Source organism: Bifidobacterium sp. LH_491 (assembly GCF_056356495.1).
Map to the genome: position 1 here is coordinate 865,072 of NZ_JBKEUI010000001.1, position 230,686 is coordinate 1,095,757.

Consider the following 230,686-nt stretch of genomic DNA (forward strand, 5'->3'; position numbering starts at 1 on the left):
TGGGACGGTCAGGGATGTTCGATTTCCCAAGCCAGTCTGTCGATTATGGTCGATTTGGTTGACGGTCAGGGATTGGATAAGACCATGGCATTGTCACAGGATTTCCATGCGCTGATGCAATCGCGTGGTGCCGGCGTGGACGATGAGCGGGCACAAAGCTTAGGCGATGCCATCGTATTCCAAGGCGTCTCCAAATATCCCATGCGCATCAAGTGTGCACTGCTGGGATGGGAAGGCTTGAAGGATGCCGTAGCGCAAGCGTTGGCGGCTTCGGATCGCAGGCAGGACAAGGAGTAAATCCATGGACGAAACACTATTTGGTGACGAGACATTGGCGCAGGATTCCCACGCCTACGGGCACGGCGATGATGCGACTGCGACGACGAGCGGTGGATGCTGCGGCGGGTCCGGCCACGCCTGTGCCTGCGCTGGGGAGTCGGATAGCAACATTCCACTCAAAGCGGTCGATGAGATTGGTCGCGCCACCGCAGCCGATGTGCGTGAGGCCCTGCATCAAGTCATTGATCCCGAATTGGGTATCGACGTGATTGATTTGGGTTTGGTATACGGTATCGAAATTGATGCATTGGGCCGCGCCATCATCACCATGACGCTGACCACACCGGCATGTCCGTTGACCGACCTGATTGAAGATGAGTGCGCCAGCACGTTGGCTGGGTTAGTAGAGGAGTTCCGCATCGATTGGACGTGGCAGCCGCGCTGGACCGTGGAAAAGATTACGCCAGAGGGACGCGAACAGCTTGCCGCATTGGGATTTAACCTTGACAACATGCCGCAGTACTAGACGGTGATGCTCACTGCGCGGGACAATGCGTGCCGCCGTTTCACGAGCGTATGGTGTTGCCGTAGCAATGCGGTATGTACCATGCCAATAAACGATGGGGGCGCCGATACATATCGACGCCCCCATCGGTTCATTTGTGGTATGAGTGATCGGTATAACGAGCAGTCGTCACAAGCATTGTGCGTCAGTCGTCGACCACGGTGTTCTTTGGAACTACAGTGATGCCTTCGGGTGTAACGGTGAAACCACGAGCCATATCATGTTCCGTGTCGATGCCTACCGTGGAGTTTTCCGTGAGCACGACGTTCTTATCGAGAATTGCCTTGTACACGCGGGCGCGACGGTTGATGACCACGCCGTCGAACAGAATGGAGTCGACGATTTGCGACCACGAATGTACCCGCACGTTCGGTGAGAGAATCGAATGATGCACCTCGCCTCCGGAGACGATGACACCAGGGGAGATAATGGAATCGGTGGCGTGGCCCATGCGGTCGCGTCCGGAATGGACAAACTTCGCTGGAGGAAGGTTGCCAGACTGGGTATAGATCGGCCAATCGGGATTGTATAGGTTGAAATCAGGAACATAGGCGATCAGGTCCATGTGCGCATCGTAGAACTGTTTAAGCGTACCCACGTCGCGCCAATATGCGCGGTCGGTGTCGTTGGCGCCAGGAATGACGTTCGCGTTGAAATCGTATACGCCGGCTTCATGACGCGCGGCAAAATAGGGGGCGATGTCGCCGCCCATATCATGCTTGGTGTCGGAGGCCTTCTCATCCAGGGCCAACGCTTCAAACAATGCATCGGTGTTGGCTACGTAGTTACCCATGGAGGCGAGGATGGAACTCGGGTCGTCCGGAAGTCCCGTGGTGGTTTGCGGCTTTTCCTGGAAGCTTCGGATCATATTGGGATGATCCGGGTCGACGTCGATGACGCCGAATTGGTTGGACTGGTCGATAGGTTGGCGGATACCGGCCACGGTGAATTCCGCGCCGGACTCGATATGCTGCTGCACCATCTGTTCGAAATCCATACGATACACGTGATCGGCGCCGACGATAACCACAATGTCAGGCTGCACGTCTTCGATGATGTTGACGGTTTGATAAATGGCATCGGCGGAACCGAGATACCAATGCTTGCCGAGTCGCTGTTGCGCGGGCACAGGGGAAACGTAGGAGCCTAGTAGCGGCGAAAAACGCCAGACCTGCGAAATGTGACGATCCAGGGAGTGAGACTTGTACTGAGTGAGTACCACGACCTGACGGTACCCAGAGTTGACCAGATTGCTGATAGGAAAATCAACCAACCGGAATACGCCGCCGAAAGGAACGGCTGGCTTGGCGCGATCGCGGGTCAATGGCATGAGTCGCGTTCCTTCGCCGCCGGCCAAGACGATGGATAGGATCTTGGGATTCTTCGCCATAACGAACTCCTCTCGTGTCAAGCGCCGTTCGGCACCGTATGGGTGGTGGCAGCGCCGTTGCAACCGTAGTAATTCCTATAATTGCATAAAATCACCGTCGTGCAAGTCTATTGTTCCGTGTCTTGGCGAAGCGACAGGACTACGCGCGTGTTGCATAGAAGGCCACGGCACTGGATGCGGCGACATTGAGACTGTCGACACCATGGGTCATGGGAATTCTCACCGTAAGATCGGCCTGTGCGATGGTATGGGGTGAGAGCCCATCGCCTTCGGTGCCGAAAATCAATGCCAGTTTATCGATGCGACTGGGATCGTTGGCGCCGGCATGCAGACGGCGGGTCAGTTCGTTCAAGCTGATGGAATCGTCCTCCAACGCCATGGCCACAGTGGTGAAGCCAAGACCATGCAGTTGTTCGAGACCTTTCCACGGCCAGCCTTGAACATCGTCCATCCCGATACGGGTCCAAGGGACTTGGAACACCGTGCCCATCGATACGCGGGCGGCGCGACGGTACAAAGGGTCGCCGCACGACGGCGTGACCAGCACTGCATCCACGCCAAGCGCCGCAGCCGAACGCATCAATGCGCCGACGTTGGTATGGTCGACGATGTTTTCCATCACCGCCACGCGGGTGGCGTCACGGCACACCTGCGCCACCGTTGGCAGTGGCCAACGTTTCATGGCCGCCAGTGCGCCGCGATGCAGGCGGTAGCCGGTCAGTTGCTTGAGCAAATCGGACGAAGCTACGTAGACGGGAATATCGGGGCCCCAGTGCTCGTCGATGAACACGAAGGTGTCTGCCATGCCTTCGATCCAGCCCGCTTCCACCAGTAGCGAAATGGGTTCGCGACCGGCGGCTAGCGCACGGTCGATCACTTTGGGTGATTCGGCGATGAACAAACCCCGTTGTGGTTCCAGACGGTTGCGCAGCTGCAGCTCGGTGAGGTTGGTGTAGGCGTGCACCCGTTCGTCGAGCGTGTCCACGGTGATGTAGTGCATGGCGTTCCTTCGTGGCCTGGTGATTGCTTCCAGCGGTCAGGCTAGCACGGGCGGGTTATTTTGGTGGGGTCGGATATGAGCGCGTGAGCGCCGGACACGGCAACGATGGCTTCGCTATTATCTATTATCTGCTGTGAGCATATCTCATGTTACTGTTGAGTAATCGGTATAATGGATGCTCCATTCGGCAAAGAAGCCGGTCAGGAGGCGATGCGCCCATGGATACGTCAATGAAAAGTATTCTGGTTGTTGACACTGATATTCCGACTGCGGTGATGTTGTGCAGGGCATTGTCGCACAGTGCGCTCGGCGGCATGATGTTTGTGCCGTTGGATTCTTTGGATGCGGTGGGAACACTGATGCGTACTGGCGCGGGGCATGTGGATGCGGTGATGGTGGATACGTCTCAACATTGGAAGCAGTCGATCGCGCGCTGTCGCCTATTGCGCATGCAACAACCGACGGTACCTATTGCCGCATTCAGTGTATTTCCGATGCAAGCTTACGCCGCACGGTTGGCGCATGCCGGAGTGCAAGGGTTGGTGCACAGCGCCGATATCGCGGTGTTGGCTGACGCGGCCCGCAATATCGCCGATGGGGGAGTGTGGCCGTTGTGGAGCATGCCGGATTTGGCGTTGGATACCTGCTGGCAGGCGTATGTGCGGTTAAGTTTGCAATCGAGGGCGAATATCGACGACCGTATGAGAAGAGCCATGACGGCGTTGGCCGCCAATGACACCGTTCGCGGCACGGCGCGGTGTTTGTCGGTGGAGTATTCGACTATGTGCGTATACGTTCGCCGGGTGTACCGCCAGCTGGCGGAAGATGGCGATGCGCCGAAGGTGTGCGCATGGCTGGAACGGGTGATGGACGCCGAGGAAATCGCCCGCTAGGATAGATGTCGCGGTGTTGCGGCCCGTGCAGCGGACATTCGCATATGGAGTGTTGGGCGCGCCGTTGGCTGCAATGGCGGATGAGTTGACCCGGCTTGTTGCATAGAATGGTGATACAACCAGGAATCAGGGCAGTCGGGAGGTTGCATGCGTGTGCGCACAAGATGGTTGGGTATTGCGAGTTGGTCTGCATCCGACCGGATCTCAGGCATGGCGATGCTGACGTGTGCGTTGTGTGGACTCGTGCTGGCGAATACGCCGGCCACCGCAGACGGATTTGCGCGGGTAATCGACACGCAGCTCGGTATTCCCGGCACCAATATCAATCTTCCGGTAGCCCATTGGATTGAGGACGGGCTGTTGACGTGGTTTTTCCTTACCGTAGGACTTGATCTTAAACAGGAGATGACCACCGGCTCGCTATCCAGCCCCAGAGCGGCGGCGGTGCCGATGATTTGCGCGGTGGGGGGTATGCTTATGCCTCCCGTGCTGTTCGTCGCCACCGTATGGGCGAGCTTCGGTGTCGGCATGTCACAATATGCATTGCCGCAACTGTTACAGGGATGGGCGATACCTACGGCGACGGATATTGCATTTTCATTGGCGGTACTGGCATTGTTCGCCAAAGCGCTGCCCGGATCGATACGGGCGTTTTTGATGACGCTTGCCACTGTCGATGACTTGCTGGCCATTGTGCTGATAGCCGTGTGTTTTTCCGCGCTGCATGCGTGGTATTGGTTCGTCGGTATTGCGGTATGCGCGTGTGCGTGGGCGTGGCTGGTGCGTCGCCGCAGGGTACCGTGGTTGGTGGTGGCGTTGGTGGGTATGCTGGCATGGCTGATGATGTTTGAGGCTGGTGTGCACCCCACGTTGGCTGGCGTGTTGGTTGGTTTGATCACACCGTCGCGCGAACGTTTCGGCGAGGCCACGCCGCGTGCCCAGCGATATCGTGATAAACTGCAGCCGCTGTCCAATATGGTGGCGTTGCCGGTGTTTGCCATTGTCGCCACTGGCGTGCGTCTGGAAGGGTTTTCGTGGGCTTCGCTGATATCTCCGCAGGTGGTGGGCATCGTGGTGGCGCTGGTGGTTGGCAAGCCGTTGGGCATTATGATGACCGCGTGGGTGAGCACGCATTGGGCGGGGTTACACATGCCTCAAGGGCTTCGGGTACGTGATATCATGCCGATGTCGTGTGCCTGTGGCATTGGATTTACGGTATCGCTGCTCATTGCATCGATGGCTTACGATGACGCGATATTGTCGGCACAGAGTCGGTGTGCCGTGTTGCTGGCTTCTCTGGTTGCCGCGGGTTTGTCGGGTGTATTGTTGCATCGACAGTCGTTGCGGTATGAGCGGCAGGAGTGCCACGACCTGCAATCTACCCAGAGCGAATCCTTGCGCGATATCGGACAGGATGAAGTTACGATGATCATGGAGGACGGCATGCAGGCCGTCACGCAATCCTTGGCGAAAGAAGGGCAGGATGACCGCACACAGCGAGACGGGTCGCAACCCGCATCAGGAGACGGTTCGGACCGAACATAGTCTGGGCGCGGCTAGCGCATATGAACGCGACGAGGGACAGCGCGGACGACTCTTATGGGCGGACACGTATCATCGTGGCGCGGAAATCATGCGCGGCCCCATGATTCCGCAGGATAGCAGCACCGCCAGTTTGTTACGTGCCGACGAGCAAACCGAATGGCTGCACAGCGATCCGTGGCGTGTGCTGCGTATCCAATCGGAATTTGTCGAAGGATTCGGTGCGTTGGCTGAGCTTGGTCCTGCGGTGAGCATATTCGGTTCGGCGCGTACGTCGCGCAGTCACGCTGATTATCGGGCCGCTCGACGTATGGGACGGCTATTGGCACAGCGACGGGTGGCAGTGATTACCGGAGGAGGGCCGGGCGTTATGGAAGCCGCCAATCGTGGTGCGGCTCTGGCAGGCGGCAAATCGGTGGGGCTGGGCATTGAATTGCCGCACGAACAAGGCTTGAACCAGTGGGTAAATCTTGGTGTGCGGTTTCGTTATTTTTTCGTGCGTAAAACCATGTTCGTCAAGTATTCATCCGGTTTTATCATTTGTCCAGGCGGATTTGGCACATTGGATGAATTGACGGAGCTATTAACGCTGATGCAAACGCATAAAGTCGACGCGATGCCGGTGGTGTTGTATGACCGGCAGTATTGGCAAGGCCTGTTGGACTGGATCGGCAGCACCATGGAGACGCGGCGCACGGTATCGGCATCGGATACGAGTCTCTTCACTGTGACCGATGATCCGGACGAAGCCGTGGACACCGTGCTTAACGGCATGCGCCGGCTTTAGTGTTTGCGGGCGATCAGCATGCCCATGCCAAGGGGGCTGAACAGTACGTCGAAGCGTTCGTCGCGTTCCACCTTCTCCAACAATGCGGCCATGTCCTCGTCCAAGTCATCGTGACCGGAGGTGAGCAGGTCGGTGAATACCAACAGGCCGTTGGGAGCCAGTAGGCGCGGTGCTTCCTCCAACGTTTCAGCATAATGGGCATGGTCGGCGCAGACGATCAGCGCATCGTAAGAGGCGGCGTTCAATCGGGGTAGGAAAGTGCGGGCCGAAGCGTGTACGGTGCGTACGGTGGTGTGGGTGTCGTCGCCCATCAGCACGACAGCGGCGCGGGCGGCGGCGATGTTGCGGGCAGAATCATCGACGATGGTGAGCTGTCCGGTATGGGATAGCCCCTCGCATAGATACACCGGTTCGAGGGGGGAATGCAAGCCCACCGCGATCACCGAACGTGCTGCCGCCAGACGCACTAGCATGGAGAGTGTTGCGGCTTCGCTGGAGGCGCCGTGCGGGCAGTCCTTCGTTCCGGCATCGGCGGCGATGGTGCGCTTGGTGTCGTCATAACGTTCGATGGCGTGTCGCTCCGCGCAGTGCAGTACGGCTGCTGCGTCATTGGCAGAAATATGTTCCATAAGGTGTACCTTACCCGTAGTCGTGGTTGGCAATGTTGTCAGACGATATTATTTGTCGCCTTGTCGGATCGATGTGATGAGCTGCCAGATTTCCTCGCCCACGTCAATGCCACGTGGGCATTCGCGCGAGCAGGCGCGTACCGACTGGCAGGCCGCGATACCGTCTGCGGTGTCGATGGCGTTGCGGCGTTCGTCGGTGGCAGTGTCACGTGAATCATTGATGAACCGAGAGGCATTGATCAGCGCTGCCGGGCCGATGAACGCGTCTCCACCCGCATACACCGGGCAGCTGCCTTCGCATACGCCGCAGGCAATGCAGTTGCTCAGTAGCTCGTATCGGGCAAGTTGGTCGGGATGCTGCAAATATTCGAAGACGTCGACCTTACCTTCGCTGGTGGTCGCCAGACGTCCGTCGGCACGCAGATATGGTGTCAGACGGCGAATCTGGTCGAGCATGGGATCGATGTTCACCACCAAGTCACGAATCACGGCGAAACCAGGTAGAGGGGCAAGCGTTACCGTACCCCACGAGTGGTCGTTGCCGTTCGCATGGTCGGTATTGGGATCGGGTGTGCCGGTTTTGCGGAAACCCTCCTCGTCACTGGTCCCGTCATCTGGTTTGGCCCAGTTGCCGATGGTGGCGCTGCACAACAATGTAGGCGTGCCGTTAATGCAGGCGGCATCCGATCCGCACATGCCATGGCCGCACGAGTAACGAAATGCCAGCGTCGGGTCGATGTCGCGTTTGATGGCGAGCAGACAATCCAACACGGTGGTGGAGGAACTGGCCGCAATGGCGTATTCTTGCGTCCACTGTTTACCGCGGGAGCGTCGAGATGCGCCAAAAGCGGCGGTTTTGGCAAAGGGGCTGGCCGCACGTTCGCGGCTGCGCTCACGGGCGGGGCGCGGTGCAAACCGCTCCACCCGAATGATCACCGTACGCATGGTCTGATTGTTGTCGCTCATTGTTCCCGTCCTGCTTTCACGCCGTCCACCAGTGTGCCACATGCCCTGCCCGCGTCAGTAGGCACGCTGTTGGGGCGGCATGTCGGTGATGTGCACCGGCTGCCAGGTCACCGTGCCATGCGCGTCAGTCATGGTGTGGGCGAGGAATCGGTTGTCGTCGCGGCCGGGGTGATCGAGACGATGGAACGCGCCGCGTGATTCCTCGCGACTGAGTGCGGACCGCAGCATGACGGTTGCCACACACAGCAGGTTGCGTACTTCCCAAATGGCGGTGAGCTCCTGATTGCCGATGGCGATTTCGCTGTGCGCCCGCAGACGTTCGGCGCGGGGGCGCAAGTCGGTGTCAATATCATGCAGCGCCTGACGCAAGGAGGACTCGTCACATTGCACGGCGGCCGCGCGTTCCATAACCGCGCCTAGGTCGGCCATCAGACGATAGGGGTTGTCATCGGTATTGGTGTCATGTTCGCCAGTGTCCAACAGTGCGGCTACATCATCACGACGTGCCTGCGCCGCCTGCTGTACCAGTGCGGCTCGGCGTTCATCGTCCACCTCGCCGTCATATGGATCGGTGGCGCTGATGAGCTGTGCCATACTCGCTCCGGCGCGCGTGCCGAACAGGCACGCATCGAGCAAGGAATTGCCACCCAAGCGATTCGCGCCATGCACGGATACGCACGCGCATTCACCTGCGGCGAACAGGCCAAGCATCGGTTTGCGTTGGCCGTCCTGCCATTGGTATATGCGTCCGTCGGTGTCGATGGGAATGCCGCCCATGGTGTAATGCGCCGTAGGCTTGATGGCAATCAGATCGGTGTGCGGGTCAAGATTGGCATACCGCTCTATGGTTTCGACAACCTGCGGCAGCGTACGATGCAGGTGATCGGTGTCGATATCGCGCAAGTCAAGCCAGACGCAGTCGCGCGGACCTTGTGGGTCACGTGGGTCGGCTACTCCTCGTCCGGCTTCCACTTCGCTGATAATGGCACGACTGACCACGTCTCGCGCTGCCAGGTCCCCGTGTTCGGGTGCGTATCGAGTCATGAAGGCCTCACCCTTGGCATTACGCAGGACGCCGCCTTCAGCGCGAGCCGCTTCCGACAGCAGGATGCCGGTGTGCGCCAGGCCCGTGGGGTGGAATTGCATGAATTCAAGGTCTTCCATCTGCATGCCGCAGCGCAATGCCAGAGCCATACCGTCACCGGTTAAATCCCATGAGTTGGAGGTGGTATGAAACAGTCTGCCTGCGCCTCCAGTGGCGAACAGCACTGATCGGGCGCGTACGGCGTGTACTGTGCCAGTGGTGGTGTCGAAGGCGATGACACCACATACGGCGTGGTGTTCCTCGTCGACGATGACGTCGGTGACATACCATTCTTCGGCTACGTCAACGCCGGCGGCCACACACTGCTGCCACAAGGTGTGCAGAATTTGGTGTCCGATGCGGTCAGCGGCGTATGCGGCGCGCTTCACGGGTGCCTTGCCGTATTCGGCGGTGTGGCCGCCAAACCGCCGTTGTGCGATATGACCGTCTGCAGTGCGGGAGAATGCGGCACCCATGCGTTCGAGATTGATGACGGTTCGGGGCGCTTCCTGCGCGAGGATTGCTACGGCATCTTGATCGGCCAACCAATCGCCGCCTTTGATGGTGTCATAGTAGTGCCATTGCCAATGGTCCGGTTCCATATTGGCTAGGCTGGCTGCGATGCCGCCTTCGGCGGATCCAGTGTGTGAGCGCAATGGTTGCAGCTTGGAGATGACTAATAGTGAAGGTCGGTGCCCTCCGTCACTGGCGGTGCGGTAGGCATCGCTGTGGGTGATGCTGAGCGCTGCGGACAGTCCGGCCGCTCCTGATCCGATGATGATGGCGTCGATGGTATCTTCCACATGCTTTGGGCTCATATGAACGATTGTCGCATAGGGGCGGACGATAATGGGAGTATGAGTGAGTCGTTTGCCAGTAGGGTGTATGCGGTGGTGTGCCGCATTCCGCCGGGATATGTGGCCACATATGGGCAGGTTGCCGCGTTAGCGGGCAATCCGCGTGCCGCCCGTATGGTGGGCTATGCGCTTCATGCGAATCCTGCGCCGGGGGTTATCGCATGCCATCGGGTCGTGTTTCGTGATGGATCCCTGGCTCCGGGATTTGCGTTTGGCGGGCCTGAACGTCAGCGGGCGTTGCTTGAGTCTGAATCGGTAGTGTTCGTCAAGCCGGCGGATGGTCGGCCTAATGCGGGCGCTCCGGGCGCGCGCGTGGATTTGAACCGGTGCCAGTGGCGGCAATAATGCTGCCGTGGTCATATTCGATGAGCGCGTTGCATTCCAGCATGCCCAAAGCACCCACGACGGTGCTGACGTCTATGCCGGCATCGTTATGGGTTTCGGCGTTGAGTCGCGTGTGCAGGGCGTCGAGGGTCAGTCCGGTTCGGCGTGATTGATGCAGCATGGTGAGTATGCGCTGTGCTAGTGGGGAGAGCTGCGGATGGATGGCGCCATCGTCCGTGGTCGGAGCATCGTCGAACTGGGGGTTGTCGAATGTGCCTTGCTGCATCGGCGGGTGTGCTGGGTGTGATATCACTTGGTTGGAGGCTTGGGCGTCATCGGCTGATTCGGATGAGTATGGCGGACGCGGGGGATTCACGAGGGTGAGGTGCGTGGCAGGAGCCGATGGCAAGGCAGCGTGTTGCAGCGTCGCCGATGCATCGGTGTGCGCAGGCTTACGCGCATGCTCATGAGGATGGTCGACCATATCGACGGCTTCTTGCACGGAGCACAGCATGGTGGCTTTGCCGTCACGGATGAGATGATTGCATCCGGTATGGTGCGAGGCAAGAATGCTGCCGGGAATCGCATACACGGCACGCCCCAGTTCGTTGCCCCAGTTCGCGCTGTTCAACGCTCCGGAACGGTGGCGCGCCTGTGTGACGATAATGCTGTGCGACAATGCGGCAATAATGCGGTTGCGCAATAGAAAACGCCGTGCTTGGGGAATGGTGCCGGGGCACAGTTCACTAATCAATGTGCCGCCATGTTCCATCATGGCGGCAAACAGACGCTCGTTGCTGCGCGGGCCGATATGGTTCAGGCCTCCGGCAAACACCGCGACCGTCGCGCCGGTGTGCGCGTCACGTTCTCGCGCGGCGACGGCACCCCAATGCGCCGCGGCGTCAACCCCCATGGCGCCACCGGAAATCACCAAATGGCCCTGTTCGCTAACTTGTTCGGCAATGGCATGGGTGAGCGCACGCATATCATCGCTTACTGCACGAGAGCCGACCAGCGACACCGGGCGCGCACAACTTACGAGGGCGTGGCGCTCGCCTTGACCCCACAGGCATAGTGGGGGCGCCCAGTCGCGCCGGGTCGCCAAATCGTGCAATTGCTGCGGCCAGCAGTCGTCGTGAGGGCCGATGATCCATTGTCGACCTGACACCGTTAGCCATTGCCGCAGTGTCGACTCATCATCGGCGGGCACAGCGTCAAGCCGTTGGATCCAGCGAGCCAGCGTCCGATGAAACGCGCGCATGCCACGGGCATCCAATTGGGCGCCCCAAGCATGCACGCCACGCGCAAACACGTCATCCCCGGCTGTGCAGGGTGCCGATCGGCGTATCTGGTCGGCGCAGGCATACAGTACGTCCACCGCGTGGCATGCGTCGTCGCATCCCCGCACCAACGCCACCATCAACGCATCGGCACCATCCAGACAATGGGTCAGCACCGCACGGGCCAGTGTATCATCACGCAAACGCATCATCACGCAGCCCTCGTTCGCAACGTAATGGCCTGCATAATATCCTCCTCGCCTGGTGCTGGACGGGCTTGCAAATCAGCCAACGTCCACGCCAAACGCAACGTACGATCCGCGCCGCGCAGCGTCAGACGCGTATCGCGCACCGCGGCGTCGATAGGGCGCATCACGGCAGAAGGCGTATGCTCGCGCAGCCACGTACCCGAGGCCTGCGCGTTGCACCGCCATCCCAAACCGGCGAAACGATGCGCGGCGCGCTCGCGGGCCTGTATGACCCGTTCGCGTATCACCGAGCTTGGCAAGGATGGCGATGATACGCTGATGCGCTGCGATACCGGCGGTACCTGAATTTGCAAATCAATACGATCCAACACCGGGCCAGACAGTCGGGCAAAATAGCGCACTCGTTCTCGCTCGCGACATGTGCATCGTTCGCCCGTGCCATAACCATACCCACACGGGCAAGGATTGGCGGCCATAATCAACTGGAACCGAGCAGGATATGTGGTCACTCCATGCGCGCGAGACAAGGTCACCATCCCCGTTTCCAGCGGTTCGCGAAGATTTTGCAACGTCCGAGGAGCGCATTCGGGAGCCTCGTCGAGAAACAACACGCCATGATGCGCACGGGTAATGGCGCCAGGTCTGGCAACGCCGTTGCCGCCGCCGATCAGTGCCGCAGTGGACGTGCTGTGGTGCGGCGCTTCAAAAGGAGGGACGTCGCTAATGCCATGACGCTGCAGCGTGCCACAAATAGAACGAATGGAAGCAACCTCAAGCTGGGCATCCTCATCCAAGGGTGCCATAATGCCGGGCAGGCGAGAGGCCAACATACTTTTGCCCGAACCGGGCGGGCCCGTCAACAACATGTGATGGCCGCCCGCGGCAGCTACCTGCAACGCCCACTTGGCATGTTCTTGGCCGATGACTTCGTTCATATCGCCAACCGCAGCATGTTCATCGGGTTGGGTGGGTTCCCAGAGCGATTCAGGTTCTTCGTCGATTGGTTCATATCGCACGCTTGCGCCCAACGCCAGCATGAACTCGCCAATATGGCGCACCGTGCGCGTTTCGATATCTGGCACCAACGCGGCTTCCTGCGCGTTGCCACTGGGAATGATGGCTTCACGAATCCCGCGCTCGCGGGCATGCAGCAACATGGGCAAAATCCCATGAATGGGTTGTACGCGGCCATCAAGATTGAGTTCTCCAAGCACCAATGTGCGGGACAGCCGGTCGCTGTCAATCGCTCCGGCGGCACCCAGAATGCTTGCCGCAATCGCCAAGTCATGCGACGCTCCATACTTGGGCAACGAAGCCGGAGACATGTTCACAGTGATGCGCGTTTGCGGCCACGCGAACCCCACACAATGACATGCGGATTTGACGCGCTCGCGGGCCTCGCTCAACGCCGTATCCGGCAACCCAATGATGGCGCAATACGGCAAACCGGGAGCGATGAAGGTCTGCACGTGAATAACACGGGCTTTCAAACCGACCAAGCCAATGGACAACGCGCTTCCGATAGCCATTAGAACGCACTCCTGATATGAGAGCATCGCACTTTGTCGCCGGCCAGACGCACCGCCAACACGTCAAAACGCACGCCATGATGCTCGACGCGTTGGCCTTCGTCGCTCAACCATTGCAGCGCCGTATGCCGCACGGCCTCACGTTTGTGACCATCTACGGCCTCCTGCGGTGTGCCGAATCGTGTGGTACGCCGGGTTTTGACCTCGACGAAGACCATAATGCCTCGAGGGTCGAGAGCAATGATGTCGATTTCGCCAAAGCGACTGCGCCAGTTCATCGTCACGATTCTCCACCCATGAGCTTGCAGCCATGTGGCCGCGTATCGTTCGCCCAAAGGGCCGATATGACGTTGATTGCTGGCATTCAGCAGCGAGTAGGCTGCCGCCCGCAATGCAGCTGCATGCAGGTCAGCGTCAGAAGCGGTTTGCGTGCGAGAAAGTGCCACATCGTCAGCCATCTGGTCGAAGGCGGCCGTACGCGGGCGAGGTGTGAGCGTAGTCGTAGTCATGGCCGCTAGTTCATCACGCCGTGAACTCGGCCGGCAACCGGCCAAGGACGTGGTGGTCGAAGGCTGGGGGCTTCGGCGTGTTGTGGATAACCGCGCGACCGCTGCGCAAGAGACAGTTATGGAGTCAGGAACTCATTGCCGCGCGCTCGCCAACGCGTATTGCTGCTCGCGGTTATACAGGCACTCGCAGGTATGCGATGCGTGATCCGCTAAAACATGCAAAACGGGCGGCGGCTTGCCCGGTCACCGCCCGTGAAATGATGTCGTCGTTTGGTCAGTCGTGCAGCAATCCGGTCAATTCGCCAAGCTGCAATTCGAAGCTCACGCCACGTTCTTCGAAGCGCGGCTGGTTACGGGTGCTTTCCATGGCGTTGCGCACGAATTCACCGGCAATGTGCGCCGCCTGCGGCAGCGTGCGACCCGCCATCACCGCGCCGCACAGCGCGGAGGCAAAAGCATCGCCGGTGCCGTGAATCATATATGGCAACTTGTCGTGTGCCATCTCCTGGCGCAGCCGGGCGCCTTCCTGCGCATTGGCCACGTAGTTGCGCAGCATGCCGTCGCCTCGGTCGATGCCTTTGAGCACCACGTTCTTCGCACCCAGCGCCAAAAGCGCATCCAGCCAATCGGTGACCTGTTCATCGTCGAGACACTGGCCCGGGTAATCGCGGTCGGTCAGGATCGACGCTTCGGTCAGGTTCGGCATCAAAACGTCCGCGCCGTCGGCGAGCGCTCCCATGGCTTCGCACAGTTCGGGCGTATAGGTGGGGTACATGACGCCGCCGTCGCCCATGACGGGGTCGACCAGGCGCAGTGCGTTGGGGTATTCACGGTAGAGGCGTTGGATGATGGCCACTTGGTCTGCTGAGCCAAGGAACCCGGAGTAGATACCGTCCAGTTCGACGTGTTCCTCACGCCAGGCGTCTAGGTAGCCGGAGAGGATTTCGGTGGTGTCATGCATGGTGAACACGGGATATTTGGTATGCGCCGAGAACAAGGCGGTGGGTACGGGGCATACGTCGCATCCTGCTGCCGACAGGATGGGGATGGCGGCCGTCAGGGAGCATTTGCCGTAGCCGCACATGTCGTGTACCGCGGCGATGCGGGGAATGTATGAGGGGTTGCGGTCGAACAATGGTGTTTGGCTCATGATGCTGTGCCTTCCTTTGCGGCGTATGGATACCGTACCGACGGTACTACGCTCATCGCTCTTGCGCTACCTGACGTCGCCATGTGGGCGTGGATGCCGTGTTCGCGGCAGTGGCGGCGCTGGCGTCATTCCTGAGGATGATGACGCCTCGATGTTCCGCCTGGCGTACGATGGTGGCAAGGCATCGGTTGTACGTACGGTGGTATCAATCGCCGCACTATGACGGCGACAGCCTGATGAGGGGAGATAATGATGGGTATCGCCATAACAGCAGTGGACGTGGTCAAGGATTACGGTAGCGGCTCAGGAGTCGTGCATGCGTTGCGCAAGGTGAACGTGTCGTTCGAGCAGGGTTGCTTCACGGCAATCATGGGGCCGTCCGGCTCGGGCAAGTCCACGTTGATGCATACGTTGGCCGGTCTTGATACGGTCACTTCGGGCAGCATTCTGTTCGAAGGCCGCGATATTACCAAGCTCAACGACCGGCAGTTGACGTTGATGCGGCGTCGTGACATTGGGTTTATTTTCCAAAGTTTCAATCTGCTGCCGATGTTCAGTGCTGAGCAGAACATCCTGATGCCGTTGACGTTGGCGGGAGACAAGGTGGACCGCGCGTGGTTCAACCAGCTGGTGGATGTGTTGGGTTTGCGTGAGCGTTTAGGGCATCGTCCGCATGAACTGTCGGGCGGTCAGCAGCAGCGGGTGGCCATTGCGCGGGCGTTGGTGGGCAGGCCGAAGCTGGTGTTCGCCGACGAGCCGACCGGCAATCTTGATTCGGCGTCCAGTGCCGAGGTACTGCATTTTCTGCGTCGTTCCGTCAAGGAGATGGGACAGACGATGGTGATGGTGACCCATGATGCGATGGCGGCCGCGTATGCGGACCGTGCGATTGTCGTTGCCGATGGCTGTATTGTCGCCGACGAGCAGCATCCCACGGCCGAACATATGAACGAATTGTTGATTCGTGAGCGTGACCGTGCGGCACGCGTTGTCGAGGTTCCCGCCGAGGTGCCGTCCATGGCGCGATAGTGTGCCGTTGCCTGATTCGTATCCATTGCGCCGCCGCATATTGGGCGGCTTTCGACCAAGGATAATGCTATGTGGTCCATTACCGTCAAACTGATGAAACATAACCTACGCATGCTGGTTCCCGCCGGCATCGCCATTGTGATCGGCTCGGCGTTCATCGCCTGCACCTTCCTGTTCGGCAACGCCATGAACGTATCGTTGAGCAAACAGGTGACCGCCGCATACGGCGACGCGAATTATGTGGTCATGCCGTCGCCGTCCAATGACAACAACGACACCGTGGCTGCGTTGCAGCTCAGCAAATTGCGTGCCGTCGACGGCGTGCGCGGCGCAAGGCCGGATATTGATGCCGGCGTGCTGGTGCGCGTCGCAGACCGGCAGGCTTCCACGGTGAGTGTCGTAGGCGCAGCCGACAAGGCCACGTTGCCGGTGCATGTGGTCGATGGGAGTGTGCCTGATACTGGCTCTGACGGCATTGCCCTGCCTCGTGTGGTGGCAGACCAGCTGCACGTCGTCCCCGGCGATGCGGTAAGCCTGACTTCCGTCGTAACCGACGCCAGCGGAATTGACGCGCAGGTTACCGGCATCACTGATGATCCGAACGGAGCATACTCGTATTACAACGGCGCCGCCGTGGCGTCGGAAGCGTTGATGGCCGAACTCTATGGTGTGCGAGCCCTCGACGACGTTCCCAATCCGAATAGAGTGTACCTGGACATCGATCCGGCGAAGGCTGACAGCGCGACCACCGCAGTGGAACGTATTCTGGGAGAAAATTACTTCGTGCAGTCACGTGAACAGGCAGCCAAGGAGGGCGTTGAACGCTTGAACTCAGGCGGCACCAATGCGGTCACTACGTTCCTGCTGTGTTTCGGCATCCTCGCTATGCTGGTTGCCGCGCTGGTTATTGCCAATACCTTCCAAGTATTGGTCGCGCAACGCAGGCGAATCTTGGCATTGCTGCGCACCATCGGCGCGCAATCGGGACAACTGTATCGCTGTGTGGTGATGGAAGCACTGCTGCTGGGCGTATGCTCCTCGCTGCTTGGCGTGCTGGCAGGGATCGGGATTATGGAGATCATCGCCGCCAGCGACGTGTTCGCATCCATGGGAGGCATTGCGGTGCAGGTATCGGGAGCCGTGGTGGCGGTGCCGGTGCTGTTCGGCACGGCCGTCACCATGTTGGCCAGCCTATCGTCGGCTCGTTCGGCCACCAAAGTCGCCCCCTTGGAAGCCTTGCGGCCGATGGAATCGCCGGTTGTGCGTGCCGCCGGCATCGCGCGTGCCGTCGTCGGTCTCATATTGCTGGCGGGCGGTCTGGCGTGCGCCGTGGGAGCCGCCTGGACTATGCACGAATTATTGGCATCGGACAGCGGGGATACCAACGCCTATTCCTTCGCGCTGCTGACGGCTATCGCAGGCTGCGGCCTGATTTTCCTTGCGGCCACGGTAACCGCCGTGTTTTGGTTGACGGCCCTGATGCATGTGGTGGGGAAGATCGTGTCATGGGCAGGCCCCTCCGCGACGTTGGCGCATGCAAACCTCGGCAAGAATCCCCGTCGAGTCGCGGCCACCGGCACGGCGTTGCTCATTGGCGTGACCCTCGTCTCCTGCATCGCCACCGGAGCGTTGAGCGTCAAGCAAACCGTGGCCGACGAGCTGGCCAATCACTACAGCGTGGATGTGACCGTCCGCGCCCAGTCGTTTGCGCAAGGCAGCGAACATGCCGTCGGCAAGGTGCATGGCGTCGAACGCGCGCTGTTCGCTCCCACCGCCTCCGGGTATGTCGACGTATCGGATGGCGATGGCAGCACGTCGGTCTCCGCCCTGCTGATCGGTGTGCCCGATATGAGCGAGCTGCGAGGTGTCATCAACACGTCCCTGCCTGACGTGAGCTTGCACGACAAGCGGGCGCTCATGCAGCGATACGTCGGCCCGCAAGGCATTGAGGTGAAGAATGGCGCCATAACCATGCATATCGACAATACGGTGGGCTCCAACAGTGCGATGCTGGTCAACGAAGCGGGCGACGGACAGCAACAAGACGCACCGGCGCTCAGCCTGGACGTGATGGCGTCCAACTATCGCAGTGTCTCCGAATATGACGCGACCATATTCGTCAGCGACCGACTGTTCGCCGACGGCACGGTGCAGGCTAGTGGGCAGATCGGTTTGCTCAACGTCGACGACAGCCTGAACGATACGAGCCTGTCGCAAGTGGTGCAGGACGTGCAGCAGGCCGTGAGCGGCGACGATGCTACGGTTGCCGGACCGTTGGCCCAACGCATGCAGTGGGAGCGGGTCGTCGATTCCATGATGATGCTGCTGGTCGGCCTGCTCGCCGTCGCGGTGGTCATCGCGCTCATCGGCGTGGCCAACACGCTCAGCCTGTCGGTTATCGAACGCACCCGTGAATGCGCTACCTTGCGCGCCATCGGCATGACCCGAGGCCAGGTGCGCCGTTCGCTGGCCGTCGAAGCGTTGCTGATCGCCGTCGTCAGCGGCATCGCAGGCATCGCGTTGGGCACCGCATTCGGCTGGCTCGGCACCTACATGGTCATCAGCACGTATGGCACCGCCCAATTCGCATTTGACTGGCGCAGCGACCTGATCATCATCGGCGTATCGGCGGCGGCCGCGTTGCTGGCCAGCGTCATCGCCGCGCATCGTGCCGTGGCCACCGCGCCAGTGGAGGCGTTGGCGGAGGCCTAACGTTCGGCACGTTGCGTGCCGGAGCTTGGCGCGTGTCCACGAAAGCCTGGTGCCGCTTGGTATGTCAAGCGGCACCAGGCTTCTTCATATACGGTGCCGGGCGGCAGCAGTATGGTGCATGTGCCGCCGCCTGGCAATCACACCACGTGGTTTTCGTAGGCGAACACCACGGCCTGCACGCGGTCGCGCGCGTTGATCTTTGCCAGAATATGCGCCACATGGGTTTTGACGGTGGGCATGCTGATGAACAGTTTGTCGGCGATTTCCTGATTGGACAGTCCGTGAGCGATTTCGATCAACACTTCGCGCTCGCGTTCCGTCAGATCGTCGAGTTCGGGATCGGTATAGGTTGACGTGTGCGTGTCGTCGGCGTGCGGCATGGTGTAACCGTCGTTGATCATGTGTTCGATCAGTCGTTTCGTCGCCGAGGGAGCGATGATGGCGTTGCCTTGGTGCACGGTGCGTATGGAGTTGAGCAGGGTTTCGGGTTCGCTGTCTTTGAGGAGGAATCCCGAAGCGCCGGCATTGATGGCGGCCATGACGTATTCGTCAAGATCGAAGGTGGTCAGGATGATGACGCGCGATGTGGCGTCGTCGCCGGCTCCTGGCATGGCCGCACGGCAGATGCGGGTTGTCGCCTCGATGCCGTCCATGCCAGGCATGCGCACATCCATCAGCACCACATCGGGGTGCAATTGCTCGGCGAATGCCACGGCCTGCGCGCCGTCGGCGGCCTGCGCGACCACTTGCATGTCGGGCTGCGAGCCGATGACCATGGCGAAGCCGGCGCGTACGAGTTCCTGGTCGTCGGCGATAACGATGCGAATGCGAGGTGTTGATTCCATATGACTTACTGTATTCCATACTGGGCTTGACTGATGGATGGGCTGGTGCTGGTGTCGTTGTGGGCGTTTACGCCACTGATGGCTTTTGCCGTGATGGTTCGTGGCGTGAGCTTGCGGCTTGCCGATGCAGTTGTTCGTCGAGAGGTTTGGCGGGGGAGAGCTGCATGCCGTCGTTGTCATAGCCGCCGTCGCTGTGTCCGGTTTCGCGCAGTATGCGCAGTAATTCGCGCATACGGGCCAGGGCGTCGCGTCCTTGGCTGCCGATGGCGGCGAATGCATGGTCGATGTCCTGTGGGTCGGCGGGGCGGTGGAGTGTTTCGTAGCGTTGCAGCATGGCCAGTCCTTCATCGGCTTGTTCGATGACCTGCGTGAGCGTGTCCCGTACCTCTTGGCGGATGGAGGCGGCGATGCGGTTGCGTTCTTCGTTGGCGGCAAGAATGCGCTGCTGCTCCTGTTCGGCGGTGATGGCCTGCTCGCGCGCTTGCAGCACCAGTGCATTGGCTCCGGAATTGCGCGCCCATAATGCGGAGGCGATGGTGGCCAGGCTGAGCAAGATGACAATGATTGTCCACATCAGCGAGTCGTACCATATGAGCGGACGAATCGGTCGAATGACAAGCAGCGTGCCCAAGAGTATGGTGTGCCCTTGTGCGGTGCTCCATACTTTCAATCCCACCAGCACCGCATCGGCCAGCGCCGCGGCCGTGGCCCAGCGCACGGCGGACGGTCTGCCGTACAGCGTCACGCAATACAGGGACAGTAGCGCCAACAGATTGATGGCGGGTATATCGGGATAGCACAGCAGCTCCAGCGCGCATAGTACCGCCACATAAGCTGCGCTGCTTTCGGGGAACCGGCGGCGTAAGGCCATGGGAACAACCATCAGCAGACAGATTGCCGTATTGGCCCGCCATGGCGTCGAGGAGCCGAGCAATAGCGAGGCTTGCCATATGCCGACGGTCGCGATCATGAGGGTCAGCAACCCGGCTTCCAGGCAGTCGACCAGCACGTAATGACGCTCCGCCCATTGCGACAAACGCTCCACCCGCGTTCCATGAGACAAGGTGGCCTGGTTGATGTCGCGCGAACGCACATGTGTGATAAGGTCCAGGCACATTCGGCGAAGCGAACCCCGGTGCAACCAGCGTGGTACGGTGAGCGCGATATCGACGCCGGAGACGCGCTGCGTCGCATGGTGGCTGTCGGCTTGACCGTCAGCCGTGATGGCCGGAGCGTCCAACGGCAGTGTGATGCATACCGTAAAACCGCCGTGCTTGCCGGGGCCGGCCGCAAAGCATCCGCCGGCAGCTGTGGCACGTTCGTGCATGCCCGTTAATCCATATCCGGGAAGATGCCCGTCCTGGCAGGCACCCGCGCCGCGCCCATCATCGACGATGCTTACGGTGACGGCATGCTCGTTCCATTGCTCCGTAATCGATACGGTGACATGCGGACCTGCATATTTGCGCACGTTGGATAAGGCTTCCTGCACGACGCGATACAAGGTCTCGCTGTTCGCTGCGGTAAGACGAGGGGATATGGTTCCGGAACGCCGGCGGATCAGGGTTATGTCGGGACAGGCCGCTCGCGCCTGGTCAAGCAGGATATCGATATCCTGGTAGCTTGGATGGGCTGACCCGCCGATAGCGCCCAGCAGTCGCTGCATGTCGCGCAGGGCATGCTGCGATTCTCGGCGAATGGTGTCCATAGTGCGTTTGGCCACTGCGGCGTCGTGCAATCCGGCATAGCGGCCTCCGTCGGACTGCACGATGATGATGGACAGGGTGTGCGCCACCACGTCATGCATGTCCCGGGCGATACGGGCGCGTTCGGCATCCGCCGCCACCTGCCGCACATCGCGCTCGCGTCGCAGCAACGCCTCGTTGCGTTCGCGCATCATGCGAATCGTCGCCATGCGAGCTCGCTGCCACAGTCCCAACACCACCGTCGGTACCAGAAACAGGGTGGCGATCGAGGCGCCCGTCACGACATATTCCACTATGGTCGAGCCGCATTCGCCCGGGGTCATGGCCATGCAAGGCGTCCAATACCAGGAACGTTCGAGCAGTGGCCCTATGGTCAGTGACGCACTGATCATCAACACGCCGATATACGAAATCGAAAAGGCCAGTAGTGTCCATGCGCGCGCCTTTCGCGGATCGCCATGCACGATAACCATGTACAACACCAGCAGCGCCGTGGCGTCCGTGAACAGCATCGACGGGCCGAGCAGCAGTTGCGCCAGGCCTACGGCCACCATGGCCGCGGCGCTCGCCTCAGGCCACCGCCGGCATACGAAGGCAGGGGCCAGCGTCGCCAACGTCCATATCAACGGAGGCGAATCATAGTAGAACAAGAATCCCGGCGCATGCACCATGGAAGTCTGTGCGGCCACAACCGGCAAGGCGATCCACGCCGCCAGCGCCACATTCACCAGCAGCACATGACGTCGGCACCATGCGTTGAACCGTCCTAACCACACACCCATACGCACAAGGCTACCTGTGCGCGCGACTCATCGCCATCATGCGCAGGAATGAGACCGCACAACGCCCTATGATGGACAGCAGACAACCACCTTGCACTGCGATCGCGAAAGGACACCCCATGACGTTGCTCGCACGGTACCATGTTCCCGGACTCGCCGTCGAAGACCACGCCATCGACGCGCCGCTCGACTGGCATGGCAACACGCCCGGCCAAGGCTGGCACGGCGACAGCATCCGCCTGTTCTACCGCATCATATGCGCGCCAGAACGCATACATGATGACCTGCCGTTGCTGGTATTCCTTCAAGGCGGACCAGGAGGCGCGGGGCCGCGCCCCTTAAGCGCACAAACCGAAGGTTGGATCAGCGAGGCCAGCAAGCATTTCCGCATCGTCCTGCCCGATCAGCGCGGCACAGGACGATCCAGCCGCATCGACTCCAACACCATGCGAGCAATCGAATCGGCCCGCGAACAAGCCGACCATCTCAAACGATTCCTCGCGGACTCCATCATCCGCGACATGGAACACCTGCGGCTGCGCGCGTTCCAGGGCCGACGCTGGGCCAGCCTAGGGCAAAGCTACGGCGGATTCCTCACCCTCACCTACCTGTCATTGTTCCCCGAAGCGCTTACCGCCAGCTTCACCACCGGCGGTATCCCGCACATACCCGCCGACGCCAGGGAAGTCTACGAACACACCTTCCCACGCATGGCTGCCAAAACCGAGCAATACTACGCGCGATATCCGCAGGACCGCGAACGCGTCGCCGCGCTCGCCGACCACCTGCAAGCCAACGAGCAGACCCTGCCCAACGGCGACCGGCTCACCATCGAACGACTGCAAACCCTCGGTTCGGACTTCGGCATGAAACCCAGCTTCGAACGTCTACACTGGCTCATGGACGAAGCATTCACCACGCCGGACGGCGAACCGGACGCATACGCCCCGTTAAGCGACGAATTCCTTGCCCACGTCATGGCCGCCACCTCATCGAGGCCCCTTTACTGGCCGCTGCAGGAATTCATCTACGCCAACGGCGAACTCGAACAACCCATCCGCTGGGCCGCCGCACAAGTGCGCGAACAGGATCCGCGATTCGACCCCGCACACCGTCCGCTCATGTTCACCGGCGAGGCGATCTTCCCATGGATGTTCACCCAACAACGCGACCTACGGCCCTACGCCGCAGCCATGGACCTCCTCATGGAAGACACCCACTTCGGCACCATCTATGACGCCGACCAGCTCGCCCGCAACAGCGTACCCCTGCAAGCCGCCGTCTACTATGACGACATGTACGTCGACAGCGGACTGCAACTGGACACCCTATCGCGCATCGGCAACGCCCACGCATGGGTTACCAACCAATACGAACACGACGGCGTCCACGGTACCGGCGTATTCAGCCACCTATACGCCGAAGCCCTCAACCGAGGCGACCTCGCCGCACTGTACTGACCAAGCGCATCCCGTCTGCGTGCGGCGCGACTGCCATCGCACGCAGACGACGGGACACCGTCCCCGCCGACCCGCCAACCCCACCTGACACCAAGGAGCACAACATGGCAACCCCCACCATCGGATTCATCGGCTACGGCAACATGGCACAAGCCATGGCCACCGGCATGATCAACGCGGGCAGCATCGACGCCGCACACGTGATCGCCTGTGCCGCACACTACGACAAACTCACCCGCACCGCCGCCGTCCTTGGCATCCAACCCAAACAAGACGCGCGCGAAGTCGCGCAACAAGCCGACATCATCGTCATCGCCATCAAACCGCACCTCATCGAAAGCGTGCTCGCACCCCTCTCGGACGAACTGAACCGCCCCGGAGTCATCATCATCTCCCTCGCCGCAGGATGGAACCTCGAGCGCTACCGACAACTCCTCGGCGAGCGCGCCCACATCCAATGCATCATCCCCAACACCGCCATGCAAGTGGGCAAAGGCATCGTCATCGCCGAAACGGCGCACACGCTCAGCGACGACGAACAACGCCAGCTGCGACAACTGCTCGAACCCACCGCACTTATCGAATACGTCGACACCGTGCACATGGACATCGCCATGTGCGTCGCCGGATGCGCCCCCGCATTCACCGCCATGTATATCGAGGCGCTCTCCGACGCGGGCGTGAAGTACGGCCTGTCGCGCGAGGCCGCCACCCGGTTGGCGTCCGCCATGGTGGAAGGCGTGGGTGCCTTGCAATTGGCCACCGGCATGCATCCGGGCGCCATGAAAGACGCCGTATGCTCGCCGGGCGGCACCACGATCCGCGGTGTCGCCGCACTGGAACAGCATGGCCTGCGCGGTGCGGTGATCGCCGCCGTGGAAGCCATCGAGGCATAACCCGGCCACGCTGTCCATCGACGCTTGGATGTAGGCTAGCAACCATGTCTCTTACTATCGGAATTGTCGGCTTGCCCAATGTTGGCAAGTCCACCATGTTCAACGCATTGACCCGCAACAATGTGCTCGCGGAAAACTATCCGTTCGCCACCATCGAACCGAACACGGGCGTGGTGCCGCTGCCGGATTCGCGACTGCCCATCCTGGCGCAGCTGGTGCACACCGAGAAGATCGTGCCCGCCACGGTGACGTTCGTGGACATCGCCGGCATCGTCAAAGGCGCGTCGGAAGGCGAAGGCCTGGGCAACAAGTTCCTCGCCAACATCCGCGAAGCCGACGCCATCTGCGAAGTGGTGCGCGCGTTCGACGACGATGACATCGTGCACGTCAACGGCGTGGTCAATCCCGCCGACGACATCGAAACCATCAACACGGAGCTGATCCTCGCCGATTTGCAAACCATCGAAAACGCGCTGCCGAAACTGGAGAAGGACCTGCGCGGCAAGAAGGAAGAACCGGCTTACGTGGAGGCCGTCAAGCAGGCGAAGACCATTCTGGAAGCCGGTCAGACCATCGACCACGCTTCGCGCGAAGGTGGATTCGACAAGGATGCGATCGCCGAACTGCATCTGATGACCGCCAAGCCGTTCATCTACGTATTCAACGTCGACGACGCCGAACTGGCGAACGAAGAGTTCAAAGCCAAGCTCGCGGCTTCGGTCGCGCCCGCACAGGCCATCTTCCTCAACGCGCAGTTCGAATCAGAACTGACGGAACTTGACGACGCCGACGCGCGCGAAATGTTGGCAGACGCCGGGCTGAGCGAATCCGGACTTGACCAGTTGGCCCGCGTGGGATTTTCGATTCTTGGTCTGCAAACCTTCCTGACCGCCGGCGAGAAGGAAGTGCGTGCCTGGCAGATTCATCAAGGCTGGACCGCGCCGCAAGCCGCCGGCGTCATCCACACCGACTTTGAAAAAGGCTTCATCAAAGCCGAAGTGGTATCCTACGATGATTTCGTCGCTGCCGAGGGTAGCATGGCCAAAATCAAGGAGGAGGGCAAACTCCGCTTGGAAGGCAAGGACTACGTCATGCAGGACGGCGACATCGTCGAATTCAAGTTCAACGTGTCCAAATAGATCGCGCCGCTTTTGTGGTTTCGTGACTAATGGCCGTCACCATGTGAACCATCCGGAACATCCGGATGGTTGATCCGTGTTGGAGCGTCCTGCCGAAAGCCATACATTCCGTCAAGTAGAGGTGGTGAGCCATAACCCCGGAGCCCTTGGTCGTCCGGCGCGTCAGGGCAGGCGCAGGTTTACGAACGTTTGTCCTGATGGCGGAAAATGCCGATGATAACACTCACGATGCCGCAGAGCAGACCGCCGATGGGCCATGCGATATTGGAGATCGGCGCGTGGAACACGCTGTTGCCGATAATGCTGATGATGGTGGCGGTGATCATGATGGTGGCGCACGAGGCGCCGATGGAGCGGTCGAGCAACTCGTTGTGCGGGTCGCGCACTCCTTCGTCCCGCTCGGCCTTGGCATTGTACCGCCTTATGTTCATGAGGGATTTACGCATGGTGGTGTAGACAATGAGGCCTACGCCCGCGGCACATAATGCCAGGAAGAGGCTGGTGGGCCAGCCGTCGTCCACGCCGGACACGTCGTCCTTCCAGCTGATCACCGCGACGCCGATAGCCATGAGCGCTGTGGCGAATACGAGTCCAAATGCGAATTGCCGTGCGGCACGCGAGCGATTGGCATCCGTGTAGAAGTCTTCGACGAAGGGGTGACGGCGTCGAAATTGTGCGTGGCTCATAGACGAGGGAATGAGTAGCGCCATGCCGGCAATGCCGCCGCAGGCAATACTGATGAACATGAGGGTGTCGTTGGCGGCGTTGGCTCCCAATATGGATTGCGTGCCGTCGAACAGTTCACCGACCGCGACGCCGAGGATAAGTGCGGCAACGCCCATGGCTGCGGATAGTGAGAAACGACGAGCATGCTCGTCGTAACCGATCATATCTTGCGTCGGTTGGCTGGCAGCGTCGCCGCTACTTTCATTGATGCTATTGCCGCTATCGGCACTATCGGCGCTCGCACCATGGTTGCCGTCATCGCCCGACTCGTCGATGGTGAGGCCGGCGGCGTTGTCAGCTTGCGCGAAGCCATCCGTATGGCCGGCCTGTGGCGCGCGGTCGTACCTCGTTCCGGAAGTGGTGAGGTCGCCCATAACCAGTTCGTCCATCGTGCAGTCGAATAGTTCGCAGATGGTCAGCAGCTTGTCCATTTCCGGATAGGCTTTGTTGGATTCCCATTTGCTGATGGACTGGCGCGAGACGCCGAGCAGCATGGCAAGCCGTTCCTGTGTGAAACGGTGTTGTAGACGCAGGTATTGCAGGTTGGTGTGGAATGGCATGAGGTATTCCTTTCCATCGGAACATCGTGGACGTCTCCACTATGCCGTGATGCCGTTCGGTTCGCTATCAACTTGCAGGCGCACGAGCGTCTGAAGCCGCGCAACCAGCGGTTGCAAGACTGCCATTGCAGGGTTTTGCGAAGCTGATGCTCCTTGAGCAACCATGCTACATGGCGGCGTGATATCTCTCGGCGCAACCACCGTTCGGCGTGTCGCGCCGAGCCGATGGCCATGACGCCACGTCGGTATCCTGCGACGCACCCTACTATGCTATAGTGATGTTAGTACAAATGTTCGAATACTGCGATGGGGGCTGTTCGCGCTCGTCGGATAGTCGCTGCCGGCGGTAGTTCGGCGGGAGGGAATCATGGCGGATGCGCGTGAATGCGGGGAGCGGGAAAACCGCGCCTACATCGCCATTGATTTGAAATCCTTTTACGCGTCCGCAGAGTGCGTGGCTCGAGGCCGTGACCCGCTGACCACCAATTTGGTGGTGGCCGACGTATCGCGCACGTCAAAAACCATTTGCCTGGCAGTATCCCCGTCATTGAAACAACTCGGCATTGGAGGGCGCGCCCGATTGTTTGAGGTGCAACAGGCGATAGCGCGCGAGAACGAGCGACGCCGATGCGCCTTGCCGACACGCACGCTGGCAGGATCGAGCGACGACGCCACCATATTGACGCAACACCCACAAATGGCGGTAAGCTACATCGCCGCCAAACCACGAATGTCGTATTACGAGGAATTAAGCGGCGCCGTGTACGGCGTGTATTTACGCTACGCTTCCGAAAGGGACATTCATGTGTACTCCATCGACGAAGTATTCATTGACGTGACACATTACCTACGCGCGCATGGGATGGGCGCTCGCGAGTTGGCCGGAGTCATGGTGCGCGATGTGCTGGCCGCGACCGGCATTACCGCCACAGCGGGTATCGGCACCAATATGTACTTGGCGAAGGTGGCCATGGATATTGTGGCCAAGCATATTCCCGCCGATGAGCATGGCGTGCGGGTTGCCGAGCTTGACGAACGTTCGTACCGGCAATTGTTGTGGGGGCACCGCCCGTTGACTGATTTTTGGCGTATTGGCAGGGGTACGGCCCGACGGCTTGAGGAACATGGCATGCTCACCATGGGCGATGTGGCGCGGTGTTCCTTGGGCTCTCCGAACGAGTATTACAACGAAGAGCTGCTGTATCGCTTGTTTGGTGTGAACGCCGAGCTACTGATCGATCATGCGTGGGGAGCGGAGTCTTGCACGATTGCCGATATCAAATCGTATCGGCCTGCGGAGAACAGTATTGGCAGCGGGCAGGTGTTACAGCAGCCCTATACCGCGTCACAGGCTCGTATTGTGGTGCGTGAGATGGCGGATGCGCTGGCGTTGTCGTTGGTGGAGCAGGGGTTGGTCGCCGATCGGATCGCGTTGTCGGTGGCCTATGACCGTGGCTCGCCGACGTTTTCCGGTAGTTCCGGCAGTGCGGTTATGGACCGGTACGGCCGTTCGGTGCCCAAGCCGTCGCAGGGAGCGCGTGATCTCGGCGAATACACGTCGTCGATGCGGCGTATTGCTCAGGCCGCGGTGCGATTGTATGACGATATCGTGGATACGAAGATGTTGGTACGCCATGTGAATATCACGGCATGTCGGGTGGTTCGTCGTGAGGATGCCGCCGATCGGCAACGTTATGTGCAACCGGATCTATTTGCGGCTGACGATTCCGTGCATGAGCGGGGTGGTGGGATCCGTTCGGGCTCGTCGGAATTGGGGATGCGGGAGCTGAATGCCGACGCTGTAGCCGATGATGCAACATCGGCGGGAGAGCGTGAATATGAGGTGCAACGCACGCTGTTGGCCGTCAAGCATAAATTCGGCAACAACGCCGTGCTTACGGGCACCAATCTCGAACCTTGCGCCACTGGAAGGCAGCGCAATGAGCAGATCGGAGGGCATGCCGCATGAGTTTGCAGGATACCCACCGTTATGATGACATCATTGACTTGCCTCGGCCTGTTTCGCGCCGCCATGCTCCCATGTCGCGGGCTCAGCGCGCCGCGCAGTTCATGCCGTTTGCGGCACTTGCGGGATACGGTGGGGTTATCGCACGGGTCAATCATGAGCATGAGTTGCGCGTCGCTGCTGGGGAAGGTGCTTTCTGCATCGATTCGTTCGGCGCCGAGGGGATCGTGTGACGGGATATGCTCGGTGGGTAGGGCCGGGGACCCGCGTTGCTGGCGGGATTGCCGTGTGATGCGCTGGTTGGCGTCACGAATACGCAGTGCACCTGGTTGGGCATATCGTTGTGGGATGTTGCGTTCTTTCCGTGTCGTAGAGATATGCCGTGTTAGGCTAGGGGAGGATTCCCTCATTGGCGGAATGGAGTGCGCAAAGGAGCGACGTATGGCTATGGAAAACGATCGGGATAATGGCTTCGCCGGCGAGCGGCGGCGACCGAATGTATTGGTTGTCCTCACCGACGATCAGGGGCCTTGGGCGTTGAGCCGCACCATGCCCGAATTGGTGACGCCCACGTTGGATGAGTTTATGGACTCCGCCACAACCTTCAATAATTATTATTGCGCCTCGCCGGTATGTTCGCCTGCGCGAGCCTCGTTGCTTACCGGGCGTATGCCGTCGGCTCACGGAGTGCATGATTGGCTTAATGGCGAAAGTCACCCGGAGGGCCGCGAAGATATTTTCCTCGGTGGCTTGACCACATTGCCCGAAGTATTGAATCGTGCTGGCTATACATGTGCGATGAGTGGCAAATGGCATGTGGGGACATCGCGTTATCCAGCGCCTGGTTTTGATTTCTGGTATGCCCACCGTATTGGTGGAGGTCCGTATTTCCATGCCCCTATTTGGGATGAGCGTGGCCGCAAGGCGGAGGAGCCGCGGTACTTCACGTATGCGGTAACGGACGAGGCGTGTCGCTTCCTTGACGAGTTTGCAGACGGTACGGTGGGTTCTGGTCAGGAGGATGCGCCGTTTTATTTGCAGGTGAATTTCACGGCACCGCATTTGCCGTGGCTGAACAATCATCCCCAGGATTTGTATGACTTGTATGAGGGGTGTGATTTTGAGTCGGTGCCGCGATTGGAACGTCATCCGTGGTCGCGACCGCGCACGGAGTTTGAGGATACGTATCGCAACCCCACTCCATATTTACAGGGCTATGCTGCTGCGATTTCCGGCGTGGACCGTTCGATGAAACGATTGGTGGACAAGCTGCAAGAGCATGGTTGGCAGGACAATACGGTCGTCGTGTACATGTCGGATAACGGCTATAGCTGTGGCCATCATGGCATTTGGGGGAAGGGCAATGGCACATATCCGTTGAATTTCTGGGAAAATTCAGTTCGTGTGCCGTTCATCATCCATATGCCCGGACAGCAGGAGTCCCATGACATCGACAGTCATGTGTCTGCGACGAGTTTCTTGCCGACGATTTGCGACATTGTCGGGGTGCAGATGCCGGAAGATCCGCTGCGGGCTGGAGCCTCAGTCAAGGACCTCATCATTGCGGGCATCGATGTGCCGGCGTATGAGTCGGTGATGGTGTTTGACGAATATGGCGGCGGTCGTATGGTGCGTAGCGGCGAATATAAGTTGGTGGAACGCTATGACGGTCCGGGCGAGCTGTATAACCTGGCGAATGATCCATATGAGGAGGAGAACCTGTTCGGCACGCGTGCCTACGCGGCGGTGCAGCGCAATCTTCACGAGTGTTTGTGGGAATGGTTCGCGCATCATGAGACGGCTGCCGATCGGGCGTGGGAGCGTGACGTGCAAGGGTGGGGCCAGATTCATCCGGTGCGCCGTGGGTATGACGATCCGCATACGTACAATCAGGAGCTTAAGTTGCGGTGACGCATTGCCCCGACCGTGAGGTGCGGCAATACCTCAGATCGGGGGATTGTCGCGAATAGGAGAACGTGAATATGGTTGTTCGGATGCCGTTTACCGTTGTGGCTAAACCTACGGGAGCAGCCTGCAACCTGGACTGTACGTATTGTTTTTTCCTTTCCAAGGAATTGTTGTACGACGTCAAACGGCAGACTATGACTTTGCAGGTGGCGCATCGGTATATTGATGCCCACCTGCGCGATCATCCCGACGGCGAGGTGCCGTTGGTATGGCAGGGCGGCGAACCGACATTGCGAGGTGTCGAGTTTTTCCGCGATGTCTTTGCGTATGCGGCTTCTCAAGCGCGGACGGGCCAGCGAGTACATCATTGTTTGCAGACCAATGCCACGTTGATTGACGATGAGTGGGCTCGGCTTCTCGCGGAATACGACGTGCTGGTGGGTGTCAGTTGTGATGGACCTCAGCGATTGCATGATGTCTATCGACTCAACAAGGGCGGACGCGGTACGTTCGATGCGGTGGAACGCGGATGGGAATGCTTGCAGCGCCATGGCGTGCAGACGAATGTGCTGTGCACGGTGCACGCCGCCAATGAATCGTCTGCACTTGAGGTGTATCGCTTCTTTACCAGGCAGTGGGATGCTCGTTACATTCAGTTCATTCCGATTGTGGAGCGGGTGGATGCCGAGCGTGCCGCCCAAGTGCGTGATGGTTGGCGGGTCACTGGTTCGAAGCGGGTGTTGTACACGCAGTCCGGGCGTGGCGTTACCGAGAGGTCGGTATCCCCGCGTGGATGGGGTTCATTCCTGTCGTCGGTGTTTGACGAGTGGGTGACCCATGATGTGGGTCGTGTGTCGGTGCAGCATTTCGACATGATGGTGAACAAGTTGTTTGGCGTGGAGACGGTGTGTTCGCATGCCGCGCGTTGCGGCAATGCTTTGGCGATTGAGTTCAATGGTGATATTTACTCTTGCGACCATTATGTCGAGCCTGGATATCGGTTGGGCAATGTGGCTTCGATGGGATTTGCCCAGGCTTTGAATGATGAGCGTCAGCGCCGTTTCGGCGAGGATAAAACATACTTGACCGCACAATGTTTGCGTTGTCCTGTGCGTGTATTTTGTCAAGGCGGCTGTCCGAAGGATCGTTTTGTAGATGTGGGTGAGTCCGTGCGGGAGGATGGACGTCCGGGGCCGTTACTGAATTATTTATGCACCGGTTATCGTGATTTTTTCACGCATGCCATGCCGGATGTTTTGGCGCTGGGTGCGTTGCTGAAGTCTGGCGTCGACCCGAGTGCGATATTGGATCAACGGATAAGGAATCGTTTGCGTTCTGCCTATGTGTGACAATGCCGCTTGATGAATCGCAGTCTAGATGGGACGTGACATTTCCACGATATAAAACGGATAGTTTTTGCAATATTGTCGTACTTATGGCATACTGGAGCGGCGTTATCTATACGTACTATTTCTTCGTCAATGTGGATGCAGAAAAGAGGAATGTTATATGAAACAATTTTCTACACGTCGTACCATTCGCACCTTGGCTGTGCTGTGTACGGCAGGTGTGATGGTGCCTTTGGCGGCGTGTGGCGTGTCAAACGCTGCGTCAGTAAATATTTCGTTCTATTCGTATTTTCAAAAAAGTCAGATTGGCACTGTTATACAGTCTTTTGAGCGGATGTATCCGAACATCAAGATCGACGTGCAGTACGGCCAGGATTCCACCCAGTACATGCAGACGCTGCAGACCCGCCTGTCGGGCGGCGCCCCTCCGACAATCTTCAACATGACCATGGATAACCGCACCAATATCATGGAGGCTGGCTATCCGCTGGATTTGACTGGTGAAAAGTTCCTCGATGGCATCGACCCGACGAACTTCACCCTGTTCCAGCAGGACGGCAAGACCTACGCCATGCCGGTGTCGGCTTGGGTGGGCGTGATGTTCTACAACAAGGACATCCTCAAGGAGGCCGGCTACACGGAGTTCCCCAAGACGTGGGACGACTTCATCGCCATGGGCAAGAAGATCAACGACATGGGCAAGACCGCCTTCCTCGAGGACTTCAACACAGGTCCATCCGGCACGTTCGAGGCGCTGCTGGCCAGCAAGTACGCGGCCGACGGCAACGCCACGCAGGACGAGGTGATCTGGAACGGCAAGTCCACGTTCGCCAAGGAGTGGACGCCGGCGCTGCAGGAGTGGGACAAGGCCGTCAAGGCGGGCGTCATCCCGCAGAAGAGCGTCGGCCTGTCGGCCGACCAGGTCAAGCAGGAGTTCATCACGGGCAGCCTGGCCGTGATGCGTTCCGGCCCGTGGGATTTGGCTGACGTGCGTGCCGCTGGCATTAATCTCGGCGTGGCCGCGATGCCGGCGTACGGCGACGGCGAGCAGTGGATCAACGGCGGCCCGGACCAGGGCTTCGCGATCGCCGCCAAGGCGAGCAAGGAGCAGCAGGACGCCGCCAAGAAGTTCCTGGCCTACCTCAACAGCAAGGACGGTCTGAAGGCTTTCGTCACTGCTGCTCAGACTATGTCGTTGTCTGATAAATACCGTACCGATCCCCCTGCGGAATTGGCGCAGGTCATCAAGGATTATGTCAATACCAATAAGTTCTACTGGGTGAACTTCTCCAAGTCAGCATCGGGCCTGATGTCGGAGATGACTGCCCAACAGCAGCAGCTGGTCCAGGGCAAGATCACGCCATTGCAATTTGCGCAGCACATGGATGAGGCCATGGCCAAGGCGCAGTAGGTGTTACGGCTATAGACGGTAACGATGCAATGATGGTGCGTCGAATTGGCGGGTTCACGTATCCGACGCACCATCATCGACAACGATGCGCGATATAGCGCAAAGCATTGTCTTGCAAATGCCCAGAGTATGAAAAAGGCTTCCTCAATCGGAAGCCTTGTCTGTGGAGCTAAGGGGATTCGAACCCCTGACCCTCTCCATGCCATGGAGATGCGCTACCAGCTGCGCCATAGCCCCGTCTGTTCTGTTGTGAACGTAGAACATCTTACACATGGTTTTTCGTAAGCGGTGATTCGGCGTGTCCCGTGTTGTGGTGCTTCGGGAAGTATGACTGATAGCCTTGTAGAGAATCGCGAAAGCGACCTGATTAGTGGAAGCAATGTCGTAGCAACACTGAAGGAAATTGTGGGTAGCACATATGTTTGTGTCGTCAATAGGACATTCTTGGTGATTTTGCTCACAAAAATGTGTTCACTGAATGTGTATCTGCGCATAGTGCAGTACCCTTGAACTACATCGCCTTTTAGGAAAGGATGCGACTATGGCAACACTCACTGCGGAGATGAAGACATTCATTGAGAATAATCTCGCTTGGATTACCACTGTGAACAAGGATGGCGAGCTCGACCTCGGTCCGAAGATGTCCATGTTCGTGCTGGACGATCATCATTTGGCGTATCACGAGCGTACCGCCGGGCAGCATTATCGCAATTTGCAAGATGGCAGTCCGCTGGTTATCGCCGTCGCCAACTTGGCGGAGAAGAAGGGCTATCGTTTCCGGGGCACGGTTACCTTGCACACGGATGACGATATCTATAATGAGCAGGTCAAGGTGGCTGAGGCCAATGGCACCAAGATTCCGGCCGCCATTCCGGTCATGGAAGTAACGGAGATTCAGGATCTGAGTTCTGGCGCTACTGCCGGCAAGACCATCGAGAAGGACTGATTCCGGTCATCGACTTGACGACGGCACCGCGTTGTAGGCGTGGTGCCGTCGTCGTATGTTGGGCAAGCGTTTCCGATCCGGCATGTCTGGTACCCGTCGGCGGTACAGTGGTGGGCGCGCTGGAATACGCATCGTGGCGTGTGGGTATAGGGAAGGAAGGCAGCGGTTCAATGACTTCAAAGAGGGTCGTGCAAGAGCAGGGTACGTTTGACCAAGAGGGGAAAGAGCGAGTGGGGGCTGTGGCCATCAATGCGTTAACTCCTGCGGAAACCGAAGAGGCGGTGAAGAAGGCCGGCGAGCGCAAGATTAAAGTGGATGCCACGCGCACGATTGTGTCGGCGATGTTCGCCGGGATGTTCATCGGTTTTGGCGCGTTGTTTTTCCTTATCGTAACGTCGGATGCCACGGTGGCTTGGGGCGTTCAGCGGTTCATGGGTGGCCTGGCCTTCTGTATGGGGCTGGTGTTGGTGTTGTGTTGTGGAGCTGAATTGTTCACCGGCAACTCATTGATGGTCAGTGATGTGGCGTCTCGGCGTATTAGGTGGGTCTCGATGGTCAAGCAGTGGGTGTTGGTATGGATTGGCAATGCCTTGGGTGCGGCGCTGTTGGTGGTGTTGTTGTGTGTGGCGGGCACCATGGGATTGCATGATGGTGCGGTGGGTGCGGTGGCGGTGTCCACTGCGGTGTCGAAGGCGACGTTGCCGTGGGGTGTGGCGTTTGTGCGCGGCATGCTGTGCAATATTTTGGTGTGTCTGGCGGTACGCATCGGTTTTGCGGCGCGTTCGGTGGCGGACAAGGTCTTGGGCATTCTATTGCCCATTGCGGGCTTTGTGGCCATGGGCTTCGAGCACTGTGTGGCGAATATGTTCTTCCTGCCGCTTGGATGGGCTTCGTCGCTGATGGGGTACGGCGATGGTGCGACGGTTTCATGGTTGGGCATCGCTTTGAATTTGTCTGCGGCGACCTTGGGCAATATTGTGGGCGGCTCGTTGTTTGTGGCATTGGCCTACTGGTTCCTGCACGAGCCGGCTTCCCAGGGCGGCCGTTTGTCGTGTGCGTTGCCGAAGCGCAACCGCTAGCAGTATCGTTCGCTGGAGGCGTTGTCCGCGCCCTGCCCAACTATGGTTGCGGCTACGATGGAATTATCGCCGTATCGATGGGAAGAGGTTGCGAACCATGATTCATGAAGTGATGTTGTTGCGCCACGGCCGCACTACCTACAACTTGCAGCGCCGGCTGCAAGGACAAATCGATATTCCATTGGATATTGTGGGGCAATGGCAGGCCGATCAGAGCGCTATGGAACTCGACCAGCGTCTGTATTGGGCGAAAGTTGCCAATATCGCCAGCCACCATGAACTTCTGGCGCAGCCCGGTCCGGATGCCGCGCGGCGCAGTGATGCCGGCGAATATGATCGTTCTCCCGCGGCGCAACGTCGTTTGGTGGTGCTGTCGTCCGATTTGTTCCGCGCCCAGCAGACGGCGCATGCGGTAGCCGATCCCTTGGGTGTGCCGGTGACGGTGGACGTGCGCCTGCGTGAGCGGAGCTTTGGTCGATGGGAGGGGATGACCCGCGAGGAGATTCAGCAGATGGATCCGCAAGCCTATGCGTCGTGGAAGTCTCATATGGGCGGCGAGTCGACGTATGGCGTGGAGAGCAAGACGCATGCGGGACGGCGTGGCTTGTCGGCTATCAACGACATGGTGCGACAGTATCGCGACGATCCGATCCCGACGACTTTGTTGCTGGTGGGGCATGGCTCGTGGATTACCAGCACGATCGGCGTCATGCTCGGCATCGACGTGGATACCACGGACGCGTTGGGTGCCGGTGTACGCAACGCGCATTGGTCGACGCTCGTACCGTCGTATCGAGACGATGGTACGGTGCATTGGAAGCTGACGGAATATAATCTGGGTCCAGCCATTTCACGCACGGTCGACTGGGAGAATGGGCCAGAGTGGTTACGCCCTGAGGATATGCCGTTGTGGAAACCTTGGGTAGATGGCGAGGCAAAACCGGCGAAGTAGCGTGTCATTCGGTGTGACGGTCGGATGAGCACATGATGCTAGACCACCGCGTGGGCTATGGTGGTGGGTGATTGTGGGCTTATCGTAGCGTCGTATTGACGGCGGGTGCATGGAAGGCAGGTGACAGGCATATGCTGCGGATGTTCAGTACCATCAACGGACAGGTTGAGAGTATCGACAAACCGGAGAACGGCTCGTGGTTATGCCTCAGCGACCCCACCGACGTTGAACTGGCCACCGTGTCTCAGGAGACTGGTGTTGATTTGGCCGATTTGCGCGCTCCATTGGATGATGAGGAACGTTCCCGCGTGGATGTCGAGGATGATTACACGATGATCATTGTTGATATTCCTACGGTGGAGGAACGTGGTGGGCGCGACTGGTATGAGACGATTCCGTTGTCGATCATTGTCACGCGTAATATGATCATCACCGTCTGCATGCAGGATACGCCGGTGCTGCATCCTTTCATGGAGGGTACGATTCGTGGCTTCAACACGTTTATGAAGTCGCGCTTCATTTTGCAGATTCTGTACCGCAACGCCACCATGTACTTGCGCTACCTGCGCATCATCGACCGTGAGAGCGACAAGTTGGAATTGAAGTTGCGGCACTCGATGCAGAATCGCGAGATTCTGATGCTGCTTGAATTGAGCAAAACCTTGGTGTATTTCACCACAAGCCTCAAGTCGAATGAAATCGTGATGGAGAAACTCACGACGCTCTCTCGCATTCAGCAATATCCGGAAGACGAGGACCTGTTGGACGATGTCATCATCGAAAATAAACAGGCTATCGAGATGGCGAACATCTACAGTGGCGTTTTGGCGAATATGACCGATGCCTTTGCCTCCATTGTGTCTAATAATTTAAGCAACGTGATGCGTATCTTCACCATCATTTCCATTACCTTGTCGATTCCGACGTTGATCTTCTCCATGTATGGCATGAACTTCCAGGAGGGTATGTTGGGTATGCCTCTGTCGAACAGCCATTGGGGATTCCTGATCGTTGTGGTGATCTCGTTGGCGATTTCCGGTGTGGCCACATGGTTCCTGACTCGTTCACGGTTATTTAAGTAGCGGCGTGCCCGCTCTGTTTGGAAGGTTAAGGTCCATGCGACTGATACGTCGGATTATGGCGGGGGTCTGCGCCGCGATATTGGTGACGGCTTCGTCGGCGTGTGGTGCGGCTATTGCTGTTCATGGTCAGGCGCAGGGGCCGACGATTGCCATCGGCGTGAGCGCGGATGAACCGGGATTGGGTTGGCGTCATGATGGCGTGTATCAAGGTTTTGAGATTGAGGTGGCTCGATATGTGGCTAAGGCGTTGGGGTATGCCAGCAAGCAAATCGTGTTTGTGCCGGTGACGCCTTCCATTCGTAGCGTGATGCTTGACCATGGTGTGGTCGACATGGTGGTGTCTGGCTATCCGATGGACGCGCGGCAAAGTGAGGACGTGGCACTGGCGGGGCCGTATCTGACTGTGGGACAGACGATGATGACCTTGCGTGGCGCATCCGCCAAGGCGGATATCGCGGCGATGGACGGTCGCACGGTATGTGTGGCTCAAGGAGTTGAAGTGGCGCACACCATCCGAGATTCGTATCCGAAGGTGCAAGTGCAGGAACGTGCCACCTATCCGCAATGTGTCACGGCGGTGCTTGCTGGTCAGGCCGATGCCATGGCTGGTGCTGATGTAGTGCTGCAAGGGTTGCGTCAGGCCAATAGCGGCAACGAGTTGCGAGTGTCGTCGAAGGCGTTTGCCACGCAGTGTTATGGCATTGCGGTGCGGCATGACGATACCCAATTGGCGCAAACCATCGACGATATCATCCATGCCATGATCGCCGATGGCTCGTGGGCTAAGTATGCCGAAAGTCTGCAGGAGCGCACTGGTTTGTCGATTACCGATGCGGACACGCCGGCAACCGCCGTTTCTCATAGTGAGTAATGATTGGCGCTGTGTCCAGTTGCGTGGCAATAATCCTTGTTTATGAGTGACACTGAGAATACCACCGCCGCGCAGGTTGACGCGGGCGAGCCGGCATTCCGCTACAATGCGAGCCTGGCTCAGGATATCGAAAGCAAATGGCAGCGTTTCTGGGATGACAAGGGTACCTTCTGGGCTGCCAACGTCAAGGGTGATCTTCGCGATGGCGAGGGTAGGAATGCCGAGGGGCGTGCGCCGTATTTCGTGATGGATATGTTCCCGTACCCGTCCGGCAAGGGTTTGCATGTCGGGCACCCGTTGGGGTATTTGGCGACCGACGTGGTGAGCCGCTACCACCGCATGAAAGGCGAGAACGTGCTGCATGCCATGGGCTATGATGCGTTCGGCCTGCCTGCGGAACAGTACGCGGTACAGACGGGGCAGCATCCGCGCATCACCACCGAGCAGAATATCGCCAATATGCGTCGGCAGCTGCATCGTATGGGATTGAGCTTCGACGACCGTCGTTCGTTCGCCACCATCGATCCGGCGTATGTGCGTTGGACGCAGTGGATTTTCTCTCGTATTTACGATGCCTGGTATGACCCGGATTTCGTTCGTCCCGATGGCGGCAAGGGGTCGGCCCGTCCGATTGCGCAATTGGTCGAGCAGTTCCGTTCGGGCGAGCGTGAGATTCCCGGCGCGCAGGGCCGCGCGTGGGATGAGCTGAGCCGAGCGGAGCAGGCGGATGTGCTGAATGACTATCGTTTGGCGTATATTTCCAAGTCGCCGGTGAACTGGTGTCCTGGTTTGGGTACGGTGTTGGCCAATGAGGAGGTTACGGCCGAGGGACGTTCCGAGCGCGGTAATTTCCCGGTGTTCCAACGTGAATTGCGTCAGTGGTCCATGCGCATCACTGCCTATGGCCATCGTCTGATCGAAGATTTGGACACCATCGATTGGCCAGACAAGGTCAAGCTCATGCAGCGTAATTGGATCGGCGAATCGCATGGCGCGCATGTGCATTTCGCGGTGCCGACCGACCAGGGCGAGCGCGACATGGAGATCTACACCACGCGTCCCGATACGTTGTTCGGCACGACGTTTGCTGTGGTTGCTCCGGAGCATCCGTTGCTGGCCGCTGTGCCGGATTCCTGGCCTGGTGAGGTGCCGGATTCGTGGAAGGGCGGTTGTGCGTCGCCGCGTGAGGCAGTGGAGGCGTATCGTGCCACCTCGCAGGCGAAGACTGCCAAGGATCGTGTTGAGGATGCCGGTGAGAAGACCGGTCTGTTCACGGGTCTGTATGCCATCAACCCGATTACGGGCGCGAAGCTGCCGATTTTCACGGCGGATTATGTGCTGATGGATTATGGTACGGGCGCGATTATGGCGGTGCCGGGCGGCGATCAGCGCGATTATGATTTTGCGGCGAAGTTTGGCCTGCCAGTGGTGTATACGGTGCAGCCGCTGCCGGATTCCGGCGAGGATCTGAGCCAGTATGAGGGCGTGGCGCCGTTTGTCTCGCATGATGGCATAGTCATCAACTCCAGTGTGGAGCATGCTGCGGTGGGCGGCGAGCCGCTGTCGCTCAACGGGTTGCGCGTCGATGAGGCCATCGAGCGGGTGAACGCCTGGCTCGAGCGCCAGGGTATCGGCGAGGGCACGGTATCCTACCGCCTGCGTGATTGGCTGTTCAGCCGCCAGCGCTATTGGGGAGAGCCGTTCCCGATCGTCTATGACGAGGATGGGGTGGCGCATCTGCTGCCGGACGACCAGCTGCCGATTGCTTTGCCGGACGTGCCGGATTACAGCCCGAAGACCTTCGATCCCGATGACGCGCAGTCCAATCCCGAAGCGCCGTTGAGCCGCAACGAGGATTGGGTCAAGGTCACGTTGGATTTGGGAGACGGCGAACGCACCTATTACCGTGACACCAATACCATGCCGAACTGGGCGGGTTCGTGCTGGTATTACCTGCGGTATCTTGATCCCACCGATGCGGCGCATATGGTGGATGCCGATGAGTTCAACTACTGGGTTGGTCCGCGTCATAATGCCACGGCTGGCGAATCCGGCGGCGTGGATCTGTATGTCGGCGGCGTCGAACATGCGGTGCTGCATCTGTTGTACGCCCGTTTCTGGCACAAGGTGCTGTTCGACTTGGGCTTTGTCAGCTCTCCGGAGCCGTTCCACAAGCTGTTCAACCAGGGCATGATCCAGGCGTATGCCTACACCGATGAGCGCGGACAGTACGTGCCGGCGGCGGAAGTCGAGGAGGTGACGGACGCGCAAGGCGAAACGTCCTACACATGGCAGGGCGAGACCGTCAACCGTGAATTCGGCAAGATGGGCAAGAGTCTGAAGAATATCATCACGCCGGATGATATGTACGAAACGTATGGTGCGGACACCTTCCGTCTGTATGAGATGAGCATGGGGCCGCTGGCTGAGTCGCGCCCGTGGAATACGCGCAATGTGGTCGGCGGTATGCGCTTCCTGCAGCGTCTGTGGCGTAACGCGGTCGATGAGCAGACCGGCGAGCTGCAGGTGGCGGATGCTCCGTTGGATGACAAGACGCTGAAGCTGCTGCATAACACCATCGCCGAGGTGACGGTGGAGATGGAGAACATGCGTCCCAATACGGCGATTGCCAAGCTGATTGTGCTGAACAATCATCTGACCTCGTTGCCACAGGTGCCGCGTGCCGCGTTGGAGCCGCTGGTGTTGATGCTGTCGCCGATCGCCCCGCATATTTGCGAGGAATTGTGGTCCAAGCTTGGCCATGAGCAGTCGCTGGCGCATGAACCGTGGCCGCAGGCCGATGAGCGATACGTCGGCCAGGATACGGTTACTGCGGTGGTGCAGATCAAGGGCAAGGTGCGTGCCAAGCTTGAGGTCAGCCCGGATATTGCCGCCGACGAGCTGGAACGCATGGCGTTGGAAGCGGTCGCCGATCGCCTGGGCGGCAAGCCTGCGCGCAAGGTGATCGTCAAGGCGCCGAAGATCGTGTCCATCGTGCCGGCCGAATAAGCCGGTCGGCTGTTCGACCGAATAGTCGGTCAAGCGCTCGGACACGCCGGTGGTCGAGCCTTCGACCACCATGGCGCATGACGCTTGTCATTATGCCCATGATTCCCGCACAGTGGAGTCATGGGCATTGTTTATGGGCATGACACTGGTTCTTGCGCGCAGCGGTTGCAGACCTTGGCGGGTATGCAACCGGGCCGGCGCGCGCAACCTGTAGCTGTGATGCGACGGCGTGCCGTCGTGTGCGCAGAACCTCCGCCGCCACCGATGCCGCCAGCGTCATCGGTGGCGGCATCTGCGTCTGTGTCTGCGTCGTCATCATCGTCGGCTTCGACGCCACGCGAGGGAACTCGGTGTTCCAGTACCGCGCAGGCATTGTCCATGCTGGTGGGAGTACGGCCGCAGGATGCCGAAGGGCGGTATGACAAACCGCGCCATCGTGTGCGTCTCGTCGTCAAACCCATCCACGCGTTGGTGGTGATGCTGGTGCTGACGGTATTGCTCTGCGCAAGTCTCACCATGCTGGTGCAACAGGCGATGAATTTCTCCGTCATGGAGGGCCAGCCGATCGCCGCGAGGAAGGATTCAACAGGGGGTGGCGGCAAAGCAGACAAACGACTCGACGGCTCGTCTCAGGGCAATGGGAACCGGCGTGACACTCACACGGATGATGCGACGGATGCCATGCGTGACGGGCAATCCCATGGACAGACCGCACCATCACTCGTTCCCTCCGATTCCGGTACGCAGCCCGGTCCCTCATCCGCTGATGTGCCATCGGTACCCGAGGCATCCGCACCGTCCTCACAACCGGGATTGGATCTCAATACGGCAAGCGAAAGCGAACTGCAGACGTTGCGTGGCGTCGGCCCGGTAACCGCCCGAGCGATTGTCATGTATCGCAACACCATCGGCCGGTTTACCAGCGTCGACCAGTTGCTACAGGTTGATGGCATCGGTCCAAAAACCTTGGAAAAACTCCGTTCGCAGGTGCATGTGTAATGGCGGCACGGCATACCGACGATTGGTGCGCGGTGGAGCAAGGCAGCCGCGATTGGCGTACGCTGCCGTGCGCACTGGTCATGTGGGCCTCAAGCATACTGGTGCAACAGTGGTATGAGCATACTGGGCATGCCGCTGGTGTTGCTGGCGCAGCGCCGATGTTGTGCGTCGGCACATGGATGCTGGCAGCGTTGGTGGTGGCATGCTGGGTGTGGCGGCGAAGCTCGCGTCGTCTTATGCGCTATGCCGTCGTATGGTGTGTGTTGCTCTGTAGTGCCTCGTTGCTGGGTGGATATGCGGCCAGTGTCAACGCATGGTGGCAGCGCAGCGATGTGGCTGCCGTTGCATCTGACATACAGGAACCGGTGCGGGCGGTAATGCGGCTAGTTACGGCTCCGGTGCGTGCCTCGTCGGGTCGTGGATATTGCCAAGCTCAGACGGCGTTGACTTCGATACGCATCGGCGGACAATCGCGCGCCTCCCACGCACGTGCCGTGCTGTTTGCCGACGAGCCGACCTGTCGGCAGTTGTATACCACGGGGGTGTATGCCGTTAGCGTTACCGTGCGGCCGGCGGAGTACGGCACCGTGCCATGGTGGCTCGTGCAGTCGACGTCATCGCCGGCGGATACCGTACAACGCCTTGCGTCGCCGTCGGGAGTGCAACGCATGGTCGCCGCCATGCAGCATGGCTTGATCGCAGCATGCGCGGGGTTGCCGGACCAGGCCAAGGTGTTGGTGCCCGGACTGACGCTCGGCGTGTTGGGTAGCGATGCCGTGGTGAGCGATGAAACCGTCAGCCGTACTGTCAGTGTCGATGAGGCTTATGCGCAACGCCTCAATATGGCGTTTCGCGATGCCGGCATCATCCATCTCATGGCGGTGTCGGGCGGACATTTTGCCTTGCTGGGTACGTTGGTGCGCCGTGGCGGCGCATGGGTGGGGTTGCCCCGTGGTGTGGTGGAGGCTATGACGGCGTTGGCGTTTGTCGCACTGTCGCGCACCATGATCGCCTCGGATTCGGTGACACGCGCTCTGGTGATGGGATTGCTGGTATGCGGCGCACGTATGATCGGTCGGCGGGCGCAGACGGTGAGTGCGTTGAGCTGGACGGTGATGGCGATGCTGGTATTGCAGCCATGGTTGGCGCGCAGCATGGGGTTTGCGCTGTCATGCGCGGCTGTGTTCGGCATAGCCACGTTGGCCGAGCCGTGGCGCAGGGCGTTGCGGTTGTGGGTCCCGGGACCTGTGGCGGGGGCGCTGTCGGTAACCCTGGCGGCCCAGTGGGCGACGTTGCCGTTACAAGTGATGATGACGCCGCGTTTGCCGCTGTGCTCGATACTGTCCAATATGGCGGTGGCGCCGGTAGTGGACGCGGCCACGGTGTGTGGGCTGGCGGCGCTGGTGTTGGCACCGGTATGGGGATGGGGCGCTCATATGTTGTCATGGATGGCGGGGATGGGCACATCGTTGATGGAACGGTGTGCGTGGTGGTTGGGAGACGCGCGGTTGCCGGCGGTTCCTTGGTCGGGTGGCGTGCGTGGCGCATGGCTGATGGTGGTCGCGCAACTTTTGATATCGGCGATAGCAGCGCTGTTGCGCATCATGACAGTGGTGCGTTGGCGAATGCGTGGCATGGGGCAGGGCCATCCATTGCGTATGCCGTGGTATGCGGCGATGGCGATATGGTGTAAGGAACTGCCGCCGATGCTTGACCAGGCTGTGGACGAGCGTGATTGGCAGATTGCGCTGCCGGCGTTGCGCAGACGACGTCTTGTCCACCAATGGCATCAGAGTGAAGAGTATGGCAACACAGCGAACACTTCCCGCGTCGGTTATCGTGGTGGTGGGGTCAGACCCGTATCTCAACGAGATGTCCCGCCGTGATTGGCAGCAGCGTGCCCGACAGTTGATGCCTGACGCCGACGTCGTGCAATTGGACGCCGCTACCACGTCTCGGTATGCGTTCGATGAGGCGGTCAGTCCGTCGTTGTTGGCTGAATCCTCCATAGTGATGATGGAGAATCTTCAGTTGGCTGATGAGGATTTGACACAGGCGATGGTGTCCTACTGCAAGGATGTGGCGAGCGCAGACGCGCCTTGCGTGGTGATTTGCGGTCATGAAGGCGGCGTGAAGGGCAAGCGGGTATTGGACCAGCTCGCCAAGGCGGGGGCCTATAAGGATCCGGTGCCCGATTTGAAAACCGCGGAGGCGAAGCTCAATTTCGTCATGGCGATGTTCGAGCGGCTGCACCGTCGTGTCGAACCGGCGGCAGCGCAGCAATTAGTCGCGGTGTTGGGGGAGCGTACGGGCGAGTTGGCGGCGATGTGCCGCCAGTTGTGTTTTGATTTTGACGATGATCCCATAACGTTGGCGTTGGTCAACCAGTATTTGACTGGCAACCCGCAGGTTACGGGATTCGCGGTCGCCGATGCCGCATTGGCGGGTCGAACCAGCGAAGCCATCATCACCATGCGTCAGGCGATCGAACAAGGTATCGACCCGATTGCGTTGATCGGCGCATTGGCAATGAAACTGCGCACCCTGGCCAAGGCCTCTGCGGTGAAGTCCGGAGTGATTTCCCAAGCGGAATCCAAGACCAATCCGTACATTCTGCGCAAAAGCATGGCGTTGCTGTCGGGGTGGACGTCCGTTGGTTTGGGCACGTGCATTCAAGCGTTGGCGGATGCCGACGAACAGTGCAAAACCAATGGGGGCGATCCGATATATGCTCTGGAGCAGGCGATTGTATTGATCGGCGCGCGTGGGATACGGCGGTAGTTGGAGGAGTGAAGCGGATGCATGAGCAGACGGTGACGGCAAGTTTTCGAGTGCCGACCGCGCAGGATATGCGGCGGTTGGGCGTTGGTGTGGCCGAATTGGCCAAGGGCGGCGATGTGATGCTGCTGTCCGGCCCGCTGGGAGCCGGCAAAACCACGTTTGCGCAAGGGTTCGGCGCCGGGCTGCATATCGAGGAACCTATTGTGTCACCGACGTTCACCATAGCCCGTGAATTGGATGGCCGTTTGCCTGACGGCAGCGATATGCATGTGGTGCATGTGGACGCCTATCGGCTGGGAGGTAAGGTGTATGCGCCGGGGCAGAACAGCGTCGATCAACTGTTGGATGAGTTGGAGTCGTTGGGATTGGACGAAGTGTTGGAATCTCCGTCGCATAATACGGTGATTCTTATGGAGTGGGGCGAGCAGATGATTGCCGCGTTGGCTCCCGAACGGCTGGAAATTCATGTGGATCGTCCGGTGTGCGTGCCGATGGGCGGCAAGGATGCTGCGTTGGACAGCCAGGATGGTGACGGCCAGGTCGGTCTTCAGGACGCGTTGACGAGCGAGGGCGAACGCATCGTGCGGTGCGTCGGCGTCGGGGCTGCGTGGACCGATCGTGTCCGGCAGTTGGAACGCTGGTATGCCGTGCAAGTCGTGGGCGTCATGTGAGGATTGCGATACGGAACATCGCGCATGCCCTTCATTCTCGGCGTCGGCATGTCATACTGGAGTCATGCAGATCAGACCGGGTTCCATGTATCCGCTGGGTGCCAGCTACGACGGCGCCGGCGTGAATTTCGCGCTGTACTCCCAAGTCGCCGAACGCGTTGAATTATGTTTGTTTGACGAGGCCGGCGTGGAGACGCGCGTGCCCATGACCGAGCAAAATTCTTACGTGTGGCACAATTATTTGCCCGGGATTCAGCCTGGACAACGGTATGGTTACCGTGTCTATGGCCCGTATGATCCCGCGCGGGGTTTGCGTTGCAATCCGCATAAGTTGCTGCTCGACCCGTACGCCAAAGCCATAGAGGGCAATATCGACGGTGATGAAAGCCTGTTTTCCTACTGGTTCGACCGTCCGGACGATATTCATGACATGAATGACTTGGATTCCGCGGCGCATACCATGAAAGCCGCGGTCATCAATCCATATTTCGATTGGGGCAGCGACCGCCATCCCTTCATTCCGTATCACGATTCGGTGATTTATGAGGCGCATGTGCGCGGCATGACCAATCTCAACGCTTTGGTACCGCCGAATTTGCGCGGTACCTATGCCGGTTTGGCGCATCCGGCCGTCATCGAATACCTGCAGAAGTTGGGCGTGACCGCCATTGAGCTCATGCCGATCCATCAGTTCGTCAATGACACGTTCCTACAGGAGCGTGGATTGAGCAACTACTGGGGATACAACACCATCGGCTATTTTGCGCCGCACAACGCCTATTCGAGTTCCGGGCAGCGCGGCGAGCAGGTCAACGAATTCAAGGCCATGGTCAAGGCATATCATTACGCCGGCATGGAAGTCATCCTCGACGTGGTGTACAACCATACGGCGGAAGGCAATGACCTTGGAACCACGCTAAGTCTCAAAGGCATTGACAACCGCGAATATTATCGACTGGTCGACAACGATCCGCAGCATTATTTCGACACTACTGGTACCGGCAATTCGTTGCTTATGCGTTCGCCGCACGCCCTGCAGCTGATCACCGACAGTCTGCGGTATTGGGTGACCGACATGCATGTCGACGGCTTCCGGTTCGACCTCGCGGCCACCTTGGCCAGGCAGTTCCAAGAAGTGGACAAGCTGAGCGCATTTTTCGACATTGTGGCGCAGGATCCGGTGATTTCACGGGTCAAGCTGATTGCCGAACCATGGGATTTGGGATCGGGTGGCTATCAGGTGGGCGGTTTCCCGGCCAACTGGTCGGAATGGAACGGTCGATATCGTGATTGCGTGCGCGATTTCTGGCGTTCGCAGCCCTCGACGTTGCCCGAGTTCGCCAGCCGCCTGATGGGTAGTTCCGACTTGTATCAGGAGAACGGCCGCCGTCCGGTGGCGTCAGTGAATTTCATTACCTGCCATGACGGCTTTACCATGCGCGATTTGGTGAGCTATAACGAAAAACACAATGAGCTCAACGGCGAAGGCAACCGCGACGGCGAAAACAACAACCGTTCATGGAACTGCGGCGTGGAGGGGCAAACCCCCATACGTGACGTCAACGAGCTGCGACAGCGTCAAATGCGCAACATGTTCGCCACGCTGCTGGTCAGCCAAGGTGTACCCATGGTGTGCGGCGGTGACGAGGTGATGCGCACCCAGCAAGGCAACAACAATGCGTATTGCCAGGACAGCGCCATTTCGTGGACCGATTGGAATCTTGATGATGACCAGCGTGACATGCTCGCGTTCGCCACGCGGCTCATCCATTTGCGGCGTGACCATCCCGTGTTGCATCGCCGCCGCTTCTTCACCGGGCGTGAACCCGGCGACGATATGGACACGCTGCCGCAGGTCGAATGGTTCGACCATACGGGTTCCATTATGGATTTGGAAGATTGGCAGGACACGCACGCGCTATCGGTAATGGTGTATCTCAACGGCGGGGACATCCCCGAAACCGATTGGTATGGCAATCGTATGATGGATAATGATTTCTTGTTGTTGTTCAACGCGCATTACGAGCCGATCACCTTCACGCTGCCGGCGGAACAGTACGGGCGGCATTGGAAACTCATCGTGGACACTTCGGATCCGCATGCGCCGGATTTGAACTACGAGGCAGGGTTCACCATCACCGCTCAGTCGCGTAGTTTCCTCATGCTAATGGGTGATGCTCCGCAGCGCGAAGGCGCGATATTGTAGGGCGTGTCTGCACAATGGGCAGTGGGTTGTGCGGCGGGGTTTTGCCGAAGCGAGCGCAAAGCACCGCGCCCATGCGTGTCGTAGTGGATGCAGTGCGTTACAATGGTGCATTGTGCGTGAACGCGCACGACGGGCTGTAGCGCAGTTTGGTAGCGCGCCTGCTTTGGGAGCAGGATGTCGCAGGTTCAAATCCTGTCAGCCCGACCGAAAGGCCCTATTTTCGATTGGAAATAGGGCTTCTTTTGTGTCAAAGCAATCTCAGCATGTCTGCTACGCCGTCGCAAGCATCACACGTGACGATTACACCAAGATTCGACTCCACTATATTGGAGATATCCGCCAATGATGGAGGTTGCACAGATGGGTACGGCGCATATGCTGATGGCTGGGGTGCCGATCGGTTGCTTTATACTTGACGATTCGCCGTTGGCCGGTCTGTTTTACCGCGATGCCGAAGGGCATGGTACTGCAAAGGCTTCATGGTCGCAGAGCTTAACGGTCATCCGATCATGAATATTGATGCGTACCGTCGTGAGACGGTACGCATACCGGTCAAGCCTGATGGCTCCTATGACCTGCCTGCAATCCTTGGCACATTCATGCATGATATGGACGAGATCATTGATAACCATGAATACGATTGGAGCGAGCAGGCGCGGCAATCCATCGCACTATGGGAATCCACTTTCGGGCAGACGGAACGTCACTCGTGGTAGCGTCTCGGCCCGGGATATGGGCATCCATTCATTGAGGAGTTCTTTGACGACCGGCGCAAGATGCTTGATGCGATCAAGACAGCATGGGATCGTTCAGCGGCTTGGGAAAGACGTACTGTCCAAACTAGACAAGAAATGAATTTTATCGTATTCTCAGAAGGGGTATCTGACTGACGATTTCCTCCCATGCATTCGCCGACGAATGGTGGTGCTGGAAATCCGATAGAGGAGGCGTCGATGGTGCTTATTTGGTGTCGCAGAATAGCTGCGTATGTGCTGCGCATAATATTGCCCACATCCTTGCTGTCTCAATTGCTCGGCACCGTCCTTTTCGGCAGATCCGCTCCGGCTGGAATCGGCGGATTTTGGGTTATCTGCGTTTCCGCCGTCGTCGCTTGCTTGATTTCCGTCCTTTCCACGCGTGACGGACGATCGTGGGCGCATCGTATCCTCAAGCTTCAAGTGCTCGATCGAAGTTCGCTTCTTCCCGCGTCGCGGTTGAGAATGGCCGCGCGCGAGGTGGCGCACTTGGTTGACTACATTCTGTTCATTGGATTCCTCCGTCCTCTGTGGAACCGCCAAGGACAGACATTCGCTGATACCATCACGAACACTGTCGTAATCGTCGAGGAATAGATATACCTACGATATCGCAGGTTCAAATCCTGTCAGCCCGCAGGCCTTGTCTTCGCTTCTCGCTTATGCGTCGCCGTTATGCGGCGCGTTGCATAAGCGCGGATTTCATGTATTCGTAACATTCCACGGTTTGCAGCGCGTCGGAGAGCGCGCGGTGTTCTTCCGTGTCGGCGATGTCGAAGCGTTGGATGAGGTCTAGGAGGCGATGATGTCGTTCGCGGGGGTAGAGTGTGCGGCTGATGCGCATGGTGTCGACGAAGTCGTTGGCGAATGGCGTGCCCATGACGCGCATGCCGTGGTCGTAGAGGAAGTTCACGTCGAAGTTGACATTATGGCCGACGATCAGCGCGTCGCGGCCGACCCATTGGAAGAAGTCCGGTAGGACGCGCTCGGCGGTGGGCTGGCCGTCCAGCATGGCGTTGGTGATGCCGGTGAGATTGGTGATGAAAGGATTCAGCGCGCACTGCGGGTCGATGAGCTGCGTGTACCGGTCGACTTCCTTGCCGTCGACCACTTTCACGGCACCGATTTCGATGATGGAGCATGAGTACGGGCTCACGCCGGTGGTTTCCAAATCGAGACAAATGTAGTCATCTGCGGCAATCAGTAGGCTTTGTCCTTTATGGGGCCGTTCCATATCGCTCCTTAGGTCGTGCTTTCCGTATTCTAGCCGAGGGTATGCCTTGCTTGTCTGTGGTTGTGGCTCCGCCATGCGGAAATACCAAGCATGGGCGGCGATGCTGCCGCTAGTATGGAGTGCATGAGTGTCGAAGATACGTCGTTGTCCTTGTGGTCCGCGCCAGTGGCGGCGCATCCGCTGCATGCCACGGTGGCGGTGCCGGGGAGCAAATCGTTGTCGAACCGTTATCTGGTGCTGGCGGCATTGGGCAAGCGTCCGGTCACTTTGCGCGGGCTGCTGCGTTCGCGTGACACTGAGCTGATGATGGATGCGTTGCGCGCATTGGGGGTGCGCTGTCAGGTGGATGCTTCCTGTGAGACGACGGTGGTGGTTACCCCTCCAGCCGACGGCGTGTTGCGCGGCAATGTGGCGGTGTATTGCGGTTTGGCTGGTACGGTGATGCGGTTTGTGCCTGCGCTGGCGTTGTATGCGAATGGCGCGGTGCGGTTTGATGGCGACCGTCAGGCGTACGCCCGCCCTATGGAACCGTTGTTGGATGGTTTGCGTCAGTTGGGGGCGCAGGTTATCTACCATGGCACGCCTGGTTTTCTTCCCTTTACGGTGGTGCCGCCGTCGCCGGAGCATATGCACGCGTTGGCGGAGCGTCACGCGGGAGGCGAGCCTGTGGCGGTGTCGATGGACGCTTCGATGTCGTCGCAGTTTATTTCGGGCATGTTGTTGGCGGCGTCTCGCTTGCCGTTCGCTTTGCGGGTGTGCCATACGGGCGCCCAAGTGCCCAGCATGCCGCATATTCGCATGACGGTTGCGGATATTGCTGCGGCCGGCGGCTCGGTGGCGGTTGACGATACCGCCATGTCGTGGACGGTTGCTCCGGCGGCCCTCCAGTTGCCCGAGCGGGTCGACGTTGAGCCTGACCTGTCGAACGCGGCGCCATTCCTTGGAGCGGCGTTGCTGGCTGGTGGCACGGTAAGCGTGCCGTATTGGCCGGAACATACGACGCAGCCGGGCGGATTACTGCCGAATCTGCTGGCTGACATGGGCGCCGACGTATCGTTTCCGACGCGTGACGGGGTGCGTTACTGCCAGGTACGGGGTAACGGCGTCATTCATGGGTTGGGTACTTGCGATTTGCGGGCGGCGGGGGAGTTGGCGCCTTCCTTGGCGGCGCTGCTGGCGGTTGCCGATGCGCCGACGTCCATAACGGGTATCGCGCATCTTCGCGGTCATGAGACCGATCGCTTGGCGGCGTTGGTGACGGAGATCAGGCGTGTGGGCGGTGAGGCCGAGGAACTGGCCGATGGCATTGCTCTTGCGGGTACGCCTGTATCTAGGTTGCGTGGTGCGACCATGGACACGTATGCGGATCATCGCATGGCTACCTTTGCGGCGATGTTGGGACTGGTGGTTCCCGACATCGTGGTGCGTGATGTGCAGACGACGCGCAAAACACTGCCGGATTTTGTGGACATGTGGTCTGCGATGCTGGCTTCGTAATACGTCGTATTGGATCGTACGTATCACGACCTCACATATCGACCTCGTATACCACGATTCTCAATAGCACGATGCTCATATGCAGCGAGGGGTTGGGCTCTCGTAAGAGTCCAACCCCTCGTCGTGTCGATATCGACTATTGTCTGGAAGCTACCCTATGTCAGCGAGCGAACTCGTTGCCGTAGGAATCCTTGCCGTTCTCCGCGATGGCGGCGGACTTGCGGGCGATGGCCAGCTCTTCGTTGGTCGGGATGACCGCGATGATGACTGAGGAATCCGGAGTGGAGATGATGCGCGGCTCCTTGGAGCGGGTGTCGTTCTTCTCCATATCGATTTTGACGCCGAACGGAGCGAGCTTCTCACACACCTTGCGACGCACGATTTCGTCGTTCTCGCCAACACCAGCGGTGAAGGTGATGACATCCACGCCACCCATCTGAGCGGTGTAGTTGCCGATGTAACCAACGATGCGATGCACGTAGACATCCAGCGCGAGCTTGGCGTCCTCGTTGCCTTCGGCGATGAGGCGATGTACTTCTCGCAGATCGCCGAAGCCGGTCATGCCCATCATGCCGGAGCGCTTGTTGAACAGCGCGTCGAGCTCGTCCACGTTCATGTGTGCGTTGCGGATCAGGTGGAAGACGACGGCCGGGTCGATGTCGCCGGTACGGCCACCCATCATCAGACCCTCAAGCGGGGTCAGACCCATGGAGGTTTCGACGGGCTCACCGGAAACCTCAGCGGAAGCGGAAGCGCCGTTGCCGATGTGCAACACGATCTGCTTGAGTCCTTCGGCGGGCTTGCCGACGATGTCCGGCACCACGGAGGAGATGAACTCGTGGCTGGTGCCGTGCGCGCCGTAACGGCGGATGTGGTACTGCTCGGCGATTTCCTTGTTCAGCGCATAGGTGCTGGCCGCCTTCGGCAGCTGGAAGAAGAAGGAGGAATCGAATACGAAGACCTGCGGCACATCGGGCAGCAGCTCACGCATGACTTCGGCGCCGACGGCTTCCGGGCCGTTGTGCAGCGGGGCGAGCACAGCCAGATCCTTGACCTGGTTGATGGTCTTGTCGGTGACGAGTGCAGGCTTCGGGAAGATGGAACCACCCTGGACGACGCGGTGTCCAACGGCAACGATGCCGGCTTCGGACAGCTTCGGACCGTGCTCTTCGAAGAAGCCGAGCACGCGCTTGAGACCCTGCTCATGATCGTGGATGGGCTCTTCCAGCTCATGCTTGACGCCTTCGAACTCGTGCTTGTAGTGTCCGTCTACCGGTTCGCCAATCTTCTCGACCAGGCCGGAAGCGATGCCTTCGCCGGACTCAAGATCAACCAGCTGATACTTGATGGAGCTGGAACCGGAATTGATGACAAGGACGGTTTGTGCCATGGTGAGCATCCTCCATGTTGTAATCGATGTGCCGAACAAACGGCTTTCCAATAATTCACCATACTCGTCAGCGCCTACAAATGGCACGAATATGGTGCCATCACAGCATCATGCGCGAGGTGATTCGGCTCACACTGTCATAGGTGTGCCTATCAACCTCGCGCATGAACGCGATGGCATGTCTTATATGCGCGCGGCATTGCCGCGGCGACACGTGGTATTACTGCGCTTCGATGGCGGTAAGCGCCACCGTGTTGATGATGTCCTGCACCAACGCGCCACGGCTCAGGTCATTGACCGGACGGTTGAGACCTTGCAGCACTGGGCCAACGGCCAACGCTCCCGAAGAACGTTGCACGGCCTTGTAGCCAATGTTGCCGGCGCATAGGTTTGGGAACACGAAGACGTTGACGTGTCCGGCCACATCGTTGCCCTTGGCCTTGGCGGCGGCGACGGTGGGCGACCATGCCGCATCGAACTGAATCGATCCGACGACGGCCAGTTCGGGAGCCTTGGTCTTGACGATGGCCGTGGCTTCTTCCACCAAGTCAACGTCCGGCCCCTTGCCGGAGCCGAGCGTGGAGTAGGAGAGCATGCCCACCTTGGGTTCCATACCGAATGCCTTGGCGGTTTGCGCCGATTGGATGGCGATGTCCGCAAGCTGTTCGGCGTTCGGGTTGAGGTTGATGGCGCAATCGGCGAAGATGGCGACATGATCTTTGAAGCACATGAGGAAAGCTCCGGAAACCAGCGAGGCATCGGGCTTGGTCTTGATGACCTGCAAGGCGGGGCGCACCGTATTGGCCGTGGAGTTCACCGAGCCGGAAACCAAACCATCGGCCTTGCCGAGCACCACCAGCATGGTGCCGAAGTAGCTGGCGTCGGCCAACTGCTGACGGGCCTGTTCTGCGGTCATGCCCTTCTTGGCGCGTAGTTCGCACAGTTTGGCAATCATGGGTTCGAGCACGGTTTCGTCATCCATGGCCTGGAATGTCGCCTTGTTCAGTGAGGTTAGCCCCAAGGCTTCGCCGCGTGCGAGAATCGCGTCACGGTCGCCTACGATGATCAGGTCGACGATGTCGCGCGCGAGCAGGTAGTCGGCGGCACGGATAATGCGGTCTTCCTGACCTTCAGGCAAAACGATGGTCTTCTTGTCTGACTTGGCCTTGCCCAACAAGCTGTACTGGAAGGCGTACGGCGTGGTGGGCGCGTCGAAGGGGACTCGCAAGGCGGCGAGGATCTCTTCGGCGGGCGCGTGCTTGCGGAAGGTGTCAAGCACGCTCGCTTCGTCGGTGCCATCTTCGGTGGGGAAGTCCATGGCGGGAATCGTCCATACGGGAACCTTGCTGTCGGCGAGAGCCTGCTTGGCGTCGGCGGCTTTCTCGTCCGTGCATCCGGTGATGAAAACGCCGGCGACTTGCGATCCGGCTTCTTCGACCATGGCGGTGCATGCCTGGACGGTGGCCTTGACCTCTTCGCCGTTGCGCGGGATCGTGCATACGGCAAGGAACACGGGAGCCTGCAAATCGGCCGCAACATCGGCGTTGAAAGCGAAGTTGGCCGGGTCGAAAATCGGCGAGGAATCAGTGCCCACGATTACCATGGCGTCTGCCTGGCAGGCGTCCAACGATTCGTGATAGGAGGCGACGATGTCTCCGCGCGCGCCGTCCTTGTCTTCACGCGCTTGGCGCGGGCAGACGCCACGAACGCTGGCGGGGTCTTGTCCAGCGGTGGAAGCCTTGAGCAGTGGCTCGGTCAACGCGGAACGCTTGCAGGCTGCCGGGCGGAATACGCCGGTGTTTCCCACGGATGTCAGGGCGTTGAGCACGCCGTATGCGACGACGTTGCGACCGTTGCCGCCTTCTGGACTGGCGATGTAGACGCTGGTAAGACTCACGATGTCTCCTCTGTATTCATGCTGTGTTGTGTGTGACTGCTTCGTTCACACCATTGCTCATTGTAGTGCGTTATCGTTCACATGCTGTTGGTGTTTCGTGGGTGAGTTGCCACGTTTTCTTTAGGTGCTCCGATAGGTTTTCGTTGGATGAAGTACCGGGTTTTGGTGTCGTGACAGGGTATGAACCATTATCATGTAAGAGGGGATTGTCTCTTGAAACTTGTTTTGCTATATGGTATCTGGCCTGGTATTGGCGCCCGATCCCGTATGTAATATCTGACTTTGTATACGACATCTAATCCAGTATGCAATATTTGACCTGGTTTCGGTGTCCGTTCTGCTGAGTGCCTATTTGGTCTGATATACGAAAAGCCCCGAGACTGTAAGTCCCGGGGCTCATGACCCTTAGGCTAGTAACCGCTCACGCGGGATGGGTCACTCGTTGTCGCCAGCGGTGGCGGCGGTGGCGGTGGACGGCACCCTGCTTGTCGGTCTTCACGTCGGAGTACACCCAGTCGGTGTAATCCGGGTGATCGTAGCCGTTGTCGACCGCGAACTGGAACGCTTCGGTACGGAAGGCTTCCAGCTTCTCGATCTCGCCAGCGTACTTGGCGGCATCGATCATGCGCAGCGCTTCGGCGACGAGCTCGTAACGGTCCATGTCGTTGACGCGAACCATGTCGAACGGCGTGGTCGTGGAGCCCTGCTCCTTGTAACCATGCACGTTGAAGTTGTCGTGGTTCGGGCGATCGTAGACCAAGGCACGCACGTCGTGTGCGTAGGAGTGGTACGCGAACAGCACCGGCTTGTCCTCGGTGAACAGCTCAGCGAACTCCTCATCGGAGAGAGCCTCGTTGTTCTCCTTGGCGGACTGCAGCTTGAGCAGATCCACCACGTTGACGACCTTGAACTTGACGCCCAGCTCGTTGAGCTTGTCGGCGGCAGCCATGACTTCCTGGGTGGGAACGTCACCGGCGGCGGCGAGCACAACCTGCACCTCATCGTTGGACTTGGCGTTGGAGGCCCACTTCCACTCGGCAACACCCTTCTCGAGCTCGGCGCGAGCTTCGTCGAGGGTCAGCCAGGTAGCGGCCGGCTGCTTGCCAGCGAAGATGGCGTTGATCTTGTTGGTGGACTTGTAGCACTTCTCGGCGACGGCCAGCAACATGTTGGAGTCGGCGGGGAAGTAGATGTCAACCACGTGATCGTTGTTGAAGGTCTTGTTCAGCAAGACGGAGGTCACACCCGGATCCTGGTGAGAGAAGCCGTTGTGATCCTGACGCCACACGTGCGAGGAGACCAGCAAGTTCATCGAGGAGATCGGCTTACGCCACGGAATCTCACGAACGGTAGCCTCCAGCCACTTGGCGTGCTGGTTCAGCATGGAGTCAATCACGTGCACGAAGGACTCGTAGGAGCTCCAGATGCCGTGACGGCCGGTGAGCAGGTAGGCCTCGAGGAAGCCTTCCATCTGATGCTCGGACAGCTGCTCGGTGACCTGACCGGTGACGGCCATGTGCTCATCAACCAGCTCGGACAGGTAGCCGGCATCCCACTGCTTGTTGGTTACCTCATAGGCGGCCTGCAGACGGTTGGAAGCGGTCTCGTCCGGTCCGAAGATACGGAACGAATCCGGGTTGTTCTTGATGATGTCGCGGGTGTACACACCAAGACGGCGGGTGGCCTCGAGCTGGCCCCAGCCGTGGCCGTACTCGGCAACTTCCTTGACCTCATACTGGTCGAGCTCAGGCAGCACCAGCTCTTCGCGGATGCGGCCGCCGTTGGCGTTCGGGTTCTGGCCGATACGCAGCTCGCCGGTCGGCATGAAGGCGGTGACTTCCGGCTTCACGGCACCGTTGGCGTCGAACAACTCTTCCGGCTTGTAGGATTCCATCCAGTTCTTGAGAACCTCGAAGTGCTCCTGGGTGTCGCGGGCGGAAGCCAGCGGAACCTGATGAGCACGCCACGAACCCTCGGTCTTCTTGCCGTCGATGAACTTCGGGCAGGTCCAACCCTTCGGGGTGCGGAAGATGATCATCGGGTAGAACGGACGAGTCATGTCGTCGGTCTGAGCCGCGGCCTTGATGTCGCAGATGTCGTCGAAGATGCTCTCGAACAGTTCGGCGAAGCGACGGTGGATCGACATGTGATCCTCATCGTCGAAGCCAGCGACGAACTCGTAAGGCTCGTAACCCATGCCGTGGAAGAACTCATGCAGCTCTTCGTCGGAGATACGGGACAGCAGCGTCGGGTTGGCGATCTTGTAGCCGTTGAGGTGCAAGATCGGCAGGACGATACCGTCGGTGCGCGGGTTGATGAGCTTGTTGGACTGCCAGCCGGTGGCCAGCGGGCCGGTCTCGGCCTCGCCGTCGCCGACGATAGCCGGAACGAACAGGCTCGGGTTGTTCATGACCGCGCCATAGGCGTGGCTCAGGGCGTAGCCCAGCTCGCCGCCTTCGTGGATCGATCCCGGGGTCTCGGGAGCGAAGTGCGAAGGAATACCGCCCGGGTAGGAGAACTGACGGAAGAACTTCTGCAGGCCAGCCTCATCCTTGGTGATGTTCGGGAAGTATTCGGTGTAGGTGCCGTCCAGGTAGGACTGCGCCGTACCGGCAGGGCCGCCGTGGCCCGGACCCATGATGATCACGGTGTTCTGGCCGTGGTCAGCGATGAGACGGTTGATGTGGCCGATGAGGAAGTTCAGGCCCGGGGTGGTGCCCCAGTGGCCCACCAGGCGGTGCTTCACGTCGTCACGGGTGAAGGGCTCCTTCATCAGCGGGTTGCTGCGCAGATAAATCTGGCCGATGGAAAGGTAGTTGGAAGCGCGCCAATACTTGTCGACGCCTTCAAGGGCGGCCTCGGAAACCGGAGCGTCCAGCTTCTTCCAAGGGGTGCCAATAACAGGACTCGTCATGTGTACTCCTGTACTCCTGCACTTTGCAGTGCGATTGGTTATTATCATTCGGTCGTGAGTTGCCGACGAACCATAGCGATTCCGCGGTGTTCCCACGTCCAATCGCTCTTCATGGTACGAGCAGCACACGACGTTTGGCAGGTTTTTTGCATCTGTGTGCGAAAAAGTGATGTAATTGTTTGGAAAAGTTAGCATTTCTCGGGCGTTTTGTTCGCACGCAAAAAACAGCACATCACGCCTGGAACGGCTATATATCAAAGTTTATCAGGATTTTTACCGCAATGTGCGCGTTCGTTTTCAGAGGAATCTGTGCGGCGTGTTGTTTTAGTGAAGGTGCGGGTTTGTTCTCTTCGACCCGTGTAATCGCCGCGGTTGCCAATGTCGGCTCGCCCCGCCACAATAGATACCAATTCATGCCACTATTTGACACCAGTGACGGCCGTCACCAGTGCGATGGGGCAAGCACCGCTTGAACGTAAAGAGGAGAACCCATGCCGACAGGTCCAGTTCTTGTTGTTGATTTCGGCGCTCAGTATGCGCAGCTTATCGCCCGTCGTGTGCGCGAAGCCCATGTGTATTCGGAGTTGGTGCCACATTCCATGCCGGTGGAGGAGATGCTGGCCAAGGATCCGCAGGCCATCATTCTTTCCGGCGGCCCCGCCTCGGTGTATGAGCCGGGTGCGCCCACCATCGATACGAAGATTTTTGAAGCAGGCGTTCCCGTGCTCGGTATCTGCTACGGCTTCCAGGTAATGGCGCACGAGCTGGGCGGCGACGTGGACAAGGCCGCGTTGGGCGAATACGGCAAGACCGAAACCGCCATCGATGACGCCGAAGGATTGCTGGCCGGTTCTCCCGACGAGCAGAACACGTGGATGAGCCATGGCGTGGCCGTCAAGCAGGCTCCGCAAGGCTTTGAAGTGTTGGCGCATACCGCCGGCGCTCCGGTTGCCGCCATGCAGGATCCGGCCCGCAAGCTGTACGGCGTGCAGTGGCATCCCGAAGTCAAGCACACGCCGATGGGGCAGCGGCTTATCGAAACCTTCCTGCACGAGTGCGCCGGGCTGGGCGAGAACTGGAACCCGGACAGCATTATCGAAGACCAGGTTGCGAAGATTCGCGAACAGGTTGGCGACGCTCAAGTCATCTGCGGCCTGTCGGGCGGCGTGGATTCCGCAGTCGCCGCGGCTCTGGTGCATAAGGCCGTAGGCGATCAGCTGACCTGCGTGTTCGTTGACCACGGCCTGCTGCGCAAGGGCGAAGTCGAGCAGGTCAAGCACGATTTCGTGGAAGCCACGGGCATCAAGCTTATCGCCGTCGACGCGGCCGACGAGTTCCTGACGGCGCTGGAGGGCGTCAGCGATCCGGAACGCAAGCGCAAGGTCATCGGCGAGAAATTCATCCGCACGTTCGAAAAGGCACAGCGTCAAGTCATCGAAGAGGCCGGCGCGAACGGCAAGGAAGTGAAGTTCCTGGTGCAGGGCACCTTGTATCCGGATGTGGTGGAGTCCGGCGGCGGCGACGGCGCGGCGAACATCAAGAGCCATCACAATGTGGGCGGCTTGCCGGATGATCTGAAGTTCGAGCTGGTCGAGCCGCTGCGCACCCTGTTCAAGGACGAAGTGCGCGCGATCGGCCTGCAGCTGGGCTTGCCCGAAGAAATGGTGTGGCGTCAGCCGTTCCCCGGCCCGGGACTGGGCATCCGCATCGTGGGTGAGATTACCCGCGAACGTCTGGATGTGCTGCGTGAAGCCGACGCCATCGCTCGCGAAGAGCTTTCCAAGGCCGGATTGGACCGCGATATTTGGCAGTGCCCCGTGGTGCTCCTGGCCGACGTTCATTCGGTGGGTGTGCAGGGCGACGAGCGCACGTATGGGTCGCCGATCGTGCTGCGCCCCGTCAGCTCCGAGGACGCGATGACCGCCGATTGGTCCCGCGTGCCTTACGACGTGCTGGCTGCGATTTCCACGCGCATCACCAACGAATGTCGTCAAATCAACCGCGTTGTGTTGGACGTCACCTCCAAGCCGCCGGCAACGATTGAGTGGGAATAATAACGGAGCAAGTACTGTAGCTCATTAGGCGCACTGCTTATAACGGCGGTGCGCCTTTTGTGCTTGTGCGCCGGATTTTCACACTGGATAAACAAGCCTCAATCAACATATGACGAGGTGATTGAGAAGTACGTGGAGATGAATGTTGCGCACCCCTTCCGGGAGGGGAACGGCAAAAGCGCGCGTATTTGGCTTGATGCCATACTTAAGCGGGAGTGGGGAATGGTGGTCGACTGGAGTCTTGTGGACAAGGAAGACTATCTTTTCGCCATGGAACGCAGCCCTGTGCGCGACACCGAGATAAAGGCGCTGCTCAAGTCCGCTCTCACCGATGCTGTGGACGATCGACAGGTCTACATGAAGGGTATTGACGCGAGCTATCGTTACGAGGGTTACGCCACCTACACGATGGGCGAGCTGGATTGCTAGCATCTCCACAACGCATCGCTGGAAAAACCATCAGATACCTAGTCACGTTTCTACGGCGAAACTTCGTCGTCGAGCATTCCGTTGGTGGCGGCATTTTTCGTGTTGCCTGGAGCATATGCAGGTCGGACATGCGTTCCTCGACATAACTCGACTGATTGGCCATGTAGTCATCGTTCAAAAATAATGTGTATATGAGACGGATGTTGCTAACTATTTTTCCTCTCTTGTTTTATCTAGTAAAAAATGCTATTTTCTCAGTTGGACATATGGTATGCATGGTGCATAGTTGTTCCGGTGAAGAAGGATGATGGGAAAGGATGGGTAGGGCCGTGTCGAGATTCCGTCTGTTGCTTGCGACAACCCTTGCGATTTCGATGATGATTCCAGCTGCGTTTGCTCAGGGGGCGGAGAACGTAAAGCTGCAAGTAGGCAAGGAATTGGACGGTGCTGAGACCTCATCCAACATTGTGCGCCCGAAGGCTGTAACCGCAGCTCCGTCTTCAGATGTGGATGTCGTCATTGACGAGAGTTCCTTCCCTGATCCGGTGTTCCGCAAATGGATACTGAATTCCTCGCACCTCAATGGCATTGGCGCTGATGGTGTGCTCACTCGTTCTGAACGCGAACAGGTGAAATCCATTGAGGCGAAAAATATGGGGATTGCCAGCATCAAGGGTATTGAATTGTTCCCGAATCTCATCATGCTCAATGTCGAGGGCAATCGTCTTACGCAGGCCGACCTTTCGGGAAATCCACACCTCAAGAACATATACTTGCGCAATAATCAAATCACCAGCATCGATTTTTCCCACAACACCGAGCTTGAGTTCATTGAGATTTTTGATAACAAACTCAGCGACGTGGACGTGTCGATGCTTCCAAAGCTCAAGTTCGTGCATCTTGATTACAACAACTTGAAAGTGATTGACATCAGTCATAACACTATGCTCGAAGACGATGGCTTTGTGGGAAACAACAACCCGTTGGAAAAAGTTATTTTGCCGAAGATTGCGGGTCAATCTTTTGATACCTTCGTCATATCCGAACTCAACACCTATAAAGGGTATTCGAGCACTCTGCCTGAATGGTATACGACGCCGGATTTCCAAGAAGGAACAGGATTCGTTCCTTCGATCAAATCGGAACGCGAATACCAGCCCTTTGATGGTCAGACCCTCTATGTGAAAAGAACCCCCAATACCTATACGATACGTTTCGACGCCAATGGCGGTAAGGGAACGATGGACGCGGTTTCTCGCGCCTGGGATGACGGAGAGAAGGCTCTGCCTCGGAGCACCTTCACGCGTACCGGATATCGCTTCATGGGATGGAGCGCCACACGAAACGCAAATACTCCTACGTATAGCGACGGGCAGGCAGTTGCAAACATCGCAGGAGCGAAGGAAACAGGAGATAGTATCACGCTGTATGCACTTTGGGAGCCCAACACCGAATTGTCCGGATATTTCCGTGCGCAGCTGTCGTCTACGCAGCGTTCCATGTATGACAGCGTTGTCTCTCAGTTGGATAAACTTACGGATCCGCTTAATCCGGGCGTCGTTCGTGTGAGCGTTCCAAATGGTGAGGAACAATCACTAGAGAAGATACTGTTTGCTGTATTTCGTGATCATCCCGAGTGTTTTTGGGTCGATGCCTCGAAATTATCATGGAAAGCATCGGGCGAGAGGCAGTACCAACTGGACTTGAAATATCGGAACACACCGTATTTTGTGCAGGGTTTCGATAAACAGAATCTTGGCTCATACCGCTCGCGTTTTGACGATGCGGTTTCACGGATTGTTAAAGATGCTCCTATCGACCCGGTACAGGCTATACGGTATTTCAATGCATGGCTTGCAAATAACAACGTGTACAACCCTCAGGGTCTTGGTGCTTCAGGGTTTTCGCGTACCGCGGCAAGCGCCTTACTGAGTGCGAACGATTCCGGTACTGCTCCGGTGTGTTACGGTTACGCGAGCGCGATGAAAGTGCTCTTGGATCGTGCGGGTATCCAGAACGCCTATATTGAAGGTTGGGCATGGAATGGTTCAGTGGCTTCCGGACAACAGCATGCTTGGAATTATGTTCAAATAGGTACGTCGTGGTATGCCGTAGATCCCACGTGGAACGATCCGGCTCTTGCCTCTGCGTCGCCGCTTGAAACTTATCTTCTTGTCGGTAGCGATACCGTGACCACTCCGGCGCTTACAGGTCGCGAACGGTTCGCGCAGAACCATGATTCTTCGCAGAGTCCGGCGGTGCGACTTGGCTTTTCCTATCCTGTGATTGCGACGAACGCATGCCCTGAAGTGGCTAATGGGCCGTTTGAGTTGATCGGCTCATCGGGGACAACTCGGTATGGGACGTTGTCTGTTGCACTGGTGGCAGCGCGTGCGGGGGATACGATACGACTTTGGAGTGATGCAAAAGGACTGCTTCCCCTTACCGTTTCCCGGGATATCAGCATTGATATGAACGGTCATGAGATTTCATGTTCGTCCAATGTTGCGATTCGGGTAGTCAAAGGTAGTTCTTTGCATTTGACAAATTCTGCTCGTAGCAAGTCCCTCGTCATTTCCCTTTCGTCGAGCGCGGTGGAGAATGCTGGGACATTGTCAATCGCCCCGGGCATCGCCGTCTCAAGTCAGACGGGTACGACTCATGCGATCTCGGGAAACGAACCAGTGTGGGATCCGCACACATTCGTACGTACCGCGGCCAACGGAATGTCCGTAGAGTCTTTTGCGGTGAAAGAACCGTTGTCGCCGTCGTCAGGAACTGCTGACATATCATCTGTTGGTGAGACTGTGAAGGATTTGACCGGTTACATCAACGCGAAAGGTAAACCAAAACTCGAGGTGCATATCGATCATATCGATGGAACCCAAGAGACGATTCCGCACGATGAGCTACCCTCGCATGTGTGGACGTTTGAGCACGGCGTGGGGAATGCTCAGCCTTCGGACATGCTCCGTTGCGGTACGTATTCATTCAAAACCGTGCTATTCGGATACCGTTTGCACTATACGATATTGGTGACTGACGCTGTCTTGGACCGGATTATTGATGAAGGCATGGCACAGGCGAGCGGGCAGGTGGAACACTTGCGCGAGCAGCAAGCCTCGGGGGCGGTGACCAACTACGACGTCATGCATGCTCAGCGGCTGCTCGACACCGCCAGGAACGCTCTTGGTAATGTGTCATTCCGACACGAAGCGGAGATGATAGTGGAGAAACTGTCTGCTGATCTTGCCGCGATTCCAACGGTGCATGGACGTGCTGCATTAATGGCATCACAGTGGCGCGAGACGCATCGCGATGCCCTATCGCGCATCAGTGCAGGCTTGGTTGATCTGCGCAATGCTTCCATTGGCCTGCAGTTGGCGTCATCGGCGCTGGCTGGCTCTGAACTTGATGCCTTGTCAAGTTCTTTTCCTGCCGATATGGATACGGGCGACCGTATTGTGGTGGTGACTGAAATGCATCGCCAGATTGCACAATCCATGGATGGGTTGCGTAGGCTGCATGAGGCTTGCGTCTGGGCGGATAATGCCGCATCGGTGATGTCCACGCTTCCCTCGCCAGTGACTCATGCGCATCTGGCTGCTTTACGCGCATTGCTCGAAGGGTTTGATGCCTTGGACGCACCTACCCAGCCCTTGATTGCTCAGACCGATATTCATGAGATACGGTTGTTGCTGCAGGCCGCACAGACCGACGCTTACCCCCAAGGGAGCGAGACCAATCGTCCGAGTGATCAAGATGAGATGCATCTTCCTGCGCATGCGGAGCGGACTGAAGATGTCGCGCCTGCTGGCAAGCCTGGTTTCCCACAAGCTTCTGATTCGAGAATCCACAATGGCGTTTCGAACGATCCGACATCGCTCGATAAACAATCTAAGACGACGATGCCGCAGAACACGCTTGAGGAACCGAACCGAGGTTCGGCACCCAAAGCTCCGCTGGCGCAAGCGGATAACAAGTCCGGACACATAAGTGATGCACGTGATGAGTGGTGGCTGTTGCGTATTATCGCTGTCATATTGAGTGTCGGATTGGCTGTAGCGATTACGGCCGAGATTGTATTCAAGAAGCGGCGTAGCGATAACGCGACGGGACGATAGGCAGATTAATGAGGACGCAGGAGGGCTGAGGAGAAAAATCTCTTCAGCCTTCCTGCGCTGTTGCTGCACAAGCTGCATGAGCGCTTGTATGCAGGGGTTGTTATTGCGAGGTATCTACAGCAAAACAGACAAATCTGTACGCATAATGCCACATGAAAACTGCTGTAGACTGGTTGAGTCGTTGAACCAGAAAGGGGCCGATCTCATGGAAGACACATTTGAGCTCTCTGCGCGTAAAATGCAAGATAACGGCATGAGCGATATGGCGATCTCCCAGTTCCGTAGATTGTATGATGTGTGGCGTCAGGGAGAGACTGGCGCGTGGATTCGTGAATCCAGCGTAGAACCGTTGACCAATGTGCCGAGTTTCCATGATGTGTATGAAACCATCGACCACGAGCGCGCGGCGCAGGCATTTGCCAAGACAGCCTTTTTGAAGCTTAACGGCGGTTTGGGTACGTCGATGGGGTTGGCATGCGCCAAGTCGTTGCTGCCGGTTCGTCGCCATAAAGCGAAGCAAATGCGTTTCATCGACATTATCATTGGGCAGGTGCTTACCGCGCGCAATCGTTTGCATGTGCCATTGCCGTTGACGTTTATGAATTCGTTCCGCACTGCGCAAGACACCATGCAGGTGTTGGAGTCTATGCCGCAAGTGCGCTGTGAGGGGATTCCTTCGCAAATTATTCAGCACGTCGAACCCAAGATCGCGGCGGCTACCGGAGAGCCGGTGAATTATCCAGCCAATCCCGATTTGGAATGGTGTCCTCCCGGGCATGGCGATGTGTTCTCTACGATTTGGGAGTCCGGCTTGCTTGATGCTTTGCAGGAACAGGGCTTTTCATATTTGTTTATTTCCAACTCGGATAATTTGGGCGCGCGTCCCTCGCGTACGCTGGCGCAATATTTTGAGAATACCGGGGCTCCAATTATGGTGGAGGTCGCCAAGCGCACCGAAGCTGACCGCAAGGGTGGCCATATTGTACGCGATAGGGCCACGGCGCGTTTGATGCTGCGTGAGATGAGCCAGGTGCATGAGGACGACCGAGACTGTGCGCAGGATATTGCGCGGCACCCGTATTTCAATACCAATAGCATGTGGATTCGCATTGACGCTTTGCGTGCCAAATTGCAGGAGTATGACGGTGTATTGCCGTTGCCGGTGATTCATAATCGCAAAACCGTTGACCCTACCGATCCGACGAGTGAGGAAGTCGTTCAGCTGGAGACGGCTATGGGGTCGGCGGTGAGCTTGTTTGATGGTGCGATTTGCGTGCAGGTTGATCGCATGCGGTTCCTGCCGGTCAAAACCACCAATGACTTGTTCATCATGCGGTCTGACCGATTCCATCTTACGGACTCCTATGAGATGGAAGATGGGAACTATATCTTTCCTAACGTTGAGCTTGATCCTCGCTACTACCGCAATATTCAGGACTTCAACGAGCGTTTCCCGTATTCGGTTCCCTCGCTTGCGGCCGCCAATTCGGTAACCATTCGTGGAGACTGGACGTTCGGACAGAACGTGGTGCTGTTCGCCGATGCGGTGCTGAACGACGAAGGCCGTCCCAGCTATGTGCCCAATGGTGAGTATGTCGGCCCGCAGGGCATAGAACCGGACGAATGGATCTAATGGTGCCTAGCGGATGTTGTCGCACATGCAGTAATGGTTGCCGCAATGTTCGCTAGGCACGAAGAAAAGCAACTGATTTTGCAAAAATGAACGTACCGATAGAAAAAACCCTTTACTATAGAAGGGTACGCGTGCGGTAAGCCGCACCTATATCGGAACAATAACGATACGTGAGGACTGATGGCAGAGGGTAGCAACGGCAGGCGGCGGTTTTCGGACAAGTGGGGTAAGCACGAGCTTGACGTGCTTGCGGTGTTGTCGTCCGCATTCCCGCAATGGCTGACGTCCCGTCAGATTGCGCAGCGCGTCAAGGCGTATGCGGATTCTTATGGCGAACTGGCGGATCAGGCCGCAAAGGCGGCATTCGCCAAACAATTCCAGCGTGACCGCGCCAAATTGGCGGCGATGGGTATCGCGATTGAGTCTCGCCAGCCGGAGTATTCGTCGAAGTCCGAGGGGCAGGATTTCGCATCGTATCGTCTGCAATTGGGGGACGAGCCGCGCGTGCGCCTGCGCTTTGAGCAGGATGAATTGCCGGTTTTGGCGGCGGCTAATTACTTGGCGCGTTCCATGTCGATTTCTTCCATGCCGGCCCAGCCGCAGCAGACGTCGCGCACCGCTCCTCGTGTGCCACAGACGCCTATTCCCGGATTGGGACTTGATTCCATCGCGCCGGGACTTGGCACGCAGACGTTGCCCGATGACTTGGTAAAAGTGATTGATTCGCGTCGTTTCGCCGCTACGGTTGACGTGGATGGCGAACTGCTGAACGTGGCATATGAGGATGCCGACGATTTGGCGATGTTCGTGTTGGAACATCCAGGTGCCAGCATTGTCAGCCCGCAGGAGGCCGTGGACGCGTTCCATCGTCGTTTGACCGCTGCATGCGAATTCCAGTTGGCCGACGAATCAGTCTCGAAGCAAGGCACCGCGGTTTCGGCGCCGTCTGTCGAGCGCGAAGGCGAGATGGACGATGAATTGGCCCAAGCCCAGCCTAAGAAGGCCGCGTCCTTCCAGACTGGCAGTGAAGTCGACCGGCGCTTGCGGTTGATGCTGTTCCTTTCCGCGCATTTGGGCGAAGAGTTTTCGCTCGATGAACTGGCGGAACGCTTTATTGGCACGCCGAAAAGCGACGATGAGCTCAAGAAGTACATTGCCGTCATTCATAAGGACATCAATACGCTGACAACCGTGTCCGACGATGGGGAGATGGCGGGAAGCCAGTTCTTTGACATTGATTGGTCGTTGTTGGATGCCGAAGGCATTGTGTCTGCGACGAATTCGCTGGGCTTGGAGCGGTTGGCAGGCATCTCTCCGCAGTATTTAAGCATGCTTACGGCTTCGGTGAGCTACTTGGCTCATTCACCGTTGCTGCCTGACCAGCAGCGCGAACAGGCGGAGTCCCTGTACACGAGGCTGCGCCAACATGTTGAGCCTGGGCAGACGCCGTGGTTGAGTCTGACCGGCTATGAAGTCGAGCCGCGCAGTTTCTCCATCGTCAAGCGCGCCATTGCTACCGGCGCACTGGTGGATATGGAATACACCGATGGCGCGGGACGCTTGCGTCGCAAGCTGGTGGCTCCCGCCAAGATTTATGTGGATGAGGGCGTGTATTACGCGGCCATGTGGACGGATGTGGCCGATGCCGCGCCGGACGACAAGATTGCTTTGGTTGCCAAGGACACGACGATTAACAAGGCCAATGGCAAGCCACGCATCTGGCAGGTGCTGCGCTTGGCCCGCATCGAGCATGCCGAGCTGGTCACTCCGGTGCGTGCCATTGAAATTCCGGATGTGCCCGTAAGTGAATTGCGCAAATGGAGCTTTGACAATGCCACGGCCGCCGTATTCATTACCGACCAAACCGATCTGCCGTTTATCGATACGCTATCCGGCGCTACGGTTGAGCCGTGCGGTGTGGGCAAGAAAGTTCATGTTACCGTGGCTTCGGATTCATGGTTCGTGGCATTCTGCATTGCGCATGCCCGTCATATTACGGCTGTGGCCCCCGAAACGTTGCGCACGATGATGGTGGCACGCGCCCAACGCGAGCTGAGCGTCGGCCAGCTGGATGCCACCGATGGCGAGGCATAAACCATGCCGTGGTGGATTTGGCTTCTGTTGGTGCTCTTCATGATTGCCATGTTGGTAATCGGCGTGACATATGTGGTGATGCATGCTTTGGCGGCCTTGCGTTCCGTAGGCCAGACTGGTGCACGCTGTGGCGAGCGGTTTGCCGCCTTGGATCACCAGGATGAAGCCGAGCCACCGGTTGATCCGTCGTTTACCATGCCGCTGCAGCACACATGCGAGCGATACGTCCAAGCTCATGCCGAGGTGATTGCCCGTCGCCAACGCAAGCGTGATCGGCATGTGCAACTGTGGTCCGCATGGCGTCACAAGGATTGGTGATTGCCCGGCCGCGCATGTGATTGCCGTAGGCTGGCACGCCATGGTTGGACGTGATGATAGTTCGGAATGAATGGGGAGTACGATGACACATCATCGTCGGCATCGTCAACGCGAGACGCCGAATGCGGAGCTTGATCCACAATCCGCTGCCGGACGATACGCGGCGTTTCGCCGTCGTCAGCGCGAACAACGCACGGTGGCCCACCGATTTGTCGACACGCTGCCGTTTGCCGTCGACGATTTTCAGCGGCGGGCCATCGACGCTTTGGAAGCCAACGATAATGTGCTGGTTGCCGCTCCGACAGGAGCCGGCAAAACGGTAATCGCCGATTTTGCGGTATTCCTCGCGCAAGAACATAATGTCAAAGCTTTTTACACCACGCCCATCAAGGCGTTGAGTAATCAGAAATATCAAGATCTTAGCGCAGTATATGGTGCCGATCGTGTTGGATTGCTCACGGGCGACACCTCCATCAACCCGCAAGCGGATATCGTGGTGATGACCACGGAAGTGTTGCGCAACATGCTGTATGAACATTCGCAAGCGTTGCAGGCTCTGCGGTACGTTATTTTGGACGAAGTGCATTATTTGGCGGATCGTTTCCGCGGCGCGGTCTGGGAGGAAGTCATCATCCATCTGCCTGCTCAGGTACGGGTGATCGGCTTGTCGGCCACGGTGTCCAACGTGGAGGATTTCGCCCGATGGATCGAATCCGTACGCGGAAAAACCACACTGGTGGTCAGTGAACATCGACCGGTGCCGTTGGAACAGCATATTCTGGTTCAGCAAGACGAACATACCGAACCCGAACTGCTTGATGTATACCGCCGCGACGCGCAAGGCATGCAGACCAGCGCTGTGAACCCTACGGTGGAAAGCCGTCTCAATCAATTGGAACGCAGTGCTGCACGGCGCGATATGTCGGTCAAACGTCACGGCAAGCATCGTTCATCTGGCAAGCGGGAGTATACGCGTCGCCCACAGCGATATACGCCCCGGCGCTGGGCGGTGGTCGATGAGCTGGATTATCTCGATATGCTGCCTGGCATTTATTTTGTATTTTCGCGCAATGGTTGTGACCAGGCCGTCGAGCAGTGCATGAATGCTGGATTGTCGCTCACCAATGATGAGGAACGCGACCGTATTCATGATGTCGTGGACGACATGGTGCGCACGCAGCTTGTCGAAGGCCAGTTGGACCGAGACGATTTGCGGGCACTGGGATTCCACCGTTTCCGCTACGCCTTGGAGGAGGGGTTCGCCGCACACCATGCTGGCATGATTGCGCTGTTCCGCCATATCGTTGAACGTTTGTTCGCCATGGGTCTGATCAAAATGGTATTCGCCACCGAAACGTTGGCCTTGGGTATCAATATGCCCGCACGTTGCGTGGTGGTGGAACGTCTGACGAAATTCGACGGCACCGGACATGTGGACGTGACACCGGGGGAGTACACGCAGCTCACTGGCCGTGCGGGGCGTCGTGGCATAGATGTGCTGGGTCATGCCGTGGTGGTGGATCATCCTGAGTTGGTGCCGCAAACGGTGGCGGCATTGTCCAGCAAGCGCGTCTACCCCTTGCATTCGAGTTTCCAAGCCACATGCAATATGGCGGTGAATCTGCTGCATGCAAGCGATTATGCGACGGCACGTACCACCTTGGAACATTCCTTTGCCCAGTGGGAGGCCAACGCATCGGCGTGGCAATTGCAAGCCCGCATCGACACCTTGCAGCATGCGATTGACGGCTACGAACAGGCGTTTGCCTGCGAATATGGCGATATGCGTTCGTTGATGCGTATCAGGATGACATTGTCGGATATGGAGAAGCAGGAACGCCGCCGCCTCAAGCATCGTATGTTTGCCTCGGCCAAGGAACGATCGGCGGCATTACGTGATCTGGACCGCCGCATTGGCGAACTGCGCATTGCGGAACGTGAGCATCCGTGCCATGCATGTCCCGATTGTGCCCGGCATCTGACGTGGGGGCATCGTTGGGCGCGTGAAATGCGTGAGTCGGAACGGCTGCGGCAGCGGTATGACAGTCACACCGGTTCGGTGGCCCGCCAGTTCGAACGTATCTGCACGATGCTGCATCGGCTGGGCTATGTGCAGCTGGAGCAGGTACAAGGTTCCGAGGAACCTTCGTACACGCTTACGCGACATGGGCAGTTGCTGCGCCGCCTGTACAGCGAGCATGATGTGCTGCTGGCGCATGTGCTGCGTTCGGGTGCGTTGAGTGGTCTGAACGCGGAGCAGTTGGCTGCGGTGCTTTCCGGTTTGGTGTACGAGGCGCGGCGCGGGCAGCCTTCGGGAACGCCACGCCACTGGCCGGGGGGCGAGCGAGGTGCGATTGCACATACGGTTGCCGTTATCGGCGATATTGAGGAACGCATTGCCATCGAGCGCGAAGACGCTGGCCTGCCGATGGATACCGAGTTGGATTTCGGCATGGTCGATGTGATGTATGCATGGGCCAATGGGCAGGATTTGGCCTCGGTGTTGACAGGTACGGAACTTACCGGCGGGGACTTTGTGCGGTATGCGAAGCGTTTGGCCGATGTGCTGCAGCAAATCGCAGTGACACAGGATTGGTTGGATGATCCGTCATTGGCCGAAACCGCCCGTCAAGCGCAAGCCCGCGTGAATCGCGGTGTGGTGGCATACAGCGGGTTGGATCAGGATGTGACCTAAACACGTGCATATCGTGCGCTTGGGAGGGAATAAACCACTCGTCCGAACTGTTTTGTAGCGTGGGTATCAGGAATATTCAAGGAGGCAAGAGGATATGGCGGAACGCAGTCTACGCGGTATGAGCATTGGCGCCAAGTCGTTGGAATCCGACGACAATGTTGATTTCGCGGCGCGCAACGACGTGGCGTATGTATGTCCCAAAGGACATCGCACTATTTTGCCGTTCGCCGAAGGTGCCGATGTTCCGGGCGAGTGGGAGTGCCGTTGCGGTGGCATTGCCAAGCGCGAAGGGGAAGGCGAGGACGAGGCCGACGATCTGAACAAACCCACCCGCACGCATTGGCATATGCTCTTGGAGCGTCGTTCCGAAGAGGAACTTGCCGTCTTGTTGGAAAAACGTTTGCAGATGCATCGTGAGGGTTGGATTCCCGATTACGAGTAAATCCATAGCATAATGCCGGCGTGGCTTCCTATTGCGCCGGCATTATGCATGTATGCCACGGCATCCATCGCAGATACGACAAAACCTACAGGGGGAGAGGTATGAACGTAGTTATGAGCCAGCACGATGAGCGTGCGCCACGGCGTGTGGTGCTCTTGGATTTGGATGGCACGCTCACCCAGTCACATGTAGGCATTATCGCTTGCGTCGTCAAGGCTTTTGAAGGGTTGGGGTTGCCGGTTCCCGATGATGACGAATTGCGACGTTTTATTGGTCCGGCGATTATTGAGTCGTTACGTCGCAATCATGTTCCTGAAGAGGATTTGGAGCGCGGTGTGGCGATTTACCGCGAATATTATGCCAAACGTGCGGTGTTTGACGATCCGAATGCTCCTGGAGAACTTGTGCCGGGCCGATTGGTCAATACCGTATATGACGGCATTGAAGAACAGTTGCGCACCTTGCGTGCCGAAGGGTATTATCTGGCCGTGGCTACGTGCAAGCCTGAATATCAGGCGGTTCCGGTATGCCAGCATTTTGGCTTGGACGCGTTGGTGGACGGCATCTATGGCGCCAGCGAAGATAATTCTCGTCTCGACAAGGATCAGGTTATTCGCTACGCTTTTGACAGCTTTGGATTTGCGCCTGAGTTTGGCGACCGTGCAGTTATGGTCGGCGACCGTTGGACGGATATCGATGGGGCGCGCGTCTGCGGCATCGATACGATTGGCTGCCGCTGGGGCTATGCCGAAGAAGGTGAAATGGAACAGCATGGCGCATATGCCATCGCTGAACGCGTCGATGAGCTTGCTGCAATGATCCGTGCATATTTTGCCGCATAATCACTCATCTGATTCAAACGGTGTGTCATGATCATGGGACTACATATTGTGACATACCATTCGTGAATGTCATCGTCATGTGTAGCTTTGCGACGAAATAGCACAGACGAAATACCCCATGTTTTCCCGTATAAGCATTATGTAGCGCTGATGGCAACTTAGGAACGTCTGCGCAATGCTGCGATAACCACTGCTGTCCTACAGAACTAGATTAAACCGATAATGTACGTTATGTCAGATTAGGACGTTGCATAAACACACCAGCACTCGCATACCCGTTATGATCCCTGAAAAACGCCACTGCTACGTAATACCACCACAGCGCCGCACAATACCATATGTCGCAGGTTTACATAACGTCATAACCACATGATTACCGGGTGTCATCAAATCACGCCGAACGTGACGACTGTCCATGCAGCCGTGCATCCATATGCGCAAACATCGCATTACGAGATTGCCGATGCAACAGCACCAACTGCGCGACAATCAGCCCAATAATGCATACCGCAGACGGCCATGCGGCCCACGTATACCATTGACGCAATGACGCTGGAATCGACGGCCACAGCGCTGATCCGGCAAGATAACAAGCCGAAGCTGCCACCACGGTAGCCAAATGCGCATACACCATCAGCCACGGCATCGGACGGATCGAATCATCCTCATGAGGTTTGCGCAGCGCTCCGCGAGCTACACACATCGCGCAAATATCCAATGAACCGAGCATCGCCACCGCCCACAGTATCATCGGCACATACGCCACCATCATGCACTCCTTACCGCGACACTCGCCACGACTACACTACGACGTCATCGCCGCGCGTTCCTCATGATGTATCGCCAACTTACGCCGCAAACGCGCGGCAGTCAGTTCATCAATGGGACGCCCAGCATGGGCGGAAGAAGTAGCATCAAGTTCAACGTACTCCTCCCCTTCCAACGTCTGCTCGATATGATGCCACAACGAGCTGACGGACACTCCGAACACGGCTTTGCCACTATGCACCAACTCAACCACCTGGTCATTGGACGTGCACTCATGCACCTGCTCACCATCACACATGATGGTGATATGCTCCAATTCGGCGACCGGTCTCTGCGAAAGAAAACCAATGGCCGCCGTCACATTTTGCAAATTGACTCCGGCATCAAGCAGACGCTTAGACACCGCCAAAATCACCACATCTTTAAATGAATACAAACGTCGGGAACCGGATCCATGCGACGGCGTAATGGACGGTTCCACAATTTGCTTACGCGCCCAATAATCCAGCTGGCGATAGGTAATGCCGGCAACCTTGGACGCCACGGCCCCACGGTAGCCACGACGCGGAGCATCGTCCTGTGCTTCGAACAACTCCCCCTGCACTGCCGCTGGCTCAGATTGTCGAGCGTCGACAACCCACAAGTGAGATTGCATATCCATGCCCAGCCGTCCTTTCGCCATCGACATCTCGTCAGCACAAGTCTATCGCTTGCGAAGCCGCGAGAGGATTAGCGCACCACGGCGGATTTGGTGAAGAATACCAGACGGAACTTCCCAATCATAATCTCGTCGCCATTATTCAGCACCGCCTGGTCGACGCGCTGCCGATTGACATACGTGCCATTGAGGCTACCGGCATCCACAATACTGAACTGATTGCCACTGCGGCGGAATACCGCATGCGCACGAGATACCGTGGAATCATCCAGCAAAATATCTGCATGAACGTCACGTCCTGCGGTAACCTCATCCTCATCCAACAAATAGCGTGAACCAGTCATGGCACCGCGCGTGGAAATGAGCAACGCCGCCCCATCGGACAATCGAGCGATCGTATCCATATCCTCCTGGGTGAACGGGCGGTCACCGGTGGAGGTAATGGGAATCGTCACGGCGGGCATGCCGATGATGGTGGTTTCTCCTGCGCTGGGAATCGGATCAGTCATAACAGTTATTCTACCGTCCTTGCATAGCTATATTGCGTAGCTTCTCGAATCTGGTTAATCACCACGTCCTGTGACGTGACGACATCCACCTGTGCTCCATACTTTACCTTGAGCCGCGAACCGATGCCACCGGCAATGTTCACCGCATTTTGCAACGCCTGCGGGTCGCCAATCGCCTTAACCGTATACGGCGCTTTCAACGTTTTGCCATCACACTGCAAACCCGATTTCGTATCGGTAATATACGTTGACGTCACCACACGCACGCTGTTCAGCGCCATCACCTCCGCGCCGGCATTGCGCAACTCCTCGATGAGACTGAACATGGTCGCCGCATCGATATGCTGTTTGTCGCCCTGCGAAACGCGAATCACCACGCCTTCGCCCTGTGCGGGGAGCCGTCCCGAAAGCAATCCGTTCGTCTGCTCGTTCTGCTTGGCGATACGACGCGCCTGCTCCTGCTTGTCGGCAGCGGCCTTCAACGAATTAAGCTGACCGGTAAGCTCGCTTTTACGCTGCTCAAGATTTTGCACCTGGGTACTGGTTTCGGAAATCAGTCGCGTCAGTTCCTCTTCGCTCATGGTCTCATAGGTGGTATTGGGGTTGTTCAGCTGTACCACGATGCCGAAGCCCAGCAACGCGCACAGCACCGCCACCAGCACGCCGGAAATCATACGAGCGCGCAAGGCATGCGCATTCAAGGATTGAGCCACCTTGCGAGGTTTACGCCGCACAACGGGAAACGAACCGGTTTGCGCTTGGTCATTGTGCTCATCCTTGCGCTTTTCGGCACGCAAGGCATGAATGATATCGATGTGATTGTCGTCACGACGCATGCCACACCCCTATCAGCCACGGAAGATGAACCGGCGAATGGCGGACACATTCGAGAAGATGCGGATGCCAAGCACGACGATAACCGCAGTCTGCAACTGCGAGCCGACGCCAAGCTGGTTGCCCAACAGCACCAGCAAGGTCGCGGTGATGACATTGGAGAAGAAGGAAATAACGAATACACGATCCGAGAAGCTGCGCTCGAAATAGGCACGGGCGGCACCCAACAATGCGTCCAACGCCGCCACCACCATAATGGGCAGATATGGTTGAATGAACACTGGGATGTCCGGCTGCACGAACACGCCAATCACCACACCGATAATCAACCCCAACACCGCTGCCATCATTCACTCCTTCGGACGTGACCGGCGTCGTTGGAAACGGCGGCCTGCATCGTAATCGTACTCGATGTCGATACTTGTATGGTAATGCCTGCATCGCCCAGCGCAGAAAGCAGGGCGTTGTCGCGGGTGTCGCGCATGGCTGCTTCCAATGCCGAAGCATCGCCGATCGCATTAATGATGTATGGACTCTGCACGGCCTGCGTACCGACCAAAATAGACTGTCCCGCGGTTCTCACCGAGGTTTGCACGCCAATGCGCTGATCATTGATGGCAATGGCTTCGGCACCCAAACTCCACAGCATGGAGACCATCTGCTGCAAGTCGGCGTCGGTAACCACACGAATCTTGCCGGAGGACGATTCCCTCGGCAGCGAACCATCGGCGCTTACTGACAGCGGATTGGCAACCGTCACGGTGATACCAGGCCCTTGAACCGCAACCGTACCGTTCATCATCGCATCGCGCGTCGATGTGGTGTCGCTTGAGGAGGGAGCCAATGCTTCGGAACGTTGCTGCACGGTGGATGACAGGGTATCAACCTCTTTGGCCAGGTCATCCAGCGTGCGGCGTTGGTTTTGCAAATCGGCGGCCAGACTTTGCCGCACACCTTTGCGAGGATCGGTATGCAGCTGCCGGACGAACAAAGATCCACCAAAACCAACCGCGATGCATGTCAACAGCACGATAATGCGTGTACACCATATCTCCACGGCCGACCGATGACGAACCGCTAACCGCGAATCGGAAAACAACGGGTCCATCGGGCGATTCGTCAAATCATCAATCAGTTGTAGGGAATCATCCGCTCCCCTGCGACGTCGATGTGAATCGGCGACACGAACACCATCCGCATCGGCATGATGGCTATGCAAACCACGCACATCGTAGGAAAACACCGCACGCCGACGCACCGGCAGCCGATCCGAAGGCACCGGAAACGACACGGGCGTAGGCATCGGATCGTCATCACTCATCGGCGCATGCCGTCCTTACGTTCCTGACGAAGCACCGTAATCCCCTGCCGCAGATAGATGTATCCTGCCAGCCAGTAAAGCGCCACACCCCAAATTACCGCCGCCAACGCGGCCAAGTACAGCACACTGGTGGCGGCATTGCTCCATATGCCGGCAAAAATCAACGCTACGATGGCCACCATCAGCACGGCGGTACCCGCTTTGCCAACGAAATGCACCGGCAATGGTCCGTAATCATGTTGTGCGAGCACCAGCACCAGCAAGGCCATAAGAAAATCGCGCACGCCAACCACAATCAGCAGCCACCATGGAATCACCCCGGCCACGCCAAGGGCCAGAATACTGCAGAAGATCAACAGACGGTCGGCAATGGGATCAAGAATCTGCCCGATCTTGCTGACTTGGTTGAAGCGACGCGCGATGATGCCGTCCAATCCATCGGACATGGCGGACAACGCCAGCACCACCAACGCCCACGCCATGCACCGTTGGGCTATCAACCATGCGATGAACGGGATGGAGGCGATGCGCAATAGACTGATGCAATTAGGCACCGTCCACCACACATCACGAGCGTCGGGACTATAGCGCCGACTACGTGTGGATTGCTCGCTCATATCTGCCATTGTCTCACGCCTAGATTCGCGAAGCCTGCAAGGCCGTGACAATAATGCCTCGCGCGCCGACCTCGTACAACTCATCCATCAGACTATTGACCTGGGCGCGCGGCACCATAACGCGCACCGCTGACCACTGCCGGTCATGCAACGGCGAAATCGTCGGACTTTCAAAACCTGGCGTAATGGCCACTGCGGCAGCGACCTTCTCTACCGGAATATCGAAATCCATCAATACATAGCGACGCGCCGTCAGCACGCCCTGAATACGACGCGAAAGCACCACTAAGCGTTCGTCATCCTGTGCAAGACGCGGCGAGCGAATCAGCAAGGCTTCGGAATGCAGAATCGGATCGCCTATGATGCGCAGACCGGCATTGCGCAATGTGGTGCCGGTGGACACCACGTCGGCAATCAAGTCCGCCACACCAAGCTGAACCGACGACTCGACCGCGCCGTCCAAATGGATAATGTCGGCGTGAATGCCCCGTTCACGCAAATAGTCGCCGACCAAGGTGTCATACGAGCTGGCGACTCGTTTGCCGTCAATATCATCCAGCGACATGATGGCACTGTCTTGCGGCGCGGCAAAACGGAAGGTGGATGCGCCGAAACCCAAAGGCATATGTTCAAGCGCCTGCGTGCCGGAATTCAACAGCAAATCGCGTCCGGTGATGCCCACGTCGATTGTGCCGCGGCCCACATAGACGGCGATATCCAACGGGCGAAGATAGAACAACTCGATGTCATTGTCCGGATCTTCGACCACCAGCTGTCGGTCATTGGCCCGCAAACGATAGCCCGCCTCCGCCAGCATGGTCCATGCCGGCTGTGACAGCATGCCTTTATTGGGTACGGCTATGCGCAGCATCCATTCCTCCTTGGTGGCTCATGCGAGCAGATGATATTTACAGATAGCGATACACGTCGTCCAGGGTCAGCCCACGGTCAATCATCATGACCTGAACGTGGTAGAGCAACTGGCTCATTTCTTCCGCCGTACGCTCCTTGCCTTCGTATTCGGCGGCCATCCAGGTTTCGCTGGCCTCCTCGACAATTTTCTTGCCGATGGCGTGGGTGCCTGCTTGCAGTTCCTGTACGGTGAGCGAGCCTTCGGGCTTGCTTTGCGCTTTGGCGGAGAGTTCGGCGAACAGCGATTCAAAAGTTTTCATCGCTTCTCCTTACGCGCGGAACGCAGCCTGGGCGCTATTGCGAATGGAGTCAATGGCTTCGGCCGGATTTTCGGCGCCATACACCGCCGAGCCTGCCACCAGCACGTCCGCGCCCGCCTCCGCCACGATATGCGCGGTGCTGGGGCTGACGCCGCCATCGACCTGAATGCGCGTGGACAGTCCGCGACGAGTAATCTCGTCACGCAGACGCCGCACCTTCGCCATTTGGTTATCCAAGAACTTCTGGCCACCAAAGCCCGGCTCCACGGTCATGATCAGCACCATGTCGAACTCGTCGAGAATGTCGAACAACGGCTCCACCGGTTCGGCAGGACGTACCGCGAAGCATGCCTTGCAGCCCATATCGCGCAGCTGTCGGGCCAAGCGCACGGGCGCATGGGTCGCCCCCATGTGGAAGCTCACGGAAGCGGCGCCCAGACGGGCATATTCGGGAGCCCAACGATCGGGATCTTCAATCATGAGATGGACGTCCACCGGCAGATCGGTTACCTCACAAATGCGCTTGACGATGGGTTCGCCCAGCGTAAGGTTCGGTACGAAATGATGGTCCATCACATCGACGTGAACCAAATCGGCATTGGCAATCGCGTGCAGGTCACGCTCAAGGTTGCAAAAATCAGCGGACAGGATACTTGGTGCAATCTGAATGGTCATGCTTCCTCATTGTATGGAGGGCGAACGACGAGCGAGGCGCGGGGCGTCGCCCGATATTGCCATATGGACAAGGTCACACAAGGCGTTCGGCGCTGGAGGCATCGGCAACATCGTGCCGATTGTCTGGGGCGTCACCTTCCTCGACGCCATAAGCGGTGGACTGAACATACTCGGCCGCACTCGGTTCGGCGTCAAGATTCGACGCTGATTGCGATGCCGGCGAGGACAGCGACATCTCACTCATTGCCGAAGACGATTGCTCGCTGGAAACAGTGCCGGATGGATGCTCCTGCGTAACTGCACGCAGACGATCTTGCCAATACTGCGAGGCATGACCCTTGCGATTGACGATGATGAATGCCACCACACCCAGCACAAACACCGACATCGATACCCACACGTTGATGCGCAACCCCAAGAATTCATGCGAAAAATCAATGCGCAAAGACTCAATCCAAGTACGTCCGGCCGTATACCACATCACGTAAATAGCAAACAGAGAACCGGCACGCAAACGACGCATGGCACGGCGACCAATCCACACGATCAGCGCAGCACCAATGAGATTCCACAGCATCTCATACAGGAAAGTGGGCTGGAATAACGTGCCAGTCGGGCAGGTTGAACCGTCATAGCACTGCTCGTACGAGCCGATCGCACTGCCCGTATTATTCAGCCGCAGCCCCCACGGCAAGGTCGTCGGCGCGCCGTACAGCTCCTGATTGAACCAGTTGCCCAGCCGTCCCACGGCCTGCGCCACCAACAATCCCGGCGCCACCGCGTCGCCCAGCAAGGCCATGGGATACCGATGCCAATGACACCAGGCCCACGCCGCCAACGCACCGAACACGACACCACCCCAGATACCCAAGCCGCCATGCCAAATACGGAACATCTCCACCCAATCACCGCGCGGACCGAAAAAACGTTCCGGGGTAGTAATCACGTGGTATAAACGCGCGCCCACGATGCCAGCAGGCACCGAACACAACGCAATATCAAGAATCTGGTCGAATGTGCCGCCATATCGACGCCACCTCACCGTGGTAATCCACACAGCGAGTACAATACCCGCAAGAATGCACAGTGCATAGAAATGGATATGCAACGGACCGATGGAAAACTCAGAAACCGTCGGAGACGGAATGAACGCTAATGTCATGGTGACGATGGTAGTCGCTGCGGGCGATAAGCACACGCAGCTCCACACATTGCCTTAGGGACGTTCGCCGACCACCACGGCAAGTTCTCCGCCGGTAAGGAAACACGTTCGCTCGCCCGTATGGCAGGCGGCTCCCACTTGATCAACCCGAATGAGCAGCGCGTCGCCGTCACAATCCAGTGCGCACGACTTCACATACTGTGCATGACCAGACGTGTCGCCCTTACGCCAATATTCGCGCCGAGAACGCGACCAGAACGTCACCCGCCCCGTCGTCAATGTACGGCGCAAAGCCTCGTCATTCATATACCCCACCATCAACACGTCGCCGGAGTCATACTGCTGAATGACGGCAACCACCAGTCCGTGCTCGTCGCGTTTGAGACGCCGAGCGATCTCGGGCGGCAAGACGGGCTGATCGTTTACACTGGATGCGGTAGAAGTACCGGATGCATCGCTGTTGAATGGCTTGGCCTGCTTGATTTTTTTCACGTTACGTATTCCTCTATTCGCGTCAATCGCAACTACCATCATCGTTAACGCACCGCGTGGCCGCGAGCTCGCAGAGCATCCTTGACCTGGGCAATAGTCATGGTGCCGAAATGGAACACCGAAGCAGCCAACACGGCATCCGCACCGGCCTCGATAGCCTTGGGAAAATCACTGACCTTACCCGCACCGCCGCTGGCAATCAGCGGTACTGTGGTGACTTCGCGCGCGGCACGGATCATTGGCTCGTCAAAACCATTACCCGTACCATCGGCATCCATGGAATTGAGCAAAATCTCACCCACGCCCAGCTCCTGGGCACGGCGAATCCACCACAACGCATCGATTCCTGTGGCATGACGGCCACCCATAGTGGTAACCTCAAAGCCGGACTCGGTATGATTCTCCCCTTGTTCACGACGAGAGTCAACGGACAACACCAGCACCTGGCTACCGAAGCGCTGCGCAATGCGGCCAATGAGCGACGGATCGTTAATGGCCGCGGTATTGATACCCACTTTGTCAGCGCCGCAGCGCAGCAGCGAATCCACATCCTCCACCGAACGCACGCCACCGCCAACGGTAAGCGGAATGGCCAGCGTCTGCGCTGTACGGCACACCACATCCATCATGGTACGGCGACGGTCGCTCGAAGCCGTCACATCCAAAAACGTCACTTCATCGGCGCCTTGGTCGTAATATGTGGAGGCCAACTCCACCGGATCGCCGGCGTCACGAAGATTTTCAAAATGCACGCCCTTGACCACTCGTCCGGCGTCGACGTCCAGGCACGGTATGACGCGTACCGCAAGTGTCATGGTTCCTCCTTGTTGAGTGCATTGGCAAAAGGCTAGCCTTGACAGGATGATTCCGACGCCCAGCATAACGACACATGGGCTCCGCTCCGTAAGGATGTCCGTTCCGCGGACGAATATCGAGCGGCGAGACAGAATCTGCAGTTGGCGTTACGCCGATTGCTGCTGCCGGCGTTGCGACTTCAGATAGTTGGCCGACAACTGTCCACATGCACCGTCGATATCCTGTCCTCTGGTGTCGCGCAGAGTTGCGGTGATTCCCGCACGATGCAAAATTTCCAGGAATCGACGTTCATCTTCGGGCTTTGAGGCAGTCCATCGAGATCCTTCGATTGGATTGAGCGGAATGGGATTGACGTGCACCCAATCATCGCCGTAATGATTCAAACGCTTCGCCAACTGACGGGCATGCTCGGCCTGATCGTTAATTCCCCGCATCAACGCATACTCGATACTGACTCGACGCTTGGACGCCAGATAATAGTCGTGCGCGGCGTCAAGCACCTGCTGCACATTGAAACGGCGGTTCATCGGTACCAGTTCGTCGCGTAAGTCGTCGTTGGGGGCATGCAGCGATACCGCCAAACGCACCGGAATATGTTCCTCAGTCAGTTTGCTGATGCCCGGCACCACTCCAACCGTGGACACGGTAATGTTGCGCGCGGAAATACCAAAACCTTCCGGCGGCATGGCACTAATCTGGCGTACCGCACTCATGACCGCGCGATAGTTGCCCATCGGCTCGCCCATACCCATAAACACCACATTACTCAAACGCCCCGGTCCTCCGGCAACGTCGCCGTCACGCATCATCCGCGCCGCGACACGCACTTGTTCGAGAATTTCGCCGGTGGACATATTACGGGTAAGACCGAGCTTGCCGGTTGCGCAGAATGGGCATCCCATCCCACAGCCAACCTGGCTGGAAATGCATAACGTGGTTCGCGTCGGGTAGCGCATCAGTACCGATTCGATATGCGCGCCGTCAAACAAGCGCCACAACGTTTTGACGGTGGTACCTTCATCCGCCACCTGCCTGGTTACTTCCGTGATAAGCTCAGGAAACGCCGCCGAAGCCGCATCCTCACGTTGTGCCGTTGGAATGTCCGTAAGTGCTTGCGGCGAGGTTTGCAGGCGCGAGAAATAATGATTGGCAAGTTGTTTGACTCGGAAACGCGGCATACCTCGATCCGTCACCACCTGCACGCGTTGCTCGTCGCTCATGTCGGCAAAATGCACCGGAGGTTTGCCACGACGAGCATGCTCCTTGGACAGCACATCACGGAACGCACCTTGCGTGCCTCCTGGCGTGATACCGGTTTCCGGGGTGTTCTGTTCGTTCATTGTTTCATCCTACAATCCTGTGGCCCACAACAATACGGTGACAAACGGAGCACACAACACAATGGAGTCCACACGATCCAACACGCCACCGTGGCCTTTGAGCAAATGCCCCATGTCTTTCAAGCCAATATCACGTTTGAGCATGGAAGCGCACAAATCACCAAACGTGCCCACCACGCCAATCATGACGCCCATCACCGCCGGTGTCCACCAGCGCGTCACCCACAGCGAAGTATCATACGTGCAGGCAAAAATGACATAGGCTCCAATCATGGCGAACAACATCGAACCGAGCAATCCTTCGACGGATTTTTTCGGCGAAATACGCGGCGACAATTTATGTTTGCCGAACCATGCACCGGCAAACAATCCGCCGGTATCGCTTAGCGCCGGAAGAAACACCAGCGTAAGCGCATGGGACACCGGATGCGCCGCGGTCAGCGGAATGACTAAACAACTGCCGAGCACCGTAATGTACAGCACCGTGAATAGTGATACCGCCACATGACTCAATCTGCTGTGATGCGGCGCTTCGGCATCGTAGCCGAACGATGAGCAGTTGCGCGTCTGCACATCGGTGGTCGAAAGCTTGGTGGCAACCGCCATAGACAACCGGTTTCCAAAACGGACATGTAAACTGGCGGCGATGGACACGGCAATCATCGTGGCCATCGCGCCACACGCCATAGCCACGATATGATGCGGCAACAGATACGTTGCGCCTATCGTGGCGACGGAACCAATCCAAAGCACCATTACGGGTATATGCAATCCGACGGTGGCGAAATCCACCCGTAGCTCCCACAGAGCCAACATCATGAACACAATAATCAGCGCGACAAACACGTCAACGCTAATCAGCAAACATGCCACGATAACAGCGATAAGTACCACCGCCGTAGCAATAGCCTGCGGCATATTGCGACCTGTTTTAGCATTCAGCGAAGCAATGGCTTCCTCGGCTTCTTGAGAACGCTGGTCCTGAGGGTGCATAAATATCCTTCTGCCTCGGATCGGGTAACGAGCTGCTGGTGAAGAATCAAACCTCCATAATTTCCTTCTGCTTACTTTCCAGCAGAGCATCCAACTCATCGGTAACCTGCTTGGTTACCTTATCGAGTTCCTTGAGCAGACGATCGCCTTCGTCCTCACCCATCTCGCCATCCTTGACGGATTTGTCGATGCTTTCCTTGGTCTTGCGGCGAATATTGCGCACCGCCACCTTACCGTCCTCGGCCTTGGTCTTGGCAAGCTTGACATATTCCTTGCGGCGTTCCTCAGTAAGTTCGGGCATGGTAACGCGGATCACGTTACCGTCACGGTTGGGACTGACGCCCAAATCCGAATCACGAATCGCCTTTTCCACCGCAGCGGCCTGTGAGGCATCGAACGGCGTGATGGCCAACGTACGCGGCTCAGGGACACCGATGGAGGCTACGGCCTTGATCGGTGTGGGTGCACCGTAATAATCCACGGTGACCCCATTAAGCAGCGCGGGATTCGCGCGGCCAGTGCGAATGCCGGCGAAGTTTTCCTTGGTGGCCTCGACAGACTTGTCCATCTGTTCCTTGGCCTGAGCAACAAGATTTGCCATGGTTCACTCCTTTATGTGTGCGTGCTGTCGTTGCTTATACAGATTGGCATGATGCCGAAACACTATTCGGCCAACGCCGATTGCGCGTCGGACACGATAGTGCCGATTTGCTCGCCCAGCAGAGCGCTGGTGACATTGCCAGCATCCTCCAAACCGAATACGCGGATGATCTGGTGATTGTCACGCGCCATCGACAGTGCCGAAGCGTCCATCACCGCTAGGTTGTCCACCAGCGCACGGTTGTAGCTCAACGTCGAGAATCGGCGGGCCTGGGCGTCCTTGCGCGGATCGGAAGTATACACGCCGTCCACGCCGTTCTTGCCCATCAGCACTTCGTCGCAATGAATCTCCAGCGAACGCTGAATGGAAACCGTGTCAGTGGAGAAGTACGGCATGCCGGCGCCAGCGCCGAAAATCACCACACGCCCCTTTTCCAAATGGCGAATGGCTTTAAGCGGGATATAGGGTTCCGCAACCTGACCCATGGTGATGGCAGTCTGCACGCGTGTGGCTTGACCCTCCTGCTCCAGGAAATCCTGCAGCGCCAGGCAGTTCATCACCGTTCCGAGCATGCCCATGTAATCGCCACGAGAGCGATCGATGCCAGCCTGCTGCAGCTCGGCACCACGGAAGAAATTGCCGCCGCCGACGACAATCGCCACCTGCACGCCCTGCGATACAGCGGAGACAATCTCTTGGGCAATACGACGAATCACCGTGGTGTCAATGCCGACGGCCCCGCCGCCAAAGGCTTCTCCCGAGAGTTTGAGCAATACCCTACGTGATTGGTTCAACGGATGTTCAACAGCCATCTTCACGGCCTTTCTGCACATATGTGTGTGTCGGTACTGCCCTTCAGAATATCGGTAAATACCGACAGACCGCAGGATGAACGTGGCTACGCGTGGTGGATTGACATATGGGTACACCCACATACGACAGCGGGGTGCATACCAGTATGGCATACACCCCGCTTGGGCCGTTTCGTCATAGGTCGACGACACGATGGAACGTAGAATTACTCCTCTTCGCCCTTGCCCACCTCAAGACGCACAAAGGCAACGGCGTTGCCGCCGACCTCCTTGAACAGGTCGCCGATGGTCTTGGACGGATCCTTGACGTAGGCCTGCTCGAGTAGCACGTTCTCCTTGAAGAACGCGTTGAGACGGCCTTCGACAATCTTCGGCACAATCTGTTCCGGCTTGCCCTCGGCAAGTGACTTCTCGGTGGCGACGCGACGCTCGGATTCCAGCACTTCAGCCGGGACATCCTCACGGGTCAGCCACTGAGCGCCCATAGCGGAAATCTGCAGGGCGGCTTCGTGAGCCACCGAAGCGCCGGCCTCGTCGGTGGCGACCATAGCCACAATGCTCGGCGGCATTTCCACGGACTTCTTGTGCGCATAGATCTCGACGTGAGGGCCTTCGATCTTGGCGAACTGGCCGACCTTGACATGCTCGCCAAACAAAGCGGCGGCCTCTTCGACGGCTTCCTTAACGGTGCCCTGCGCGGAGGAAGCCGCGGCCAACACCTCGTCAACGCTGGACGCACCAGCCTTGACCGCATCGGCCAGGACGCTATCGGCAAACTCGACGAACTTCGGGGTCTTCGCCACGAAGTCGGTTTCCGAGTTCAGTTCCACCGCGAAGCCAGCTTGTCCGTTGTCGGTAGCGACAACGCTGGAGGCGATGGTACCTTCCTGAGCCTTACGGCCTTCACGCTTGCCAGCGGCCTGAATGCCCTTGGCGCGGATGATTTCCTTGGCGCGGGCCACGTCGCCTTCGGCTTCGACGAGCGCATTCTTGACATCCATCAAGCCGGCGCCGGTCTCTTCGCGGACCTGCTTAATCAAAGCTGCACTAACTGCTGCCATTGGTTGCTCCTTCAATATTGTGCGGTGACGGCACGTCTAAGCGATACCGTCACCACGAGATCCATCGGGGAATCAGGCCTGCTCGCCCTCAGCGGCGGGAGCCTGCTCGGCGTTCTCGCTGGATGCGGAACCCTCAGCAAGCAATTCCTTCTCCCAAGCGGCCATCGGCTGCTCGGAATCGCCTTCGGTCTTGGCGGCCTTACCGGAACGCTCCAACAGACCTTCGGCCACGGCGTCAGCCATGAGGCTGGTCAGCAATTCGATGCCGCGGATGGCGTCATCGTTCGCCGGAATCGGATACTCCACGGTCTCCGGGTCGGTGTTGGTGTCGACGATCGCCACCACCGGGATCCCCAGCTTGTGAGCTTCCTCAACAGCCAGCGATTCCTTGTTAATGTCGACCACAAACATCGCCGAAGGCGTGCGGGTCATGTTGCGGATACCGCCGAGCTGCTTGCTCAGCTTGTCCTTCTCGCGCTCCAGGAGCAGCAGCTCCTTCTTGGTCAGACCGGAGCCACGCACGTCGGAGAAGTCCATCTCCTCGAGTTCCTTCAAGCGGGACACGCGCTTGGACACGGTCTGGAAGTTGGTCAGCATACCACCGAGCCAACGCTCGGAGACATACGGCATGTTCACGCGGGTGGCCTGGGCGGCAACCGCTTCCTGAGCCTGCTTCTTGGTGCCGACGAACAGCACGGTGCCGTTGTGAGCGACGGTGGCCTTGATGAAGTCATAGGCGGCGTCGATCATGTCGAGCGACTTGAAGAGGTTGATGATGTGAATGCCATTGCGCTGGGTCAGGATGAACTGCTTCATCTTCGGGTTCCAGCGGCGGGTCTGGTGGCCGAAATGCAGGCCGGCCTTCAGCATGTCGCTCATCGTAATCTGAGCCATGGTACTACTACCTTTCTTGTCGGTTCTTGCCTGGCCATGCGAACCTGCGTGCAGCTTTTTACCGAAAACGGCAAAAGCCGACCGACACAGGCCGTCGCGGACATGGCGCGAAATCGTGCGTCGGGTTGACTACACAATACAGCGAGCCTTACAGCCAGCGACTGCCATAACGCTCAATGACGCACAAATCCCCATCATAGCAGCAGGGCGGACCATATCGGCCCGCCCTGCTGCGCTCGTGAGCATACCCGCACGAAGCGGCACTCCCCCTATGATTGGCGTTGCCGCATGTGGCGCAACGCCTCGCGTCGCTCGTCTCGCTCAAGCCGGTCGAGGTAGACATGGCCGTCCAGATGATCGCATTCATGTTGCAACATACGCCCCATGATGCCACGACCCTCAAGCACCACCGGCTTGCCGTCCAAATCGACGCCGCGCACGCGGGCATAATCCGAACGCCGAGTCTTGTACCATAGCCCGGGCACCGAGAGGCATCCCTCATCGCCATACTGCTCGCCGCTACGCTCCTCCATCACCGGATTGAGCACATAGCCAATGGTGCCGTCGATATTATACGAAAACGCTCGAAGACTAACGCCAATCTGGTTGGCGGACAGGCCGGCGCGCCCCGGATCATTGACCGTATCCAACAAATCCTGCACCAGACGGCGCACCGCCGGGGTAATCTCGGTGATGGAATCGCACGGCGTGCGCAACACGGGGTCGGGAACGACACGAATCTCACGTACGGTCACAGTCAATTACTCCTCATTGTTCGGGGCGACGCCCTCGGCGCCATCCATGGATGTCTCATGTTCGCTCGACTGGCGGCGAATGCGTTCGGAGACGGTTTTCGCCTGATCCAACGCTTGCTTGACCTTAGGGGTCATGCTTTCCTGCGCCTGCTTGACGGTTTCGGTAGTGCGGTCGAGTATCTTCACCGTCGTCGGCACCGGACGGCTCGACGTCTTGGGAGCATAGAGCACATCCTCGATAAGATCAGCGTAACGCTGCAACACCTTGGGGCGCACAACCTTCATACTGGCGGTTAACGTGCCGTCGGCCTGGTTGAATTCCTCGTCGAGCACCACGAACTTACGCACCGATTCGGCACGGGAAACCCCGCTGTTCGCCAAATCCACATACTGCTGAATCAACGCACGCACGATGTCGCTATGGGCGATTTGCGTCATGCTCATGGAATCGTCCAAGCCTTGCGAGGCTAGCCAGGAACGCACCATCTCCGGTTCCAGCTCAATCAACGCCGCGACAAACGGTTTGCCGTCGCCGACTACCACTGCGTGCGAGACAATCGGACACGTGGCGATGATGTCCTCAAGCGGCGCAGGACTGATATTCTTACCGCCAGCGGTAATGATGATGTCTTTCTTGCGCCCGGTGATGAACACAAAACCACGATCGTTGATGGTGGCCAAGTCTCCGCTGCGCAACCAGCCATCCTCACCCAACACATCAGCGGTCATGGCCGGCTGCTTGTAATAGCCCAGGAACACGTTGGGACCCTTGATCATCAGCTCGTCATCATCGGCCACACGCACCGAGATGCCCGGGCCGGGCCGACCCACTGAGCCAACCTCGTTGGCATCCTCGAAATTCACTACGCACGGTGCCGCAGTTTCGGTCATGCCATAGCCCTGGATAAACGTGATGCCGTCGAATCCGTTGAAGAAATGCGCCAAATCGGCGTTCATCGGCGCACCGCCGCAAGCCAGATACCGCAGATTGGGGCCCAAGGCGGACCGAATGGAACTGCCCACAGTCTTCATATAGAAGCTGTGGCGCACGCGCGCGCTCCATGAATGCCCGCGGCCCTCCTGCTCGTCCTTCGACCACTGCACGAAATGCGCGAATGCCGCGGCGAATACACGGCCACGCAACCCGGCCCCAGCTTTTTGCGACGCCGCATTGTGCACCTTTTCAAACACGCGGGGTACGCCCAAGAGATACGTAGGCTTGAAACTGCGCAAATCTGACAATAAATGCTTGGCACTACCGATATACCCCACCACGCCATGCGAACCGATGGCCACGTATTGAATATACCGCGCGAAGCAATGCGCCAATGGAAGGAACAGCAACAGTCTGCTGGGCTGATACAGCATGCCGTCAAGCACGTCATATCCCGCGAACACGATATGGGTGAAATTACGATGCGACAGCATCGCTCCCTTTGGCTTGCCCGTGGACCCGGACGTATACACGATGGTAGCCATATCGTCGGCACGCACCCGCGCGATGGCACGGTCCAAGGTGTCGTCGCTGACCGTTGCGCCAAAATCCGCAACCGCGTCAAGGCCTTCCGCTTGGAAATTGAACACATACCGCAAGCCATGATGCTGCTCACGAATCTGTTCCAACGTCTGCGCGTGCGCTTCATCGCCCGCGAAAGCAATCACCGGCTCGACCTCGTCAACAATGGACTGCGCCTGCTTGAGCGAGTCCGTCTCGTAAATGGGCACGCTCACTGCACCAATGGCCGCACATGCAAAATCCACGACTCCCCAGTCGTAACAGGTGGCCGAATACAGCACCACCATGCTGCCCGGCTGAACGCCAAGTGCCATCAGTCCCTTAGCCACAGCACGTACACGGTCCAACATATCGGAGGCGCGCACGCTGTGCCATTGGCGCGAGGCATCCTGCCATTGCGCTACCACGGACTGAGGCTCGCGGGCCGTCCGGTTGGCCAGCAACGAAAATATCGTGTCATCTTGAGAGGTCGGATGGATGACGTCTACCGAAAATTCACGCATAGTCATCACTATAGCGCGACACACCAGTTCGCCGTGCGAGCAACATACTAGCCAATATCAGCTAAAGTGCACAGCCACCGGCAGCCATGGCGTAACAACACCACGCACGCCCAGTAATGCATTGTGCCTACTGACAGCCCAATGGCTGATTCAAAGCGGGACGGACTGACCAATACCCCGTTCACCGTGCGCGGTACCGAAGGCAGTAAATGTACCGCACGGCGGTATTCCTCCGAAGCCGGAAGCGGATCCTTCAGCAACGCGGCCATATATGAAAGCCGACGAAGACACTGTTCACTAAGCAACGAACGCAATGATTCCAGCGGCCTGCGGCCATGCACGGCATCGATGGACATGCAGGCGATACGGCACGACAACAACGCCAGCGCATGACCTTGCCGATCGTTGAACGGCGAATCGAAACAGTAAGCAATATGATATGGCACTGGCTTGGGCGCCAATTCCATTTCGATGACGCCATCTTGAGGTGGCGGCAAAGTGCAGGTTCGCACATGGTCGGGGGCATCTGGATCATATGGGGCACGCAACACCATGGTCTGCTCCTTCTATCGACGGATATCTCATGCCGATCCTCATCGATTGGCATGATTCCAGCAGACCACATATCAATATGCCCCGTCAAGAGAACGGGGCATATTTGTGGATATGTGTATAACTTAATGTTGACAGTTATACAACTGTGGTTAACGCTGTTGCGGAGCAACAACCACTCCACAGCGTTGGAAGCTCTTGACGTCCACATACCCCGTCGAAGCCATGGCACGACGTAGCGCACCAATGAAATTCGTGGTGCCATCCGCCGAGTGACTCGGCCCAAACAGAATATGCTCCAATGAATCAACCGTACCGACCTGCGAACGATATCCGCGCGGCAGCGCAGCATGACGTGCCTCGGCTCCCCAATGCGTGCCACGACCAGGCGCCTCAATCGCACGCGCCAAAGGGGCGCCTAGCATCACCGCGTCCGCTCCCATTGCCAGGGCTTTGACGAAACTGCCCGAGGTACCCATGCCGCCATCGGCGATCACCTGCACGTAACGGCCGCCGGACTCATCCATATAATCCCTGCGAGCTTCAGCCACATCGGCGATGGCCGTGGCCAACGGTGCATGTACACCGATCGTCGAACACGTCGCAGACACCGCGCCGCCGCCAAAGCCAACCAGCACACCTGCGGCACCCGTGCGCATCAAATGCAAAGCCGCCGTGTAGTTGGCTGCGCCGCCGACAATCACCGGCACATCCAAGTCATAAATGAACTTCTTCAAATTCAACGGCTCGTGGTCGCTGGAGACATGCTCGGCGGACACCACCGTGCCACGAATCACGAATAAGTCGACACCAGCCTCCAACACCGTTCCATAGAACTGCTGCGTCAGCTGAGGAGATAACGCACCAGCCACAGTCACACCGGCGTCGCGAATCTCATGCAGACGCTGGGTAATCAGCTCAGCACGAATTGGCTCGCGATAAATCTCCTGAATGCGCCGCGTGGCATGCTCGGCATCCAGCTGCGAAATCTCTTCCAATAGCGGTTCCGGATCGTCATAGCGAGTCCAGACGCCCTCCAAATCCAACACACCCAAGGCGCCCATACGGCCCATGGCAATCGCTGTCGCCGGACTGGTCACCGAATCCATCGGTGCGCCAATCACCGGCACGTCGAACTCATAGGCATCCACCTGCCAAGCGGTGGATACGTCCTTGGGATCGCGCGTACGCCTCGACGGGACAATCGCAATATCGTCCAAGGAATACGCCATGCGACCTTTTTTACCCAAACCGATTTCAATTTCCTGAGACATGTCTTCAAGGCTAGTGCGCGCCGGTGACACCACTACAGCGGCATTGCACGTCGACATCATAGAAGGCGTTTCTCCATACGGACGCCGAAGCCTATTGGAAACACAAGTCCGCTAAAACAGTACAACGTCAGCACAAACCGCCGAATCCGCACCGCTGTAGACAACTCCACCACATGACGCCACCACTGCACAAGATGGGAGGATCCATGAAGAAAATCCATGTAACCGGCACTGTCGTCGAGCTCGACGGCGATGAGATGACCCGCATCATATGGAAAGCGATACGCGAGCGCCTGATTCTGCCCTATCTGGACATCAACCTCGACTATTACGATCTGGGCCTGCCCAACCGCGACGCCACCGGCGACCAAGTGACCATCGATGCCGCGCATGCGATCGCACGCGAACACGTGGGAGTCAAATGCGCTACTATCACCCCCGACGAGGCGCGGGTGCGCGAATTTGGCCTATCGCATATGTGGAAGTCACCCAATGGCACCATTCGCAATATTCTCGGAGGCACCATCTTCCGCGAGCCCATTGTCATGCATAACATTCCACGGCTGGTGCCCGGCTGGGACCAGCCCATCGTGGTGGCCCGTCATGCCTTCGGCGACCAATACAAGGCGACGGATTTTCTGGTGCACGGACCAGGTCGGCTCACGGTGACGTTTACGCCCGCCGACGGCGGCGAACCCATCGAACATGTGGTGTATGACTACGCCTCCAGTGGTATCGCGCAAGTGCAATACAATCTGGATGCCTCCATTCGCGGCTTCGCCCGCGCCTGCTTCAACTATGGGCTGATGCGCGGCTACCCAGTGTATCTGTCGACCAAAAATACCATTCTCAAGGCATACGATGGCCGGTTCAAAGACCTGTTTGCACAAGTGTATGACGAGGAGTATCGCACGCGTTATGAAGAGGAAGGCCTGACCTACGAGCATCGGCTCATCGACGACATGGTGGCCAGTTCGCTCAAATGGCACGGAGGCTATGTATGGGCCTGCAAAAACTACGATGGCGACGTGCAGTCGGATACCGTGGCTCAAGGCTTTGGCTCGCTAGGATTGATGACGTCCGTTCTCATGACCGCCGATGGTCAAACCGTGGAAGCGGAGGCCGCGCACGGTACGGTCACGCGTCATTATCGACGCTATCAGCAAGGAGAACTTACCTCCACCAATCCCATTGCCTCGATTTATGCCTGGACGGGCGGACTGAAGCATCGCGCCAAGCTGGACGGCACTCCGCAGCTGCGTGAGTTCGCCGACACGCTGGAGCGCGTGGTACGCGTCACTGTCGAATCAGGCACAATGACCAAGGATTTGGCGCTGCTGATCGGCCCCGATCAGCCGTGGATGGATACGCAGGGCTTTATGGATGCTTTGGACGAAGCGCTGGCCAAGGCCATGCATACGGCACACCACGCATAGTACCGGCATGACGCCGCCTAGCCGTGTCCCATCGTCGCCTGCGCCTACAATCGAGTGATACGGATAGTGGCGTACTGGTGTAAAGGAAGCAATATGGCTATGGGTCGTCGTTCATGGCGCGCCGTCGCAATGGCGGCATGCCTGCCTTGGGTGTTGGTTGCCGCGTTGACGGGATGCGACAGCGGTACCGCGGACAATGCGGCGACGAACGACGACAGTGCGTCGAATAGCGAAACAACACCCGGCACGGTGGCGATCTTCACACCTGACAACGCCTTGAGCATCTCCTCCAAGGTCCCGCTGAACACGTGGGCGAAGTTCACTGCATCATTGCATGGCGTATTGGTCAAGCAGGGCGTAGACAAGCACGATATTGAAAGCGTAACGTCATCGACCATGGCCGAACAAAGCCAGGATGTACAAGATTATGTCGTCGACCATGTCAATGACCAAAGCGCCGACGAACAACGCCGATCTTCCTCCAAGGACGCCCAGTCGTCGGTGGCCCCCACTGCCGGCGCGGATACGCTGATTGTGGCGCCGGTAACCAATACCCGCGATGTCACACGACAGTATGGCGATTACGTGACCCAGCCGACTACCGAGAACGTCGCGACGGTTACCGACGATGATGCCGCCAATGCGAATTCCTCCAGCAACGGCGGCGACGCCGCCACTAGCACCGATACAAACTCCGCCGCAACAGAAACAAACACGCATGTCAGCGACGAGTCCCGCCTGGTATCGGCCCTACAACTTGCCAAAGATCACGGCATGCACGTCATCGTGGTGGCCAACCCCATATCGGGATTTACGCCGGATGCATTCGTCAGCATGTCGACCGCACGGGAAATCGGACGCGTCCAAGCCCAGCAGCTGGTTGGCAAGCTGCAACTGGACACCGCCAGCACGGATAACCCCAAACGCATCGAAATACTGCTGCCATGCTCCCCTCAGACACATGACGACACGTCCAACGACGAGGCCGACGCCCAGGAACCTTCCGACGCATCCGCAGCATTCGCCCAAGAGGCATTTGCCGGAGCCTGGGAAATACTCAAACCCTACTTCCAATCCGGACAGGCAATGTCACCTTCTGGTCTGCTCAATGCAGATACCGCCACGGACGATTGGCGTTCAGTAGCCTTTGCCGCTACCAGTAGCGATGATGTACGCAACGAAGTGTCCAAACGCCTGCCTCTCAGCGAAGCCAATACGCACACCCGCATCGACGGCATCATAGCCATGAATGACGAAACCGCCGCCTACGTGATTGACGAATTGCATGATTTGGGGTACACCGGCAGTGCCGCCGATGTCAATCCTTCCATTTCCATCGCCGATATCGTCAGTAATATCGCCGGCAACAAAGACCTGTCACGCAAACCCGTGCCCGACCCGATCAAAGAACCGCAATCACATGATGAGGCAGACGAGGACAGCAAGGCCATCGAACAGATTAACAGTCGTTGGCCTATCGTGACCGGATATGGCGCTTACGCTTCGCAAATGCCCTCCATCGTTAACGGGGCTCAATGGATGACTGCGTGCGAAAACCGCGATCAACTGGCACACGACACCGCCATTGTTGCGGTGAAGCTTAGCATGCAGCAACCCATCAACACGTTGTCCTACGTTGCCAGCACCACGGTAAACGGCAACAAGGTTCCCACCATTGCGGAAGGCTTGCTCGCCGTGTCTGCAGGCAACCTCAAGGAGACGCTCATTGATCCCGGGTACATCACGTTGGCACAAGCCGGATTGTAAAAGCCGTTGCGATCGAATGCAGCCCCGACGAACCGGTGATTTCGCAATCGGCTTTAACGGCGAGGCGCGTAGATCACCATGTCAATCAGCTCGCGGTAATGTTCGACAACATTTTGCCGGCGGGCCTTCATGCTAGGAGTCACCAAGCCATTGGCTTCGGTGAACTCATCTTCGACGATTTCAAATTTGCGAATCGATTCAGCGCGAGAAACCAACTCGTTCGCCGCATTCACCGCACGCTCGACTTCCGCCTTGACAATAGGGTTGCGTGCCGCCTGCGACAAATCCTCGCAGGGTCTGGCACCCTTGGATTGCAGCCAAATATTCGTTTCCGACAAATCAAGGGCGATAATGGCCGCCACAAACGGTTTGCGATCGCCGATAACCACGCATTGGCTCACTACCGGCGATGTCATGACCTTGGCTTCCAACTGCCCCGGAGCGACGTTCTTGCCGCCGGCGGTAATGATGAGATCCTTCTTGCGTCCCGTGATGCGGATGAAACCATTCTCGTCGATCGAACCTAAATCACCGGTATGCAGCCAACCGTCCACAATCAGTTGCTCCGTAAGCTCTTCGTGATGATGGTATCCGGCGCATACCGCACGGCTGCGGATGCACAGCTCGTCGTCTTCGGCCACGCCGAATGTGACGCCCTGCAATGGGGTGCCGATGGTGCCGATGCGGTATCCACGGGTGGGATTCACACATGCCGGAGCACAGGTTTCCTGTCATACCATAGCCTTCCAGCAGCGGTAGGCCCACGCCATTGAAGAAGTGCGCGATGGAAGCATCAAGAGGGGCACCGCCCGACACCGCGTATTCCACGCTGCCGCCAAACACATCCATGATGGCTCGATATACCAATCGGTCGTACCATGCATGCGCCACGCGCAATCGCAACGGCATGCGAGCGCCCGATTGTTGGACGTATGACCATCGCCGGGCTGTTTCACTGGCCTGGGCGAAGATATATCCTTTGAGTCCGGATCCTGCTTTTTGCGAAGCGGCGTTGTAGATTTTTTCGAAAATACGGGGAACGGCCAGGATGAATGTGGGTTTGAATGCTGCGAAGTCCGCCAAAATGGTTTTCAGGTTACTGGAAAGGCCTAGCGTGACGGTACCGGCGAAGCAGAAGAATTGCATGTATCGAGCGAATACGTGGGCCAACGGGAGGAACAAGAGCAGGCGGGCGTGTTCGCGCATGGCGATGTCGGGCATGGAACGCACGCCGGAGTAGGTGATGAATACGAAATTGGCATGGGTCAGGGCGATGCCTTTGGGAGCGCCGGTTGAGCCGGAGGTGTAGACGATAGTGGCGATATCGCTGCCGCGTACCGAGCGTATGCGTTCTTCGAGTTCGGCGTCACTGACCGTGCGGCCGAATTCCTTCATCGCTTCGATGGCGTCCACTTCGATGACGTAGACGTCGCGCAGGTCGGGGCATTGTTGGCGTACTGATTCGATATGATCTCGGCGTGTGTCGTCTTCCGCAAAGGCCATGGTTACCTGCGCGTCTTGGAAAATCATCGCAATCTGTGCGGGAGAACTGGTTTCGTATACCGGCACGGTGCGCGCTCCAATGGACATGATGGCCAAGTCCAGCGCCGTCCACTGCCAGCAGGTGTGCGCGATAATGGCAACGCTGTCTGTGGGCATGACACCTCGTGCCATCAAACCTTTGGCCAGCGATGACACCAGCTTCGCGAACTCGCGTGCGCTCATCGTGCGCCATGTTCCCGTCGCGTCCTTGTATTCGATAAGCGCTCCGTCGGGATCTCGTTCGACACGCTCGCGCACAATGGAAAACACATTGGCATCGTCGTTAATGGGGGTTTCTAACGGTTGGGTGAATTCCTGTTGCATATGCGCTCCTGATGTCCGCGATCAAGCTCCCTTATGTTCGGCCATTGTACATGCTGTTGCATGCAAATCGTAGGTTACGGCAAGGGTTTGAGACGAATTGCGCCGCCGCGAATCCTAGACACTGGATCCAGATAGGCGCCTTTGCCGAGCATGACGCCCCAGTGCACGCAGCTATCAGCACAATGATCCGATTGGCCTTGCACGACGGCGAATTGCTGCCCCATCCGCACTGGTGCGCCAACCGGCAACGTGCTTACTGCCGGTTCGAAGGTGGACACCACTCCGTCATGATCAAGACTGACTACGTTTTTGCCGGCAACCATACCTGCAAACCGCAACATTCCTGACGCCGGAGCAATCAAAGCGGCACCAGGGCGAACCGCTATGTCAACGCCGCGATGACCCGCAAGCCATGGCTGTGGCGGACCCGAAAATTCACGGAGCATGGCTCCTGTGACGGGCCACTGCCATGCGCCATAGCAGCCAACCAGATCGTGCGCGTTCCGCGAACGCTGGATGGTCGTCACATACCGCGCCGCGCATGCCGTCGCGGGCGCCCCCTGTTCGGACGCCCCGGCTTGTCGGGGATGAACCCACATTGTCGATGTCACTATCATGGCCGCCAAGGCCAGTGTCCACATTCGCCGGCACTGGCGCTGCGCCTCACGTCTGCGCCACCACAAGGCCCGGCGTCGCCGAACACTCGCATCCATAGCTTTCCTCCTATCGCATACACTCATGTGCACGACAGTGTGACGGCAAGCGTACCTGCCGCGCAAGCGTCACCGGGCTATGTGGTCGAAGGCTTGGCTTTCGGCGTGTCGACAATGCTGCGTAGCGCAGATGGTTGCGCTATGCCGGGAGCGTACATCGTGTTGATTCCCTACGGCACGTCTATTTGCCCGTACTATGGAAGTATCGGGGGTATCTGCCGCGATGGTGCGGACAGGCCGCGATACATCTCACCACAGATGCCCACTATCCGTACGGAAAGGGGCGTCCATCATGAACGCACATACACCATCAGCACACGACACCGGCTGGCACTCCTGGCTCACGCCGCACATCATCGCCATATGGGTGGCGTTCGCCGCCATGATTGTGGTCAACGGATTGGCGCAAACGCGCCTCATCGGCGGCGTCACCACCGCGGAAGTCTCCGATAGCGTACCGTCCTGGTTCACTCCAGCCGGCTATGTTTTCTCCATTTGGGGCGTCATCTACCTGCTCACGCTCGTATGGATGGTCCGGCTTACCCGCACCCTGCACGCGGCGAACACCCCGGCACCCGCACGTGCTCGAGCAATCCTCTTCGTACTCACCTGCATCCTCAACGCCATCTGGCTCATCGTATGGCAGCTGCAATGGTTCGCCGCCAGCATCGTCGTCATTCTCATCATGGCGCTCGCCGTATGGACCTTGCAGCGCATGAGTCTGCGCCAGTCCGACAGTGCTTGGGATTGGGCGCCGCTGTCCGTGTACGGAGCATGGCTTGTGGTGGCTTCGGTGGCCAATATTTCCTTTGTGCTCACTCGCTCTTTGGGTGATCGCTTCGTGCAACCTTGGCCGGCCGTACTCACCGTGGCGGCCAGCGCCATCGTACTGCTGGTGGCCATCTGGATGCGCTACGCACAGCATGACTGGGCGTTCTGCCTGGTGGCACTGTGGGCCACCATCGGCATCGGCGTCAAGCTCATGCCCACATCGACGGTTACGGCCGTCACCATCATTGCACTGGCAGTGGTGGCCGGACTGGTCACCTATGTGCCGTGGGGTTGGACCGCGCCTCGTCTGCAACATGTGGTGGGCGCGGATGCCGAACAACGCGCGGCGCGTGCACGGCGCGAGATGGTGATTTCGCGTTACTTCGCCATGTGGGTGAACCGCGATTTTCATGATATGGACGAACTGTTCAACCCTGAGTGCCGTTATGAGGAATGCACCGGCGCCGTCTACCAAAACCGCGACGAAATGCACCGCTGGGTACGCGCCATGCTGGAACGCCAACAGGTCAGCGCATGGGATATCGATGAATACTGGCACGTCGATGACAACCGTACGGTAATGGTGAGCTGGACGTTCGCCGCCCAGGAAGCCACGTCATATATCTTCGACGGCATCAGCGTCATCCATTTCGACGATGAGGGCCGGATCGAAGCCGTGCGCGAGTTCAAATCGGAACACGAACGACGCTACGACACGGTATGACACAGAGCGTCAATCGACGTCACATATCACACCCATTACAAGTCGGCGGGGCGCATCACAGCACACCCCGCCGACTTGTGCATTCGTCTTGCTCCGCATTAGGATTGTCCACGGCCGTCTCCCCCGCGCATACACCCAGCCATGCACGGCACCGATGACCTCCACGACGGCGATACAACCTGAACCGCGATGAGGCAGTATGAACACAACGACAGCACACCACGCCAACCCCATGGCCACCCGCCCGGTGGGTCGGCTTGCCGTATCGTTGGTTATGCCGGCTTTGGTGGCGCAAACCTGCAATGCGCTCTACACCATCATTGACCGATTGTTCCTGGCTCACATTCCCCACGTCGGCGATGCCGCCATGACCGGCGTGGGTATATGCTTCCCCATGCTACTTGCCGTATCGTCCTTCGCCTCGCTTATCGGCGCGGGCGGCGCACCCTTGGCCTCCATTGCGTGGGGACAAGGCGACGTGCGTAAAGCCGAACGGATTCTTGGCACCTGCGTGGCGGCATTGACGGCAATCGCCATCGTATTGCCGGTGGCGCTGCTACTTGGCAAAAATCCTATTTTGCGAGCCTTCGGTGCCAGCGACATCACCATTGGCTATGCATCGGACTTCATCAGCGTGTACCTGTTGGGTACGATTTTCGTCCAGTTCGCCTTGGGGCTCAACCCATTCATCAGCGCACAGGGCAAGGCACGCGTCGCCATGATGTCGACGTTGATTGGAGCGCTCAGCTCCTTGGCACTTGACCCGTTGTTCATCTTTACCTTCGATATGGGCGTGCGCGGCGCGGCGTTGGCCAATGTTCTGGCACAAGCGCTTTCCGCGATCTGGGTGGTGTCCTTCCTCGCTTTCAAGCGCAGCGTGATACGCCTGCGTTGGCGTAACATACGATGGACGCCTCAGCTGCGATCCATCGTGATGCTGGGAGTCTCCCCATTCATCATGCAGTTCACCGAATGCGTGATTCAGGTGGTGTTCAATGCGAGCCTGCAACGATACGGCGGCGACGCCTATGTGGGAGCTATGACCATCATCACCAGTTTGATGCAGCTGATCACCATATTCTCCAACGGCATCACCCAAGGCGTGCAGCCAATCATCGGCTACAATTACGGCGCACGACACTTCGACCGGGTACGCCGCGCATACCGCGGCATGATGGCGGTACAGATTGCCGTCAATTCAAGTGTCGTGGCAATGTTTATGCTCGCCCCCCGCCCCTTTGCCGCCGTATTCACCTCCGATGCCACCATTACCGGCATTGTGGTCAGCACCCTGCCTGTATTTTGCTGCGGCATGGGCATCTTCGGCATCCAAAACACCGTCCAATGCGCCTTGGTTGGCATGGGGCAAGCCAAGCCTTCTTTCTTCCTTGCCGTGTTTCGTAAACTGATATTGCTGGTACCTTTGGCACTGATACTGCCTCACCTTGGTTCGTTGGGCGTGTGGGGCGTGTTCATCGCCGAACCCGTCAGCGACATTACCTCCGCAATTGTGGCAGGCATACTGTTCCGCTGCGTGACACCCAAGCTGCTGACACCCTAGCCGCACACACGACCACCGGCGACAACCGTTCGGGTGGCTTCGCTAAGATACAAATGGAGTGCGTCCGCGACGCCGGATCTGCCGGCGCAATGCGTTATCCAAACGTAAGGACGCCCATGAACGACACCACACGACATATACCGAGGGAAGGATTGCGGCATGGCCATCGAAGCGCGGGAACTGGAGATTCAGATCGGCGCCAGGACCTTGCTGCACGCCACCAACTTCCATGTGTCCAAAGGAGACAAAATCGGTTTGGTCGGCCGCAACGGCGCAGGCAAGACCACGCTGACCCGCGTAATCACCGGCGACATGCTTCCCTCGGCAGGCGCGGTGCGTCTTTCCGGCAAACTCGGCTATCTGCCGCAGGATACGCATGCCGACGATCCCGAACAAAGTGCCCTGGACCGCATGATGAGCGCCCGCGACATCGCCGCCATTATCAGCCGTATCCGCAAAGCGGAAAAGGAGATGACCGACCCGGATCCGGACGTCATGACCCGCGCCATGAATCGCTACGACAAGGCCATGCAGGATTTCGACAAGGCGGGCGGGTACGCCGCGCAGTCGGAGGCCATCGCCATGGCGTCAAGTCTGGGTCTGCCCCAGGAAGTGATGCAGCAGCCTTTGGGTACATTGTCCGGTGGTCAGCGCCGTCGCATCGAGCTGGCCCGCATCCTGTTCTCCGACGCCGACACCCTGATTCTCGACGAGCCGACCAACCATTTGGACGCCGACTCCATTGAATGGCTGCGCGGGTATCTGAAAAAATACGAAGGCGGCTTCATGGTGATCTCCCACTCCACGGAGTTGTTGGACGACGTAGTGAACAAGGTATGGCATCTGGACGCCCAGCGAGGTGCCATCGACATGTATTCCCTAGGATGGAGCGCGTACCTGCATCAGCGCGCGGTCGACGAGGAACGTCGCCGTCGCGAGCGCGAGGTCGCCGAAAAGAAAGCCGAACGACTGATGAAGCAGGGCATCCGTCTGCACGCGAAAGCCACCAAGGCGGTGGCCGCGCAGAACATGATGCGCCGAGCCGAACGACTGTTGTCGGAAACTTCCGAGGCCCAACGTCAGGAGAAGGTCGCCGACATCCGCTTCCCAGAACCGGCGCCATGCGGCCGCACGCCGATCATGGCTAGGGATATCGCCAAGGCATACGGCGACAACATCGTGTTCACCGACGTCAACCTAGCCATCGACAAGGGTTCGCGCGTGGTGATTCTGGGCTATAACGGCGCGGGCAAAACCACCACCCTGCGGCTGCTGGCGCATATCGAAGAACCTGACGACGGCGAAGTCGAATATGGGCACGGCTGCAAGATCGGCTATTTCGCCCAGGAGCACGATACGCTGGATCTGGACGCCACGGTGTTGGAAAACCTTACGCATGTGGCTCCCGAACTCAACGACACCCAGGCGCGTTCGATTCTCGGCAGCTTCCTGTTCTCCGGCGACGACGCGCTCAAGCCAGCCCACGTGCTTTCCGGCGGCGAGAAAACCCGATTGGCGTTGGCGACCTTGGTGACGTCACGCGCCAACGTACTGCTCCTAGACGAGCCGACCAACAACCTTGACCCGGCCAGTCGTGAGGAAATCCTCAAAGCCATAGCCAAGTACGAGGGCGCCATCGTGTTGGTCACCCACGACGAAGGCGCGGTGCGCGCATTGAACCCCGAGCGGGTGCTGCTCATGCCCGACGGCGACGAGGATTTGTGGAACGACTCCTACTACGAGCTGGTGGCCGAAGAATAGGCTGCCCTCGCGCCCCGCGGCCCATGCCATTACGGCCGCGCGAGCCGTGGGGCGCGTACGAAGCTTGCGCACCCCACGGCATCGCAAGCGCATGCCCCACGTGTTACGTCGACTCGCGCGCGGCCTCGGCGGCCTCCTCGCGCCGAGCGATCAGCCGGCTGCCCTCTTCTCCGTCCCAACGGTAGAATCCCTGGCCGGTTTTGCTGCCCAGCTGTCCGGCCTCAACCTTGGCTCGTAGCAGCTCGCCGGGCTCCTCGCTGTTGCCGGTGTCATGGAACAAATAAGTGCTGATGTTGTAGAACGTGTCCAGTCCGCCCAAGTCGGCGCTGGCGATAGGCCCGACCAGATTCCAGCGGCGGCCCACGTCGAGTGCGTGTGTTTGATGACGCGGGTGAGGTAGCGGAAAGCCTTGTTTAACAGGTGTTTTGCGTGGTTTAATTTTGGTGGGGTGGCTGGCTAGGGCTGTTTGGCTGTTCAGGGGAACTGGTCAACGGGTTTTCGGGGCAAATGCTTAAGAGGGTTGAGCAGTCGATTTTGCTTTTGGCGTTTTTGAGTGGGTGGAATTGATGTTGGAGATTATGACTGGGGAAACAAATAGTTTGTAGAGGTATTGCGTATGAGTGATATGTAAATTAATTACCTGAAATTATTTATTTGGTCAGTTTAAGGCTTGCACTTGTTGTTGTAGGTATCTTTTTGTTACAACAAAAGAAATAATGTTTCCTGTTCCTTAAATGTGGAGGGTAAGGTAATCCATCATAGAATTTCTAGGTGATGTGAGGGTGAACCCGGCTGTTGCCTTTTATATAAGTGGTTTAAAACTTAATGAAATAAAAACGCGTAAGTTAATTTGGGAGAGTCGAGAATAATGAGTCTAGAGAGAGTAGCTGTGGAAAAAGAACAATACGACGGTAAAGAATATTTTCTTGACATCCTGAACAAAGAATTTCCGCAGGTGCTTTTATCGAACAAATCTGATTATCCACTCAAACTTTGGGCTGCTTACAAGCTGTCTAAGAGCAAAATTGATGTTGATGTATCCAAATGGGCTATGCAGTCGTATATAGCAGACTATAGCTTTTTGAAAGATGCTTCTCTTCAACAACAAGATAAACTAGAGTATAAATTTGAACTCGTTAAAGAAGGGCGTATATTTCGCGCAGATACTATGACCTCTTTTGCAAATTACATTAGAAGATATATTATTTTGTCGCAATCCATAAGAAACATTGGCGGAGAAAGAAGCGCTCATCTCGTACTTAATGGTGAGATAGATTTGAGCGGAGAAAAAGAGCTTATTAGATTCGCTCAACTTACCCATAGCAAAGGCAATTTAATGCCGGTGCCACTAAAATTTAATGTTGAAAGATCTGGGCAGTTTGCAGATTCTGATTTTTGGGATATCACTATGTATGAGATTTTTCAATGGTGTAAAACCGGTGATCAAAGGCATATAAATCTATTATTGAACAGATATGGCAATAATAAACACTTTGCTGAATCGATGTATCATTTCAAAAAATGGATGTCAATCTTTAATCATAATTGGCATAGTTTTGTTAAACAGAATCATCTTCAAAGTTTTGTTAACCAAAGTGATAATGATTGGCGTCCTATAGAATTTTGGTCAGATCATTTTGCGTTTAATCGGAAAATTAATACGTTATCCTTAGCAGAGCTAAGGGAGTCGTTGCAGATAATTAACGCGTGTATTGAAAAGAGAAACACAGAAATTAGCAACGGCATACTAGCATTATAGATTCTTAAACAAAAGTATTTAGCAATGTTGGTTTTCGAAGCGAAAGGATTAAAAGGTTGACTTGTTAGTTTTGTTTTTGGTGTTTTGAGTGGGTGAGATTTATGTCAGGGCTTCTGGGTGGGAAATTTAGCTAAAACCTCACCTTATATTATAAAAGTTTTTTTGGAGGAGCGTGTGTTTTGGTTTGGAAAAAAGAAAGAGGAGTTTCCTAAAGAACAAAATGCGATAGTGTGTCATGAAAATACAGCGTTTTCTTCTGAACTATCTATAAATGATGAAGAAAACATATTACATTTTGATAGTCTCAATTTCAAGCTGGCTATTATTGAGGTGTTGATGTATGAAATGGAACTACTAAAGCCGGCTTTCAACATTTTTGATTTTGCCAGTGAATATGCTGAAGAAGAAATAGATACGGAAAGTATGGAGATTATTGAGCTGGCACTTGCATTTTTTAAAGCATTGCAAATTCCGGCATCTCTAGCTCCATATGTGGAATCGATTTATATGGATGGTGGGAATGAAATCTATATGAATATCATTCCACAGTGGGATGGTGAAGACGGTTGTTTTGATCTTGACGAAGTAACTTTAGCGGAGCTTAAACAGTTCCCTAATCTTAAACAAGCCACCATTATGAGCAGCCACTACGAATCCGTGAAAGCCGTTTTTACTGCTGCCGGGATTGATGTAGAACAACTCTGATGAAATATTTGAAAATGGTATGGGGTCTCTTATCGGGCGATGATGGGTGACTATATCCTCTATTGCCAAGGAAAAGTCTTTGGCGGGATTTACGATAATCGCTTTTTGGTCAAGCCGACAAAATCGGTCCTGGCAATGATGCCAGATGCAAAAAGAGCGTTGCCTTATGAGGGAGCAAAGGAGATGCTCCTCGTCGATAATGTAGATGACCGAGAATTCTTGCAAGACTTAATTCAGGCAATGGTTCCAGAATTGCCGGCGGTTAAAAAGAAGAAAACGACTATAGAATTGTGATTTTACAAATGAGAAAAGTACCAATGTCCCAAATAAAAAATCCAATAAAATTATTTCTACTGCTTAACATGGGAATCTGTTACTTATTCGGAATACTTGAATTATTATTCAAAAATGGACAGTTCTACAAGATATTAGTGATAGGTTTTACGTTCTTTCCAGTTATATGTGTAGTAATTGTCAGACGCTTAACCGGAATAAAAGCAAAATACCATTTGTCTCTGAAGGTATGGAAGAATATGAAGGCCTGGTTGTTTTCAGCTTTTGTTCCTGGCATCATGATAGTTTTGGACGCATTCTCATATTTCATTATTTTTCCACAGGAATATAGTGGTGTATTTAAGTATGGTATGAGACTTGGAACGAATGCACAGCTTTCAATAGAAAATCCGTTTGTTCTGTCAGTAACACTGGTATTGATAGGCGCTATTATGATTCCAATTCAATTGCTTGAACTTGGAGAGGAAATTGGATGGCGAGGATGGCTACTTGGTTTTCAAGTTGAGAAATATGGAGAGAAGAAAGCGGTTCTTATAAATGGAACTGAATGGGGAATATTACATCTTCCGCTTATTTATTTCGGATTCAACCATAGCATGCATAATCCCGGTGCCCCTTGGAGCAACATGCTTATGACGGTTTTTGTATGCATAGTTTTGGGAATCTTTTTTCCTATATCACAATTCGAACAGAAAATTGTATGTATGCAGCGATTATGCACGGTGTGGTTAATGTGGTAGGTGAACTGCCTGTTTATACGACAGTGAGTATGGAAAGCGGTCTGTTAGGTCCAAACCCGACTGGATTGGTAGGTTTGCTGTTTTTATTTGCGCTTGCTATTGTGTTGTTTATTTTGTTGAAATCAAAGAAGGTTGAAAATTAAAGTTGGATTTATATAACTAGACAAATTCCAGTTTGTTTAATTCTTAATATTCATTATTCGTCCTCTATACGTCAACTCAACCGACTGCCCTCACAGCCAGCTTTTTTTATTCCCCTATCTCCACCCCTGACTTGGAGCGCACCTTAATTCTCCCCTCTTTGATGATGACGTGCTCGATGAGGCGACCGATAAGGACTTCGCCAAAGCCGGTGATCTTCGGTTGTTATTTTTGCAGCAAACAAATAACGATCTTCTCTTCTCTTTATTTGCAAAGTTTACTTGACATATTTTGTAAAGCATGCTTTACTATAAATGCAAAGCATGCTTTGCTTGCCAGACGGAGGTTCTATGAAAAACAAGGTTGCTGAACTGCGAAAACAAAGAAAGCTTTCTCAAGAAGAATTGGGAAACCTGGTCGGTGTCACAAGACAGACCATTACTTCGATTGAAACCGGCAAATATACGGCATCCCTTCCCCTGGCTGTAAAGATTGCCCGCTGTTTCGGTTTGCCCGTAGAAGAAATTTTTGAATTGACCGAGGAGGATTAACAATGAAAAACTTAGACTCATATAAAAAATCTTTGCAAGAACGTGGAGCGGGACTCATCATACTTACGTGTCTTAGTTTGATCACGGTCTTAGTTCTCAACTTTTATGTAAGAGTGGCAATTCCAGAAAAAGAAGACCTGACAGACTGTGCGACTGGATTTTTCATCGGTTTCGAGTTTGCTTGTGTTTTCATCTTAGCTCGCTTCTTCAAAGCGATCCGCAATCACGAGGTACTCAAAATCATGTATCTGAAAGAAACGGATGAACGAAATATTCTCATTCGTACAAAATCAGGTTTTCCGCTTGTGGCTTATCTTTCAACCGCTCTTTTTCTAATCGGGTTGATCGTCGGTTATTTCAACTACACAGCATTTCTCACCATCACGGCTGTTGCCATAGGTCAGATTCTTATTTCTCTGATCCTCAAACTCTACTGGACTCAGAAATTGTAAGCAGTAAATGATCTTGATTCTTCTCAGCTCTTCACACAAAAAGGAGCCCGCAGCTATGAATGAATTGCGCCCCGTTTGTTGGACTTGGTCTACTAGGATACAGGGTCAGGCCGGGGCGCAGAACTCCTTCAGAGCAAGCCCCCCCCCCGAGCCGTACCTAGCGTCATTTCGCGTTCCATCGGACGATGTACGCGTCGAGCTCGACCTCCACCATCGGCATCAAATGCGCCGGATTCCAAAAATGCGCGACGACGAACCGTTCCGGATGGCGCAATACACGCTGTATCGCCGTAGGACCCAACCCTGACGTGTTGGCGACGAAGATGACCTTCTGTGGCGCGTGTTCTTCGATGGAGCGCCATACGGATTGCTTGACATCGAGCCGTTCGACGATGGATTCGATCGCCATGTCCGCATCCGCCACCGCTTCGGCCAGATCGGTATGCACGTTGATGCGCGCCAGTATCGATTCCATGGGATCGTCCCCGCATGCGACAGGCAACGCCCGATGCTCGGCCAACTCAAGCGTCCATACCCGACGCCAGCAGCGCCTCGTTTTGGTCGAACAGCCTCACGCGATATCCTGCGGCTGCGAACTGCAAAGCGGTGGCATGTCCCATCGTCCCAAACCCGATATTGGCTACGGTATGTACCGTCCGCGTCATATGTCCTCCCGACTGCCGTGGCATCGGCGCCACAGACCTTTGCCGACAACGCACCAGTACGTCGTTAAATCACTGCAATTATAGACACACTGTATATTAAGCACCGCTCCCACTCGTCAGTGATTCGCTCAGCACATCCACCCCTTGCAACAGCGCTCCACGTTCACTCACACCATAACCCGTTATCAATTTTTCCAATGAGTACGCCCGAGTGTACCGATGCAAAACCTTTTACAGTGTTACTCGTTTCAGATATCGCACTGGCGGCGCATCCCGCCCTGTATGTCGCCGTACACCGCATGCGTCATGGAAGGAGACCACTCATGTCGTACCTCTTCGATCCCGCACCGCACGCCGACGTCGTCGGTAGCTATTTGCGCCCCGCAGCCCTGCAGCACGCACGCCTCGAACACGCCCAGGGACGCCTCGACGACGCCGGTCTGAAAGCCGTGGAAGACGAGGCCATCGTCGCCTTGGTCGACCGACAGCGCCAAGCAGGACTGCGCGTCATCACCGACGGCGAATTCCGTCGCGCCTACTGGCATCTTGACTTCATGTGGGGTCTGCAAGGCGTCGCCAAGGGCACCAACCCCGTGGCGGTGCAAGCCTCGGATGGTGCCGGCGTCGTGCAAACCGCCGCCGTCAACGGCGAAATCGGCGGCGAACAGCACCCCTTCATCGAACATTTTCGCTTCCTCAAAGCACTGGAAAGCGACGGCACCATCGCCAAGCTCACCATCCCCTCCCCTGCGCAAACACTGTTCCTACTGCAGGCCGGCGCCAAGGAAACCTTCACGAACCCGTATCGCACCGACGACGAGTTGGCCGCGGCCATCGTGCAGGCCTACATCCAAGTCGTGCGCGACCTATACGCCGAAGGCTGCCGACTGCTGCAATTCGACGACTGCACCTGGGGCATGCTCGTATCGGCCTCCTTCCATCACGACGTGTTCGGCCGCAATCCCTTGGACGCGCAACGCCAATACGCCGACATCAATAACGCCGTCATCGACGCCGCACCCGACGACATGGCCATCACCACCCACGTGTGCCGTGGCAACTACCGTTCCCAATGGTTCTCCGCCGGCGGCTACGCGCCAGTAGCCGAAGTCTTGTTCGGCACCGAACGCGTCCACAGCTATTATCTCGAATTCGACGACGACCGCTCCGGCGACTTCGCGCCCCTGGCCCACGTCAGCGGCGACAAGCGGGTCGTCTTGGGACTGGTGACCTCCAAGCGGGCGCAACTGGAAAATCCCGATTTGCTGTCCGAACGCATCGCCCAAGCCAGCGAATTCATCCCGCTGCAACGGCTCGCGCTATCGACGCAATGCGGGTTCGCCTCCACCGAAGAAGGCAACGCGCTCACCGAAGACCAGCAATGGGCAAAAATCGCCTTGGTCCGTCAAGTCGCCGAGCGCGTGTGGGGCGCATAACGCGACACCCGCTTCGCCCATCGGCGAAGCCCCGCGTCAGACGACTACAGTGGAAGACACCATGCCGCCTACCAGACATGCGCCAAGCGCTGCGCAACGTCTGATAAGCGGCACTGATCACCACACGGGCAACGGCAAATGGCCGAAAACGAAGACCGACATAGGCAAGGGAGCGGCACATGGGCGACATCGAGGATGCACAGCGGCAGCAACAATTCACCTACACTGCGTACGACGCCGCGACGGTACGCCGCATGGAACGCCCACTGCTTCAGGCAGGCGTACCCCTGATGCGCATGGCCGCACAGGCGTGCGCCGATACGGTGGCGCTCGCAATGGACGAATACAACGTACCGCTGGAGGAATCCCGCGTAGTGGTGCTTGCCGGGGCCGGCGATAATGGCGGCGACGGCCTGTACGCGGGTGCCCTGCTGGCCGAACAAGGCGCGACGGTCACGGCGATTGCGGTCGGCACCCAAGTGCATGAACGCGCATATGCCGCGCTGCTGCGCGCAGGTGGTTCGCTACTGGCGCTTGACAGCGACGCCTCCATACCGGGGTGCGAAACCGGCTTTGGCGCAGGTGAGGCCGGAGAACGGCTGCACACGGCGATCACCCTATCGCTGGACGCTACGGTGATCATCGATGCCATGACAGGCATCGGCGCCCACGGCCCGCTGCGGGGCATCGCCCACACGGTGGCGGCTTCCCTGCGCAACGCCATCGCACAGTTGGAGGACGACGGCGACGATCTTGATCCAGACGAGGATTTGGCACGTCCCTTGGTGGTGGCCGTCGACACTCCCTCGGGTGTAGGCGTCGATGACGGCAGCGTGCCGGGAGCCTGCATACCCGCCGACATCACCGTCATGTTCGGTGCGCTCAAACCGTGCGCCATGCTGCCGCCGGCAGCCTACGCGTGCGGCACGGTGGCTCTTGTGGATTTCGGGTTTGATATGGACGCCGTCAGACCTGCGGTCGAAGCGGTCAACGATGCGCTGGCCGCGCAATGGGTGCGCGTGCCAGACAGATACGACACCAAATATTCGCGTGGCGTGGTGGGCGTGGCCGCCGGATCGCAGGACTACCCTGGCGCGGCCGTGTTGTGCACGCGGGCCGCGGCACGGAGCAATGTGGGCATGGTGCGCTATGTGGGTCCGCAGCGCGCCCGGGACATGGTGCTTGCCGCGCTGCCCGAAGCGGTGATGGGCAAAGGACGCGTGCAGGCATGGACCGTAGGTTCCGGCGTACCGAACTTGGAGCCGGACACCACCTTCGACGCCCAGCATGAGGTTATCGGCGCACTGCTGGCCCATTACGCCGAGGATGCCGACATCGACGAACATATGGACGCACCCGTCGACCTAGCCATGACCGGTCTGGCATCTGGCCGCACGGCCGTCGACGCCGCATCGGTATCCGTCATCGACGACGGCGAGCCTCACGGCGACGACAGCGGCCGCATGCCGCGGATGCACTGCGACGACATGCCACCCCTATGCGTGGACGCCGGGGCGTTGGATCTGCTGCCCGAACGCGTGCCGGCACATGTGGTCATCACGCCGCATGCGGGCGAATTGGCACGGCTGCTGGCCCGATACGGCGAGACGGTCGACACGCGAGACATCGCCGCCGAACCTTGGCGCTGGGCCCGTCGTGCCCACGAACTCACCGGTGCCACGGTACTGCTCAAAGGAGCCATTACCATCATCGTTGGCCCTGACGATGGCGACGACACCGCCGTACGCACCCTGATTGCCGGGTCGGCGCCGGCATGGTTGGGCACCGCAGGAGCGGGAGACGTGCTGGCCGGCATGCTGGGCGCATTGTTGGCCCAACAAGATGGCGACATCGAACGCGACCACACCTTGACACCTTCGATTGCGGCCGCGGCCGCGTACCTGCACGGCCTTGCAGCCAGCAACGCGTCGCAAAGCGAACGTTGCGGATGGCATGCGCCGCACGTCTATAGCGAGCACGACGTTCTGCCGTGGGATGAACGCACCCGCGCCTTGGGCATGCCCATCGTCGCCCGTGACGTCATCGCCTCCATTGGCGACGCCTTCGCGCAAGTGCTTGAGTAGAACACGTCTTCGCCCAGCCGTCCACACCGCACGAAGGCACGGACGGCCCTTACGCACATGCCCGATCACCGACTGTCGCTCGCCACGGCGTACTGCTAGCATGAAAACGTGCGCGGTCCATTGCCTGACGGTTCGCGCCACCTGACGCGAGGGAGGAACATATGGTCAGCGACATCGTGTTTGATTTTTGCGGCGTGCTTATCGACTGGCAGACCCGAGCCTGTCTGCAAGGCGTATTCGATGACGCAACCGTAGACCACATCTGCGCCCCGGACGACCCCTGCGGATTCTTCCATTACGAGGACCGCATGGACGCGGGCGAAGACTTCGACGACCTCATCGTGCAGTACGAACGCGAATACGGCGAACGCCTGGCAGGCATATTCCGCTACTACATCGAACACTACGGCGACGCGCTGCCGCGATTGCTCCCCGGCGTCGAAACCCTCCTTACCGACCTGCGAGACGCCGGCTACCACACCTGGGGGCTGACCAACTGGTCGCACGAAACATTCCCCATCGCCTTCGACCGATTCCCCCAACTCGAACGCCTCTTGGACGACACCTTGGTATCCGGCATCGAAAAACTGCACAAACCCAACGCCGACATCTACCATGCGGCCGAGCAACGCTTCCATCTGCAGCCCGATCGCACCGTGTTCTTCGACGACACCTTGCGCAACGTGCGCGGCGCCCAAGCCGTAGGCTGGCATGCCTTCGTCTTCACCACCGCACCGCAGGCGCGCGCCGACTTGGCGTCGCTGGGCGTACTCACCGCAGCCTAACCATGGGCGAGCGACCAGGCATCACAACATCACACCGTTCGAGGAGTACACCATGACGTTACTGCAATTGTCCTACATCGTGAAAATCGTCGAATGCGGCTCCATGAACGAAGCCTCGCACGCCCTATATGTCTCCCAGCCCGCACTGAGTGCGGCAGTCAAAGACTTGGAACGCGAACTCGGCATCGAGATTTTCACGCGCTCGCCGCAGGGCATCGCGCTGACGTCGGATGGCGCCGAATTCCTCACCTACGCACGCCAAGTGCTCGACCAGGCGGCGCTGCTGGAGGAACGCTACCAACGCGGCACCCCGCGCAAACAGCTGTGCACGGTGGCCACGCAGCATTACATGTTCGCCGTCGAAGCATTCGTACGCATGATCGAACAATCGCACAGCGACGAATACGAGTTCACCATTCGAGAAACCCGCACGCGGGACATCATCAACCAAGTAGCCGCCCTGCAAGCCGACATCGGCATCGTCTACATGGCCGATTTCAACGCCCAGGTGGTCGGCAAACTCCTGCGCGACAAGCATGTGGCCTTTCACCCATTGTTCCGCGCTCCCCTACACGTCTTCATCGCCCGCAGCAACCCGTTGGCCACACGCGGCACCGTCACTCTCAACGATTTGCGGCCGTACCCGTTCCTACGATACGAGCAGGGCGAAGAAGGCAGCTTCTTCTTCGCGGAAGAAGCCATGTGGCCCGACCATTCGCCCAAACAGATCACGGTCAGCGACCGTGCCACCATGCTGAATTTCATCATCGGGCTCAACGGCTACACCGTATGCACGGGCATCGATAACGGCGACCTGAACAATGAAAAAATCGTAACCGTCCCTCTGGAAACCGACGACACCATGGTAGTGGGTTGGATTGGCAACGAGCGCGCCAACCTCTCCCACGCGGCCGAACAGTATTTGCAACGCCTGCGCGAAGTCATCACCGCACACGGGCATACGCTGATGGAGCGCAATGCGTAGTGACCATTCCTTCCGCTTGGCGGCACCTCCTCTGACGATCTCTTCTGATAGCCAAGCCCGCTCCATCCGCAATGACGGTTCGCGATAACGGTTGGCGCCGATGGGCAAGTTCGTTCGGCCGGGTTTCGATGCACTCGTCGCATCCCGACGTCATGCAAAAGCGCTGATGTAGGCCTCTCGGATGGATTCAGGCATCTTCCCATTGTCTGGGTCTTTGAGTTCATCCGCAGATTCCCCCGACAACAATTGTTCGTAATACCAACACTTGAAAGTAAGCATGTCCTGTACCTGCCGTAGCTGTTTGAGCTCCCGAACGACCTTGCGTTGCCGTTCGCACAACAATTCGTGGCGTTGCCGGTATGTTTCGCGACCTTGGGTGCACCATTGCATGAACTGGCGTATCTCTTTAATCTCCAAACCGGATTTTTTCAAACATTCAATCATCCTTAGCGCGTCTATATCGCGATCAGTAAATTGCCGGATGCCAGAAGTCCGCTCCAGCTCAGGAAACAATCCTTCCTTATCGTAGTACCGCAATGTGGATACGGTTAAGGAAAACTGCTTCGCCACTGCTCCAATCGTGTATGCCATGGTCGCTCCTTTGTTCGTGTCGTTATTTGACCTCAAGTTAGGTTGAGGTTTTAAGGTTAGCGTACAACGACAAACAAAACCCATCAATACATATGGAGGGCCAGTATGAAACCCATCGTACAAACAGCCGGACGGGATACCCTAGGCAAATTTGCGCCACAATTCGCACACTATAACGACGATATACTCTTCGGTGAAAACTGGAACGATATGACGCTCGACCACAAGCAGCGCTGTCTGCTAACCGTGGTGGCGCTAATCTCCTCGGGTATCACCGACAACTCACTGTCCTATCACCTGAACAACGCCAAGCAGGCCGGCATCACCCGGACGCAAATCGCCGGCGCAATCACCCATATTGCATTTTATGTTGGTTGGCCCAAGGCTTGGGCAGCATTCCATCAGGCCAAAGCAATCTGGGAGGATACCGATGACACGGCGCAAGACAAGCTACCAGCCGGCATGGCAGAACACGCAGCAAACATGATCTTCCCCATCGGGGCGCCTAACGATACATTTGCGCCATACTTCTCCGGGCAAAGCTACCTTGCCCCAATCTGCGAAGGACCGCTGAACGTGATGAATGTCACCTTCGAGCCAGGCTGCAAAAACAACTGGCATATTCATCACGCCGACCAAGGCGGCGGACAAGTGCTGATCTGCGTCGGCGGCCGAGGGTACTGCCAGCTATGGGGATCCGAACCGGTTGAGCTGCTTCCGGGCGACAGCATAACGATTCCAGCAGGTACCAAACATTGGCACGGTGCTGCCGACGATAGCTGGTTCAGCCACTTGGCCGTGGAAATTCCCGGTGTCAATCCGCGCAACGAATGGCTGGAACCAGCGTAAGAACCACCATGAGTCTTGCCCATGACATACTCAAGCCATGGGCAAGATATGCTTTGCAGAATCCCGTACAGACAACAACATGGAATGTTCTATCTGGCGCTCACGCACCGTATTGCGCCAGATAAGCGTCGGCCGCTTGCGAGATGGCATCGGACACATACGGCAAACCATCCTGTGTATGGATATTACGACCCGCGGCAAAAATCTCACGCACGTTCGCGATGGCCATGACGGGGAAACCGAATTCCTCGCGAATCGCCGCCACGGCGCTGACATCGGAGTCCTTGGTACGTTCCATGCGGTCGACGGACAGCACCAAGCCCACGATGTTGACGTTGGCTTCGGCCTTGAGCTTGGGCACCACTTCGCGCACTGCCGTACCGGCGGTCATGACATCATCCACCAGCAGCACGTTCATGCCATCGGTCAGCTGCGTGCCCACCATCATACCGCCATCGCCATGGTCCTTCTTCTCCTTGCGGTCAAAGGTATAGCCGACGTTCATACCATGTGTGGCGGTCAATGCGATGGATGTCGACACCGCCAGCGGGATGCCCTTGTAGGCCGGACCAAAAATCGTGTCGATATTATCCGGCAAGGTGCCGTCTGCGATATGCGCAGCGATCTTCTCCGCATAAAACGCGCCCAATGTGGCAATCTTGCGCCCGTCGTTGAAGGCGCCGGCGTTGATGAAATACGGCGAACGACGCCCGGACTTCAATGTGAATTCACCGAATTTCAATGCTTCGGACGCCAGAAGAAATTCCGTAAAACGATGATCGAGTGCTGCAGTCATGCACCAATTCCTTTCCTACCGAGGGCAGCTATGGCAGCCGCATGTCATTATGGATACGCTTATCAGCGCCACTTCTGTCCCTGTGCCAATTTGGCGGCCAACTCGGGGCGGGCATCCAGCAAATCGTCAAGTTCTCGAGCCACGCGCAGCGGCGCGGTGGGATCGACCAACGCGGCCGCACCCACTTCCACCGCATTGGCTCCGGCGTACAGATATTCCAACGCCTTCTCGCCTGAGTCAATGCCTCCGATGCCGATGATGGGGATGTCTGGCAAAGCCTGACGCACGCGCCACACAAAACCCAACGCAATCGGGAAAATGCACGGTCCGGACACACCGCCGGTGCGGTTCGCGATAATCGGCTCGCCCGTGCGGATGTCGATGCGCATGCCCACCAAGGTGTTAATCAGGCTCAACGCGTCCGCGCCACCGTTTACCGCCGCTTTGGCCACAGCCACAATGTCGGTGACATTGGGCGAAAGCTTCACAATCATCGGCTTGCTGGTAATGGCGCGCAAACGGGTGATCAGACGTTCGAGCGCCACCGGATCGGTGCCCACGCTCATCCCACCGTGGCTTACGTTCGGGCAGCTGACGTTGATTTCCAGCATATCTGCGGCGGAATCAGCCAATTTGGCCACCACTTCGGCGTAATCGTCATCGCTATGCCCCGCCACATTGGTGATCACCGTGGCGCCCAACTCCTTGAGTTCGGGCAGCTCATCCACCAGATAATGGTCGACGCCCGGGTTTTGCAAGCCCACGGCATTGACCATGCCGGCCGGCGCTTCGGCGGTGCGCGGCGCGGGATTGCCTTCCCACGGCACCGGCGAGACGCCCTTGGTGCAGATGGCACCCATCTGGCTCACATCGTAGAACCACCGGCAGGCCGCAAGCTGAAACGTGCCCGACGCAGTGCCCACAGGATTCTTCCACGGCACTCCGGCCACCACGGTGCCATGCCGCCATTCGTGAGGCTCATACACATTCATTGAACCGGCTGTCTGCGTCATCTACGCCTCCCATCCCAATTGCGCCGTCGTGAACACCGGACCCTCGGAACAGACCTTGGTGCGTCCCTCGACGGTATCGACCACGCACACCACGCAGGTGCCGTAACCGCAGCCCATGCGCTGCTCCAGACTGAATTGGCAGTCGATGCCACGGACCGAAGCCCACGCCGCCACAGCCTTCATCATCGGCGTGGGACCGCACGACAATATCACTGTCGGCAATCCGTCCCCCGCGTCGCACAACGCAGACTCGTGACGGTTAAGCAGCGTGATCACATTGCCCTGCGCATCATCGATGCTGTCCACCGTCTCAGCGTAGGGTCGTATCAACTCGTCGGCGAATCGTTCGTCGCGATAGCCCAGCAGCGCCATCGTGTGCACATCCTCGCGTTCGGACAGGCATTGCGCGGCCCGCAGCAGCGGCGGAATGCCTAACCCACCGCCGACCAACACGTATCGGGCCGTATGCTTGATGGAGTATCCACGTCCCAAAGGACCCAGCACGTCGATCACATCGCCGGCGCGCAACCGTGCGAATTCTCGGGTGCCCTCACCGATTACGGCGAAAATCACACTGACTTCATCGCCCCTCACGCTGCTGACGCCAAACGGGCGTGGCAGCATGGCCATGGCATCATGGCAATACAGGTTCACAAACTGCGCCGGCTTCGCGTGGCCCGCGATGTAGGCGTCGCGGAACGTCAGCTGCACCACGCCTTCGCACAGCTGACGGACTTCGGTAATGTCCACGGTGCGCCGGGTAGGAAAAAACCCTGCCTCCTGCGCTTGCGCGACCACCTCGGCGGCCGGGCGGAATGATGTTTCGCTCATCAACTCTCCTTGATGGATGGTGGGTTCACCGCATAACGCTACCGACGTCATGTGTGCCCAAGGTTAACGACATGTTCGCTGCCGGTCATGGCAAGGCCACGCGCAAACGGTCGCGCATATCCAACGCCGCCTCGCGGGCGCAATCCGCGACCAGACGCAACGCGGCGTCGGCATCCATGGCCTTGTCGGCGTGCTTGCTCTGCTTCCATGCGCCGATAATGCCGCGCGAGGAGTTCACGATGGCGCCCGAACCGTTGTCGTCAAACATGCCGGCAACATCAGCCGCCGTACCGCCCTGCGCACCGTACCCTGGCACCAAGAAGAAGGTGTGCGGCATCCGACGGCGCAATTCCTTGCCTTCCTGCGGATGCGTGGCTCCTACTACCGCGCCGATGCGCGAATAGCCGAAGCGACCGCGCGAGGACTCGCCCCACTGCTCCACCAGGTCCGCGACATGCTCATACAGCCGTCCGCCTTGGGCCAACTCCAACTCCTGTAGCTCGCTGCTCGACGGATTCGACGTGCGCACCAAGGCAAACACATCCTTATCGCTGTCCTGCGCGGCCTGCAGGAACGGCACAATGCCGTCGCTGCCCAAATACGGGTTGATGGTCACCGCATCCTCATGCCATGGATCATGCGGCTCGTCGGCCTGCAAGTCGGCGTCCACGCCAGTGAGATGATGCGCGTACCACCCCGCCGTCGACCCAATGTCGCCGCGCTTGACATCGCCCAACACATACAGCCCCTGCTGGCTGGCGTATTCGCACGTCATGGTGTACGCATCCACGCCCGCCGGACCCAACGCCTCATACATGGCGATCTGCGGCTTGACCGCGGGCACAATATCCGCCACCGCGTCAATGATGGCTCGATTGAACTCGAAATATGCGACGGCAAGGCGTGCGGCCGGTACTTCGGCGCGATCCTCAACCTCCGCTTTGATTTCCTCGGTGAAACTGGCCACCACACTGTCCGGTACCAGCGCGGGCGTGGGATCAAGCCCCACGACGCTGGGATTCTGCGTGGCTTCAATGGCCTCAATCAGACGATCCATGATGACGGTCCTTTCCTACAGGGCGCGCTGCCACTGATCCATACGGCTGAACATAAACCTCGACCCGATAATCGTGCCCATCGGCATGCCGCTGACCTGCCAGCCGCCGAACGGCGTATTACGCGCCCGGGAGAGGAACCGCTCAGGCTCCACCGTCCATCGACGCTTGGTGTCGAGAATGACCAGATCCACCGAATCGGGATGCTCCGCCTGCCCCAAATCCAGCGTGCGGGTGATAGCGCACTGCGACGACGTGTTGAGCAGTCCGGCCACATCCGTGGGCTGGTGGCCCATCAATCGGCTCGGCGCCACCGACATCAGTTCGATCAGCCGGGCGTCGTCGATATAACCGCCATCCACCAACACCTGATGGCACACGCCATAGGCGCATTCCAGACCAATGATGCCGTTGGGCGCGTCCAGGAAGCCCAGCGCCTTCTCCTCCATGGTATGCGGCGCATGATCGGTGGCGATCATATCCACGGTGCCGTCGGCCACGGCGGCGATGGTGGCCTGGCGGTCCGCGGCGGAACGCAACGGCGGATTCATCTTGGCAAGCGTGCCGTACCGCAGCAAATCCTCATCGCACAACGCCAGGTAATGCGGCGCGGTTTCGCAGGTGATGGGCAGCCCTTCGGCCTTGGCCTTACGAATCGCATCAAAGGAGATTGCCGTGCTCACATGCTGGAAATGAATGTGCACGCCGGTACGACGTGCGGCGTCGATGTCGCGTTGCACAATACGCAACTCGGTATCCTCGGGAATGCCCGGAACCCCCAGCTGTCGCGCCACCGGGCCGTCGTTGACGACACCGGTGTCGTGATGCTCGCAATGTTCGATCAGATACAGTCCGGTTTGCCGCGCGTGCTCCAACACAGTGTCCAGCAAACCATCCGGCACCGCCGCCCCGTCGTCGCTGATCGCAGTGACCGGATGAGCGCGTTGCCCCTCGGTTTTCTCCACGCCACGCACCGTATCGCCGCCGCGCAGATACTCATGCCAGCATTGCGGATCGCCGGCAACCTGGGAAGCACGTCCCTGCGTGGCGGCAACGCACAGATCGTAGCGCACCGGCAGCCGCACGTCATGCACCTGCCCGTAATGCTGCAGATAATCAATGACGTTGTCGTAGCCGGCGTCGAGAATCTCACGCGCGCCCTCTTCTTCGGGCGTCACAGGACGGCCATCCATGGCAGGCACGGTGTTGGGCATAATCAGCACCGACGTGTAGCCGCCCGAAGCGGCGGCGGCGCACCCCGAACGCATGGATTCCTTGTATGTTTGCCCGGGATCGCGGAAATGCACGTGAGGATCGGCAAAACCGGGCGCCACCGTATACGCCGAGGCATCCACCACCTGCTCGGCCTCGTCGGGCACCACCATATCGATGCGTTCGCCGGTATCCCATACCGCGATATTGCGTAACGTAATCGCCATAGTCTACAGTGTCGCTTCCTCGTCGCAGTAGTCGCAACGATATTCCTGACGCTGCGAATGGGACAGATGGAACATGTGGACAATGCCCGGCTCGCTGCTGCTGACGCAACGCGGGTTAACGCAGCGAATCACGTTCTCCATGCGTTCGGGAAGATGAGGGTTCACCTTGTCGACGATCGCGCCGTCACGCACCACGTTCACCGTCGCCTGACGCGCCACAAACCCCAACACATCAAGATCGATGGTCTGGTCATCCTCGATTTTGATGATGTCCTTCGTACCAAAACGACCGCTGGACGTATTCATAATCAGCGCCAACCGGGTGGTGGCCGGATCGATATGCAGATATTCCAGCACCTTCAACGCCGTGCCCGCCGGCACATGGTCGATGATGATGCCATTGCGAATGCTCGTGACTTCCATCAGACGCGCACCTCCTCGCCGCTCAGCGACTCATACCCGGGCAATTTGTCGCCCAACACCGAACTTTCCAGTGCCATACGCACCAACATGCCGTTCTTCACCTGTTCGAAATACGCGGCACGCGGATCGTTGTCCACTTCCACCGCAATTTCGTTCACGCGCGGCAACGGGTGCAGTACCGCCATATCCGGCTTGGCCAACGCCAGCTTGGCCTCGTCAAGAATGTAGGTATCGCGCAGACGCAGATAGTCGTCCTCGTTGAAGAAGCGTTCCTTCTGCACACGTGTCATATACAGCATGTCCAAATCGCCGATCACGCTGGTCAAATCACGCACCTCCACATACGAGCAGCTCGGAGACGCTTTGATGCAGTCGATGACATACTGCGGCGTCTTGAGCTCATCGGGACTGATCAGCACGAAACGCACATTGCCGAAACGACACAGCGTGCCGATCAGCGAATGTACGGTACGACCGAACGTCAAATCACCGCACAAACCGATCGTCAGATCCGTGATGCGACCAAAACGCGACTGCAGCGTCGCCAAATCGGCAAGCGTCTGTGTGGGATGCATATGTCCGCCGTCACCGGCGTTGATCACCGGCACAGACGCGGCGCGTGAAGCCACCAGAGCGGCACCTTCCTTGGGATGGCGGATGGCCACCACGTCGACATAGTTGGACACGGTTTTCAAGGTATCGCTGATGGACTCGCCCTTGGTAACGGACGCGAGCTGGGCGCCGGCGAAACCGATTACCTTGCCGCCAAGGCGCAGCATAGCGGTTTCAAAACTCAAGCGAGTACGCGTGCTCGGCTCATAAAACAACGTCGCCAACACTCTGCCTTCGCAAGTGTGGGCGACGTCACGCCGATGGGAATCGATATATTGCGCTTTATGGAGCAGCTCTCGAATCTGATGAGTGGACAAATCGTCCAATGTGACCACGCTTCGACCAACCATGGAAACGTCGCCGCGGAATTCGGAGTTGTCGCGTGAAGACTGTGCAGCAGACAACGGCTCACCTTTCGTAACAGTGCAAGGCGGCCACCCGATGTGACCTCGCCAACTATAGACCGACAGCACGACTGTGGACACCGTTCGCGTGTTTCGCCCATCGTTGCCATTGCCTCCACGAAAACAGCCAAGTCACAGGCGCTACACCCCGTAGGACTACGCTCCGTAGAACAGCCGCTCCATGACATCACGGCAGCGGCGCATGGCCGACAGCACGTCATTGTCGAAGCGCTGTCCCTGGTTGGCGCCATATCCTACGGTGACGGCCACGCCACCAAGCGAATACATGTCATCCGGCACGATGTCGGCCTGTGCCACGCGACCGGTCCACAGATAGATGCCATTGCGAGCCGCCGTGCACAGTCGCCAAGCATGCCGCAACACCTGTGCGTCTCGCGGCGCGATCAGCCCCAGCTCCTCCTCGGCCCGCAACGCCGCCATGGTATCGGTGACGCGCAATGCCTCATGGGCGTGCGCATGCTGCAGCTGAATGAGCTGCACCGTCCATTCGACGTCCGACAGTCCGCCGCGCCCCAGTTTGACATGACGGTCACGCTTGACGCCCCGCGGCAGCCGTTCGGCTTCCATACGGGCTTTCAGCGTTCTGATCTCCCCCAATGCGGCGGCACTCAACGCCTCACCCGGATACCGCCACGGATCGATAATCTGCGTAATCACCGCCTGCGCTAGCGCCATGTCGCCCGCCGCCGCCCGCGCCCGCAGCATGGCCTGTCGCTCCCAGGTGCTCGCCCAAGAACGGTAATACTCACGGCACGATGCCAAGGAACGCACCATCGGACCATGCTTGCCTTCGGGACGCAGATCCATATCCAATTCCAACTTGGGCTCCAACGTGGTCGGCCCCTGCAGGATGGCACGTAGGTCGTCCACCACCTGCTTGGCGAAACGTTGCGCGGCATGGTCGCGATCGGCATCGCCGTCGGCACCATCCCCGGCATACGCCGCGTCCGGTTCGGCGACGGTAGGTTGATACACCACCATCATGTCGGCATCCGAACAAAAGTTCATCTCACGTCCGCCATAGCGGCCCAAGGCAATGGCGGCGATGTCAGCGGGAGCCACGGCCAGGCCCTGCTCGTCCATACGATATTGGACAGCCCAATGCAACACCGCATCCACCATCGCGTCGGTCAGATCGGTCATGCCAGCCAGGCATGTATCGTCATCGCTGACGGCATTGATCCACCCCAAGCCGATACGTTCGATCTCACGACGGCGCAACATACGAATCGACGTGGCGAAATCCTGCATGCTCCGCCGATTGCGCTCCAAGGCAGCCTGGCAATGCACATCCAAACTCTCGCGCGAACGCGGCCGCAACAGCGCGTCATCGCCCAGCCAGGTCACCGATTCGACCGAACGGTTCAGCGCATCGCCCAAACAGCGCGAATTCGACAGCACATGGCACAGCCGTTGCGCCGCCGACGGCGAATCGCGCAGGAAACCCAAATATTCGCTTTCCGTGCCGAACCGCTCCTCCAGCGTGCGCCAATGCAGCAATCCCATATCCGGGTTCTGCCCCTGAGCCAGCCACTGCAGCACGGCAGGCAACATAATGCGATTGATTTTCGCCGCCCGCGAGACTCCGGCGGTCAATGCCTCCACATGGCGCATGGCCGCGTCCGGATCGGCAAAACCGATGGCGGCGAACCGCTCCTTGGCGGCCTGCTCGGTCAACGCCACCTGGTCGTCGTCCAGGCGGGCGCTGATCGGCAGCATCGGACGATAGTAAATATCCAAATGCAGATGTCGAATCTCACGTCTGGTGGCATCGAAGCGTTCCACCAACGCCTCCGGCATCATACCGAACACACGGGCCAGGCGACGTATCGGCTGACTGCGGTTCAGCTCATCGACGCTCACCTCCCGAGGCCTGTCCAATCCGCCGCCGCAGGCACCCACTTCGGGAAACAGATGCGTGCGCTGCATCATCCACAGTTGCTGACGATGTTCCAACACCCGCTCAAACCGGTAATCCTGCGAGAGTTTCGCCGCTTGCGTGCGGGACACATACCCGCCGTCGCGCAGCGCGTCCAACGCCTCCAACGTGCCGCGGCACCGCAGGCTGGCATCCGTACGGCCGTGCACCAGCTGCAGCATTTGCACGGTAAACTCCACGTCGCGCAAACCACCGCGCCCCAACTTGATGTCCCGATCCTTGAGATGCTGCGGTATCAGCTCCTCCACACGCTGGCGCATACGCCGACAGTCCTGCACGAAATTCTCGCGCTTGGAAGCGGACCATACCAACGGTTCGAGCATGGCTACATACGCTTCGCCCAAAGCCATGTCACCTGCCGCGGGACGGGCCTTGAGCAATGCCTGGAACTCCCAGCTTTGCGCCCACTGCTCGTAATATCCCAAATGCGAGGCCAGCCGACGCACCAACGGACCGTCCTTGCCTTCGGGTCTCAGTCCACCGTCAATCTGCCATAACGGCGGTTCCGCGCAGCCCGTGATCGGCGATTGGCATACCTTCTGCAGCATGGTCGCCATCCGCGTTCCCACACGAACCGGCACCGAGGCATCCACCCGTTCGTCGGCCGGCTCGACCACATAGATCAGATCGACGTCGGATACGTAGTTGATTTCCCGGGCGCCCAACTTCCCCATACCCATGACGGCGAAACGCACCTGTGCGCTTGACGCCACCTCGCGTCGGGCGATCGCCAGCGCTCCTTCCAACGCGGCGTCCACCGCATCCGAAAGCCACCGGCTGATACGCGGCTCGATGTCAATGGGGTCATCGGCGTTGACATCGACCATGGCAATGGCGCCGACCTGTTCGCGATACGCGGCCCGCAACGCGCTGGCGGCCTGGGCCAACGGCAGCCCCGCAACGGGAACGGCCGACTCCGGGCTGGCGCCGATGCGTTCGAGTATCATGCGACGCCGCTGCGCGCGGGTAAGCGCGGCAACCTCGTCCGGCTCGCCCGCACATGCCGCAATCAGCGCCGGATGGGTGCGCATGGTCCGCCCCAAGGTTTCGCTTGCGCCCAACACCCGAATGACACGGGCGAAAGAGCCACCGGTCACGCACCACCGCCGCAGGCCCTGCTCCTGGTTATCACATGTCTGCGCGATGTCCACCACATGCCCCAATGCCATATCCGGATCATAAGCATGCGACAAAGCGTCCAATAATTGGCGCAGCCGGTCATCATCCAATCCGAGCCGATACAACTGGTCCAGCCGTTCCCGGGCCGCGTCCATATCCTGCAAACCAGCCCGTATCAACGTCATGGCGCTGGGAACATACTGCCGCGGCAAGCCCGCGCCCTGCATGTGTACTCCAGATTCATGATCCATCGCGCCCATACCACCAATCTACACGCACGTCCCGCACAGCGGCCGCAACCCCGCATGCATCATGCCTCAGCGCCGCCATACTCCTCGCGCACGCGCCTTGCAGCGGCCACCATATGTTCCAGGCTCGGCCACGCCTCTTCGGGCGCACGCGTCTTCAACCCGCAATCAGGATTCACCCATACCCGCTCGACGCCCAGCGCGGCCACCATCCGCTCGATACGCGCGGCGATCTCCTCCACGCCGGGAATACGCGGCGAATGAATGTCGTACACGCCCGGCCCCACCGCAGCGCGCACCTGCGCGTTCGCCACGCTCTGCACCACCAGCGAGTCACCTCGGGTGCTTTCCAGCGAAATGACATCGACATCCATGGCATCAATCACGGCCATAATATCGTCGAACTGCCCGTAGCACATATGCGTATGAATCTGCGTATCGTCGCGCACACCCGCATAACTGGCCCGGAACGCCCGCACGGTCCAGGCCATGTACGCCTCACGATCCTCAACACGTAGCGGCAGCTGCTCGCGCAATCCGGCTTCATCGATTTGGATGATGGCGATGCCGGCCTCCTGTAAATCAAGCACCTCGCGTCGAATCGCCCGTGCCAACTGCATGGCTTGCCGTTCACGCGGTATGTCTTCGCGAGGCCACGACCAATTCAGCATTGTCACCGGTCCCGTCAGCATGCCCTTGACCGGACGGTTCGTCAATTGCTGCGCATACGTGATCCACGGCACACTAAACGCATGGGGACGCGCGATGTCCGACCAGATGATCGGCGGCTTGACGCACCGCGTGCCATACGACTGCACCCAAGCATGATCGGTGCCGACAAACCCATCCAACTGACCTGCCTGGTAGTCCACCATATCGTTGCGCTCAAATTCCCCATGGACGAGCACATCCAAACCGATGCGCTCCTGATGGGCAATCGCCTCGGCAATGCGTTCGCGCACGGCCGATACATAGGCGTCATCATCAACCAGCCCGGCCCGCCAATCGGCCCTGGTCTGACGCACCTGCGCCGTTTGCGGCAACGAACCGATGGTGGTGGTCGGCAAAGGCGGCAAGCCCAGACGACGCTGTTGTGCCGCGCGGCGCACACGGCGGTCGGCGCGACGCGGGACGTCATCATCCGCCGTACAGGATGCGCCGAGCCCCGAAACGGCCCCACCCCCGCCAACATCATGCGGCAGGCCGTCATCCGCATGTGCCCGCACCGCTTGATGCAGGAGACGATTGCGTCCCAGCGCGGCGTCGCAGTGACGCTCATGCGGCGGACACGACGCCAATCGAGCCACGTCGGTTAATTCCGTGAGCTTTTCCTCGGCGAACGCCAGCCTGGAGCGACGCCGCTCATCCATGCCGGTTTCCTGGGACACGGCATACGGCACATGCAGCAATGAGCACGAGGTCCCCACGGCCACCTGTTCGCACCGGCTTGCCAGCTCATCGAGTATGCGCAGGCTGCGCGCATAGTCATTGCGCCACACATTGCGCCCATTGACCACACCGGCGACCACCACCATACCATCCGGCACGCCATAGCGGCGCAATGCCTGCAGATTGGCGGATTCGCCGTCCACCATATCCAGCGCCAACCCATCACAGCCAAGCAACCGAATCGTATCGTAGCTATCCGCGATATGGCCGAAATATGTGTTGAGCATCACGCGGCATGATTGTGCGCGCGCCGCTAGCACCGACGTATAGAGGGCATCCAACAAGGACCGCTCCTGCGCGGTCACGCCCTCGCTCAGGCTTGGCTCGTCCAGCCGCACCCACGTCGCCCCGGCCTGGGCCAATCGTGTGATCAGCTCGCCGTATGCGGCGCATATGTCATGAATCATTCCGGTGTCCGGACGTACGGGCCGGCTTTGCATATCACACGACAGGCGCAGGAACGTGTACGGGCCGATCAGCGTCGGCACCGTGGCCACCCCCAAGCGGCTCGCTTCGGCAAACGCCTCGAGCGCGCTGGTATCGGCCAGTCCGATCTGCGTGGCGGCGTCCATATGCGGCACCACATAGTGGTAATTGGTGGTGAACCATTTCTTCATCGGCAATGCCGGCACGTCGCCACGGCTGCCCTGATAGCCGCGCGCCATGGCGAACATGGTGTCCATCCGGTCGGGCAGCGCCAGCCGCGCGTAGCGTTGCGGCACTACGTTGAGCATCATGGCCATGTCAAGCATGCGGTCATACCAGCTCCATTCGCCGCTGGCGATCATATCGATGCCGGCATCGGCCTGCAGCCGCCACTGTCTGCGCCGGATATCAGCGGCGCATGCGTCCAGCGTCTCCCGGGACACCGAACCCTGCCAATAGCCTTCCAACGCAAATTTCAACTCACGATGCGCGCCAATGGACGCGAAACCCGACACGGCAGTCAGCATGCGATCTCCTCGACCTTCACCAATTGTGTCCACCACTATGCCCCGCAGCGAAGGTGGGGCGTGACACACTACGGCGTCACTCAAAATCCTTAACCGTCATCACCGCCAGCAATTCGGCGCTGTGCAACGGCCATGAACCAAACGGGGTATGGGAGCCGAACACCACCACCGAGGCGGTGGACAATCCCAGATTCAACAAATCCAACAGCGCGGGGTCGGATGACGCCGAAGCAAGCCACTGGCAGCTGATGGACATCGTCGGCTCATGCCCCAACACCATGAGTACGCGCGTCTTGTCCTTGGTGTGCGCCAACTCGTCCAGCACCGCCTGCATACCGCCGTCATACAGGCTTTGCCGATAGTCCACCTTGGGGCCGTCTCCGAATACCTTGAGCATACGCTCCAGGGTTTGCATGGCGCGGTCGGCTCCCGAACAGGCGATGCGATCGGGTAGCAACTTTGCCTCGATCAGTCCCTTGGCGACTTTCTTCGCCTGTTTGCGGCCCTTGTCGGTAATCGGCCGGGTACGATCGCCCTGCTCGGTGAACGGTTCCGCCTTGGCGTGCCGCATCATCAGCAGCACATGCTCGTATTCGGCGGCACGTTTGGCCAATGCTTTCGTTCGTGAGGCCATGGCGCTCTCCCCTCCGCTTCCATACGACACAGCGTCGTATATAAGTTATTCTTGCAAACCCGGCTCGTCGGCACACCCAAGTTGCGCTACCTGCGTATCCAGATCCCGCAGCACCTTACGCAGCTTGCGATCGGAAATATCACGCAATTCAAGTTCCTCCATGCGCTCGGCGCGTTCCTGCTCGCTCAACGCATCGACATCGGTCACCGTATCCTTCGTGGCGCGCTCACGCTTACGCAAGGCCTCGAATCCTTCGGCCATGGCACGGGACACCACCAGGAAGCCAGTATGGCCGATCATCTGGTGATCGGGGCGCACGGCCAGTCCCTGCACCTTCCACGAACGCTCCAACGTCTCCTGGATCTGCGGTTCAGTCCAACCGTCCGACTCGCGCAATGCCTCGGCCAAGCGGCTCAGCTGCGTGGTCGTGGTCACATAGGCAATAAGCACACCACCAGGCGCAATCACCCGACGCGCCCGTTCCAAACGATTCCACGGATCGAGCATATCGAGCACAATGCGGTCGAAGCTGTGCTCCGGCAACGTGGCCGCCACGGAATCAAAGTCACCGACGCGTACATCCCACCACTGCGGCTGGCTGCCGTAATACAGCGTGGCATTGGCCTGCGCCACACGGGCGAAATCCGCGCGCAGCTCGATGGTGGTCAACGTACCGCCCGATCCCACGGCATCCAACAGGTTCAGACTCATCGCACCCGAGCCTGCGCCCGATTCCAGGACACGCATATCGCTGCGAATATCGCCCAACTGGATGACCTGCGCAATATCCTTCGGATACATGATCTGTGCGCCACGCGGCATGGACAGCACATAATCGGCCAGACGCGGCCGCATCACCACGTACTGCCATCCGCCAATGGCCCGCGCGGCCTTCCAAGGCTTGCCCGCATCGCGTTCGGGGTGCTCGGCATTCACCTGCAGCTCACGCTTGGCGTGAATGGTGGTGACCACACTGCCCGGCTGCATACCGATCACCATGTCATGAGCGATCAGCCCATGTTCCGTTTGCGTCGTGCCGCCGACCGTCAGCTGATCGGTGATTTTCTTGCCCTTGCGATCGGTGAACTGCACCTTCTCGCCCGCTTGCAATACGCCTCGTATCGGCATGACGCTCCTTCGTGATTCAGACGCCGCATGGCGCCGGTAGTGTGCGGACACCCCATGAAGAGACATCCGACGACGTGTGCTGTATATGAGCATACATGGCACACATCGTCAATGCGCTCTGCGCATGTTCACCGTCTATGTCGGACGACGCCGATCATGCGGATTGGCCACGGCATCTACCGGCGCAACGCATCCTCATACACCGCGATGGTTTGCCGGGCGATGGAACGCCAGCTGAACAGATCGCGGGCGCGAGCCAACCCCGCCTCACCCATGGCGCGGGCCTTCGCCGGATCGGCCATCACCTGGTTGATCGCATGCGCCATGTCATGCACGAACGTATCGGGATCGGTAGGCGTGCCCGTACCGTCGTGCAGCTGATCCACCGGCACCAGGTATCCGGTCACTCCGTCGTCCACCACCTCGGGAATACCTCCGGTGGCCGACGCCACCACCGGCAGCCCGCAGGCCATGGCCTCAAGATTGACGATGCCCAACGGCTCGTAGATACTCGGGCAGATAAAGGCATGGCAGCCATGCTCCAACGCATTGAGCTCATGCTTGGGCAGCATTTCCTCAATCCAAATGATATTGCCGCGCTCCTCGTCCAGCGCGGCGAACGCCTGACGCACTTCGGCGGCAATCTGCGGCGTATCCGGCGCACCGGCGCACAACACCACCTGAATGTTCTTATCCACAAAATGCAACGCCTGCAGCAAATACGGCAAGCCCTTCTGCCGTGTGATACGGCCGACAAACAGCAACGTCGGCTTGCTGCGGTCAATATGATAGCGTTCGAACACGCCCCAGCCAGGGTCGGCATCATCCGGCGTGGCAAAATCCTCCAAGGCAATGCCGTTATGCACGACAGCCACCTTATCAGGATCCACCTTGGGATACGCGGCAAGGATATCCTGCTTCATTCCCGCGGACACGGCGATGATGCGGTCGACATGCTCATACGCATCACGCTCCGCCCACGAACTCAACTCGTAACCACCGCCCAACTGTTCGCGCTTCCACGGACGGAACGGCTCAAGGCTATGCGCCGTCACCACCAGCGGAATATCATGCAATTGCTGGGCAAGACGTCCCGCCAAACATGCGTACCACGTGTGTACGTGCGCCACATCACCGTCGACATCGTTGGCCATGCGCAAATCCACGCCAAACGTACGCAACGCGGGATTCGCCGCGGCCAGTTCAGCCGGCTCGTCATATCCCACCACCTGCAGGCCTCCCTGCGCCGACGGCGACAATACGGGAATATCCGACGCCGCACGCGGGCCATCGAAGGCCCTGACCGTCACCGCAATACGCTCCGCCAATACTTTCGACAACTCCTCGGCATGCACGCCGGCGCCACCGTACACATGCGGCGGAAATTCACGGGTGAGGATATCGACTTTCATAGGCTTCTCCTTACGCGCATGCCCATCCGGGCAACGAACCTAGCTCCAGTATAGAAAATCGGCGGGTGACACGCTGGCCACCCGCCGATATGTTTCGTCAATACTGCGAGACCGCCACCACTATACGGCGGTACCGTGCGCATCCAGATTCGGATTGTGCCGTGCATCACCGGAGACAACAAACAGACTCAGCACGCCCACGGCAAACACCACGGCAGCCGTGATGATCAGCCACAACGGCTTGCTCGGCAACCACATCAGGGTCAGGAATGCCACCGCAGCCAGCACAATCAGCGTCCAGCTGACCACGCGGAACCATTGGCGAATCGAATGCGGGGTCTTCAGCGCCTTGGGATTGCGCAGATTGGGATCATGCTCACGGGTTACGGCGGGCTTGTCGCCGCCGCTGGGCTTCCATTCGCCGTTGGCATGCTCCACCAATCGACGGGACTTCTCCTGCAGGGCATACTCATCGAGCATTCCCGAGCGTCCCCGCCCGTTGGTCTGATCGTACTGCTGGGGAATGCCACGGCGCTGGGCACGTTCCTGCGCACGGCGCTCCGCACGATTCGGCATGGTCACGTCCTCCTTGAATGATTCATGTGTTGCTGTTGCCACTTTAGCGCACACTGCCCACGATTGCGTCCACGGCACGCGTGTGTGCGCCGTCAACATACCGGATATTGCCGGCATCCATAGTGTTATTCGGCGCTGGTAAGCAGCCGCGTCACCATGGCGTCGTTGAGCAGTCGACCGCGCAAGGTCGGCACCGCGCGGCCATCCGTCAAGGTAATCAATCCCTCGTCAGCCAACTCACGCCATACGTGACCGTCGACCAATCCCAAGCATCGGCTGGTATCAAAGCCTTCTCGCAAGCGAAGTCCCAGCATCAGCGTTTCTTCCAAACGCTCCTGTTCGCCGATGGTTTCGCTATCCGCCCATGGCACACGCCCTTCGGACAACGCCACCCCCCACAGTCTAGGATGCTTGACATCCCATGAGCGCACTTCTTGCGGGTTGCCTTGCTCGTCGAGTACCCGCGCGTAATGGCTGTGCGCACCCGGTCCGATACCCGCCCAATCGCCATTGCGCCAATACCCCAGATTATGCCGGCTTTCCTCGCCGGGAACCGCCCAATTGGAAATCTCATACCAATCAAGCCCTTGCTCGGCAAACATGGCATCGGCGATTTCATACTTCGTCGCCTCGTCGTCGTCATCGGGCTTGGGCAAGGTTCCCGCCGCGATACGCCGTCCCATCAAGGTGCCCGGCTCAACGCTTAGGGCGTACGCGGAGATATGACGCACCCCGAGTTCCAAGGCCGCATTCAGTGATGTTCGCCAATCGTCGAGGCTTTCCCCTGGCGTGCCATAAATCAGGTCGACGCTGCATCGAAGCCCTGCGGCCTGCGCCGCGGCCACTCCTGCGGTGACATTGGCCGGTGTATGCGTGCGATCCAGAGTGCGCAGCACATGCGGCACAGCCGATTGCATACCGAAGGACACGCGGGTGAATCCTCCCTGTGCCAACGCATCGACATAGGCGTCATCAACCGTGTCGGGATTGGCCTCCGTGGTGATTTCCGCCCCTGGTTGCAATCCCCACAACGATTCGATATGCGCCACGATCGCAGTCAAATCAACGGCCGACAGCACCGTCGGCGTGCCTCCTCCGAAAAACACCGTGGCAACAGGCGGCTCCTGCACGCCATGCGCCAACTGCCAAGCGTGCACCGCCTGCAATTCCTCGATTACCTTGTTCGCGTAGTTGCCCCTACTGGCGCCACCGCCCATGTCCATCGCGGTATAGGTATTGAAGTCACAGTATCCGCACCGCTTCAGGCAAAACGGCACATGTACGTACACCCCAAAGGTCATCTTCTCCTGCTTCCCTGCCCGCAAGTCCACTCCAGCCTAGGTCTCGTCACGCGGGGGCACCGCCGGCAAAAGGCGACGTCCCCGCATCGGCTTGATTACGCTTCGGCTTGACTAACGCGTCTGACCACTCAGCCTTCGGTTTTCTGCGCAGCGCGGATTTTATCCTTAGTGTCCCGGTCATTGCCGGTTTCGCCCGTCGCCAGCGCCGCCACAAACGCTTCCTGCGGCACTTCGACATGGCCGAGCATCTTCATGCGCTTCTTGCCGGCCTTCTGCTTTTCCAACAGCTTACGTTTACGGGTGATGTCACCGCCGTAACACTTGGCCAGCACGTCCTTGCGCAACGCACGAATGGTTTCGCGGGCAATGATACGACTGCCGATCGCCGCCTGAATGGGAATCTCGAACTGCTGACGAGGAATGAGCTCACGCAGTTTCTTGGTCATCATCACACCGTAGCTATAAGCTTTGTCGCGGTGCACGATGGCACTGAACGCATCCACCTTCTCGCCTTGAATCAGAATATCCACTTTGACCAAATCGGCACTTTGATCGCCATCCTCATGGTAATCCAGCGATGCGTAACCCTTGGTACGGCTTTTAAGCTGGTCGAAAAAGTCAAAGACAATCTCGGCCAGTGGTATGCGATAGTGCATCTCCACACGGTCGGCACTCAGATATTCCATAGTGCCCATCAGACCGCGGTGGTCCTGGCACAAATCCATGACGGCACCGATGAATTCCTTGGGTGTGATGATGTCCGCCGCCACCATCGGTTCGATAATGCGCTTGATTTTGCCTTCCGGGAATTCACTTGGGTTGGTGACCCGATGCACGGTATTGTCCTCGGCGGTGACCTCATACGGCACGTTCGGGGCAGTGGAAATCAGGTCCAGCCCAAATTCGCGGCTCAATCGCTCGGAGACAATTTCCATATGCAGCAAGCCTAGGAAGCCGCAGCGGAAGCCAAAACCCAAGGCCACCGAGGTCTCCGGTTCGTAAATCAGCGCGGCGTCGTTGAGCTTGAGCTTGTCCAGTGCCTCACGCAATTCAGGGTACTGCGCGTTGTCGATGGGGAACAAACCGGCATACACCATGGGCTGTGGATCTCGGTATCCGGACAATGGCTCGCTGGCCCCCTTCGCGGCGGTGGTAATGGTATCGCCCACCTTGGATTGGCTCACATCCTTGGCACCGGTGATCACATAGCCGACCTCGCCCGCGCCCAATGCCTTCGTCGGTGTCATGTCAGGGCTGATCACACCGATTTCAATGGGGTCATGGGTCATGCCGATGCCCATCATGTGCAGCTTTTCACGGCTGCGCAGCTCGCCGTCGACCATACGGATGTAGGTAACGATGCCGCGATAGGAGTCATAGACGGAATCGAAAATCAAGGCACGCGCCGCGGCATCGGGATCGCCGCTGGGCGCCGGCACGTCCATGACGATTTGGTCAAGCAGGTCGGCGACGCCTTCGCCGGTTTTGCCCGATACCCGCAAGACCTGTGAGGGTTCGCAACCGATCAATCCTGCAATTTCCTCGGCATGCTTGTCCGGCTCGGCGCTGGGCAGATCGATCTTGTTCAGCACGGGAATGATGGTCAGGTCATGGTCCATCGCCATATACAGGTTCGACAGCGTTTGTGCTTCGATGCCCTGCGTGGCGTCCACCAGCAGCACCGCACCTTCGCATGCGGCCAGCGCACGGGACACCTCGTAGGTGAAATCAACATGTCCAGGGGTGTCGATCATGCCCAAGGTGTATTCGGTGCCGTCCACCGTCCACGGCACACGCACGGCCTGCGATTTGATGGTGATGCCGCGTTCCTGCTCGATGTCCATGCGGTCGAGGAAACGGTCATGCATCTCACGCTCGGGCACGACGCCGCTCAACTGCAGAATGCGGTCGGCGACGGTTGACTTGCCATGGTCGATATGCGCGATGATACAGAAGTTGCGAATCAGCGACTGGTCGGTGAACCCCGGCTGATTGTGTGGCATAGACAACGGATTTCCTCCTCATCGGACGTAAGGCCCCACGTATTTGGTCTGTATCCCACCATATCAGGTGCGCGGCCTATGACACAGGAGCCATGCTGCGCTCAGGGATATTTCGCCATGGGCAGCGTTCGGACGACTATGTCCAGCCTGTCGATACGAGTAGTCCCCGCGCACATTGCGGGGTGCGCGGGGACTACGTGAGTTCGCTATGCGTAACTCAGAGCGCGTTGATCGCCACAGCGAGGCCGGACTTGCGGTTCGCGGCCTGGTTCTTGTGGATCACGCCAGCGCTGGCGGCCTTGTCGAGCTTGCGGGCAGCGACTTGGTAGGCGGCTTCAGCGGCGGCCTTATCGCCCGAGGCGATGGCCTTGCGGGTGGCGCGGATAGCGGTCTTCAGAGCCGACTTGACGGCTACGTTGCGCTTGTGCGCCTTCTCATTGGTGAGAACGCGCTTCTTCTGCGACTTAATGTTTGCCACTGTTTCTCCAAACGACGTGTGCGATAAGGACATACAAGCTGAAAGCATACCACGGCGTCAGGATAAGCGGAAAAGCAGGACCTACGAGTGTCGTGAACGCTTGCGCGAGGAACGCGCCGAAGCACTAACCCGGTTCTCCGCCTCACGCAATACATGCCGGGCTTCGCCCGGCAAATAGGTATTATGTCGTTCCATAGCTCCTGGCACCGTCAGATTGTATTTCACCGACAGCAGCCGCATGGCCACCACCAGCGCCACAATCGCCCAATCCAATATCATTTCCATGCGAAAATCGATAACCGAGGACTGCACGCCTTTGCATACGAACACCGTCAGCACGCATCCGACCGCGGACGGCACCGCATACCAATGGCGGTCGCGAATCGCCATGGGCACCTCGTTGATCAACATGTCACGAATCAAGCCGCCTCCCAAGGCGGTGAACATGCCCAAAAACACCGCCGTCATGCCGGACGTGCCATGGAATATCGCTTTCGCCGTGCCGTTTACCGCGAACAAGGCCAATGCCAACGCATCCAATGTCAGCATCGACCATTTGAGTTTATCGACTTCCGGATGAATCACGGCCACCACCAAGGAGGCCGCCAAGGCGATGCATACGTAAGCGCGGTCGGAGACACCAACCGGCGGCAACGCCCCCAACAGCACGTCGCGGATAATACCGCCCCCCAGAGCGGTCAGCCATGTGGTGATCATGATGGCCACCAAATCATAGCCCTTGCGAATCGCGGCCAATCCCCCCACCATGCCGCAGCAGAACACGGCAATGTACTCGATCACCATGATCAGCATGTTGCTTTCCAACGCAGAACCCATGCCAATCCTTTCCCTCGAGCCTACCGCTTCCGGCTAGCAGTGTACTCGATGGGACGCCCTCGCGCCACACGGCACGCGGGCGTCCCCGCAACATGATTAGCGCACCTTCCACATCCACTCGTGCGGATCGTCTATCTCGCCCATTTGGATGCCCAGCAAGGTTTCACGCAGGCGCAAGGTCAGTTCGCCGGAACCGCCGTCGCCAACCGCCACATCGTAGCCTTCGGACTTGAATCGGCCGATGGGCGTGACGATGGCCGCCGTGCCACAGGCAAACACTTCCGTAACTTCTCCGGAGCGAATGTCGGTAAGCAGGTCATCCATGGCAATCATGGTTTCCACCACATCACGTCCTTCGTCCTGCGCCAACTGGATAAGCGAACGACGTGTTACGCCGGGCAGGATATTGCCGGTAAGCGACGGGGTTTCCAGGTGACCGTCACGGTGCACGGCGAACACATTCATGCCGCCAAGCTCCTCCAAGTAGGTTTTGGTGGCAGCGTCGACGAAGCACACCTGTTCGCATCCGTGCTCGATGCCGCGGTATTCACCCACCAATGACGCCGCATAGTTGCCGCCGCATTTGGCGAATCCGGTGCCGCCGGGCCCGGTGCGAAACCATTGGTCCTCCACCCAAATGCTTACCGGCTTGACGCCACCGGCGAAATAGGGGCCGGACGGCGAGGCAATCACGCAATAGTCGACTTCCTTCGGCGCGCGCACGCCGAGGAACGGTTCGGAGGCGAACATGAACGGGCGCAAATACAGCGTGTATTCGCGCCGGGAAGGCACCCATGCCTCGTCGGCATTGACCAACGCCGCCACCGAGCCGAGAAAATCATCGATGGGCAGTTCCGGCAGATACAGGCGCCTGGCGGAATTCTGGAAACGTTCGGCATTGGCGTCCGGACGGAACAGCCAAATTGAATCGTCGGCGTGCCGATAAGCCTTCAATCCTTCAAAACACTCCTGCGCGTAGTGCAGCACAGCCGCGCCTGGATCCATTTTCAACGGGGCGTACGGCTCGATGCGACGGTCGCTCCACCCCTCGCCTTTGGTCCAGGACATGTGTGCCATGTGATCGGAAAATACCTGTCCGAACGCAGGCTTGTCGATAAGTTCGGCCCGCTTGGCGTCGCAGGTGGGATTCGCATGCGGCAACATGGTAAAGGCCTGCGCCTTCGCGGCGATGGTGGTGGCATCATGATGTGACGGTGCGTTCATAGCTCACTTCTTCTTGACATTGGCGCGGTACAGCGCCACGGCTAACGGAAATACCGTACATCGTACGATATACGTATGCTTATGTAGTTTCTCACAGCGTAGACCATTATGCGACACAATGCCCACTATGCGACACTCCCACCTCCCTGCTATTCGCCGGCATACGGCCCCATGCAACGCCCAACAAGCAAAGAGCCCGCCGACAATGGCGGGCTCCAGCAGGTTGTCCGTACGCTACGCTCACTCAGCGGACTCGACCTCAGTCTCGGCGGCAGCCGGAGCGGAGGAAGCGTCGGCCGGAACGGTAACCGTCACCACGGATTCCTCCGCGTTGGCCACGTCCAGCTCAACACCTTCCGGCAGGGTGATGTCCTTGGCGAACACCTTCGAACCGTCGGTCAGGCCATCGACGTTCACAACGATGCGCTCAGGCAGGTTGGCCACATCGGCACGCACCTTGAGTTCCTGGATGTCGATGAATGCGACGGCAGCGCCCTTCGGCGTGCCTTCGACAAACACCGGCACCTCAACATCGATCTTCTCGCCGGCCTTGACCTCGTAGAAGTCCACGTGCTCCACGATGCGCTTGACGGGGTTGCGCTGCACGTCCTTGACGACCGCCATGTAGGACTTGCCGTCCGCTTCGATCGTGAACAGGGCGTTGTTATGACGCAACGCCAGCGTCGTCTCCTTCATCGGCAGAGCCACGAAAGCCGGTTCGGCGCCGCCCGCGTAGATCGTTGCGGGAATCAGCTTCGCCACGCGCATGCGGCGCGCGACGCCCTTGCCGAACTCGGTACGGGCATTGCCCTGCAAAGTAATGGTAGTAGCCATGAGCAGCTCCTTTCGATAGACGATATTTCCGCCCTGGCGCATCGACGAGCCAGCACGCGAAAGGAACGCACGCATAACAAGCCAAGTCGATAACGGAAGTGCCGAAGCCTTCCCTCGCCAAAGCAACGTCGACCAGTATACCGCACCCCCTGACTTTCCCACGAGGCTTGATTGTTCCGCGAGATTTGGCTTTTCCGCGGGACGCCCGCAACCCACACCCCGGTATAACAACAAAGTGGGCCACACCGATATGGCGCGACCCACCTCTCTATGCGTTCACATCGCAAGCAACCTATGCGATGAGCTCCTTCACTGCGGCGATAACCGCCTGCAGACCGGCCTTGGCGTCACCAAACAGCATCTGCGTGTTGTCCTTGAAATACAATTCGTTTTCGATGCCGGCATAGCCCTTGCCGCGCCCACGCTTCATCACCACCACATGCTGGGCCATGTCCACGTCGAGAATCGGCATGCCGGACACCGCCGTGCCGGGCTTGCGCGCCGCCGGGTTGGTCACATCGTTCGCACCGACCACCAGCGCCACGTTGGCTTGGGGGAACTGCGGGTTGACGTCATCGAGATCAACCAGTTCCTCATACGGCACGTTCGCCTCTGCCAGCAGCACGTTCATGTGCCCGGGCATACGTCCGGCCACCGGATGGATGGCGTACGAAACTTCCACGCCATGGCCCTTGAGCAGCTCGCCCAAATCAGCCAGCTCACGCTGGGCCTGCGCCTGCGCCAAGCCGAAGCCAGGAACGAAGATCACCTTGTCGGCATACACCAACTGGACCGCCACATCATCGGCGGAGGTCTCACGCATGGAACCCTGCGGGCCCTCATCGGCACCCATGGATGCGCCGTCGCCGAATCCACCGACCAGCACCGACATCAGCGGACGGTTCATCGCCTTGGACATAGCGATCGACAGGGTCACGCCCGCCGCGCCCACCAATGCGCCGGCCACAATCAACGCGATGTTGTTGATGGCCAGGCCGCTCATGGCGACGGCCGTACCCGTGCAGGCGTTCAATACCGAAATCACCACCGGCATGTCCGCGCCGCCGATCGGGAACACAAACAGCAAACCGTACACCAGCGCGAACACCGTGGTCAGCACGCTCCACAACAAGGACTGCCTCGGCTGGACGCACAGCATGATCAAGGAAGCAAGCATCAGTACGATGCATACGACATTCCAGCAGTTCTTCGCCGGCAATGCCAACGGCTTGCCCGGCAACACACCCTGCAGTTTGCCCGCCGCGACCAGCGAACCGGAAAAGGTCACCGAACCGATGAGCACGCCCAGTCCAGCGGTAACCAACACCACCAAGCTCGGCAGGCCATCGGCGTTGAGAATGTCGTTCAACGCGACCAACGCCGCCGCGCCGCCGCCCACGGTATTGAACACGGAAACTAGCTGCGGCATGTCGGTCATCTTGACCTTCTTGGCGGACACCACGCCCGCCACGGCACCGATGACGATGCCGAGCACCAGCACAATCACCGCCGTCATATGCGTAAATCCGGCGGCAGCCTCACGGGTGAACAGGACGATGAAGGCCATGACTACAGCGATAATCATGCCGATTGCCGAAATCATATTGCCTCGCCGGGCGGTCTTCGGCGAATTCATCTGATGCAGGCCGACGACGAACAACACCGCGCACAGCAGGTATACGAACCATTCCACCACGCCCAGCGGCGTGGACAACGTTTGCGCCAACGATTCCATCAGCGTCCGCCCTCCTCGTTCTTCGCATCGTTCGCAGGCTTCTCATTTTTCACGGTTTTCTTGTCCGACTTGAACATCTCCAGCATCCGGTCAGTGACCACATAGCCGCCGACCACGTTCATGGTGCCGAGCACCGCGGCAAGGAAAATGAACACCCACGCCAGCGGCGAATCGGCGTGAGCGGCCACGATGACCACGCCCACGATCACGATGCCGTGGATGGAATTGGCTCCCGACATCAGCGGCGTGTGCAATGTAGCCGGCACTTTGCCGATGACTTCGACGCCAATAAGCAGGGCCAAGATGAACAAAGTAATGGCAACGACGATATCCATGATCACTCCTCACTCTTCGTTGCGGCGGCACGTCCGCTTACCACTAAGGCATCGTCCAGTTCGTCCGCGCCATCGACGCATAGCTTGCCATCGCGCACGAAATGCGCCAACGCATCGCCGATATTGCGGCTGAGCAACGCCGACGCGGTGGTGGCCGTGCGGCTTGCCAAATCGGGGGCGCCGATCATGGTTACGCCATTGTCGGTGACCTGCGTGCCGATGACGGAGCCTTCCACGTTGCCGCCCAGCTCACTGGCGGCGCAGTCCACAATCACCGCGCCGCGATGCAGTCCGGCCACGCCGGCAGCGGTCAACAGCATCGGAGGACGACGTCCCGGAACCTTGGCCGTGGTGATGATGACGTCGAATTCACTGGCCTTGGCATCCACAGCGGCCTGCTGACTGGCACGCTCCTGCGCCGTCAATTCGCGGGCATATCCTCCCTCGCCCTGTCCTTGCGAGAAATCGACATCCAGCTCAAGGAACTTCGCGCCCAAGGATTCCACCTCATCGCGGGCAGCCGGTCGCACATCATAGGCCGTGACCACGGCACCCAGACGCTTGGCCGTGCCGATAGCCTGCAATCCGGCGATGCCGGCGCCCAGCACCAACACCTTGGCGGGGCGCACCGTGCCGGCGGCGGTGGTCATCATCGGGAAGAACGCGCCATAGGCCTCGGCCGCCAGCAACGCCGCCTTGTATCCCATCACCGAATTCTGCGAGGTCATCTCGTCCATGGACTGCGCGGCGCTCAATTGCCGCGGCAGCCGTTCCATGGCCACACCTACCACACCGGCGTTATCCAGCGCTCGCACATACTCCTCGTCGGTAAACGATTCGAGCATGCCGATGACCCACTGTCCGGCATGCAGCGATGCCAGTGTCTGCGTCGACGGACGGGACACGAATCCCAGCGCATCGGCCTTGGTCAATACGCTCTGCGCATCGGCAACCTCAGCGCCCGCACGAGCGTAGTCCTCATCGGCATAATGGGCGGACAATCCAGCGCCCCGCTCCACCATGCAGGAGATGCCTTTGGAGCGCAACCGCGAGACCATATCAGGTGTCAGCGCCACACGTAATTCGGCTCCGTCGCTTTCGCGCACCACGCCGAACACAATGGCGGCGGAAGAATCCTGCGCCATACGAACCCCTTTCCTCTCTGAAATGAAACGTTATAGTCACTACGACGCACCAGTGTATCCCCAACACCCCCGAAACATAGGCACGGCATCCCACCGTACGGTCGATGCCCCATTCACGCTAGGCAATATACACCAGCACGACTGGTATCGCTGCGCCTACGGTAGCGTAAGGTGACGCGACCTGCAAGAGCGACTAGTATGCAACATATACAGGCGAGTCAGTAAACCCAAGGAGCAACACGTGTCTATTCTCACGTCATGGAAACATCAAGCCGCCAACCTTACCAAAATGGCGCTGCATCTTCGGGGCGATTTCGCCCATCCCGTCAGTGACGATTCCGACGCGGCTCCAGACTACATCTCCGAAACCGACATCCCGGCCTTGGCGGATCATGCCGGCTTACCGCGCACGGAATTCTGGGGCCCTGACCGTCCTACCACCACGTTCATCGACCCGCACACCGGATTGCTCACCACTTCCACGCAGGGCAATCCGCCGCTGGATGACGGCATGTCCATCTATGACATCTACGCCGATCGCGCGCAGCGTATGGGCGAAGAACCTCTCTACAGCTTCAAGCGCCACGGACAATGGACCATGCGCACCGCCAACGAAACGCTGGCCGACATTCGCGCCACCGCCAAAGGATTGCTCCATTACGGCATCCGCAAAGGCGACGCCATCGCCTTCATGTGCCGCACCAGCTACGAGTGGAACATCATCGACGCCGCGGTTATGGCCTGCGGCGGTGTGCTTGCCACGATTTATGACACTGATTCAAGTGAACAAATTCGCAATATCGTCAACAATTCCGATGCGCGTATGTTGATCGTGGAAACCACGGACATGCGAGACAAGGCCGATGGCGCCATCGAAGAATGCCCGTCGCTGGAGCGCGTAGTCTGCTTGCAGACAGGCGGATTGGAAGCCATTCAGGCCTACGGAACAAGCCTGTCGGACGAAGCGCTCGATGAGCGCATCGAATCCGTGCGTAAAACCGACCTATGCTCCATCGTGTACACATCAGGCTCCACGGCGGCACCCAAGGGCGTGGAGATGACCCATGAGCACTACTGCACCACGGCCATGAACCTGCCCTCATACATGCCCGAACTGCTGCACGAGAAGAACCACACCGTACTGCTGTTCCTACCGCAAGCCCATTCCTTCGCCCGCGCCATCAACTACATCGTGGTAGCCAGCAATCTGCATATCTACATTGCCCAAGGCATCAACTCCCTGCTCGCCGATTTGCAGATGGCCAAGCCCACCGTCATGATCGTCGTGCCGCGTGTGTTGGAAAAGGTATACAATGCCGCCTCGCAAAAAGCCGGACAAGGTCCCAAGGGCATGGTGTTCGCCGCTGCGGTGGTCGCCGCGCAGAATTACATGCGTGAGTTGAGCGACAGCGGCTCGGCCAGCGTCTTGACCAAGGTTCGCCGTGCGGTATTCGACCCAATGGTGTATTCCGCATTGCGCCAGGTACTCGGCGGTCGTGCCAAGTGGATTGTTGCAGGCGGCGCGCCACTGGATCCTGAACTGCTCGCCTTCTTCCGCGGCGCCAACGTCCCCGTATATGAAGGCTATGGTCTGACCGAAACCACCGCACCGTGCGCATTCAACCCGTTGGGGGTGCCCTTCCACCAAGGTTCGGTGGGTATTGCCTTCCCCGGATTCCAGTTGCGCATCGCCCAGGATGAGGAAATTCAAGTCAAGGGCACCGCCGTATTCCCCCGTTATCACAAGAATGCCGAAGCCAGCGAAGACTGTTTCACCGAGGACGGTTGGTATTCCACCGGCGATCTGGGACGGCTGGACGACCATGGCTTCCTGTACATCACCGGACGCAAGAAGGATCTCATCATTACGGCAGGCGGCAAGAACGTTGCTCCCGGCCCGATCGAATCCGTAATCGCCCGCTGCCCGATTGTGGCGCAGGCGTTGGTCTTGGGTGACAAGCGTCCCTTCATTTCCGCCTTGGTCACTCTGGACGAAGAAGCATTGCGCCCTTGGTTGTCCAGCAAGGGACTGAACACCGACATGCCGCTGAAGGAAGCAGCAAACAATGCCGCGGTGCGCGCCGAGATTCAACAATACGTGGACTTAGCGAACGAGGGAGTCTCGCGTGCCGAATCCGTACGCAAATTCATCGTACTGCCGGACGAGTTCACGCAGGACAACGGACTGATGACCGCTTCCATGAAGGTGATTCGTCCCAAGGTCATCAAGCGCTACACCGCACTGCTCAACACGCAGATGTATACCAAGAAACAGTAATGACGGTGTTGGCCGCGTATCGAGACACAGCCAACACATCAGCTGTCGCTGAACGACGGCGGCGGGACTGAGGTGCACCTCAGTCCCGCCGCCGTATATAACGCCGAATATGCCGTTTTAGAATCCCAGACGTTCAAGTTGCTTGGGGTCAGACTGCCACCCTTTGGCCACCTTGACATGCAAGTCCAGCATGGCCTTATGCCCGACAATACGGTTCACCGGTGTGCGCAGTTTCTTCTTCACACGCACTAAATGTTCGGCCTTACGCCCGATGATAATGGGCTTTTGCGAATCGCGCTCCACGTAAATCGACACCATAACCCGCGCCTTGGCCGGCGCGTCGCCCTGTGCATCCCGTTGACCATCACCTTCGGGATATTCTATGCCGTCAACCACCACCGCCAAGGAATGGGGCAATTCGTCATCCAGCTCTTCGAGGAAAGCACCGCGCACCAATTCCGCAATCGTGTCTTCTGGACGCTCTTCACTCACCTGATCGGCCGGATACATCTGCGGCCCTTCCGGCATGGCATCGATCAGCACCGAACGCACCTCGGCAAGGTTGTCGTGCTGCAACGCGCTGACCGGCACAATATCGGTAAAGTCCGCGAATTCATTGATGGCAATCAGCTTGTCAATCAGCTGCTGACGATCCAGCTCGTCGATTTTCGTCACCACCGCGATCAACGGCACACGCCACTGGAACGTGCCGTCATCACGTTTGCTGGCAAATTCGGCGCGCAAACGACTCAAGATACGCTTGTCGCCGGGGCCGATTTCCTGATCGGCAGGCAAGAGAAACGCGATGGCATCCACATCGGAGAGCGACTCGTCCACCACATCGTTGAGCCGCTGGCCCAGCAACGTGCGCGGGCGATGGATACCGGGCGTATCCACCAGCACAATCTGTGCATGGTCGGTGGTCAGAATACCGCGAATCGCCTTACGCGTGGTTTCAGGACGCGACGAAGCAATAGCTATCTGCGTGCCAATCAACGCGTTAATCAGTGTGGACTTGCCGACATTGGGTCGGCCGACCACCGCCACAAAACCGGAACGGTACACCTGCATGTCTTCCCCCATGGGTTGTGCGCTCATCGGTATCAGTCCTTCCGTTCCATATCATCATTGTCGTCGCCGCCGGCCGATGCGTCCTCATCCATGCCGTGCGCACCAGTATGAGCCGGTTCCACGACAATCGTCGACACTTTCTTGCGACGCCCGGCCGAATCCACGGCGGTCAACCGCAGACCTCGCGTCACCGCCGACGCACCGACAATCGGCACACGCCCAAGCAACTTGGTAAGCAAGCCGTACACGGTATCGACATCATCCTCATCGATATCAATCTCAAAAATCTCTTCCAGCTCGGCAATCGGCGTGCGGGCTGGCATACTCCACTGCTGCTCGCCGATACGCTGCGGCTCGCTGCGTTGCGTGCGGTCGTGCTCGTCTTCCAACTCACCCACGATTTGTTCAATGGCGTCCTCAATGGTCACCAAACCGGCGACACCACCATATTCATCGCACACCACCGCCACGTGTTGCCGGGTGCGCTGCATCTGATGGAACAAATCGTCCACCGGCTTGGATTCGGGAACCAACATCGGCGAGCGACAAATACTCTCCACCGCACGGTCGGCCGCAGCCGGGTTGAACGCCGTGGCACGCACGGCATCCTTCAAATAGGCGACTCCCACCAAATCATCCACATCGTCGCCGATTACCGGCACACGGGAAAACCCGGAGCGCGAACATAACTTGAGCATGGCGCTCAATGGCTGCGAACGTTCGATGCATATCATATCGGTGCGCGGCACCATAATTTCACGCGTCAACGTATCCGACAGCATCAGCACACTGCGCAGCATCTCGGACACTTCCGCGTCAAAACCATTGGCTTCAATCATCCAGTCAATGGTGGCCTTGCCCTGCTCAAGCTGAATCTTATCCAGCTCCTCATCGTCAGACAGTTCCGATTCACGCATACGACGTGCCGCCTTGTTGCCGCCCAAACGCACGAACGGCGTCAACGCACAGGCAAACGACACCATACCGGCGCACGCCAGCATAATGTCCAGCGGTTTGGACACCCCGGCCGAACGGGGGCGCACCAACACCGAAATCACGGCCACCACCAAGGCCACCAGGAAACCGGAGAGCAACTCCACCCACATGGGAGCGTCAAACATGCCAGCGATACATACCACCAATACGCCGTCGAACACATTGCATGCAATACGGAAGAACGCACAGGAACCGGTAGTGGCGTACCGGTTCGCAATCAACCGCTGCACCTTATGAATACGGTCGATTTTCTTCATGCGTGCGAACTGGCCCATTTCGCCGTCGGTTTGCACTTCCAAAATCAAATTATTCAAACTCGCCCGGGTTACGCGAGACACCGCTCCCTCGGCGGCCGCCATACGCAGCGACCCCCACACCAGCAGCAACGCCACCACCACCAAGGCCACCAGCAATGCTATGGAGGACGCGTCATACTCCATGGAATGCATCACCATCATCTCCTCCAGATCGCTTCCCAGTCACAGTTCATGAACGGCGCCCGCCATGTTTGGATTCATACACCGCCAAGGCATTCGTTGCCCCGCTCGGCAACGACACCTCGCCAATCGAACCCTGCCGCAACGCAAAGAAAGTCAGCAGCAATTGCCGTTGCACGCCAAACATCTGACGCTCCTGCACGGCATCCGCATGGTCATACCCCAGCAAATGCAACATGCCGTGAATCACCAGCAACTGCATTTCCTCCAACACACCATGACCAGCAGCACGAGCTTGTTCGGCGGCCACCCACGGACAAATCACAATATCGCCCAACATACCCTCGCTGAGCGTGCGGGCATCCCCCGGACGTAGTTCATCCATGGGGAAACTCATCACATCGGTGGGACCCGCCAGATTCATCCACCGTTCATGCAATTGAGCGATTGGCTCGGGATCAACAAAGGTAATCGTCAGATCAGACTGGGTGCTCACCCGCATCTGATCCATCACCCAACGGCCAAGATCAGAAAACATCTTGACATCGATCTGCCATTCGGTTTCGTTCATTACCTCAACGCTCATCGCGTTCCCTCCGTTGCCATATGCTCGCCCGTCTGCTGCGAAGTCTCGGATATGTTGTGCTGGTACCGCTCATAGGCGTTCACAATACGTCCCACCAAATGATGCCGCACCACGTCATCGGCCTGCAAATGCACGAAGGCCACGCCGTCGATGCCTCCGAGAATGCGCTCCACACTGCTCAACGCCGATTTGCGCACCGCCAAATCCACCTGCGAGGCATCCCCGGTAATCACCATCGTGGTATTGAACCCCAGACGGGTCAGGAACATCTTCATCTGCTCAGGCGTCGTATTCTGCGCCTCATCAAGAATCACAAACGCATCGTTGAGCGTGCGCCCGCGCATATACGCCAACGGCGCCACCTCGATGCTGCCGTCATCCATATACCGACGCAACTGATCGGCGCCCAACATATCCGACAACGCATCATAGAGCGGCCGCAAATATGGATCGACCTTCTCGTTCAGCGTGCCGGGCAGAAAGCCCAGATTCTCCCCCGCCTCCACAGCCGGACGAGTCAGAATAATGCGGCGCACGGAACGCTCCTGAAACGCGCGTACCGCCATCGCCACAGCAAGATAGGTTTTGCCGGTACCGGCCGGACCTAAACCGAAAGTAATGGTATGCGAAGCGATCGCCTGCACATACGCCGTCTGCCCCGACGTTTTCGCCCGCACCGGAGTTCCGGCCGCGAATGCAATGGCACCGGGAACCTGAGGCTTGCGATACGACGCCACACGCTGCCGCTCGGCAACGGCACCGGGCTGCACGCGCCGCAGATGCTGTGCAACCTTGCCATGCCCCGGAAACTGCATGCGCACCTGGTTGTCCAACACCTGCTGGTCAAGCAGGCGGCGCACCATATCCGTATCCATCGGCGACGTATACGCCGCCTCGATAATGGATTCGATCACATTGCCCGCCTGCTGCGCCAGCGATTCGGTGCGCTTCGAACGCGACATAATCGCCACACGATTGCCCCGCACCACAATGGTCAGGTCAGGGAAGGCGCGCTCCACCTCACGAATAACCTCATCGGCGGGACCAAGCACCGACACCGGGTCCAACTGTTGCGGAATGACGATGGTACGTGTCGTAATGGCCACAGGATCCTTTCTCGCGGACAATATACGGAACTCATGGTCAAGGTGGCCGCAACATCACGCCCCCAACGGCAAGCCTTCGCCGATACTGGCAGGACGCGATATCCGCCGCGCTTGACCGACGGTTTATTCGTCGAGCACTTCGCCCGTCAACACATGGGCATGAGCATGGAATACGGTCTGCCCGGCATCACGCCCGGTGTTCCACACCAGACGATACTCGCCGTGGAACGCATCATCGGCAATATGTTGGGCGACCTCGACGATATGCGCCAACAGATGGGCGTCATGACCCGCCAATTCAGCGACATTGGCCACATGCACCCGCGGCACCACCAACACATGCACCGCAGCCTGAGGCTGAATGTCACGGAACGCCACCACCGTGTCATCCTCATAGACGCGATCGCTGGGAATCTGACCGGCGATGATACGGCAAAACAGGCAATCCTGATGATCTGCTTCCATGACAATCCTTCCATCATGCGACATGGCGCAACTGGTTCCATGCTATTGCGTCGCGCGGATATTCCGCGCACCGGCAACACGGCGTGTTGTGGAAAACATGTCTGAAAGTCAGCGCAAATCCAACGCCCGTATCACCGTTTACGCATACCGCCCCAAGGCACGAGACAACAGCGACAACGCCACCGCACCCGCCGTCGACGCACGCAAAATCGTATCGCCCAACACACATACATGCGCGCCCGCGTCCGCGAACGCCGCCACTTCCGATTCGGCGATGCCCCCTTCGGGGCCAACCACCACATACACCGTGCGCGGCTTGCCGTCCGCAAGGCACCGTTCCGACAGCGTGTCTACCAGGCTTTCGATGCCGCTCCACACGTCGGTGGCATCCTGATGCAACACCACCACCACGTCACCACGCACGCACGCCCGCCGACACAACGCCACGATCTGCTTGCTCGACGCGCACTCCTGCAATTGCGGCTTCCACGCACGTCTCGACTGCTCGGTGGCCGCCACCAATACCTGATCCCACTTGCGGTCGGTGCGCCCGGCCTTCCATTTGGCAATGCAGCGATCCGCCTGCCAGGGCACCACCGCGTCGACGCCAATCTGCGTGGCCATATCGATGGCCTGCTCGTCATGGCCGTTCTTCGCCAAGGCCTGCACCAACGCCAATCGGGTTACCGGCCGCTCGACACGGGTGAAATCAAGCACCTTCGCCGTGCCCTGTTCGGCATCAACCATCTCGGCACGGATCACCAAGCCCTCGCCATCCGACAGCCGCAACACGTCGCCCTGGCGCAAACGCATGGCCTGCACGGCATGACGCTTGATATGCTGCGGCAACGTCACGCTCCAACCGGCGCTTAACTTGTCGCTGTCCACGGGCACATGGTCATTGCTGGGATCCAGCACAAACAACGGTTCAGTCATGCTCTCTAGGCTAGCAGTCCCCTCGACCTGGCAGGAGATCTGCGCTTTTCGCTGTTCGTCCCGCCAGTCCCTCGGATATGCCGCCAACCGACGGTTACCCGAACATTGCCTCCTGCACCCGTGGACGCACACGACACACCGAATTTGCAAGAATTGCCATACGTGCTTATAGTTCTACACGTTGTCTTTTGGCACCTGTCCGGGTGGCGGAATGGTAGACGCGCTAGCTTGAGGTGCTAGTGCCTATTTATACAGGCGTGCGGGTTCAAGTCCCGCTCCGGACACCGAGAAGTCGGCTCCACATGTTGGAGCCGACTTTTTTGTTTCGGCCTTCCTTACGTATCCCACCGTTGCTCCCCCACTACCGGCGTCCGTCCATCTCTCCTCGCGCAATCACCGCTGTTGCCATCATCGGCCACGAGCCCGGAGACAATCCCTATGCCAATCGTTGTGTCGCCAAACCATCCGACGAGCGTCCGGACATCAGCCATACGAACGCCCGCTGGCTGCCAGACACACATGTTGGCCTACAACCCCTATAACCCCACATTTTGGCCTACAACCTTAACCCGAAATACAGGCTGCACGAATACCGTAGACATACGAAAAAAGGCTTCCGATCACGGAAGCCCTATCTGTTACGGGATTGCTGGTATTGATACAAAGTTAGGCGCTCAGAGTGCTTAGAAAATATGACTGTTTTCCCTTGTTATCAAGCCAAAGTAGGGATTCAGAGCTTGTTTTACTGCGCCTTACGACAGTGCCGAATTTAAGCGCCTGGGGGCAGTTAGCCTAGAGAGTTGAAATCCTTGCGCGTGCCAATGCACGCAAACCCCACTTTTGCGGAAAGGTTAGGGTTTTGTGAAATGGTTAGTTTTGTCCCTGCTAGAACGGTGGGAGGTTTCCAAAAACTTCAGGCAGGTTGTAGAAGATTTCACTGGCTTCTTTCTTGACGTTGCTATTCGAAGACATAGTGAGATCGAAATCCAGGTGGATGCCTCCTCGTTCATCGATACGAAGATAGTCTGGATTGTTTTTCAGGATGTAGGTTGCTGATTCTCTGGAGAAGCCTGTGCGCTGCAGGGCGATAGCTATTTCGTTTGTGCTCCCGTATTCGACGTACTCGTACCAGTTGTTTGGGAAGCTCTCGACGTTGTGGATTTTCTTGTATTCATTGGAGAATCGCAGGAAATAGTTGGAGAGGCTGAAAAGAATCTGGTCTTCTATGGTTTTCATCATTACGGTGTGGATGTTGCCTCGGCGAAGGTGTGGGAGGTGAGCAGCGGGTAGGCGGCATCCCATCCACCTAGCCGGTTAGCAGCTTTACCGGCATCAACAATGAGTCCGTGAAACTTCGCCAACTCCGCGACAGTGAAGTGGGCTTTGTCTACCAGCGGGTCAAGAGCCTTCTTGGCTGCTACGTACGTTCCGTAGTTGCCGTAACCGGCGGCGGCCAACAGTCTGCGTGCGTACAGGTCATAGATGAACACCGGACGCTCATAGATATAGAGCAACAGGTCATCAGCGGTTTCGTCACCCACCCCACGGATCGACAGTAACTCCGTGCGTAGCTGAGGCGTTGTAAGCGACCGCGCGGCGTGATCACGTTCCAGCCACCATGCGGTGAGGGATTTAAGGTAGCGGGTTTTCGTGTTGAAATATCCACTCGGACGGATCAGATCCCGCACCACGTCATCCTCAGCGGTCAGTAGCCGTTCGGGGTCAAGTAACCCGGCATCACTCAAGTTCGTGATGGCTGTTTCCACATTCGACCAAGCTGTGTTCTGGGTCAACACCGCACCGAGCGCGATCTCGAAACGGGAACGTCCTGGCCACCACACTCCAGCAGGAACTTGAGCCTCTAACAGCTCGAACAAAGCCCGCACACTCCCACGCCCCCTTCTCAACAAGAACTGACCTTTTCTAAATTTTCTCATTACTGAAAGGAAAACCACCATGGCAACTATCGGCCTCGACAAGCTCTACTACGCCACCATCACCGAAGACGATACTGGTAAGGAGACTTATGGCACGCCGAAACAGTTAGCGAAAGCCATCTCAGCTGAACTTTCCGTCGAACTAGCTGAAGCAATCCTGTATGCCGATGACGGCGCATCGGAGATCGTGAAGGAGTTCAAGTCCGGCACCATCACCCTCGGGGTCGATGACCTCGGTGCGGACGCTGCTGCCGCTTTGACTGGCGCGAGCGTGGATGCGAATGGGGGGTGTTGATCTCTACCTCGGAGGATAACACCACACCAGTGGCGATTGGTTTCCGTGCCGCACGCTCGAACGGTAAATACCAGTATTTCTGGCTCTACCGCGTCAAATTCGCCCTCCCCACCACGACGCTTGCGACGAAGGCCGATTCGATTACGTTTTCGACACCGACGATTGAGGGCACGATCCTGCGGCGTAACAAGCCTGATGGTAAGGGTCGGCATCCGTGGAAGGCTGAAGTCACCGAAGGCACACCCGGCGTCAAGGAAGAGACCATCGCTAACTGGTATAAGCAGGTTTACGAACCTGCCACGACAACCACGAGGTCGGGAGGCGCAGCATGACCACCACCCACACTAGAACCGCGCAGCAACCAGATTCGCCAACCACAGTTCTCATCGCAGGCCAGGCCTATGAGCTGATCTTGACTACTCTCGGGCTACCCGTGAGATTGCTGCCCGTTATGGCGGACTGGAGAACCTTGGCGAAGCACTGGAGACCAGTGAGGATTTCGCCCACACCCTCGGCGAAGTCATCTGGCTGATTACTCTGCTGGCGAATCAGTCGGTGGCGATCCACAACCTGCAACACCCAGACGATCCAAAGGATGAACTAACCATAGAGGCGGTCGAGCTGCTCACCGTCCCGGCAGATCTGGCTGACTATCGGGGTGCGATCGCTGCAGCCTTGCAGCACGGCACGAGGCGTGCGATCGAGACCGTGCCGGCCCCAAAAGACCCGGCGAAGGACACCTGACCAACAGCGTAGAGGCAACCTTCACCCGTCTTGCCTATATCGGGCTAGCCCACCTGCACCTCACCCAAATAGAGGTCGAGTTGATGGTGTTCGGGCGGTTTTTGGATTTGGTGGATTGCTGGTTGATTGAGACCGGACGCGTACAACCTCAACGGCACTGGTTCATCGACGACATCATCCCTGCAGGAATCTAACTCACGCCTTGTCGGCACACCCCGTGACTGATTCCGCATCGCAATTGCCATCAACCTTTAGGGGTGAGACCTTGTTGTGGAGCACGTCCATTCTTCCCCAACAGTGCGAAGCTGGGGCCCTGCTCAATATGGAACAAACACGTGATCCATATTGAGCAGGGCCCCACACTCTCAAGTAAGAAACTATTTCTGACTATCTTCTTTTCGGCGCAGATCGATGAAATCTGGGAGCATCAAGAATACAGTGCCAACCAAGGCTACCCACCAATAATCCCAGCTCTGTGAAATCTTCGTCGACAACATCAGCAGAACGAAGAAAATCAGAACAACATCCCGCACTAAACGTAGCCATTTCATCACAAGAAACACCCCGCTTCCGCATCTACTGTCGCTATTTCACGACCGTCAACATCTAGCGTGTGCCCAGCCGAACCTTCAATCACTAAAGAGCCTGAATTACCTTCAACGGTAGCCTGACCCCCATTATTGGAAATCCGGATGTTTCCGGCTTCCTCTGAGGCGACAATATCGCTGCCCAAGGAGGTCAGATTCACGTTAAGCGAGGTGTCAATTCCCTCGGACACAGATGCGTGCTCAAGAGTCTGTACTGTCAATTCTTCAGCAGAATTAGCCAATTCATCCGCGTGAGCCACCCCCGTCCAACTCGAAAACAGGGCTAGTGAAATAAGCATCGATATCGTGCGCCTTAGTTTCATTATCAAGTTCTTATCAAGGTTCTAAAGGTAGAAAAATCAATGCTAGTTTTACCAGCTACAGGCAGACCTATTTTAGGACTTTCGATGGACATTCACGCCGTTTCTTTTAGGCGCTGACCTGGAATACACGCGGCATTCCCACGCTTCCTTTCTTTCTCTTAAGCCGCTGCTGCTTTCGCTCTTTTTACTTTAACACGACCGCTTTCCTTCTCGCTTTAGACAGGACTAGGTACATGGCTGATAGCTCGTTTGGTTTGAAGATTGGGTTGGAGGATGAGCGGGAGTTTAAGCGCGCGATCACCGATATTAATCGAGAGATGCGGGTGCTTGGCAGCGAGATGAAGCTTGCCGCGTCAGCGTTTGCGAAGAACGAGACTTCGGTTGGGTCGTTGACGGCGAAGAATCAGGTGCTCGCGAAAGAGATCGACGCGCAGCGCCAGAAGGTCGACACCTTGCGGGCGGCGTTGGATAATGCTGCTTCTTCGTTTGGGGAGAACGACAGCCGTACGAAGAATTGGCAGATCCAGCTCAATAATGCCCAAGCCATGTTGAATGGCTTGGAGGCTGAGCTTGAGGACAATAACGATGCGCTCAAGCAGTTCGGTTCACACACTGATGATGCGGGTGATGAGGCGAAAGATGCTGCTGGTCAGGCGGGCAAACTCGAAGAGGCAGTAGACGACCTTGGGTCAGAAATAGACGACACTTCGGGTAAGACCCGTGTTTTCGGTGACGTTCTCAAGGCCAATCTGGCTTCTGAGGCGATCGTCGCGGGCGTGAAGGGTATTGCCAGCGCCGTGGCTGGGGTCGCTAAAGGATTTGCTGGGGCGATGAAAGACGGCGTGGAGTACAACGCTCGCATGGAGCAATACACCACCTCGTTTACCACGATGCTCGGAGATCAAGCCAAAGCCCAACAGCTGGTGAATGATTTGAAGCGTGAGGCTGCGCGTACTCCGTTTGGGATGGAGGACTTGGCGAAGAACACCCAAACGTTGATGGCTTTCGGTATGTCCGCCGAGGAAGCACAGCTTCGGTTGGGTCAACTTGGCGATATTTCTCAAGGTGATGCTGTGAAGCTCGAGTCGCTCACGTTGGCGTTCGCGCAGATGTCGTCGACGGGCAAGCTCACTGGCCAGGATTTGAATCAGATGATTAACGCTGGTTTCAACCCGCTCGAAGAAATCTCCCGTAAAACAGGTAAGTCCATTGGTGAGTTGAAAGAAGAGATGGCCAAGGGCGCGATCAGCGCGGAGATGGTTGCTGACGCGTTCGCTTCTGCGACTGCTGAGGGTGGCAGGTTTTATGGGGCGATGGATGCCCAATCCCAAAACCAAGACGAGTACCGCGAGCGTTTCAACCAGCTAGAACAACGCCAGCGTGAAGCCATCAACGCTTACGAGGCTACCCAAAGCGAGATTAAGCGCCGTCACGGCATCAAAGCTAAACTGACCCGGTTCAAGAAAACCCTCCAAAAAGCAACCCTCGAGCAAGACTTTGATCAAGCAACCCTTCGTGCTCTCTGCCAGCGCATCGAAGTCACACCATCGGGTGAAACGGCCGTCATATTCGCCGACAGCACCAAAATTGAGATTTCAGCAGAAAGCTATTAGAGCCGCGAAAGCAATAGGGCTGACCACCACTTAGGTACGCAGCCCTATTTTTATGCCTTTGAGCAGGTCTTTTACAAGTTGGCGCGTTTTCAGATTTTGCGCGCACCTTTGCGCAAAACCCTAGTTTTGCGAAATTGTATCAATTCAGCGTGCTCGTGGTGGAGCTAAGGGGATTCGAACCCCTGACCCTCTCCATGCCATGGAGATGCGCTACCAGCTGCGCCATAGCCCCATTCGTTATCTCTCAAACGAACCTTGGTCAGGTTACAACATCATCGTCCATCCAACAAGCCTCGGCGTGTCGCCTGAATCTGTCATATCATGCCACGTCCGGGCACATGCGCCGATATGTAGCCAGAGAGCCCGCTACCGATTCCCCCGCGCTACCGACCGGTTACGCCACGCGATGCGCCACCGCTCGACGAGCCTGCGGCACCCCCGGCATTCGAGCCGCCGCCTGCGCTTCCCGCGCCGGCATTTGCATCACCGGAACCGCCTGTCGTATCGCCACCAGCGGAACCGGAAGAACCGGAATCGGCACCCGACCCGCCCGTGGAGCCGTCTGACGAACCACCGGTGGAGCTAGATCCTCCCGAAGAACCCGACGATGAGGAATCTTCGCCCGACGTCGAGCCGCCAGTACCGTTTCCTGTCGAAGCATCCCCCGAGCCCGTTGTTCCAGTGTCGCTGCCACCCGAAGACGAAGAGCCACCAGAGGAGCCTCCGGTAGTACCATTCGATGACCCGGTATTGCCAGAGCCTCCCGTTTGCGAGGAGTCAGCACCGTCCTGCGTCTGCCCGCCTTGGGTATTGCCACTCATGCCATCGCCTGACGTGCCTTGACCAGGCGTCTCGCCCTCGTTGCCCTGCCAGGACGCATCCGGGGCTTCGCCATGCGTGTCACGCTGCTCAGGCGCACGCTGCTGCGATACCAAATCGCGCACTACCGTATCCGTACCCTGCCCGTCGGTAAGCGCCAGCACCACACCCGCTGTAACGCCAACTGCCAGCAACGCACTGACCACCGCAACCGCCACGGCCACACGCTTGTTACGCCGGTCGCGCTGTACCTGACGCATCACCGATTCGGCTCCCGCACGCGCATGCGGCGACACCGTTCCAGCCGACGCCACCACGCGCCCCGACGTCGTGGCACGTGCCACACTCTGGCTCACCTGCGGCAATACCTGTGTATACTGCGCCGAGGCCGGGCGCATACCGTCAGCGAAAACTCGAGTCTCACCAACACTTGTGGCATCACCAGCTGCACCAGCGGCACCACCAACCGTATCTGCGCCCTTAGCGATGCTGCCGTCACCAACCGCACCTGTCTGCTCATCAGCATGGGCTTCAGCATGGGCTTCAGTGCCGTCGTCGGCACGGTCGCCAGCATCGCCCGCAGTATCCTCTTCCGTGGCGATAAACGGAGCCGCTTGTTGAATCTTTTGCGAGGAGGCCTTAATCACATTCTGGTATATCTGCGACGCAATGGCCGACACCATCGAACCAACCGCCACACCAATCACCGAGCCAGCAATACCGATCTTTGACGAGAGCAAAAACGAAGTCACCGCCGCCAAGGCACCGGCAAGAATCTGCGACAACGAAATACCCTTGAAAAAGTTCCTCACCCTTACGAACTTAGCGAGAGCAGGCGTGAACTGCCACAGATCAGCGCGAACCTTGCGTAATCAGCACACAATCGGCGCGTCGCACCAGTAATATGCCAGCCTTTGTCAAGCCAGCTGCAAGTCAATCGACGGGCAATCGCGCCACAAACGCTCCAAGCCATAGAACGCGCGCGAATCATCATGCATCACATGAATGAGAAAATCACCGTAATCCAGCAACACCCACTGGCCTTCGGTCAGTCCCTCGCGCGAACGCGGCGAACGTTGGCACTGCAGATACAAATCCTTCTCGATCTCCTCCGCCACGGCCAACACCTGACGTTCGTTGGACGCCCCGGCAATCAGCATCGCGTCGGTGATGCCCAACACCTCGCTGACATCAAACGCCACCACATCGCTTGCCTTGATGCGGTCGGCGGCACCAGCCGCCACACGCAACGCATCAATCGAAACCTGCACCGCCGCCATTACGCTTCCCTTTCCCACTGGGGCTTCCAGCCCTCAATCGTATGCTGTGAGTTTTCCGAATATACCATAGCGTCCTGCGGCACGTCATGGCGGACCACCGAACCAGCGCCCGTCGTCACGCCGTCACCGACCGTCACCGGGGCGACGAACAGGTTGCCGGCACCCACATGCACGCCGGAGCCGATGCTGGTGTGATGCTTATGCACGCCATCGTAATTCGCGGTGATCGTGCCGCCGCCGATATTCGTATGCTCGCCCAAATCGGCATCGCCCACATAGCTTAAATGCGGCACCTTCGTACCACTGCCCACATGCGCTTTCTTCATTTCGACAAAGGCGCCGGCTTTGCTGTCCTCACCCAACTCATTGCCGGCGCGCAGATACGTCCACGGTCCGATCGTGGCGCGCGCGCCGATATGCGTATCTTGCACACGCGAACGCTCCACCACCGCCTCGTCGTCGACGACGGCATCAATCAGCGTGGTGTCCGGGCCGATTACCGCGTCCTCGCCGATCGTCGTATGCCCCTGCAACGAGCATCCCGGCAGAATCGTGGCATCCGTGCCAATACGCACATCGTCGTCGATCCATGTCGTGTCCGGATCGAGAATCGTCACCCCATCGCGCATCCAGCGCTCGCACACCCGACGATTATGAGCCTTCGCCAACTGCGCCAACTGCACGCGATCGTTCACACCCTCTACGCTCAAAGGATCGGGCGCCGCGAACGCGCCCACGGCACCCGTGGTCTTCGCCATCTCCAGCGCATCGGTCAGATAAAATTCACCCTGGGCATTGCTGGCTTTCAGCCCAGCGATGGCAGCCGCCAATACCTGCGCGTCAAACACGTACACCGACGTGTTCACCTCATGCACCGCCAGCTCGCTGCTATTGGCATCCTTCTGCTCGACAATGCGCAGCACATTGCCGGAACTATCGCGAATGATACGGCCATAGCCAGTGGGATCGTCCAACATGGTCGTCAGCACCGTCGCCCCATTGCCACTCACCTCATGAAACCGCACCAGCTCACGCAAGGTCTGTGCGTCCAGCAACGGCATATCGGAAGCAGCGATCAGCACCGAACCACGCAAGACGCCATGACGGTTCAACTCACCCATCGCGCATTGCACCGCACGGCCTGTACCAGGAGCATCATCCTGATGCACCACCATAACCCGCTCGTCATAGCAGCGCGCGGCCTGTGCCACCCGTTCCGCCTGATAATGCACCACCACGGCCAAAGTCTCCGGCTTAAGCTGCCCGATGGCTTCCATCACCCGCCGCAGGAACGTCTTGCCTGCCAGGATATGCAGCACCTTCGGCTTATGCGAACGCATCCGCGTACCTTCGCCAGCAGCCAGCACTATCGCAGCCGAAACCGTCATGAGACTCTCCTTACTTTGTCGAACAAGCCGACAATATAAACGACAATGGCTCTGGTGAAACACCAGAGCCATGTCCTATAAAGCTCCCCCACCTGGACTCGAACCAAGACAAAGGGTTCCAAAGACCCGTGTGCTGCCATTACACCATGGGGGAACGGCGAGGCGAACCTCGCCAAGTGTTTATTATGCCATACCTTTTGCGTACGTCAAACAGCGCATGTCATGCGTGTCACTGACATGGCCGTCGTTACGCAAACAGGAAGCCCTGACCATGATGTTCCGGATAGGTGTCGAACAGCTTGGCCACCGAGCCATCTTCGAACACCGCGCGAATGGCACTGGCCAGCAGCGGTGCAATCGACAGCACAGTCAAGCCGTCCCAACGCTTCTCAGCAGGAATCGGCACCGTATCGGTCAACACCACCTCGCAGGCACCGCAATCACGCAAGCGTTCGGTGGCAGGACCCGACAGCACGCCATGCGTGGCCACCACCGTCACCGACTTGGCGCCGGCATCCTTGAGCACGTGGCACGCGCCGGCGATAGTGCCAGCGGTATCGATCAAATCGTCAACCAGCACGCAGTCACGGCCGACGACGTCACCCACCACGCGGTTCGCCACCGCCTGATTGGGGCGCGTAATATCGCGCGTCTTATGCACGAAGGCCAACGGGCCGCCGCCCAAACGCTGCGCCCACTGCTCGGCCACACGGATACGGCCGGCATCGGGAGACACCACCGTGACATTGTCCAACTTGTCGGCGAAACGATCGCGAATATAGTCCACCAACACCGGCATGGCGATCAGATGATCCACCGGACCATCGAAGAATCCCTGCGACTGCGCGGCATGCAGATCCACGCTCATAATACGGTTCGCACCGGCGGTTTTGATCAGGTCGAACATCAAACGGCAGGAAATGGGCTCGCGGCCACGATGCTTCTTATCCTGACGCGAATAGCCCAGCAACGGGCATACGGCGGTAATCGAACGGGCCGAAGCACGCTTGAGCGCATCGATCATGATGAGCTGTTCCATAATCGACTTATTAATCGGCTCACCGTGGCTTTGCAACACGAATACGTCAGCGCCGCGCACCGACTCCGTATACCGCACATACATCTCACCATTGGCGAAATCATACGCGGTGGTTTCCAACACCTCGATGCCGAGCTGCTCGGCGACATCAGTCGCCAGCTTGGGATGTGCCCTGCCAGTGACAAGGATGAGGTTCTTATCGGGCTTGCCTTCGAGAATGGCGCTCACGGTATCTCCAAACGTTTGGGTCGCTGAAGCTGACGAGTCTCATAGTAACCGCGCACGGCGACGGCGCATGTCCACGGCGAGCCTTGACGACACGCACCCTAGTGGCGACGATACAACCCGTGTTTGGTGATGTACTGCACCACGCCGTCGGGCACCAAATACCATACCGGCTCGCCACACTCGGCGCGTCGACGCACGTCCGTGGAGGAAATCGCCAACGCGGGAATCTCCAATATGTCCACCTTGCCCTCCGGCAGGCGCACGCCTTCAGGGCGCGAATAGCCAGGGCGCGTCACCGCCACGAAATGCGCCAGATCCCACATGCTGTCGGCATCCTTCCACCGCATGATCTCCGCTACGGCGTCGGCACCGGTGATGAAGAACAATTCGGCGTCCGGATAGCGTTGCCTGATGTCACGCAGCGTATCGATGGTGTAGGTCACGCCGGGGCGGTCGATATCCACACGCGATACCGTGAACTTCGGATTGGACGCCGTGGCGATGACCGTCATCAGATACCGGTCCTCGGCGTTGGTGACATGACGTTCAAGTTTGAACACCGGCCGCCCGGTAGGCACGAACATCACTTCATCCAAGTCATATACCCACGCGACCTCGGACGCCGCCACCAAATGGCCGTTATGAATGGGATCGAACGTACCGCCCATAATCCCGATACGTGGCTTGCCATGCCAGTTGCCGCGCGCCGAAAGCCTCACGCCGTTTCGGGCCACGCTCACCGCAGTATCCGCACGCAGCGTCGCCATGCTGCGCGTGCCCGACAATGGCTCACGCTCCAGCCCCCTCATCCTCGACCTCCGTCGGAAGCCTGAGCCCGGGCATATTCCGGCGCCGAACCAACGATACTGGCGTCATCGGGAATGCCAATGCGTTCCATATCGGCCTGCCACTCGTCCTGCACCACCCTGCGGATCTCGGCAAAAGTCGGCAAGGCAAAATCCGGCTGGTAGGCACGCCGAATTTCCGAAACATGCTCGGTCACCCGAATGAGCTTGTCGGTCATGCCGTCGGCATCCCCGTCCTGCTCCATTACAGCGAAATCCGCCACATGTCCTTCCATCGCCATCACATGCTCGCGCACCACCGCCAAACGGGCGTCATCCAGCGACACCACCTCGGGCGAATCGGCATCAGGCCAACCAATCAACACCGCATCGGCATATTCCAACGCCGCACGCTGCTCCGCCGAGGCAATGCCATCCTCAATCTGCACCAAGAACACGTACCGCACCGTGCTCAACCGTTCGGAAGCAATGGTCAACGGCAACGTGGGATCGTCAACGTCAACCTGCCACGGATTGTCATAGTCCTCGATATCCTGCGGCACACATGCCGCATCATCATGCATGTTCTCGCTCATACCCGCACCTGTCCTGTTCCGTAGCCAATCCACTTGGTCGTCGTCATCTCGCGCAATCCCATTGGCCCGCGCGCATGCATTTTCTGCGTGGAAATGCCCAGTTCCGCACCGAACCCGAACATGCCACCGTCGGTGAAACGCGTCGAGGCATTCGCCAACACCACCGCCGAGTCTATACGCTGGGTGAACGTTTCCACGGCAGCATAGTCTTCGGCGATGATGGCATCGGTGTGTCCCGTGGAATGCGCATTGATATGCGCAATCGCCTCATCCAAGCCATCCACAACCACCACGCCGATGGTCATCGCCAGATATTCGGTGTCCCAATCGGCCTCATCGGCGTGTTGCAGCCAATCGCCCTCACCGCATCGCTCGCGGGCCACCGCATAGGCGCGTTCGTCGGCGCGCACGCATACACCCGCATCATGCAGGGCTTCGATGACGGCCGGCGCGACGCACTCCAAAACGTCGGCATGCACCACCAATTTCTCCGCCGCATTGCACACACCCACACGCTGGGTTTTGGCGTTCAGCACGATGGGTACGGCCTTGTCCACATCGGCGCTGGCGTCGAGATAGATATGCACGTTGCCGGCACCCGTTTCGATCACCGGCACGCAGGAACGTTCCACCACCGTGGCAATCAATGCCGCGCTGCCCCGCGGCACCAGCACATCGATATGTCCGCGAGCGCGCATCATCGCGTCGGCGCCCATGCGTCCGTAGGCGTCCACCGTGCCGACCAACGTGCTCGGCACACCGCATCGCTGCAATGCGTCGCCGATGACGGACACGGTCGCTTCATTGGTGCGACGAGCCGCATGGCCTCCGCGCAGGATTACGGCGTTGCCTGATTTCACGCATAAACTGGCGACATCCACCGTTACGTTGGGTCGCGCTTCGTAAATCATGCCGACTACACCCAGGGGCACGCGGACCTGTTGCAGCCGCAATCCGTTGGGTAGGGTCGATCCGCGCACCACTTCGCCTACGGGGTTGGGCAGCGCCGCCACCTGGAGCACGCCTTGCGCGGATGCGCGAACACGCTCGGCATCAAAGAGCAGGCGGTCGAGTTTGCCGTCGTCCATACCTTCGTCGCGGGCTTGGCGCATGTCTGACGCGTTGGCGGCCGCAATGTCGTCAGCGTGGTCACATAAGGCTTGTGCCATGGTGTGCAGCACCGCGTTGATGTCGTTGCCCGATAGCTGGGCGAGCTCGCTTTGGGCACGGGAAGCGGCGTCGGCGAGCGCCCAGACCGCCTCGTCGGTCTCGCGCTGCGTGGCGGCGTCCGCAGCTGCGCGATGCGGTGCGGTTGGTTCATAGGTTGTCATAGTGCTTAGCTTATCGCACGGCGGGGGCGGCGTCGGTATGTGCGTGGTTGTCCATATGTCGCGGGCGTTGGGGCGGCGGACTGGTGATGCCGTTAGACTTGGTGGCGGTAGACACTGCCGAGGGCGCCGCTGCGCCCTGCGGCTGAGGTAAGGATAGGTGATCCATGTTCCATTCGACCCGTAGCACTACGCCGACGGTAGAGAGCAAGCGCGCCATTCGTGAGGGGTTGGCACAGGATTCAGGACTGTTTGTGGCCGATGATCTTGGGCAGCGTCGTGTGGATGTCGGTGCATTGATTGATGCGTCGTATCAGCAGATTGCGTCGGCCGTACTGGGCGCGCTGCTGCCGGATTATGCGTCCGACGAGTTGGAGTCCTGCGTGCGTGAGGCATATGGGACGCAGTGGGATGATGAGGCGATTACCCCGTTGCGGGCGTTGGGTGACGATTATGTGTTGGAGTTGTTCCATGGGCCTACCAGCGCGTTCAAGGATGTGGCGTTGCAAATGCTGCCTCGGTTGATGGCGCGTGCCACCGATGGGATTGACGGGGATTCAGCGGGCGCGGCTCATGGCGAGCGCCTGATGATTGTGACGGCTACGTCCGGCGATACCGGCAAGGCGGCGTTGGAGGGGTTCGCCGATGCTGATGGCGTGGGTATTACGGTGTTCTATCCGGAAGGCAAGGTCAGCCGCGTGCAACAGTTGCAGATGACGACGCAGCCTGGTGCGAATGTGCGGGTGTGCGCGGTGCGCGGCAATTTCGATGATGCGCAAAGCGCGGTGAAGCGTATTTTCGCCGACGACGAGCTTGCCGGTCGTTTGGCTGGGAACGGCGTGAGGCTGTCATCAGCCAATTCCATCAATGTGGGGCGTTTGGTGCCGCAGGTCGCGTACTATTTCGCCGCGTACGTGCAGCTGGTGCGCGATCATGGCGTGCGGCTGGGCCAGCAGGTTGAGTTCTGCGTGCCTACCGGTAATTTCGGCAATGTGCTGGCCGGCTATTACGCCAAGATGCTGGGGTTGCCCATCAGCCATCTTATTGTCGCCAGCGACGCCAACAATGTGCTGTTCGATTTCCTGACGACGGGCACGTACAACCGCCAGCGCCCGTTCTTCAACACCACGTCGCCGTCAATGGACATTCTGGTGTCGTCCAATCTGGAACGTCTGCTGTATTACGCATCCGATAGGGATTCCCGCCTGGTGCAGATGCTGATGAACGATTTGCACCAATGGGGTACCTATGAGGTACCGCCGCAAATGTTGTCCACCATCCGCAAAACCTTCGGATGCGGCTGGGCAAGCGAAGCGCAGGTGAGCGAGTCCATCGCGCAATGCTGGCAGGATCATGGCTATGTGTTGGATCCGCACACCGCATGCGGATATTTCGTCATGAACCGCATGCCTCGCGATCCACAGACACCGCGCGTTCTGCTGGCCACGGCCAGCCCGTACAAATTCCCCCGCGTGGTCAACGAAGCCTTGGGATTGGATGCTTCCGGCGATGATTTTGCCTGCATGGACGCATTGGCCGCCGCCACCGGTACCGCCGCTCCGAAGGCGCTGCGCGATCTTGACCATGCGCCAGTGCGTTTCGACGACGTATGCGATATCGAGGACATGACCAGCGTGGTCGAACAGGCGTGCGAGCAACTGCAGTGACTCCTTGACGCCATTTTCGTCTGGGATGGCCGACACGACATCAACCGCGTCGGCCTCCCCAAACATATTCCGCCATATTCCATACGCTTCTTCGCTGCGGGCCGTCAAGACGCCCGCTTACTCATCCGCGCCGTGCGTTATCCGATAGGATAGGTACATCGAGACGCACCATATGCCAATCACGATTATGCCGGCGATACATGCGCTCAATGTCGGATAGTCGGCAATCCAGCCCATCACCAGGTCGATGCCCGAGGAAAGCGATTCCCATGCTTGCGAAAACGCCGCCAACGCCGCGATCGTTACCAGCACGCAACACGATATGATATATCCCGCCACTTTCACCGATCGAAAACGATACAACAACGGGAATGACACCGATTGCATACACACCATCACTGCGGCATATCCCACGCCCGCAACCAGGATCTGCGTCGCATTCATCGACGCATGTCCCCGCATCAACGGCGCGAAGCACCACCACTGCGCCATCACGAACAAGGCACAGCCGATACCGAACACATATCGGGCGAGCACTCGTTGCCCGCGCGTCGCAGGCACCACACCGTTCATCCAGCGATGTCCGCCCGTGACTTCATACACGAAGAGGTTCAGCGGCAACACCATCCACCATCCCAGCAACATACCGGCCAAAGCTCCTGACATCGCGGCAGGCTCCCCCATCCACGATATCGCCACCAGCAGCAATGGCACGGCAACGATGATGCCGACCATCAATCCGGCGCCGCGCGTCATGGAACGATATATGTCCACGCGCAGCATCTGCCATACGCTCCACCACATTCCGTGCATGTCATTCGCCGTAGATTGACGCCCGTCCACGAGGGCGACGCCCGTGCCGCCTACCTCACGTTCCATGCTATGCATCATCCACGCTCCTTGTCCGTCATCCGCATGATGTCATCGATACGTGCAGGTTCCACCACCATGGCACCGACCTGCATCTGCCGCAATCGGTCGGTGCGCACCAGCGCTTCGAAGCCCACGGCATGCCGCCGCGCCCCCTCAGCAAACGCCGACACCATGTCCCATTGCTCAGGCCCGCCTTTGACCACACGGAACATATCTTCCAGTTCGTCCTTGGCGCCGCTGTAGTACACCGTGCCATCCAGTATGTAGGTGAGGAAATCCGCAGCATGTTCCAGATCGTCGGTGATATGTGTGCTCAACAACACACTGGCCTCACGCTGCTGCAGATAGTCCCGCAAGCTGTCTATAAGCTCGTCGCGCGAGCGCACATCCAATCCACTGGTAGGCTCATCCAGGATCAACAGTCGCGCCTCATGACTGAGCGCCACGGCCAACATGAGCTTCATCTGCATGCCGCGGGACAACGATTTGATACGCTGCGCCATGCAACCGTCCAGCCCGAACTGACGCAGGTACGCCTCATAGCGGCGGTGGTCCCACCGCGGATACATGGGTGCCATCAGTCGTTCGACATGCCGAACCCGCCATTCCTCAAGGAAATAGCTGACATCGAACACCACACCCAATTCCGTCTTGATCATGCGTTCACGCGCCTGCTTATCGGCACCAAGTATGGCAATGGTACCCGAATCAGGTTCGATGGCATTGAGGATAAGCTTGATCACCGTAGATTTGCCGGCACCATTGGGGCCGATCAATCCCATGATGTAGCCCATCGGCAAATCGAACGTCACATCATGCAAGGTAAAATCATCGTCATACCGTTTACACAACCCTGTTACCGACAACGCCATGGACGTCGCCTCCGTCGTAATGGTCATGAGAGCTCCTTGGTCTGCATCTCATCGAGCAACGCATGCAATTGATTCGGTTGGATCCCGCCTTCGCGCGCCGCCACGCATGCCTCGCGCAACGCAGCGCGCACCTTCATCATGCACTGCTCGCGCATGATGTCGGCCCCACGCTCCGCGACGAAGCTTCCCCTGCCCTGCACATTTCGCACCACACCCTCTTGCGCCAACTCGGTGTATGCACGGGTGACGGTGAGTACGGATACCCGCAGTTCCTTGGCAAGCGTTCGCAACGACGGCAACGCGTCTCCGGCAGCGAGCTGCCCGGCGCCGACGGCCTCACGAATCTGTCGCTTGATTTGCTCGTATATGGGTTCGCCGGACACGGACGAAATGATCAGCTTCATGCACATGTCCCTTTCCGATAGTCGCTAGCGTGACAGCGCAGCGCAATGCCATGCCGACAGCGCGCAACTGTTTAACTGTCATATATAACACTACAACATATTAATCAACTGTGCAACACGACACTATAACAGTTGGAAAATCGTTATCTGGGAACTCGCACACCACCCATGCATCACCAACTGCGCCATGGGCGCAGATACCACGTCGACTTGTCGACCATGCGACCGCACGAGAAGTAACTACAGCACCGTGGGAGCGTTGGAAAAATCAAACAGCACGCCGTCGGCGATCGCGCAGATCTCATCCCAATCGCCATCCGACGAATCGTCGTGCATCGCCCATACCGACATACCCACCGACTTCGCCGCGCGAATACCCGCCAAAACGTCCTCGAACACCGTGCAGTCAGCCGGCGCCACACCCAGCCGCTCGGCCGCCAACAGGTACACATCCGGCGAGTCCTTGCCCGAATCGCCGGCCTCATCCACGCTGCACATCACCTCGAAGAACGGCAACAGTCCGGCCTTGCGCAACGCAGCATCGCGCAAGTCGGCCGGCAATGACGTCGCCACCGCCAGACGAGCCCCCGAATCATACAAGCGCTTGACATACTCGCAGGCAAACGGCTTGGGTTCCACGGTCGTGGTGTACGCCGTGTGAGCCATCCTGCTCCATTGCGCCATGAGCTCTTCGGGCGTGTCGTCAAGCCGGAACCGTTCGATGGTGTATTCGGCGATCTGACGAAACGGCATGGCACATATCGCAGCCATGTAATCCTGCGGCACGCGAAAACCACGCTCATGCAAAAACACGATGTCAATCTGATCCCATACGCCCATGGAATCGAGCAACGTGCCATCCACGTCAAAAATGACGCCCTTGCCCACATTCGCCTTCATCGCCGCTCCTTCCACGAACGTCCTCACGCCGCTTTACGACGCCCATTGCCTTCCATTGCATCACACGCAAGCGCCATATGGTTGCACGACATACCCGCAACACTTCGCCAGCCACATGCCGTTACGACAACGTCGACGCGTCCAACAACTCCTGCGCGTGCTGCTTCGACGTTGCCGACACCTTGCCGGACAGCATCCTGGCAATCTCACACACCCGTTCCTCGCCACGCACTTCACGCACCGTCGTCTCCACAACGTCACCCTCGCCAAGCGACTTATCCACGACAAACTGCGCGTCGGCCCACGACGCCACCTGCGGCAAATGCGTCACCACCATCACCTGCGCCGTCTGCGCCAAGCGAGCCAAACGCCGCCCCAGCCGTTGCGCAGCCTGTCCGCCGACGCCCGCATCCACCTCATCGAAAATAAACGTCATCGCCGGCACGTCACCATCCGCGCCAGCGCCATCCCGGGCCGCCACCAATTCCAACGCCAGCATCAAACGGCTCAACTCGCCGCCCGACGCGCTTTTGCCCATTGGCAACAATCCCGCACCCGGAAACGGCGTAAACCAGAAAGACACCGTATCGCAACCATAAGCATCCAACGGCACTTCGCCGTCCTGCGGTTCGCGCTCGCTCACTTCGATACGCAGCGACGCTCCTGGCATCGACAACGCTTCCAACTCCACACCCACCGCCTGCGACAGACGACGTGCCGCCTCGTCACGCGCATGGAACAGCTCCCGCGCATCGGCCAACGCCTGCGCATACGCGTCGTCACGCTCGCGCCGTAACTGCTCCACCCGCTCCGGCGAAGCATCCAAATCCTCCAGCGCCAGCGCGGAACGCTCACGCCATGCCACCACATCACGCAACGTCGGCCCCCACCGATCGGTCAGCTCGCGCAATTCATGCAACCGGGCATTGATGGCGTCCAAATCCTCCACGCCCTCATCGTCATCCAGTTGACGGGACAGGGCGAACACCACATCCGCCACATCCGTGGCGCTGGCCTGCAACCGGTCGGCCAAGGCACCGAACACCTCATCGACGCGCACCGCACGCAAGGCGTGGGCCGCATGCTCCAACAACGACACCGCCCCCACGGCATCAACCTCCCCCGGCACCTGCGAAGGATCCAACGCCGCCAACGCCTCGGACACCGCCTGCGCGATACCGGCGGCATGTTCAATCCGATCACGGCGCACCTTCAGCTGCTCATCCTCATCCGGCTGCGGGTCGACCCGCTCGATACGCGCCAAGGCATCGCGCAAATAATCGGCCTGCTGTCGGTCGGAAGCCTGCTGGCTGGCAACCTTACGCACCCGCTCATCGGCCTGCACCAACACGCCATACGATGCGGCGTACCGTTGCGCCAGCGCATCGACACCGGCAAATCCGTCGACAAACGCACGCTGGCGGACCGGCGAAGCCAATCGCAGCTGATCGGCCTGTCCGTGAATCGTCACCAACGCGCCACCCAACGACGCCAGCACCGAGCGTGGCACCTGCCGCCCACATACCATGGCCTTCGAACGACCCGAAGCCGGCACCGTGCGCGTCAAAAACAGTTCGCCGTCTTCCGGTTCTACGCCGGCCGACTGCGCGGTACGATACGCCTCGTCATGCTCGCCCACGGCAAAAATGCCCTGCGCCCACGCCTGGCTCGCTCCGGCGGACACCCTCGCCGCATCCGAGCCATCACCACAAATAAGCTTGATGGCGCTGAGCAACATCGATTTGCCCGCACCAGTCTCGCCGGTAATCGCCGTCATGCCCACAGCGGGCGTCAACTGCGCCTGGCGGATGGGCCCCAGATGCTGCATCTGCAAGTGTTCCAACATAGCCAATCACTCCTCCGTCGACGCCAAACGCCCGCCATGCGCGCAGGCAACCTCACCCGCACCGCGTCCCTGGCTACGCGCCTGCTCACGCCATCCCATCACCGGCAAATCAAACTTCGACACCAGCCGACTGGTAAACGGCACACCCGACAATCGCGCCAAACGCAGCGTATCCTTCGACGCACGAACCTGCACCCTGGAGCCCCGCGGCAACGCCCGCTGGCGACGCCCATCGCAACAAATCCAGCCTGCGGACGTCGAGGAATCCAAAATATCCAATGTAAACGTCGAATCCGCGCCAATCACCAACGGACGGGCGAACAGCGCATGAGCCGCCAACGGCACCAACTGCAATGCCTGCACATTCGGCCAGATAATCGGCCCTCCTGCGGAAAACCCGTAGGCGGTCGAGCCTGTAGGCGTCGAGACCACCACACCATCACACCCGAAGGAACTCATTTCGACATCATCGACCCGAATCGACAGCTCCACCATCTTGCCGCGATCGGCCCGCTCCAACGTGATGTCATTCAGCGCCCAATCCTCAATCACCGGCGTGCCGTCAGGCAACCATGCATCGACATGGGCGATCATGCGCTCGTCTATCGAATAATCATGCTCCGCCACCCGCCGCATGGCCTCATTGATTTGGAAACTCTCGAACTCGGCCAAAAATCCCACATGCCCCAAGTTCACGCCAAGAATCGGCACGCTGGTGCAATGCACCAACTCCGCGGCACGCAGTATGGTGCCGTCGCCGCCGAGCACCACCACAATTTCCGTATGCTCATCCACGCGGGCGCACGACGCGCCGAATGAGGGAGCTTCGGCATTGTCGATGATACTCACATCGAGCCCGGCACGCCGCAGCTGGGACACCACCTGCGACACCACCGTGCCGGTCTGGCGCAACCGCGTATGCGTCACCACCACTGCCTTGCGTTCGCCGCACATCGTCGTCCTTCCATCAGACCTATGTATGCCGAGTTTTCCGACGTATACGTCCGCCACCCGACAGGCATTCCTCTTGCTATCCTAGCCGACGCGAACGGCATTGCCCGCTCATCAGCACGCATGGTGCGCGAAGGGCCCCCAATCACGGGGCAATGTTCACGGCAGTCCGCGCCAATTAGTATGGCGCGAATAAAAAAAGCCCGAAATCCTGCCAAAGCTGGATTCCGAGCGTATTCGTCGGGCCGGCGGGACTTGAACCCGCGACCCCTTGACCCCCAGTCAAGTGCGCTACCAAGCTGCGCTACGGCCCGAACAGTGCGAATCGCACCGAAGAGAAACTTAGCACATATCCCCCATCAAATACAAACATCGCCGTGTCGCGGACCTGCACCCCGACACGGCGAATCACTTCGTCAACCTCGTCTGACAGCTTCTTCGGCAATCTCATGTCGGCAAAGCCACAGCCACTACCGCCGTCACGGCCTTGCCTAACCTCACCGACGCTCTGATCAAACCGTCAGCGACGCTTCTTCTTCTCGCGCACATGCACGGAAATCTGAATCGGCGAACCTTCGAAACCGAATTCCTCACGCAAGGACCGCTCCAGGAAACGTCGATAGCCATGCTCCAGGAAGCCGGTCGCGAAAATCACAAAACGCGGCGGGCGGTTCGACGCCTGCGTGGCGAACAGAATACGCGGCTGTTTGCCGCCACGCACCGGATGCGGATGCGCGGCTTGGATGCGCCCCAAGAACGCATTGAGCTTGCCGGTGGGCACACGCTGATCCCACGAGACCAACGCGGCACGCATGGCATTGGCCAAACGGTTGGTATGCCAGCCGGTCTTCGCCGACAGATTCACCCGCTGCGCCCACGTCACCCGGTCGAACTCCGTCACCCACAGACGCTCCAGACGCTGCCGGTCGAACTCATCCATCAGGTCCCACTTGTTGAACACCAGCACAATGGCACGCCCCGCATCCACCGCCTGGCTCATCACCTTCAGATCCTGGTCGGAAATCGGCTGCGAGGCATCAAACAGCACCAACGCCAATTCCGCACGCTCAATGGCCGCCTGCGTGCGCAGCGACGAGTAATATTCCGCACCCGACAGCTTGTGCAACCGGCGCTTGATGCCGGCGGTATCGATGAACAGCCAATCCTCGCCGTCCACGCTCACCACCTCATCAACCGGATCGCGGGTCGTGCCGGCCAAATCATTGACCACGGTGCGTTCCTCATGCGCCAACTGGTTGAGCAACGAGGACTTGCCCACATTGGGCCGGCCCACCAACGCCACACGACGCAAATCGCTCGGCGTCAAGAACCCGGACGTCTTATCCGCCTTGCGCAACGCCTGCAACGCCACATCCAGCAAATCACCCACGCCACGGCCATGCATGGCGGAAATCGCATACGGCTGGCCCAAGCCCAATTTCCAGAACTCGGCGGCCATATATTCACCGTCACGATCATCCACCTTGTTCACCGCCAGCACCACCGGCTTGCCCGAGGCACGCAGCATCGACACGATACGCTCGTCGGTGGCGGTCATACCGACCTGGCCGTCCACCACCAACACCACGGCATCCGACAGCTGCACGGCAACCTGCGCCTGGGAGGCGATGGCCGAATCAATGCCCTCGACATCCGCTTCCCAACCGCCGGTATCGACCAGCTTGAAATCCGTGCCCGCCCATTCAGCGTCATAACTCACACGGTCGCGCGTCACACCCGGCGTATCCTCCACCACGGCGACACGGCGACCCAAAATACGATTCACCAGCGTGGACTTGCCCACATTGGGCCTGCCCACCACGGCAAGCACGCCCACCGCTTTCGAACGCGGCGCCGAAGCACGGTCCTCAAACCCCGAACCATCGATAAGCGATGCATCCTCATCCTCAAGGTCATAGCCTTCAAGATTGGCGGCATACCGCTCATATTCCTGCGTTTCGATAGCCTGTTCCACCACGGCGACCAGCATATCCAACGTATGCTCGAAATCCATGTCGGAATTATCCAGGGTCAGCACGCCGTCGGCCGCGGTCTGGAAATTGGTCACCCGCGCATCGCGACGGTCACGAGCCGCCACATCATCGGCGCCCACACCAGCCGACTGCTGACCGGCACGTCGAGCCTGACGCACCTCCTCGCGGGCCGTCATCAACACCCGCACCTCGGCATCGGGAGCCACCACCGTCGTAATATCACGGCCTTCGACCACCATGCCCATGCCATGCGAGAAGGACTCAGGAGCCGCCTCCTGCGCGATAATGGCACGCTGGGCGGCAATCAGCACGCGACGAACCGGAATCAAGCCCGACACCGCAGAGACATGCGACGACACGTCGGCACTGCGCAGCTGCTCACTGATATCCTCGCCGTCGCAACGCACCGCCGGATCGTCCGGGTCGACGACAAACTCGGCATGACCATCGGTAAAGAACGACGCCACCGTTTCGGTGACCACACGCTCATCCAACGCATCGGCATCCAAATCAATGCCCTGGCGCAAACACCACCAGGCACACGCCCGATACATCGCGCCAGTATCCAAATAGGCAAAACCAAAATATTTTGCCAATGCCTTGGACGTGGACGACTTGCCCACTCCGGCCGGCCCATCAATCGCAACGCGAATCACAAGCCCACCTCCTTTTGCAGCGAACGAATCTCCACCTGTGACAACACACGGTAGGAGCCCGGCTTCAAATCACCCAGCTTGATCGGACCGACCTGCGTACGCACCAGGCGACGCACCGGGAAACCCACCGCGCCGAAAATACGGCGCACAATGCGGTTCTTGCCCGAATGCAACACCACCTTGACCAGCGTCGTCTCGCGGTTCGCATCCAAAATCGCACAATGGTCCAACTTGATCCAGCCATCGTCCAACTGCACGCCCTGACGCACCAAACGACGGCACACCGTGCCGCTGATACGCCCATCCAACGTGGCGATATAGGTTTTGGCGACCTCGTACTTCGGGTGCATGACATGCTGGCTCAACTCGCCGTCATTCGTCATCAAAATCAAGCCCTCGGAATCATAATCCAAGCGACCCATATGGAAAATGCGCTCGTACTTGTCGCCCACGATATCGCGCAGCGTGTACCGGCCCTTGGGATCGTCCATCGTACTGAGCACACGCTTGGGCTTGTTCAGCGCCAGCGTAACGTGATTGGGGTTCAGCCGAACCCTGGAACCGTCGACGCGCACCTGCTGGCGCTTGGGATCGACTCGGGAACCCAGCTCGGTGACCAACTCGCCGTCCACCTCGACGCGTCCGTCCACAATAATCTGCTCACATTTGCGGCGCGAACCAAAACCGGCCTGCGCCAACAGCTTCTGTAGGCGAATGGTGTTGTCATCATCATGAAACGCCTTGGCGGCGCGTGCATATTCGTGTGGCATCGTTCTCCCAACGTGACCTAGAACTCATGGTGTATCAACTTGCACACCCCGGCTGACGTCCATCAAACCGAGGCGATTCGTGATTTTGTACAGAAATTCTGACAAAATACTGGCGGTTCCATCATACCCTACCCCCCGTCTACTGGTACTATGGCACTCGTCCGACGGGCACGGCCCGCAGCCAATCATGGTAAAGGAAACAAGACATGACCGACGTCATAGAACAGGCACGCTGTGCCGAAACCACCAAGAATCAGCCCATGCCGCTACGTGTGGGCGCGGAATTGGTGTCCACCTTCCTGGTGTGCACTGCCATTTATCTGACCTATAGCATCGGTTCGGTGCTGTACGGCGTCAACATGGCTTACGTGCCGCTCGTAACGGGACTTATCTACGCGGCCGCCGCCGTGGTATTCGGTCGTATTTGCGGCGCTCACTGCAATCCGGCGGTTACCATCGCCGCAATGCTGGTGTCGAAGACCCGCGTCATCGACGGCGTGCTCTACATCGTGGCGCAAGTCATTGGCGGCATCGGTGCCGGGTTCCTCGTGCGCTTCCTGCTGCCCACCTCCGAAACCGTCAAAACCAGCCTGTGGTTTACCCCGGTGGTCAATGGCTTTGAAAGCGGATCTGTTTCCAACGCCACGCTGTCTTCGGCCAGCATCACCTTCAGCGTCACCATCGCCATTGCCGTTGAGCTTATCGCCGGCATCATCATCGTGGGCGCCGCCATGCGTTCGCTGAATGCCCAAGGCACCGCTACCCGCGGACACGCTCTTGCCATGGGCTTGGCCTACGGCATGGGCGCGGCCATGACGTATCCGGTGACCGGCGCGGCCCTGAACCCCGTGCGTTCCACCGGCATCGCCATCGCCGCGCAGAATGTCGGTCTGACGCAGCAACCGCTGCAGCAGCTGTGGGTGTTCTGGATTTGCCCGGTGCTGGCCGCCGCCATCGTGGCACTGGTCATGATCGTCGCGCAAATGCTCGGCGCTCCCAAGTCCTCCGAACAGGAACCGACATTCCCCGAATTCGTCATGCAGGACGCGAATGAGGAAATCGTTATCACCGAAACTGTTCAGGAAACTGAGCAAGTCCAGGCGGGCGAAGCGGATGACGCTGCGCCGTTCAGCTCACAGGAGCAGCCAAATGCTCAGGTCGAGGGCTATCAGACCGAAGCCCAAGCCGATACCGATGAAGGCATCGAACGCCACTGAGCGCACTTGCCAAGGGCTACGATCGCGCAAGAACAAGCGCATGAGTCCGGTAACTATGGCCGTCACAGCGATAATCACTGTGGCGGCCGTTGTATATCCAAATGTCGCCACAATACCCGCCAACAGCACCACCGCGGCCACCACCCACAAACACCATGTCGAACCCTCGTACAACGGATTCGCCACCTCTTGGTTCGATGCCGTTGCCTGCACATTCGCAGATGCGGCGCGCGTCATAGACTCGTTACCGACCGGACGATACCCCGTGTCATCGTCGCCAGCAGTATCGCCATTGTATGATGTGCGGTCCATAACAGCTCCCCTACGTTCCTTCCAGATGCAACAGTTGGCTATATCCGAGCATACGTCATAGGCCATATGACGGTGTGTGCCCCGCCGTAGCGTTGCCAATTAAAAAGCCGGCTAACCTACCGGAGCAGTAGGTTGTGCCGGCCTCGCACCGATGACCATGCCAATGAACGACAGCCCATCAGTTATGCATCATCGTATATCAGTGGAAGAAGTGACGTGTGCCGGTCACATACATGGTGACGCCAGCCTGCCGCGCCGCCTCAAACACTTCCTCGTCACGAATCGAACCGCCCGGCTGCACGATGGCACGCACACCGGCATCGATCAGATACTGTGCGCCATCGGCGAATGGGAAGAACGCATCGGAGGCAGCCACCGAACCGCGGGCGCGTTCTCCATCTCCCAGCGTATTGGCGCGCTCCACCGCCAGATGGCAGGAATCCACACGATTGACCTGACCCATACCGATACCGACGGTAGCCTGATCATGAGCCAGCAAAATCGCATTGGACTTTACGCAGCGAATCGCACGCCACGCGAACACCAAATCACGCAAGGTCGCCTCATCGGCCGCTTCTCCCGACACCAAACTCCACGCCTGCGGATCGTCACCGCACGCGTCCACCGCATCGATGGACTGCGCCAACAGTCCGCCGTCGATCTGACGCAACTGCACGTGCTGCATCGGCGGCTCGGCCACACGCAGGATACGCAGATTCTTCTTCTTGGTTTGCAGCAGCTCCAACGCCTGCGGCTCATAATCGGGCGCGACAATCACTTCCGTGAAAATTGGCTGCACGCTTTGCGCCATCTCCAACGTCACGGTCGTATTGGCGGCGATCACACCGCCATAGGCGCTCATCGGATCGCAGGCATGCGCCTTGCGATGCGCCTGCGCCACGGTTTGTCCAATGGCCAGGCCGCACGGATTGTTGTGCTTGACCACCGCGACGGCAATCTGCGGCGCCACATCCCACACCGCACGCCAAGCCGCGTCCGCATCCACATAATTGTTATAGCTCATGGGTTTGCCGCCCAACTGTTCGGCGTGCGCAAAGCCACCGCGATGCAACGGGTCGAGATACAGCGCGGCAGTTTGATGCGGATTTTCGCCATAACGCAGCACCGACGCAATATCCCACGTCTTCGTCAATGTCGAAGCAAAGACCTGCGCCTGATCCGGAGCGTCATCCTGCTCGCCGGCCTGCACCGTGTCGGGCTTGGGCCATTGGCGTGCCGTCCATTCACTAATGGTGGCGTCATATGCGGCGGTATGCGCGAAAGCTTTGGCTGCCAGCCAACGACGCTCTTCGAGGCTGAAACCCGAACCATCCGCCACACGCTGTGCCACCAACGCGTAATCCTGCGGGTCGGTAACGATGGCCACCGTAGCGCTGTTCTTGGCGGCACCACGCACCATCGAGGGACCGCCGATATCGATTTTCTCGATAGTCGCTTCCTCGTCGGCGCCCGAACGCACGGTGTCCGCAAACGGGTACAGGTTCACCACCACCAAATCGAATGGCTCGATTTGCAGCTCGCGTAATTGGGCAACATGCTCATCGTTCGTCATATCCGCCAAAATTCCGGCATGAATATGCGGATCCAGGGTCTTGACACGGCCATCGAGACTCTCGGGGAAACCGGTAACCTGCGAGACCTCTGTGACGTTGACGCCCATCGACGCCAATGTCTTTGCCGTAGAACCCGTAGACACGACCTGCGTGCCCGCCTTGACGAATGCCTGCGCCAGCACATCCAGTCCCTCCTTATGGAAGACTGAAACCAGCGCCCTATGAATCGGTCGGTTCGTGGTGGTCACCCTGTTCCTCCTTTTGCGTGTGTGGCTCTTGCCGGGACTGCGGTACAGCAGTCCCGCTGTGGGCCGATTCCTGTTCGGAAATCTGTGTCGCCGACGTCTGGTTGGCGTCATTGTCGGCAGTTGAATCGCCATCATCAGTGGATGGAGTCACACCCCGAACGCGCATCGCACACCACCGAATGGCGAAAATGGCCGCTACCCCCACTACTGCCACCAACCAAGCGCACAACAATCCCAATGCGGTAGGCCGGCCTGTGGACTGCGCCGCAGCGACGATATCGACGCCCACATCCGCCAGCCGATGCTCCCCCAACGAACCATTCGACAGCGCATACACCGCCGTAGAACACACGGCAACAATGCCGCTGGTCAGGCAGAACGCCCCGGCGGTGCAGACCATGCACACCACCAGTTCCATGGTGTTGGGCCGTTCGTTGGCTTGCGAAACACGCAACGCCATGCCTTTGGACCATACGATGGACACAAGGCCGGCAACGCAGCCAACGACCACCGGAATCGACAGCACCATCATACGTACAAGCTCATTGTCGACTGGTGCCGGCAGCAATCCAAATACCGGCAAGGGCGGCAAATCGCTAGCCTGCCCCGACCACAGCGTACACGTCGCCAATTGTCCGATATGAAAGCCCGCCCCGAACAGCCAGGACACCGCCCAAATCACCACGTTGGGCAGCCAAGCCAATGCCGCAATCGATGTGAACACACGCGAACCGACATGCATACCTGACAGTACGAACAGTTTGCCCACGGTTTCATACCCCAGCGCTATCCACGCGATCACCGTAAGCAAACCGACACACACATACACCCCCAGCACGACCCATGCCAGATGCATACCCACCGCCAGCACATGCCGCACGTCCTCACGCACATATCGCATCCATCGGGCACGCACCATAGTCATCAGCGACGAACCAGGCAACGCCGCCCAAGCAAAGCCAATGCTGAATACCAATGCTGACTTGAGCACCGCCATCCAAGCCGTGTCCACCAAGCCAACGGATACACCGTTGATAAACGCGAGGTTCATCACCATCCACAACAGCACGCCGGATCCATACGCCCATCCCTGCACGCACAATTTGCGGGCAAATTGCCGAATCACAGCGATCAGTAACAGCGTCAACAGCAGCGGCATGATGGTTACCGTCACCGACGTGGTGTGAAAGCCCACGCCCTGGCTCAGCAACACTACGGTTTCCGTGAGGGGCACAGCCGCCGCGGACAGATCGCCTCCGCCTTCTTCCATACCGATAACCAGCAGCATCAGCGCCATGAATCCGCCGAGCGCAATGGCATACGTGGCCATGGCACTAAGCGAGGTCAGCAAACCAAGTGCTATGGCACGTAGGCAACGCATACTTTACCGCCCCAATTCGTTGAGCACTCGACGCGCCAGCTTCGCGGTTTGCGCAGGACTACGCCCCACGGCAATGCCAACCGCTTCCAATGCCTCCTGCTTGTCCAGTGCGGTTCCCTTACCACCCGATACGATGGCTCCGGCATGACCCATCTGCTTGCCCTCGGGTGCGGTAAACCCTGCAATATATGCCACAATCGGCTTGGTCATATGTTCGCTCGCCCACACGGCCGCTTCTTGTTCGGCACTGCCACCAATTTCGCCGATCAACACCACGGCGGCAGTGTTCTCGTCCCGTTCGAATTCTTCCAATGCCTCCTGCAGCGTAGTGCCGACGATAGGGTCTCCCCCAACGCCCAGGCAAGCCGTGAACCCAATGTCACTTAACTCACTCATCAGCTGATAGGTCAACGTGCCCGATTTCGACACCAATCCCAACGGGCCGCGAGCCACCATACCATCGGGGATAATACCCAAGTTGCAGCCCGACAGTCCAGCATCCGCGCCCAGCGTCATCAATCCAGGACAGTTCGGCCCCACAATGCGCACGCCCTTGCTACGCGCCAATGCCACCACATACGCGGTATCAGCAACCGGAATACCCTCGGTAATGACCACGATAAGCGACAGTCCCGCCTCAATAGCCTCGATAATGGCATCCTTGGCGAAACGCGGCGGCACGAACACTACGCTGGCCACGGCACCGGTACTGTGCACCGCCTCCTGGCACGTAGCGTATACAGGAATATCGCGGTTCGTGCCATCGTCCAGCGTCATGGGCACCTGCGTGCCCGCCTTACGCGGATTGACACCACCGACGATATTCGTGCCTGCGTTAAGCATTCGCACTGTATGCGTCATACCTTGATGTCCGGTCATGCCCTGAACAATAACCGGTGCGCCATCTTCGATGAATGTGGTCATGAACAGGCTCCCTCTCAGATTGATTCGTTGGCAAGCTCGACCGCACGTCGCGACGCTTCATCCATCGACTGCGCGACATGAATGTTGGGGTGGTTGGACTGATGCAGCACGGCATGGCCTTGCTCGCAGGCGTTGCCATCAAAGCGCACCACCAACGGCTTCATCATCGGCATATCGTTGCAGGCTTCGAGAATGCCCAACGCAACCTGCTCACAGGAGGTGATGCCGCCATACACATTGATCAACACACTTTTGACCTGTGGGTCGCTCAGCACGATCTCCAAGCTGTCCTTCATCACCTCGGACCGGGCTCCGCCACCGATATCCAAGAAGTTCGCTGGAGCGATCGGCACACCTTGTTCCCTCGCAGCGTCCGCCACGCTATCCAGCGAGCTCATCACCAGCCCAGCGCCGTTGCCAATTACACCGACCTCACCATGCAGGCGCACATAATGCAGACCGCAGTCGCGGGCACGCTGCTCCAAGGGGTCGCCGTTCATCTGGTCAACAAAACGCTGCCACCCATCATGGCGAAATGCCGCATTATCATCCAACGAAATCTTGGCGTCCAAAGCGCATAGGCTCTTGGAGGATTCGTCGTCGGGATCGCCCACTTTAGCCAAAGGGTTAATCTCCACCAACGTGGCGTCATTATGTTGGAAACAACGCCACATACCCAGCAAAATGTCAGCAGCCTGTTCCACATCCGCATGGTAGAATCCGATGGCCTGTGCCATGCGCAACGCGGCATCCCGGTCAAAATCTTCCAAGGGGTTGATATGCAGTCGCTTGACGGATTGCGGATCGTCATGCACAATCTGCTCAACCTCCGTACCGCCATTAACCGCCGCCAGTACATCGAAATCACGCGACGTGCGGTCAACAGAAATAGATACGTAGTATTCATGCAGCACATTCTTGGCTTGCGCAACCAACACGCCACTGACCTTATGGCCGCCAATGGTCATGGGCAGAATTTCTTCCGACGCCAAAATGGCTTCGTCCAACGTATGCACAATCTTGACGCCGCCTGACTGACCGCGATGCCCGATTTTTACCTGCGCCTTAATCACACAAGGAAAGCCAAGTTCCTGAGCCGCTTGCGCCACTTCATGGGAATTCTGCGCAAATATGGCATTGGGGGTGGCGATACCTTGCTCATCAAGCAGCTCACGTGCCTGATACTCATACAAATCCATGGACCACTCTCCTTACCTGACGAAGGTAATGACTCAGACCAAGAGGTGCGGTTAGGCCGGCATGCTGACCAAAGAGCTGGTGGGAATATCACCGATTTTGGACAATCCATTCAGGCCAATCAGTTCCATGACGAAACTGCACCCAACCACAACGCCGCCGCACTTGTTAATCAGCTTAGCCGCAGCCTCTACTGTGCCACCGGTAGCGATCAAGTCGTCGACGATTAGCACTCGCTGACCTTCATGCACCACATCACGCTCCACCTCGATGCACGCTTCGCCGTATTCCAATGTATACTGCTCGCTTACCGTGGGAGGCGGCAGTTTACCCGCCTTGCGCACCGCGACGAATCCCTTGCCCAGCTGCGCAGCCAACGCCGGACCGAACAGGAAACCCCTAGCTTCCAAGCCAGCCACCACATCGAAATCATCTACGGACACCGGCAATGCACGGGTCAAGGCATCAAGCATGATGCGCAAACCTTTGCCGTCAGCCAGCACCGGCATAAAATCTCGAAACAGGATACCGTCTTTAGGGAATCCCGGAATCGAGCGAATCAACGACAGCAGATACTGGGCATCATCGTTGCTAACAACATCAAGACGTTTGATTTGGATATCGGTTGAAGTCATGACTTCGCTTTCTACCGGCGCAATCCATTACTGCCATCAATTACCGACGTTCGGTCTGTGCCTCGGCACCATCCTGTGCTTCAGCGGACGCACCGTGCTCCTCTTGGCTGGAAGCTTGCTCAGCGTCCTCGCTCTCTTCAGTGATTTGGACGATGGGGTTGCCCTCCTCGTCCACTTCATCGTCATGTACAAAAGCCGGACGCACGTATTCGCGGTTGATGGCGTTGAAGCCAAAGCGCAGCAGCGAGCCTTCGGAATCCAACACGATTTCTTCGTATTCGGCGTCTACTTCCACCACTTTGCCGATAATGCCACCGATGGTGATCACCAACGTGCCAGGCTGCAGGTTCGTGCGGAAGTCCTGCTTTTCCGCCTGCTGCTTCTTCGCCTGACGGCCCTGCCACCACATCATGCCAATCATAAAGACCAACAGAACAATCAGAACAACAGGCATGGAAACTCCTTACAATTTCTCAGTGGCACAGGCGCCGTTAACTATTGACGCCAAGATAGGTATAGCTTAGAACAGCTGGCTGACATCTTCCGGGGTGCGCAAACCAAGGTGCTCCCACGCTTTCGGGGTGGCCACACGCCCTTTTGGCGTGCGAATCAGGAACCCCTCACGCACCAGATATGGCTCGCACACCGTCTCCACGGTTTCGGATTCCTCACCCACCATGGCCGCCAAGGTGTTCAGACCGACAGGACCTCCCTGGAAATGACGCACCATGGCGGTTAATACTGCAATATCAAGACGGTCAAGTCCCTCTTCGTCGATTTGATACAATGCCAAGGCCTCACACACGTCTTGCGCGTTGGCTGCCGGCAAATCATGGACGATTACCCAGTCACGCACACGACGCAACAATCGATTGGCGATACGCGGCGTGCCACGAGAACGCAGGGCCAATTGGTGCGCGGCGTCGCCCAGCAATCGGATGCCCAGCACGGCCGCCGAACGATCCACCAGCTTTTCCAATTCCACATGCGGATAGAAATCCAAGTGTGCGGTGAAGCCAAACCGCGCCCGCAACGGTGACGGCAGCATGCCCTCGCGCGTAGTGGCGCCGATGACGGTGAATCGCGGCAACGTCAGCGGAATGGAGCTCGCCCCCGGTCCTTTGCCAACCATAACATCCACGCGGAAATCCTCCATGGCAATGTAGAGCAATTCCTCGGCGGCTCTGGGAAGACGGTGAATCTCGTCGATAAACAACACTTCGCCAGCCTCCAACGAGCTCAAAATGGAAGCCAGATCACCGGCATGCTGCACCGCCGGACCTGAGGTCACCCGAATCGGCACACCCAATTCGTTGGCGACAATCATCGCTAGCGTGGTTTTACCCAAACCCGGAGGCCCGGCCAGCAAAATATGGTCTGGCGGCACATCACGCTTGCGGGCAGCGTCCAAGAACAACTGCAGCTGTGCCTTCAGCCGGGGCTGTCCGATGAAACCATCCAACACATGGGGACGCAGTTCCTCATCGCTCACGCTTTCACCGTCCACCGGCTTGGCGGACACCATCCGCAGCGATTCCTCGTTTACCACCGCATCGTTGTGCTCATACGATTCGTCCATGCGCCTACCTTCCTCGATCCAGCAACGTCAACGCATACCGCAATACCGCCGGCACATCCTGTGCGGCAATCGGCGTGGCAATATCATGCTCCTGACATGCCTGTCGTACCGCGTACTGCGCGTCCTGCTGCTTCCACCCCAAGGACATCAAGCCTTCAACCACCTGCTCGCTACCGGCATCCGCCACGCGAGTTTCGCCACCGGTATTCGAAGTCGACTGCTCCAATTGCGTGACATCAATCGAGCCTTTCAACTCCAGGATGATTTTCTGCGCGCCTTTCTTACCCAATCCTGGCGCTTTGGCCAACGCGGCGGCATCACCATCAGACACTGCCTGCGCCAACGCCTGCGATGACAGAGTGGACAGCAACGACAGCGCCACTTTCGGGCCGACGCCGCTGACCTTCTGCAATTGCGCAAACATGCGCTTCGACGCCATCGACAAGAATCCATACAGCGTGATGGCATCCTGCGATACCTGCATCGAGGCATGTACCCGCACCGTCTGCCCGGCATGAATCGCCGCCAAGTCCCCCGAGGGCATACGCACCTCATAGCCCACGCCATGCACCATGATCAGCACCGAGGCGACATCAACCGCCTCCACCGTGCCTTCCAACATTGCGATCATCGCGCCTCCAGACTAGTCGAACATCTGTTCGATAGCTTACATGCCCCTGCGGACGCCACGCTGTTTCGCCGCGCGTTGCGAGGCAGTGGCCCATTGACGCTGCGCTGCGGTTAGATGCTGTTCACGCTCACCGCCCTGCAACGCCCCCTGCGGCCGCAAGGCATGGCATATGGCAATCGCCAAGGCATCAGCGGCATCAGCGGGCTGCGGCAATGTATTGAGTGACAATATTCTGGCCACCATGCGCTCCATTTGCAACTTGTCAGCCATGCCATTGCCGGTAATCGCCATCTTCGATTCCGTCGGCGTATGCAAGGCCACCGGAATGCCGCGCTGCGCCGCCGCCAACATCGCCACGCCAGCGGCCTGGGCGGTACCCAGCACGGTATTGCGGTTGGATTGGGCAAACACCCGTTCGATGGACACCACATCCGGCACAAAGTGGTCAAGCTTCGCGCAAAGCCCGTCATAAATCTTCAGCAATCGCAAATCCTGTGACAGCTTCGGATCGGAACGCACCACATCCACGTGGATAAAGGAAAGCCGGCGCGCCGCGCCGGCTTCCACCACGCCAACCCCGCAACGTGTCAGTCCGGGGTCAACGCCAAGAACCATCACGCCGGATTACTCCTCGTCCAGCTGCGCCATGACTTCGTCCGACGCGGTCCAGTTGCTGTAGATGTTCTGCACATCGTCGAGATCGTCGAGGTTGTCGATCAGACGCGATACCTTCTGCGCGTCCTCCAGAGTCAACTCAACCTCATTCTTCGGCATCTGCACCAAGTCAGCGGAATCGTAATCGATGCCCGCATCCTGCAGCGCCTTGCGTACGGCAACCATATCGCTCGGATCGGTGACCACGGTGAACACTTCGCCGTCATCGGCCACATCCTCGGCACCGGCTTCGGCAGCCAGCTCAAACAACTTGTCGAAATCAACGCCTTCGGACGGCACCACAATCTGACCCTTGCGCTCGAAGTTGAAGCTCACGGAGCCAGTGGTGGCCAACGAACCGTTGCCCTTGGTCAGTGTGGAGCGCACGTCCGCAGCCGCACGATTGCGGTTGTCGGTCAGGCACTCAATGATCAGACCCACGCCAGCCGGAGCGTAGCCCTCATATACAATCTCCTCATAGTTGGCGCCACCGGCTTCCTCACCGGAGCCACGCTTGACCGCACGCTTGATATTGTCGGCGGGCATGGAGGCCTTCTTCGCCTTGACGATGGCGTCATACAACGTCGGATTGCCATCCGGATCACCGCCGCCCAGACGGGCTGCGATTTCGATGTTCTTAATCAGCTTGGCGAACAGCTTGCCGCGCTTGGCGTCGATGGCGGCCTTCTTATGCTTGGTGGTCGCCCACTTGGAATGCCCTGACATAATGCTCCTAGCAGGTAGTGGATACGAAACTCCATGATTGTAAGGCTCTTTCCCGACAAGTGCGCCAGACAAGCCGATACCGGCGGCACATCAACCGACGTCCGAAGCCTAATGCAGCACCTTCCAAGCATGGACGATACGCTGCACGACGGTGATGACGCCCATAACGGCCAGCACAGTCATCAGGCAGGACAACACCGCCAACGGCAATCCCAATCCGACCAACGCCATGGCGACGAGAATGAACGCCAGACGATCGGCACGGGTGGCGATGCCGACACTATTCCTCCGTCCCAATCCTTCGCACCGGGCGCGGGCATACGAGGTGACAAACGACGCCATCATCGACACCACAATGGCAATGACACCCAGCAACGCCCAGCCATCCATGCCCATCACATCATTGCCGCTCATGCCATGCACCAGCACATACCATAGCAATCCGGCATGCAACGCCCAATCGGCGATACGATCCAGCGTGGAGTCCAGAAACGCGCCGAACGGCGTACCGCCACCCTGCAAGGCAGCCACCGACCCATCCAACGAATCACACAGCACCAACAAGGTCAGCACCACCGCGCCGACAAACAATTGGTTCGTATACACCGCGAGCGCCATCGCCACCATGGTAAGCACCGTGCCCGTGACGGTAATGGCGTTGGCCCCGATATGGTGGTTGACACACCATTGCGCTAACGGACGTATGAATCGTTTCCATCCCGCTCGACAATGCTCCAACATGATTTGTTCTCCTCCGATCATCTAGCGTTGCGCTGCGTCCGTACGCCCACAATCTGCGGCCAGTTACGACGATGCCGACCGGAATCACAACTCCGGCCGGCATCGACACCAGTGGCTTACTGTTCCGTCACCGTTTGGAAATCCTGCGCGGAATTGACCTGAACACGCTCGGCGATAGCCTTGAGGATCCATGCCTTCGCCTGATCCACCGGCACGCCATTGAGCTGGCTGCCGTCGCGGAATCGGAAGCTGATGGCATTGTTCGTCATATCTTCCTCGCCGGCGATCAACGTGAACGGCACCTTGGACTTAGAGGCATTGCGGATCTTCTTGCCGAAGCGATCGTCCGAGCGATCGATGTCACAGCGCACCATATCGCGTTCCAGATCGGCGATGAATCGCTCCATATGCGGAGCGAACTCGTCGGCCACCGGAATGCCCGTCACCTGCACCGGAGCCAACCATGCCGGGAACGCGCCCGCATAATGCTCCAGCAAAATCGCGAAGAAACGCTCGATCGAACCGAACAGGGCGCGGTGAATCATCACCGGACGCTGATGTGTGCCGTCCGCGGCGATATATTCCAAACCGAAACGCTCCGGCAGATTAAAGTCCAGCTGAATGGTGGACACCTGCCAGGTGCGGCCGATGGCATCGCGGGCCTGCACCGAAATCTTCGGACCGTAGAACGCCGCACCGCCCGGATCGGCCACCAGCTCCAAACCGGATTCCTCGGCGACCTGTGCCAAGGTGTTGGTGGCCTCCTCCCAAATGTCGTCCGAACCGACGAACTTGTGCTCGTCCTTGGTGGACAGCTCCAGGTAGAAGTCGTTCAGGCCGAAGTCCTTGAGCAAGCCGAGCACGAAGCCCAGCAGGCTCTTAAGCTCGTCCTTCATCTGCTCGCGCGTGCAATAGATATGCGAATCATCCTGCGTCAAACCGCGTACGCGGGTCAGACCATGCACCACGCCGGACTTCTCGTAACGATACACCGTACCGAACTCGAACAAGCGCAGCGGCAGCTCGCGGTACGAACGCTGACGCGACTTGAAAATGAGGTTGTGCATCGGGCAGTTCATCGGCTTGAGGTAATAGTCGAAGCCCTGCTTGGTGACGTTGCCGTTTTCGTCGGTTTCCTCATCCATGCGCATCGGCGGATACATACCATCCTTGTACCACTGCAGATGGCCGGAAATCTCATACAGATGGCCCTTGGTGATATGCGGCGTCTGCACGAAGGAATAGTCATGCAAACGATGCATTTCCCGGCTGTAATCTTCCATGGCGTTGATAATCGCCGCGCCCTTGGGGTGGAACACCGCCAGGCCGGGGCCGATTTCCTCCGGGAAGGAGAACAGATCCATCTCCTGACCCAGCTTGCGGTGGTCGCGCTTGGCGGCTTCCTCCATGCGGGTCATGTATGCCTTCAAATCATCCTTGCTCGGCCACGCTGTGCCGTAAATGCGCTGCAGCATGGGATTATGCTCGCTGCCACGCCAGTATGCGGCGGCCACGCGTTCCAGCTTGAATGCCTTGATGTAACGTGTGTTGGGCAGGTGCGGGCCACGGCACAGATCCTTCCACACCACGTTGCCGTCACGGTCCACATTGTCGTACATACTCAGCTCGGCGCCGCTGACCTCGGTCGCGGCTTCAGGATCAAGCGCCGCCTCCTTATCGCCGATCAGCTCCAACTTATACGGCTGATCCGCTTCCTCGGCACGCGCCTCCTCCTCGCTGACTGTGCGGCGTCGGAACGACTGGGACGACTTGATGATGCGCTGCATGCGCTTGTCGATTTCCTTCAAGTCCTCCGGTGTGAACGGCTCATCAACATCGAAGTCGTAGTAGAAGCCATTGGCGATGACCGGACCAATGCCCAGCTTGGCATCAGGGCGAATCTCCTGTACCGCCTGCGCCATGACGTGCGTTGCGGAATGACGCATGATCGCAATGCCGTCTTCGCTATCCAACGCCACTGGCTCCACAGTGTCGCCATCATGCAGCGGCGTATACAGATCGCGCAACTCACCATTGAGTCGAACCGCGATGATGTTTTTGTCTTCGGCAAACAGTTCGACACCGGTCTGAGTCGATTCCACCTCCTTCCGCTGCCCGTCGAGTGTGATGGAGATGCTTTGCTCAGCCATATGAGTGTCCTTTGCTATCGGGGCCCGCGGTACCAATGTGCAGGCCTGGACGATGTGTTGTCACGCGATTGCGGGCATGTGGCACCGCAATCAACGCATTACCTTAGGCGGGCGTGGTGACATTGGCAAGGAGTGGCACCGATTGATGGTCACCGCCATTCGATGACGCCGCAGCGCATCCACACTCGATGGCACGCGACGAGTAGAAAAGTCTGTAGATAGAAGAAAACCCCACCTTCGTGGGGCTCATCGAGCGGACAACGGGACTCGAACCCGCGGTCTCAACCTTGGCAAGGTTGCGCTTTACCAACTAAGCTATGTCCGCGAAATAACACCGAAGTGTCATCGTGGGTGATATAGGAATCGAACCTATGACCCCTTCCGTGTGAAGGAAGTGCGCTAGCCGCTGCGCCAATCACCCAAACTCTGTAGTTATCCCAGTGAGTGCCTACCAAACGGTCGAAAACCCTTGAAAGCATTGGCCTCTCTGGCTTGCTGACCTCATCAGGTCACGGATTGGTACATTACACGCATCCTGCCCCAACACGCAAATCGGCGTGTCGTATCGCCATGTATTCGCCCTTTCCCCAGCTACACAGCCTGCGGAACATCGGCAACAACAATCCATTCTCACCTCGCCGCCGACGCAATACGCTTGAGTACTGACCGCAATTCGCAATTCGCACACGCCCACAACCGTCGCCCCCCCCCCCAAAAAAAAATCCGACACCCCATACGCATACCATTTGCCGCACACAGCCCGACAAGGACACACAAGTACCACGCCGCATCAGCAACACCTACGCACGCGGACTCTACACTTCATGGCGACATATACAAGACACGTTGGGCCACCACCACAATGCCCCGATCATCGAGACGTACGCACCAGCCGGGAATTCCCGTGTATCACACCAAGAAACCAACCAGTAATCGCGCAGCGTCCAGACAACGGCACAGTATCCCATAGACACTTCCGTATAACGAAAAAGCCCCCGACTGGGGGCTTTTGTGGGTGGGCGATACAAGATTCGAACTTGTGACCCCTTCCGTGTCAGGGAAGTGCGCTACCACTGCGCCAACCGCCCGGGTCTGCGTCTCTTCGGCGGAAAACCCGCTTCCGAGAGGTGGGTACGAGAGTCGAACTCGTCTATACGGCTTTGCAGGCCGCTGCCTAACCGCTTGGCTAACCCACCGTAAGGTCGTCAACTCTTCGGACCTTAGAGCGGACAACGGGACTCGAACCCGCGGTCTCAACCTTGGCAAGGTTGCGCTTTACCAACTAAGCTATGTCCGCGATGCTTTCCGAACCGCAGTACCGCCGTCCGGGCAACGAGTAATTACTATAACGACAGCGAAGTGATTTGCAAAATCCAGCGTGTCGCAACACTATCGAATCCCCAAAACCTTGCAAAACAAGCTTTTGAGAGTAGTGCGCCAGTGTTCAGCCTCTTCGAAAGGCGCACTCCTTATTATATATTCACTTATATGCGATATGTCAGCTCTTCCGCTTCACCAGCGGCATAAGCAGGGTGTGCCGGTGTCTGCGCATCGCTACATTGGGAGGTATGAGCACACAAGCGACGCAGCAGCATACGGTCGCCTTGGCGGCCTTCGAGGGATGGAACGATGCCGGGCAAGCGGCAACAGGATTAATCCGTCACCTCATCGACCGCTACGATTCCTGCGAGATACGGCATATCCGCAGCGACGACTTCTACGATTACCAGGTTGCACGCCCCATGTTGTGCCATGTGACGGGACGCAGACGCATCCTATGGCCGCAAACCACGTTCTACGACATCACCATCTGCCCAGATTTGCGCATCATCGCACAAATCGCCCCAGAACCGAACTACCGGTGGCAGGCGTATTGCCAGGAGTGTCTGATGGTGCATCACGAACTGGAAGTCGATACCGTCATCACCGTGGGATCCATGTTGGACGATTGCCCCCACACACGTCCTCTGCCGATTGAAATCACCACCGGATCATGCCAATGCGAACTTGACCGCGAATACAACGGTCCAATAGGCATCCCCACCATTCTTGACGACTACGCATGTAAGGAAGGCCTGCAAACCGCCTCCCTATGGGCATCTATACCCCAATACGCCAGCAACGACGAATGTTTCCAGGCCACGCTGCAACTGCTCGACGGTCTGTCTGACGTACTCAATACTCCACTCAACAGCGGCGAGCTGCCCCTCAAGGCCGAGCAATGGAAAGCCCGAGTCGACGAATGCGTACACCGCGACGGCGGCCTGGAAGACTACATCCGTCACCTGGAACAAAATTACGATATGCGCGAATACGCCAAAAACATCGCCGCCACCGGAGCTCCCGCAGCCGAACAACTCGTCAAGGAAGCCGAGGATTTTCTCAAAAAACACCCTCGGTAAACCACTGCCCATACGCTCCATATGCAAGTTGCGCCGCCGAATGACTCGGCGGCGCAACGATATCGGCGCTCCTGCGCATCAGGAGGCAGTCACCGCCTCCAATGGCGGCAGCACACCCGACAGCAGCAGCAATGCCACCACTACCGCCAACCCTATGCGATACACCGCAAACGCCTTATACGAGAACGTAGACACAAACCGCAGGAAGCCGATAATCACCAGATAGCCGACTACGAAACTCACTACCGTGGCGGCAATCGTCGCGCCCCAGCCGGGGAAGAGCGCATCACTGCGATAGTCACGAACCGCCTTGAATGCCTCCAGCAGACCCGCACCAAACACGGCGGGAATCGCCATCAAGAAACTCACCCGCACCGCAGCCTGACGCGAATACCCCATGGCACGACCGAAGGTGATGGTGCCACCGGAACGCGATACGCCCGGAATCAGCGCCAGCATCTGCCCCACGCCAAAAATCAGCGCATCCTTGGCGGACATATCGTCCATGGATTTGATTTGACGCGCACGGGCATCCACCATCCACAACAGCACGCCGAATAGCAGCAGCACCGTCACGGTAATCCACAAATTACGCAAGCTGGTCTCGATGATGTCCTGGAACGCGAAACCGGCAATGCCAATGGGCAACGTGCCCAAAATAATGTACCACCCCAAACGGGCATCCACATTGGACGCCCCCATACGATGACGCCAATCCTGTCCCTCGTGCCCAAATAAGCATGAGAACCAGGCACGCAAGATACGTACGATATCGTGACGGAAATACAGCAGTACCGCCAATTCAGTGCCCAACTGGATAATGGCGGTAAACGCCGCGCCAGGATCCGACCCCAACATCAGATCGCCGATAATGCGGATATGTGCGCTGGACGACACCGGCAGATACTCGGTTAACGCCTGCACCAATCCCAAAATAATGGCCTGAAAGAAATTCATACGTCCTCTTTGTGTCGTATTCGTCGTTGCGCAACCTAGACTAGCGAATGGGGCGCGACGTACCGCGGACCATGCGCAACGTCACACACACCCCACACAACACGGTGACAGTCGCAACGAAAGGATACGTCATGAACGCCAGGCCAACGACATACCGCAAACAACGCGCACACAGTCCCGAAGGCTTCTTCGCCTGCGAGGGACTAGGGTTGCGCTGGCTGGCACAGGCGCCAGCCGGACCGCGCGTCGTGGATGTCTACGATTGGGACGACGATCACTTGGACATTGAGCGCGTCCGGTCGTGCTCCCCCACACTGCAAGCAGCCCGTGAATTCGGTGCGGCACTGGCCCGCATGCACGACGCCGGCGCACCATGCTTCGGCGCCCCGCCCGAAGGATACACCGGAACCTGCTATTTCGGCCCTCTGCAAGATCCGGTTCCCATGGATACCGGCGAATGGGACAATGTCATCGACTATTTCGCGCAAGGCCGACTGCTTCCCATGGTTAGGCTCGGCATCGAACGCGGCACCTTGCACGACAGCGACCTTGCACTCACCGGCGACGTCATCGATGCGCTCGGCGACATTCTTGGCGCCGCGGCCAACGACAAGCCGGCACGCATCCATGGCGATTTGTGGAGCGGCAACGTGATGTGGAGCGATGACCGTGGGTCATGCGAGGCGGTGCTCATCGACCCGGCCGCGCACGGCGGGCACCGCGAGGAAGACCTTGCCATGCTGCAACTCTTCGGCATCACCTACTACCGCGACATTCTGGAAGGCTACCAGTGCGTTCACCCGCTCAAACGCGGCTACGCCGAACGCACCACATTATGGCAGCTCTACCCCATCGCCGGACACTGTGTGTTCTTCGGCGGCGGATACGTGAGCGAATACCGCGCCATGTGTCGCTCCTTGCTGGGCTGACACACGGCGCGGCATGCCGCGTCAGCTCAACGCGTCCTTGAGTTTGCTAAAGAAGCCTTTCTTCGCTGCGGACGCTGGCTTGGCGGTTTGTGCGATGGAGGGGGAAGACTGTCCCTGCAACCCGTCGAACTCCTCCATCAGCGCACGTTCACGTTCGTTGAGCTTGGTGGGGATGGATACCGTGACGTGCACCAGCAAATCACCGCGCTCGTTCTGCTGACGCATACGGCATGCGCCCAATCCCTTAACCGTCACGACGTCATCGGGCTGGCATCCGGCGGGAACTTCCACCGTACGCGGCCCATCAAACGTGTCGATGGGCAATTCATGGCCCAACACCGCCCAACTCATGGGAATGCGCACCCAGCAATGCAAGTCGTCGCCATTGCGGGTGAACTGCTTATCGGGCTTGATGCGAATGTCCACATACAGGTCACCGGCCACGCCGCCGCCTTCGCCAACCTCCCCTTGGTTCGCCAAACGCAAACGCGTATTGTCGCCAATACCAGCAGGGACGTTCACCCCTACCGTTCTGGTCGTGCGTACCCGGCCATGCCCCATGCAGGAAGCGCACGGATGCTCGATGATGGTGCCGTGACCCTCGCATCGCTCACATGGTGCCGAAGTCATCATCTGCCCCAGCATGGTACGCACTACCTTCTGCACGAAGCCCTGCCCGTTACAGTCAGGACATGTGGCGGGCCGCTCGTGGTTGAGCGCTCCGGAACCGCCGCATTCCTGGCACAGTCCAAAGGTGTTCACATCCACATGTGCCGTACCGCCAAAAACGGCGGTACGCAAGTCGATTACCAAACTGGCCAAAGCGTCGCGCCCGGGCTGCGTGCGCGGCGTCGGCCCCTGATGACCGCCGCCAAAGAACTGACCGAAAATGTCCCCCATGTCAAAGCCGCCAAACCCACCAAAGCCTCCGGCTCCTGCATGGGGATCGTTCGGATCGACGCCTGAATCGTACATGCGCCTCTTCTGCGGGTCGGACAACACCTCGTAGGCGTTGTTCACCTCTTTGAACTGCTCCTCATATTCCGGGCCGGCGATATCAGGATGATATTTACGGCTCATCTTGCGATAGGCTTTCTTAATGTCGTCGTCACTTGCCGAACGATCAACGCCCAGCACTTCGTAATAGTCTGTCACTCGTACTCTTTCTCCTGACGTGTTCGCGAGCCATTGTGCCACAAGGCTGGGTCAGCGACCGTAATGTGATTCATCGTGCGAAAGGAACCCGGTCAAATATCGCGCCACGGCACGCACCGCCGCCATAGTCGCCGCGTAATCCATGTGTGTCGGCCCAATTGAGCCCACAAACGCCACCGGACGCGCTCCGGCATCACTGTCATCTGCGCCTTCCGACTCAGTACCATATCCGCTAGTCACCACCGAAGCATGCATCAGCCCCGGGGTATGTGTCTCCGCACCGATGGCGACGCCAACGCCGCCGCTGGCCTGGGCTTCCTTGCCGAGATCGGCCATCAGGCGCATCAACACCACTTGCTCCTCCAAAGCGTCAAACAAGGAGGCCATATCGCGCACCGCCCGGCGTTGCGCGATCTGCGAGGTACCGGCGGTATACAACTCGTCGGCATGGTCATCATCGGCCATATCATCAAAGGTGTGCGCGATATCGAGACACACCGTATGCTTAAGGCCGGCCGACATGCCCTGCGCAATGCCGCGTGTCACCTCAGCCGCTTGCGACAACATCAGTCCTGCGCACCGTTCGGTAATCACCCGCGCCAGCGAAGCCGACACGGACTCCTCCAACGGACAGGCCACCGGCAACAGTCGCTGCACCACACGACCGGTATCAGTAATGATTACCGCCAATGCCATCGTGCTTGACACCGACACGATCTCCACATGGCGCAAGGTGGACTTCGACAACGCCGGGGCGCTGACCACGGCGATTTGCCCGGTGATTTGCGCCAACAAGCGCGCCGCACGCTGCAACGCATCCTGCAAGCTCACCGAGCCTTCGAGAAAATTATTGATACCCCGGCGCTGCGGTTCGGACAACGGCACCACCGTGGCTAGCCTGTCCACGAAATACCGATATCCTTTATCCGTGGGGATGCGACCAGCCGACGTATGCGGCTGCACCAAGTAGCCATCATCCTCCAACACCGCCATATCGTTGCGGATGGTAGCCGAACTGACCCCCAAATCATGGTCACGCGCCAAGGTGGATGATCCCACCGGCTCCTGCGAGCGGATGTAATCCTCGATCACGGCACGCAATACCAACATGCGTCGTGACTGCACCATGACGTCGCCTCCCGTTCGTTTCGATACCGCTGTTCCATATTGTATGGCGTCCAAGCCATATTGGGTACGTGTTCGTTCTCGGCAAGAGCGCCTACTGCGCCGCAAGCGAACAGAAGCTCTCAAAACACGCCAAATTCGCAACCGTTCGTCTGCTGTGACGGTTAGCATGTAAGGGCAATGTGAGGGCATGCATGATACGGCATGACGGCCGTGTGCGTGACGCCCGAAGTATTGGAAGGAAAGTAGATTACTCATGACCGATATCACCTGGTCTGCATTGGACGAGCGCGCCATCAAGATGGCGAAGGCCCTCTCCGCGGACGCCGTCCAGAAGGCGGGTCACGGACATCCGGGCTCCCCGGTGTCGCTGGCTCCCATCGCCTACACCCTGTATCAGCGTTTCATCAAGCACGATCCGAACGACCCCAACTGGGCCGGTCGTGACCGTTTCATCCTTTCCGGCGGCCACGCCTCGCTGACCCAATACGTTCAGCTGTACTTCTCCGGCTATGGCGTGACGCTGGACGACCTGAAGTACTTCCGCGGCGGCGCGGACACCCGCACCCCGGGACATCCCGAAGTTGGCTTGACCCCGGGCATCGAAATGACCACCGGTCCGCTCGGCCAGGGCGTGGCTTCCGCCGTTGGCTTCGCCTACGGCCAGCGTTTCGAGCGCGGCTTGCTCGATCCGCAGGCCCCCGCCGGCACCTCGCCGTTCGACCACAAGGTGTGGGTCATCTGCGGCGAAGGCGACGTTGAGGAAGGTGTGTCCGCTGAGGCCGCTTCCCTCGCCGGCAACCAGAAGTTGGGCAACCTGACCGTCATCTTCGACGCCAACCATATCCAGATCGAAGGCGAGACCAAGATCGCCTTCGCCGAGGACGTGCTCAAGCGTTACGAGGCCTACGGCTGGTACACCGATGAGATCAGCTTCATCCAGCCCGACGGCTCCTACAAGGAGGACATCGAGGGCCTGGCCAAGGTGCTCGAAAAGGCCGAGCAGGTCACCGATCGTCCGAAGTTCATCAAGGTCGACACGCTTATCGCCTGGCCGACCCCAGGCAAGACCAACGATCCGTCCTCGCACGGCTCTGCGTTGGGCGCCGATGCCGTCGCCGGCCTGAAGGAGCTGCTGGGCTTCGACCCGTCCGTCGACTTCCCGGTCGACGAAGAGGCCCTGGCGCACGCCCGCAAGGTCGCCGAACGCGGCCTGCAGGCCCACAAGGAGTGGGACGAGGCCTTCGCCAAGTGGCAGGCCGCCAACCCGGACAAGGCCGCCCTGTACGAACGCATCAAGTCCGGCAAGCTGCCCGAGGACTTCGACAAGGTCATCGACGAACTGGAAGCCGGCTATGAGGCTGGTTCCAAGGTCGCCACGCGTAAGGCTTCCGGCGCGGTGCTCAACGCCCTCGCCGCGGTGATGCCCGAACTGTGGGGCGGTTCCGCCGATTTGGGTGGCTCCAACAACACGGACATCAAGGGCGCCGAGTCCTTCGCTCCCGCCGAGTTCGCCACCACGCAGCATCCGAACTGCTCCGAGTACGGCCGTCAGCTGCACTTTGGCGTGCGCGAGTTCGCCATGGGTGCCATCACCAACGGTATCCTGCTGGGTTCGGACACCCGCCCGTTCAACGGCACCTTCTTCCAGTTCGCGGATTATGAGCGCGCCGCCGTGCGTCTGGCCGCCCTCATGGAGATTCCGAACCTGTACGTGTGGACGCACGATTCCGTCGCGCTGGGCGAGGACGGTCCGACCCACCAGCCGATCGAGCACCTGGCTTCCTTCCGCGCCATCCCGCAGCTGGAAGTCGTTCGTCCGGCCGATCAGTGGGAAACCGCCGAGGCGTACCGTTACTTCTTCGAGAAGAACAACACCCTGCCGACCGCGATGATTCTGACCCGCCAGGGCGTGCCTACCCTCGAGGAAACCGCCGCCAAGGCCAAGGAAGGTGTGAAGAAGGGCGCCTACATCCTCGTTGACACCGAAGGCACTCCGGACGTCATCATCATGGCTTCCGGTTCCGAAGTGCAGTGGGCCGTGGCCGCCGCCAAGACCCTGGCCGGCGAAGGCATCAAGGCCCGCGTGGTGTCCATGGTGTCCATGGAATGGTTCGAGGACCAGGACGCCGAGTACCGCGAGGCCATCCTGCCCGCTTCCGTCAAGGCTCGCGTTTCCGTCGAGGCCGGTCTGGCGATGCCGTGGTACAAGTACCTCGGCTCCTACGGCAAGCCGGTGTCCATCGAGCAGTTCGGCCTGCAGGGCGACGGTGGCCAGAACATGATCGATCTGGGCATCACCGCCGAGCACGTCGTGGAAGCCGCCAAGGCATCCATCGAAGAGGCCAAGTGATCATATGGGGAGAAGTCCAACGGCTTCTCCCCTCTACATTGTTGAACTATCAAGGTATCAAGGAGAAAACATGACTGAAGCAACTCAGCGCACGTCCGATTCCGGCGTTTCCATCTGGCTGGACGATCTGTCCCGCACCCGCATCGAGTCCGGCAACCTGCAGGAACTCATCGCCACCAAGAACGTCGTCGGCGTGACCACCAACCCTTCCATCTTCCAGAAGGCCCTGAGCCAGGTCGGCCCGTACGACGCTCAGCTCAAGGAGCTCGGCAAGGTGGACGTGGAGACCGCTATCCGCGAGCTGACCACCACCGATGTGCGCAACGCCACCGACATCTTCCGCGAGATCGCCGAGAAGACCGATTTTGTCGACGGCCGCGTGTCCATCGAGGTTGACCCCCGTCTCGCCCACGAGACCGAAGCCACCGCCGTGCAGGCCGTGGAACTGTGGGAGAAGGTCAACCGTCCGAACGCGATGATCAAGATTCCGGCGACGCTGGAAGGCCTGCCGGCCATCACCGCGACCCTCGCCAAGGGCATCTCCGTGAACGTCACCCTGATCTTCTCGCTCGAGCGCTACGAGCAGGTCATCGACGCCTTCATCGAGGGCATCGCCCAGGCTGACGCCAACGGTCACGATCTCAAGCACATCGGCTCCGTCGCTTCCTTCTTCGTCTCCCGTGTGGATTCCGCCGTGGACGCCAAGCTGGAAGAGATTGGCACCGACGAAGCCAAGGCTCTCGAAGGCAAGGCCGCCATCGCCAACGCGCGTTTGGCCTACGAGCTGTTCGAGAAGAAGTTCGCCGAGGATCCGCGTTGGGCTGCTCTGGAAGCCAAGGGCGCCAAGAAGCAGCGTCCGCTGTGGGCCTCCACCGGCACGAAGAACCCGGCGTACTCCGATTGCGTGTACGTGGACGAGCTGGTTGGCCCGTTCATCGTCAACACCATGCCGGAGAAGACTCTGGACGCTCTGGCCGATCACGGCAACGGCGCTCCGACCATCGCCGGCACCTATGAGGAGAGCCATGCCATCATGGACAAGCTCGCCGATCTGGGCATCGACTTCAAGGCTGTCACCGACAAGCTCGAGGCCGACGGTGTTGCCGCGTTCATCAAGTCTTGGGATTCCGTGCTTGCCGACGTGCAGGCCGGCATCGACCGCGTCAACGGCTGAGAGAGCAATGCATGTGCTGGCGACCTGAGTTCACACACGTAAGTCACCAGCACGCGCATTGAGCACTTACCAGATGAGGGGCATGTTCGTTCACGAACATGCCCCTCATCGTATGCCGCATTGAGTCGCGTCATACACGCGCAAGCACGCCAGCACTCTGGGCTTGTATCAACTTCACGCCTTATCAAGGCGCCGGCATCATGGATCGTTCACAATTCGTGCGGTTCCAACGGCGCAGGCGATGAAGTCATTGGGGCCCGATACCGATGAATCGCATGCAATCCATCCGCCGCAACATGGTGGCTCCCCCACGATTACTGCCGGTAGTACGACAGGAAGTCCTCCAGCTTCTCCGCAGCATCCTTCAGCACCTCGATGCGAGGGAGGTATACCACGCGGAAATGGTCCGGTTTATGCCAGTTGAATCCCCCACCATGTACGATCAACAGCCTCTTATCACGTAGTAGATCCAACGCGAACTGTTCATCGTCGGTGATATTGAACTTCTTGACATCGATTTTCGGGAAAATATAGAACGCCGCCTTGGGTTTGACCGCGCTAATGCCCGGGATGGCGTTCAACGCCTCCACGATATATTCGCGCTGCTCATAGATACGCCCACCCGGCACAATATAGTCCTGCACGCTTTGATGACCACCCAGCGCCGTCTGCACGATGGACTGCGCGGGTACGTTGGAACACAACCTCATATTCGACAGCATGTTCAGTCCCTCGATATAGTCGCGCCCAATCGTCTTGTTGCCACTCAAAATCATCCAACCGACACGGAATCCGGCGATCATATGTGACTTGGACAAGCCGCTGTACGTCACGCAGAACAAATCAGGAGCCATCGACGCGATGGAGACATGCTCCTGACCGTCCATCACCAAACGGTCATAGATTTCGTCGGAGAATATCATCAGTTCATGTTCGCGGGCAACCTGCACGATCTGCTGCAGTACCTCGCGCGGATACAACGCGCCCGTGGGATTGTTCGGGTTGATGATAACAATTGCTTTCGTGCGATCGGTGATCTTGCTGCGAATATCGTCGATATCCGGATACCATTCGGATTGCTCGTCGCACACGTAATGCACGGGCGTGCCGCCGGCCAAGGTGACGCATGCCGTCCATAGCGGGTAATCGGGTGACGGCAGCAGCACTTCGTCGCCGGAATCCAGCAGCGCAGACATGCTCAGATTGATCAGCTCGCTGACGCCGTTGCCTGTATAGATGTCGTCGATATCCACGTTGGGCAAACCTTTGAGCTGCGCATACTGCATAATGGCCTTGCGCGCGGAAAATAAGCCTTTGGACGGCGAATACCCTTCGCAATCCGTCAGCTGCTGGCGCATATCGTAAATCACCTCGTCAGGCGTGCGGAACCCGAACGGCGCGGGATTGCCGATGTTCAATTTCAACACGTGCGTACCGGAGGCCTCCATACGGGCGGCTTCATCAACCACCGGACCGCGCACGTCATACAACACGTTGTCAAGTTTGGAAGATTTACGGAACTGCCTCATGCCGCCTCGATTCTCGCTTGTGGTTTGCGTTGATTCACTGCGCATTGATTCGCTGCCCTGCGCGATGGGCGATGCCTGCATCTCGTGATGCGTTGCGCCAGTCGTCGCTTGCCCGTCAAGCAACCACGCCGCATCGACGTGCAGGATGTCGGCCAATACGCGAGTCATATCCGCACGCGGCACGGTTTTGCCGCTGACATATTGGCTGATATGGCTTTTGCCGAGCTTGACGCCCCGATCCTGCGCCATGCGCACCACATCCACCTGCTTGTACGACCGCTGCGCCATAGCCTCGCGCAAGCGTTCGGCAAACGTCGTCGCCATAATCGCACCTCCACCATATACGCCGTACCATCGCCTGCAGCACCAATCCGCAGCGCAGATATGTACGGCTTTCAGTTCAACAGTTCAACACTATAGCACTATTTTGAACTGTATAGTTCAAAGTTCAATATTATGGAATTGACTTCGTTACGACCTGCCCCCCAAAAAAACGAACGCTCACCCCTCAACGACTTGCGCTTCACATGCAACGCAAAAGGCGGGCAGTCCGAAGACCACCCGCCCGTAAACGCACCATCGACCCGCGGCCTAATCCATCAACCAAGGATACAAAACCAAGCCGCCTCGATCTATGGGCTCAGCCATCTACTCAACTATCGACTCAACTCCAACAGACGCAGGGCGTCCTGCGCCATATGCTCCACGGTCACCCCATGCTCCTGCAGCAATTCCTCGGCCTTGTAGCGGTCGGGGAAACTCTTATCGATGCCGTATGTCGCCACACGCATGCCGACGGGACCGAAGTGAGCGGCAACCTTCTGACCGAAACCGCCTTCGATCATGCCGTCCTCCAGCGTCAGCACCACACGATGCTCGGCAAGCAAGCCGTCCAACATGTCCTCGTCCAAACCACTGATGAACTTCGGCTTGATTACCGTAGCTTCAACACCTTGCTCGTGTAAGGCATCGGCAACCTGTTCTCCCAACGGATAGAAATCGCCAACCGCAAGAATCGCCACGTCACGGCCCCGGCGCGTCATCTCATAACGGTTCAGCACGCCGTAGTCGGTGGTGTCTTCGACGCCGCTCGACACCAAGCCGCGCGCAGGCACGCGAATGGCCACCGGATGCTCACGCTGCGTGGTCGCCCACTGCAACATGGCCTCATACTCCTCGCGACACGTCGGCGCCAAATACACCAGCTGCGGAATATTGCTCAACATCGGCATATCGAACAGGCACAGATGCGTCACATCGCTCATGCCATAGACGCTGGCGCCAAACACCAGCATCACCGCAGGATTGCCGTTAATGCACAAATCCTGCATAATCTGGTCGTAGGCACGCTGCAGGAAGGTGGCGGACACGCCAAACACCGGGCGTCCGCCGTTCCTGGCGATACCCGATGCCAACGCCACGGCATGCTCTTCCGCAATGCCGACATCAATGAACTGCGCACCGGCGCGCTCGCGCTCGCCCGGACCAAAGCCCATCACCGTAGGCGTACCCGCCGTAATCGCCACCAACGAGGGGTCCTGCTGCATCCGTTCGAGCAGCCAACGCGCGGTAAGCGACTCATAGCTTTCGCCGTTGCCGCCAGAGCTTGCCGACTTTCCCGTAGCGCGGTCAAACGGCCCATGCCAATGCCAGGTCTCCTTATCGGCAGTGGCCAAGTCAAAGCCGCGCCCCTTTTCGGTGCGCACATGCAGCAGTACGGGATGATCGGTGTTCTTCACCGAAGACAAGGCCTCGATCAGCGCATCGATGTCATTGCCCTGCTCGACGTAATGGTATTCAAATCCCAACGCGGTGAACACATTGGTGGACGCCTGGCCCTTGGTGCTCCGCAGCTGCGCGAGATTGCCATACAGGCCGCCGTGGTTCGGCGCGATGGACATGTCATTGTCATTGACAATAACGATGAAGTTGGAACCGAGCTGGCCTGCGTAGTCCAGACCTTCGAACGCCTCGCCGCCACTCAACGAGCCGTCGCCCACAATGGCGATGACATTGTACCGCTCACCCGCACGGTCGCGTGCCGTGGCTAGGCCGGACGCCAAGGACACGCCCGTGGACGTATGCCCGATATTGAACCAATCATGCTCGCTCTCTTCAGGATTGGTAAAGCCGGAGTCCTCGTCATAGTAAGCGGGATCCATAAACGCACGTTTGCGGCCGGTGAGAATCTTATGCGTGTAGCTTTGATGCGACACATCGAACACGATGCGATCGTGCGGCGAATCAAACACACGATGCAGCGCGATGCTTAATTCCACCACGCCAAGATTCGGACCCACATGGCCGCCATGTGCGCTGAGCTTGGTCAACAGCACCTCGCGGATCTCCTGCGCCAACTGCGGCAGCTGCGATTGTTCCAGCTGTTTGAGGTCCTGCGGGTCGTCGATACGGTCGAGAAGCATGACAGTCCCTTCCCTTGGATGCATTCAACGATTACGCGGTAAGCTTACGCCCATGGCGTCTCAACCCGCGCTGTTCGCTCACTGCGTAATCATTCGACCAATCAACTAAGTCGGTAGTGCCGCTCCAACCACTGCGCCACGCCATCCTCATCATTGCTCGCGCACACCTCATCAGCCATCGCCAGCACCTGTTCGTTTGCATTGGCGACCGCCACGCCCCAACCAACCTCACGCATCATGGCCATATCGATCAGATCGTCGCCGAACGCCACCATATCAGACAACGCCACACCGCACCGCTCGCCAACCACACGCACCGCGTGCTCCTTGCATGCATCGGGACTCATCAGCATCCACATCACACCCTCCGATACGCCAACGCGAAAATCATCGGGAATCAGCTGCTCAAGACGTGCCACATCGTCAGGTTCGGGCAGTACGATAATCTTATCGGCCACACCATGCGGCACATCCGTAAAATCGGTATATCGCCACGTCTGCGTCTTCCACAACACGCTGACGTCGAAATTCGCATACCGCACGTCATTCATCACAATGCCCACGCGCAACGACGGCAACTCACGCAGCAACATGGCGCACACCTCGCACGCCCGCTGCGACGAGAAACCAAACCGCAGCACCATGTCATCGGTTTTACCGCCAATCAATGCGTCATAGGACGAGTGTCCCGGCGCACAATCCACCAACGCTCCGTTGAGATACACGCAGGCATCCACCGGCATGCGATTGACCAAATCCCACGCCGTGCTCACCGGACGCGCGGTCGCCACCACCAACCGCGCACCAGCCTCATGCGCGCGCCGCAGCGTGCGCACCGTGCGCTCCGATACGTCACGTTCCTCGAACGTCGCCGCACTACGCAGCAACGTGCCATCCAAATCAACCACCACCATGCGGGCATGCCACCGCGGCTTCATCGCGCCCAATGCCGTATCGTCAACCAGCATATCGTCCATCATCATCCCCTCCCACGCTGCGGCGACACCTCGCAGCAGCGACGTTCGACGGCAATGCCATACGCCCTGGGCATCATGGCAACTCTCTCCTGACATGCAGACACCAACACACATGAAAAGACCCCACAGTCCAAACGGACGTGGGGTCAATATCGTACCGTATGTTATACCAGGTTGAACTTAATCATCAACTCCAACGCGATAATCACCGCAACCCAAATCAATGCAATGATTACCGTCCAACGGTTCAGGTTCTTCTCCGCCACACCAGACGTGCCGGCATTCTGCGTCAAACCGCCACCGAACATGTCGGACAGACCGCCGCCCTTACCCTTGTGCATAAGAATCAGCAAGGTCAACAAAATACTAGCCAGGATAACGATGATCTGCAATACAATCTTGACAACAGCCATAGCAGTCACGGGCATAACCTCCAGTTCATAAGACTGTATCTAACAATAGCGCAAGGCACGGAACAATGCCGACATGCTCACCGGCGCGTCATGGCTTTTGCCGTCAATCGACATATTGTCGCCAGCTCGTCAATGTCAAGAGCCGCGCCACCGATCAAGAATCCATCCACATCCGGTTCTCCAATCAGCTGCGTCGCATTCTTCGACGTGACCGAGCCGCCGTAAAGAATGCGCACCGTATCGGATACCGCCGCACCAAACGTCTCACGCAAATCCTGACGAATCGCATGCGCCGCATCCTGCGCGGATTGCGGCGTCGCCACCATGCCGGTGCCAATCGCCCATACCGGCTCATACGCCACAATCAGCTTGGCCGCCTCATCTTCCGACAAATCGCGCGTCACATCATGCACCTGCCCGACGGCGAAATCCAATTCGATGCCCTGACGACGCTCCTCGAAACTCTCCCCCACACACAAAATCGGCTGCATGCCACCAGCCAATACGCCGCGCACCTGATCGACGATGGTGGCGTCATCCTCGGGATGATATTTACGGCGTTCGGAATGACCCACAATCACATACGAGCACCCCAACGCCGACAGCATATCGGCCGAGACATCGCCGGTAAACGCACCCTGCGACGTCACCGAGACCGACTGCGCTCCATAGCGAATATGCAGCCGGTCAGCCTCCACCAGCACCTGCACGCTACGCAGCGACGTGAACGACGGCATCAGCGCCACCTCGCAGCGCCGGTAATCAAACCGCGCGTCACGCAACAGCCATGCGAGTTTCTGCACCGCATACGTGGCTTCAAGATGATCGAAATTCATCTTCCAATTACCCGCTACCAGCGGTACTCGGTTATGCGCCATGCGCCCTGCCTTTCCGTCCCGTCATACACACCCCGTTATTGGCGAAGCGGGGCGGACGCGCACCCGATGGCGCATCCGCCCCGCCCACATAGTTCTACACTTAGGCAAGCACGGTCAAGCCCGGCAGCTCCTTGCCTTCAAGGAACTCCAAGGAAGCGCCGCCGCCCGTGGAGATGTGCGAGAAGCCATCCTCCGGGAAGCCCAGGTTACGCACGGCAGACGCCGAATCGCCGCCGCCCACGATGGTGAAGGCACCAGCCGCAGTAGCGTCAACCAAGCCCTGTGCCACGGCGCGAGTACCGTCGGCGAACTGCGCGACCTCGAACACACCCATCGGACCATTCCACACGACGGTCTTGGAATCGACGATCTTGTCGTGGAACAGCTTCTGCGATTCGGGGCCGATATCCAGACCCATCTTGTCAGAAGGCATGGCATCGGCGGCCACCACTTCCGGTTCGATCGGCGTATCGCCGGCCGGGAAGCCAGCATTCACCACAATATCGGTGGGCAGCACCAGCTCAACGCCATTGGCCTTGGCGGTCTCGATATAGCCCTTGACCTTCTCCAGCTGATCCTCTTCGAGCAGCGAGGTGCCGACCTCATAGCCCTGAGCCTTGAGGAACGTGAACACCATACCGCCGCCGATGACTAGACGATCGGCCTTATCCAGCAGGTTCTCAATCACACCGAGCTTATCGGACACCTTGGAACCGCCCAGCACCACGGTCAACGGACGCTCGGCGTTCACCGTAGCCTTGGACAGCGCGGTGACTTCCTTCTCGACCAGCAAGCCAGCGGCAGACGGCAGATCGGTCGCCACGTCGTAGTTCGAACCCTGAGCGCGATGCACCACACCGAAACCGTCGGACACGAACACATCGCCCAGCGCGGCGATCTTCTTGGCATACGCAGCACGCTCGGCGGCATCCTTGCTGGTTTCCTCCGGGTTGAAACGCACGTTCTGCAACAGCACGACGTCACCATCAGCCATGGCGGCAACCTTGGCCTGCGCATCCTCGCCGTAGGTATCCTCGGCCAGCGGGACCTCAATGCCCAGCAGCTCACCCAAGCGGGCTGCGACAGGAGCCAGCGACAGCTCGGAAACAACCTGTCCCTTCGGACGGCCCAGGTGCGCCATAAGAATCACCTTCGCACCAGCCTCACGCAGCGCCGTGATCGTCGGCAAAGCAGCCTTGATACGACCGTCATCGGTGATGGTGGTGCCGTCGAGCGGAACATTGAAATCGGCGCGAACCAACACGCGCTTACCCTTAAGATCGCCAAGATCCTTGAGAGTCTTCATGGTTTTCCTTTCCCCAGCGCGGGCACGCTTTCGCGCCCACGCACAGTGGTGTGACGTCAATCACGTTACATCGCGATCATACAAGGATCAACGAACAAAACACCCCGCCAACAGTGTCGGCGAACCACATACGAAAAGGGCGGTCAGACCGTATGAAACGACCCTCCCGCCCATAGCTGCGCATACGCAGCGTTTAGTCTTGAGTTCCTTGCGTCTTGGCGACCTTGTCCGCCAACTGCAGCAATCGACGGATACGCCCGGCAATGGCATCCTTGGTGATCGGCGGATCGGCCAAACGTCCCAGCTCTTCCAAGCTGGCGTCGGCATGGTCGACACGCAACTGGCCGGCAGCCTTTAAATTGTCCGGGATATCATCGCCCAAAATCTCGAAAGCCTTACGTACCTTGACGCTGGCTTCGGCCGCCGCCTTGGCACTGCGGCGCATATTGGCATCGTCGAAGTTCGCCAAACGGTTTGCCTTGCCACGGGCCTCCCCGTCCGAGCGCTTGCCGGTCCATTCGCGGGCACTGCGCGGAGCGCCCATCAGGTTAAGCATGCGCTCAATGGCATCGGGGTCTTTCAAAGTAACGCGCTCGGAGCTACGCAACTGACGCGGCTTAGCGCTGATGCCCAGGCGTCGGGCGGCGCCGGCCAATGCCAGAGCGGCCTCATTGGTCGGGCAGACGATTTCCAAATAACTGGCCTTGCCAGGATCGGACAAGCCGCCGTGAGCCAGGAAGGCTCCACGCCATGCGGCCTTGACCTGCGCTATATTACCGCCGATGATGTCGGCAGGAAGCCCCAACACCAAGTGCTTGCGACGATCCAGCAGACCAGTTTGCAGAGCCAGCGCGGCACCGCCACGTTCAACGTGCACGAGATAGCGTTGCACCATGCCGTTGGGTGTCTGACGCGCCACCTGGCTGAGATTCGCATCGTGACCATAGAGGTTCTTGATGGTGTCCTTCAACCACTGCGCCACTTCCAACGAATCAAATTGCGCCTGCACAATGATTTGTCGCTGTACCAGCCGCAATCCGCCGCCAAAACGAATCATGGCAGTGGCCTGCGCCTTCTGTGCGGCGGGAAGCTCATTTTCGATTGCGGCGAGTTCGCTTTTGACATCATCCAGAAGAGCCAAGAGCCAACCTCCTAATGCTGGTGTTTGTCGTCAAAACTGTGATATGCGCCAACTACGCACGGCATCGGCATCGGCTTACTGTGATACCGAACGAGTTGGACATTGCACCGTTATTTTCTTATATAACAGACATGGTTGTATCACGATACGGACGATGGAGACACGGCAGCCGCGTGCACATCATGTCGGCGCGGCAATTCACGCGCTGACACCGTCACCGACAAGCCTCGGTCACGTAAACGTTGCGCCAATGCCTCGCTCATGGCCACCGAACGATGCTGACCGCCCGTACACCCCACGGCAATGGTGACAAAATGCTTGTCCTCCTTAGCGTATCCCTCGACGGCCACAGCAATGGCACGCTCATACGCATCCAAGAACTCCCTCGCCCCATCGCTGGACAGCACATAATCGCTCACCGGCTTGTCAAGCCCGGTTTGTTCGCGCAACTGCGGCACCCAGAACGGATTAGGCAGAAAACGCACATCGGCCACGAAATCCGCATCAATAGGCATGCCATATTTGAAGCCGAAACTGAAAATATGCACCGACACCGTGGAAGAGCCAGCCCCCAACAATCCCTCGTACAACTTGGTACTCAACTGATGGATGCTCAGCATCGAAGTATCGATGACAATATCCGCACGCTCCTTAAGATGCCCCAAAAGCGCACGCTCGGCTGCAATACCATCGATCAGACGGCCGCCGGTTTGCAACGGATGCGGACGACGCACCGACTCGTAACGTTTGACCAGCACATGGTCACTGGCATCCAAGAACAGAATGCGCGTTTTGACGCCCAAATCATCCAAATGACTCAACACCGCCGACAAATCATCGAAATACGAGCGGGAACGAACATCAATCACCGCCGCCAAACGATGAATCTTGGACGACGACGTGGTCATCATATCCACCAACGGCACCAACAGCTTCGGCGGCAGATTGTCAACCACATACCAACCCATATCCTCAACGCTGTCGGCCGCGCGGGAACGTCCCGCACCGCTCATGCCCGTGATGAGCAACACCTCGACGTCTGAACCGGGAGCTGCGGCGTGGACCGGGACGTGATGCGACTCGGACGACTGCGATGCCATTGCATCATACTGCTGCTGCATTACCATGCCTCCTCCACAGCATTGTTCATGGCCATGCGCCATGCGCGGTTATTATCATCGGACAACCCCAAAGATGGGATGTCCACCATCAATTCCACCTGGGCAATGGCCTGGTGGAGCAACATACGCTCGCCACCGATGCCGACGCCGCCCCGCGCGCGCCATGCCGCAAGCAGCTTCGAGGGATGCGGGTCGTACACCACATCCAGCAACGGCACACCGGCGCGGGCCGGGACCATCAGTTCGGCAATGTCATCAGCGGCATGCGCGGGAACCGTGCTTATCACCAAGCTCGCCTCACGGGTAGCCGCAGCCACGGCATCCCAGCCGATGCGTGTCACCCGCAACTCAGGAAATACCGATTCCCACTGCGCGTGGGCCTGCGGACGGCGCGCCGCCAACACCACGTCACGCATCCCCATTGACACACATGCGGCCATGGCGGACGCAGCCGTATTGCCGTTGCCGATAATCAATGCGCGAGCGCCGTCTTCGACGCGCACCGCCCCTGTTTCTGCGAAAGCCTGCGCTATGCCGTATACGTCGGTGTTATAAAGCCGTAGCGTCGAGTTGGCGGACTGATCGGAATGGATGACGTCGCGCCCAACGTCGCCGCGGTCGTCGTCACAAAAGCAATCCCATACCGCGGTATTGGCCACACGCAAGCGCTCGGACCATATGTCGCAAGGCATGCCATATGGCATCACCGCCATTTTCAACGGCATGGTCAGGCTTATTCCACGCCACGTGACATCACGTGACCTCAGCCATGCAGGCAGAACATTTTCGGTGACGTCATAGCGTCCGTAATCCCAATCGTCCAACCCCAGCGAACGATATGCCGCCTGATGCAGCATCGGCGACAAGGAATGCGCGATCGGCGAGCCTAACACCGCGCACCGATGCCGTACTCGACCCATGGTCACCTCCTTTGCCGTTTGTTCCATGCTAACCGCCACACGCAACAAGCCAACCCATGCATATCATCATGCGGCAGCGTGGGATGGTTGATTGCCATCCACCGACACGTCACCCGCAGCGATATCGTCTACAGAAACATTGTCCGCAGCCTTGTCATGCTCCTCGCCGTCACGCTCATGCAAAGCCTGATACATGGTTTCGGCTTTGGCTTGCCCGATGCCCTCGACTTGCCGCAGCTCCTCGACGCTGGCTTCACGCATGGCCTTCACCGAGCCGAAGTGCTTCAACAGCCGCTTTTGATACGTGGGCCCGATGCCAGGAATGTTGTCCAATGCCGAACGCAAAGCCCCCTTGCGACGCGTCTGACGATGATAGGTAATGGCGAATCGGTGGGATTCGTCGCGCACGCGCTGCAACAAATACAGGCCTTCTGATCGCCGCTTCATAATGATGGGATAATCGTCGTCCGGCAGCCAGACTTCTTCCAAACGTTTCGCCAATCCGCATACGGCAACGTCATCCACGCCGCAATCCCGCAAGGCTTTGGCGGCGATCATGGCCTGCGGCTTGCCACCATCGACCACCACCAAATTCGGCGTGTAGGCGAAATGACGGCGTTCGGCACGTCCTTGTTCCATGCTTTCGCCACTGTCTCCGGCGATGTTGCCATGGCGGAAACGACGGGTCAACGTTTCATACAAGGCAGTAAGATCATCCACCGCCCCCGTGCCGTCGGTACCGCGAATGGCAAAACGGCGATATTGCGACGGCTTGGCAACCGCATCCTCAAACACCACCATCGACGCGACCTGATAAGCGCCGGCCACGGTGTTGGAAATGTCGTAGCATTCGATGCGCAAGGGGGCTTGCGGCAACCCCAAGGCATCGGCCACATCGTTCATGGCTTGCGTCCGTGCACCCATATCGCTGATGCGACTCATTTTGCTGCGCTGCAAAGCTTGCTGCGCGTTCGCGTTTGCCCGTTCCATCAGCGTGCGCTTATCTCCTCTACTGGGCACACGAATGCTGACGGCTCCTCCTCGGCGCTCGCTCAACCAGGCTTCCATCTCTTCGCGGCGGCTTGGCGCCACAGACACGATGATTTCCCGTGGGATGGGCGCAATGGGTGCGAGCAGATCCGCCCTTCCGGTTTGGCTTTGCCGTGTGCGACGCATGCGCGTGGCTTGGGCACGTGCCTGCGCGTCCACGGCGGTGACGTTTTGGGTGGTACCGAAGGCGTCACGCTCTTCGCTAATCGCCACGGCCGCGTTGTGTTCGTCTCCACCATCCGCCTCCATGTACACCTGGGTGAGCAGGTCGGCGATTAGGTCGGCGTCATCCACGTCTTCGACACGCTCAACGCTCCAGTTACGTTCGCCGCGAATCGTGCCCGAACGCACGAAGAAGGCGTGTACCGAAGCTTCCAGATCATCGCAAGCCATGCCGAAAATATCGGCGTCCACTTCGTCGTCCAACGCCACAGCATTCTGTTCCACAACGCTGCGAAGCATGGCGATATCGTCGCGCAATCGCGCCGCACGTTCGAAATCCAGCTCGTCACTGGCCTGTTTCATCTCTTTGGCGAGCTGCGCAATATACGACTTGCCGATACGCCCGGTAAGAATCCCCACCATACGTTCGCACTGGCGGCGATGGTCCTCGACGCTGATGCGCCCCACGCAGGGGGCGGAGCATTTGCCGATGGATGCCAGCAGGCAGGGTCTCCCGGTGACCTGCGCCTTGCGGAACGCGGCGGTCGAACAGGTGCGCACAGGGAAGGTACGCAGCAGTCGGTCGAAGCTATGCCGCAGATCCCATACCTTCGCATACGGGCCAAAATAGCGCGTATCACGCCGTTTGCGACTGCGTGTAATCCACACGCGGGGGTATTCCTCCCCTGCCGACACCGCTAGGTATGGATAGGTTTTGTCGTCACGGAACACCACGTTGAAGCGTGGATCGAATTCCTTGATCCACGTGTATTCCAATGTGAGGGCTTCCAATTCGGTGCCCACGACCGTCCATTCGAGGCCGCGGGCGGTAAGCACCATGGTTTGCGTGCGTGGATGCAATTGATGCAATGGCTGGAAGTAGTTGCCCAAACGATTGCGCAGGTTTTTCGCCTTGCCGACATAGATCACGCGATCCTGGGCATCACGCCACTTGTACACGCCCGGCAGAGCGGGAATATCACAGGGACGCGGGCGAAACGCGTCACGCGAATCGCCCAACGGCGTCAGCCCCAAGCGAATGACGCGCCGCTCCGCCTGGTCGAGTTCGACGTTAGCCCCATCATGCTCGTCCATCGCCTTCACCGCTCCCCTCTCCATCGTTTCACTGCGCTGCCGTACCAACAAGCCGCCACAAGCGAGTATTGGTACCGCACCGCCGACGCTATACCGTCTATCGCCTCGCCTTGTGTTCCAGTATGGGTGCGAGGAACCGGCCCGTCCACGACGCCTCGCACTCGGCCACACGCTCCGGCGTGCCTTCGGCCACGATGGTACCGCCGCCATCGCCGCCTTCCGGCCCCAAATCAATAATCCAATCGGCGCATTTGACCACATCCAGGTTATGCTCGATCACTATGACCGTGTTGCCCTTGTCTACCAAACCTTGCAGCACCACCAGTAGTTTGCGCACATCCTCGAAATGCAAACCTGTGGTCGGCTCGTCGAGAATGTACACGGTTTTGCCGGTTGAGCGCCGCTGCAGTTCGGTGGCGAGTTTCACTCGCTGCGATTCGCCGCCAGATAGCGTGGGAGCGGGTTGCCCCAGTCGAATGTAGCCCAAACCAACCTGCACCAACGTGTCTAGGTATCTGGCGATGGACGGGTATGCCTTGAAGAATTGCGCCGCCTCTTCGATGGGCATGTCCAGCACGTCCGATACGGATTTGCCGTTGTACAACACCTCCAAGGTTTCGCGGTTGTACCGCTTGCCGTGGCATTCCTCGCATTCGACGTAGACGTCCGGCAGGAAGTTCATTTCGATTTTCAGCGTTCCGTCGCCGTGGCAGGCTTCGCATCGGCCGCCTTTGACGTTGAAGGAGAAGCGCCCCGGTCCGTATCCTCGCACCTGCGCTTCGGGAGTTTTGGCGAAAAGCTGGCGTATTTTGTCCCACACGCCGGTATAGGTGGCGGGATTGGAACGTGGGGTGCGTCCAATAGGGTTTTGGTCCACATGGATGACCTTGTCACACTGCTCCACACCTTCCACGCGCACATGCTTGCCGGGCACCAAGCGTGCTCCATTGAGCTTATCCGCCAGTACCGGGTAGAGGATTCCATTAATCAGCGTGGACTTTCCAGACCCCGACACTCCCGTAACACACGTCATAACCCCCAAAGGAATGCTGACGTTGAGATTCTTGAGATTGTGCTCGCGGGCACCAACCACACGCAACCGTTCCGACGCCTTCACGCGTCGCCGGCGACCCGGCACCTCGATGCGACGGCGCCCCGCTATATAATCGCCGGTCACCGATTTAGTGGCATCCACCACATGCGCCGATGGACCACAGAACGTGATTTCCCCGCCATGTTCGCCAGCCCCCGGCCCAATATCCACCAGCCAATCCGACTGGCGTATGGTATCTTCATCATGTTCGACCACAATCAGCGTATTACCAAGGTCTCGTAAATGGTGCAGCGTTTCGATCAGTCGATCATTATCCCGCTGATGCAAACCGATGGACGGTTCGTCCAATACGTACATCACACCGACCAGTCCGGAGCCTATTTGCGTGGCCAAGCGAATGCGCTGCGCCTCACCGCCAGATAGTGTTTTGGCGGCACGGGACAACGTCAGATAGTTCAGTCCAACGTCATTGAGGAAACCCAATCTGGCCCGAATTTCTTTGACCACCTCGCCCGCGATATGCGCGGATGCACCTTGCAAGGTGAGTCCATTCACCCAGGCCAACGCACGTTCGGCGGACATATCACACACGTCGGCAATCGACGCCTCACCCACCGTCACCGCCAGCACTTCGGGGCGCAAACGCCTGCCGTCGCACACTTGGCAAGGCACTTCACGCATGTAGCCCTCATAATATTGGCGCATCTGGTCTGATTCGGTTTCCTTGTACCGTCGGGTGAGCGCGCGCACCACACCCTCGAAGCCGGTCGAATACTCACGCAACCGCCCCCAGCGATTGCGATAGGATACCTGCACTTCGTAATCATGCCCGTACATGATGGCATGCCGCACCGATTCGGGCAGACTTCGCCACGGCGTATCGAGATCAAAATCTAGGTCTTCGCCCAACGCTTCCAATAAATGCCGGTAGTATTCACCAGTGCTTTTGGCGAGATTCCAGGGCTCGATAGCCCCTTCGTTCAATGTTTTGTCAGGGTCGGGAACCACCAGTTCCGGGTCAATTTCCAAGCTGTAGCCGATGCCGGTACAAGCCGGGCACGCGCCATAGGGCGCATTGAATGAGAACGTGCGCGGCTCGACTTCATCAAGCTCCAACTGGTGACCGTTCGGGCATGCACGCTTTTCCGAGAACGGCATGCGCCGTGCGGGATCGTTCTGCGGCTTGTCGACGAAATCAATCACCACCAAACCTTCGGACAGTCGCAACGCGGTCTCGATGGAGTCCGTCAACCGCTGGCGCACGCCGTCTTTCATTACCAAACGATCAACCACCACTTCGATGGTGTGTTTCTTCTGCTTGGTCAACGCGATGTCGTCAGAGAGCTGGTGCATCTGCCCATCAATCAGCGCACGCGCATAGCCATCGCCACGCAGCAGCTCCAACAAGTCCTCAAACGTGCCTTTGCGTCCACGCACCACCGGTGCGAGCACTTGGAAACGTGTGCGTTCCGGTTGCGCAAGCAACGCATCAACCATCATCTGCGGGGTCTGCGCACTCACCAACGCCCCGCACTCAGGGCAATGTGGCACACCGACGCGGGCAAAGAGCAATCGTAAATAATCATAGATTTCCGTAATGGTACCCACCGTAGACCGAGGGTTGCGATTGGTAGTTTTTTGGTCAATCGACACCGCAGGGCTCAACCCCTCGATGAAGTCAACATCCGGCTTGTCCATCTGCCCCAAGAACTGCCGGGCATACGCCGACAGAGACTCCACATACCGACGCTGCCCCTCGGCAAACAACGTATCAAATGCCAGCGAGGACTTTCCCGAGCCAGACAATCCGGTGAACACCACCATACGATTGCGCGGAATCTGCAAGTTGACGTTGCGCAGATTATGCTCCCTCGCCCCCTGCACTACGATTTTCAGATCATTGGGAATAGCGCTGATGTCAGCATGCACCACACCATCATTCTCCAGCAGGGGAGCTTTGTCCAGCTCGTGGGACAGGAACGTATCGCTGTCCATAATGCGATGTTCGCAGGTGCCCGACGATGTGAGTTGTGTTGCGTTCACTGCATTCCTCCACGGTGTAGCTCAATATTGCGATGCCGAAACAGTCGTCCCTATCCACCATAGCGCATTTTCCACCAAAATTCGAACAGTTGTTCGATACGGTGTGTTGCCACACATCGCAATGCGACATTTCCACACAACACGCCCAAACATCAGCAAATTCGAAAAAACACCGAAGCAATTAGGGGGGGGGGGGCAGAAAAAATACCAACACACATCGTTGGAATGACACCGTTTAGCTCAATGGAAACTTAGTATGCAATACAGCATGCGCCCAACACAAATACAACACATTTCGACGTCTGCATATGTGACAAAACTCACAATACTGCTATAGTGTCACTTGTCAATCGATTGTTGACGTAGTGATAATCACACACCAACAACGCAGCGATAATGATCGTCGAGAAGAGAGTGGATCACGTTCATTGCCGCGCGGCGCAGACCGACAACCGGCCTCGTCGATGGGATCGCCTGTGGCGGACGATACCCGCGTTCCATACGAAGATCGCGCAGACACGCGCTCTTCCCCGTCGCCCCGCAGCGACACCAAGCATAACGCGAACCGAACCGCCCGAAGACAGGTGACCGACGATGGACAACCCCAGGCATATGACCGCAATGGCCGTCAGCGCCCTCGTAGTCATGAGCGTTGCCGGCGCGTACGGCCCCGATGCCGTACAGCAAATGGACGAAGCACTTCATATCGACTCCGCCACCCAGTCCATGACACTGATGAGACCCTCGTCGGCAAGCCTGGCAGCCGGCATTTTCGCCGGAGTATTCCAGGCAGCTTCATGGACACACGACATCGACATCATACAGGCCCGGCATTCCCTCCTCTCGCAAACCGACGAGACGGTATACCAGATTGGGCACGACGGATATTTCCAGTTATCGTCACTCGCCCGTCGAAGCGACACTCCGGGCTCCATACCTTTTGGCCTCATGCAGCAGGAGGACGGCACATACGCGCTGTCCACAGCCATACCCACTTCCGCAACCTATTACGCATCCGATAACGACCAGACAACGGACGCCACATACGTATACGCGCGAGATTATTGGTATAGCAACCATGACAACGACATCGACACCGGTACCGACGCTTCATCCACGTCGATGACAACGAACCGTAATACTTTGCCCAGGCGTACCTCAACGGCAACCAACGCCACACTACGTCATCAAACACTCACCGCAATTGCCCACGCCGACGCACAGCACTCGAACGTTTCCAACCATATGCCGGGCGGGCCGCTCGTGTACTTGCTGTACTGCGCCGCAATAGCGGCCTTTATATGCGGCATGAGCATACGCACCCATGCCTACGGGCCTATACAGATCGCCCAAGCCCATCGCCTGCGAGCGCGCGACCGCGGTCAATGACCGTGCGGATGATCCTGGTTCTGTCACGTTCGATGTGACCGTTTCGACAGAACGCTGGCGCGGGGACGCCAGAGGACACACCGCACAACCGTATAACGCAGACGGGAATTCTTCTTCCCGCATGGCACGACAAACCACACCTCCACGGCAAAGCATCACCGCATGCCTGCTCGCCTGCCCCTACGTCCGCCCATTCGGGCATAGGTGAAACGGGCATTATCACAAACGAGCATCGGCAAAATGAATCCAATTCGCCGGAGCACTCGTGGTTTGCACACGCAGTCTTCCCTCACCGGTCATCCACTCTTCGCCAGTGAGGGATGTCAACGCTACCGGACACGACACGGCACGACCAGTGACTACGGGCACGCCACTGCCCCACCAATCGTTACCGCGACCGATCCGGCAGCGTTGACCCTACCTTGCCACCGACATAGGTGGCACATCGTGAGCTGGACGACACAGGCTTAGCCTCGCCCAGCTCACGCCCCTCCTCATTATTCAGCGAAAAACAAAACCGAGACAACTTCACATCATCATCCACAAGGAAGTGATTGCAATGAAACCGATATTGAAGAAACTAGCGGCGGTCCTGGCGTCCGTAGCCATGCTGTTCGGCCTGGGCGCCGTCGGCGCGACCACCGCCCAAGCCGCCGAGGAACTGGTCCCCGACTCGGAGGTATACATCCGTTCGTCCGACCCGGCGGCGGAGAACGTGGAGCTTCAAACCTTCCGCATCTATTGGTACAGCACTTCGAGCGGATATTCTCTGGCATCTGGCTGGGGTGAGTTCTTCGCCTCGTACGAGCCGGTCAATTCAAGCGATTCCACAACGATCATGCAGTACCTCAACACCCTGCAGGACGAGAGCAAAGAACTGCGCGATATGGCCAAGGCCGCCGCAACCTTCGCACGGCAGCATAGCTGGGCTTCCAACGAAACGGCCCGGATGACCAAGACCACAAGCGCAAGCGGAACCAGCGAGTACATAGCGCATTTGACGATCCCGCAGAGCTGGACCATCATCATACCCGTCGACGAGACGAAGGACACGGTAGTGCGTCCGATGATCGTGAACCCACACGACGGCGAAGACGTGGATGCGGGACTCAAGACCGTCGAACCAACCGTCATCAAAACCATTAATGGTCGCACGCATGTCACTATGAATTACGGAGAAACAGGACGCATGCGCATCGAAAGCTTCGTCCCTGATACCTCTTCCTACAAGGATAGTTACACGTTCAAGGTCAACGACACGCTTGATGAAGCGCATTGGCTGGCTGACGAGGATACCGTAACGGTTACCGTTGGCGGCCAGATGCTTCAGCAAGGTATCGAGTACGGCTTCTATCCGCCCAATAGCCAGTTTAATTCAAGCGATGCGTATCTGTATGATCTTTTCAACATCAAGACCTATACGCCAGACGATCCCATCATCATTGAATATGACTGCGAGTTTTTGGGTGCAAATCAAATGCTGACTCTCCCCATGACGGAAATAGACACCTTCGCCCAAGTAACGTATAGCAGCGACCCTTCCGACCCCGACGCCACGAAACAATCTGCACAGAGCACAGCATTTGCGCATAGTGCCACATTCGAGGTGGATAAGTTCACTTGCCCAGAAAACGGTGATTGCGTCTTTGATCCGCTTACCTCTACGCCACTGACGGGAGCAACATTCCGCTTGTACGATGACGAGAACGGCCGGCCGGCAGAGCAGCCGATTACCTTCATGTATAGCACTTCCAACACCTATGTCTTTGCTTACTACCGTCAGTCCAGCATGGAGGGTGCATTCATTAGGGATATCACCGACTTAACAGTCCTCAATAATAACGATGCATTTGCGATTCAAGGTTTGCGCGAGGGCACATACTGGCTGGAAGAGACAGTGGCCCCGGACGGCTACGCAAAGCTTACCGAGCCCATTAAGGTCACTATTACCGCGGAGCGCGAAGCGGATACCGGCGTGATTACCGGGGGCTCGGTTACGTACGGCGACCAAAACACTCCTGCAGCAGAATTTGGATTTTTAGGATCGACTGTTGGATATCCAACCATTCCGGTGGGCAACGTCAAGGAAGGCGATCTTCCTGGTACCGGTGGCGTGGGCACGGTGATGTTCACGTTGATCGGCTCCGCGCTGGTCGCATTGGGTGCATGGCACAGCCTGCGCCACCGCGACGACACGAACGCCCGCCAGACCCCGGCAACCCCAGCGATGGCATAGAAAATGACAAACCGGTCGGACATCGTCTGCCAACGACCGACCGGCACGCAATGGTACGTGGTTGTCTCGGCGGCGCGGCGGCGATTCGCCAGCCAGTGTCGCCCCCACATCGCCGGGACAACCCTTATTAAGGAAGTGATAGCAATGAAACCCATATTGAAGAAACTAGCGGCAGGCCTGGCATCCGTAGCCATGCTGTTCGGCATGGCAGCCGTAGGCGCGACCACCGCACAAGCCGCCGCCGGTGACGTCATCATCAAGGACGGCACAGGAGGCAAGCTCGAAGGAACCAAGATTTATGTTGAAAATGTCTGGACCCACTCGGACTATAACCCCCGTTGGACTTGTGCAGATTCGACAACGGATTTGATGCTCAAGCCTGTTATGGGAACGGAGTATGTCACCCCGGAGCAGGGAATGGGACATGATCCATTTATGGCAGCCGATTCCGAGCAACAAACCGCATGGTCTTCCGGTTTTGCGCAGTGGATATATGAGAATAACAACGGTGCACTGGAATTAGCTGGGACAATTTCTGGTGGCGTGTTTACATATAGTGCTATTACACCGAATGTCGCGACAAGCATACTCATCGTACCAGCAAAGGACACCCCCGACGCCTTCATTCCGCAGGTAGTGGATGCCATCACAAGTAGTCAAGTAACCGTAACCCTAACATCAAACTCAGAAGGCGGAGGCTCCGGTACGGGCGGATCAGATACGCTTGCCGGAGAAGATGGCAGCCTATCCGTAATCAGGCAGTCCGCATCCTCCGACTCATACACCCTCCGACCGCTTGCCTACACGATGACAGACGGCAGTTATACGACGCCTGGCAGAAAGGGTGAGATCGGAGGATTGGATGGAGTGCAAGATTTCTACCCCGCTTGCGACAGAGATTCTGGCGTATCGACTTGGCAGCAGTGCCTGAACATAGTTCAACAAGGCGGAGAAACCGCTTGGACAGAGTTCGCTCGACTTGCCGCACAAAACGGCACTGCCTCATGGGCTTTTTATCAAACAACCGCCACAATGGTACAGCAGGCCGATGGCACGTATGCGGCGAAATTCGCAAATCTGCCTAGCGACTGCGGCTTTTCCGGCCTGCCGTACGGTCGATATGTCGTGTACAAGACCGACGATGCAGCATCCACTGCGCTGTTGGTGGATGTGGATGGTCCGGGCGTGCGGGTCGAGGAGAAGTCGGACGTGCCCACGGTCAGGAAGACGATCAACGGCAAGTCGGCCACCGATGCTTCATACACAGAAAACATTAAGGTGCAGATTGACGCGGTGATGCCCCTGATGGAGGATGGCGTGCCGTCCGGCTACGGATACCGCATCGAGGACACGGTTGGCGTTCCAGTCTCGGACATGGTCATCCCGGCGTATGGCATGCAAGCCGACACGCTCACGGTTACCGCCAACGGCAAAACGCTGACCAAAGACCAGGACTACACGTTGGACACCACATCCACGAGCACGACCGGCATGCAAAAATTCATCTTCACCGATATGTCTTCGCTCAGCTCCAACGGCACCAAGTACCTGAACATCAAGGTAACCTACACGGCGCGTTCGGCAGTCTCCGGAATCGATCCCGTATCCACGTACGCCCAGGTCTTCTACGGGCAAAGCGGCAGCGAGCAGAGCACCGTTCAATCCACGGCACTGCTCTATACGTACGGCTACGGCATCTACAAGTTTGCGTGCGATAACGGAACCTGCGCATCGGGAGCCTCCAATACCGATAAATTGGCCGGAGCATCCTTCCAAATCTATGAGGACAACGACGGAAGCCCGGCGGCCGAGCCGATCAAGTTCTACGAAATGCAAGGATACTGGTTCCCCATTCTGCACGATGGACTGGTCGACGAGTCAAGACTCAAGGACACGCTTACCACCGGAGACGATGGCATGATCAACCTGCTTGGCCTGCACGGCGGCACTTACTGGATCAAGGAAACCAAGGCTCCGGACGGGTATATCACGCCGAGCAATCCGTTCAAGCTGGCGTTCCCCACCGGATATACCGAAGATGGAAGCCCCACGCTGGACCCATCGGAAATCGTCGGAACTGGCGATTACGGCAACCTGTACATCAACTGGCAGGGTGGTAACACATCCTCCATGGTCAACTTCAACGTTGATATCGGCAACGCCAAGGAAAGCGACCTGCCCGGCACCGGCGGCATGGGCACGGTGATGTTCACATTGATCGGCTCGGCGCTGGTCGCGTTGGGCGTATGGCACAGCCTGCGCCGCCGCGACGACACGGACGCCCGCCAGACCCCGGCAACCCCAGCCATGGCATAGGGGCGGAAGGTTGGCGGGGCGTCGCGCGATGAGGCCGATGCCCCGCCAACCGCCCACCCTCACGAAACGTAAGCAATTCAAGCAAAAGTAACCATGCAAATAAACTTCATCATTCACAAGGAAGTGATTGCAATGAAACCGATATTCAAGAAACTGGCGGCGGGCGCAGCATCCCTGGCCATGCTGTTCGGCCTGGGTGCCATGGGCGCGACCACCGCCCAGGCCGCCGAATACAAAGGCAAGATTACTGTTACAAGCGCGACCGACAATGGAACAGTCACGGTGATTCCTATGGTGTTGGATTCAGGTGACGGTTCTTCGTTCATACAAGGTATAGGTCTTTGGAACACGCAGGTTCTCAATGATTTTTACGCATTGGTTAACGGCGCATCCTCGGAACAGGAGGCTTTGACTAATGTACGCAATGCCGATGAGTCGCAGCGTAACGCCTGGTCTGAGGAGATGTTCCAAATCTACGAAGATAATGGTTTCACAGCGGATAAGGCTCCCACGGCAAATTATCAGTCAACTGGTTCTGGATACGAGGCTACGTTCGTCGACTCTTTGAATGTTGGCCCCAATTCCCTGTATTGGATATATGACCAAGTGCACACTACATTTGTCGTGACGGATCAGAACTATTCTGCAACTGACAGTACAGTGTTGGCGACGGTGGTCATGGAGTCTGCGGGGAATGCGCCATCCACTCCTGAACCTGAACCTGAGCCGGTCTCTGAGATGTCGTTGACGGTGGATTCAACAGCTCCGGGGTTGAATGGGGCGAAGTTCGCGGCGTTCAATTTGCTGGATGAGTCGGGCGGGTCGTTCTCGTGGTCGGAGGGCACCGACGCTCTGGTAGACGGCATCCAGGTTCAGTGGGGCCTCATTGTGAACGCGCCGGAATTCGCGGCAATGCTGGAGAGCAACGATCCGACGGTGATGTCCGATCTGACGTACCGGGACCTACGAGAAAATGGCCAATTGTCCGACACGTTCCTCGATTCCTTCACAAAGCCCCTGTCCGGAACGGACTCGGGCCCATATTCGGCCACGTGGACCGGTCTGAAGCCGGGCTGGGTGTGGCTGGTGCCGTATGGTTCGGGCAACGGCGTGGGCTCGCGGTTCGTGCGCATGGACGCGTCGGAGGGCGATTCGGTGACGGTGTCGCTCAAGACGGACGAGCCGACGTTGGACAAGCGCGTGGACGGCAAGAAGGCCGTGGAAGGTGCGGAAGGTGCGGGAGACCATACGTTCACCATCACGATGAAGGTGCCGGACACAAGTTCCTACACGAAGTATCCGCTGCGCATCGTCGACACGGGAGTCCTGCCCTCGGACACCGGTTCGGTGTCGGCCACGCTGGGCGGCCGGTCGTTGGCGAACGGCCGCGATTTCACGGTGAGTACGGAGTGCCCTGGAGGCAATCCGTACTCCAATTCGTACATGGACATTGATTTCGGGGACGTGAAGGCCAAGGGCTGGTCGGCGGGCGAGGAACTCGTCGTGACGTACAAAGCATCCCTAATGGCCTACGCTCCGATCAGTATCGGCGCCAACCTCGCCCGTGTGTCGTATCCCACGGACACGACCGGCGAGACAACGGCCCTGTCGGCGGCGAGCACGGCGAGCGTGTATTCCTACGCCATGTACGTGCTTAAGGTGGACGAGTCCGGCGCTCCGTTGGACGGCGCCGAGTTCTCAATATACGAGGACGACGGTTCGGGCGCGGCGGCCGACGAGGAGACCGGGACCCCGATGAATGGATATGAAGGCTCGTACCAAGCGCCCAGCCTCGTGTCGGGTACGTATTGGATCCGAGAGACGAAGGCCCCTGAGGGCTATACGCAATTGACCGAGGACATCAAGCTCGTGGTCAAGGGCGATCTGGACGAGGATACCGGCGTGTTCTCGGGCGTGAGCATGACGGACGCCGACGGCCAGCCGCTCGAGGTCAGCCAGGATGGCTTCACCAAGGGCTATTACACGCTGACCGTACAGAACGTCAAGGAAGGCGACCTGCCCGGCACCGGCGGCATGGGCACGGTGATGTTCACATTGATCGGCTCGGCGCTGGTCGCGTTGGGCGTATGGCACAGCCTGCGCCGCCGCGACGACACGAACGCCCGCCAGACCCCGGCAACCCCAGCGATGGCATAAAGCCAGCGGGTCTTCGGCAGGAGCCCGGCGGGGCACCGTGCGATACGCGCGACGCCCCGCCACCACCTCTCGCAAAGCAATGCTTGAACACAAGGAAGTGATTGCAATGAAACCGATAATCAAGAAACTAACGGCAGGCCTGGCATCCGTGGCCATGCTGTTCGGCATGGGCGCAGTAGGCGTAACCACCGCACAAGCCGCCGATTCCGTAACAACCATCCGGTTGGTGACGTCCAATGCGGAGATAACCTCCGACGCAGTATATTCAAAAAGCCCGTTAGTGAACAATAATGGATGGAACGCTACCGGAGGACAGGAAAGCGGTCTGCTGAGCGAAGTGTTCGGCACCTCGGATGGCCCAACCATAAACGAGAAAATGCAATCGGCCGACAGCTCCCAGAAGGCCCAGTGGGCACAGCAAATGACCGATCTCCTCTATAGCGGTAGCTATGGTGCAGGTAATCAATGGTCGCAGCCTTTCGTCGATGACGGCAGCGGCACCTACGTCAGCACAGACAGCCAGTCGGGATCGTTTGAAAACTACAATTTGATTTTCCCCTCCCCATCGCACAAAGGCCTATTTACTCCCGCATTCGTCCATGTGCCGCTCAACGAGTTGGTTACCGTAAACCTTGACACCGCAAGTGTCGGCTACGGCACCACCATCCCCTCATATCGGGTCATTACTGATGCCGGACAGGAAGACGCAGTGTATTCGCTGCACGCATTGTGGTATTACGACGCCAATATGCAGCCAATCAACCCGAAAACACCCGACGGCTCGACCATGGATTGGTACACTCAGTCGTCGATGTATAAGGGGTACTGTGGCAGCTACACCACATGGAGCGAATGTACAACCGCATTGTCCAAACAGGGCGGCGCCACGTGGGATTCGTTCCTGAAACAATGGGGCCATGACGGGGAGACCCAAATGGATTCCTTCATGGGCAACGCTCACGTAACTCAACAAACAGGCGGAAGCTACGAGGCTGTTTTCGAACATCTTGGCACCTCCTCGGACCTATCCAACGGAGTGATTCCGTGGGGCAGCTACGTATTGACTCGTGGGTTCGACGATTCCTACTGGGTGGTGGATATTACCGATAGCTCCGACTCAACCACCATCAAAAGCGATGTACCTACGATTGATATGACAGTAAACGGCAAACATGCTGCGGATGTGTCTTACGGCGAAACTGAGACGGTTCGCGTGGAAGCCTCCATGCCTGTCACTTCCAACGTAAGTGCAGGATACACATACACCGTGTCGCTTTCTGCCGGAGAATCCTCCGATTTGGCGGCCTACCAGATTATGCCAGGCACGGTGAAAGTCACCGCCAACGACAAGTCGCTGTCGGAAAACACGGATTACACCTTCGATGTTTCTGCTTTCAATAAGAACGGAAGTGGCGACCTTGCCATTACCAACATGGCTGGATTAAGCGAGAACGGCACGACTGCTGTGAATGTGGTGATTACCTACGACGCCATTTCGAAGATGCAGATGTCGAGCACAGGAGCGCCAACAACCGCCCAGCTGCACTATGGGTCAAGCCAGACTCGCGCGATTCAGGATACGGCGGTGGCGACGGTGGTGTTCTACACCTGGAATTTGGGATTATATAAGTTTGCGTGCGACGACGGCGCAGGATGCGTCAACGGCAGCAACGGCAATAAGCTCGCCGGGGCGCAATTCCAAGTGTTTGACACCGATCCTGACAGCAATCCCGAGGCCGCACCGATGGAATTCTACCTCGGCAGCCTGCCCAACGTAGGCAATGTTGCCCTACCCTATTCGGAAATACTGATGCCTGAACAGACCCCACATACGAATGTTCTCACGACTGACGATAACGGCATGATTTATTTGTCCGGAGTCGGTTCTGGCACATATTGGCTGCGCGAAACCAAGGCACCAGACGGATATACCAAGCTCACGGAAGACGTGACGTTCACCTACACGGTTACGTACACGGAAACAGGTGACATTGAATCAATCGATTACAACGCTTCCGGACAGTATGGCGAGGTGCACATTACCCCAGGTGCGGACAGCGGCTATGCACAGGCCACCGTAGACATTGGCAATATGCCGGAAGGAGACCTGCCCGGCACCGGCGGCATGGGCACGGTGATATTCACACTGATCGGCTCCGCACTGATCGCATTCGGCGTGTGGTATGGCATGCGTCGCCGCGATGATGCTGACACTCGTCAAAACCCGGCGGCTCCGGCGATGGCGTAGAGGCAGAACGTCGGCGGGGCACCATGCGATAAGGCCGGCTCTCCACCAACCGTCCAACCACACGGACCAATATAAGCAATTCAAACAAAAGTAACCATGTAAACAAATCCCATCACTTACAAGGAAGTGATTGCAATGAAATCGATATTCAAGAAACTGGCGGCGGGCATCGCATCTGCAGCCATGCTGCTCGGCATAGGTGCCGTCAGCGCGGCTTCAGCACAGGCGGCGCAGACTGACGGCGGCCCCGACTCAGAGGTGTACATCCGTTCCAACGATCCGGCCACCGAAGGCGTGGAGCTCGAGGCTTTGCGTATCTACTGGTACGACGGGAGCACGTACACCTTGGGCAACTATTGGGGCGGCTTCTTCGCCTCGTACGATCCGGTCAATTCGAGCGACACCACGGTGATCATGCAGTATCTCAATACACTGCAGGACGAGAGCAAGGAGCTTCGCGACCTTGCCACGGCCGCGGCCACATTCGCCCGTTCGTATGGATGGGCGCCCAACGAGCGGGCCACGATGACGAAGGTGGCCAGCTCCAGCACCAATGAGTACGTGGCGCATTTCACGATTCCCCAGAGCTGGAGCCTGATCATTCCGGTCGATTCCAACAATGACACGGTGGTGCGTCCGATGATTGTCAATCCGCATGACGGCGAGGATTTGGATGCGGGCCTGAAAACCGTCACTCCGACGATCACCAAGACCATCAACGACCGCAGCCATGCTGTGGTGGCATCGGGCGAGACCGCGCACATGCGCATCGAAAGCTTCGTGCCCGACACCACTGGATACGACACGTATTCTTTCCAAATTACCGATAACCTCAGAGGTTGCTGGTCACTGGTTGGGGATACATCCGTCACCATCGGCGGCAAGACGCTGGAGGAGGGTGTCGACTATCAGCTGGGCACGGTTAGCGGCACAACCAATGAGTACACGTTCCTGGACATTAAGGCGTATGCGGCGTACGATCCGGTTGTTATTGAATACGACGCCGAACTGCTCCGGGCGGATATGCTGCCAGGTAAGATGGCAAGTACCCTTACTGCCACGAGTAGCCAGGCAACCGTGCTGTATCAAGATGGGACTGCGGACTCTTTGGCACATTGGTACAACGGTTTGTTTGAGGTGGATAAGGTCGCCTGCCCACAGAGCGGTGACTGTGCTTTCGATCCAGACGCCAGCGAGCCGTTGGCGGGCGCGACGTTCCAACTGTATGACGATGACGGCGGTCGGCCGTCGCAGGAGCCGATTCGCTTCATGACCATTGTCGACAACTACTATATCCGGCAGTCCAGCATCGAAGTGGGCAGCGGCGGGATTGTTACCAAGGATATCGTCGACCTGACCGTGCCCGAAGAAGATGCGGCGTTGGTTATCGGCGGCCTGAGCGACGGCACGTATTGGTTGAAGGAAACCGTGGCGCCCGACGGGTATTCGCAGCTTACCGAACCCATCAAAATCACTATCGGTGTGGATCGAGACGCCGACACCAGCGTGATCAACGCCATGCCGATGACCTATGGCGAGCAGGCTAACGCGGCCGCCGCGAAGGGATTCCTCGGCAAGAAAGGAACCTATTACGAGTTCCAAACGCTGCCGGTGGGCAACGTTAAGGAAGGAGACCTACCCGGCACCGGCGGCATGGGCACGGTGATATTCACCATAGGGGGCATAACGCTAATTCTGCTTGGCGTGTGGTGGAGCATGAGGCGTCATGGCGGCGATGAACATACCGCGGACGCCAGCGGCCAATCCAACCCCTCTGCGCCGCAGTTCGTCGATTGCACACCTTCGGAAGTCACCAAATAATGCAAAATATCCAGCGTTAAGGCTTATAGCACACGCAGTGCGCATGAAATAAGCTTTGGCACCAACACTCAGTCAAACTTCCGAATCAGAAGCGGACGGGAGGCGAGCTATGAAACGTCGTCGGCGTTCAGCAGTGCCCGCAGCGATTATTCTCGTAGGATTGCTGATTCTGCTATATCCCACCATTAGCAACATTAGCGTCATGCGCCATGCTTCGCGCGTGGTCACGTCCTACAATAACGCCGTAGCCTCGCTGAAACCAGCCGAATACGATAGCATGCTCGCCTCCGCCCGCGAATACAATCAACAAATCGTCGACAAAGGCGGTATCGCCAACGTGAGCGAAGCGTTCGGCGGCACACAAGGCGACAAGGAATACAACAGTCTGCTCAACCTGCATGGCGACGGGGTGATGGGCTACATCGTGCTCCCCGATCTCAAAGAATCCCTCCCCATCTACCACGGCACCAGCACCGCCGTACTCGCCCAAGGCGTGGGACACCTCGCAGGAACCAGCCTACCTGTAGGCGGCCCATCTACCCACGCTGCCTTGTCGGGACATCGTGGACTGCCGTCCGCCAAACTATTCACCGATCTTGACAAAATGAAAAAAGGTGACGTGTTCTATATCAAGGTGCTTGGCGAAACCCTGGCATACAAGGTATATGGCATCGAAGTGGTCAAGCCCAACAACGTCAAATCGCTGGCCATCCAACCCGGCAAAGACCTAGTGACGCTCATCACTTGCACACCGTATGGGGTAAACACCCACCGGCTGCTCATCCACGCCGAACGCACACCATACACAGAGAAAGACAAGAAGCGCAGCGACATCAGCAATCCACTCTACGACATGCCATTGCAGTATCTGCTGCTCATCATCGCGCTTATTGTGCTGGCCATCATCATCCCAATCATTATTCTCAAACGCCGCAAACGCCGTCCCGACCACAAGGCATGGCCATGGCAGATTCCCGGACTCAAAGCACAGGATCAAGCAAGACGACAGGCACGCCGAGACGCCGGGATGGAAGAGACACCGCCAGCAGGACACGCGAAGCGTCGACGGTGGCACAGACAACGGAGAAAGTCGTCCAAACCAACGATGAGAGGTGACGAGACCCGCAAATCCTATGGGGCCGCTCAACCCCGCGGCAACGATGCGGCTGAAGCCGCTGACTCGATAGGTGACTCAATATGTAAAGCTGTCGAAACCAACGAGGCAGGCCAGGACGAAGGATTTAGCGATAGCTCAGCACGCGCAACGCGCATATAAAGGAGGAGTCTGATGAACGGCTACCGTAAGCCCAGTATTGGCGCAACGGCATGGCGAACCATGCGCCGAAGGTGTAGCGCGTCACTCAAGCGTGCGCTCGGCTGCGCGGCCGCCATCATCGCCATCTGCGCCATGACCATAACCCCCTGCGCCATGGCGGCACACGGCAGCGGCACGATCAGCATCGAAGCGCGCAGCACCGACGCCAACGGCACCATCGTGTCTATGGCCGGCGACGTATGGTCCCTCTCCCTGGTCGCCACCGTCACCATCGACACCAACGGCAACCGAACCTACAGCACCGCCGCAGGATACGAAGCCTTCTCCCACAACGACTGGGGGACGCTCGGTGACGGCGCTCGCCGACAAATGGCAGTCACCCTCGCTTCGCACGCCAGCGCCAACAACCTCTACAACGAAAGCGCCAGCGTTACCAGCGGTGGCACAGCCACCTTCACCGGACTCCCCGACGGCCTGTACCTCGTCGCCAGAACCGGTATCAACCCCTCCAATCAAGCTTATGAAGCCAGTCCGACACTCATCGACCTGCCTAACGACGACGGATCGCGCAACGTCACCGCCGCACCCAAACACGGATGGGCCGCACAGCTCACGCTATCCGCCGAAAACATGTCCTCCTATACAGGAGATCCCCTCACTAGCGCCGAGCAATCATCGTTCCCTCGCGTGCGCTATCGCGTGCACATGAACGACGTATTGCGAGACATGCTGGGCACCGCCGACGTTTCCACCATTGCCATCCACACCGCGCAAGGTGAAACCATCCACATTGATGACCCGATTGGAGATGCCGGCAACGTCCTGATTCCCGAACTGCAGAATCTATTCGTATATGAAGGACGAAACCTTTCCTCATCCACATGGGAGGAACTTGCACTCAACGGCGAGCTAGCCCAAGACAGTTCCCAAGGAGGTCTTTATGCCATTGATGTGAAAGACAGCACTAAGCTTACCGCTTCTTTCAGGAATCAACCTATTGGCATCACTTACCAACCCGGCATACTCACCGTACGATACGTAGCTCGCGCGGACGATGTGGCAAATGGCGAGCGCACCATCACCACGCCAGTCCTCGACTCACAGGAATTCGCGCAGCTGGCATCCGGCACACAGGCATCCGATGATTCCGATACCGTTTATGACGTGCATCGCACGAATACGGTAGCCGGCGCTGATGTGGTGGATCGTACGGGAGGTTTCCTAGCGGTGGCCCCCACGGGCACCACGTTCAACGCCAATGGCCGCGGCGAACTTGGTTCGACGAACGCCATCAGTGGTATGGATGGGCGCGTAGATATCGCACTGCTTTCCGACCGGCTGCTCGGCAATGATACTACGTACAATTATGAGGATAAGGTTCGCGCCCGTGCGGAAACATATGTGGATGGAACTGCCCTTGCGGGCATTATCGACGCACAGCAACGTTCCTGGGACTTTCGATACCTCGACTTGGTCAATCAGGCAGATGGCAATGTGTGGGTAACGAGCTCTGCGGGCATCGACGTGTATTGGCCATATCCCCAAGGAACCGACGCCAATACCACGTTTACGCTTGTGCATTTTGGCAACATGTTCCGTGAATACGGCATTGATGGCGAAGAGATTCTTGATAAGGCCATTGCCGACGCACCACTGAACACCGTATCTGTCACCAACACCCCGCAAGGCATACGATTCCACGTTGACGCCGATGGTTTCGGACCATTCGCCCTTACGTGGACATCAAACCCACAAACCAATGCCGGCAGTGGAAGCACTGCCGGAACGGGAGCAGCCGTCGCGATCATCGTCGGCACGGGCATCTGCCTGTTCACGCTCGGAGCGATCATCAAACGGCGGCACAGCGACCGTTGACGGATCTTCTGCGGCCCTCCGCACCCAAGCAATCGGTTTACTCGGCTGCAGACGGTCAGTTGGCCACTTCTCCGGTGATATGACGGTATAGTTCACCGTCAATCGGCCTCGACAGATGCAGATTGGTCACCGTAACCTTCACCTGCGCTCCGCCTTCCACCGACCGCTTGGTGACCAACTTCGGCTCGCTATACCCATCCACATGGCCCACATAGTAGTACTTCGCCTCCTTCGATTCCTCCTTGCGCATGACAAACAGCGGAATGAAATGCCCCTCCGTCCATGCTTCAGTACCATAGTCACGCGCCATCCACACGAATTCAGGCGACGACGGCGTGCGCTTGTTTTTACTGAAATAGCGCATATCCTGCGGTCCCATGAACCGATCCTCATACTGACTGGTGGCATATTTGACGAAAATCGGCATCGTTCCCGTATCCCGATCGCACCGATATCCGCCCACATTCTGCGCATTAATTTCCTGCAGCCAACCCAGCAGACGCTCCACATCGGCCAGCGTGTACTTATATTCGTACACAAACGCACGGTCGCCATTGCGCCCGTCACGCCGCAACTCATGCGCGGCGGCCAGCGTCTCCCGGCATTTTGCCAAACCGCAGCGCAGCGTATCGAACATAAACCATGCAAACGTCCGGCATCGCTCCATCAAATCCGCAAACTCACCGCCCAAGCGCACCATTCGCCCATCCGCACTCGCCTCCACCAACGACACGCCACCGAACCGCCTGCGCGTAGTGTCGGTGTAGTAGCTCATATCAAGCACGCGCAACGCCGACGCCATCTGCCCAGCATTATGGTACGCGTCCGGAAAATCATGGGCTATCGTATCCGACAACTTGGCAACGTCAACCCAATCGCGCACCAGGCCTCCACCTGCGGCGGCATTGGCTCTCACATCCGCAGCAGCATTTGGATGCGCTTCCACGCCTGCTTCTGGCACAACACCCGCGACTACGCCTGTATCCGCATAGCAGCCCAGCAACTCGGCCAGCACCACCAACTCATGCGGACGCAATCCCGGCAGCAACACCTCGGTGGCCATTTTCAACAGGCCATAATGCGTAGCCGTCAACGCATCGACATCGCACAGCACGTCCACGCCGCGTCTGTCACCACGCTTGTCAACAGGTTTGCCGGTATGCTTGTCGGCACGCCGCTCCCTGGAGACCACAAATTGCAGGTAGCTGCCCTGCTTGGCCGCCAGCGTCAATGGCAGTGACGGATCATGAGCGTACACGTCGGTAAGCATCGGTACTCTGCCCAGCTGGAATCGCAATTGACGGTACTCTTCCGTCAGCCGCTTCATCTCCGACCAATCAGCCTGGTCCAAGGAGGCAAGCACCCGCTCCTTGGCAATGGCGTCGAAACTGATGGACGACAACCCTATGGAGCGGCGTTGCAAATTCTTGCGGGCGACGTCACGCTCGCCGGTATTACCATATAAGGCGACCGGTATCAGATAGTTGTTGGCGTAATTGCCAATGAAATCGATGACGATCACACTGTCTTTGCCGGGGAACATACGCAGTCCACGTCCCAACTGCTGGGTGAACACGATACTTGACTGGGTGTTGCGCAGCATGACGATCTGGTTGACGGCAGGAATGTCAACGCCTTCGTTGAAGACATCCACCGTGAAAATATAATCCAAGTCACCGCGCTCAAGCGCCGCAATGGCCTCCTGACGCTCCTGCGGCGAACATTGCCCGGTAACGGCCCGCGTGCGGTAGCATCGGGTTTCCTCGCGCTGGTTGACGATGCCGTTGAACAATGCCGACAGTCGGCGCGCCTCGTCGACCGTACTGCAGAACACCAGCCCGGTGACCTGCTGATGGTACGGACTGTACTGCTGCAGGACATCCACGATATAGCGCACCCGTTCGGCAGTAGCCAACTGTTCGATCTCGTAATGCAGCTGACCGCTGTCAGCGGCGCTCATGGCCGACGATACGGCGATCGCGCCCACGCCGGCAGCCGCGCCGTCCCGACCAGCATCCTGCGCAGCTTCAGCGGAACCGAGATATTCCGCGACCCCATAATAGTGGAACGGGCACAGCATATGCTCATCCAACGCCTGCTGCAGCCGAATTTCGTACGCCACGTTATGGTCGAACAAGGAGAAGATATTCACTCCGTCGGTACGCTCCGGCGTCGCAGTCATCCCCAGCATGAACGACGCGCCATCAAAATGATCAATCACCCGACGATACGTCTGCGCACCGGCATGATGCACCTCGTCAACCAGCACATATTCAAACTCGTCCGTGGCAAACCGTTCCAACACCTCCGGCCGGCTCAACGTCTGCACCGTAGCAAACACATACTTGCGATCATGATCCTTGCTTGTGCCGGAAAACAGCCCCAAATCAGTATCGGCACACCCCAGCACACGCTGATACGACCGCATGGCCGCCACGAGAATCTCCTGACGCTGCGCAACATACAGCATGCGCCGCGGACGGCATCGCCGCACATCAAACGCCGACAGGTAGGTTTTTCCCGTACCGGTCGCGGACACAATCATCGCCCGGCGCTCGCCACGCCGACGCAACGCCTCGAGATTGCGCAATGCTTCACGCTGCATGCCATTGGGGACCACTGGCTCCTGCGAGCGCCGCTCCACCTCACGCAACGCTTCGCTGCGGGAAGGCGCGTACTTGGCGAATTCCTCCTCATATCGGGCGATCCATTCGCGGGTCAGCGGTTCGGAATCCTCGACCTGCAGGTCGATCTCGCGCTGGAATTGTTCTACCAATTCCCCGCTATGCAACGATGAAATCTTGAGGTTCCACTCACGCTGCACACCGAGCGCATGCTGGGTCAGGTTCGAACTGCCGACATACAGATTGTAGTATTTGCTGCCGTCGTCCATGCTACGCGCGAACACATATCCTTTCGGATGGAATGGCTGGCCGTCACGCCCCGAACGATCTTGCGGCGCTTTCCACACGCGCACGTCCACATTGGCTTGTTCTTTCAGTCTGAGCAGATCCCAGAATGCCTTCGGTGTATTGAAATAGCTTTTCGTGGAAGTGATCAGCCGCCCGGCCCCAACATGACCTGCCGTATCCGCGTCGCCGCCCGAATTCGGCGTCCCCGC

At 58.3% G+C, this 230,686-nt stretch carries 193 protein-coding genes, 11 tRNA genes and 5 pseudogenes (2 of these 209 running past the window's edge); 78 read left to right on the top strand and 131 right to left on the bottom strand.

Features of this window, described 5'->3' with window-relative positions; genetic code table 11:
* Together sufU and AC1AWK_RS03150 are read left to right on the top strand one after the other, a co-directional pair.
* A protein-coding gene (sufU, locus tag AC1AWK_RS03145) for a Fe-S cluster assembly sulfur transfer protein SufU (RefSeq protein WP_476568049.1) crosses the window boundary here: on the top strand, positions 1 to 297 show its 3' portion. It extends 258 nt beyond the left edge of the window; 297 of the gene's 555 nt are visible here — the last part of the coding sequence; its start codon lies off the left edge, out of view; its stop codon occupies positions 295 to 297.
* Positions 298 to 301: 4 nt separating this feature from the next.
* A complete protein-coding gene (locus AC1AWK_RS03150) occupies positions 302 to 805 on the top strand; it encodes a metal-sulfur cluster assembly factor (RefSeq protein WP_476568050.1) in 504 nt (167 codons plus the stop codon).
* Between the two features lie 184 nt (positions 806 to 989).
* On the opposite strand, the gene glgC is transcribed toward AC1AWK_RS03150, so the two are convergent.
* Together glgC and AC1AWK_RS03160 are read right to left on the bottom strand one after the other, a co-directional pair.
* The gene (gene glgC / locus AC1AWK_RS03155) at positions 990 to 2,234 is read right to left on the bottom strand and encodes a glucose-1-phosphate adenylyltransferase (RefSeq protein ID WP_476568052.1); all 1,245 of its coding nucleotides are present in this window, start codon (positions 2,232 to 2,234) and stop codon (positions 990 to 992) included.
* 139 nt (positions 2,235 to 2,373) lie between these two features.
* Entirely contained in the window at positions 2,374 to 3,234 is an 861-nt protein-coding gene (locus AC1AWK_RS03160) for a TrmH family RNA methyltransferase (RefSeq protein ID WP_476568053.1), read from the bottom strand.
* 230 nt (positions 3,235 to 3,464) lie between these two features.
* Here AC1AWK_RS03160 and AC1AWK_RS03165 point away from each other — a divergent pair, with 230 nt between their 5' ends.
* The 3 genes from AC1AWK_RS03165 to AC1AWK_RS03175 all read left to right on the top strand — a co-directional run bounded on the left by AC1AWK_RS03165 (position 3,465) and on the right by AC1AWK_RS03175 (position 6,456).
* Positions 3,465 to 4,127, top strand: a complete 663-nt coding sequence (locus tag AC1AWK_RS03165; RefSeq protein WP_476568054.1) for a hypothetical protein — start codon at positions 3,465 to 3,467, stop codon at positions 4,125 to 4,127.
* A 147-nt stretch (positions 4,128 to 4,274) separates the two neighbouring features.
* The gene (gene nhaA, locus AC1AWK_RS03170) at positions 4,275 to 5,672 is read left to right on the top strand and encodes a Na+/H+ antiporter NhaA (protein ID WP_476568055.1); all 1,398 of its coding nucleotides are present in this window, start codon (positions 4,275 to 4,277) and stop codon (positions 5,670 to 5,672) included.
* Positions 5,611 to 6,456, top strand: coding sequence for an LOG family protein (locus AC1AWK_RS03175; protein ID WP_476568056.1), 846 nt, complete (start codon positions 5,611 to 5,613; stop codon positions 6,454 to 6,456). The genes nhaA and AC1AWK_RS03175 overlap by 62 nt, the downstream gene beginning before the upstream one ends.
* On the opposite strand, the gene AC1AWK_RS03180 is transcribed toward AC1AWK_RS03175, so the two are convergent.
* Genes AC1AWK_RS03180 through AC1AWK_RS03190 form a run of 3 tightly spaced genes read right to left on the bottom strand, consistent with a single transcriptional unit; the run spans position 6,453 to position 9,953 of the window.
* The gene (locus tag AC1AWK_RS03180) at positions 6,453 to 7,085 is read right to left on the bottom strand and encodes an O-methyltransferase (RefSeq protein WP_476568057.1); all 633 of its coding nucleotides are present in this window, start codon (positions 7,083 to 7,085) and stop codon (positions 6,453 to 6,455) included. The two genes, AC1AWK_RS03175 and AC1AWK_RS03180, sit on opposite strands and share 4 nt — an antisense overlap.
* Positions 7,086 to 7,133: 48 nt before the next feature.
* Positions 7,134 to 8,051: a succinate dehydrogenase/fumarate reductase iron-sulfur subunit gene (locus AC1AWK_RS03185; protein WP_476568058.1), complete on the bottom strand. Its 918-nt coding sequence runs from the start codon at positions 8,049 to 8,051 to the stop codon at positions 7,134 to 7,136.
* Positions 8,052 to 8,105: 54 nt separating this feature from the next.
* The gene (locus AC1AWK_RS03190) at positions 8,106 to 9,953 is read right to left on the bottom strand and encodes an FAD-binding protein (protein ID WP_476568059.1); all 1,848 of its coding nucleotides are present in this window, start codon (positions 9,951 to 9,953) and stop codon (positions 8,106 to 8,108) included.
* Between the two features lie 39 nt (positions 9,954 to 9,992).
* Between AC1AWK_RS03190 and AC1AWK_RS03195 the strand changes: the two genes are divergently transcribed.
* Positions 9,993 to 10,337, top strand: coding sequence for an MGMT family protein (locus AC1AWK_RS03195; RefSeq protein ID WP_476568060.1), 345 nt, complete (start codon positions 9,993 to 9,995; stop codon positions 10,335 to 10,337).
* Here AC1AWK_RS03195 and AC1AWK_RS03200 read toward each other — a convergent pair.
* From AC1AWK_RS03200 to AC1AWK_RS03215, 4 genes are all read right to left on the bottom strand, one after another.
* The gene (locus AC1AWK_RS03200; protein WP_476569575.1) at positions 10,279 to 11,808 is read right to left on the bottom strand and encodes a DNA-processing protein DprA; all 1,530 of its coding nucleotides are present in this window, start codon (positions 11,806 to 11,808) and stop codon (positions 10,279 to 10,281) included. The two genes, AC1AWK_RS03195 and AC1AWK_RS03200, sit on opposite strands and share 59 nt — an antisense overlap.
* On the bottom strand, positions 11,808 to 13,334 hold the full coding sequence (locus AC1AWK_RS03205; RefSeq protein ID WP_476568061.1) for a YifB family Mg chelatase-like AAA ATPase: 1,527 nt from the start codon (positions 13,332 to 13,334) through the stop codon (positions 11,808 to 11,810). Before AC1AWK_RS03205 ends, AC1AWK_RS03200 begins: the two co-directional genes overlap by 1 nt.
* Positions 13,334 to 13,843: a YraN family protein gene (locus AC1AWK_RS03210; RefSeq protein WP_476568063.1), complete on the bottom strand. Its 510-nt coding sequence runs from the start codon at positions 13,841 to 13,843 to the stop codon at positions 13,334 to 13,336. The genes AC1AWK_RS03205 and AC1AWK_RS03210 overlap by 1 nt, the downstream gene beginning before the upstream one ends.
* Positions 13,844 to 14,117: 274 nt before the next feature.
* Entirely contained in the window at positions 14,118 to 14,993 is an 876-nt protein-coding gene (locus AC1AWK_RS03215; RefSeq protein WP_476568064.1) for a pyridoxamine kinase, read from the bottom strand.
* On the opposite strand from AC1AWK_RS03215, the gene AC1AWK_RS03220 reads away from it, so the two are divergent.
* The 3 genes from AC1AWK_RS03220 (at position 14,992) to AC1AWK_RS03230 (ending at position 18,734) form a co-directional block, all read left to right on the top strand.
* Entirely contained in the window at positions 14,992 to 15,216 is a 225-nt protein-coding gene (locus AC1AWK_RS03220; RefSeq protein WP_476568066.1) for a hypothetical protein, read from the top strand. The genes AC1AWK_RS03215 and AC1AWK_RS03220 overlap by 2 nt on opposite strands.
* Before the next feature lie 26 nt (positions 15,217 to 15,242).
* Positions 15,243 to 16,022, top strand: a complete 780-nt coding sequence (locus AC1AWK_RS03225; RefSeq protein ID WP_476568068.1) for an ABC transporter ATP-binding protein — start codon at positions 15,243 to 15,245, stop codon at positions 16,020 to 16,022.
* 69 nt (positions 16,023 to 16,091) lie between these two features.
* Entirely contained in the window at positions 16,092 to 18,734 is a 2,643-nt protein-coding gene (locus tag AC1AWK_RS03230) for an ABC transporter permease (protein ID WP_476568069.1), read from the top strand.
* Positions 18,735 to 18,871: 137 nt separating this feature from the next.
* Here the strand turns inward: AC1AWK_RS03230 and AC1AWK_RS03235 are convergent, their stop codons facing one another.
* Together AC1AWK_RS03235 and AC1AWK_RS03240 are read right to left on the bottom strand one after the other, a co-directional pair.
* On the bottom strand, positions 18,872 to 19,579 hold the full coding sequence (locus AC1AWK_RS03235) for a response regulator (RefSeq protein ID WP_476568070.1): 708 nt from the start codon (positions 19,577 to 19,579) through the stop codon (positions 18,872 to 18,874).
* A 67-nt stretch (positions 19,580 to 19,646) separates the two neighbouring features.
* A complete protein-coding gene (locus AC1AWK_RS03240) occupies positions 19,647 to 22,067 on the bottom strand; it encodes a sensor histidine kinase (RefSeq protein WP_476568071.1) in 2,421 nt (806 codons plus the stop codon).
* A gap of 119 nt (positions 22,068 to 22,186) precedes the next feature.
* On the opposite strand from AC1AWK_RS03240, the gene AC1AWK_RS03245 reads away from it, so the two are divergent.
* From AC1AWK_RS03245 to ychF, 3 genes are all read left to right on the top strand, one after another.
* Positions 22,187 to 23,527: an alpha/beta fold hydrolase gene (locus AC1AWK_RS03245; RefSeq protein ID WP_476568073.1), complete on the top strand. Its 1,341-nt coding sequence runs from the start codon at positions 22,187 to 22,189 to the stop codon at positions 23,525 to 23,527.
* 104 nt (positions 23,528 to 23,631) lie between these two features.
* On the top strand, positions 23,632 to 24,423 hold the full coding sequence (gene proC, locus AC1AWK_RS03250) for a pyrroline-5-carboxylate reductase (RefSeq protein WP_476568074.1): 792 nt from the start codon (positions 23,632 to 23,634) through the stop codon (positions 24,421 to 24,423).
* 44 nt (positions 24,424 to 24,467) lie between these two features.
* Positions 24,468 to 25,562 carry a redox-regulated ATPase YchF gene (gene ychF / locus AC1AWK_RS03255; RefSeq protein ID WP_476568076.1) on the top strand — a complete coding sequence of 365 codons (1,095 nt, stop codon included), beginning with the start codon at positions 24,468 to 24,470 and terminating at the stop codon, positions 25,560 to 25,562.
* Positions 25,563 to 25,741: 179 nt separating this feature from the next.
* On the opposite strand, the gene AC1AWK_RS03260 is transcribed toward ychF, so the two are convergent.
* A complete protein-coding gene (locus AC1AWK_RS03260; RefSeq protein ID WP_476568078.1) occupies positions 25,742 to 26,848 on the bottom strand; it encodes a helix-turn-helix domain-containing protein in 1,107 nt (368 codons plus the stop codon).
* 367 nt (positions 26,849 to 27,215) lie between these two features.
* Between AC1AWK_RS03260 and AC1AWK_RS03265 the strand changes: the two genes are divergently transcribed.
* From AC1AWK_RS03265 to AC1AWK_RS03285, 5 genes are all read left to right on the top strand, one after another.
* Positions 27,216 to 28,817 (top strand): Y-family DNA polymerase, encoded by a 1,602-nt coding sequence (locus AC1AWK_RS03265; RefSeq protein WP_476568080.1) that lies wholly within the window; start codon positions 27,216 to 27,218, stop codon positions 28,815 to 28,817.
* The gene (locus AC1AWK_RS03270) at positions 28,814 to 29,047 is read left to right on the top strand and encodes a hypothetical protein (protein WP_476568082.1); all 234 of its coding nucleotides are present in this window, start codon (positions 28,814 to 28,816) and stop codon (positions 29,045 to 29,047) included. The genes AC1AWK_RS03265 and AC1AWK_RS03270 overlap by 4 nt, the downstream gene beginning before the upstream one ends.
* Before the next feature lie 208 nt (positions 29,048 to 29,255).
* On the top strand, positions 29,256 to 30,725 hold the full coding sequence (locus tag AC1AWK_RS03275) for a sulfatase-like hydrolase/transferase (RefSeq protein ID WP_476568084.1): 1,470 nt from the start codon (positions 29,256 to 29,258) through the stop codon (positions 30,723 to 30,725).
* An 83-nt stretch (positions 30,726 to 30,808) separates the two neighbouring features.
* Complete coding sequence (locus tag AC1AWK_RS03280; protein WP_476568085.1) at positions 30,809 to 32,071, top strand: anaerobic sulfatase maturase; 1,263 nt, start codon at positions 30,809 to 30,811, stop codon at positions 32,069 to 32,071.
* A gap of 160 nt (positions 32,072 to 32,231) precedes the next feature.
* Positions 32,232 to 33,482, top strand: coding sequence for an ABC transporter substrate-binding protein (locus tag AC1AWK_RS03285; RefSeq protein ID WP_476568087.1), 1,251 nt, complete (start codon positions 32,232 to 32,234; stop codon positions 33,480 to 33,482).
* Between the two features lie 164 nt (positions 33,483 to 33,646).
* Here the strand turns inward: AC1AWK_RS03285 and AC1AWK_RS03290 are convergent.
* Positions 33,647 to 33,719 (bottom strand) — tRNA-Ala (locus AC1AWK_RS03290).
* A 304-nt stretch (positions 33,720 to 34,023) separates the two neighbouring features.
* Between AC1AWK_RS03290 and AC1AWK_RS03295 the strand changes: the two genes are divergently transcribed.
* The 14 genes from AC1AWK_RS03295 to AC1AWK_RS03360 all read left to right on the top strand — a co-directional run bounded on the left by AC1AWK_RS03295 (position 34,024) and on the right by AC1AWK_RS03360 (position 49,430).
* Positions 34,024 to 34,428: a pyridoxamine 5'-phosphate oxidase family protein gene (locus AC1AWK_RS03295; protein ID WP_476568089.1), complete on the top strand. Its 405-nt coding sequence runs from the start codon at positions 34,024 to 34,026 to the stop codon at positions 34,426 to 34,428.
* Between the two features lie 170 nt (positions 34,429 to 34,598).
* Positions 34,599 to 35,507 carry a formate/nitrite transporter family protein gene (locus AC1AWK_RS03300; RefSeq protein WP_476568091.1) on the top strand — a complete coding sequence of 303 codons (909 nt, stop codon included), beginning with the start codon at positions 34,599 to 34,601 and terminating at the stop codon, positions 35,505 to 35,507.
* Between the two features lie 97 nt (positions 35,508 to 35,604).
* Positions 35,605 to 36,459: a histidine phosphatase family protein gene (locus tag AC1AWK_RS03305; RefSeq protein ID WP_476568093.1), complete on the top strand. Its 855-nt coding sequence runs from the start codon at positions 35,605 to 35,607 to the stop codon at positions 36,457 to 36,459.
* A gap of 131 nt (positions 36,460 to 36,590) precedes the next feature.
* Entirely contained in the window at positions 36,591 to 37,541 is a 951-nt protein-coding gene (locus tag AC1AWK_RS03310; protein WP_476568095.1) for a magnesium transporter CorA family protein, read from the top strand.
* A 34-nt stretch (positions 37,542 to 37,575) separates the two neighbouring features.
* Positions 37,576 to 38,412, top strand: a complete 837-nt coding sequence (locus AC1AWK_RS03315) for a transporter substrate-binding domain-containing protein (RefSeq protein WP_476568097.1) — start codon at positions 37,576 to 37,578, stop codon at positions 38,410 to 38,412.
* Positions 38,413 to 38,454: 42 nt separating this feature from the next.
* Positions 38,455 to 41,421, top strand: coding sequence for a leucine--tRNA ligase (gene leuS / locus AC1AWK_RS03320; protein WP_476568099.1), 2,967 nt, complete (start codon positions 38,455 to 38,457; stop codon positions 41,419 to 41,421).
* A gap of 120 nt (positions 41,422 to 41,541) precedes the next feature.
* Positions 41,542 to 42,420, top strand: a complete 879-nt coding sequence (locus AC1AWK_RS03325) for a ComEA family DNA-binding protein (protein ID WP_476568101.1) — start codon at positions 41,542 to 41,544, stop codon at positions 42,418 to 42,420.
* Positions 42,420 to 44,306, top strand: a complete 1,887-nt coding sequence (locus AC1AWK_RS03330; protein WP_476568103.1) for a ComEC/Rec2 family competence protein — start codon at positions 42,420 to 42,422, stop codon at positions 44,304 to 44,306. The genes AC1AWK_RS03325 and AC1AWK_RS03330 overlap by 1 nt, the downstream gene beginning before the upstream one ends.
* Positions 44,224 to 45,201 carry a DNA polymerase III subunit delta gene (holA, locus tag AC1AWK_RS03335; protein WP_476568105.1) on the top strand — a complete coding sequence of 326 codons (978 nt, stop codon included), beginning with the start codon at positions 44,224 to 44,226 and terminating at the stop codon, positions 45,199 to 45,201. Before AC1AWK_RS03330 ends, holA begins: the two co-directional genes overlap by 83 nt.
* 17 nt (positions 45,202 to 45,218) lie before the next feature.
* The gene (gene tsaE, locus AC1AWK_RS03340) at positions 45,219 to 45,872 is read left to right on the top strand and encodes a tRNA (adenosine(37)-N6)-threonylcarbamoyltransferase complex ATPase subunit type 1 TsaE (protein ID WP_476568107.1); all 654 of its coding nucleotides are present in this window, start codon (positions 45,219 to 45,221) and stop codon (positions 45,870 to 45,872) included.
* A gap of 64 nt (positions 45,873 to 45,936) precedes the next feature.
* Positions 45,937 to 48,078, top strand: coding sequence for a glycogen debranching protein GlgX (glgX, locus tag AC1AWK_RS03345; protein ID WP_476568109.1), 2,142 nt, complete (start codon positions 45,937 to 45,939; stop codon positions 48,076 to 48,078).
* A gap of 130 nt (positions 48,079 to 48,208) precedes the next feature.
* Positions 48,209 to 48,282 (top strand) — tRNA-Pro (locus AC1AWK_RS03350).
* 275 nt (positions 48,283 to 48,557) lie between these two features.
* Positions 48,558 to 48,794 (top strand): hypothetical protein, encoded by a 237-nt coding sequence (locus AC1AWK_RS03355; protein WP_476568111.1) that lies wholly within the window; start codon positions 48,558 to 48,560, stop codon positions 48,792 to 48,794.
* A gap of 237 nt (positions 48,795 to 49,031) precedes the next feature.
* On the top strand, positions 49,032 to 49,430 hold the full coding sequence (locus AC1AWK_RS03360; protein ID WP_476568113.1) for an RDD family protein: 399 nt from the start codon (positions 49,032 to 49,034) through the stop codon (positions 49,428 to 49,430).
* A 76-nt stretch (positions 49,431 to 49,506) separates the two neighbouring features.
* Here the strand turns inward: AC1AWK_RS03360 and AC1AWK_RS03365 are convergent, their stop codons facing one another.
* Complete coding sequence (locus AC1AWK_RS03365) at positions 49,507 to 50,067, bottom strand: 3'-5' exonuclease (protein WP_476568115.1); 561 nt, start codon at positions 50,065 to 50,067, stop codon at positions 49,507 to 49,509.
* Between the two features lie 123 nt (positions 50,068 to 50,190).
* Between AC1AWK_RS03365 and aroA the strand changes: the two genes are divergently transcribed.
* Positions 50,191 to 51,564: a 3-phosphoshikimate 1-carboxyvinyltransferase gene (gene aroA, locus AC1AWK_RS03370; RefSeq protein ID WP_476568117.1), complete on the top strand. Its 1,374-nt coding sequence runs from the start codon at positions 50,191 to 50,193 to the stop codon at positions 51,562 to 51,564.
* 160 nt (positions 51,565 to 51,724) lie between these two features.
* Here the strand turns inward: aroA and AC1AWK_RS03375 are convergent, their stop codons facing one another.
* From AC1AWK_RS03375 to AC1AWK_RS03385, 3 genes and pseudogenes are all read right to left on the bottom strand, one after another.
* The gene (locus AC1AWK_RS03375) at positions 51,725 to 52,954 is read right to left on the bottom strand and encodes an acetate/propionate family kinase (protein WP_476569577.1); all 1,230 of its coding nucleotides are present in this window, start codon (positions 52,952 to 52,954) and stop codon (positions 51,725 to 51,727) included.
* 220 nt (positions 52,955 to 53,174) lie between these two features.
* Complete coding sequence (gene pta / locus AC1AWK_RS03380) at positions 53,175 to 54,851, bottom strand: phosphate acetyltransferase (RefSeq protein ID WP_476568119.1); 1,677 nt, start codon at positions 54,849 to 54,851, stop codon at positions 53,175 to 53,177.
* A gap of 435 nt (positions 54,852 to 55,286) precedes the next feature.
* A pseudogene (locus AC1AWK_RS03385) lies at positions 55,287 to 57,765 on the bottom strand (phosphoketolase).
* Between the two features lie 491 nt (positions 57,766 to 58,256).
* On the opposite strand from AC1AWK_RS03385, the gene guaA reads away from it, so the two are divergent.
* From guaA to AC1AWK_RS03435, 10 genes and pseudogenes are all read left to right on the top strand, one after another.
* A complete protein-coding gene (guaA, locus tag AC1AWK_RS03390; protein WP_476568121.1) occupies positions 58,257 to 59,819 on the top strand; it encodes a glutamine-hydrolyzing GMP synthase in 1,563 nt (520 codons plus the stop codon).
* Between the two features lie 117 nt (positions 59,820 to 59,936).
* Complete coding sequence (locus tag AC1AWK_RS03395; RefSeq protein ID WP_476568122.1) at positions 59,937 to 60,248, top strand: hypothetical protein; 312 nt, start codon at positions 59,937 to 59,939, stop codon at positions 60,246 to 60,248.
* A 629-nt stretch (positions 60,249 to 60,877) separates the two neighbouring features.
* Positions 60,878 to 64,372: a transglutaminase domain-containing protein gene (locus AC1AWK_RS03400; RefSeq protein ID WP_476568124.1), complete on the top strand. Its 3,495-nt coding sequence runs from the start codon at positions 60,878 to 60,880 to the stop codon at positions 64,370 to 64,372.
* 205 nt (positions 64,373 to 64,577) lie between these two features.
* Positions 64,578 to 66,005, top strand: a complete 1,428-nt coding sequence (locus AC1AWK_RS03405) for a UTP--glucose-1-phosphate uridylyltransferase (protein ID WP_476568126.1) — start codon at positions 64,578 to 64,580, stop codon at positions 66,003 to 66,005.
* 180 nt (positions 66,006 to 66,185) lie between these two features.
* Positions 66,186 to 66,921, top strand: a pseudogene (locus tag AC1AWK_RS03410) (helix-turn-helix transcriptional regulator); the annotation flags it as partial.
* 74 nt (positions 66,922 to 66,995) lie between these two features.
* Positions 66,996 to 68,099, top strand: a pseudogene (locus tag AC1AWK_RS03415) (helix-turn-helix transcriptional regulator); the annotation flags it as partial.
* Between the two features lie 3 nt (positions 68,100 to 68,102).
* The gene (locus tag AC1AWK_RS03420; RefSeq protein WP_476568128.1) at positions 68,103 to 68,417 is read left to right on the top strand and encodes a hypothetical protein; all 315 of its coding nucleotides are present in this window, start codon (positions 68,103 to 68,105) and stop codon (positions 68,415 to 68,417) included.
* A gap of 82 nt (positions 68,418 to 68,499) precedes the next feature.
* Positions 68,500 to 71,112: a DEAD/DEAH box helicase gene (locus tag AC1AWK_RS03425; RefSeq protein ID WP_476568130.1), complete on the top strand. Its 2,613-nt coding sequence runs from the start codon at positions 68,500 to 68,502 to the stop codon at positions 71,110 to 71,112.
* A 94-nt stretch (positions 71,113 to 71,206) separates the two neighbouring features.
* The gene (locus tag AC1AWK_RS03430) at positions 71,207 to 71,554 is read left to right on the top strand and encodes an RNA polymerase-binding protein RbpA (RefSeq protein WP_476568132.1); all 348 of its coding nucleotides are present in this window, start codon (positions 71,207 to 71,209) and stop codon (positions 71,552 to 71,554) included.
* A 113-nt stretch (positions 71,555 to 71,667) separates the two neighbouring features.
* Positions 71,668 to 72,396 (top strand): HAD hydrolase-like protein, encoded by a 729-nt coding sequence (locus AC1AWK_RS03435; protein WP_476568134.1) that lies wholly within the window; start codon positions 71,668 to 71,670, stop codon positions 72,394 to 72,396.
* 391 nt (positions 72,397 to 72,787) lie between these two features.
* On the opposite strand, the gene AC1AWK_RS03440 is transcribed toward AC1AWK_RS03435, so the two are convergent.
* The 23 genes and pseudogenes from AC1AWK_RS03440 to AC1AWK_RS03550 all read right to left on the bottom strand — a co-directional run bounded on the left by AC1AWK_RS03440 (position 72,788) and on the right by AC1AWK_RS03550 (position 91,721).
* Positions 72,788 to 73,168, bottom strand: coding sequence for a hypothetical protein (locus AC1AWK_RS03440; RefSeq protein ID WP_476568135.1), 381 nt, complete (start codon positions 73,166 to 73,168; stop codon positions 72,788 to 72,790).
* Between the two features lie 33 nt (positions 73,169 to 73,201).
* Positions 73,202 to 73,825: a MerR family transcriptional regulator gene (locus AC1AWK_RS03445; RefSeq protein ID WP_476568137.1), complete on the bottom strand. Its 624-nt coding sequence runs from the start codon at positions 73,823 to 73,825 to the stop codon at positions 73,202 to 73,204.
* A gap of 68 nt (positions 73,826 to 73,893) precedes the next feature.
* On the bottom strand, positions 73,894 to 74,331 hold the full coding sequence (locus AC1AWK_RS03450) for an FHA domain-containing protein (RefSeq protein WP_476568139.1): 438 nt from the start codon (positions 74,329 to 74,331) through the stop codon (positions 73,894 to 73,896).
* 5 nt (positions 74,332 to 74,336) lie between these two features.
* Positions 74,337 to 75,167 (bottom strand): DUF881 domain-containing protein, encoded by an 831-nt coding sequence (locus AC1AWK_RS03455; RefSeq protein ID WP_476568140.1) that lies wholly within the window; start codon positions 75,165 to 75,167, stop codon positions 74,337 to 74,339.
* Between the two features lie 12 nt (positions 75,168 to 75,179).
* A complete protein-coding gene (locus tag AC1AWK_RS03460) occupies positions 75,180 to 75,512 on the bottom strand; it encodes a small basic family protein (protein ID WP_476568142.1) in 333 nt (110 codons plus the stop codon).
* A complete protein-coding gene (locus tag AC1AWK_RS03465) occupies positions 75,512 to 76,486 on the bottom strand; it encodes a DUF881 domain-containing protein (protein WP_476568144.1) in 975 nt (324 codons plus the stop codon). The genes AC1AWK_RS03460 and AC1AWK_RS03465 overlap by 1 nt, the downstream gene beginning before the upstream one ends.
* The gene (locus AC1AWK_RS03470) at positions 76,483 to 77,103 is read right to left on the bottom strand and encodes a CDP-alcohol phosphatidyltransferase family protein (RefSeq protein WP_476568145.1); all 621 of its coding nucleotides are present in this window, start codon (positions 77,101 to 77,103) and stop codon (positions 76,483 to 76,485) included. Before AC1AWK_RS03470 ends, AC1AWK_RS03465 begins: the two co-directional genes overlap by 4 nt.
* A 19-nt stretch (positions 77,104 to 77,122) precedes the next feature.
* Complete coding sequence (gene hisG / locus AC1AWK_RS03475) at positions 77,123 to 77,974, bottom strand: ATP phosphoribosyltransferase (protein ID WP_476568147.1); 852 nt, start codon at positions 77,972 to 77,974, stop codon at positions 77,123 to 77,125.
* A 37-nt stretch (positions 77,975 to 78,011) separates the two neighbouring features.
* Positions 78,012 to 78,275, bottom strand: coding sequence for a phosphoribosyl-ATP diphosphatase (locus AC1AWK_RS03480; protein WP_476568148.1), 264 nt, complete (start codon positions 78,273 to 78,275; stop codon positions 78,012 to 78,014).
* Positions 78,276 to 78,284: 9 nt separating this feature from the next.
* Entirely contained in the window at positions 78,285 to 78,950 is a 666-nt protein-coding gene (gene rpe, locus AC1AWK_RS03485; RefSeq protein WP_476568150.1) for a ribulose-phosphate 3-epimerase, read from the bottom strand.
* 289 nt (positions 78,951 to 79,239) lie between these two features.
* Positions 79,240 to 80,112, bottom strand: a pseudogene (gene lgt, locus AC1AWK_RS03490) (prolipoprotein diacylglyceryl transferase); the annotation flags it as partial.
* A 54-nt stretch (positions 80,113 to 80,166) separates the two neighbouring features.
* Positions 80,167 to 80,520: a phosphoribosyl-AMP cyclohydrolase gene (gene hisI, locus AC1AWK_RS03495; protein ID WP_476569579.1), complete on the bottom strand. Its 354-nt coding sequence runs from the start codon at positions 80,518 to 80,520 to the stop codon at positions 80,167 to 80,169.
* A 128-nt stretch (positions 80,521 to 80,648) separates the two neighbouring features.
* A complete protein-coding gene (gene hisF / locus AC1AWK_RS03500) occupies positions 80,649 to 81,419 on the bottom strand; it encodes an imidazole glycerol phosphate synthase subunit HisF (RefSeq protein ID WP_476568152.1) in 771 nt (256 codons plus the stop codon).
* A gap of 147 nt (positions 81,420 to 81,566) precedes the next feature.
* Complete coding sequence (gene rlmN / locus AC1AWK_RS03505; RefSeq protein WP_476568154.1) at positions 81,567 to 82,760, bottom strand: dual-specificity RNA methyltransferase RlmN; 1,194 nt, start codon at positions 82,758 to 82,760, stop codon at positions 81,567 to 81,569.
* Between the two features lie 9 nt (positions 82,761 to 82,769).
* On the bottom strand, positions 82,770 to 83,753 hold the full coding sequence (locus AC1AWK_RS03510) for a phosphatidate cytidylyltransferase (protein WP_476568156.1): 984 nt from the start codon (positions 83,751 to 83,753) through the stop codon (positions 82,770 to 82,772).
* A 46-nt stretch (positions 83,754 to 83,799) separates the two neighbouring features.
* Complete coding sequence (gene frr, locus AC1AWK_RS03515) at positions 83,800 to 84,354, bottom strand: ribosome recycling factor (protein WP_476568158.1); 555 nt, start codon at positions 84,352 to 84,354, stop codon at positions 83,800 to 83,802.
* Positions 84,355 to 84,416: 62 nt separating this feature from the next.
* The gene (gene pyrH, locus AC1AWK_RS03520; RefSeq protein ID WP_476568159.1) at positions 84,417 to 85,166 is read right to left on the bottom strand and encodes a UMP kinase; all 750 of its coding nucleotides are present in this window, start codon (positions 85,164 to 85,166) and stop codon (positions 84,417 to 84,419) included.
* A 206-nt stretch (positions 85,167 to 85,372) separates the two neighbouring features.
* Complete coding sequence (gene tsf / locus AC1AWK_RS03525) at positions 85,373 to 86,227, bottom strand: translation elongation factor Ts (protein ID WP_476568161.1); 855 nt, start codon at positions 86,225 to 86,227, stop codon at positions 85,373 to 85,375.
* Between the two features lie 72 nt (positions 86,228 to 86,299).
* Positions 86,300 to 87,121 carry a 30S ribosomal protein S2 gene (gene rpsB / locus AC1AWK_RS03530; protein ID WP_476568163.1) on the bottom strand — a complete coding sequence of 274 codons (822 nt, stop codon included), beginning with the start codon at positions 87,119 to 87,121 and terminating at the stop codon, positions 86,300 to 86,302.
* Between the two features lie 269 nt (positions 87,122 to 87,390).
* Positions 87,391 to 87,876, bottom strand: a complete 486-nt coding sequence (locus tag AC1AWK_RS03535) for a peptide deformylase (protein ID WP_476569581.1) — start codon at positions 87,874 to 87,876, stop codon at positions 87,391 to 87,393.
* Between the two features lie 6 nt (positions 87,877 to 87,882).
* Positions 87,883 to 89,901 carry an AMP-dependent synthetase/ligase gene (locus AC1AWK_RS03540; protein ID WP_476568165.1) on the bottom strand — a complete coding sequence of 673 codons (2,019 nt, stop codon included), beginning with the start codon at positions 89,899 to 89,901 and terminating at the stop codon, positions 87,883 to 87,885.
* A 41-nt stretch (positions 89,902 to 89,942) separates the two neighbouring features.
* Positions 89,943 to 90,449, bottom strand: coding sequence for an Rv3235 family protein (locus AC1AWK_RS03545; protein ID WP_476568167.1), 507 nt, complete (start codon positions 90,447 to 90,449; stop codon positions 89,943 to 89,945).
* A 150-nt stretch (positions 90,450 to 90,599) separates the two neighbouring features.
* Positions 90,600 to 91,721: a GuaB3 family IMP dehydrogenase-related protein gene (locus tag AC1AWK_RS03550; protein WP_476568168.1), complete on the bottom strand. Its 1,122-nt coding sequence runs from the start codon at positions 91,719 to 91,721 to the stop codon at positions 90,600 to 90,602.
* 206 nt (positions 91,722 to 91,927) lie between these two features.
* On the opposite strand from AC1AWK_RS03550, the gene AC1AWK_RS03555 reads away from it, so the two are divergent.
* Both AC1AWK_RS03555 and AC1AWK_RS03560 read left to right on the top strand, forming a co-directional pair.
* Positions 91,928 to 93,157 (top strand): NADP-dependent isocitrate dehydrogenase, encoded by a 1,230-nt coding sequence (locus AC1AWK_RS03555; protein ID WP_476568170.1) that lies wholly within the window; start codon positions 91,928 to 91,930, stop codon positions 93,155 to 93,157.
* A 93-nt stretch (positions 93,158 to 93,250) separates the two neighbouring features.
* Positions 93,251 to 94,924: a substrate-binding domain-containing protein gene (locus AC1AWK_RS03560; RefSeq protein WP_476568171.1), complete on the top strand. Its 1,674-nt coding sequence runs from the start codon at positions 93,251 to 93,253 to the stop codon at positions 94,922 to 94,924.
* A gap of 53 nt (positions 94,925 to 94,977) precedes the next feature.
* On the opposite strand, the gene AC1AWK_RS03565 is transcribed toward AC1AWK_RS03560, so the two are convergent.
* From AC1AWK_RS03565 to AC1AWK_RS03575, 3 genes are all read right to left on the bottom strand, one after another.
* Positions 94,978 to 95,478 carry a hypothetical protein gene (locus tag AC1AWK_RS03565; protein ID WP_476568173.1) on the bottom strand — a complete coding sequence of 167 codons (501 nt, stop codon included), beginning with the start codon at positions 95,476 to 95,478 and terminating at the stop codon, positions 94,978 to 94,980.
* Positions 95,453 to 96,790, bottom strand: a complete 1,338-nt coding sequence (locus AC1AWK_RS03570; RefSeq protein ID WP_476568175.1) for an AMP-dependent synthetase/ligase — start codon at positions 96,788 to 96,790, stop codon at positions 95,453 to 95,455. The genes AC1AWK_RS03565 and AC1AWK_RS03570 overlap by 26 nt, the downstream gene beginning before the upstream one ends.
* Positions 96,791 to 96,864: 74 nt before the next feature.
* On the bottom strand, positions 96,865 to 97,236 hold the full coding sequence (locus tag AC1AWK_RS03575; protein WP_476568176.1) for a M23 family metallopeptidase: 372 nt from the start codon (positions 97,234 to 97,236) through the stop codon (positions 96,865 to 96,867).
* Between the two features lie 559 nt (positions 97,237 to 97,795).
* Between AC1AWK_RS03575 and AC1AWK_RS03580 the strand changes: the two genes are divergently transcribed.
* The 3 genes from AC1AWK_RS03580 to AC1AWK_RS03590 all read left to right on the top strand — a co-directional run bounded on the left by AC1AWK_RS03580 (position 97,796) and on the right by AC1AWK_RS03590 (position 102,320).
* On the top strand, positions 97,796 to 98,998 hold the full coding sequence (locus tag AC1AWK_RS03580; protein WP_476568178.1) for a nuclear transport factor 2 family protein: 1,203 nt from the start codon (positions 97,796 to 97,798) through the stop codon (positions 98,996 to 98,998).
* Positions 98,999 to 99,197: 199 nt separating this feature from the next.
* Positions 99,198 to 100,559, top strand: coding sequence for an MATE family efflux transporter (locus AC1AWK_RS03585; RefSeq protein ID WP_476568180.1), 1,362 nt, complete (start codon positions 99,198 to 99,200; stop codon positions 100,557 to 100,559).
* Positions 100,560 to 100,718: 159 nt separating this feature from the next.
* Positions 100,719 to 102,320 carry an ABC-F family ATP-binding cassette domain-containing protein gene (locus tag AC1AWK_RS03590; RefSeq protein WP_476568182.1) on the top strand — a complete coding sequence of 534 codons (1,602 nt, stop codon included), beginning with the start codon at positions 100,719 to 100,721 and terminating at the stop codon, positions 102,318 to 102,320.
* A 103-nt stretch (positions 102,321 to 102,423) separates the two neighbouring features.
* On the opposite strand, the pseudogene AC1AWK_RS03595 reads toward AC1AWK_RS03590, so the two are convergent.
* Positions 102,424 to 102,684 (bottom strand): annotated as a pseudogene (locus tag AC1AWK_RS03595) (3-hydroxyacyl-CoA dehydrogenase family protein); the annotation flags it as partial.
* Between the two features lie 525 nt (positions 102,685 to 103,209).
* Between AC1AWK_RS03595 and AC1AWK_RS03600 the strand changes: the two are divergent.
* The 7 genes from AC1AWK_RS03600 (at position 103,210) to AC1AWK_RS03630 (ending at position 106,962) form a co-directional block, all read left to right on the top strand.
* A complete protein-coding gene (locus AC1AWK_RS03600; protein WP_476568183.1) occupies positions 103,210 to 104,079 on the top strand; it encodes a hypothetical protein in 870 nt (289 codons plus the stop codon).
* Positions 104,080 to 104,241: 162 nt separating this feature from the next.
* Complete coding sequence (locus tag AC1AWK_RS03605) at positions 104,242 to 104,784, top strand: DUF6892 domain-containing protein (RefSeq protein ID WP_476568185.1); 543 nt, start codon at positions 104,242 to 104,244, stop codon at positions 104,782 to 104,784.
* 42 nt (positions 104,785 to 104,826) lie between these two features.
* Positions 104,827 to 105,078, top strand: a complete 252-nt coding sequence (locus tag AC1AWK_RS03610; RefSeq protein ID WP_476568186.1) for a TfoX/Sxy family protein — start codon at positions 104,827 to 104,829, stop codon at positions 105,076 to 105,078.
* A 239-nt stretch (positions 105,079 to 105,317) separates the two neighbouring features.
* Positions 105,318 to 105,818, top strand: a complete 501-nt coding sequence (locus tag AC1AWK_RS03615) for a CPBP family intramembrane glutamic endopeptidase (RefSeq protein WP_476568187.1) — start codon at positions 105,318 to 105,320, stop codon at positions 105,816 to 105,818.
* The gene (locus AC1AWK_RS03620) at positions 105,794 to 105,961 is read left to right on the top strand and encodes a hypothetical protein (RefSeq protein WP_476568188.1); all 168 of its coding nucleotides are present in this window, start codon (positions 105,794 to 105,796) and stop codon (positions 105,959 to 105,961) included. The genes AC1AWK_RS03615 and AC1AWK_RS03620 overlap by 25 nt, the downstream gene beginning before the upstream one ends.
* A 348-nt stretch (positions 105,962 to 106,309) precedes the next feature.
* Positions 106,310 to 106,510 carry a helix-turn-helix transcriptional regulator gene (locus AC1AWK_RS03625; protein WP_476568189.1) on the top strand — a complete coding sequence of 67 codons (201 nt, stop codon included), beginning with the start codon at positions 106,310 to 106,312 and terminating at the stop codon, positions 106,508 to 106,510.
* Between the two features lie 2 nt (positions 106,511 to 106,512).
* A complete protein-coding gene (locus tag AC1AWK_RS03630) occupies positions 106,513 to 106,962 on the top strand; it encodes a hypothetical protein (protein WP_476568190.1) in 450 nt (149 codons plus the stop codon).
* A 163-nt stretch (positions 106,963 to 107,125) separates the two neighbouring features.
* Here the strand turns inward: AC1AWK_RS03630 and AC1AWK_RS03635 are convergent, their stop codons facing one another.
* A complete protein-coding gene (locus tag AC1AWK_RS03635; RefSeq protein WP_476568191.1) occupies positions 107,126 to 107,437 on the bottom strand; it encodes a 3-hydroxyacyl-CoA dehydrogenase family protein in 312 nt (103 codons plus the stop codon).
* A gap of 46 nt (positions 107,438 to 107,483) precedes the next feature.
* A complete protein-coding gene (locus tag AC1AWK_RS03640; RefSeq protein WP_476568193.1) occupies positions 107,484 to 107,627 on the bottom strand; it encodes a 3-hydroxyacyl-CoA dehydrogenase NAD-binding domain-containing protein in 144 nt (47 codons plus the stop codon).
* A gap of 323 nt (positions 107,628 to 107,950) precedes the next feature.
* On the opposite strand from AC1AWK_RS03640, the gene AC1AWK_RS03645 reads away from it, so the two are divergent.
* The 4 genes from AC1AWK_RS03645 (at position 107,951) to AC1AWK_RS03660 (ending at position 112,917) form a co-directional block, all read left to right on the top strand.
* A complete protein-coding gene (locus AC1AWK_RS03645; RefSeq protein ID WP_476568195.1) occupies positions 107,951 to 109,063 on the top strand; it encodes a 5-methyltetrahydropteroyltriglutamate--homocysteine S-methyltransferase in 1,113 nt (370 codons plus the stop codon).
* Positions 109,064 to 109,242: 179 nt separating this feature from the next.
* On the top strand, positions 109,243 to 111,147 hold the full coding sequence (locus AC1AWK_RS03650) for an NAD(P)H-hydrate epimerase (protein ID WP_476568197.1): 1,905 nt from the start codon (positions 109,243 to 109,245) through the stop codon (positions 111,145 to 111,147).
* A gap of 161 nt (positions 111,148 to 111,308) precedes the next feature.
* A complete protein-coding gene (locus AC1AWK_RS03655; protein ID WP_476568199.1) occupies positions 111,309 to 111,932 on the top strand; it encodes an HAD family hydrolase in 624 nt (207 codons plus the stop codon).
* A gap of 52 nt (positions 111,933 to 111,984) precedes the next feature.
* The gene (locus tag AC1AWK_RS03660; protein ID WP_476568201.1) at positions 111,985 to 112,917 is read left to right on the top strand and encodes a LysR family transcriptional regulator; all 933 of its coding nucleotides are present in this window, start codon (positions 111,985 to 111,987) and stop codon (positions 112,915 to 112,917) included.
* 150 nt (positions 112,918 to 113,067) lie between these two features.
* Here the strand turns inward: AC1AWK_RS03660 and AC1AWK_RS03665 are convergent, their stop codons facing one another.
* On the bottom strand, positions 113,068 to 113,508 hold the full coding sequence (locus AC1AWK_RS03665) for a MerR family transcriptional regulator (RefSeq protein WP_476568203.1): 441 nt from the start codon (positions 113,506 to 113,508) through the stop codon (positions 113,068 to 113,070).
* 105 nt (positions 113,509 to 113,613) lie between these two features.
* Between AC1AWK_RS03665 and AC1AWK_RS03670 the strand changes: the two genes are divergently transcribed.
* Positions 113,614 to 114,357 carry a carboxymuconolactone decarboxylase family protein gene (locus AC1AWK_RS03670; protein WP_476568205.1) on the top strand — a complete coding sequence of 248 codons (744 nt, stop codon included), beginning with the start codon at positions 113,614 to 113,616 and terminating at the stop codon, positions 114,355 to 114,357.
* A gap of 100 nt (positions 114,358 to 114,457) precedes the next feature.
* Here AC1AWK_RS03670 and pyrE read toward each other — a convergent pair whose 3' ends face one another.
* The 22 genes from pyrE to AC1AWK_RS03780 all read right to left on the bottom strand — a co-directional run bounded on the left by pyrE (position 114,458) and on the right by AC1AWK_RS03780 (position 140,301).
* A complete protein-coding gene (gene pyrE / locus AC1AWK_RS03675) occupies positions 114,458 to 115,153 on the bottom strand; it encodes an orotate phosphoribosyltransferase (RefSeq protein WP_476568207.1) in 696 nt (231 codons plus the stop codon).
* A gap of 62 nt (positions 115,154 to 115,215) precedes the next feature.
* The gene (locus AC1AWK_RS03680) at positions 115,216 to 116,166 is read right to left on the bottom strand and encodes a dihydroorotate dehydrogenase (protein WP_476568209.1); all 951 of its coding nucleotides are present in this window, start codon (positions 116,164 to 116,166) and stop codon (positions 115,216 to 115,218) included.
* A complete protein-coding gene (locus AC1AWK_RS03685) occupies positions 116,167 to 116,997 on the bottom strand; it encodes a dihydroorotate dehydrogenase electron transfer subunit (RefSeq protein WP_476568211.1) in 831 nt (276 codons plus the stop codon). It abuts the gene before it with no gap.
* Between the two features lie 85 nt (positions 116,998 to 117,082).
* Positions 117,083 to 118,054 carry an orotidine-5'-phosphate decarboxylase gene (pyrF, locus tag AC1AWK_RS03690; protein WP_476568212.1) on the bottom strand — a complete coding sequence of 324 codons (972 nt, stop codon included), beginning with the start codon at positions 118,052 to 118,054 and terminating at the stop codon, positions 117,083 to 117,085.
* 15 nt (positions 118,055 to 118,069) lie between these two features.
* Positions 118,070 to 119,491 carry a dihydroorotase gene (locus AC1AWK_RS03695; protein WP_476568214.1) on the bottom strand — a complete coding sequence of 474 codons (1,422 nt, stop codon included), beginning with the start codon at positions 119,489 to 119,491 and terminating at the stop codon, positions 118,070 to 118,072.
* Positions 119,492 to 119,494: 3 nt separating this feature from the next.
* Entirely contained in the window at positions 119,495 to 119,914 is a 420-nt protein-coding gene (locus AC1AWK_RS03700; RefSeq protein WP_476568216.1) for an aspartate carbamoyltransferase regulatory subunit, read from the bottom strand.
* Positions 119,914 to 120,876: an aspartate carbamoyltransferase gene (gene pyrB, locus AC1AWK_RS03705; RefSeq protein ID WP_476569583.1), complete on the bottom strand. Its 963-nt coding sequence runs from the start codon at positions 120,874 to 120,876 to the stop codon at positions 119,914 to 119,916. The genes AC1AWK_RS03700 and pyrB overlap by 1 nt, the downstream gene beginning before the upstream one ends.
* A gap of 210 nt (positions 120,877 to 121,086) precedes the next feature.
* The gene (locus AC1AWK_RS03710) at positions 121,087 to 124,260 is read right to left on the bottom strand and encodes a bifunctional [glutamine synthetase] adenylyltransferase/[glutamine synthetase]-adenylyl-L-tyrosine phosphorylase (protein ID WP_476569585.1); all 3,174 of its coding nucleotides are present in this window, start codon (positions 124,258 to 124,260) and stop codon (positions 121,087 to 121,089) included.
* Between the two features lie 59 nt (positions 124,261 to 124,319).
* Positions 124,320 to 126,659, bottom strand: coding sequence for a 5-methyltetrahydropteroyltriglutamate--homocysteine S-methyltransferase (metE, locus tag AC1AWK_RS03715; RefSeq protein WP_476568218.1), 2,340 nt, complete (start codon positions 126,657 to 126,659; stop codon positions 124,320 to 124,322).
* Positions 126,660 to 126,735: 76 nt separating this feature from the next.
* Positions 126,736 to 127,293 carry a SixA phosphatase family protein gene (locus AC1AWK_RS03720; protein ID WP_476568219.1) on the bottom strand — a complete coding sequence of 186 codons (558 nt, stop codon included), beginning with the start codon at positions 127,291 to 127,293 and terminating at the stop codon, positions 126,736 to 126,738.
* A gap of 45 nt (positions 127,294 to 127,338) precedes the next feature.
* On the bottom strand, positions 127,339 to 128,421 hold the full coding sequence (locus tag AC1AWK_RS03725; RefSeq protein WP_476568221.1) for a tRNA (adenine-N1)-methyltransferase: 1,083 nt from the start codon (positions 128,419 to 128,421) through the stop codon (positions 127,339 to 127,341).
* A gap of 176 nt (positions 128,422 to 128,597) precedes the next feature.
* A complete protein-coding gene (gene glgA, locus AC1AWK_RS03730; RefSeq protein WP_476568223.1) occupies positions 128,598 to 129,833 on the bottom strand; it encodes a glycogen synthase in 1,236 nt (411 codons plus the stop codon).
* 120 nt (positions 129,834 to 129,953) lie between these two features.
* Positions 129,954 to 130,409 carry a tripartite tricarboxylate transporter TctB family protein gene (locus AC1AWK_RS03735; protein ID WP_476569587.1) on the bottom strand — a complete coding sequence of 152 codons (456 nt, stop codon included), beginning with the start codon at positions 130,407 to 130,409 and terminating at the stop codon, positions 129,954 to 129,956.
* 125 nt (positions 130,410 to 130,534) lie between these two features.
* Positions 130,535 to 131,710 carry a radical SAM family heme chaperone HemW gene (gene hemW / locus AC1AWK_RS03740; protein ID WP_476568225.1) on the bottom strand — a complete coding sequence of 392 codons (1,176 nt, stop codon included), beginning with the start codon at positions 131,708 to 131,710 and terminating at the stop codon, positions 130,535 to 130,537.
* Between the two features lie 128 nt (positions 131,711 to 131,838).
* Entirely contained in the window at positions 131,839 to 133,713 is a 1,875-nt protein-coding gene (lepA, locus tag AC1AWK_RS03745; protein WP_476568227.1) for a translation elongation factor 4, read from the bottom strand.
* 217 nt (positions 133,714 to 133,930) lie between these two features.
* Entirely contained in the window at positions 133,931 to 134,191 is a 261-nt protein-coding gene (gene rpsT, locus AC1AWK_RS03750) for a 30S ribosomal protein S20 (protein ID WP_476568229.1), read from the bottom strand.
* 81 nt (positions 134,192 to 134,272) lie between these two features.
* A complete protein-coding gene (locus tag AC1AWK_RS03755; RefSeq protein ID WP_476568231.1) occupies positions 134,273 to 135,028 on the bottom strand; it encodes a trimeric intracellular cation channel family protein in 756 nt (251 codons plus the stop codon).
* A gap of 96 nt (positions 135,029 to 135,124) precedes the next feature.
* Entirely contained in the window at positions 135,125 to 136,252 is a 1,128-nt protein-coding gene (locus AC1AWK_RS03760) for a branched-chain amino acid aminotransferase (protein ID WP_476568233.1), read from the bottom strand.
* Positions 136,253 to 136,492: 240 nt separating this feature from the next.
* Positions 136,493 to 137,086, bottom strand: coding sequence for a 50S ribosomal protein L25/general stress protein Ctc (locus AC1AWK_RS03765; protein ID WP_476568235.1), 594 nt, complete (start codon positions 137,084 to 137,086; stop codon positions 136,493 to 136,495).
* Between the two features lie 292 nt (positions 137,087 to 137,378).
* Entirely contained in the window at positions 137,379 to 138,821 is a 1,443-nt protein-coding gene (locus AC1AWK_RS03770; RefSeq protein ID WP_476568237.1) for an NAD(P)(+) transhydrogenase (Re/Si-specific) subunit beta, read from the bottom strand.
* Entirely contained in the window at positions 138,821 to 139,156 is a 336-nt protein-coding gene (locus AC1AWK_RS03775) for an NAD(P) transhydrogenase subunit alpha part 2 (protein ID WP_476568239.1), read from the bottom strand. Before AC1AWK_RS03775 ends, AC1AWK_RS03770 begins: the two co-directional genes overlap by 1 nt.
* 2 nt (positions 139,157 to 139,158) lie before the next feature.
* Positions 139,159 to 140,301 carry an NAD(P) transhydrogenase subunit alpha gene (locus tag AC1AWK_RS03780; RefSeq protein WP_476568241.1) on the bottom strand — a complete coding sequence of 381 codons (1,143 nt, stop codon included), beginning with the start codon at positions 140,299 to 140,301 and terminating at the stop codon, positions 139,159 to 139,161.
* Positions 140,302 to 140,590: 289 nt separating this feature from the next.
* Here AC1AWK_RS03780 and AC1AWK_RS03785 point away from each other — a divergent pair, with 289 nt between their 5' ends.
* Entirely contained in the window at positions 140,591 to 142,579 is a 1,989-nt protein-coding gene (locus AC1AWK_RS03785; protein ID WP_476569589.1) for an AMP-dependent synthetase/ligase, read from the top strand.
* 117 nt (positions 142,580 to 142,696) lie between these two features.
* Here the strand turns inward: AC1AWK_RS03785 and era are convergent, their stop codons facing one another.
* From era to AC1AWK_RS03815, 6 genes are all read right to left on the bottom strand, one after another.
* A complete protein-coding gene (era, locus tag AC1AWK_RS03790; RefSeq protein ID WP_476568242.1) occupies positions 142,697 to 143,677 on the bottom strand; it encodes a GTPase Era in 981 nt (326 codons plus the stop codon).
* 5 nt (positions 143,678 to 143,682) lie between these two features.
* Positions 143,683 to 145,095, bottom strand: coding sequence for a hemolysin family protein (locus tag AC1AWK_RS03795; protein ID WP_476569591.1), 1,413 nt, complete (start codon positions 145,093 to 145,095; stop codon positions 143,683 to 143,685).
* A gap of 37 nt (positions 145,096 to 145,132) precedes the next feature.
* Positions 145,133 to 145,669 (bottom strand): rRNA maturation RNase YbeY, encoded by a 537-nt coding sequence (gene ybeY, locus AC1AWK_RS03800; protein WP_476568244.1) that lies wholly within the window; start codon positions 145,667 to 145,669, stop codon positions 145,133 to 145,135.
* A complete protein-coding gene (locus AC1AWK_RS03805; RefSeq protein ID WP_476568246.1) occupies positions 145,666 to 146,775 on the bottom strand; it encodes a PhoH family protein in 1,110 nt (369 codons plus the stop codon). Before AC1AWK_RS03805 ends, ybeY begins: the two co-directional genes overlap by 4 nt.
* A gap of 123 nt (positions 146,776 to 146,898) precedes the next feature.
* Positions 146,899 to 147,240: a histidine triad nucleotide-binding protein gene (locus tag AC1AWK_RS03810; RefSeq protein WP_476568247.1), complete on the bottom strand. Its 342-nt coding sequence runs from the start codon at positions 147,238 to 147,240 to the stop codon at positions 146,899 to 146,901.
* A gap of 138 nt (positions 147,241 to 147,378) precedes the next feature.
* The gene (locus AC1AWK_RS03815; RefSeq protein ID WP_476568249.1) at positions 147,379 to 148,176 is read right to left on the bottom strand and encodes a 16S rRNA (uracil(1498)-N(3))-methyltransferase; all 798 of its coding nucleotides are present in this window, start codon (positions 148,174 to 148,176) and stop codon (positions 147,379 to 147,381) included.
* Positions 148,177 to 148,373: 197 nt separating this feature from the next.
* Here AC1AWK_RS03815 and AC1AWK_RS03820 point away from each other — a divergent pair.
* Positions 148,374 to 148,460: transfer RNA gene (locus tag AC1AWK_RS03820), tRNA-Leu, on the top strand.
* A gap of 601 nt (positions 148,461 to 149,061) precedes the next feature.
* On the opposite strand, the gene AC1AWK_RS03825 is transcribed toward AC1AWK_RS03820, so the two are convergent.
* Both AC1AWK_RS03825 and AC1AWK_RS03830 read right to left on the bottom strand, forming a co-directional pair.
* Positions 149,062 to 149,415: a hypothetical protein gene (locus AC1AWK_RS03825; RefSeq protein ID WP_476568251.1), complete on the bottom strand. Its 354-nt coding sequence runs from the start codon at positions 149,413 to 149,415 to the stop codon at positions 149,062 to 149,064.
* On the bottom strand, positions 149,415 to 150,062 hold the full coding sequence (locus tag AC1AWK_RS03830) for an endonuclease III domain-containing protein (RefSeq protein WP_476568253.1): 648 nt from the start codon (positions 150,060 to 150,062) through the stop codon (positions 149,415 to 149,417). Before AC1AWK_RS03830 ends, AC1AWK_RS03825 begins: the two co-directional genes overlap by 1 nt.
* 70 nt (positions 150,063 to 150,132) lie before the next feature.
* Between AC1AWK_RS03830 and AC1AWK_RS03835 the strand changes: the two genes are divergently transcribed.
* Together AC1AWK_RS03835 and AC1AWK_RS03840 are read left to right on the top strand one after the other, a co-directional pair.
* Positions 150,133 to 150,408 (top strand): major tail protein, encoded by a 276-nt coding sequence (locus AC1AWK_RS03835; protein ID WP_476568254.1) that lies wholly within the window; start codon positions 150,133 to 150,135, stop codon positions 150,406 to 150,408.
* A complete protein-coding gene (locus tag AC1AWK_RS03840; RefSeq protein ID WP_476568256.1) occupies positions 150,402 to 150,740 on the top strand; it encodes a major tail protein in 339 nt (112 codons plus the stop codon). Before AC1AWK_RS03835 ends, AC1AWK_RS03840 begins: the two co-directional genes overlap by 7 nt.
* Positions 150,741 to 151,702: 962 nt before the next feature.
* Here AC1AWK_RS03840 and AC1AWK_RS03845 read toward each other — a convergent pair.
* A complete protein-coding gene (locus tag AC1AWK_RS03845; RefSeq protein WP_476568258.1) occupies positions 151,703 to 152,038 on the bottom strand; it encodes a hypothetical protein in 336 nt (111 codons plus the stop codon).
* A 257-nt stretch (positions 152,039 to 152,295) separates the two neighbouring features.
* On the opposite strand from AC1AWK_RS03845, the gene AC1AWK_RS03850 reads away from it, so the two are divergent.
* Complete coding sequence (locus AC1AWK_RS03850; RefSeq protein ID WP_476568259.1) at positions 152,296 to 153,675, top strand: tape measure protein; 1,380 nt, start codon at positions 152,296 to 152,298, stop codon at positions 153,673 to 153,675.
* Between the two features lie 156 nt (positions 153,676 to 153,831).
* Here AC1AWK_RS03850 and AC1AWK_RS03855 read toward each other — a convergent pair.
* From AC1AWK_RS03855 to AC1AWK_RS03895, 9 genes are all read right to left on the bottom strand, one after another.
* Positions 153,832 to 153,907 (bottom strand) — tRNA-Ala (locus AC1AWK_RS03855).
* A gap of 151 nt (positions 153,908 to 154,058) precedes the next feature.
* On the bottom strand, positions 154,059 to 155,306 hold the full coding sequence (locus tag AC1AWK_RS03860) for a hypothetical protein (RefSeq protein WP_476568260.1): 1,248 nt from the start codon (positions 155,304 to 155,306) through the stop codon (positions 154,059 to 154,061).
* A gap of 105 nt (positions 155,307 to 155,411) precedes the next feature.
* On the bottom strand, positions 155,412 to 155,774 hold the full coding sequence (rsfS, locus tag AC1AWK_RS03865; RefSeq protein WP_476568262.1) for a ribosome silencing factor: 363 nt from the start codon (positions 155,772 to 155,774) through the stop codon (positions 155,412 to 155,414).
* Entirely contained in the window at positions 155,774 to 157,162 is a 1,389-nt protein-coding gene (glmU, locus tag AC1AWK_RS03870) for a bifunctional UDP-N-acetylglucosamine diphosphorylase/glucosamine-1-phosphate N-acetyltransferase GlmU (protein WP_476568264.1), read from the bottom strand. The genes rsfS and glmU overlap by 1 nt, the downstream gene beginning before the upstream one ends.
* An 83-nt stretch (positions 157,163 to 157,245) precedes the next feature.
* Positions 157,246 to 157,316: transfer RNA gene (locus tag AC1AWK_RS03875), tRNA-Gln, on the bottom strand.
* A gap of 93 nt (positions 157,317 to 157,409) precedes the next feature.
* The gene (locus AC1AWK_RS03880; protein WP_476568266.1) at positions 157,410 to 158,429 is read right to left on the bottom strand and encodes a ribose-phosphate diphosphokinase; all 1,020 of its coding nucleotides are present in this window, start codon (positions 158,427 to 158,429) and stop codon (positions 157,410 to 157,412) included.
* A 98-nt stretch (positions 158,430 to 158,527) separates the two neighbouring features.
* Positions 158,528 to 159,196 (bottom strand): nicotinate-nucleotide adenylyltransferase, encoded by a 669-nt coding sequence (gene nadD, locus AC1AWK_RS03885; RefSeq protein WP_476569593.1) that lies wholly within the window; start codon positions 159,194 to 159,196, stop codon positions 158,528 to 158,530.
* 38 nt (positions 159,197 to 159,234) lie between these two features.
* Positions 159,235 to 159,798, bottom strand: a complete 564-nt coding sequence (locus AC1AWK_RS03890) for a phosphoribosylglycinamide synthetase (protein ID WP_476569595.1) — start codon at positions 159,796 to 159,798, stop codon at positions 159,235 to 159,237.
* Positions 159,799 to 159,806: 8 nt separating this feature from the next.
* A complete protein-coding gene (locus tag AC1AWK_RS03895; protein ID WP_476568268.1) occupies positions 159,807 to 161,141 on the bottom strand; it encodes a glutamate-5-semialdehyde dehydrogenase in 1,335 nt (444 codons plus the stop codon).
* Between the two features lie 164 nt (positions 161,142 to 161,305).
* Between AC1AWK_RS03895 and thrC the strand changes: the two genes are divergently transcribed.
* Complete coding sequence (gene thrC / locus AC1AWK_RS03900) at positions 161,306 to 162,805, top strand: threonine synthase (protein WP_476568270.1); 1,500 nt, start codon at positions 161,306 to 161,308, stop codon at positions 162,803 to 162,805.
* 117 nt (positions 162,806 to 162,922) lie between these two features.
* Here thrC and AC1AWK_RS03905 read toward each other — a convergent pair whose 3' ends face one another.
* From AC1AWK_RS03905 to AC1AWK_RS03950, 10 genes are all read right to left on the bottom strand, one after another.
* Positions 162,923 to 163,696: an ABC-2 transporter permease gene (locus AC1AWK_RS03905; protein WP_476568272.1), complete on the bottom strand. Its 774-nt coding sequence runs from the start codon at positions 163,694 to 163,696 to the stop codon at positions 162,923 to 162,925.
* Positions 163,693 to 164,577: an ABC transporter ATP-binding protein gene (locus tag AC1AWK_RS03910; RefSeq protein ID WP_476568274.1), complete on the bottom strand. Its 885-nt coding sequence runs from the start codon at positions 164,575 to 164,577 to the stop codon at positions 163,693 to 163,695. Before AC1AWK_RS03910 ends, AC1AWK_RS03905 begins: the two co-directional genes overlap by 4 nt.
* Positions 164,574 to 164,954, bottom strand: coding sequence for a GntR family transcriptional regulator (locus AC1AWK_RS03915; protein ID WP_476568276.1), 381 nt, complete (start codon positions 164,952 to 164,954; stop codon positions 164,574 to 164,576). The genes AC1AWK_RS03910 and AC1AWK_RS03915 overlap by 4 nt, the downstream gene beginning before the upstream one ends.
* 240 nt (positions 164,955 to 165,194) lie before the next feature.
* Complete coding sequence (locus AC1AWK_RS03920; protein WP_476569596.1) at positions 165,195 to 165,842, bottom strand: HAD family hydrolase; 648 nt, start codon at positions 165,840 to 165,842, stop codon at positions 165,195 to 165,197.
* Positions 165,843 to 165,975: 133 nt separating this feature from the next.
* The gene (gene recN, locus AC1AWK_RS03925) at positions 165,976 to 167,700 is read right to left on the bottom strand and encodes a DNA repair protein RecN (protein WP_476569598.1); all 1,725 of its coding nucleotides are present in this window, start codon (positions 167,698 to 167,700) and stop codon (positions 165,976 to 165,978) included.
* Between the two features lie 6 nt (positions 167,701 to 167,706).
* Positions 167,707 to 168,654, bottom strand: a complete 948-nt coding sequence (locus AC1AWK_RS03930; RefSeq protein WP_476568278.1) for an NAD kinase — start codon at positions 168,652 to 168,654, stop codon at positions 167,707 to 167,709.
* A gap of 237 nt (positions 168,655 to 168,891) precedes the next feature.
* Positions 168,892 to 168,965: transfer RNA gene (locus AC1AWK_RS03935), tRNA-Pro, on the bottom strand.
* Complete coding sequence (locus tag AC1AWK_RS03940; protein WP_476568280.1) at positions 168,956 to 169,102, bottom strand: hypothetical protein; 147 nt, start codon at positions 169,100 to 169,102, stop codon at positions 168,956 to 168,958. Before AC1AWK_RS03940 ends, AC1AWK_RS03935 begins: the two co-directional genes overlap by 10 nt.
* A gap of 69 nt (positions 169,103 to 169,171) precedes the next feature.
* Positions 169,172 to 171,301 carry a bifunctional cytidylate kinase/GTPase Der gene (gene der / locus AC1AWK_RS03945; RefSeq protein WP_476568282.1) on the bottom strand — a complete coding sequence of 710 codons (2,130 nt, stop codon included), beginning with the start codon at positions 171,299 to 171,301 and terminating at the stop codon, positions 169,172 to 169,174.
* Positions 171,298 to 172,071 carry a pseudouridine synthase gene (locus tag AC1AWK_RS03950; RefSeq protein WP_476568284.1) on the bottom strand — a complete coding sequence of 258 codons (774 nt, stop codon included), beginning with the start codon at positions 172,069 to 172,071 and terminating at the stop codon, positions 171,298 to 171,300. The genes der and AC1AWK_RS03950 overlap by 4 nt, the downstream gene beginning before the upstream one ends.
* Positions 172,072 to 172,277: 206 nt before the next feature.
* Here AC1AWK_RS03950 and AC1AWK_RS03955 point away from each other — a divergent pair, with 206 nt between their 5' ends.
* The gene (locus tag AC1AWK_RS03955) at positions 172,278 to 173,288 is read left to right on the top strand and encodes an MIP/aquaporin family protein (protein WP_476568286.1); all 1,011 of its coding nucleotides are present in this window, start codon (positions 172,278 to 172,280) and stop codon (positions 173,286 to 173,288) included.
* On the opposite strand, the gene AC1AWK_RS03960 is transcribed toward AC1AWK_RS03955, so the two are convergent.
* From AC1AWK_RS03960 to AC1AWK_RS04045, 18 genes are all read right to left on the bottom strand, one after another.
* The gene (locus tag AC1AWK_RS03960) at positions 173,205 to 173,600 is read right to left on the bottom strand and encodes a DUF3017 domain-containing protein (RefSeq protein ID WP_476568288.1); all 396 of its coding nucleotides are present in this window, start codon (positions 173,598 to 173,600) and stop codon (positions 173,205 to 173,207) included. The genes AC1AWK_RS03955 and AC1AWK_RS03960 overlap by 84 nt on opposite strands.
* Positions 173,601 to 173,799: 199 nt before the next feature.
* The gene (gene purH, locus AC1AWK_RS03965; RefSeq protein ID WP_476568290.1) at positions 173,800 to 175,422 is read right to left on the bottom strand and encodes a bifunctional phosphoribosylaminoimidazolecarboxamide formyltransferase/IMP cyclohydrolase; all 1,623 of its coding nucleotides are present in this window, start codon (positions 175,420 to 175,422) and stop codon (positions 173,800 to 173,802) included.
* A complete protein-coding gene (locus AC1AWK_RS03970) occupies positions 175,394 to 176,803 on the bottom strand; it encodes a cell division protein PerM (RefSeq protein ID WP_476568291.1) in 1,410 nt (469 codons plus the stop codon). The genes purH and AC1AWK_RS03970 overlap by 29 nt, the downstream gene beginning before the upstream one ends.
* A 3-nt stretch (positions 176,804 to 176,806) precedes the next feature.
* Positions 176,807 to 177,727: a succinate--CoA ligase subunit alpha gene (sucD, locus tag AC1AWK_RS03975; RefSeq protein WP_476568293.1), complete on the bottom strand. Its 921-nt coding sequence runs from the start codon at positions 177,725 to 177,727 to the stop codon at positions 176,807 to 176,809.
* 14 nt (positions 177,728 to 177,741) lie between these two features.
* On the bottom strand, positions 177,742 to 178,926 hold the full coding sequence (gene sucC, locus AC1AWK_RS03980) for an ADP-forming succinate--CoA ligase subunit beta (RefSeq protein ID WP_476568295.1): 1,185 nt from the start codon (positions 178,924 to 178,926) through the stop codon (positions 177,742 to 177,744).
* Between the two features lie 51 nt (positions 178,927 to 178,977).
* Positions 178,978 to 179,559 carry an adenine phosphoribosyltransferase gene (locus tag AC1AWK_RS03985; protein ID WP_476568297.1) on the bottom strand — a complete coding sequence of 194 codons (582 nt, stop codon included), beginning with the start codon at positions 179,557 to 179,559 and terminating at the stop codon, positions 178,978 to 178,980.
* 40 nt (positions 179,560 to 179,599) lie between these two features.
* A complete protein-coding gene (locus tag AC1AWK_RS03990; protein ID WP_476568299.1) occupies positions 179,600 to 180,013 on the bottom strand; it encodes a preprotein translocase subunit YajC in 414 nt (137 codons plus the stop codon).
* Positions 180,014 to 180,079: 66 nt separating this feature from the next.
* Complete coding sequence (gene ruvB / locus AC1AWK_RS03995) at positions 180,080 to 181,138, bottom strand: Holliday junction branch migration DNA helicase RuvB (RefSeq protein WP_476568301.1); 1,059 nt, start codon at positions 181,136 to 181,138, stop codon at positions 180,080 to 180,082.
* Between the two features lie 4 nt (positions 181,139 to 181,142).
* Complete coding sequence (gene ruvA / locus AC1AWK_RS04000; RefSeq protein WP_476568303.1) at positions 181,143 to 181,769, bottom strand: Holliday junction branch migration protein RuvA; 627 nt, start codon at positions 181,767 to 181,769, stop codon at positions 181,143 to 181,145.
* Between the two features lie 36 nt (positions 181,770 to 181,805).
* The gene (gene ruvC / locus AC1AWK_RS04005; RefSeq protein ID WP_476568305.1) at positions 181,806 to 182,387 is read right to left on the bottom strand and encodes a crossover junction endodeoxyribonuclease RuvC; all 582 of its coding nucleotides are present in this window, start codon (positions 182,385 to 182,387) and stop codon (positions 181,806 to 181,808) included.
* Between the two features lie 6 nt (positions 182,388 to 182,393).
* Positions 182,394 to 183,149, bottom strand: coding sequence for a YebC/PmpR family DNA-binding transcriptional regulator (locus AC1AWK_RS04010; RefSeq protein ID WP_476568307.1), 756 nt, complete (start codon positions 183,147 to 183,149; stop codon positions 182,394 to 182,396).
* A gap of 108 nt (positions 183,150 to 183,257) precedes the next feature.
* On the bottom strand, positions 183,258 to 183,890 hold the full coding sequence (locus AC1AWK_RS04015; RefSeq protein WP_476568309.1) for a CDP-alcohol phosphatidyltransferase family protein: 633 nt from the start codon (positions 183,888 to 183,890) through the stop codon (positions 183,258 to 183,260).
* Positions 183,891 to 184,006: 116 nt separating this feature from the next.
* On the bottom strand, positions 184,007 to 186,040 hold the full coding sequence (gene thrS / locus AC1AWK_RS04020) for a threonine--tRNA ligase (RefSeq protein ID WP_476568311.1): 2,034 nt from the start codon (positions 186,038 to 186,040) through the stop codon (positions 184,007 to 184,009).
* A gap of 252 nt (positions 186,041 to 186,292) precedes the next feature.
* Positions 186,293 to 186,365 (bottom strand) — tRNA-Gly (locus AC1AWK_RS04025).
* 23 nt (positions 186,366 to 186,388) lie between these two features.
* Positions 186,389 to 186,461, bottom strand: a tRNA-Val gene (locus tag AC1AWK_RS04030).
* Between the two features lie 595 nt (positions 186,462 to 187,056).
* Positions 187,057 to 187,128, bottom strand: a tRNA-Val gene (locus tag AC1AWK_RS04035).
* Between the two features lie 37 nt (positions 187,129 to 187,165).
* Positions 187,166 to 187,236 (bottom strand) — tRNA-Cys (locus AC1AWK_RS04040).
* Between the two features lie 28 nt (positions 187,237 to 187,264).
* A tRNA-Gly gene (locus tag AC1AWK_RS04045) sits at positions 187,265 to 187,337 on the bottom strand.
* Positions 187,338 to 187,608: 271 nt separating this feature from the next.
* On the opposite strand from AC1AWK_RS04045, the gene AC1AWK_RS04050 reads away from it, so the two are divergent.
* Positions 187,609 to 188,442 carry a PAC2 family protein gene (locus AC1AWK_RS04050; protein ID WP_476568313.1) on the top strand — a complete coding sequence of 278 codons (834 nt, stop codon included), beginning with the start codon at positions 187,609 to 187,611 and terminating at the stop codon, positions 188,440 to 188,442.
* Between the two features lie 78 nt (positions 188,443 to 188,520).
* Here the strand turns inward: AC1AWK_RS04050 and AC1AWK_RS04055 are convergent, their stop codons facing one another.
* Entirely contained in the window at positions 188,521 to 189,399 is an 879-nt protein-coding gene (locus AC1AWK_RS04055) for an undecaprenyl-diphosphate phosphatase (protein WP_476568315.1), read from the bottom strand.
* A gap of 131 nt (positions 189,400 to 189,530) precedes the next feature.
* Here AC1AWK_RS04055 and AC1AWK_RS04060 point away from each other — a divergent pair, with 131 nt between their 5' ends.
* Positions 189,531 to 190,328: a fructosamine kinase family protein gene (locus tag AC1AWK_RS04060; protein WP_476568317.1), complete on the top strand. Its 798-nt coding sequence runs from the start codon at positions 189,531 to 189,533 to the stop codon at positions 190,326 to 190,328.
* A gap of 21 nt (positions 190,329 to 190,349) precedes the next feature.
* Here AC1AWK_RS04060 and dnaJ read toward each other — a convergent pair whose 3' ends face one another.
* Together dnaJ and hrcA are read right to left on the bottom strand one after the other, a co-directional pair.
* Positions 190,350 to 191,483, bottom strand: a complete 1,134-nt coding sequence (gene dnaJ, locus AC1AWK_RS04065; protein WP_476568319.1) for a molecular chaperone DnaJ — start codon at positions 191,481 to 191,483, stop codon at positions 190,350 to 190,352.
* A gap of 51 nt (positions 191,484 to 191,534) precedes the next feature.
* Entirely contained in the window at positions 191,535 to 192,611 is a 1,077-nt protein-coding gene (gene hrcA / locus AC1AWK_RS04070; RefSeq protein ID WP_476568321.1) for a heat-inducible transcriptional repressor HrcA, read from the bottom strand.
* Positions 192,612 to 192,864: 253 nt separating this feature from the next.
* Between hrcA and tkt the strand changes: the two genes are divergently transcribed.
* A complete protein-coding gene (gene tkt / locus AC1AWK_RS04075) occupies positions 192,865 to 194,961 on the top strand; it encodes a transketolase (RefSeq protein WP_476568323.1) in 2,097 nt (698 codons plus the stop codon).
* A gap of 70 nt (positions 194,962 to 195,031) precedes the next feature.
* The gene (tal, locus tag AC1AWK_RS04080) at positions 195,032 to 196,135 is read left to right on the top strand and encodes a transaldolase (protein WP_476568325.1); all 1,104 of its coding nucleotides are present in this window, start codon (positions 195,032 to 195,034) and stop codon (positions 196,133 to 196,135) included.
* A 314-nt stretch (positions 196,136 to 196,449) separates the two neighbouring features.
* Here the strand turns inward: tal and AC1AWK_RS04085 are convergent, their stop codons facing one another.
* The 11 genes from AC1AWK_RS04085 to uvrA all read right to left on the bottom strand — a co-directional run bounded on the left by AC1AWK_RS04085 (position 196,450) and on the right by uvrA (position 212,199).
* Positions 196,450 to 197,988, bottom strand: a complete 1,539-nt coding sequence (locus AC1AWK_RS04085) for an aminotransferase class I/II-fold pyridoxal phosphate-dependent enzyme (RefSeq protein WP_476568327.1) — start codon at positions 197,986 to 197,988, stop codon at positions 196,450 to 196,452.
* 332 nt (positions 197,989 to 198,320) lie between these two features.
* Positions 198,321 to 200,087, bottom strand: a complete 1,767-nt coding sequence (locus tag AC1AWK_RS04090) for a 1-deoxy-D-xylulose-5-phosphate synthase (protein ID WP_476568329.1) — start codon at positions 200,085 to 200,087, stop codon at positions 198,321 to 198,323.
* A gap of 101 nt (positions 200,088 to 200,188) precedes the next feature.
* On the bottom strand, positions 200,189 to 201,055 hold the full coding sequence (locus AC1AWK_RS04095; RefSeq protein ID WP_476569600.1) for an HAD hydrolase family protein: 867 nt from the start codon (positions 201,053 to 201,055) through the stop codon (positions 200,189 to 200,191).
* A 173-nt stretch (positions 201,056 to 201,228) separates the two neighbouring features.
* The gene (gene secG, locus AC1AWK_RS04100; protein ID WP_476569602.1) at positions 201,229 to 201,477 is read right to left on the bottom strand and encodes a preprotein translocase subunit SecG; all 249 of its coding nucleotides are present in this window, start codon (positions 201,475 to 201,477) and stop codon (positions 201,229 to 201,231) included.
* 77 nt (positions 201,478 to 201,554) lie between these two features.
* Positions 201,555 to 202,355 (bottom strand): triose-phosphate isomerase, encoded by an 801-nt coding sequence (tpiA, locus tag AC1AWK_RS04105; RefSeq protein ID WP_476568330.1) that lies wholly within the window; start codon positions 202,353 to 202,355, stop codon positions 201,555 to 201,557.
* A 100-nt stretch (positions 202,356 to 202,455) separates the two neighbouring features.
* Complete coding sequence (locus AC1AWK_RS04110; RefSeq protein ID WP_476568332.1) at positions 202,456 to 203,661, bottom strand: phosphoglycerate kinase; 1,206 nt, start codon at positions 203,659 to 203,661, stop codon at positions 202,456 to 202,458.
* Positions 203,662 to 203,854: 193 nt separating this feature from the next.
* Positions 203,855 to 204,802 carry a DNA-binding protein WhiA gene (whiA, locus tag AC1AWK_RS04115; RefSeq protein ID WP_476568334.1) on the bottom strand — a complete coding sequence of 316 codons (948 nt, stop codon included), beginning with the start codon at positions 204,800 to 204,802 and terminating at the stop codon, positions 203,855 to 203,857.
* A 140-nt stretch (positions 204,803 to 204,942) separates the two neighbouring features.
* The gene (rapZ, locus tag AC1AWK_RS04120) at positions 204,943 to 205,902 is read right to left on the bottom strand and encodes an RNase adapter RapZ (RefSeq protein WP_476569604.1); all 960 of its coding nucleotides are present in this window, start codon (positions 205,900 to 205,902) and stop codon (positions 204,943 to 204,945) included.
* A gap of 20 nt (positions 205,903 to 205,922) precedes the next feature.
* Positions 205,923 to 206,870 carry a shikimate dehydrogenase family protein gene (locus AC1AWK_RS04125; protein WP_476568336.1) on the bottom strand — a complete coding sequence of 316 codons (948 nt, stop codon included), beginning with the start codon at positions 206,868 to 206,870 and terminating at the stop codon, positions 205,923 to 205,925.
* Positions 206,871 to 206,909: 39 nt separating this feature from the next.
* A complete protein-coding gene (uvrC, locus tag AC1AWK_RS04130) occupies positions 206,910 to 209,174 on the bottom strand; it encodes an excinuclease ABC subunit UvrC (protein ID WP_476568338.1) in 2,265 nt (754 codons plus the stop codon).
* Between the two features lie 73 nt (positions 209,175 to 209,247).
* Complete coding sequence (uvrA, locus tag AC1AWK_RS04135) at positions 209,248 to 212,199, bottom strand: excinuclease ABC subunit UvrA (RefSeq protein ID WP_476569607.1); 2,952 nt, start codon at positions 212,197 to 212,199, stop codon at positions 209,248 to 209,250.
* A gap of 660 nt (positions 212,200 to 212,859) precedes the next feature.
* Between uvrA and AC1AWK_RS04140 the strand changes: the two genes are divergently transcribed.
* Complete coding sequence (locus AC1AWK_RS04140) at positions 212,860 to 213,636, top strand: hypothetical protein (protein WP_476568340.1); 777 nt, start codon at positions 212,860 to 212,862, stop codon at positions 213,634 to 213,636.
* A gap of 219 nt (positions 213,637 to 213,855) precedes the next feature.
* Here AC1AWK_RS04140 and AC1AWK_RS04145 read toward each other — a convergent pair whose 3' ends face one another.
* Positions 213,856 to 214,005, bottom strand: a complete 150-nt coding sequence (locus AC1AWK_RS04145; RefSeq protein WP_476568342.1) for a hypothetical protein — start codon at positions 214,003 to 214,005, stop codon at positions 213,856 to 213,858.
* A 190-nt stretch (positions 214,006 to 214,195) separates the two neighbouring features.
* On the opposite strand from AC1AWK_RS04145, the gene AC1AWK_RS04150 reads away from it, so the two are divergent.
* From AC1AWK_RS04150 to AC1AWK_RS04180, 7 genes are all read left to right on the top strand, one after another.
* Positions 214,196 to 215,872 carry a SpaA isopeptide-forming pilin-related protein gene (locus AC1AWK_RS04150; protein WP_476568343.1) on the top strand — a complete coding sequence of 559 codons (1,677 nt, stop codon included), beginning with the start codon at positions 214,196 to 214,198 and terminating at the stop codon, positions 215,870 to 215,872.
* A gap of 144 nt (positions 215,873 to 216,016) precedes the next feature.
* Positions 216,017 to 218,188 (top strand): SpaA isopeptide-forming pilin-related protein, encoded by a 2,172-nt coding sequence (locus tag AC1AWK_RS04155; RefSeq protein WP_476568345.1) that lies wholly within the window; start codon positions 216,017 to 216,019, stop codon positions 218,186 to 218,188.
* Between the two features lie 132 nt (positions 218,189 to 218,320).
* A complete protein-coding gene (locus tag AC1AWK_RS04160) occupies positions 218,321 to 220,345 on the top strand; it encodes a SpaA isopeptide-forming pilin-related protein (protein WP_476568347.1) in 2,025 nt (674 codons plus the stop codon).
* 106 nt (positions 220,346 to 220,451) lie between these two features.
* Positions 220,452 to 222,593, top strand: a complete 2,142-nt coding sequence (locus AC1AWK_RS04165) for an isopeptide-forming domain-containing fimbrial protein (RefSeq protein WP_476568349.1) — start codon at positions 220,452 to 220,454, stop codon at positions 222,591 to 222,593.
* A 135-nt stretch (positions 222,594 to 222,728) separates the two neighbouring features.
* The gene (locus AC1AWK_RS04170) at positions 222,729 to 224,414 is read left to right on the top strand and encodes an isopeptide-forming domain-containing fimbrial protein (RefSeq protein ID WP_476568351.1); all 1,686 of its coding nucleotides are present in this window, start codon (positions 222,729 to 222,731) and stop codon (positions 224,412 to 224,414) included.
* Between the two features lie 109 nt (positions 224,415 to 224,523).
* The gene (locus AC1AWK_RS04175) at positions 224,524 to 225,690 is read left to right on the top strand and encodes a class C sortase (protein ID WP_476568352.1); all 1,167 of its coding nucleotides are present in this window, start codon (positions 224,524 to 224,526) and stop codon (positions 225,688 to 225,690) included.
* 12 nt (positions 225,691 to 225,702) lie between these two features.
* Complete coding sequence (locus tag AC1AWK_RS04180) at positions 225,703 to 227,565, top strand: hypothetical protein (protein WP_476568353.1); 1,863 nt, start codon at positions 225,703 to 225,705, stop codon at positions 227,563 to 227,565.
* A gap of 55 nt (positions 227,566 to 227,620) precedes the next feature.
* On the opposite strand, the gene AC1AWK_RS04185 is transcribed toward AC1AWK_RS04180, so the two are convergent.
* A protein-coding gene (locus tag AC1AWK_RS04185) for a DUF3427 domain-containing protein (protein WP_476568355.1) crosses the window boundary here: on the bottom strand, positions 227,621 to 230,686 show its 3' portion. Its footprint extends 249 nt past the window's final position; 3,066 of the gene's 3,315 nt are visible here — the last part of the coding sequence; the start codon falls outside the window, past its right edge — the gene reads right to left on this strand; the stop codon is at positions 227,621 to 227,623.

Coding starts and splice junctions, on each gene's coding strand:
- AC1AWK_RS03150 (WP_476568050.1), top strand. CDS start 302: ATGGACGAAACACTATTTGGTGACGAGACATTGGCGCAGGATTCCCAC.
- glgC (WP_476568052.1), bottom strand. CDS start 2,234: ATGGCGAAGAATCCCAAGATCCTATCCATCGTCTTGGCCGGCGGCGAA.
- AC1AWK_RS03160 (WP_476568053.1), bottom strand. CDS start 3,234: ATGCACTACATCACCGTGGACACGCTCGACGAACGGGTGCACGCCTAC.
- AC1AWK_RS03165 (WP_476568054.1), top strand. CDS start 3,465: ATGAAAAGTATTCTGGTTGTTGACACTGATATTCCGACTGCGGTGATG.
- nhaA (WP_476568055.1), top strand. CDS start 4,275: ATGCGTGTGCGCACAAGATGGTTGGGTATTGCGAGTTGGTCTGCATCC.
- AC1AWK_RS03175 (WP_476568056.1), top strand. CDS start 5,611: ATGACCGCACACAGCGAGACGGGTCGCAACCCGCATCAGGAGACGGTT.
- AC1AWK_RS03180 (WP_476568057.1), bottom strand. CDS start 7,085: ATGGAACATATTTCTGCCAATGACGCAGCAGCCGTACTGCACTGCGCG.
- AC1AWK_RS03185 (WP_476568058.1), bottom strand. CDS start 8,051: ATGAGCGACAACAATCAGACCATGCGTACGGTGATCATTCGGGTGGAG.
- AC1AWK_RS03190 (WP_476568059.1), bottom strand. CDS start 9,953: ATGAGCCCAAAGCATGTGGAAGATACCATCGACGCCATCATCATCGGA.
- AC1AWK_RS03195 (WP_476568060.1), top strand. CDS start 9,993: ATGAGTGAGTCGTTTGCCAGTAGGGTGTATGCGGTGGTGTGCCGCATT.
- AC1AWK_RS03200 (WP_476569575.1), bottom strand. CDS start 11,808: ATGATGCGTTTGCGTGATGATACACTGGCCCGTGCGGTGCTGACCCAT.
- AC1AWK_RS03205 (WP_476568061.1), bottom strand. CDS start 13,334: ATGGCTATCGGAAGCGCGTTGTCCATTGGCTTGGTCGGTTTGAAAGCC.
- AC1AWK_RS03210 (WP_476568063.1), bottom strand. CDS start 13,843: ATGACTACGACTACGCTCACACCTCGCCCGCGTACGGCCGCCTTCGAC.
- AC1AWK_RS03220 (WP_476568066.1), top strand. CDS start 14,992: ATGATGCTGTGCCTTCCTTTGCGGCGTATGGATACCGTACCGACGGTA.
- AC1AWK_RS03215 (WP_476568064.1), bottom strand. CDS start 14,993: ATGAGCCAAACACCATTGTTCGACCGCAACCCCTCATACATTCCCCGC.
- AC1AWK_RS03225 (WP_476568068.1), top strand. CDS start 15,243: ATGATGGGTATCGCCATAACAGCAGTGGACGTGGTCAAGGATTACGGT.
- AC1AWK_RS03230 (WP_476568069.1), top strand. CDS start 16,092: ATGTGGTCCATTACCGTCAAACTGATGAAACATAACCTACGCATGCTG.
- AC1AWK_RS03235 (WP_476568070.1), bottom strand. CDS start 19,579: ATGGAATCAACACCTCGCATTCGCATCGTTATCGCCGACGACCAGGAA.
- AC1AWK_RS03240 (WP_476568071.1), bottom strand. CDS start 22,067: ATGGGTGTGTGGTTAGGACGGTTCAACGCATGGTGCCGACGTCATGTG.
- AC1AWK_RS03245 (WP_476568073.1), top strand. CDS start 22,187: ATGACGTTGCTCGCACGGTACCATGTTCCCGGACTCGCCGTCGAAGAC.
- proC (WP_476568074.1), top strand. CDS start 23,632: ATGGCAACCCCCACCATCGGATTCATCGGCTACGGCAACATGGCACAA.
- ychF (WP_476568076.1), top strand. CDS start 24,468: ATGTCTCTTACTATCGGAATTGTCGGCTTGCCCAATGTTGGCAAGTCC.
- AC1AWK_RS03260 (WP_476568078.1), bottom strand. CDS start 26,848: ATGCCATTCCACACCAACCTGCAATACCTGCGTCTACAACACCGTTTC.
- AC1AWK_RS03265 (WP_476568080.1), top strand. CDS start 27,216: ATGGCGGATGCGCGTGAATGCGGGGAGCGGGAAAACCGCGCCTACATC.
- AC1AWK_RS03270 (WP_476568082.1), top strand. CDS start 28,814: ATGAGTTTGCAGGATACCCACCGTTATGATGACATCATTGACTTGCCT.
- AC1AWK_RS03275 (WP_476568084.1), top strand. CDS start 29,256: ATGGCTATGGAAAACGATCGGGATAATGGCTTCGCCGGCGAGCGGCGG.
- AC1AWK_RS03280 (WP_476568085.1), top strand. CDS start 30,809: ATGCCGTTTACCGTTGTGGCTAAACCTACGGGAGCAGCCTGCAACCTG.
- AC1AWK_RS03285 (WP_476568087.1), top strand. CDS start 32,232: ATGAAACAATTTTCTACACGTCGTACCATTCGCACCTTGGCTGTGCTG.
- AC1AWK_RS03295 (WP_476568089.1), top strand. CDS start 34,024: ATGGCAACACTCACTGCGGAGATGAAGACATTCATTGAGAATAATCTC.
- AC1AWK_RS03300 (WP_476568091.1), top strand. CDS start 34,599: ATGACTTCAAAGAGGGTCGTGCAAGAGCAGGGTACGTTTGACCAAGAG.
- AC1AWK_RS03305 (WP_476568093.1), top strand. CDS start 35,605: ATGATTCATGAAGTGATGTTGTTGCGCCACGGCCGCACTACCTACAAC.
- AC1AWK_RS03310 (WP_476568095.1), top strand. CDS start 36,591: ATGCTGCGGATGTTCAGTACCATCAACGGACAGGTTGAGAGTATCGAC.
- AC1AWK_RS03315 (WP_476568097.1), top strand. CDS start 37,576: ATGCGACTGATACGTCGGATTATGGCGGGGGTCTGCGCCGCGATATTG.
- leuS (WP_476568099.1), top strand. CDS start 38,455: ATGAGTGACACTGAGAATACCACCGCCGCGCAGGTTGACGCGGGCGAG.
- AC1AWK_RS03325 (WP_476568101.1), top strand. CDS start 41,542: ATGGGCATTGTTTATGGGCATGACACTGGTTCTTGCGCGCAGCGGTTG.
- AC1AWK_RS03330 (WP_476568103.1), top strand. CDS start 42,420: ATGGCGGCACGGCATACCGACGATTGGTGCGCGGTGGAGCAAGGCAGC.
- holA (WP_476568105.1), top strand. CDS start 44,224: ATGGCAACACAGCGAACACTTCCCGCGTCGGTTATCGTGGTGGTGGGG.
- tsaE (WP_476568107.1), top strand. CDS start 45,219: ATGCATGAGCAGACGGTGACGGCAAGTTTTCGAGTGCCGACCGCGCAG.
- glgX (WP_476568109.1), top strand. CDS start 45,937: ATGCAGATCAGACCGGGTTCCATGTATCCGCTGGGTGCCAGCTACGAC.
- AC1AWK_RS03355 (WP_476568111.1), top strand. CDS start 48,558: ATGGTCGCAGAGCTTAACGGTCATCCGATCATGAATATTGATGCGTAC.
- AC1AWK_RS03360 (WP_476568113.1), top strand. CDS start 49,032: ATGGTGCTTATTTGGTGTCGCAGAATAGCTGCGTATGTGCTGCGCATA.
- AC1AWK_RS03365 (WP_476568115.1), bottom strand. CDS start 50,067: ATGGAACGGCCCCATAAAGGACAAAGCCTACTGATTGCCGCAGATGAC.
- aroA (WP_476568117.1), top strand. CDS start 50,191: ATGAGTGTCGAAGATACGTCGTTGTCCTTGTGGTCCGCGCCAGTGGCG.
- AC1AWK_RS03375 (WP_476569577.1), bottom strand. CDS start 52,954: ATGGCACAAACCGTCCTTGTCATCAATTCCGGTTCCAGCTCCATCAAG.
- guaA (WP_476568121.1), top strand. CDS start 58,257: ATGCCGACAGGTCCAGTTCTTGTTGTTGATTTCGGCGCTCAGTATGCG.
- AC1AWK_RS03405 (WP_476568126.1), top strand. CDS start 64,578: ATGGAAGACACATTTGAGCTCTCTGCGCGTAAAATGCAAGATAACGGC.
- AC1AWK_RS03420 (WP_476568128.1), top strand. CDS start 68,103: ATGCCGTGGTGGATTTGGCTTCTGTTGGTGCTCTTCATGATTGCCATG.
- AC1AWK_RS03425 (WP_476568130.1), top strand. CDS start 68,500: ATGACACATCATCGTCGGCATCGTCAACGCGAGACGCCGAATGCGGAG.
- AC1AWK_RS03430 (WP_476568132.1), top strand. CDS start 71,207: ATGGCGGAACGCAGTCTACGCGGTATGAGCATTGGCGCCAAGTCGTTG.
- AC1AWK_RS03435 (WP_476568134.1), top strand. CDS start 71,668: ATGAGCCAGCACGATGAGCGTGCGCCACGGCGTGTGGTGCTCTTGGAT.
- AC1AWK_RS03440 (WP_476568135.1), bottom strand. CDS start 73,168: ATGATGGTGGCGTATGTGCCGATGATACTGTGGGCGGTGGCGATGCTC.
- AC1AWK_RS03445 (WP_476568137.1), bottom strand. CDS start 73,825: ATGGATATGCAATCTCACTTGTGGGTTGTCGACGCTCGACAATCTGAG.
- AC1AWK_RS03450 (WP_476568139.1), bottom strand. CDS start 74,331: ATGACTGATCCGATTCCCAGCGCAGGAGAAACCACCATCATCGGCATG.
- AC1AWK_RS03455 (WP_476568140.1), bottom strand. CDS start 75,167: ATGCGTCGTGACGACAATCACATCGATATCATTCATGCCTTGCGTGCC.
- AC1AWK_RS03460 (WP_476568142.1), bottom strand. CDS start 75,512: ATGGCAGCGGTGTTGGGGTTGATTATCGGTGTGGTGATTGGCGTGTTC.
- AC1AWK_RS03465 (WP_476568144.1), bottom strand. CDS start 76,486: ATGAGTGATGACGATCCGATGCCTACGCCCGTGTCGTTTCCGGTGCCT.
- AC1AWK_RS03470 (WP_476568145.1), bottom strand. CDS start 77,103: ATGAGCGAGCAATCCACACGTAGTCGGCGCTATAGTCCCGACGCTCGT.
- hisG (WP_476568147.1), bottom strand. CDS start 77,974: ATGCTGCGCATAGCCGTACCCAATAAAGGCATGCTGTCACAGCCGGCA.
- AC1AWK_RS03480 (WP_476568148.1), bottom strand. CDS start 78,275: ATGAAAACTTTTGAATCGCTGTTCGCCGAACTCTCCGCCAAAGCGCAA.
- rpe (WP_476568150.1), bottom strand. CDS start 78,950: ATGACCATTCAGATTGCACCAAGTATCCTGTCCGCTGATTTTTGCAAC.
- hisF (WP_476568152.1), bottom strand. CDS start 81,419: ATGACACTTGCGGTACGCGTCATACCGTGCCTGGACGTCGACGCCGGA.
- rlmN (WP_476568154.1), bottom strand. CDS start 82,760: ATGAACGAACAGAACACCCCGGAAACCGGTATCACGCCAGGAGGCACG.
- AC1AWK_RS03510 (WP_476568156.1), bottom strand. CDS start 83,753: ATGCACCCTCAGGACCAGCGTTCTCAAGAAGCCGAGGAAGCCATTGCT.
- frr (WP_476568158.1), bottom strand. CDS start 84,354: ATGGCAAATCTTGTTGCTCAGGCCAAGGAACAGATGGACAAGTCTGTC.
- pyrH (WP_476568159.1), bottom strand. CDS start 85,166: ATGGCTGTTGAACATCCGTTGAACCAATCACGTAGGGTATTGCTCAAA.
- tsf (WP_476568161.1), bottom strand. CDS start 86,227: ATGGCAGCAGTTAGTGCAGCTTTGATTAAGCAGGTCCGCGAAGAGACC.
- rpsB (WP_476568163.1), bottom strand. CDS start 87,121: ATGGCTCAGATTACGATGAGCGACATGCTGAAGGCCGGCCTGCATTTC.
- AC1AWK_RS03540 (WP_476568165.1), bottom strand. CDS start 89,901: ATGACTATGCGTGAATTTTCGGTAGACGTCATCCATCCGACCTCTCAA.
- AC1AWK_RS03545 (WP_476568167.1), bottom strand. CDS start 90,449: ATGGTGTTGCGTGCCCCATATGATCCAGATGCCCCCGACCATGTGCGA.
- AC1AWK_RS03550 (WP_476568168.1), bottom strand. CDS start 91,721: ATGTCTCAGGAAATTGAAATCGGTTTGGGTAAAAAAGGTCGCATGGCG.
- AC1AWK_RS03555 (WP_476568170.1), top strand. CDS start 91,928: ATGAAGAAAATCCATGTAACCGGCACTGTCGTCGAGCTCGACGGCGAT.
- AC1AWK_RS03560 (WP_476568171.1), top strand. CDS start 93,251: ATGGCTATGGGTCGTCGTTCATGGCGCGCCGTCGCAATGGCGGCATGC.
- AC1AWK_RS03570 (WP_476568175.1), bottom strand. CDS start 96,790: ATGCAACAGGAATTCACCCAACCGTTAGAAACCCCCATTAACGACGAT.
- AC1AWK_RS03575 (WP_476568176.1), bottom strand. CDS start 97,236: ATGCTCCGTGAATTTTCGGGTCCGCCACAGCCATGGCTTGCGGGTCAT.
- AC1AWK_RS03580 (WP_476568178.1), top strand. CDS start 97,796: ATGAACGCACATACACCATCAGCACACGACACCGGCTGGCACTCCTGG.
- AC1AWK_RS03585 (WP_476568180.1), top strand. CDS start 99,198: ATGAACACAACGACAGCACACCACGCCAACCCCATGGCCACCCGCCCG.
- AC1AWK_RS03590 (WP_476568182.1), top strand. CDS start 100,719: ATGGCCATCGAAGCGCGGGAACTGGAGATTCAGATCGGCGCCAGGACC.
- AC1AWK_RS03610 (WP_476568186.1), top strand. CDS start 104,827: ATGGGTGACTATATCCTCTATTGCCAAGGAAAAGTCTTTGGCGGGATT.
- AC1AWK_RS03615 (WP_476568187.1), top strand. CDS start 105,318: ATGAAGGCCTGGTTGTTTTCAGCTTTTGTTCCTGGCATCATGATAGTT.
- AC1AWK_RS03620 (WP_476568188.1), top strand. CDS start 105,794: ATGCACGGTGTGGTTAATGTGGTAGGTGAACTGCCTGTTTATACGACA.
- AC1AWK_RS03625 (WP_476568189.1), top strand. CDS start 106,310: ATGAAAAACAAGGTTGCTGAACTGCGAAAACAAAGAAAGCTTTCTCAA.
- AC1AWK_RS03630 (WP_476568190.1), top strand. CDS start 106,513: ATGAAAAACTTAGACTCATATAAAAAATCTTTGCAAGAACGTGGAGCG.
- AC1AWK_RS03635 (WP_476568191.1), bottom strand. CDS start 107,437: ATGGAATCGATACTGGCGCGCATCAACGTGCATACCGATCTGGCCGAA.
- AC1AWK_RS03640 (WP_476568193.1), bottom strand. CDS start 107,627: ATGACGCGGACGGTACATACCGTAGCCAATATCGGGTTTGGGACGATG.
- AC1AWK_RS03645 (WP_476568195.1), top strand. CDS start 107,951: ATGTCGTACCTCTTCGATCCCGCACCGCACGCCGACGTCGTCGGTAGC.
- AC1AWK_RS03650 (WP_476568197.1), top strand. CDS start 109,243: ATGGGCGACATCGAGGATGCACAGCGGCAGCAACAATTCACCTACACT.
- AC1AWK_RS03655 (WP_476568199.1), top strand. CDS start 111,309: ATGGTCAGCGACATCGTGTTTGATTTTTGCGGCGTGCTTATCGACTGG.
- AC1AWK_RS03660 (WP_476568201.1), top strand. CDS start 111,985: ATGACGTTACTGCAATTGTCCTACATCGTGAAAATCGTCGAATGCGGC.
- AC1AWK_RS03665 (WP_476568203.1), bottom strand. CDS start 113,508: ATGGCATACACGATTGGAGCAGTGGCGAAGCAGTTTTCCTTAACCGTA.
- AC1AWK_RS03670 (WP_476568205.1), top strand. CDS start 113,614: ATGAAACCCATCGTACAAACAGCCGGACGGGATACCCTAGGCAAATTT.
- pyrE (WP_476568207.1), bottom strand. CDS start 115,153: ATGACTGCAGCACTCGATCATCGTTTTACGGAATTTCTTCTGGCGTCC.
- AC1AWK_RS03680 (WP_476568209.1), bottom strand. CDS start 116,166: ATGACGCAGACAGCCGGTTCAATGAATGTGTATGAGCCTCACGAATGG.
- AC1AWK_RS03685 (WP_476568211.1), bottom strand. CDS start 116,997: ATGAGCGAAACATCATTCCGCCCGGCCGCCGAGGTGGTCGCGCAAGCG.
- pyrF (WP_476568212.1), bottom strand. CDS start 118,054: ATGGATCGTCTGATTGAGGCCATTGAAGCCACGCAGAATCCCAGCGTC.
- AC1AWK_RS03695 (WP_476568214.1), bottom strand. CDS start 119,491: ATGGCGATTACGTTACGCAATATCGCGGTATGGGATACCGGCGAACGC.
- AC1AWK_RS03700 (WP_476568216.1), bottom strand. CDS start 119,914: ATGGAAGTCACGAGCATTCGCAATGGCATCATCATCGACCATGTGCCG.
- pyrB (WP_476569583.1), bottom strand. CDS start 120,876: ATGGTTGGTCGAAGCGTGGTCACATTGGACGATTTGTCCACTCATCAG.
- AC1AWK_RS03710 (WP_476569585.1), bottom strand. CDS start 124,260: ATGGATCATGAATCTGGAGTACACATGCAGGGCGCGGGCTTGCCGCGG.
- metE (WP_476568218.1), bottom strand. CDS start 126,659: ATGCTGACTGCCGTGTCGGGTTTCGCGTCCATTGGCGCGCATCGTGAG.
- AC1AWK_RS03720 (WP_476568219.1), bottom strand. CDS start 127,293: ATGGCCTCACGAACGAAAGCATTGGCCAAACGTGCCGCCGAATACGAG.
- AC1AWK_RS03725 (WP_476568221.1), bottom strand. CDS start 128,421: ATGCCGATACGAGGCGTATTGCAAGCGGGCGAGAAGGTGCAGTTCACC.
- glgA (WP_476568223.1), bottom strand. CDS start 129,833: ATGAAAGTCGATATCCTCACCCGTGAATTTCCGCCGCATGTGTACGGT.
- AC1AWK_RS03735 (WP_476569587.1), bottom strand. CDS start 130,409: ATGCCGAATCGTGCGGAGCGCCGTGCGCAGGAACGTGCCCAGCGCCGT.
- hemW (WP_476568225.1), bottom strand. CDS start 131,710: ATGACCTTTGGGGTGTACGTACATGTGCCGTTTTGCCTGAAGCGGTGC.
- lepA (WP_476568227.1), bottom strand. CDS start 133,713: ATGCCACACAATCAGCCGGGGTTCACCGACCAGTCGCTGATTCGCAAC.
- AC1AWK_RS03755 (WP_476568231.1), bottom strand. CDS start 135,028: ATGGGTTCTGCGTTGGAAAGCAACATGCTGATCATGGTGATCGAGTAC.
- AC1AWK_RS03760 (WP_476568233.1), bottom strand. CDS start 136,252: ATGAACGCACCGTCACATCATGATGCCACCACCATCGCCGCGAAGGCG.
- AC1AWK_RS03765 (WP_476568235.1), bottom strand. CDS start 137,086: ATGGCTACTACCATTACTTTGCAGGGCAATGCCCGTACCGAGTTCGGC.
- AC1AWK_RS03770 (WP_476568237.1), bottom strand. CDS start 138,821: ATGGAATCGTTGGCGCAAACGTTGTCCACGCCGCTGGGCGTGGTGGAA.
- AC1AWK_RS03775 (WP_476568239.1), bottom strand. CDS start 139,156: ATGGATATCGTCGTTGCCATTACTTTGTTCATCTTGGCCCTGCTTATT.
- AC1AWK_RS03780 (WP_476568241.1), bottom strand. CDS start 140,301: ATGGCGCAGGATTCTTCCGCCGCCATTGTGTTCGGCGTGGTGCGCGAA.
- AC1AWK_RS03785 (WP_476569589.1), top strand. CDS start 140,591: ATGGCGCTGCATCTTCGGGGCGATTTCGCCCATCCCGTCAGTGACGAT.
- era (WP_476568242.1), bottom strand. CDS start 143,677: ATGAGCGCACAACCCATGGGGGAAGACATGCAGGTGTACCGTTCCGGT.
- AC1AWK_RS03795 (WP_476569591.1), bottom strand. CDS start 145,095: ATGCATTCCATGGAGTATGACGCGTCCTCCATAGCATTGCTGGTGGCC.
- ybeY (WP_476568244.1), bottom strand. CDS start 145,669: ATGAGCGTTGAGGTAATGAACGAAACCGAATGGCAGATCGATGTCAAG.
- AC1AWK_RS03810 (WP_476568247.1), bottom strand. CDS start 147,240: ATGGAAGCAGATCATCAGGATTGCCTGTTTTGCCGTATCATCGCCGGT.
- AC1AWK_RS03815 (WP_476568249.1), bottom strand. CDS start 148,176: ATGACTGAACCGTTGTTTGTGCTGGATCCCAGCAATGACCATGTGCCC.
- AC1AWK_RS03825 (WP_476568251.1), bottom strand. CDS start 149,415: ATGATGAAAACCATAGAAGACCAGATTCTTTTCAGCCTCTCCAACTAT.
- AC1AWK_RS03835 (WP_476568254.1), top strand. CDS start 150,133: ATGGCAACTATCGGCCTCGACAAGCTCTACTACGCCACCATCACCGAA.
- AC1AWK_RS03845 (WP_476568258.1), bottom strand. CDS start 152,038: ATGCTTATTTCACTAGCCCTGTTTTCGAGTTGGACGGGGGTGGCTCAC.
- AC1AWK_RS03850 (WP_476568259.1), top strand. CDS start 152,296: ATGGCTGATAGCTCGTTTGGTTTGAAGATTGGGTTGGAGGATGAGCGG.
- rsfS (WP_476568262.1), bottom strand. CDS start 155,774: ATGGCGGCGGTGCAGGTTTCGATTGATGCGTTGCGTGTGGCGGCTGGT.
- glmU (WP_476568264.1), bottom strand. CDS start 157,162: ATGACGGTTTCGGCTGCGATAGTGCTGGCTGCTGGCGAAGGTACGCGG.
- nadD (WP_476569593.1), bottom strand. CDS start 159,196: ATGGCGACGCTGCGTGCGGATACTGCGGTGAGCGTGGCCCGAAACGGC.
- AC1AWK_RS03890 (WP_476569595.1), bottom strand. CDS start 159,798: ATGCATGATGATGCGGCATGTGTGCCGCAGGATATCGAGGACTATGAC.
- AC1AWK_RS03895 (WP_476568268.1), bottom strand. CDS start 161,141: ATGACAACCTATGAACCAACCGCACCGCATCGCGCAGCTGCGGACGCC.
- thrC (WP_476568270.1), top strand. CDS start 161,306: ATGTTCCATTCGACCCGTAGCACTACGCCGACGGTAGAGAGCAAGCGC.
- AC1AWK_RS03905 (WP_476568272.1), bottom strand. CDS start 163,696: ATGATGCATAGCATGGAACGTGAGGTAGGCGGCACGGGCGTCGCCCTC.
- AC1AWK_RS03910 (WP_476568274.1), bottom strand. CDS start 164,577: ATGACCATTACGACGGAGGCGACGTCCATGGCGTTGTCGGTAACAGGG.
- AC1AWK_RS03915 (WP_476568276.1), bottom strand. CDS start 164,954: ATGAAGCTGATCATTTCGTCCGTGTCCGGCGAACCCATATACGAGCAA.
- recN (WP_476569598.1), bottom strand. CDS start 167,700: ATGTTGGAACACTTGCAGATGCAGCATCTGGGGCCCATCCGCCAGGCG.
- AC1AWK_RS03930 (WP_476568278.1), bottom strand. CDS start 168,654: ATGTGCGGCGAACGCAAGGCAGTGGTGGTGACGCATACGCGGTTGCGC.
- AC1AWK_RS03940 (WP_476568280.1), bottom strand. CDS start 169,102: ATGAGATTGCCGAAGAAGCTGTCAGACGAGGTTGACGAAGTGATTCGC.
- AC1AWK_RS03950 (WP_476568284.1), bottom strand. CDS start 172,071: ATGCCACACGAATATGCACGCGCCGCCAAGGCGTTTCATGATGATGAC.
- AC1AWK_RS03955 (WP_476568286.1), top strand. CDS start 172,278: ATGACCGACGTCATAGAACAGGCACGCTGTGCCGAAACCACCAAGAAT.
- AC1AWK_RS03960 (WP_476568288.1), bottom strand. CDS start 173,600: ATGGACCGCACATCATACAATGGCGATACTGCTGGCGACGATGACACG.
- AC1AWK_RS03970 (WP_476568291.1), bottom strand. CDS start 176,803: ATGCGTTGCCTACGTGCCATAGCACTTGGTTTGCTGACCTCGCTTAGT.
- sucD (WP_476568293.1), bottom strand. CDS start 177,727: ATGACCACATTCATCGAAGATGGCGCACCGGTTATTGTTCAGGGCATG.
- sucC (WP_476568295.1), bottom strand. CDS start 178,926: ATGGATTTGTATGAGTATCAGGCACGTGAGCTGCTTGATGAGCAAGGT.
- AC1AWK_RS03985 (WP_476568297.1), bottom strand. CDS start 179,559: ATGACTTCAACCGATATCCAAATCAAACGTCTTGATGTTGTTAGCAAC.
- AC1AWK_RS03990 (WP_476568299.1), bottom strand. CDS start 180,013: ATGCCTGTTGTTCTGATTGTTCTGTTGGTCTTTATGATTGGCATGATG.
- ruvB (WP_476568301.1), bottom strand. CDS start 181,138: ATGGACGAATCGTATGAGCACAACGATGCGGTGGTAAACGAGGAATCG.
- ruvA (WP_476568303.1), bottom strand. CDS start 181,769: ATGATCGCAATGTTGGAAGGCACGGTGGAGGCGGTTGATGTCGCCTCG.
- AC1AWK_RS04010 (WP_476568307.1), bottom strand. CDS start 183,149: ATGTCAGGGCATTCCAAGTGGGCGACCACCAAGCATAAGAAGGCCGCC.
- AC1AWK_RS04015 (WP_476568309.1), bottom strand. CDS start 183,890: ATGTTGGAGCATTGTCGAGCGGGATGGAAACGATTCATACGTCCGTTA.
- thrS (WP_476568311.1), bottom strand. CDS start 186,040: ATGGCTGAGCAAAGCATCTCCATCACACTCGACGGGCAGCGGAAGGAG.
- AC1AWK_RS04050 (WP_476568313.1), top strand. CDS start 187,609: ATGAGCACACAAGCGACGCAGCAGCATACGGTCGCCTTGGCGGCCTTC.
- AC1AWK_RS04055 (WP_476568315.1), bottom strand. CDS start 189,399: ATGAATTTCTTTCAGGCCATTATTTTGGGATTGGTGCAGGCGTTAACC.
- AC1AWK_RS04060 (WP_476568317.1), top strand. CDS start 189,531: ATGAACGCCAGGCCAACGACATACCGCAAACAACGCGCACACAGTCCC.
- hrcA (WP_476568321.1), bottom strand. CDS start 192,611: ATGGTGCAGTCACGACGCATGTTGGTATTGCGTGCCGTGATCGAGGAT.
- tkt (WP_476568323.1), top strand. CDS start 192,865: ATGACCGATATCACCTGGTCTGCATTGGACGAGCGCGCCATCAAGATG.
- tal (WP_476568325.1), top strand. CDS start 195,032: ATGACTGAAGCAACTCAGCGCACGTCCGATTCCGGCGTTTCCATCTGG.
- AC1AWK_RS04085 (WP_476568327.1), bottom strand. CDS start 197,988: ATGGCGACGACGTTTGCCGAACGCTTGCGCGAGGCTATGGCGCAGCGG.
- AC1AWK_RS04090 (WP_476568329.1), bottom strand. CDS start 200,087: ATGCTTCTCGACCGTATCGACGACCCGCAGGACCTCAAACAGCTGGAA.
- AC1AWK_RS04095 (WP_476569600.1), bottom strand. CDS start 201,055: ATGCTGGTTGACGATACGGCATTGGGCGCGATGAAGCCGCGGTGGCAT.
- secG (WP_476569602.1), bottom strand. CDS start 201,477: ATGGCTGTTGTCAAGATTGTATTGCAGATCATCGTTATCCTGGCTAGT.
- tpiA (WP_476568330.1), bottom strand. CDS start 202,355: ATGGCGCATAACCGAGTACCGCTGGTAGCGGGTAATTGGAAGATGAAT.
- AC1AWK_RS04110 (WP_476568332.1), bottom strand. CDS start 203,661: ATGAAGACTCTCAAGGATCTTGGCGATCTTAAGGGTAAGCGCGTGTTG.
- rapZ (WP_476569604.1), bottom strand. CDS start 205,902: ATGGCATCGCAGTCGTCCGAGTCGCATCACGTCCCGGTCCACGCCGCA.
- AC1AWK_RS04125 (WP_476568336.1), bottom strand. CDS start 206,870: ATGGAACAAACGGCAAAGGAGGTGACCATGGGTCGAGTACGGCATCGG.
- uvrC (WP_476568338.1), bottom strand. CDS start 209,174: ATGGAGAGGGGAGCGGTGAAGGCGATGGACGAGCATGATGGGGCTAAC.
- uvrA (WP_476569607.1), bottom strand. CDS start 212,199: ATGGACAGCGATACGTTCCTGTCCCACGAGCTGGACAAAGCTCCCCTG.
- AC1AWK_RS04140 (WP_476568340.1), top strand. CDS start 212,860: ATGACCGCAATGGCCGTCAGCGCCCTCGTAGTCATGAGCGTTGCCGGC.
- AC1AWK_RS04150 (WP_476568343.1), top strand. CDS start 214,196: ATGAAACCGATATTGAAGAAACTAGCGGCGGTCCTGGCGTCCGTAGCC.
- AC1AWK_RS04155 (WP_476568345.1), top strand. CDS start 216,017: ATGAAACCCATATTGAAGAAACTAGCGGCAGGCCTGGCATCCGTAGCC.
- AC1AWK_RS04160 (WP_476568347.1), top strand. CDS start 218,321: ATGAAACCGATATTCAAGAAACTGGCGGCGGGCGCAGCATCCCTGGCC.
- AC1AWK_RS04165 (WP_476568349.1), top strand. CDS start 220,452: ATGAAACCGATAATCAAGAAACTAACGGCAGGCCTGGCATCCGTGGCC.
- AC1AWK_RS04170 (WP_476568351.1), top strand. CDS start 222,729: ATGAAATCGATATTCAAGAAACTGGCGGCGGGCATCGCATCTGCAGCC.
- AC1AWK_RS04175 (WP_476568352.1), top strand. CDS start 224,524: ATGAAACGTCGTCGGCGTTCAGCAGTGCCCGCAGCGATTATTCTCGTA.
- AC1AWK_RS04180 (WP_476568353.1), top strand. CDS start 225,703: ATGAACGGCTACCGTAAGCCCAGTATTGGCGCAACGGCATGGCGAACC.